214 protein-coding genes, 1 tRNA gene and 3 pseudogenes (2 of these 218 cut by a window edge) are annotated in these 224,149 nt (G+C 67.5%); 126 read left to right on the top strand and 92 right to left on the bottom strand.

Annotated elements, in window-relative coordinates; genetic code table 11:
• On the top strand, window positions 1–634 hold the 3' portion of the coding sequence (gene corA, locus ABID97_RS20805; RefSeq protein ID WP_354400441.1) for a magnesium/cobalt transporter CorA. It extends 344 nt beyond the left edge of the window; only the last 634 of its 978 coding nucleotides appear in the window; its start codon lies off the left edge, out of view; its stop codon occupies window positions 632–634.
• Window positions 635–646: 12 nt separating this feature from the next.
• On the opposite strand, the gene ABID97_RS20800 is transcribed toward corA, so the two are convergent.
• From ABID97_RS20800 to ABID97_RS20760, 9 genes are all read right to left on the bottom strand, one after another.
• Window positions 647–1,489 carry a siderophore-interacting protein gene (locus ABID97_RS20800; RefSeq protein ID WP_354400440.1) on the bottom strand — a complete coding sequence of 281 codons (843 nt, stop codon included), beginning with the start codon at window positions 1,487–1,489 and terminating at the stop codon, window positions 647–649.
• Window positions 1,490–1,504: 15 nt separating this feature from the next.
• Window positions 1,505–2,119, bottom strand: coding sequence for a PadR family transcriptional regulator (locus tag ABID97_RS20795; protein WP_354400439.1), 615 nt, complete (start codon window positions 2,117–2,119; stop codon window positions 1,505–1,507).
• 100 nt (window positions 2,120–2,219) lie between these two features.
• On the bottom strand, window positions 2,220–2,900 hold the full coding sequence (locus ABID97_RS20790; protein ID WP_354400437.1) for a 2OG-Fe(II) oxygenase: 681 nt from the start codon (window positions 2,898–2,900) through the stop codon (window positions 2,220–2,222).
• 4 nt (window positions 2,901–2,904) lie between these two features.
• Window positions 2,905–3,519 (bottom strand): SEN1982 family lipoprotein, encoded by a 615-nt coding sequence (locus tag ABID97_RS20785; protein ID WP_354400436.1) that lies wholly within the window; start codon window positions 3,517–3,519, stop codon window positions 2,905–2,907.
• Window positions 3,520–3,543: 24 nt separating this feature from the next.
• Window positions 3,544–4,854: a cytochrome-c peroxidase gene (locus ABID97_RS20780; RefSeq protein WP_354400435.1), complete on the bottom strand. Its 1,311-nt coding sequence runs from the start codon at window positions 4,852–4,854 to the stop codon at window positions 3,544–3,546.
• Complete coding sequence (locus tag ABID97_RS20775; RefSeq protein WP_354400434.1) at window positions 4,851–7,169, bottom strand: phosphoesterase; 2,319 nt, start codon at window positions 7,167–7,169, stop codon at window positions 4,851–4,853. Before ABID97_RS20775 ends, ABID97_RS20780 begins: the two co-directional genes overlap by 4 nt.
• Before the next feature lie 162 nt (window positions 7,170–7,331).
• Window positions 7,332–8,648, bottom strand: a complete 1,317-nt coding sequence (locus ABID97_RS20770) for a sulfatase family protein (protein ID WP_354400433.1) — start codon at window positions 8,646–8,648, stop codon at window positions 7,332–7,334.
• 17 nt (window positions 8,649–8,665) lie between these two features.
• Window positions 8,666–9,658, bottom strand: coding sequence for a Bug family tripartite tricarboxylate transporter substrate binding protein (locus tag ABID97_RS20765; RefSeq protein WP_503012787.1), 993 nt, complete (start codon window positions 9,656–9,658; stop codon window positions 8,666–8,668).
• Window positions 9,659–9,715: 57 nt separating this feature from the next.
• The gene (locus ABID97_RS20760; RefSeq protein ID WP_354400430.1) at window positions 9,716–10,708 is read right to left on the bottom strand and encodes a Bug family tripartite tricarboxylate transporter substrate binding protein; all 993 of its coding nucleotides are present in this window, start codon (window positions 10,706–10,708) and stop codon (window positions 9,716–9,718) included.
• A gap of 104 nt (window positions 10,709–10,812) precedes the next feature.
• Here ABID97_RS20760 and ABID97_RS20755 point away from each other — a divergent pair, with 104 nt between their 5' ends.
• Both ABID97_RS20755 and ABID97_RS20750 read left to right on the top strand, forming a co-directional pair.
• Window positions 10,813–11,334: a MarR family winged helix-turn-helix transcriptional regulator gene (locus ABID97_RS20755; protein WP_354400429.1), complete on the top strand. Its 522-nt coding sequence runs from the start codon at window positions 10,813–10,815 to the stop codon at window positions 11,332–11,334.
• Window positions 11,331–12,554: a DUF418 domain-containing protein gene (locus ABID97_RS20750; RefSeq protein WP_354400428.1), complete on the top strand. Its 1,224-nt coding sequence runs from the start codon at window positions 11,331–11,333 to the stop codon at window positions 12,552–12,554. Before ABID97_RS20755 ends, ABID97_RS20750 begins: the two co-directional genes overlap by 4 nt.
• On the opposite strand, the gene ABID97_RS20745 is transcribed toward ABID97_RS20750, so the two are convergent.
• From ABID97_RS20745 to ABID97_RS20735, 3 genes are read right to left on the bottom strand one after another with little or no spacing between them, the layout of a single operon-like run.
• Window positions 12,530–13,624: a mechanosensitive ion channel family protein gene (locus tag ABID97_RS20745; protein ID WP_354400427.1), complete on the bottom strand. Its 1,095-nt coding sequence runs from the start codon at window positions 13,622–13,624 to the stop codon at window positions 12,530–12,532. The two genes, ABID97_RS20750 and ABID97_RS20745, sit on opposite strands and share 25 nt — an antisense overlap.
• Entirely contained in the window at window positions 13,621–15,864 is a 2,244-nt protein-coding gene (locus ABID97_RS20740) for an FUSC family protein (protein ID WP_354400426.1), read from the bottom strand. The genes ABID97_RS20745 and ABID97_RS20740 overlap by 4 nt, the downstream gene beginning before the upstream one ends.
• Window positions 15,864–16,925 carry an inositol monophosphatase family protein gene (locus ABID97_RS20735; RefSeq protein ID WP_354400425.1) on the bottom strand — a complete coding sequence of 354 codons (1,062 nt, stop codon included), beginning with the start codon at window positions 16,923–16,925 and terminating at the stop codon, window positions 15,864–15,866. Before ABID97_RS20735 ends, ABID97_RS20740 begins: the two co-directional genes overlap by 1 nt.
• Before the next feature lie 119 nt (window positions 16,926–17,044).
• On the opposite strand from ABID97_RS20735, the gene ABID97_RS20730 reads away from it, so the two are divergent.
• A complete protein-coding gene (locus ABID97_RS20730; RefSeq protein ID WP_354400424.1) occupies window positions 17,045–17,794 on the top strand; it encodes an RNA methyltransferase in 750 nt (249 codons plus the stop codon).
• A gap of 19 nt (window positions 17,795–17,813) precedes the next feature.
• The gene (cysE, locus tag ABID97_RS20725) at window positions 17,814–18,605 is read left to right on the top strand and encodes a serine O-acetyltransferase (RefSeq protein ID WP_354401829.1); all 792 of its coding nucleotides are present in this window, start codon (window positions 17,814–17,816) and stop codon (window positions 18,603–18,605) included.
• 9 nt (window positions 18,606–18,614) lie between these two features.
• Here cysE and cadR read toward each other — a convergent pair whose 3' ends face one another.
• On the bottom strand, window positions 18,615–19,085 hold the full coding sequence (cadR, locus tag ABID97_RS20720) for a Cd(II)/Pb(II)-responsive transcriptional regulator (RefSeq protein ID WP_354400423.1): 471 nt from the start codon (window positions 19,083–19,085) through the stop codon (window positions 18,615–18,617).
• Between the two features lie 69 nt (window positions 19,086–19,154).
• On the opposite strand from cadR, the gene ABID97_RS20715 reads away from it, so the two are divergent.
• Entirely contained in the window at window positions 19,155–21,428 is a 2,274-nt protein-coding gene (locus ABID97_RS20715) for a heavy metal translocating P-type ATPase (RefSeq protein WP_354400422.1), read from the top strand.
• A gap of 61 nt (window positions 21,429–21,489) precedes the next feature.
• Window positions 21,490–22,761, top strand: coding sequence for a cation:proton antiporter (locus tag ABID97_RS20710; RefSeq protein WP_354400421.1), 1,272 nt, complete (start codon window positions 21,490–21,492; stop codon window positions 22,759–22,761).
• A gap of 18 nt (window positions 22,762–22,779) precedes the next feature.
• Here the strand turns inward: ABID97_RS20710 and mog are convergent, their stop codons facing one another.
• Together mog and yjgA are read right to left on the bottom strand one after the other, a co-directional pair.
• Window positions 22,780–23,370 carry a molybdopterin adenylyltransferase gene (gene mog / locus ABID97_RS20705; RefSeq protein WP_354400420.1) on the bottom strand — a complete coding sequence of 197 codons (591 nt, stop codon included), beginning with the start codon at window positions 23,368–23,370 and terminating at the stop codon, window positions 22,780–22,782.
• A 121-nt stretch (window positions 23,371–23,491) separates the two neighbouring features.
• The gene (gene yjgA / locus ABID97_RS20700; protein ID WP_354400419.1) at window positions 23,492–24,148 is read right to left on the bottom strand and encodes a ribosome biogenesis factor YjgA; all 657 of its coding nucleotides are present in this window, start codon (window positions 24,146–24,148) and stop codon (window positions 23,492–23,494) included.
• A 106-nt stretch (window positions 24,149–24,254) separates the two neighbouring features.
• Here yjgA and pmbA point away from each other — a divergent pair, with 106 nt between their 5' ends.
• Window positions 24,255–25,625: a metalloprotease PmbA gene (gene pmbA, locus ABID97_RS20695; protein ID WP_354400418.1), complete on the top strand. Its 1,371-nt coding sequence runs from the start codon at window positions 24,255–24,257 to the stop codon at window positions 25,623–25,625.
• Window positions 25,626–25,650: 25 nt separating this feature from the next.
• On the opposite strand, the gene ABID97_RS20690 is transcribed toward pmbA, so the two are convergent.
• Window positions 25,651–26,442, bottom strand: a complete 792-nt coding sequence (locus tag ABID97_RS20690; RefSeq protein WP_354400417.1) for a fumarylacetoacetate hydrolase family protein — start codon at window positions 26,440–26,442, stop codon at window positions 25,651–25,653.
• Window positions 26,443–26,628: 186 nt separating this feature from the next.
• Between ABID97_RS20690 and ABID97_RS20685 the strand changes: the two genes are divergently transcribed.
• Both ABID97_RS20685 and ABID97_RS20680 read left to right on the top strand, forming a co-directional pair.
• The gene (locus ABID97_RS20685) at window positions 26,629–27,528 is read left to right on the top strand and encodes a helix-turn-helix domain-containing protein (RefSeq protein ID WP_354401827.1); all 900 of its coding nucleotides are present in this window, start codon (window positions 26,629–26,631) and stop codon (window positions 27,526–27,528) included.
• Between the two features lie 12 nt (window positions 27,529–27,540).
• The gene (locus ABID97_RS20680; RefSeq protein ID WP_354400416.1) at window positions 27,541–28,083 is read left to right on the top strand and encodes a nucleoside 2-deoxyribosyltransferase; all 543 of its coding nucleotides are present in this window, start codon (window positions 27,541–27,543) and stop codon (window positions 28,081–28,083) included.
• A gap of 14 nt (window positions 28,084–28,097) precedes the next feature.
• Here the strand turns inward: ABID97_RS20680 and ABID97_RS20675 are convergent, their stop codons facing one another.
• Complete coding sequence (locus ABID97_RS20675; protein ID WP_354400415.1) at window positions 28,098–29,003, bottom strand: LysR family transcriptional regulator; 906 nt, start codon at window positions 29,001–29,003, stop codon at window positions 28,098–28,100.
• Between the two features lie 102 nt (window positions 29,004–29,105).
• Between ABID97_RS20675 and ABID97_RS20670 the strand changes: the two genes are divergently transcribed.
• Window positions 29,106–29,864, top strand: a complete 759-nt coding sequence (locus tag ABID97_RS20670; protein WP_354400413.1) for a sulfite exporter TauE/SafE family protein — start codon at window positions 29,106–29,108, stop codon at window positions 29,862–29,864.
• A gap of 21 nt (window positions 29,865–29,885) precedes the next feature.
• On the opposite strand, the gene ABID97_RS20665 is transcribed toward ABID97_RS20670, so the two are convergent.
• The 16 genes from ABID97_RS20665 to nirB form a co-directional block, all read right to left on the bottom strand.
• Window positions 29,886–30,356, bottom strand: a complete 471-nt coding sequence (locus ABID97_RS20665; protein ID WP_354400411.1) for an NUDIX domain-containing protein — start codon at window positions 30,354–30,356, stop codon at window positions 29,886–29,888.
• On the bottom strand, window positions 30,356–30,805 hold the full coding sequence (locus ABID97_RS20660) for a GatB/YqeY domain-containing protein (RefSeq protein ID WP_354400410.1): 450 nt from the start codon (window positions 30,803–30,805) through the stop codon (window positions 30,356–30,358). Before ABID97_RS20660 ends, ABID97_RS20665 begins: the two co-directional genes overlap by 1 nt.
• A 123-nt stretch (window positions 30,806–30,928) precedes the next feature.
• Window positions 30,929–31,141 carry a 30S ribosomal protein S21 gene (gene rpsU / locus ABID97_RS20655; RefSeq protein ID WP_007833691.1) on the bottom strand — a complete coding sequence of 71 codons (213 nt, stop codon included), beginning with the start codon at window positions 31,139–31,141 and terminating at the stop codon, window positions 30,929–30,931.
• Window positions 31,142–31,251: 110 nt separating this feature from the next.
• Window positions 31,252–32,484 carry a BaiN/RdsA family NAD(P)/FAD-dependent oxidoreductase gene (locus ABID97_RS20650; protein ID WP_354400407.1) on the bottom strand — a complete coding sequence of 411 codons (1,233 nt, stop codon included), beginning with the start codon at window positions 32,482–32,484 and terminating at the stop codon, window positions 31,252–31,254.
• 5 nt (window positions 32,485–32,489) lie between these two features.
• Entirely contained in the window at window positions 32,490–33,275 is a 786-nt protein-coding gene (locus ABID97_RS20645) for a YaeF family permuted papain-like enzyme (protein WP_354400406.1), read from the bottom strand.
• On the bottom strand, window positions 33,272–34,402 hold the full coding sequence (locus tag ABID97_RS20640) for a sterol desaturase family protein (RefSeq protein WP_354400404.1): 1,131 nt from the start codon (window positions 34,400–34,402) through the stop codon (window positions 33,272–33,274). Before ABID97_RS20640 ends, ABID97_RS20645 begins: the two co-directional genes overlap by 4 nt.
• Window positions 34,403–34,534: 132 nt before the next feature.
• Window positions 34,535–35,425, bottom strand: coding sequence for an ABC transporter permease (locus ABID97_RS20635; protein WP_354400403.1), 891 nt, complete (start codon window positions 35,423–35,425; stop codon window positions 34,535–34,537).
• Window positions 35,426–35,743: 318 nt separating this feature from the next.
• Complete coding sequence (locus tag ABID97_RS20630) at window positions 35,744–36,661, bottom strand: ABC transporter permease (protein WP_354400401.1); 918 nt, start codon at window positions 36,659–36,661, stop codon at window positions 35,744–35,746.
• 4 nt (window positions 36,662–36,665) lie between these two features.
• The gene (locus ABID97_RS20625) at window positions 36,666–37,934 is read right to left on the bottom strand and encodes an ABC transporter substrate-binding protein (protein WP_354400400.1); all 1,269 of its coding nucleotides are present in this window, start codon (window positions 37,932–37,934) and stop codon (window positions 36,666–36,668) included.
• Window positions 37,931–39,034: an ABC transporter ATP-binding protein gene (locus ABID97_RS20620; RefSeq protein WP_354400399.1), complete on the bottom strand. Its 1,104-nt coding sequence runs from the start codon at window positions 39,032–39,034 to the stop codon at window positions 37,931–37,933. The genes ABID97_RS20625 and ABID97_RS20620 overlap by 4 nt, the downstream gene beginning before the upstream one ends.
• Before the next feature lie 102 nt (window positions 39,035–39,136).
• A complete protein-coding gene (cobA, locus tag ABID97_RS20615) occupies window positions 39,137–39,949 on the bottom strand; it encodes a uroporphyrinogen-III C-methyltransferase (protein WP_354400398.1) in 813 nt (270 codons plus the stop codon).
• Window positions 39,946–40,851: a DNA-binding protein YbiB gene (gene ybiB / locus ABID97_RS20610; protein ID WP_354400396.1), complete on the bottom strand. Its 906-nt coding sequence runs from the start codon at window positions 40,849–40,851 to the stop codon at window positions 39,946–39,948. Before ybiB ends, cobA begins: the two co-directional genes overlap by 4 nt.
• Window positions 40,852–40,898: 47 nt before the next feature.
• Entirely contained in the window at window positions 40,899–43,694 is a 2,796-nt protein-coding gene (locus tag ABID97_RS20605; protein WP_354400395.1) for a nitrate reductase, read from the bottom strand.
• Window positions 43,695–43,716: 22 nt separating this feature from the next.
• On the bottom strand, window positions 43,717–44,142 hold the full coding sequence (nirD, locus tag ABID97_RS20600) for a nitrite reductase small subunit NirD (RefSeq protein WP_354400394.1): 426 nt from the start codon (window positions 44,140–44,142) through the stop codon (window positions 43,717–43,719).
• Window positions 44,143–44,151: 9 nt separating this feature from the next.
• Complete coding sequence (locus ABID97_RS20595; RefSeq protein WP_354400392.1) at window positions 44,152–44,931, bottom strand: type IV pili methyl-accepting chemotaxis transducer N-terminal domain-containing protein; 780 nt, start codon at window positions 44,929–44,931, stop codon at window positions 44,152–44,154.
• 21 nt (window positions 44,932–44,952) lie between these two features.
• Complete coding sequence (gene nirB / locus ABID97_RS20590; RefSeq protein WP_354400391.1) at window positions 44,953–47,397, bottom strand: nitrite reductase large subunit NirB; 2,445 nt, start codon at window positions 47,395–47,397, stop codon at window positions 44,953–44,955.
• Window positions 47,398–47,472: 75 nt separating this feature from the next.
• Here nirB and ABID97_RS20585 point away from each other — a divergent pair, with 75 nt between their 5' ends.
• Window positions 47,473–49,173 carry a bifunctional protein-serine/threonine kinase/phosphatase gene (locus ABID97_RS20585; RefSeq protein ID WP_354400389.1) on the top strand — a complete coding sequence of 567 codons (1,701 nt, stop codon included), beginning with the start codon at window positions 47,473–47,475 and terminating at the stop codon, window positions 49,171–49,173.
• A 17-nt stretch (window positions 49,174–49,190) separates the two neighbouring features.
• Here ABID97_RS20585 and ABID97_RS20580 read toward each other — a convergent pair whose 3' ends face one another.
• Window positions 49,191–50,459, bottom strand: coding sequence for an MFS transporter (locus ABID97_RS20580; RefSeq protein ID WP_354400387.1), 1,269 nt, complete (start codon window positions 50,457–50,459; stop codon window positions 49,191–49,193).
• Between the two features lie 260 nt (window positions 50,460–50,719).
• On the opposite strand from ABID97_RS20580, the gene ABID97_RS20575 reads away from it, so the two are divergent.
• Window positions 50,720–52,009 carry a type IV pili methyl-accepting chemotaxis transducer N-terminal domain-containing protein gene (locus ABID97_RS20575; protein WP_354400386.1) on the top strand — a complete coding sequence of 430 codons (1,290 nt, stop codon included), beginning with the start codon at window positions 50,720–50,722 and terminating at the stop codon, window positions 52,007–52,009.
• 141 nt (window positions 52,010–52,150) lie between these two features.
• Here the strand turns inward: ABID97_RS20575 and ABID97_RS20570 are convergent, their stop codons facing one another.
• From ABID97_RS20570 to ABID97_RS20555, 4 genes are all read right to left on the bottom strand, one after another.
• The gene (locus ABID97_RS20570; protein WP_354400385.1) at window positions 52,151–52,960 is read right to left on the bottom strand and encodes an ABC transporter ATP-binding protein; all 810 of its coding nucleotides are present in this window, start codon (window positions 52,958–52,960) and stop codon (window positions 52,151–52,153) included.
• 55 nt (window positions 52,961–53,015) lie between these two features.
• On the bottom strand, window positions 53,016–53,948 hold the full coding sequence (gene ntrB, locus ABID97_RS20565) for a nitrate ABC transporter permease (RefSeq protein ID WP_354400383.1): 933 nt from the start codon (window positions 53,946–53,948) through the stop codon (window positions 53,016–53,018).
• Window positions 53,949–53,961: 13 nt separating this feature from the next.
• Window positions 53,962–55,206, bottom strand: coding sequence for a CmpA/NrtA family ABC transporter substrate-binding protein (locus ABID97_RS20560; protein ID WP_354400382.1), 1,245 nt, complete (start codon window positions 55,204–55,206; stop codon window positions 53,962–53,964).
• A 343-nt stretch (window positions 55,207–55,549) separates the two neighbouring features.
• Entirely contained in the window at window positions 55,550–56,830 is a 1,281-nt protein-coding gene (locus tag ABID97_RS20555; protein WP_354400380.1) for a nitrate- and nitrite sensing domain-containing protein, read from the bottom strand.
• 115 nt (window positions 56,831–56,945) lie between these two features.
• Between ABID97_RS20555 and tsaD the strand changes: the two genes are divergently transcribed.
• A complete protein-coding gene (gene tsaD / locus ABID97_RS20550; RefSeq protein WP_354400379.1) occupies window positions 56,946–58,007 on the top strand; it encodes a tRNA (adenosine(37)-N6)-threonylcarbamoyltransferase complex transferase subunit TsaD in 1,062 nt (353 codons plus the stop codon).
• On the opposite strand, the gene ABID97_RS20545 is transcribed toward tsaD, so the two are convergent.
• Both ABID97_RS20545 and ABID97_RS20540 read right to left on the bottom strand, forming a co-directional pair.
• Window positions 57,943–58,701 carry an alpha/beta hydrolase-fold protein gene (locus ABID97_RS20545; protein ID WP_354400378.1) on the bottom strand — a complete coding sequence of 253 codons (759 nt, stop codon included), beginning with the start codon at window positions 58,699–58,701 and terminating at the stop codon, window positions 57,943–57,945. The two genes, tsaD and ABID97_RS20545, sit on opposite strands and share 65 nt — an antisense overlap.
• 190 nt (window positions 58,702–58,891) lie before the next feature.
• Entirely contained in the window at window positions 58,892–59,263 is a 372-nt protein-coding gene (locus tag ABID97_RS20540) for an Hsp20/alpha crystallin family protein (protein ID WP_354400377.1), read from the bottom strand.
• 121 nt (window positions 59,264–59,384) lie between these two features.
• Between ABID97_RS20540 and ABID97_RS20535 the strand changes: the two genes are divergently transcribed.
• From ABID97_RS20535 to ABID97_RS20415, 25 genes are all read left to right on the top strand, one after another.
• Complete coding sequence (locus tag ABID97_RS20535) at window positions 59,385–60,665, top strand: branched-chain amino acid ABC transporter substrate-binding protein (RefSeq protein WP_354400375.1); 1,281 nt, start codon at window positions 59,385–59,387, stop codon at window positions 60,663–60,665.
• 10 nt (window positions 60,666–60,675) lie between these two features.
• Entirely contained in the window at window positions 60,676–61,833 is a 1,158-nt protein-coding gene (locus ABID97_RS20530) for a pyridoxal phosphate-dependent aminotransferase (RefSeq protein ID WP_354400373.1), read from the top strand.
• Window positions 61,834–61,947: 114 nt separating this feature from the next.
• Window positions 61,948–62,214 (top strand): 30S ribosomal protein S15, encoded by a 267-nt coding sequence (gene rpsO / locus ABID97_RS20525; protein ID WP_007837783.1) that lies wholly within the window; start codon window positions 61,948–61,950, stop codon window positions 62,212–62,214.
• 217 nt (window positions 62,215–62,431) lie between these two features.
• Complete coding sequence (pnp, locus tag ABID97_RS20520; RefSeq protein ID WP_354400371.1) at window positions 62,432–64,756, top strand: polyribonucleotide nucleotidyltransferase; 2,325 nt, start codon at window positions 62,432–62,434, stop codon at window positions 64,754–64,756.
• A 94-nt stretch (window positions 64,757–64,850) separates the two neighbouring features.
• Window positions 64,851–65,849, top strand: a complete 999-nt coding sequence (locus tag ABID97_RS20515; protein WP_354400369.1) for an NAD(P)H-quinone oxidoreductase — start codon at window positions 64,851–64,853, stop codon at window positions 65,847–65,849.
• 11 nt (window positions 65,850–65,860) lie between these two features.
• Entirely contained in the window at window positions 65,861–66,628 is a 768-nt protein-coding gene (gene tpiA / locus ABID97_RS20510) for a triose-phosphate isomerase (protein WP_503012786.1), read from the top strand.
• A 38-nt stretch (window positions 66,629–66,666) separates the two neighbouring features.
• Window positions 66,667–67,083: a preprotein translocase subunit SecG gene (secG, locus tag ABID97_RS20505; protein ID WP_354400366.1), complete on the top strand. Its 417-nt coding sequence runs from the start codon at window positions 66,667–66,669 to the stop codon at window positions 67,081–67,083.
• Between the two features lie 117 nt (window positions 67,084–67,200).
• Window positions 67,201–67,285: transfer RNA gene (locus tag ABID97_RS20500), tRNA-Leu, on the top strand.
• A gap of 68 nt (window positions 67,286–67,353) precedes the next feature.
• Entirely contained in the window at window positions 67,354–67,713 is a 360-nt protein-coding gene (locus ABID97_RS20495) for an NADH-quinone oxidoreductase subunit A (protein WP_012748607.1), read from the top strand.
• A gap of 15 nt (window positions 67,714–67,728) precedes the next feature.
• Window positions 67,729–68,208, top strand: a complete 480-nt coding sequence (locus tag ABID97_RS20490) for a NuoB/complex I 20 kDa subunit family protein (RefSeq protein ID WP_012748606.1) — start codon at window positions 67,729–67,731, stop codon at window positions 68,206–68,208.
• 13 nt (window positions 68,209–68,221) lie between these two features.
• A complete protein-coding gene (locus ABID97_RS20485; RefSeq protein WP_354400364.1) occupies window positions 68,222–68,833 on the top strand; it encodes an NADH-quinone oxidoreductase subunit C in 612 nt (203 codons plus the stop codon).
• Between the two features lies 1 nt (window position 68,834).
• Entirely contained in the window at window positions 68,835–70,088 is a 1,254-nt protein-coding gene (locus ABID97_RS20480; RefSeq protein ID WP_354400362.1) for an NADH-quinone oxidoreductase subunit D, read from the top strand.
• A 10-nt stretch (window positions 70,089–70,098) separates the two neighbouring features.
• Window positions 70,099–70,656: an NADH-quinone oxidoreductase subunit NuoE family protein gene (locus ABID97_RS20475; protein ID WP_354400360.1), complete on the top strand. Its 558-nt coding sequence runs from the start codon at window positions 70,099–70,101 to the stop codon at window positions 70,654–70,656.
• Window positions 70,656–71,996, top strand: coding sequence for an NADH-quinone oxidoreductase subunit NuoF (gene nuoF / locus ABID97_RS20470; protein ID WP_354400358.1), 1,341 nt, complete (start codon window positions 70,656–70,658; stop codon window positions 71,994–71,996). The genes ABID97_RS20475 and nuoF overlap by 1 nt, the downstream gene beginning before the upstream one ends.
• A 76-nt stretch (window positions 71,997–72,072) precedes the next feature.
• Window positions 72,073–74,235: an NADH-quinone oxidoreductase subunit NuoG gene (gene nuoG / locus ABID97_RS20465; RefSeq protein WP_354400357.1), complete on the top strand. Its 2,163-nt coding sequence runs from the start codon at window positions 72,073–72,075 to the stop codon at window positions 74,233–74,235.
• Entirely contained in the window at window positions 74,232–75,308 is a 1,077-nt protein-coding gene (nuoH, locus tag ABID97_RS20460) for an NADH-quinone oxidoreductase subunit NuoH (protein ID WP_354400355.1), read from the top strand. Before nuoG ends, nuoH begins: the two co-directional genes overlap by 4 nt.
• A gap of 17 nt (window positions 75,309–75,325) precedes the next feature.
• On the top strand, window positions 75,326–75,847 hold the full coding sequence (nuoI, locus tag ABID97_RS20455; RefSeq protein ID WP_055805171.1) for an NADH-quinone oxidoreductase subunit NuoI: 522 nt from the start codon (window positions 75,326–75,328) through the stop codon (window positions 75,845–75,847).
• 37 nt (window positions 75,848–75,884) lie between these two features.
• Complete coding sequence (locus tag ABID97_RS20450) at window positions 75,885–76,550, top strand: NADH-quinone oxidoreductase subunit J (protein WP_354400354.1); 666 nt, start codon at window positions 75,885–75,887, stop codon at window positions 76,548–76,550.
• Window positions 76,547–76,855, top strand: coding sequence for an NADH-quinone oxidoreductase subunit NuoK (gene nuoK / locus ABID97_RS20445; RefSeq protein ID WP_354400353.1), 309 nt, complete (start codon window positions 76,547–76,549; stop codon window positions 76,853–76,855). The genes ABID97_RS20450 and nuoK overlap by 4 nt, the downstream gene beginning before the upstream one ends.
• A gap of 7 nt (window positions 76,856–76,862) precedes the next feature.
• On the top strand, window positions 76,863–78,899 hold the full coding sequence (gene nuoL, locus ABID97_RS20440) for an NADH-quinone oxidoreductase subunit L (protein WP_354400352.1): 2,037 nt from the start codon (window positions 76,863–76,865) through the stop codon (window positions 78,897–78,899).
• A 25-nt stretch (window positions 78,900–78,924) separates the two neighbouring features.
• Window positions 78,925–80,403 (top strand): NADH-quinone oxidoreductase subunit M, encoded by a 1,479-nt coding sequence (locus tag ABID97_RS20435; protein ID WP_354400351.1) that lies wholly within the window; start codon window positions 78,925–78,927, stop codon window positions 80,401–80,403.
• Window positions 80,404–80,416: 13 nt separating this feature from the next.
• Entirely contained in the window at window positions 80,417–81,904 is a 1,488-nt protein-coding gene (nuoN, locus tag ABID97_RS20430; protein ID WP_354400350.1) for an NADH-quinone oxidoreductase subunit NuoN, read from the top strand.
• A gap of 16 nt (window positions 81,905–81,920) precedes the next feature.
• A complete protein-coding gene (locus tag ABID97_RS20425; protein WP_354400349.1) occupies window positions 81,921–82,226 on the top strand; it encodes a DUF2818 family protein in 306 nt (101 codons plus the stop codon).
• A gap of 1 nt (window position 82,227) precedes the next feature.
• Complete coding sequence (locus ABID97_RS20420; RefSeq protein ID WP_354400348.1) at window positions 82,228–82,836, top strand: NUDIX domain-containing protein; 609 nt, start codon at window positions 82,228–82,230, stop codon at window positions 82,834–82,836.
• A gap of 7 nt (window positions 82,837–82,843) precedes the next feature.
• A complete protein-coding gene (locus ABID97_RS20415) occupies window positions 82,844–83,311 on the top strand; it encodes a DUF1178 family protein (RefSeq protein ID WP_354400347.1) in 468 nt (155 codons plus the stop codon).
• A gap of 21 nt (window positions 83,312–83,332) precedes the next feature.
• Here the strand turns inward: ABID97_RS20415 and ABID97_RS20410 are convergent, their stop codons facing one another.
• Window positions 83,333–85,117 (bottom strand): ABC transporter transmembrane domain-containing protein, encoded by a 1,785-nt coding sequence (locus ABID97_RS20410; RefSeq protein WP_354400346.1) that lies wholly within the window; start codon window positions 85,115–85,117, stop codon window positions 83,333–83,335.
• A 75-nt stretch (window positions 85,118–85,192) separates the two neighbouring features.
• Between ABID97_RS20410 and ABID97_RS20405 the strand changes: the two genes are divergently transcribed.
• From ABID97_RS20405 to ABID97_RS20365, 9 genes are all read left to right on the top strand, one after another.
• A complete protein-coding gene (locus ABID97_RS20405; protein ID WP_354400345.1) occupies window positions 85,193–85,726 on the top strand; it encodes a MarR family winged helix-turn-helix transcriptional regulator in 534 nt (177 codons plus the stop codon).
• Complete coding sequence (locus ABID97_RS20400) at window positions 85,719–87,197, top strand: efflux transporter outer membrane subunit (RefSeq protein WP_354400344.1); 1,479 nt, start codon at window positions 85,719–85,721, stop codon at window positions 87,195–87,197. Before ABID97_RS20405 ends, ABID97_RS20400 begins: the two co-directional genes overlap by 8 nt.
• 38 nt (window positions 87,198–87,235) lie before the next feature.
• Window positions 87,236–88,573 carry an HlyD family secretion protein gene (locus ABID97_RS20395; protein WP_354400343.1) on the top strand — a complete coding sequence of 446 codons (1,338 nt, stop codon included), beginning with the start codon at window positions 87,236–87,238 and terminating at the stop codon, window positions 88,571–88,573.
• 30 nt (window positions 88,574–88,603) lie between these two features.
• Window positions 88,604–90,166: a DHA2 family efflux MFS transporter permease subunit gene (locus ABID97_RS20390; protein ID WP_354400341.1), complete on the top strand. Its 1,563-nt coding sequence runs from the start codon at window positions 88,604–88,606 to the stop codon at window positions 90,164–90,166.
• Window positions 90,167–90,441: 275 nt separating this feature from the next.
• A complete protein-coding gene (locus tag ABID97_RS20385; RefSeq protein ID WP_354400340.1) occupies window positions 90,442–91,212 on the top strand; it encodes an ABC transporter ATP-binding protein in 771 nt (256 codons plus the stop codon).
• Window position 91,213: 1 nt separating this feature from the next.
• On the top strand, window positions 91,214–91,921 hold the full coding sequence (locus ABID97_RS20380; protein WP_354400338.1) for an ABC transporter ATP-binding protein: 708 nt from the start codon (window positions 91,214–91,216) through the stop codon (window positions 91,919–91,921).
• Window positions 91,922–91,978: 57 nt separating this feature from the next.
• Entirely contained in the window at window positions 91,979–93,175 is a 1,197-nt protein-coding gene (locus tag ABID97_RS20375; protein ID WP_354400337.1) for an ABC transporter substrate-binding protein, read from the top strand.
• A 125-nt stretch (window positions 93,176–93,300) separates the two neighbouring features.
• Window positions 93,301–94,176, top strand: coding sequence for a branched-chain amino acid ABC transporter permease (locus tag ABID97_RS20370; RefSeq protein ID WP_354400336.1), 876 nt, complete (start codon window positions 93,301–93,303; stop codon window positions 94,174–94,176).
• 4 nt (window positions 94,177–94,180) lie between these two features.
• Window positions 94,181–95,170 (top strand): branched-chain amino acid ABC transporter permease, encoded by a 990-nt coding sequence (locus tag ABID97_RS20365; RefSeq protein WP_354400335.1) that lies wholly within the window; start codon window positions 94,181–94,183, stop codon window positions 95,168–95,170.
• Window positions 95,171–95,200: 30 nt separating this feature from the next.
• Here ABID97_RS20365 and ABID97_RS20360 read toward each other — a convergent pair whose 3' ends face one another.
• From ABID97_RS20360 to ABID97_RS20340, 5 genes are all read right to left on the bottom strand, one after another.
• The gene (locus ABID97_RS20360; protein ID WP_354400333.1) at window positions 95,201–96,277 is read right to left on the bottom strand and encodes a lipocalin-like domain-containing protein; all 1,077 of its coding nucleotides are present in this window, start codon (window positions 96,275–96,277) and stop codon (window positions 95,201–95,203) included.
• Window positions 96,277–97,338 (bottom strand): PLP-dependent cysteine synthase family protein, encoded by a 1,062-nt coding sequence (locus ABID97_RS20355; RefSeq protein ID WP_354400332.1) that lies wholly within the window; start codon window positions 97,336–97,338, stop codon window positions 96,277–96,279. Before ABID97_RS20355 ends, ABID97_RS20360 begins: the two co-directional genes overlap by 1 nt.
• 409 nt (window positions 97,339–97,747) lie before the next feature.
• Window positions 97,748–100,366, bottom strand: a complete 2,619-nt coding sequence (locus ABID97_RS20350) for an FtsX-like permease family protein (protein ID WP_354400331.1) — start codon at window positions 100,364–100,366, stop codon at window positions 97,748–97,750.
• A gap of 58 nt (window positions 100,367–100,424) precedes the next feature.
• Complete coding sequence (locus ABID97_RS20345; protein WP_354400329.1) at window positions 100,425–101,657, bottom strand: RNA polymerase sigma factor; 1,233 nt, start codon at window positions 101,655–101,657, stop codon at window positions 100,425–100,427.
• Window positions 101,654–102,019 (bottom strand): YciI family protein, encoded by a 366-nt coding sequence (locus ABID97_RS20340; protein ID WP_354400328.1) that lies wholly within the window; start codon window positions 102,017–102,019, stop codon window positions 101,654–101,656. The genes ABID97_RS20345 and ABID97_RS20340 overlap by 4 nt, the downstream gene beginning before the upstream one ends.
• Window positions 102,020–102,033: 14 nt before the next feature.
• Here ABID97_RS20340 and ABID97_RS20335 point away from each other — a divergent pair, with 14 nt between their 5' ends.
• Together ABID97_RS20335 and ABID97_RS20330 are read left to right on the top strand one after the other, a co-directional pair.
• The gene (locus ABID97_RS20335; protein ID WP_354400327.1) at window positions 102,034–102,237 is read left to right on the top strand and encodes a hypothetical protein; all 204 of its coding nucleotides are present in this window, start codon (window positions 102,034–102,036) and stop codon (window positions 102,235–102,237) included.
• Window positions 102,238–102,246: 9 nt separating this feature from the next.
• The gene (locus ABID97_RS20330) at window positions 102,247–103,203 is read left to right on the top strand and encodes a threo-3-hydroxy-L-aspartate ammonia-lyase (protein WP_354400326.1); all 957 of its coding nucleotides are present in this window, start codon (window positions 102,247–102,249) and stop codon (window positions 103,201–103,203) included.
• Between the two features lies 1 nt (window position 103,204).
• Here the strand turns inward: ABID97_RS20330 and ABID97_RS20325 are convergent, their stop codons facing one another.
• The 4 genes from ABID97_RS20325 to mutL all read right to left on the bottom strand — a co-directional run bounded on the left by ABID97_RS20325 (window position 103,205) and on the right by mutL (window position 107,947).
• A complete protein-coding gene (locus ABID97_RS20325; RefSeq protein ID WP_354400325.1) occupies window positions 103,205–103,855 on the bottom strand; it encodes an ABC transporter ATP-binding protein in 651 nt (216 codons plus the stop codon).
• Window positions 103,852–104,838, bottom strand: coding sequence for a tRNA (adenosine(37)-N6)-dimethylallyltransferase MiaA (miaA, locus tag ABID97_RS20320; protein ID WP_354400323.1), 987 nt, complete (start codon window positions 104,836–104,838; stop codon window positions 103,852–103,854). The genes ABID97_RS20325 and miaA overlap by 4 nt, the downstream gene beginning before the upstream one ends.
• A gap of 42 nt (window positions 104,839–104,880) precedes the next feature.
• Window positions 104,881–105,879 (bottom strand): alpha/beta hydrolase, encoded by a 999-nt coding sequence (locus tag ABID97_RS20315; protein ID WP_354400322.1) that lies wholly within the window; start codon window positions 105,877–105,879, stop codon window positions 104,881–104,883.
• 184 nt (window positions 105,880–106,063) lie between these two features.
• On the bottom strand, window positions 106,064–107,947 hold the full coding sequence (gene mutL / locus ABID97_RS20310) for a DNA mismatch repair endonuclease MutL (protein ID WP_354400320.1): 1,884 nt from the start codon (window positions 107,945–107,947) through the stop codon (window positions 106,064–106,066).
• A gap of 103 nt (window positions 107,948–108,050) precedes the next feature.
• Here mutL and ABID97_RS20305 point away from each other — a divergent pair, with 103 nt between their 5' ends.
• Window positions 108,051–108,719: a DedA family protein gene (locus ABID97_RS20305; protein WP_354400319.1), complete on the top strand. Its 669-nt coding sequence runs from the start codon at window positions 108,051–108,053 to the stop codon at window positions 108,717–108,719.
• Window positions 108,720–108,781: 62 nt separating this feature from the next.
• Here ABID97_RS20305 and ABID97_RS20300 read toward each other — a convergent pair whose 3' ends face one another.
• From ABID97_RS20300 to tsaE, 3 genes are all read right to left on the bottom strand, one after another.
• The gene (locus ABID97_RS20300; protein ID WP_354400318.1) at window positions 108,782–109,069 is read right to left on the bottom strand and encodes a YMGG-like glycine zipper-containing protein; all 288 of its coding nucleotides are present in this window, start codon (window positions 109,067–109,069) and stop codon (window positions 108,782–108,784) included.
• Window positions 109,070–109,200: 131 nt separating this feature from the next.
• Window positions 109,201–110,781: an N-acetylmuramoyl-L-alanine amidase gene (locus ABID97_RS20295; RefSeq protein WP_354400317.1), complete on the bottom strand. Its 1,581-nt coding sequence runs from the start codon at window positions 110,779–110,781 to the stop codon at window positions 109,201–109,203.
• Window positions 110,778–111,287: a tRNA (adenosine(37)-N6)-threonylcarbamoyltransferase complex ATPase subunit type 1 TsaE gene (gene tsaE, locus ABID97_RS20290; RefSeq protein ID WP_354400316.1), complete on the bottom strand. Its 510-nt coding sequence runs from the start codon at window positions 111,285–111,287 to the stop codon at window positions 110,778–110,780. Before tsaE ends, ABID97_RS20295 begins: the two co-directional genes overlap by 4 nt.
• Between tsaE and queG the strand changes: the two genes are divergently transcribed.
• Both queG and ABID97_RS20280 read left to right on the top strand, forming a co-directional pair.
• Complete coding sequence (queG, locus tag ABID97_RS20285; protein WP_354400315.1) at window positions 111,273–112,379, top strand: tRNA epoxyqueuosine(34) reductase QueG; 1,107 nt, start codon at window positions 111,273–111,275, stop codon at window positions 112,377–112,379. The two genes, tsaE and queG, sit on opposite strands and share 15 nt — an antisense overlap.
• Window positions 112,380–112,763: 384 nt before the next feature.
• Window positions 112,764–113,006, top strand: coding sequence for a hypothetical protein (locus ABID97_RS20280; protein ID WP_354400314.1), 243 nt, complete (start codon window positions 112,764–112,766; stop codon window positions 113,004–113,006).
• 57 nt (window positions 113,007–113,063) lie between these two features.
• Here the strand turns inward: ABID97_RS20280 and ABID97_RS20275 are convergent, their stop codons facing one another.
• Window positions 113,064–113,981 (bottom strand): AEC family transporter, encoded by a 918-nt coding sequence (locus tag ABID97_RS20275; RefSeq protein WP_354400313.1) that lies wholly within the window; start codon window positions 113,979–113,981, stop codon window positions 113,064–113,066.
• A gap of 101 nt (window positions 113,982–114,082) precedes the next feature.
• Between ABID97_RS20275 and ABID97_RS20270 the strand changes: the two genes are divergently transcribed.
• The 8 genes from ABID97_RS20270 to ABID97_RS20235 all read left to right on the top strand — a co-directional run bounded on the left by ABID97_RS20270 (window position 114,083) and on the right by ABID97_RS20235 (window position 121,172).
• The gene (locus tag ABID97_RS20270) at window positions 114,083–115,057 is read left to right on the top strand and encodes a tripartite tricarboxylate transporter substrate binding protein BugE (protein ID WP_354400312.1); all 975 of its coding nucleotides are present in this window, start codon (window positions 114,083–114,085) and stop codon (window positions 115,055–115,057) included.
• Between the two features lie 79 nt (window positions 115,058–115,136).
• The gene (gene xerD / locus ABID97_RS20265) at window positions 115,137–116,048 is read left to right on the top strand and encodes a site-specific tyrosine recombinase XerD (protein ID WP_354400311.1); all 912 of its coding nucleotides are present in this window, start codon (window positions 115,137–115,139) and stop codon (window positions 116,046–116,048) included.
• A 10-nt stretch (window positions 116,049–116,058) separates the two neighbouring features.
• Complete coding sequence (locus ABID97_RS20260; protein WP_354400310.1) at window positions 116,059–116,808, top strand: DUF72 domain-containing protein; 750 nt, start codon at window positions 116,059–116,061, stop codon at window positions 116,806–116,808.
• Window positions 116,809–116,829: 21 nt separating this feature from the next.
• A complete protein-coding gene (locus tag ABID97_RS20255) occupies window positions 116,830–117,798 on the top strand; it encodes a Bug family tripartite tricarboxylate transporter substrate binding protein (protein WP_354400309.1) in 969 nt (322 codons plus the stop codon).
• 20 nt (window positions 117,799–117,818) lie between these two features.
• Window positions 117,819–118,793: a Bug family tripartite tricarboxylate transporter substrate binding protein gene (locus ABID97_RS20250; RefSeq protein ID WP_354401826.1), complete on the top strand. Its 975-nt coding sequence runs from the start codon at window positions 117,819–117,821 to the stop codon at window positions 118,791–118,793.
• Window positions 118,794–118,836: 43 nt separating this feature from the next.
• Window positions 118,837–119,424, top strand: a complete 588-nt coding sequence (locus ABID97_RS20245; RefSeq protein WP_354400308.1) for a TetR/AcrR family transcriptional regulator — start codon at window positions 118,837–118,839, stop codon at window positions 119,422–119,424.
• 100 nt (window positions 119,425–119,524) lie between these two features.
• Entirely contained in the window at window positions 119,525–120,658 is a 1,134-nt protein-coding gene (locus ABID97_RS20240; RefSeq protein ID WP_354400307.1) for a thiolase family protein, read from the top strand.
• A gap of 37 nt (window positions 120,659–120,695) precedes the next feature.
• Complete coding sequence (locus tag ABID97_RS20235; RefSeq protein ID WP_354400306.1) at window positions 120,696–121,172, top strand: MaoC family dehydratase; 477 nt, start codon at window positions 120,696–120,698, stop codon at window positions 121,170–121,172.
• A 5-nt stretch (window positions 121,173–121,177) separates the two neighbouring features.
• On the opposite strand, the gene ABID97_RS20230 is transcribed toward ABID97_RS20235, so the two are convergent.
• Window positions 121,178–121,993 carry a ferritin-like domain-containing protein gene (locus ABID97_RS20230; RefSeq protein WP_354400304.1) on the bottom strand — a complete coding sequence of 272 codons (816 nt, stop codon included), beginning with the start codon at window positions 121,991–121,993 and terminating at the stop codon, window positions 121,178–121,180.
• A 39-nt stretch (window positions 121,994–122,032) separates the two neighbouring features.
• Between ABID97_RS20230 and ABID97_RS20225 the strand changes: the two genes are divergently transcribed.
• Together ABID97_RS20225 and hslO are read left to right on the top strand one after the other, a co-directional pair.
• Window positions 122,033–122,557, top strand: a complete 525-nt coding sequence (locus ABID97_RS20225; protein ID WP_354400303.1) for a gamma carbonic anhydrase family protein — start codon at window positions 122,033–122,035, stop codon at window positions 122,555–122,557.
• A gap of 34 nt (window positions 122,558–122,591) precedes the next feature.
• Window positions 122,592–123,599 (top strand): Hsp33 family molecular chaperone HslO, encoded by a 1,008-nt coding sequence (gene hslO / locus ABID97_RS20220; protein ID WP_354400302.1) that lies wholly within the window; start codon window positions 122,592–122,594, stop codon window positions 123,597–123,599.
• Between the two features lie 12 nt (window positions 123,600–123,611).
• On the opposite strand, the gene ABID97_RS20215 is transcribed toward hslO, so the two are convergent.
• The 8 genes from ABID97_RS20215 to pyrG form a co-directional block, all read right to left on the bottom strand.
• Window positions 123,612–124,589 (bottom strand): hypothetical protein, encoded by a 978-nt coding sequence (locus ABID97_RS20215; protein WP_354400301.1) that lies wholly within the window; start codon window positions 124,587–124,589, stop codon window positions 123,612–123,614.
• Entirely contained in the window at window positions 124,589–125,287 is a 699-nt protein-coding gene (locus ABID97_RS20210) for an AAA family ATPase (RefSeq protein ID WP_354401824.1), read from the bottom strand. Before ABID97_RS20210 ends, ABID97_RS20215 begins: the two co-directional genes overlap by 1 nt.
• Window positions 125,284–125,907: a nicotinamide riboside transporter PnuC gene (gene pnuC / locus ABID97_RS20205; protein WP_354400299.1), complete on the bottom strand. Its 624-nt coding sequence runs from the start codon at window positions 125,905–125,907 to the stop codon at window positions 125,284–125,286. The genes ABID97_RS20210 and pnuC overlap by 4 nt, the downstream gene beginning before the upstream one ends.
• Before the next feature lie 181 nt (window positions 125,908–126,088).
• On the bottom strand, window positions 126,089–126,367 hold the full coding sequence (ftsB, locus tag ABID97_RS20200) for a cell division protein FtsB (protein WP_354400297.1): 279 nt from the start codon (window positions 126,365–126,367) through the stop codon (window positions 126,089–126,091).
• A gap of 13 nt (window positions 126,368–126,380) precedes the next feature.
• Entirely contained in the window at window positions 126,381–127,664 is a 1,284-nt protein-coding gene (eno, locus tag ABID97_RS20195) for a phosphopyruvate hydratase (RefSeq protein WP_055805298.1), read from the bottom strand.
• Window positions 127,665–127,705: 41 nt separating this feature from the next.
• Window positions 127,706–127,996 (bottom strand): DUF1330 domain-containing protein, encoded by a 291-nt coding sequence (locus ABID97_RS20190; RefSeq protein WP_354400294.1) that lies wholly within the window; start codon window positions 127,994–127,996, stop codon window positions 127,706–127,708.
• Window positions 127,993–128,850: a 3-deoxy-8-phosphooctulonate synthase gene (kdsA, locus tag ABID97_RS20185; RefSeq protein ID WP_055805303.1), complete on the bottom strand. Its 858-nt coding sequence runs from the start codon at window positions 128,848–128,850 to the stop codon at window positions 127,993–127,995. Before kdsA ends, ABID97_RS20190 begins: the two co-directional genes overlap by 4 nt.
• A 55-nt stretch (window positions 128,851–128,905) precedes the next feature.
• Window positions 128,906–130,585 (bottom strand): CTP synthase, encoded by a 1,680-nt coding sequence (pyrG, locus tag ABID97_RS20180; protein WP_354400293.1) that lies wholly within the window; start codon window positions 130,583–130,585, stop codon window positions 128,906–128,908.
• A 153-nt stretch (window positions 130,586–130,738) separates the two neighbouring features.
• On the opposite strand from pyrG, the gene coaBC reads away from it, so the two are divergent.
• From coaBC to ABID97_RS20160, 4 genes are all read left to right on the top strand, one after another.
• Complete coding sequence (gene coaBC, locus ABID97_RS20175) at window positions 130,739–131,962, top strand: bifunctional phosphopantothenoylcysteine decarboxylase/phosphopantothenate--cysteine ligase CoaBC (RefSeq protein WP_354400292.1); 1,224 nt, start codon at window positions 130,739–130,741, stop codon at window positions 131,960–131,962.
• Complete coding sequence (locus tag ABID97_RS20170) at window positions 131,962–132,411, top strand: hypothetical protein (protein ID WP_354400290.1); 450 nt, start codon at window positions 131,962–131,964, stop codon at window positions 132,409–132,411. The genes coaBC and ABID97_RS20170 overlap by 1 nt, the downstream gene beginning before the upstream one ends.
• Window positions 132,412–132,413: 2 nt before the next feature.
• Complete coding sequence (gene dut, locus ABID97_RS20165) at window positions 132,414–132,860, top strand: dUTP diphosphatase (protein ID WP_145747256.1); 447 nt, start codon at window positions 132,414–132,416, stop codon at window positions 132,858–132,860.
• A 159-nt stretch (window positions 132,861–133,019) separates the two neighbouring features.
• Complete coding sequence (locus tag ABID97_RS20160; protein ID WP_354400288.1) at window positions 133,020–133,520, top strand: glycine zipper 2TM domain-containing protein; 501 nt, start codon at window positions 133,020–133,022, stop codon at window positions 133,518–133,520.
• Window positions 133,521–133,611: 91 nt separating this feature from the next.
• Here the strand turns inward: ABID97_RS20160 and ABID97_RS20155 are convergent, their stop codons facing one another.
• Window positions 133,612–134,136, bottom strand: a complete 525-nt coding sequence (locus ABID97_RS20155) for an FKBP-type peptidyl-prolyl cis-trans isomerase (RefSeq protein ID WP_354400287.1) — start codon at window positions 134,134–134,136, stop codon at window positions 133,612–133,614.
• A gap of 14 nt (window positions 134,137–134,150) precedes the next feature.
• Between ABID97_RS20155 and ABID97_RS20150 the strand changes: the two genes are divergently transcribed.
• The 3 genes from ABID97_RS20150 (at window position 134,151) to ABID97_RS20140 (ending at window position 136,161) form a co-directional block, all read left to right on the top strand.
• Entirely contained in the window at window positions 134,151–135,293 is a 1,143-nt protein-coding gene (locus tag ABID97_RS20150; RefSeq protein WP_354400286.1) for a JmjC domain-containing protein, read from the top strand.
• Window positions 135,283–135,798, top strand: coding sequence for a hypothetical protein (locus ABID97_RS20145; protein ID WP_354400285.1), 516 nt, complete (start codon window positions 135,283–135,285; stop codon window positions 135,796–135,798). Before ABID97_RS20150 ends, ABID97_RS20145 begins: the two co-directional genes overlap by 11 nt.
• 93 nt (window positions 135,799–135,891) lie before the next feature.
• The gene (locus tag ABID97_RS20140) at window positions 135,892–136,161 is read left to right on the top strand and encodes a hypothetical protein (protein WP_354400283.1); all 270 of its coding nucleotides are present in this window, start codon (window positions 135,892–135,894) and stop codon (window positions 136,159–136,161) included.
• Between the two features lie 96 nt (window positions 136,162–136,257).
• Here the strand turns inward: ABID97_RS20140 and ABID97_RS20135 are convergent, their stop codons facing one another.
• The 6 genes from ABID97_RS20135 to ABID97_RS20110 form a co-directional block, all read right to left on the bottom strand.
• Window positions 136,258–137,034 (bottom strand): MBL fold metallo-hydrolase, encoded by a 777-nt coding sequence (locus tag ABID97_RS20135; protein WP_354400281.1) that lies wholly within the window; start codon window positions 137,032–137,034, stop codon window positions 136,258–136,260.
• A gap of 5 nt (window positions 137,035–137,039) precedes the next feature.
• A complete protein-coding gene (gene bamC / locus ABID97_RS20130; RefSeq protein WP_354400280.1) occupies window positions 137,040–138,128 on the bottom strand; it encodes an NlpB/DapX family lipoprotein in 1,089 nt (362 codons plus the stop codon).
• A gap of 147 nt (window positions 138,129–138,275) precedes the next feature.
• A complete protein-coding gene (gene dapA / locus ABID97_RS20125) occupies window positions 138,276–139,202 on the bottom strand; it encodes a 4-hydroxy-tetrahydrodipicolinate synthase (RefSeq protein ID WP_503012824.1) in 927 nt (308 codons plus the stop codon).
• 43 nt (window positions 139,203–139,245) lie between these two features.
• Complete coding sequence (locus ABID97_RS20120) at window positions 139,246–139,821, bottom strand: class I SAM-dependent methyltransferase (RefSeq protein WP_354400277.1); 576 nt, start codon at window positions 139,819–139,821, stop codon at window positions 139,246–139,248.
• Window positions 139,821–139,961: a hypothetical protein gene (locus ABID97_RS20115; protein WP_354400276.1), complete on the bottom strand. Its 141-nt coding sequence runs from the start codon at window positions 139,959–139,961 to the stop codon at window positions 139,821–139,823. The genes ABID97_RS20120 and ABID97_RS20115 overlap by 1 nt, the downstream gene beginning before the upstream one ends.
• Window positions 139,962–139,983: 22 nt before the next feature.
• Complete coding sequence (locus tag ABID97_RS20110; protein WP_354400275.1) at window positions 139,984–141,207, bottom strand: MFS transporter; 1,224 nt, start codon at window positions 141,205–141,207, stop codon at window positions 139,984–139,986.
• Between the two features lie 285 nt (window positions 141,208–141,492).
• On the opposite strand from ABID97_RS20110, the gene ABID97_RS20105 reads away from it, so the two are divergent.
• The 6 genes and pseudogenes from ABID97_RS20105 to ABID97_RS20080 all read left to right on the top strand — a co-directional run bounded on the left by ABID97_RS20105 (window position 141,493) and on the right by ABID97_RS20080 (window position 148,000).
• Window positions 141,493–141,810, top strand: coding sequence for a hypothetical protein (locus tag ABID97_RS20105; RefSeq protein WP_354400273.1), 318 nt, complete (start codon window positions 141,493–141,495; stop codon window positions 141,808–141,810).
• On the top strand, window positions 141,807–142,259 hold the full coding sequence (locus tag ABID97_RS20100) for a DUF2846 domain-containing protein (RefSeq protein WP_354400272.1): 453 nt from the start codon (window positions 141,807–141,809) through the stop codon (window positions 142,257–142,259). The genes ABID97_RS20105 and ABID97_RS20100 overlap by 4 nt, the downstream gene beginning before the upstream one ends.
• 156 nt (window positions 142,260–142,415) lie before the next feature.
• Window positions 142,416–144,413: a DNA topoisomerase IV subunit B gene (locus tag ABID97_RS20095; protein ID WP_354400270.1), complete on the top strand. Its 1,998-nt coding sequence runs from the start codon at window positions 142,416–142,418 to the stop codon at window positions 144,411–144,413.
• Between the two features lie 26 nt (window positions 144,414–144,439).
• Window positions 144,440–145,331: pseudogene (locus tag ABID97_RS20090) on the top strand (lytic transglycosylase domain-containing protein).
• Window positions 145,332–145,418: 87 nt separating this feature from the next.
• Window positions 145,419–147,812, top strand: a complete 2,394-nt coding sequence (gene parC / locus ABID97_RS20085; protein ID WP_354400268.1) for a DNA topoisomerase IV subunit A — start codon at window positions 145,419–145,421, stop codon at window positions 147,810–147,812.
• Window positions 147,812–148,000, top strand: coding sequence for a hypothetical protein (locus ABID97_RS20080; protein WP_354400266.1), 189 nt, complete (start codon window positions 147,812–147,814; stop codon window positions 147,998–148,000). The genes parC and ABID97_RS20080 overlap by 1 nt, the downstream gene beginning before the upstream one ends.
• A gap of 17 nt (window positions 148,001–148,017) precedes the next feature.
• Here the strand turns inward: ABID97_RS20080 and ABID97_RS20075 are convergent, their stop codons facing one another.
• Complete coding sequence (locus tag ABID97_RS20075; RefSeq protein WP_354400264.1) at window positions 148,018–149,139, bottom strand: MBL fold metallo-hydrolase; 1,122 nt, start codon at window positions 149,137–149,139, stop codon at window positions 148,018–148,020.
• Between the two features lie 201 nt (window positions 149,140–149,340).
• Between ABID97_RS20075 and ABID97_RS20070 the strand changes: the two genes are divergently transcribed.
• Both ABID97_RS20070 and ABID97_RS20065 read left to right on the top strand, forming a co-directional pair.
• Window positions 149,341–150,933, top strand: coding sequence for an esterase/lipase family protein (locus tag ABID97_RS20070; protein ID WP_354400263.1), 1,593 nt, complete (start codon window positions 149,341–149,343; stop codon window positions 150,931–150,933).
• A gap of 67 nt (window positions 150,934–151,000) precedes the next feature.
• Window positions 151,001–151,531, top strand: coding sequence for a cysteine hydrolase family protein (locus ABID97_RS20065; RefSeq protein WP_354400262.1), 531 nt, complete (start codon window positions 151,001–151,003; stop codon window positions 151,529–151,531).
• Between the two features lie 4 nt (window positions 151,532–151,535).
• On the opposite strand, the gene ABID97_RS20060 is transcribed toward ABID97_RS20065, so the two are convergent.
• Entirely contained in the window at window positions 151,536–153,257 is a 1,722-nt protein-coding gene (locus ABID97_RS20060) for a hypothetical protein (RefSeq protein WP_503012785.1), read from the bottom strand.
• Between the two features lie 137 nt (window positions 153,258–153,394).
• On the opposite strand from ABID97_RS20060, the gene ABID97_RS20055 reads away from it, so the two are divergent.
• The 8 genes from ABID97_RS20055 (at window position 153,395) to ABID97_RS20020 (ending at window position 160,232) form a co-directional block, all read left to right on the top strand.
• Complete coding sequence (locus ABID97_RS20055) at window positions 153,395–154,066, top strand: amino acid ABC transporter permease (protein ID WP_354400261.1); 672 nt, start codon at window positions 153,395–153,397, stop codon at window positions 154,064–154,066.
• 26 nt (window positions 154,067–154,092) lie between these two features.
• Window positions 154,093–154,746, top strand: coding sequence for an amino acid ABC transporter permease (locus ABID97_RS20050; protein WP_354400259.1), 654 nt, complete (start codon window positions 154,093–154,095; stop codon window positions 154,744–154,746).
• 49 nt (window positions 154,747–154,795) lie between these two features.
• Window positions 154,796–155,593, top strand: a complete 798-nt coding sequence (locus ABID97_RS20045; RefSeq protein ID WP_354400257.1) for a transporter substrate-binding domain-containing protein — start codon at window positions 154,796–154,798, stop codon at window positions 155,591–155,593.
• Window positions 155,594–155,628: 35 nt separating this feature from the next.
• Window positions 155,629–156,384: an amino acid ABC transporter ATP-binding protein gene (locus ABID97_RS20040; protein WP_354400255.1), complete on the top strand. Its 756-nt coding sequence runs from the start codon at window positions 155,629–155,631 to the stop codon at window positions 156,382–156,384.
• Window positions 156,385–157,128 carry a sugar phosphate isomerase/epimerase family protein gene (locus tag ABID97_RS20035; RefSeq protein ID WP_354400253.1) on the top strand — a complete coding sequence of 248 codons (744 nt, stop codon included), beginning with the start codon at window positions 156,385–156,387 and terminating at the stop codon, window positions 157,126–157,128.
• Window positions 157,129–157,142: 14 nt separating this feature from the next.
• Entirely contained in the window at window positions 157,143–158,096 is a 954-nt protein-coding gene (locus tag ABID97_RS20030) for a sugar kinase (RefSeq protein ID WP_354400252.1), read from the top strand.
• Between the two features lie 2 nt (window positions 158,097–158,098).
• A complete protein-coding gene (locus ABID97_RS20025) occupies window positions 158,099–159,082 on the top strand; it encodes a 2-hydroxyacid dehydrogenase (protein WP_354400251.1) in 984 nt (327 codons plus the stop codon).
• 124 nt (window positions 159,083–159,206) lie between these two features.
• Window positions 159,207–160,232 (top strand): LacI family DNA-binding transcriptional regulator, encoded by a 1,026-nt coding sequence (locus ABID97_RS20020; protein ID WP_354400250.1) that lies wholly within the window; start codon window positions 159,207–159,209, stop codon window positions 160,230–160,232.
• On the opposite strand, the gene ABID97_RS20015 is transcribed toward ABID97_RS20020, so the two are convergent.
• From ABID97_RS20015 to ABID97_RS19995, 5 genes are read right to left on the bottom strand one after another with little or no spacing between them, the layout of a single operon-like run.
• Window positions 160,132–160,512, bottom strand: coding sequence for a hypothetical protein (locus tag ABID97_RS20015; RefSeq protein WP_354400249.1), 381 nt, complete (start codon window positions 160,510–160,512; stop codon window positions 160,132–160,134). The two genes, ABID97_RS20020 and ABID97_RS20015, sit on opposite strands and share 101 nt — an antisense overlap.
• Before the next feature lie 25 nt (window positions 160,513–160,537).
• Window positions 160,538–160,996: a RidA family protein gene (locus ABID97_RS20010; protein ID WP_354400248.1), complete on the bottom strand. Its 459-nt coding sequence runs from the start codon at window positions 160,994–160,996 to the stop codon at window positions 160,538–160,540.
• Window positions 160,993–161,979: a transglutaminase family protein gene (locus tag ABID97_RS20005; protein WP_354400247.1), complete on the bottom strand. Its 987-nt coding sequence runs from the start codon at window positions 161,977–161,979 to the stop codon at window positions 160,993–160,995. The genes ABID97_RS20010 and ABID97_RS20005 overlap by 4 nt, the downstream gene beginning before the upstream one ends.
• A gap of 48 nt (window positions 161,980–162,027) precedes the next feature.
• Window positions 162,028–164,781 carry a circularly permuted type 2 ATP-grasp protein gene (locus tag ABID97_RS20000; RefSeq protein WP_354400245.1) on the bottom strand — a complete coding sequence of 918 codons (2,754 nt, stop codon included), beginning with the start codon at window positions 164,779–164,781 and terminating at the stop codon, window positions 162,028–162,030.
• A gap of 50 nt (window positions 164,782–164,831) precedes the next feature.
• Complete coding sequence (locus ABID97_RS19995; protein ID WP_354400244.1) at window positions 164,832–168,377, bottom strand: transglutaminase family protein; 3,546 nt, start codon at window positions 168,375–168,377, stop codon at window positions 164,832–164,834.
• Between the two features lie 148 nt (window positions 168,378–168,525).
• Here ABID97_RS19995 and ABID97_RS19990 point away from each other — a divergent pair, with 148 nt between their 5' ends.
• From ABID97_RS19990 to ABID97_RS19970, 5 genes are all read left to right on the top strand, one after another.
• Complete coding sequence (locus ABID97_RS19990; RefSeq protein ID WP_503012823.1) at window positions 168,526–170,994, top strand: DNA internalization-related competence protein ComEC/Rec2; 2,469 nt, start codon at window positions 168,526–168,528, stop codon at window positions 170,992–170,994.
• Window positions 170,995–171,085: 91 nt separating this feature from the next.
• A complete protein-coding gene (locus tag ABID97_RS19985; RefSeq protein WP_354400241.1) occupies window positions 171,086–172,588 on the top strand; it encodes a circularly permuted type 2 ATP-grasp protein in 1,503 nt (500 codons plus the stop codon).
• A gap of 43 nt (window positions 172,589–172,631) precedes the next feature.
• Window positions 172,632–173,588: an alpha-E domain-containing protein gene (locus ABID97_RS19980; protein ID WP_354400240.1), complete on the top strand. Its 957-nt coding sequence runs from the start codon at window positions 172,632–172,634 to the stop codon at window positions 173,586–173,588.
• A gap of 186 nt (window positions 173,589–173,774) precedes the next feature.
• Complete coding sequence (locus ABID97_RS19975; RefSeq protein ID WP_354400239.1) at window positions 173,775–174,650, top strand: hypothetical protein; 876 nt, start codon at window positions 173,775–173,777, stop codon at window positions 174,648–174,650.
• Window positions 174,651–174,663: 13 nt separating this feature from the next.
• Complete coding sequence (locus tag ABID97_RS19970; RefSeq protein WP_354400238.1) at window positions 174,664–175,308, top strand: hypothetical protein; 645 nt, start codon at window positions 174,664–174,666, stop codon at window positions 175,306–175,308.
• Between the two features lie 26 nt (window positions 175,309–175,334).
• Here the strand turns inward: ABID97_RS19970 and glpK are convergent, their stop codons facing one another.
• Both glpK and ABID97_RS19960 read right to left on the bottom strand, forming a co-directional pair.
• On the bottom strand, window positions 175,335–176,828 hold the full coding sequence (gene glpK / locus ABID97_RS19965; protein ID WP_354400236.1) for a glycerol kinase GlpK: 1,494 nt from the start codon (window positions 176,826–176,828) through the stop codon (window positions 175,335–175,337).
• Window positions 176,829–177,198: 370 nt separating this feature from the next.
• Window positions 177,199–177,966, bottom strand: a complete 768-nt coding sequence (locus tag ABID97_RS19960; RefSeq protein WP_354400235.1) for a DeoR/GlpR family DNA-binding transcription regulator — start codon at window positions 177,964–177,966, stop codon at window positions 177,199–177,201.
• Between the two features lie 189 nt (window positions 177,967–178,155).
• Here ABID97_RS19960 and glpD point away from each other — a divergent pair, with 189 nt between their 5' ends.
• The 7 genes from glpD (at window position 178,156) to ABID97_RS19925 (ending at window position 185,863) form a co-directional block, all read left to right on the top strand.
• On the top strand, window positions 178,156–179,760 hold the full coding sequence (gene glpD, locus ABID97_RS19955; RefSeq protein ID WP_354400234.1) for a glycerol-3-phosphate dehydrogenase: 1,605 nt from the start codon (window positions 178,156–178,158) through the stop codon (window positions 179,758–179,760).
• The gene (locus ABID97_RS19950) at window positions 179,760–180,833 is read left to right on the top strand and encodes an ABC transporter ATP-binding protein (protein WP_354400232.1); all 1,074 of its coding nucleotides are present in this window, start codon (window positions 179,760–179,762) and stop codon (window positions 180,831–180,833) included. Before glpD ends, ABID97_RS19950 begins: the two co-directional genes overlap by 1 nt.
• A gap of 2 nt (window positions 180,834–180,835) precedes the next feature.
• The gene (locus ABID97_RS19945) at window positions 180,836–181,906 is read left to right on the top strand and encodes an ABC transporter ATP-binding protein (protein WP_354400231.1); all 1,071 of its coding nucleotides are present in this window, start codon (window positions 180,836–180,838) and stop codon (window positions 181,904–181,906) included.
• Window positions 181,903–182,793, top strand: a complete 891-nt coding sequence (locus tag ABID97_RS19940) for a carbohydrate ABC transporter permease (RefSeq protein ID WP_354400230.1) — start codon at window positions 181,903–181,905, stop codon at window positions 182,791–182,793. The genes ABID97_RS19945 and ABID97_RS19940 overlap by 4 nt, the downstream gene beginning before the upstream one ends.
• 72 nt (window positions 182,794–182,865) lie before the next feature.
• Complete coding sequence (locus tag ABID97_RS19935) at window positions 182,866–183,678, top strand: carbohydrate ABC transporter permease (RefSeq protein ID WP_354400228.1); 813 nt, start codon at window positions 182,866–182,868, stop codon at window positions 183,676–183,678.
• Window positions 183,679–183,728: 50 nt separating this feature from the next.
• Window positions 183,729–184,037, top strand: coding sequence for a DUF2160 domain-containing protein (locus ABID97_RS19930; RefSeq protein WP_354400227.1), 309 nt, complete (start codon window positions 183,729–183,731; stop codon window positions 184,035–184,037).
• Between the two features lie 95 nt (window positions 184,038–184,132).
• Window positions 184,133–185,863 (top strand): ABC transporter substrate-binding protein, encoded by a 1,731-nt coding sequence (locus ABID97_RS19925; RefSeq protein WP_354400225.1) that lies wholly within the window; start codon window positions 184,133–184,135, stop codon window positions 185,861–185,863.
• 81 nt (window positions 185,864–185,944) lie between these two features.
• Here the strand turns inward: ABID97_RS19925 and ABID97_RS19920 are convergent, their stop codons facing one another.
• From ABID97_RS19920 to ABID97_RS19900, 5 genes are all read right to left on the bottom strand, one after another.
• Window positions 185,945–186,571 carry an HD domain-containing protein gene (locus tag ABID97_RS19920; protein WP_354400223.1) on the bottom strand — a complete coding sequence of 209 codons (627 nt, stop codon included), beginning with the start codon at window positions 186,569–186,571 and terminating at the stop codon, window positions 185,945–185,947.
• A gap of 4 nt (window positions 186,572–186,575) precedes the next feature.
• The gene (mltB, locus tag ABID97_RS19915) at window positions 186,576–187,667 is read right to left on the bottom strand and encodes a lytic murein transglycosylase B (protein WP_354400221.1); all 1,092 of its coding nucleotides are present in this window, start codon (window positions 187,665–187,667) and stop codon (window positions 186,576–186,578) included.
• A gap of 79 nt (window positions 187,668–187,746) precedes the next feature.
• Window positions 187,747–189,765, bottom strand: coding sequence for a transglutaminase TgpA family protein (locus ABID97_RS19910; protein WP_354400220.1), 2,019 nt, complete (start codon window positions 189,763–189,765; stop codon window positions 187,747–187,749).
• Window positions 189,766–189,796: 31 nt separating this feature from the next.
• Window positions 189,797–190,768 (bottom strand): DUF58 domain-containing protein, encoded by a 972-nt coding sequence (locus tag ABID97_RS19905; RefSeq protein ID WP_354401821.1) that lies wholly within the window; start codon window positions 190,766–190,768, stop codon window positions 189,797–189,799.
• A 25-nt stretch (window positions 190,769–190,793) separates the two neighbouring features.
• Window positions 190,794–191,714: an AAA family ATPase gene (locus ABID97_RS19900; RefSeq protein ID WP_354400218.1), complete on the bottom strand. Its 921-nt coding sequence runs from the start codon at window positions 191,712–191,714 to the stop codon at window positions 190,794–190,796.
• 86 nt (window positions 191,715–191,800) lie between these two features.
• Between ABID97_RS19900 and ABID97_RS19895 the strand changes: the two genes are divergently transcribed.
• From ABID97_RS19895 to ABID97_RS19865, 7 genes are all read left to right on the top strand, one after another.
• Window positions 191,801–192,754 (top strand): histone deacetylase family protein, encoded by a 954-nt coding sequence (locus tag ABID97_RS19895; RefSeq protein WP_354400217.1) that lies wholly within the window; start codon window positions 191,801–191,803, stop codon window positions 192,752–192,754.
• Between the two features lie 39 nt (window positions 192,755–192,793).
• Window positions 192,794–194,074, top strand: a complete 1,281-nt coding sequence (locus ABID97_RS19890; protein ID WP_354400216.1) for a mechanosensitive ion channel family protein — start codon at window positions 192,794–192,796, stop codon at window positions 194,072–194,074.
• Between the two features lie 138 nt (window positions 194,075–194,212).
• Window positions 194,213–194,962 (top strand): electron transfer flavoprotein subunit beta/FixA family protein, encoded by a 750-nt coding sequence (locus ABID97_RS19885; RefSeq protein WP_354399924.1) that lies wholly within the window; start codon window positions 194,213–194,215, stop codon window positions 194,960–194,962.
• A 13-nt stretch (window positions 194,963–194,975) separates the two neighbouring features.
• The gene (locus ABID97_RS19880; RefSeq protein WP_354399925.1) at window positions 194,976–195,908 is read left to right on the top strand and encodes an electron transfer flavoprotein subunit alpha/FixB family protein; all 933 of its coding nucleotides are present in this window, start codon (window positions 194,976–194,978) and stop codon (window positions 195,906–195,908) included.
• Between the two features lie 74 nt (window positions 195,909–195,982).
• Complete coding sequence (locus tag ABID97_RS19875; protein WP_354400215.1) at window positions 195,983–197,773, top strand: acyl-CoA dehydrogenase; 1,791 nt, start codon at window positions 195,983–195,985, stop codon at window positions 197,771–197,773.
• An 82-nt stretch (window positions 197,774–197,855) separates the two neighbouring features.
• Window positions 197,856–198,818 carry an NAD(P)H-dependent flavin oxidoreductase gene (locus tag ABID97_RS19870; protein ID WP_354400213.1) on the top strand — a complete coding sequence of 321 codons (963 nt, stop codon included), beginning with the start codon at window positions 197,856–197,858 and terminating at the stop codon, window positions 198,816–198,818.
• A gap of 50 nt (window positions 198,819–198,868) precedes the next feature.
• Window positions 198,869–199,975, top strand: a complete 1,107-nt coding sequence (locus tag ABID97_RS19865) for an acyltransferase family protein (RefSeq protein WP_503012822.1) — start codon at window positions 198,869–198,871, stop codon at window positions 199,973–199,975.
• A gap of 12 nt (window positions 199,976–199,987) precedes the next feature.
• On the opposite strand, the gene ABID97_RS19860 is transcribed toward ABID97_RS19865, so the two are convergent.
• Entirely contained in the window at window positions 199,988–200,917 is a 930-nt protein-coding gene (locus ABID97_RS19860) for a DUF2167 domain-containing protein (protein WP_354400210.1), read from the bottom strand.
• A 146-nt stretch (window positions 200,918–201,063) separates the two neighbouring features.
• Here ABID97_RS19860 and ABID97_RS19855 point away from each other — a divergent pair, with 146 nt between their 5' ends.
• The 6 genes and pseudogenes from ABID97_RS19855 (at window position 201,064) to ABID97_RS19830 (ending at window position 207,391) form a co-directional block, all read left to right on the top strand.
• The gene (locus tag ABID97_RS19855) at window positions 201,064–202,191 is read left to right on the top strand and encodes an AAA family ATPase (protein ID WP_354400208.1); all 1,128 of its coding nucleotides are present in this window, start codon (window positions 201,064–201,066) and stop codon (window positions 202,189–202,191) included.
• Window positions 202,188–202,367: pseudogene (locus tag ABID97_RS19850) on the top strand (bpX5 domain-containing protein); the annotation flags it as partial. The gene ABID97_RS19855 and the pseudogene ABID97_RS19850, both read left to right, overlap by 4 nt.
• A gap of 16 nt (window positions 202,368–202,383) precedes the next feature.
• The gene (locus ABID97_RS19845; protein ID WP_354401819.1) at window positions 202,384–202,635 is read left to right on the top strand and encodes a bpX5 domain-containing protein; all 252 of its coding nucleotides are present in this window, start codon (window positions 202,384–202,386) and stop codon (window positions 202,633–202,635) included.
• A gap of 20 nt (window positions 202,636–202,655) precedes the next feature.
• Window positions 202,656–204,470, top strand: a complete 1,815-nt coding sequence (locus ABID97_RS19840; RefSeq protein WP_354401857.1) for a hypothetical protein — start codon at window positions 202,656–202,658, stop codon at window positions 204,468–204,470.
• Window positions 204,457–204,822, top strand: a pseudogene (locus ABID97_RS29530) (bpX6 domain-containing protein); the annotation flags it as partial. The gene ABID97_RS19840 and the pseudogene ABID97_RS29530, both read left to right, overlap by 14 nt.
• Before the next feature lie 2,305 nt (window positions 204,823–207,127).
• The gene (locus ABID97_RS19830; RefSeq protein WP_354400205.1) at window positions 207,128–207,391 is read left to right on the top strand and encodes a hypothetical protein; all 264 of its coding nucleotides are present in this window, start codon (window positions 207,128–207,130) and stop codon (window positions 207,389–207,391) included.
• Here ABID97_RS19830 and ABID97_RS19825 read toward each other — a convergent pair whose 3' ends face one another.
• Entirely contained in the window at window positions 207,392–207,814 is a 423-nt protein-coding gene (locus tag ABID97_RS19825; RefSeq protein ID WP_354400204.1) for a cupin domain-containing protein, read from the bottom strand. It abuts the gene before it with no gap.
• Window positions 207,815–207,907: 93 nt separating this feature from the next.
• Here ABID97_RS19825 and ABID97_RS19820 point away from each other — a divergent pair, with 93 nt between their 5' ends.
• From ABID97_RS19820 to ABID97_RS19760, 13 genes are all read left to right on the top strand, one after another.
• Window positions 207,908–208,354, top strand: coding sequence for an ArsR/SmtB family transcription factor (locus ABID97_RS19820; RefSeq protein ID WP_354400203.1), 447 nt, complete (start codon window positions 207,908–207,910; stop codon window positions 208,352–208,354).
• 39 nt (window positions 208,355–208,393) lie between these two features.
• Window positions 208,394–208,708 carry an SRPBCC family protein gene (locus ABID97_RS19815; protein ID WP_503012784.1) on the top strand — a complete coding sequence of 105 codons (315 nt, stop codon included), beginning with the start codon at window positions 208,394–208,396 and terminating at the stop codon, window positions 208,706–208,708.
• A 79-nt stretch (window positions 208,709–208,787) separates the two neighbouring features.
• Complete coding sequence (locus tag ABID97_RS19810) at window positions 208,788–208,973, top strand: hypothetical protein (RefSeq protein ID WP_093017646.1); 186 nt, start codon at window positions 208,788–208,790, stop codon at window positions 208,971–208,973.
• Window positions 208,974–209,005: 32 nt separating this feature from the next.
• Window positions 209,006–210,130, top strand: a complete 1,125-nt coding sequence (gene aroC, locus ABID97_RS19805; protein ID WP_354400201.1) for a chorismate synthase — start codon at window positions 209,006–209,008, stop codon at window positions 210,128–210,130.
• Window positions 210,130–211,320: an MFS transporter gene (locus tag ABID97_RS19800; protein ID WP_354400200.1), complete on the top strand. Its 1,191-nt coding sequence runs from the start codon at window positions 210,130–210,132 to the stop codon at window positions 211,318–211,320. The genes aroC and ABID97_RS19800 overlap by 1 nt, the downstream gene beginning before the upstream one ends.
• A 105-nt stretch (window positions 211,321–211,425) precedes the next feature.
• A complete protein-coding gene (locus ABID97_RS19795; RefSeq protein ID WP_354400199.1) occupies window positions 211,426–211,566 on the top strand; it encodes a hypothetical protein in 141 nt (46 codons plus the stop codon).
• 1 nt (window position 211,567) lies between these two features.
• The gene (locus ABID97_RS19790; RefSeq protein ID WP_354400198.1) at window positions 211,568–211,954 is read left to right on the top strand and encodes an SEL1-like repeat protein; all 387 of its coding nucleotides are present in this window, start codon (window positions 211,568–211,570) and stop codon (window positions 211,952–211,954) included.
• 311 nt (window positions 211,955–212,265) lie between these two features.
• Complete coding sequence (locus tag ABID97_RS19785; protein WP_354400197.1) at window positions 212,266–212,688, top strand: hypothetical protein; 423 nt, start codon at window positions 212,266–212,268, stop codon at window positions 212,686–212,688.
• Window positions 212,685–213,059 (top strand): hypothetical protein, encoded by a 375-nt coding sequence (locus ABID97_RS19780; protein ID WP_354400196.1) that lies wholly within the window; start codon window positions 212,685–212,687, stop codon window positions 213,057–213,059. Before ABID97_RS19785 ends, ABID97_RS19780 begins: the two co-directional genes overlap by 4 nt.
• Before the next feature lie 221 nt (window positions 213,060–213,280).
• The gene (locus ABID97_RS19775; protein WP_354400194.1) at window positions 213,281–214,285 is read left to right on the top strand and encodes a sugar ABC transporter substrate-binding protein; all 1,005 of its coding nucleotides are present in this window, start codon (window positions 213,281–213,283) and stop codon (window positions 214,283–214,285) included.
• Between the two features lie 19 nt (window positions 214,286–214,304).
• Window positions 214,305–215,264: an ABC transporter permease gene (locus ABID97_RS19770; protein WP_354400193.1), complete on the top strand. Its 960-nt coding sequence runs from the start codon at window positions 214,305–214,307 to the stop codon at window positions 215,262–215,264.
• A complete protein-coding gene (locus ABID97_RS19765) occupies window positions 215,264–216,070 on the top strand; it encodes an ATP-binding cassette domain-containing protein (RefSeq protein WP_354400191.1) in 807 nt (268 codons plus the stop codon). Before ABID97_RS19770 ends, ABID97_RS19765 begins: the two co-directional genes overlap by 1 nt.
• Window positions 216,063–217,298: an ROK family transcriptional regulator gene (locus tag ABID97_RS19760; protein WP_354400190.1), complete on the top strand. Its 1,236-nt coding sequence runs from the start codon at window positions 216,063–216,065 to the stop codon at window positions 217,296–217,298. The genes ABID97_RS19765 and ABID97_RS19760 overlap by 8 nt, the downstream gene beginning before the upstream one ends.
• Before the next feature lie 13 nt (window positions 217,299–217,311).
• Here ABID97_RS19760 and ABID97_RS19755 read toward each other — a convergent pair whose 3' ends face one another.
• Window positions 217,312–217,830, bottom strand: a complete 519-nt coding sequence (locus ABID97_RS19755) for a hypothetical protein (RefSeq protein ID WP_354400189.1) — start codon at window positions 217,828–217,830, stop codon at window positions 217,312–217,314.
• A gap of 174 nt (window positions 217,831–218,004) precedes the next feature.
• On the opposite strand from ABID97_RS19755, the gene ABID97_RS19750 reads away from it, so the two are divergent.
• Window positions 218,005–218,673: a hypothetical protein gene (locus ABID97_RS19750; RefSeq protein ID WP_354400188.1), complete on the top strand. Its 669-nt coding sequence runs from the start codon at window positions 218,005–218,007 to the stop codon at window positions 218,671–218,673.
• A 36-nt stretch (window positions 218,674–218,709) separates the two neighbouring features.
• Here ABID97_RS19750 and ABID97_RS19745 read toward each other — a convergent pair whose 3' ends face one another.
• The 5 genes from ABID97_RS19745 to ABID97_RS19725 form a co-directional block, all read right to left on the bottom strand.
• A complete protein-coding gene (locus tag ABID97_RS19745) occupies window positions 218,710–219,729 on the bottom strand; it encodes a Bug family tripartite tricarboxylate transporter substrate binding protein (protein ID WP_354400187.1) in 1,020 nt (339 codons plus the stop codon).
• 11 nt (window positions 219,730–219,740) lie between these two features.
• Window positions 219,741–221,159, bottom strand: a complete 1,419-nt coding sequence (locus tag ABID97_RS19740; RefSeq protein ID WP_354400186.1) for a sensor histidine kinase — start codon at window positions 221,157–221,159, stop codon at window positions 219,741–219,743.
• Window positions 221,160–221,825: a response regulator gene (locus ABID97_RS19735; protein WP_354400185.1), complete on the bottom strand. Its 666-nt coding sequence runs from the start codon at window positions 221,823–221,825 to the stop codon at window positions 221,160–221,162.
• 24 nt (window positions 221,826–221,849) lie between these two features.
• Complete coding sequence (locus ABID97_RS19730; RefSeq protein WP_354400183.1) at window positions 221,850–222,857, bottom strand: Bug family tripartite tricarboxylate transporter substrate binding protein; 1,008 nt, start codon at window positions 222,855–222,857, stop codon at window positions 221,850–221,852.
• Between the two features lie 74 nt (window positions 222,858–222,931).
• Window positions 222,932–223,726: an IclR family transcriptional regulator domain-containing protein gene (locus tag ABID97_RS19725; protein WP_354400182.1), complete on the bottom strand. Its 795-nt coding sequence runs from the start codon at window positions 223,724–223,726 to the stop codon at window positions 222,932–222,934.
• 202 nt (window positions 223,727–223,928) lie between these two features.
• Between ABID97_RS19725 and ABID97_RS19720 the strand changes: the two genes are divergently transcribed.
• Window positions 223,929–224,149 carry the 5' end (the start) of a shikimate dehydrogenase family protein gene (locus tag ABID97_RS19720; RefSeq protein ID WP_354400180.1) on the top strand. The gene runs 703 nt beyond the window's last position, so only the first 221 of its 924 coding nucleotides appear in the window; the start codon lies at window positions 223,929–223,931; its stop codon lies off the right edge, out of view.

Below are 224,149 nucleotides of genomic sequence, written 5' to 3'. Positions count from 1 at the left end.
CAGCGAGCACGGTTTCCAGGACGTGCGCGAGCGCTGCGAGCGCGAGCCCGAACTGCTGCGCAACGGCGCGGGCTTTGTGCTCTATGCGCTGATGGACGCGGTGGTCGACCGCTACTTTCCCGTGATCGACGCGCTGGAGGTGGAACTGGAATCGATCGAGCAGCAGCTCTTCACGCAGGGCGGCGCGGCGCGCGACAAGATCAGGCAGCTGTATGACCTGAAGCGGCGCAGCATGATCCTCAAGCGCGCGGTGGCGCCGCTGGTGGAAGCGGCCGGCAAGCTGCACGGCGGACGGGTGCCGCAGATCTGCCTGACCTCGCAGGAGTATTTTCGCGATGTGGCCGACCACCTGGGACGCATCAACGGATCCATCGACGCCATGCGCGACACCATCGGCACGGCCATTTCGGTGAACCTGTCGATGGTCACGATCGAAGAGGGCGAAGTGACCAAGCGGCTGGCCGCATGGGCCAGCATCTTTGCCGTGTGCACCGCGTTCGCGGGCATCTGGGGCATGAATTTCGAGCACATGCCGGAGCTGAAATTCCGCTATGGGTATGCGATGGCGCTGGCGTTGATGGGCGGGACCTGCAGCTATCTGTACTACCGGTTCCGGCGAGCCGGCTGGCTCTGAGTTTTCATGCCCCTATTCGTCGTGCGTATCGTGCGTGGCCACGGCGCCGCGGCGCCAGTAACCCGAGGCGCGAACCCACTTCGGATTGGCACCGCGCTCGCCGACCAGGTGCGCACGCAGCGCCTTCGCAATGGCCGATTCGCATCCGACCCAGGCATGAAAGTCGCCCGCCGGTAGCTCCGTCGCCTTGAGCGCGTCGAGCAGCACGGGGCTCAGCCCCGGCTCGGCGCCGCCGCGGTGCACCCACTGCAGCGTGAGCTCGGCCTGCGTCTCGAACGGAATCTGGTCGGCTGCGCCGTCGACCTCGGCCAGGACCACCACGCGGGCGCCGGATGGAAGCTCCGCCAGGCGGCGTGCGATGGCGGGCAGGGCCGTGTCGTCGCCGATCAGCAGGTGCCAGTCGAACTCGGCCGGCACGATGAACGAGCCGCGCGGGCCGCCCACGCCCAGAACGTCGCCGGGCCTGGCCGCTTCGGCCCACTGCGTCGCGGGGCCGGCGTCGTGCAGCGCGAAGTCGATCTCCAGCGTGTTGGCCTTCGCGTCGTACCGGCGCGGCGTGTAGTCGCGCATGGTCGGGCGGCCGCTCGCGGGCCACACCGGGCCGTCGGGGCCGACCGTGGGCAGCGTGAGCCTGCCGGTGGCGGCGTCGGGGAAGAAGATCTTCGCGTGGTCGTCGAAGCCGAGGCTCGTGAAGCCCGCGAGATCGTCGCCCGTGAGCGTGACGCGGATCAGGTGCGGCGTGATGCGCTCGGCCGTCTTGACGGTGAGCTGGCGAAAACGAAGCTCGTGGCGCACGCGGCGCGGCATGCGGTCGGGGGCGGCGATGGGGGAGGCGGTGGTGGTGAAGTCGGTCATTCGAGAAAACTCTTCCTAGATGCGTTCCAGTTGCTGGGCGGCGCTGTCGAGAACCGCGGCGAAATCGTGGGCTTGTTGTTCGGTCAGGGGCTTGCCCGAGAGGCGCATGCGCATCGCGAGCTTCAGGTTCTCGATGGCGCGCGTGACCTGCGGCGGGCGCCCGCCGCGCGGACCGGCGCCGTCGACGCCGCCGTTCATGCGGGCCATCATCGCGTCGGCCGTTTCTCGGTTCGCGGCCAGGAATTCCTGGCCCCCGGCGGTGATGCTGTAGCGCTTGCGCCCGCCCGTGTCGGCCGTCTCCACGCTGAGGCAGCCCATTTCCTCGAGCAGCGTGAGCGTGGGGTAGACCACGCCCGGGCTCGGCGCGTAGCTGCCGCCCAGCCGGTCTTCGATTGCCTTGATGAGCTCGTAGCCGTGGGCCGGCTTTTCGGCGATGAGCTGCAGCAGCACGAAGCGCAGGCCGCCGTGGCCGAAAACCCGCCCGCCGCCGCGTCCGCCGCGGCCTCCATGCATGCGCTCCTCAGCGCCGCCATGGCGGGGCCCGCAGCCGCCGGAAGCGCCGTCTTCATGTTCGCCCCGGGGGGCGCGGCAGTGGTGGGGGTGGTGGTGGCCGAAGTGGAAATGTCGCATGGCGGGCGTCCTTCACGATGTGTATCGGAATTATTTTAGATATATCTAAGATTAAGTCAAACCGATACGCCGGCCGCCAGGCGCGTCTACAGGCCGGGGGCTAGCGCGCGGCCACGAAGCGCCGCTGCCGCATCCATTTGGTGGCGACCCATTTCTCGCCGCGCAAGACGGGCGCCCCCGCGTGCAACGATGCCCGGTCGAGCTGTCCAAGGCTGTTGCAGTACTCGAAGTAGACCGCGCTGCCGCGTTGTGGCGATACCGACCAGCCACTGTCCGGGAACACCGTCTCACCCCCTTCCGCCACGTCGTTGAGGTAGCTCACGAGCGTGCTCACGCGCTGGCCGCTGCGTTCCAGGGAGGCCTGGTTGGCGGCATTCGAAGGCACCAGGAAATCGAAGTGCGGTGCGCTGCGGGCGCCGGCGGGATAGTGCAGCACTTGCAGGCCCTCGCCGTTCTCCACCGGCAGGTTCATGAGTTCGGAAACCCGGTCGTCGAGCCGCGCGACCAAGGCGTTTTCGCGCAGCCGGAAGAACATGCCCAGGCTGCTGCGGTGTTCACCCGCGCGGTCGCGTCCGGTCAGTGGATCGACGGTGGTCGACGGGCGCAGCCGCGGCCGGGCCATCGCGATCAGCGCTTCGCAATCGACGATGACCCTGGCGGCGTCCGCGGGCATGTGCTGCGCGCGCATGGCCGCTGCCACCTGCGCCGGCGAGCACCCCTGGCGCAGGTTCGACAGAACCCAGTCGCCCAGCGCGGGCGAGAAACGCAGCACCTCGTCCATCGGCTCAGGCGGCCTCCGGCACCCAGCCCGTGGGCGTGCGCCTGAAGTTCTGTTTCAGCTGCATCGTGCCGGCCCCGCGCACCACGCGGTCTACCATCGGAAAAGCCCTTTGCACGTCGGCATCGCCGGTCCATGGCGCGGCATCGATCTTGTAGGTGTAGGTGACGACGACGGCGGACGCGTCCCTTGCATCCTTGGGCACCTCCCAGCCGATGATCTTGTCCAGCGCCAGGTGTGCGGCGCAGAAGTCGCCCCCGCTTTCGTGCGCCTGGAAGTATTTCTTTCCTTCGTCGGTCAGCGCATAGCGCGTGACGGCGATCTCGGCAGGCTCTTCTCCTTCCGTCGTTTCCCGGACCTTGGCCGTGGACGCGCTGACCAGCCCGATGTGTTCCAGCACCGGCATCTGCACCGCGTTGCGCGAGCGCGTGCCGGCTTCCCGCTGCGGCACGTCGATGGGCCACCGCGCCTTGCCCAGGCACAGGTCGCCCTTCCTTGCCAAGTAGGTATTCATCGCGGCCGTCAGGTCGTTCAGACTCGCTTCGGGCTGCCCAAAGCCGCAGCCGGCGAGCACGGCCAGGGCGACCGCACCCAGGGCCATGAAGATTCTTTTGTCGTTCATGAAAAAGTGGGAGAGAAGAAGAAATCAATCGACGCAGGCACCCGGCTTTGCCGGCACCGCGGGTTTCGTGTCGGCGTCGCTCAGGGTGCCGAGGAAGCAGACCAGGTCCGCCATGTCCTGCTCCGACATGGGCGGCGCCGAGCCTGGCGCACGGCCGTCCATCGGCAGTTGCGTGTCGATGTTGGGCACCTGGGCCGCAGGCATGTCGTCGTACTTGCGGACCTTGCCGCCCGTGTATTGCGAGGTGATGAGGCCGTAGCCCGGAAAGCCGGGGTCGTTCTTCGGCTTGGGCGTGCCGCCCACGGTGGGATACCAGAGCTCCGGTTGCGTGTCGCGCGTGTTGTAGAAGCGGATGACCTGCTCCAGCGAATGCATCACGCCGTTGTGGAAGAAGGCCGTGCGCGTCGCCACGTTGCGCAGCGTCGGTGCCTTGAACATGCCGCAGAAGCGGTTCGCGGCATCGGGCGCGGCCGGCGCATGGCCGGTGCGCAGCGGGCCGCATACACCCATGTCGAAATACTGCAGGTCGCTGTTGGCCGGAATGCCGGCATTGCGCGGTACGCCGATGGCCTCGTAGGAGAAGTCAGTGAACAGCGCGGAACTTCCATCGAGACCCGCCCCCTGGTAGTGGCACGACGCGCAGTTGCCCGTGGCCGGGTTGGCGAACACCTTGAGTCCGCGCGTCTCCGCAGGCGTGAGCGCACCGCCGACCTTGTTGCCCGCATGGAGGTCGAACTTGCTGCTGTAGGGATGAAAGCTCTTGTCTTCGCGCTGGTAGGCCTGCAGGGCGAGCAACGCATTGGCGAACGCGGTGTCGCTGTCGTCGAATGCCCGGGCGCCGAAAGCCTTGGCGATGAGCGGGGCGTAGTCCGAGGCCCGGAGTTTCTTCACCACGTCGGCGCTGCTGGCGTTGGCCATCTCGCGTGCATCGAGCAGCGGAATGCGGGCTTGGGCCGCCAGGGTGTCGGCGCGGCCGTCCCAGGCGAACCCGCCGCCGGGCCCTGGCACGCTGATGCCGTCCGGGTTGTCGAGCAGGTCGGCGTAGGCCGGGGTCACGTCCTTGTAGCGCAGCGACGGCACTGCGCGAAGGCCGGCGCGGTCCATGTGCGGGCCGCCCAGCTGCACCGAAAGATCGTTGGCCGGCGCATGCGCATGCGCCGGGTCGTGGCAGCTGGCGCAAGACATGGCGCCGGAGCCCGAGAGGTTCTTGTCGAAGAACATCTTCTGGCCGACCTGGGCCGCGGGGCTGAGCGCCGAAGGGCCGCTGCCACCGTTGCCGCTGCACGCGGCCACGAGCATCGCGCCTGCGATGCCCGCGGCACCGAGCGCCCTCATTGCTTCAGCGACCAGACGTTGGACTGGTTGGCATCCGGTCCGACCTGCGCCGAGGTCGAGACGTCGCCCGATTGCTTCTGCGTGTAGCCCGCCGGAATCACGAAGGCATGATTGATCGGCCGCACGCTGTCGAAGTGCGTGTCCGCGCTGCCCGCGTATTCGGGCAGGTTCAGGATGTTCTGGGCGATGAAGGCTTCGGTGTACTTCGACCGGTTCATGTACGAGCCGTCGATCGCCGGATCGGCCAGCTGGAACATGTCCTGCAGCGTGCGCACGAACGAGAAATGGCTGTAGGCATCGCTGTCCGACACGCCCTTGGGTGCGTTCGGCTGGTTGGTCAGGATGCCGAAGATGCTCTCGCCATGGCCGCGGTTGCCCTTGGTGTAGTTGTTGATGGTCGCGTCCACCGACCAGGTGCCGTCCGCGTTCTGCTTCAACGGGTTGGCGGCGGTGCTGTTCGACACGTTCCAGCCGCAGCAGGAGTTGAAGCCGCTGGTGGCGCTTCCTTCGTCGAACATCAGCACGATGGCCACGCGCTTTTGCGGGTTCTGCCACAGTGGCGATGACTGGATGCGCTTGACCGTGAAGTCGACGTAGTTGTCGCCGCGCGTGATGATCGGCGACACGGCGGTGGCCGACACGTTGTTGGCCACGCTGCTGCAGTCGCTCGCCGTGCCGGCACCCCCCAGGCCTTTCACGCTGATGCCGTGCATGTCGTCGCACTGGTCGGGCACGACGAAGTTCAGGTTGCCCACGTTCCCGCTGGCCAGGTCGGTGCCGAGTTGGTCGTAGTCGTAGGCGGCGGGAACGGCGTAGTCGCTGCTGTTCTTCAGCGCCGCGTCCCACTGGCCCCCGCCCATCGTGCGGTTGCTGTATTTCCATTCGGGCGCGCTGCGCACGTTCTGGTAGGCCATGCCCGGGTGGTGCTTGGTCTTGTACAGGCCTGCCGGGAGCGGCAGGGTGAGCGTGGCGTCGCCGATCGCCGCGCTGCTGCCGCCCAGCGTGCCGGGCGGATAGACGTTGTCCTTGGCGGTGACGGCCGCATCGGCCACGCTGTCGGTCCGGAAGTCCTGGCCCGGGTTCATCGACTCGCTGTACGTGCGCCACGTGAGGCCGGCGCTCGTCATCGCATTGAAGAGGTTCGGCTTGCCGACGATGTTGTGGTTGACCGCCGCAGCCTGCGTGCAGGTGGCAGCGAACGGCGACTTTGCGAGGCCCGGCTGCGTGTTGTCCGGCACCGGCACGTCTTGCACTGCATTGGCGCCCGTCGCGTCGCAGTTCCACTGGCTGTCGTCGGTGATGCCCCAGTCATCCGCACCGCCCAGGGCCGTGTAGTTGGGCTCGCTCGGATTGCCGGTGGCGTAGTAGCTCACCAGCTGGTTGCCGGCCTTCAGGTAGCCGTTGATCCTGGGCGCGTAGGCCGAGTTCAGGATCGTCATCGTGGCCTTGTTCTCCAGCATCACGATGAAGATGTTGTCGTAGCGCGGAATGCCTTCGAGATTGAAAGCCGCCTGCTGCGACTGCAAAAAGTCGATGGGCTTGCGGCTGTCCGCGGCGCTTGCCGTGGCCGCGCTCACGCCGGCCATGCCCGCCAGGCGAGGATCGCCGCCGGGGTTGGCCAGCGCGTCGGGGAACTTGTCGCCCCGGTCGAGCTTGGTGGTGGCGTAGGCGAAGCGGTTGTTCAGCACATTGGCTTCGTCGAGCAGGGCGGTCCGCACGGCGCCGCCGGCGGTGTTGACGTCGCCGAGCAGCGAGGCAGCCGGCACGCCCAGGCGTGTGGCGAGGTTCTGCTTCTCGGCGGCATAGCTCGTGCCGTTGGCTTCGACCAGCCGCGCCACTTCGGACGACAGCGGACTCACCACCACGGCCGAGCCCTGTTCCTCGACCTGTTCGCGCATGGCGCGCAGCACTTCCCGCGTGGGTACGCGGGTGTCGGTCGCGGTGTTCCTGGCGTCGGTGCCGATGTCCGCGATGAGTGCCGATGCGCCGGGCAAGGGGAGGCTGAACTTGCCACCGGCATCCGTGATGGCGGCGGGCTCGCCGGCGTCGCAGTGGCCATTGCCATTGGCGTCGACGCAGACGGTGGCGCCTGCGTAGTAGCCGGCGCCGATCACCGGGTCGGTGCTGCTGCCGGGCTTGAAGGCGCTGGCCGTGAGCACCCCGCTGAAGGTGGTGCTGCCGGTGCCGGCAGCGGGTTGGCCCGTTGCGGGCTGCTGGCTTGCGGGTGGCAGCACTGCGAACTGCACACCGTTGCCGCCCCCGCCGCACGCGGCCAGCAGCGAGGCCGCGAGCACAGTCAGGGCGGGGTACAGCAAGCCGGATCTGGTGTTTGGAATGGCTGTTTTCAATTCGTTCTTTCGACTGGGAGGGCATGACGCATCGCGGCGCAGGCTGCGCCGGTATTGCGGACCGTCAACGAATCTAGGTTTGCCCTGTGTCAGTCGAAAGGCAGAAGACTTAGGAGCGAATTAGCGCACCTATCTCTGCGGCATGTCCTTCACCGAATACCCCAGGCTGACCGTCGCATCCTTCGGAATCCCGGGCATCGTCGCGTTCCAGGCCGCCCAGTCGTCGCGCATCGCGGCCAGGCGCTCCGGCTCCTTCTTGCCCAGGTTCGCGCGCTCGCGCTCATCGGCCGGGATGTTGAACAGGTACTCGTTCCCGTCCACCTTGAGGTACTTCCAGTCGCCGTCGCGCATCGCCTCCTGGCCGCGATGGTTCATGCGCCAGTGCAGCGGCCGTCGGAAGCTGTGCTTCGCATCCTTCAGCACGGGCATGAGCGACACGCCGTCCAGCGGGTAGGCCGGATCGGCCTGCACGCCGGCCGCGTCGAGCATGGTGGCGGACCAGTCCATGGTCATGCACAGCTGCCTGCTCTCGCCGCCCTTGGCGATCACCGCGGGCCAGTGCGCGATCCATGGCACGCGGATGCCGCCTTCGGTCAGGTCCATCTTGCCGCCGACCAGCGGCCAGTTGTCGGAGAAGCGCTCGCCGCCGTTGTCGCTGGTGAACACGACCAGCGTGTCGTCGGCGATGCCGTGCTTCTCGAGCGCGGCCATGATCCATCCGATGCCTTCGTCCATGTGATGGATCATGCGGCGGTACACATGGATGTTGCCGCCGGCCAGGTCGAAGAGGTTGTCCTTCACCTGCGGCGCCTTGTCGGCGTCGTCGCGGGTTTCCCAGGGCCAGTGCGGGGCGGTGTAGTGCAGGCTCAGGAAGAAGGGGGCCTGCTGCTTCGACATGCGCTCCACATAGTCGACGGCGCGCTTCGACAGGATGTCGGTCAGGTAGCCGTCTTCCTTCCTGTCCTCTTCGCCGAGCCACAGGTCATGGCGTCCGGCGGAGTCGCAGTGGGTGAAGTAGTCGACGCCGCCGGACATGGGCCCGAAGAACTCGTCGTACCCCGAGCGCAGCGGGCCGAAGCTCGGCGGGTAGCCCAGGTGCCATTTGCCGATCAGCGCGGTCTGGTAGCCGCCCGCCTTCAAGAGCGACGGCAGCGTGGGGTGGTCGGTGGGAAGGCCGAGCGTGGTGCTGCCGCGGCTGCTGCTCCGGATGGGTTCCTCGGCCGCGCCGCGCAGCCGGTACTGGTAGCGCGCGGTGATCATCGCAAAGCGCGTGGGCGAGCACACGGGCGAGTTCGAATAGCCCTGGGTGAGCTTCAGTCCATTGGCCGCCAGGCCGTCGAGCACGGGCGACACGGGGCCGAAAGCGGAATCGCGCCCGCCGTAGCAGCCCAGGTCTGCATAGCCGAGATCGTCGGCGACGATGAAGATGATGTTGGGTCTTTTCATGGCGCGCTGTGAGGTTCTCAGGGCTGGTAGCCCGACTTCTGCACCACGGGCGCCCACTGCGCCTTGTAGGCCTTGAGCATTGCCGCGGTCTGCGCCTGCGTGCTCACCACCGGCGTCATTCCGGCGTCCTTGAACTTGCGCTGCGTGTCGGGGTCCTGCATGACTTCGCGAATCAGGTTGGACAAGCGCTCGGCCTTCTCCCTGGGCATGCTGGCGGGCGCGAAGAAGGTGTTCCAGCCGGTGGCGGCCAGGTCGAGGCCGGCTTCCTTGAAGGTCGGGATGTCGGGCGCGAACGGCGACCGCTTGGCACCCGAGAGCGCGAGGATGCGCAGCTTGCCGGCGGTGTGCTGCGGCAGCACCACGTCTTCGGTGTCGATGGAAATCGGCACCTGGCCGCCGATCAGGTCATTGAGCAGCGGTGCGGAGCCGCGGTAGCCGATGATCTGAGTCTGCACCCTGGCCTTCTCGCCCACCATGAGGCCGAAGAAGTGCGGCAGGCTGCCGGTGGCGGGCACGCCCACGTTGGCCTGGTTCGGGTTGGCGCGCATCCAGGCCAGCAGGTGGTTCAGTTCGCGCACGGGCAGGGTGGGCGAGACCGACAGCGCGAAGTCATAGGCGTTGACGTGCGAGACGGGCACGAAGTCGCGTTCGGGGTCGTAGTTGTTGTCCTTGAAGACCAGCGGCGCCACCACCATCACGGCGGGATTGGCGAGCATCAGCACGTTCTGGCTGGCCGGCGTGGCCTTGACCTGCTGCGCCGCCAGGCGGCCGCCCGCGCCGGGCTTGTTGTCGACGATCACCGGCACGCCGAGCCGCGCGCCGAGCTTGTCCCCGACGATGCGCGCCACGCGGTCGGTGGCGCCGCCGGGCGCATAGCCGACCACGATGTGCAGCGGGCTGTCGAGCGTCTGCGCGCGGGCGCCGGTGGCCACGGCGGCCATGGTCGCCATGAAGCCGGCTGCGGCAAGCAGCGTGGCCAGGCGGCGGGTGATGGGGGTGTGGTTCAGCATGATGGGGTTCCTCCTCGTTGGGTCATTCGTCGATCCATTCCGTCGGCGTCGGTTCTTTCAATCGTTGGCCTGGAAATTCACGGCCTTCATGATGCCCGCCCAGCGCGCCGTGTCCTCGCGCATGGTCTTCAGCAGCCCTTCGCTGTTGTCGCCCACCGGGTACATGCCGTTCTGCAGCAGCTGCTGGCGCACCTCGCGCGTGTTGACGGCGCGGGTGAACTCCGCGCGCAGCTTGTCGACGATGGGCTGCGGCGTCCTGGCGGGCGCGTAATAGGCGAACCAGGCGGTGGCGACCACGTCCTTGAAGCCGCTCTCCGCAAAAGAGGGGAGCTGGGGCATCAGCGGAGAGCGTTTTTCGCCGCTGGTGGCCAGCACCTTCACGCGGCCCGTGGGCAGCATCTGCTGCGCGCCGCCGACGGTGTCGAAGTACACCGGCACCGAGCCGCCCATCACGTCCTGCCGCGCCGGCGTGGAGCCGCGGTAGGGCACGTGCACCATCTTGAGGCCGGCGGCGCGGTTGAGCATCTCGCCCAGAAAGTGCGACGGCGTTCCCGCGCCGTAGGAGGCAAAGCTCAGCCTGTCGCCCTGCGCCTTGGCCCAGGCGATGAATTCGGCCAGCGTGTTGGCCGGCACGTCCTTGTGGACCACCAGCGCCAGCTCGAAGCGCGCCGCGTTGATGATCGGCACGAAGTCCCGGACCGGGTCGTACGAAAGCTGGCGGTAGGCGCTCGGGAACATGGTCATCATGCTGGCGGTGCCCAGGAGCAGCGTGCGGCCGTCGGGCGGCGCCGTCTTGACCGCTTCCACGGCAATGCGGCCGGCCGCGCCCGAGCGGTTGTCCACGATGAGCGGGCCCAGCGTGGCCTGCACCTGCTCGGCAAGGGCGCGCGTCAGCACGTCCTGCGTGCCGCCGGCGGGCACGCCGATCAGCACCCTGATCGGCTGGCCGGGCGTGAAGCCCTGGGCGCGCGCGGGGAGCGCCAGCGGTGCAAGGGCGAGTCCGCCCAGGGCGGCAAGCGCGCGGCGGCGGTCGAAGGTGGAAGCGGTCATGGGCAGGGTCTCCGGGTTCTTGTCGGGCGAGCGTTCGGGCCCGAACGACTTTAGAGACGCTACAGTCGATTGATCTAATCAACCATCCCCCGGACTAACCCCCAATGCCCGCGCCGCGCCGCCCGCTGGACGACCTGCTGCTGTACCGGCTCTCTCGGCTGGTCGGGGTCGCGGGCGGCATGGTGATCCGGCTGTGCGAGGGCCGCTTCGGCATCACGCGGCGCGAATGGCGGCTGATCGCGGTGCTGGCGAGCCGGGGTGAACTGGGTTCGTCCCAGCTCGCCGAGCATGCCCAGCTGGACCGCGCCCGCACCTCGAAGGCAGTGGGCTCTCTGGTCCAGAAGCAACTGGTCTCGCGCGTGGCCCGTTCGGGCGACCGGCGGCAGGTCTTGCTGGGGCTCACCGAAGCGGGGCAGGCGCTCTACGACGAGCTTTTTCCGCTGGTCACCGGAATCAACGCCGAGCTGATGGGCGCGCTGGGCAAGGAAGACGCGGCGCGCCTGGACGAATCGCTGCACAGGCTGCAAGAGCGCGCCGAGCGCATGGTGCAGCAGGCCGTGTTGCCCAAGGCGGACCGCGGCCGGCGCGGCTCGGCACCCGCCGCGAAACCGGGCAGGGCCGCATGACGGCGCCGGACAGCGCACCGGACGACCGCCAGCACATGGTCGATGCGCTGCGCGGCTTCGCGCTGCTGGGCATCCTGGTGGTCAACATCGCGAGCTTCGCCTCCAGCTACTACGCACAGGGCGTTCCCGATCCCCTGGGCCTGTCGCTGGCCGACCGCATCGCCTCGTTCGTGCGGGCCTTTGCGTTCGAGACCAAGTTCTACCTGCTGTTCTCGTTTCTCTTCGGCTACAGCTTCACGCTGCAGATGCGCGCCGCGGAGCGCGACGGCAAGCCCTTCGTGCCGCGCATGGCACGGCGGCTCCTGGGGCTGTGGGTCCTTGGCGTGGCGCATGCGGTGCTGCTCTACTACGGCGACATCCTGATGGCCTATGCGGTGCTGGGCGCCGTGCTGCTGATGCTCCGGCGGCGCGGCGATGTGTTGCTGGCGTGTGCGGCCATCGGGCTGGTGCTGCTCACTTCGCTGGCGTGGGCCGCCATCGGCCGCATGTACACGCAAATGGACATGCAGATGGGAGTCCAGGCGGCCTATGGCCTCGCCACCGCCGCAGAGGCGGCCTACCGCGACTCGCCCGCCGCAGTGGTCGTGCAGCATCTGCGCGACCTCTCGCAGACCTGGTGGGTCACGGTGCTGGTGCAGGCGCCAGAGGCGCTGGCCATGTTTTTCCTGGGCTTCATCGCCGGCAGGCGCGGGCTTCTTGCGCACGTCGAGGCGCATCGCAGCGCGTTGTGGCGCGTGTGGTGGTGGGGCCTGGCCGTCGGCCTGCCCGGTGCGCTGGCCTATGGACTTCCGGCGCTGCGCCTGAACGAAGACGTGCGGGAGCTGCACGACCTGGCGATCACGCTGCTGACGGGGCCGTTCCTGACGGCCGCCTATGCGGCCGGCATGCTGCTGCTGTTCCAGACCGGGCGCGGCCGCATGCTGGCGCGGGTGCTCGCACCGGCGGGGCGCATGGCGCTGACCAACTACCTGCTGCAATCGCTGGCGTGCGCGTGGATCTTCCTGGCCTACGGATTGCGCTGGATCGGAACCATCGGGCCGCTGGCCACTTTCGGTGTCGCGCTCGCGGTCTTCGCGGGCAACCTGCTGCTGAGCGCGTGGTGGATGGGCCGCTTCGCCTACGGGCCGGTGGAATGGTTGCTGCGGGCGTTCACCTACCTGCGGCTGCCACCGATGCGGCGCGGCGGCCTCGAGGCTCAGCGCGGCGGCGCGGAATCCTGAGCGGCCGGCAGGTCCAGGCGCGCGGCCTGCAACGCGTCGCCCTCGATGCGCATCTTCGGCAGGAACTGCGGATAGTCCCTCTGCATGAAGTCGATGAGCCCTTCGCGCACCTTGCAGCGCAGGTCGAAGGCAAGGCTCGAATTGCCGGCGGTGCACAGCACGCGAATCTGCATGCTGCGCTCGGTGGCGTCGGTCACCTGCAGGTTGAAGAAGCGGCGGTCCCACTCCGGCGCGGCCTTCACGATGCGTTCGACCTCCGCGCGCAGCGGCGCCACCGGCATGCCGTAGTCGACGTAGACGAACACGGCGCCCAGCAGCTGCGACGACTGGCGGGTCCAGTTCTGGAACGGCTTCTCGATGAAATACGAGAGCGGCAAAATCAGCCGCCGGTCGTCCCAGATCTTCACCACCACGAAGGTGCCGGTGATCTCCTCGACGCGGCCCCATTCGCCTTCGACCACCAGCACGTCGTCCATGCGGATGGGCTGGGCCAGCGCGATCTGCAGGCCGGCAATCAGGTTGCTGAACACCGGCTTGGCCGCCAGGCCCGCCACGATGCCGATCACGCCCGCGGAAGCCAGCAAGCTGGCGCCGACCTGGCGCGCACCCGGAAAGGTCATGAGCATCATCGCGCCGCCGGCCACCAGCACCATCGTCATGGCGGTGCGCGCCAGCACGCGCGTCTGCGTGAGCACGCGGCGCGCATGCAGGTTGTCCTCGACGTCGTGCGGGTGCTGCGCCAGCACGCCGTCGGCAAAGCCGTTGATCGCCTTGACCAGCAGCCATGTGGTGGCGCCGATCAGCAGCAGGCCGTTGAAGTGCCGCACGCTGCCGATGAAACGCAGGTTGTCCGGCGCGGCCTGGAACACCAGCAGCAGCGCGACCAGCGGCAGCACCAGCCGCGCGACCGCCTTGCAGTTGGCCACCATCGCGTGAAGCGCCGGGGTCGGTCTCGTGACCCGCATCAGCACGAGGCCGCCGACGCGGTGGATCAGGAGAGCAAGGGGAATGCCGACAAAGGCAGCGAGCCAGGTGCCGAACCAGGGGTGGGCAAGAATCTCTTCGGTCATCGGGCGATGGCGGTCGCGGTGGTCTGTGTCTCTTCCAGGGGTTGAAGGATGCGCGCCGCGTCGTCGCGCAGCTGCGTGGCCAGTGCAGTGGCCAGGTCGAGCCGGCGCAGCAGCCAGGGGCTGATGTCGTTCTCGAACGGGTCGGGCAGGGGGATCGGGCCGCCCACCGTGGTGGAACCGGGGCTTTCGGGCAGCGAGGGCCCGCTGGTCGGCGCGGTGCCGATGGCGGTCTCGATGCGCTGCGCCGTGCGCTCCAGCGGGCCCTCGATGTCGGCCGGCGTGAGGCGGTCGCGCCGCAGCACCAGCATCGACTTGACCGCGCTCAGCTGCGCCAGCAACTGGTAGCTGTGGGCCTGCAGGTGCTCGAGCGGTTCGAGTGGCGGCTGCACCGCGCGCGGCTCGGAGAGCGAACGCTGTGTGGCCTGCACCAGTGCCGAGAGGCTGTCGAAGGCCTCGCGGCGCGCGAGACGCCATTCGAGCTCGGGGCTGCTGTCGACGGCCTTCAGTTGGCCGAGGCCCAGCGCCAGGCGCGCATGCCGTGCCTGCGCCGTGAGCGTGCGCGCCACCAGCGCCGGAATCTGCCCGCGCTCCCATGAGGGCAGCACATAGCAGAAGCCCCAGGCCAGCGCGGCGCCGATCAGCGTGTCTGCAATGCGTTCGAACAGCGCGAAGAGGGGCGCGGCGCCGGTGTTGAGCATGTGGGCCTGCACCAGGCCCAGCACGGTGGCCGCCACGGCCGTGATGAGGTAGCGCCGCACCGCGAAGCTGTGGGCAATGGCTTGCGAGATCGTGACGATGGCCAGCAGCATCAGCGGCGAAGGATGCGCGGAGAGCAACGCCACCGCGAGCACGCTGCCCAGCAGGGTGCCGGCCACGCGGCTGTTGCGCCGCTCCAGCGTTTGGGAGAGGCTCCCGCGCAGCACCACCACGATGGTCAGCAGGATCCAGTAGTCGTGCGAACCCCATGGCAGCGACACCGCGATGGCGTAGCCCGCGGCAATGGCCAGCGCAGCGCGGATGGCATGGCGCAGCGGCGGCGCGTCCCAGCGCCACAGCGTGAGAAATGGCATGAGCGACCAGTCGGTGGGGCTCACGAACATCTGCCAATTGGCGCGCACCACGGCCAGGTTGGGCTCGGCGTCGCCGCGCGCCATGGCCGACAGGCGCAGCACTTCGTCGTTGATGTGGCCGATGCGGCTCGCCAGGCCGCGTGCGAGCATGGCGGCATTCGGGCCGGGCATGCCATGGTTCGCACCGCCGTCCTCGCCCGAAAGATGGATCGACGCGAGCCGAGGCCGCCGGTCGGCCACCGCTTCGGGCTGGCGGCCCCACAGCAGGGCGTCGCCCAGCGCGGTGGTTTCGTCGGCAAGCTCTTCCAGCACGCGGCGCATTTCGATCAGCGCCTCGGCATGCGCGGGATGGCTCTTGAGCGCATCGAGGTCGAGCTCGCTCGCCAGCAGCTGGTCGCGCATCTCCAGCACGATGACCAGCATGGCCGCCAGCCGCTGGCGGCGCGGCGTGCGCGGCGACTCCAGCACGATGTCGCGCGTGGCCTGCAGCTGGTCGGCCAGCGCGGCTTGCTCGCGCAGCAACTGGCCGAGCACAGGGGCGGGCGTTTCGCGGATGTCGCGGGTGTCGTCGCGCGGGGTGAACTGACAGGCCTCGGTGCGCATCAACGCGGCCAGCGAATACAGCACGTCCGAGACCGACTGCACGCGGAAGCGCGTGTTGAGCGCGTGGTTGGCCAGCGTGGCCCAGATCACGTAGAGCCCGGCGCCCAGGCCGAAGTGCCAGGTGCGCTCGAGCGCCTCGGCCATGCCGGTGGGCGCCGGCGTGGCCATGGAGAAGATCATCGAGAACATCACCGCGATGGCAATGGGGATGCCGCGCTTGCCCCACGCCATGGCCAGGAAGGCGACGAAGGTGGCGGGCACCAGCACCAGCCCGAGGCGGATGGGCGCGGTGTGCAGCAGTTGCACCAGGAAGAAGAGCGGCAGGCCGATCAGCGGTGCCGGCAGCATCTGGAAGAACTTGCCGCGGCGCGGGCCGGGCAGGTCGGGCGGTGCCGTGACGATCACGCCCACCGCGGCCGAGGCCGCCGCGATGGCGCCGAGCCAAAGGTGCGCGCCGGCCGAGATGACCAGCAGGCCGAGCGCGACCGTGAGCCCGCTCGCGACGTACTGGCTCAGCGCGATGCGCAGCGCCGCACGGATCCGGAGGGCGGCGCGTGGCCCCTGCATCACTTGGCGGAAATGTCGCCTTCGGAAGGGCTGCCGTCGGCAGGCGTATCGCGGCGAACGCGCGTGAGCTTGCGCGACACCGGCGCCGCGGGCGCGGCGGCCGGTGCGGGTGCCTCGCCGTCGAGCGGCGCGGCCGCGAGGTCGGGAACGGTGCTGCGGGCGTACAGGTCGACCGATTCGTCGGCGCCGGGGCGTGCGGCGGCCGACACGGCGCGCACGCGGTCGCTGGCGCGCATCTTGTCGTCGATGCCGGCAAACTTCGAGTACTTGGCGAGCAGCGGCACCATCTGGCCGTAGATGCGCGGCGCACCGGCCAGGCATTCGCGCTGCTCGAGAAAGTCGGGCTCGCCGGTGAAGTTGCCGATCAGGCCGCCGGCCTCGGTCACCAGCAGCGAACCCGCGGCCACGTCCCACGGATTGAGGCCGGTCTCGAAGAAGGCGTCGGTGAAGCCGGCCGCCACGTAGGCCAGGTCGAGCGCGGCCGCGCCGGGGCGGCGCAGGCCCGCCATGCGGGGCATCATGTCCGCCATGATGGCCAGGTACTGCTTGAAGTTGTCGCCGCTGCGGAACGGAAAGCCGGTGGACACCAGGCATTCGCTGAGCCGGGTGCGCTTGGACACGCGGATGCGGCGCTCGTTCATGTAGGCGCCGCGGCCCTTGGTGGCGGTGAACAGGTCGTTGCGGCTCGGGTCGTAGATGACCGCCTGCTCGATCTTGCCGCGCACCGACAGCGCGATCGACACGCAGTACACCGGAAAGCCGTGGATGAAGTTGGTGGTGCCGTCGAGCGGATCGATGATCCAGACGTAGTCGGAATCCTTGGCCCCATGCTGGGTGCCCGATTCCTCGGCCAGGATGCCGTGCCCCGGATACGCGCCAAGCAGCGTTTCGATGATGACCTGCTCGCTGGCGTGATCGACTTCGGTGACGAAGTCGTTGACCTGCTTTTGCGAGATGCGCACGGCCTCGACGTCGAGGGCGGCGCGGTTGATGATCGCGCCGGCGGCGCGTGCGGCCTTGACGGCCACATTGAGCATGGGATGCAGGTTGGGGGACGACATTGGATTGTGAGAAGAACGGCGGAAGGAGCGGCTGTCGCCCCGATGAGCGGCCCGGCGATGCGGGCGGCGAGAATCGGGCATTTTACCGGCTCCGCCCGTTTCGTGCCGCCAAACCTTCCATGCGCACCCGTTTTATCCTGATCCAGACCAGCCATGCCGGCAATGTGGGCGCCGCCGCCCGCGCCATGAAGACCATGGGTTTCGACGACCTGGTGCTGGTGGCGCCACGCTGGGCCAACGTGCTGCGGCGGGAAGAAACCATCCAGCGCGCGAGCGGCGCGCTCGACGTCCTGAACAACGCCCGCATCGTCGAGACGCTGGACGAGGCGCTCGACGGCATCACCCACCTGTGCGCCACCGCCATGGTGCCGCGTGACTTCGGACCGCCCACCCGCACCCCGCGCGAGCACCTGGAGCCGCTGGCCAGGCAGGACGGCCAGCACGTGGCATTCCTGTTCGGCTCCGAGCGCTTCGGCATGCGCAACGAGGACGTCTACCGCTGCAACGTGGCGCTCAGCATCCCCACCGATCCGAACTTCGGCTCCCTGAACCTCGGCGCCGCGATCCAGGTGGTTGCCTATGAATGGCGCCTGGCCCTGGGCGGCTACGCGGTGCGCGATGCCACGGCGCCGGTGCAGGCGGCCGATGCGAAGGCCGTGGCCGGCATGCTCGATCACTGGGAACGCGCGCTGGTGGAGATCGGTTTCCTCGACCCCAAGGCACCCAAGAAGCTGATGCCGCGGCTGCAGCAGTTGTTCAACCGCGCCCAGCCCACGCCGGAGGAGATCCACATCCTCCGGGGCATCGCCAAGGCCATGTCGGACGCGGCTAAAACCCCAACGAACGTACGCGAAGACCCCGCGCCTTAGACTGCCCGGCCGTATCGATATAACGACAACAAAGGCAGCGATGTTTTCTCGAATCCGCGCCGACATCCGGTGCATCCTCGAACGCGACCCGGCCGCCCGCAGCGCCTGGGAAGTGATCACGGTCTATCCCGGCTTCCATGCCGTGGTGCTGCACCGCTGGGCGCATGCGTGTTGGACGCACGGATTCAAGTGGCCGGCACGCGCCATCGCACACTGGGCGCGCTGGCTCACGGGCATCGAGATTCATCCCGCGGCCAAGCTCGGCGAGCGGGTGTTCTTCGACCATGCCATGGGCGTGGTGGTGGGCGAGACGGCCGAGATCGGGGACGGCTGCACCATCTACCAGGGCGTGACGCTGGGCGGCACGTCGCTCTACAAGGGCACCAAGCGGCATCCCACGCTGGGCCGCAATGTGGTGGTGAGCGCGGGCGCCAAGGTGCTGGGCGGCTTCCTCGTCGGCGATGGCGCCAAGATCGGCAGCAACGCGGTGGTCATCAAGCCGGTGCCGGCAGGGGCCACGGCGGTGGGCATCCCCGCACGCATCATCCCGTCGAAGGCCGGCGAGAGCGCCGACGTGGCCACGCCGCAGAAGTTTTCCGCCTACGGCATCACGCACGACGACGACCCGCTGAGCCAGGCGATGCGCGGCCTCGTCGACAGTGCCGCGAGCCAGGAACACCAGATTGCGCTGCTGTGGCAGGCCATCGAGAAGCTGTCCGCGCAACCCGGCGTGAAGGACTGCGTGCCGTGCGACGCGGCGCGTGACGAGAGCTTCGAGGCGGAGAAGCTGACGCAGCTGATCGGCAAGTAGCCGCGAGCTTCAGGTCGATCGTTTCGAGGCCGTGTGCAGCGAGCCATGCACATGGCCCGCGTGCTGCCCGAAGGGTTCGGTCGCAGGCGCGGCGGTGTCCAGCTCTTGCAGGATGCCGCAGTTCTGCGCCGACTCGGGGCCGCAGCACTGCTGGCGCAGCGCCTTCAGCTGCTTCTCCAGCGTCCTGAGTTCGGCAATGCGCGCGGCCACGTGGCCGATGTGGTCGTCCAGCAGCTGGTTGACTTCGCCGCAGTCTTCGCCCGGTGCATCGCGGAAACGCAGCAGGCTGCGGATCTCGTCGAGCGTCATGTCCAGCGAACGGCAGCGGCGGATGAAGCCCAGCCGCTGCGCATGCTCGTCGTCGTAGATGCGGTAGTTGCCGTCGGTGCGCGCCGGTTCGGGCAGGAGTTGCTCGCGCTCGTAGTAACGGATGGTTTCCACCGGGGTGTTCGCGGCCTTGGCCAGTTCTCCGATTTTCATGATGCGGCAAGAAGCGGGGAGGGATATGGCGTTTGACTCTACACCTGCTTCAGGGTTTCCAATGGCTGCATGAACAACGAGAACGCTCTGGAACCCGGGCTGCCGCACGCACATGGCCACCCGCACGCGCCCGCGGAAACCGCCTGCTGCAACAACTCCGTGTGCGGCGGCGCGGCGCTCGCGCCCGTCGATACGGCTGACATTCCGAAGGGGGCCCTGCTGTTCCGCATTCCCACCATGGACTGCGCGGTCGAAGAATCCGAGATCCGCCGCGCGCTGGAGCCGGTGCGCGGCATCAGCGGGCTGCGCTTCCGGCTCGGCGAACGCACGATGGCGATCACGGCCGACGGCGCGGCATTGCCCGATGCGCTCGAAGCCATCCGCAAGGCCGGCTTCAAGCCCGAGCCGCTGGATGCCGTGGCCGCTGCGTCGCCCGGCAGCGCCCGCACCGTGGGCTTCGTGACACCCGAACTGGCGCGGCTGGCCGGCGCACTGCTGCTGGCGATCGCGGCCGAGACAATTTCCTTTCTCGCGCCGGAGGGCATGGCGTTCACGGCGGTGGAGATGGGCCTGGCGCTCGCGGCCATCGCGCTCGCCGGGCTCGACACCTACAAGAAGGGCTTCGGCGCATTGGTCCGCGGCCGCCTGAACATCAACGCCCTGATGGCCGTGGCCGTGACCGGCGCCTTCGTCATCGGCCAATGGCCCGAGGCCGCGATGGTGATGGCGCTCTATGCGATAGCGGAAATGATCGAGGCGCGCGCCGTCGATCGCGCCCGCAATGCCATCCAGGGCCTGCTGGCGCTGGCCCCCGAGCAGGCCGAAGTCCGGCAGCCCGACGGCCGCTGGCGCACGGTGAAGGCCGACGCGGTGGCACTCGATGCTCTCGTGCGCATCCGGCCCGGCGAGCGCGTGCCGCTCGATGGCATCGTGACGGAGGGCGCAAGCGCCATCGACCAGGCCCCCGTCACCGGGGAGAGCATTCCGGTCGACAAGTCGGTGGGCGACGCGGTGTTCGCGGGCACCATCAACCAGACCGCCGCGCTCGAATTCCGCGTCACGGCCGTGGCGGCGAACACCACGCTCGCGCGCATCATCCATGCGGTCGAGGAAGCACAGGGCTCGCGCGCGCCCACGCAGCGCTTCGTGGACCGCTTCGCGGCCGTCTACACGCCCGCGGTCTTCGTGCTGGCGGTGGCGGTGGCGGTGCTCGCGCCATGGCTCATGGGCTGGACCTGGATCGACGCGGCCTACAAGGCGCTGGTGCTGCTGGTCATCGCCTGCCCCTGCGCGCTCGTGATCTCGACGCCCGTGACCGTGGTGAGCGCATTGGCCTCGGCTGCGCGACGCGGCATCCTGATCAAGGGCGGCACCTACCTCGAGGAGGCGCGCAAGCTCAAGGCGCTGGCGCTCGACAAGACCGGCACCCTCACCGAGGGCAAGCCGAAGCTGGTCGAAGCTAGGCTGCTCGACACCGCGGCGGGCGAGGGCGAAATCTTCGCCATTGCCGCGAGCATCGCGGGCCGTTCCGACCACCCGGTGTCGAAAGCCATTGCCCTGGGCCTGAAGCGCGAGCCGCGGCCGGTCGGCGACTTCACGGCGCTGCCGGGGCGCGGCGTGCAGGCCACGCACGAAGGCCGCAGCTACGTGCTGGGCAATCATCGGTTGATCGAAGAGCGCCAGCTCTGCAGCCCGGCGCTCGAAGCCGAGCTGAAGCGGCATGAGGAAGCAGGGCGCACCGTCACCTTGCTGGCCTCCGGCCATGCGGTGCTGGCGCTGTTCGCAGTGGCCGACACCATCAAGCCTTCTTCGCGCGCCGCGATGGCCGAACTGCGCGCACTGGGCGTCACACCCGTGATGCTCACGGGCGACAACACCGCCACCGCCAGGGCGATCGGCAGTCTCGCGGGCATCGACGACGTGCGCGGCAACCTGCTGCCCGAGCAGAAGCTCGGTGCGATCAAGGCGCTGCAGCAGCGCTACGGCATGGCGGGCATGACCGGCGACGGCATCAACGACGCACCCGCGCTGGCGCAGGCCGACATCGGATTTGCCATGGGCGGCGCCGGCACCGACACCGCCATGGAAGCGGCCGACGTGGTCATCATGAACGACGACCTGCGGCGCATTGCCGAGACCATTCGCCTCTCGCGCCGCGCACACGCGGTGCTGTGGCAGAACATCATGCTGGCGCTCGGCATCAAGGCGGTGTTCTTCGTGCTGGCCGTCTTCGGCAGCGCCACCATGTGGATGGCCGTGTTCGCCGACATGGGCGCGAGCCTGCTGGTGGTGGCCAATGGGCTGCGGTTGATGCGCGTGCCTGGTCGCGGCGAAAGCGACTGACGCGGCACGCGGACTAACATCGGAGGCTTCGCCTTCCACGCCGCCTCCGGGGCTTTTCTTCATGTCCGCCACTTCCCTGCTGCTGCAACTCATCGTCATCCTGAGCACCGCGCGCGTCTGCGGCTGGGTGCTGCGCCACGTCGGCCAGCCCGGCGTGGTGGGCGAAATGGCCGCTGGCCTGATGCTCGGGCCGGTGGTGATGGGCGCGCTGTTCCCGTCCCTGCACGCGCAGCTGTTCTCCAGGAGCCACCTGGAAGGGCTGTCTTCCCTCTCGACCGTGGGCCTGGTGCTTTTCATGTTCGTGGTGGGGCTGGAACTGCGCTCCACGCAGGGCGTGCGCGCGCAACTGAAGGCCGCGGGCTACGTCGGCGCGCTCAGCGTCATCGTGCCGATGGCACTGGGCATCGCGATCTCGCCGGCGTTGCATCCGGCCCTGGCACCCGCGGGCGTGGGCTTCTGGCCCTTTGCGCTGTTCATGGCCGCGGCGCTGTCGATCACGGCATTTCCGGTCATGGCGCGCATCCTCAAGGACCGCGGGCTCACCCGCACGCCCTTCGGCCAGCTGTCGCTCGGGGCCGCCGCGGTGGTCGACGTGTTCGCCTGGATCCTGCTGGCGCTGGTGGTGGCGATGGTGGGTGCCGGCGAGGGCTACGTGGGCTTTCTCAAGACCACGGCCGGCGTGGCCGTGCTGCTGGCCGTGCTGTTCTTCGGCCTGAAGCCCGCGTTTGCATGGCTGCTGCGCACCCGCGCGCCCGACGGCGAACCCTCGACCACCGTGATGGCCTCGCTCATGATCGGCCTGCTGGCCTGCGCCATGGCGACCGAATGGCTGCATCTGCATGCGGTGTTCGGCGCCTTCCTGTTCGGTGCCTGCCTGCCGCGCGACGACCGCCTGCTGAGCTCGCTCACGCAGCGCATCGAGCCGATCTCCATCGTCGTGCTGATGCCGCTGTTCTTTGCGCTCGCGGGGCTCGGTACCACCAGCAGCGCCTTCTCGGGCGCGAGCATCGGCGCCATGCTGCTGATCGTCGCGGTGGCCGCCATCGGCAAGCTGGCCGGCGGCGCCATCGGCGCGCGCATGGCGGGCTACGGCTGGCGCGACAGCCTGGCCACCGGTTCGCTGATGAACGCGCGCGGGCTGATGGAGCTCATCGTGATGAAGATCGGACTGGACGCCGGGCTGATCGGACCGGAGCTCTTCACCATGCTGCTGGTGATGGCGCTCGTCACCACCGCGATGACGGGGCCCCTCATCAACCTGGTGATGGGGCGTGCAAAGGCCTCGCCTGCGGCGCAGCCCGAATCCGAAGTGCAGGTGCGCGCCAAGCCGTAGCGGCCGCGGCGCCGCCGGCTAGCGCGGCGGGCGGATGGCCGTCTTCGGCCGGAAGGCCTTGCACACCGTGTCGTCCGTCTCCAGGTACGGCCCGCCGATCAGGTCGATGCAGTACGGCACGGCCGCAAAGATGCCGGGCACCACCTGCTTGCCGTCGCCGTCCTTCAGCCCCTCGAGCGTTTCCGCGATCGACTTCGGCTGCCCCGGCAGGTTGATGATCAGGCTCTTGCCGCGGATCACCGCCACCTGGCGCGAGAGGATGGCGGTGGGCACGAAGCGCAGGCTGATCTGGCGCATCTGCTCGCCGAAGCCGGGCATTTCCTTGTGCGCCACGGCCAGCGTGGCTTCGGGCGTCACGTCGCGCAGGGCCGGACCGGTGCCGCCCGTGGTCAGCACCAGCGAGCAGCCGGCATCCACCAGCTCGATCAGCGTGGCGCTGATGAGGGCGGTCTCGTCGGGAATCAGCCGCGCTTGGAAATCGATCGGGTTCTTCAGCGCGCGGCCGAGCCATTCCTGGAGCGAAGGCAGGCCCTTGTCTTCATAGGTGCCGCTGGAGGCGCGGTCGCTGATGGAGACGATGCCGATGCGGATGGCGTCAGGTGCGTTCATGGTGTTGCTCCTTCCCCCTTTGGGGGAAGGTTGGGATGGGGGCAGCCAGAGCGCCCAATGCATGCGCCGCTTGCCCCCACCCCGACCCTCCCCCGGGAAGGGAGGGAGAAAGACAGGTCTTTCATGCGTCGTCTTCCCGGTCCTGCTCGGCCGCCGCCGAGGCGTGGTCGGCACCGCCGTGCACGGCCAGCTGCGCGCGCACCAGCTGGAAGATCTCGCGGTATGCCTTGCCCTGGCGCGGCGCTTCGCCGGCGGGGCCGGACTTCATGTCCTTGCGGGCCTGGCGCACCAGGGCGCGCAGCTGCTGCGAATCGGTGGCGGGATGGGTTTCGATCCAGCCGCCCAGCGCGTCGTCGTCGGCAATCAGCCGGTCGCGCCAGCGTTCGGCCTCGTGCAGCGCGGCGGTCTCGGCCGCGGGCACGCTGCCCTGCTCGGCCAGCGCCTGCTTCACGGCCTCCAGCGCCTCGGGCTCCAGCTTGCGCATCAGCTTGCCGATGAACTGCATCTGGCGGCGCTTGCCTTCGAAATTGGTGATGCGCTTGGCCTCGGCCACCGCGTCGACCAGCTTTTCGTCCAGCGCGAGCGCATCGAACAGGCCGGCACGCAGGCCGAGCAGTTCGGTGCCGAGCTTTTGCAGTTCGTCGCTTTCGCGCTTGAGTTCGGTGCGGCTGGCTTCGTCGGTGCCCTTGAGCTCGCGCTTGAGCTCCAGGTCGAGTTCGCTGCCTTCGGCGACGAACTGGCCACGGACGAAATAGCCTTTTTTGGGTTTGCGGGACATGGGATGGATTCTGGGCCGTGCCGTGCGGCACTGCAACGCGTGCAATGCGCACCGGCAAGCCGAAGGGAAAACGGAATGCGGGGGGCGCAAGTATCATAGCCACCACATGACGACATCTTCCTCGCGCGCCGATTCCGGCTTCGCCTACAGCCGCTCCTTCTTCGAAAACCTGGTCGACTCGGCCCTGGCCCACGCCAAAAAGCTCGGTGCCACCGATGCCGGCGCCGAGGCCTCCGAGGGCTGCGGCCTCAGCGTCTCGGTCCGCAAGGGCGAACTCGAGAACGTCGAGCGCAACCGCGACAAGTCGCTGGGCATCACGGTCTACGTGGGCCACCGCCGCGGCAACGCCAGCACCTCCGACTTCTCCGAGGGCGCCATCGCCCAGACCGTGCAGGCCGCCTACGACATCGCCCGCTTCACGGCCGAAGACCCGGTCAGCGGTCTTCCCGACGAGGAAGACATTGCCAAGGACCACCCCGAACTCGACCTGTTCCACCCCTGGGACGTGACGAGCGAGCAGGCCGCCACGCTGGCGCTCGCATGCGAGGAGGCAGCGCTCTCGACCGACAAGCGCATCACCAACAGCGAAGGCGCGGGGGTTTCGGCCCAGCAGAGCCACTTCTTCAGCGCGCACACGCACGGTTTCCGCGGCGGCTATGCCAGTTCGCGGCATTCGATCTCGGTGGCGCCCATCGCCGGCAAGGGCGACGACATGCAGCGCGACTCCTGGTACAGCTCCATGCGCTCGGCCGGGGAACTGGCCAGCCCGCAGGCCGTGGGCCGGTATGCCGCCGAGCGCGCGCTGAGCCGGCTCAAGTCGCGCAAGATCAAGACCACCGAATGCCCGGTGCTGTTCGAATCGCCGCTGGCCGTGGGCCTGCTGGGCGGGCTGGTGCAGGCGGTGAGCGGCGGGGCGCTGTACCGCAAGAGCACCTTCCTGCTCGATTCGCTCGGCAAGCCGGTGCTGCCCAAGCACGTGGACGTGGCCGAAGACCCGCATGTGATGCGCGGCAAGGGCAGCTCGCCCTTCGACGACGAAGGCGTGGTCACCCGCGCACGCAAGGTGGTCGATGCCGGGCGGCTCGAGGGCTACTTTCTCTCGACCTATTCCGCGCGCAAGCTGGGCATGAAGACCACCGGCAATGCCGGCGGCTCGCACAACCTGACGCTGAGCTCGCGCCTCACCAAGGCAGGCGACGACCTGGACGCCATGCTGGCCAAGCTCGGCACCGGCCTGTTCGTGATCGAGCTGATGGGGCAGGGCGTGAACTACGTGACCGGCGACTACTCGCGCGGTGCCAGCGGCTTCTGGGTCGAGAAGGGGCGCATCGCGTTCCCGGTGCACGAGATCACCATTGCCGGCAACCTGAAAAACATGCTGATGGGCATCGACGCCATCGGCGCCGACGCCTATACCTTCGGTGCCAAGACCACGGGGTCGGTGCTGGTCAACCGCATGAAGGTGGCCGGCAGCTGAGGTTCCGGGCCGCCGGCCGCCACGCTCAGACGACCCGCACCGACAGGTTCGGCAGGCCGTCGATGTGGATCTCGATCAGGTCGCCGCGCACCACCGGGCCCACGTTCTCGGGCGTGCCCGAATAGATGATGTCGCCGGGCATGAGCTCGAAAGCCTGTGACAGCCGGCTGATCTGCTCGGCCACCGACCAGATCATGTGCTTGAGCGTCGCGTTCTGCTTCGTCTGGCCGTTCACCTTGAGCCAGATGGCACCATCGGTGTAGTGGCCGACCCTGGCGACCGGATGGATCGGCCCGATCGGCGCCGACTTGTCGAAGCTCTTGCCGATTTCCCAGGGCTTTTTCTGGTCGCCCATCTCGCGCTGCAGGTCGCGGCGGGTCATGTCCAGGCCCAGGGAGTAGCCGTACACCAGGCCCAGCGCATCGGCCTGTGCGACGTCGCGGCCGCCCTTGCCGAGCGCCACGACCAGCTCCACCTCGTAGTGGTAGTTCTTCGTGAGCGGCGGATACGGATGGTCGGCCACCGTGCCGGGCGTGACGACCTGGATCGCGTCCGTCGGCTTCTGGAAGAAGAAGGGCGGCTCGCGGGTGGGGTCCGAGCCCATCTCGCGCGCGTGGGCTGCATAGTTTCGGCCGATGCAGTAGATGCGGCGCACCGGAAACGCCTGCTCGCTGCCGACGATCGGGACCGTGGCCTGGGCCACCGTGAAGGGCGTTGGCGCGGCGCGCGATGCGCCGGCCGGCAGGGCGCAACCGGTCATCGCGCCGGCGGCCATGGCGGCGGAACCGGCCAGCAGGCCGCGTCGTGAACTGGACATGATTCTTGTCTCCTGGAGGGCTGGGTAGGCATGAAGACTGGCGGGGCCAGCCGGGCCATTCTGGAGCGCGGCGGGGCGGTGCTCCGGTACGCATCTACGCAAAAGCAGGACGCAGGCAACACCCCGGCGCGCGGGCCTTACCATCGCGCCATGACGGCCCTTCGATCCAGCCTGCGCCTCTACGGCATGCAGGAGCGCGCGAACCACCTGGACTTCGACGTTCGCTTCGAAGGCGCGCGGGACGTGCTGGCGCGGCCGCACCGGCACGAGTATTTCCAGATCCAGGCCAGCATCCACGGCGGCTCGCAACAGGTGATCGGCGGCGCGGTGCGCCCGTTCACCGCGGGGCACCTGAGCTTCGTGCTGCCGTACCGCGTGCACGTGGTGCCGCACCCGCCCGGCGCACGCTATGCCATCGTGAACTTCGACCAGGGCTTTCTCTGGCCCGAACTGGCCGTGGAGGCGCTCGACCTGGAAGAGGTGCCGGCCCTGCGCCATCCCGAGCTCGCGCCGTTCCTGTTCCAGGAGTCGATGGATTTCCACTTCGGCGAGGCCGATTTCGCACGCATCCTGCGCTGGCTCGAAGAGCTCGCCGAGCTGAACCGCGAGCGGCGCTTCGGGGCCGCAAGCGCGATCCGCGGCATCCTGATGCAGCTCATCGCGCTCGCCTGCGACCGGCACGAGCCGCAGCTGCTCGCGCAGGCCGCGCTGCAGGGCGGGCGCAGTTCGGGGCACGATGCTTTGCAGCGCGTCATGCGCTACGTGCGCGAGCACCTGGGCGAGGACATGTCGCTCAACGACGCCGCGGCGGCCGCGATGCTGTCGCCCAACTACCTCGCGCACCTGCTCAAGAAGCAGACCCAGCGCACCTTCACCGAACTCGTGACCGAGCGCCGCCTGGAGCGCGCGAAGGAACTGCTGGTCACCTCGAACGCGCGCATTGCCGACATCGCGCGGCAGTGCGGCTTCGGCGACGCCGTGTACTTCAGCCGCCGGTTCAGGCTGCGCAACGGGGTCACGCCGCGGCAGTTCCGGCATGAGGCCGATGCGGGGCTGGCCACGGCGGCGCAGCCCCGGCAAACCTAAGATGTGCCCCACATGATTCCGAACCCTGAAACCCCGGCGCGCCCCCAGATCTACCTCGCGGGGCCCGATGTGTTCCGCCCCGATGCCCGGGACCATTTCGTGCGGCTGGCGGCGGCGTGCGATGCGCTGGGGCTTGCGGCCCTGCTGCCGGCCGATGGCAACGACCAACCGGGTACCGCCGCGCCGGAGGCGCAGATCTACGAGGCCAACATGCAGCGGCTGCGCGGCGCGGACGGCGTGGTGGCCAACCTCGCGAGCTTTCGCGGCCTGGAGCCCGATTCGGGCACGGTGTTCGAAGTGGGCGCGGCGGTGGCGCTGCGGATTCCGGTCGTGGCCTACGGCGTGCCCGCGGGCAGCTATGCGGACCGCGCGCGGTCTTTTCTGCAGTGCGCGCCCGATGCGGCCGGCGTGCTGCGCGAGGCCGGCAGCGGCATTGCGGTGGAAGATTTCGGCCAGCCGCTGAACCTGATGCTGGCCTGTTCGATCCACATCGAGCCGACGCCCGAGGCCGCGCTGCGAAAGATGGTGCAGCTGCTCGCGCTCCGGCCGCGCTGAGCCGTTTTTTCAGGTCATCGGGCTGCAGGCGTCCCGGTCGGCGCGAGCAAATGCTCGAGCATCCGGCGCGCGTTGAGCGGCAGCTCCTCCGATGAACGCACGCAGGCCATCAGCGTGCGTTCGGCCCAGGCATCGCTGAGGCCGGCGCGCGCGATCTTCATCGAGCGGGCGCAGCGCACGGCCGCGGTCTGCGGCACGATGCCCACGCCGATGCCGTGCGCGACCATGCCGCACACCGCCTCGAAGTTGCGCACGCGCACGCGGTAGGCCAGCTGCTTGCCCATGGCGCGCGCATGCTGCGTCACCAGCTGCTGCAGCGCGCTGTCTTCCGTCAGGCCGACGAACTCGCTGTCGGCCACGTCCGCGAGCCGCACGCGCCGTCGCCCCGCCAGCGCATGGCCGCGCGGCATCACCAGCACGAGGTCGTCACGGCGAAACGGGTGGCACTCCAGGCCCTCGGTGCCGACCGCGTCGGAGACGATGCCGATGTCGCACAGCCCGGCGCGCAGCGCATCGACCGATTGCGGGCTGGGCCGTTCCTCCAGGTCGACCGAGATGCGCGGATGCTGCGCGAGAAAGCGGCTCAGCACCTCGGGCAGGTGCTCGTTCAGCGCCGAGGTGCCGCACATGAAGCGCACATGGCCCTTGAGGCCCTGGCCGTACTCGCCGAGCTCGCCCCGCATGCGTTCCATCTGCTGCAGCACGACGCGCGCGTGGTGCAGCAGCGTGCGGCCGGCCTCGGTGGGGCGCACGCCCTGCGCGTGCCGCGTGAGCAGCGGGCTGCCCAGGGCGTCTTCCATGCCGCGCACGCGCTGGCTCGCCGAGGCCAGCGTCATGTGCGAGCGCTGTGCGCCGGCGGTGAGGCTGCCGGCCTCCACCACGTGGAGGAAGAGCCGCAGGTCTGTGAGGTCGAATCGCATGATGAGCCCGCAAGGTAGCACGGGAGCCTCAGCCTGTGCCTGAGGCCGGCTGCGCCAATGCCGCATTTCCAGCCGCGGCAGGGGCCGGCAGACTGCGCCGCCATGACGATCCCGAATGAACTGGCAACCGCCCACTGGGCCGCTGCCGCTGCCGTGTTCCTGCTGGCTGGCGTGATCAAGGGCGTGGTCGGCCTCGGCCTGCCGACCGCGTCGATGGGGCTGCTCGCGCTGTGGATGCCGCCGGTGCGCGCGGCCGCGTTGCTGATCGCGCCTTCGCTGGTCACCAACCTGTGGCAGACCGGACCGCGCGCGACCTTCCGGCCGGTGCTGCGGCGCATCGGCGGCATGCAGGCGGGCATCGTGGCGGGCACGCTGGGCGGCGCACTCTGGCTGGGGGTGCCGGCGGGCACCTGGGCTTCGGTGGCACTCGGCGTGGCGCTGGTCGCCTACGCGCTCTGGGGGCTCACGGGGCGGCAGTTCCACGTGCGGGCGGCGCACGAGCGCTGGCTGGGGCCGCTGGTGGGCGCCGCGACCGGCTTGGTGACGGCCGTGACCGGCGTGTTCGTGGTGCCGGCGGTGCCCTATCTGCAGGGCCTGGGTTTCCAGCGCGATGCGTTGATCCAGGCCATGGGGATCTCGTTCACCACCTCGACCGTGGTGCTGGCCATCGGGCTGGCGGGCAACGACGGCTATCCGGTCGCGGCGATCGGTGGCTCGCTGGCGATGCTGACGCCGGCGCTCGCCGGCATGGTGCTGGGAACCTGGCTGCGCAAGCGGCTGCCGGTGGCGGTGTTCCGGCGCTGCTTTCTTGCCGGGCTCGCGCTCCTGGGGTTCTACATGGTGGCGCGCGCGCTGGCCTGAGCCGGAGCGCGGCCAGCAAGCTCAGGTGGCGGGAAGCGCCGCGCGGACGCGCTCGATCGCCTGGCGATAAGGCAGCGCGAAGTTCTCGACGCCGTCCTGGGGCGCGAGCCAGCTGAACGAAAACACCAGACCGTCTTCCTCGGGGCTGCCCATGGCCACGTGCTCGAAGGTTTCGGGCAGCGGGCCATCTGCGCGCATCAGGAAGAGGTGCCACAGCTGCGGATGGCGCAAGGTGTTGCCCTCGACACCGGCCTCGCAGTCGCGGTGCAGGGTGCCGAGCGGTTGCAGCTCGCCGACGTGGTCGATGCCCGACTCCTCGAGCAGCTCACGCCGGACCGCCGCCTCGGGCGATTCGCCGGGCTCGACGGTGCCCTTGGGCAATTGCATGTTCCCGTCGCCGGGATGGCGGAACACCAGCAGCCGGCCCCTGGCATCGACCAGGCAGGCGCAGGCCTTCGGGATCGTGGTGGCGCAGCCGCCGTCGCCCGTCATCAGGCGCTCGCGAGGGCCGCCTTGACTGCCGCGCTCACCTGGCCCATGTCGGCCTTGCCCGCCAGGCGGGTCTTGACCGCACCCATGACCTTGCCCATGTCGCCCGGGCCCTTGGCGCCCAGCTCGGCCACGATGGCCTTCACCTCGGCGGCCACTTCGTCGGCGCCCATGCGCTGCGGCAGGTAGACCTCGAGCACCTTGATCTCGGCGGCTTCCTTGTCGGCCAGGTCGGTGCGCCCGCCGGTCGTGAACGCCGCGATCGAGTCCTTGCGCTGCTTGACCATCTTGTCGACGATGGCGACGACCATGGCGTCGTCGAGCTCCACGCGCTCGTCGACTTCCTTCTGCTTCAGGGCCGCCAGGAGCAGGCGGATGGTGCCGAGGCGCTCCGAGTCCTTGGCGCGCATCGCGGTCTTCATGTCTTCGGTGATCTGTTCCTTGAGGCTCATGCTCGGGGCTCCTGGTTCGAAAAAAACAAAAGCCGCGGCAGGTTTCCCTGGCGCGGCTGAGGCAGCAGTCGGATCGCTGGGCCGACTTGCGTCAGGGGCCGGCGATCCCGTTGCCAACGGGCATCAGTACAGCTTCTTGGGGAGCTGCATGCTGCGCACGCGCTTGTAGTGGCGCTTGACGGCGGCTGCCTTCTTGCGCTTGCGCTCGGCGGTCGGCTTCTCGTAGAACTCGCGGGCGCGCAGGTCGGTCAGCAGGCCGAGCTTTTCGATGGTGCGCTTGAAGCGGCGCAGGGCGACGTCGAAAGGCTCGTTTTCTTTAACGCGGATGGTGGTCATTGATGAATCGTTGAACTGGATTTGGCTCGGGGAGATCGAGGCCCCAAGCCGGGGTTCCTCAACTGAAAAATTTTTGCGGCCGTTGAGGGAAGGCCAAAGTTAGCCCGCGATTATAGCGCGGTTGCGCACGCGTGTGCGCTCGCCCAGGCCCATTGGAAGTTGTATCCGCCCAACCAGCCCGTCACGTCGACCACTTCGCCGATGAAATACAGGCCCGGCTGCTTCGATTCCATGGTCTGGGAAGACAGGTCGCGGGTGTCGACGCCGCCGGCCGTGACCTCGGCCTTCTTGTAGCCCTCGGTGCCGCTGGGCGTGATCTGCCAGCGCGCGATGCGCTCGGCCAGCGCGGCCAGCGCCTTGTCGGCAGCCTCGTTGACGGGTCGCTGCAGGGCCGGATCCTGCCCGACCCAGGCGTCGGCCAGCCGCGAGGGCACCAGCATGGCCAGCTCGTTGGCAATGCGCTTCTTGGAGCGCAGCTTGGCTTCGCCCAGGGCCTCGGCCACGTCCACGCCGGGCGCAAAGTCGAGCGTCAACGGCGTTCCAGGCTTCCAGTAGCTCGAAATCTGCAGCACAGCCGGGCCCGACAAGCCGCGGTGGGTGAACAGCAGGTCTTCGAGGAAGGCCATCTTTTCCTTCCTGGCGCCGGTCTCGATGCGCACCGGCAGCGCCAGCCCGGCCAGTTCGGCATACGGCGCCCAGGCTTCGCCGCCGAAAGTCAGCGGCACCAGCGCCGGGCGGGGCGTGACGACGCGCAGGCCGAACTGCTCGGCCAGGCGGTAGCCGAAGTCGCTGGCGCCGATCTGCGGGATCGACAGGCCGCCGGTCGCGATCACCAGCCTGGGCGTTTCGATGGCGCCCTTGCTGCTATCGATCTGGTAGCTGCCCGCGCCGGTGCCGTCGATGCCGGAAGCCGAAAACACAATCTTCCCGATCCTGCACGGCTGCCAGCGCGTGACGTTGCCGGCGTCGCATTCCGCCAGCAGCATGTCGACGATCTGCTGCGAGGAGCCGTCGCAGAACAGCTGGCCCTTGTGCTTCTCGTGAAAGGCGATGCCGTGCTTCTGCACCAGCTCGATGAACTGCTGCGGCGCATAGCGCGACAGCGCCGAGCGGCAGAAATTCGGGTTCTCGCCGATGAAGTGGCGCTGCGGCGCGCGCACGTCGAGGTCGCGGTTGGTGAAATTGGCGCGGCCGCCGCCCGAGATGCGGATTTTCTCGGCCACCTTCTCGCTGTGGTCGACCAAAAGCACCTTGAGCCCGCGCTGGCCCGCCAGCGCGGCGCAGAACAGCCCGGCGGCGCCGGCGCCGACCACGACGGCATCGAATCGAAAAGTAGCGCTCAAACCGTTCAGGGTCCATCGGCCGCCAGCAGGGGCGGCGGGTTGTACTTGAGGTGGCCCACGTAGCGCAGCGGCTGCGTGGCGGCAATCGAAGGCACGTCGCCCTCGCGCATGTGCAGCAGGTCGGCCGGGCTCACCCAGCGCGGATCGGCGTCGGTGATCGGCAGGCCGGCGCGGCGGTAAGCCTCGAGCACGAACTGCGAGCAGAAGAACTGGTCGTCGCGGCTCGCACCCAGCTGCACCATCGCCATGCCGCTGATGCAGTAGTGGCTGACGGCCGAGGGAATGAGCGGCAGTTCGCACAGGCGCCGGTTCAGCACGAAGGGCGCATTCAGCAGCACGCCAGTGGTGTTGTAGCGGATGCCCACCTGCGAGTTGGCCCAGGCGCGCAGCTTGGCGGCACCCGCCGGCTCGAGCCCTGGCACGCGAAAGGCCACGACCATCTGCTCTTCGTCCACCACGTCGGCCAGCGGACGTGCGCGCACGCCCGTGCCTACCGCCTCGGCGATCAGCCCGTCGCCCAGGTACAGCACCGCGTGGCTCACGGGCGAGAAGGTGCCCAGCCGGATGCCGAAGGAATTGACCGTGGCGATGGAGGTCAGCAGGATGTCCCCGGGCTGCAGCGCATCGGCGGCAATGAGCTCGCCGCCGTTGCCCGGCGCAATGACCGAACTTTGCACGCGCAACCGCAGGCCCGCGTCCTTCGACGGCAGGTCCACGCGCGTGGCGCAAGCCGAGAGCAGCAGCAGTGCAGCGGCGCCGAGCACCGCCGCGCAGACATGGCGCCGCATCATCCCTTCCAGACGAAAGGGAACTTCAGCTGCTTGAAGAAGCCGTTGGGCACGTAGTCGCCGAGCACGCCGTACTTCTCGGGCCAGAGCTTGGTGCTCTTCACGGCGGTGCCGAAGAGGTAGTCGAGAAAGGCGTAGTGCGCCGAATAGTTCTTGTCGAGCGCCTCCACGTCCTGGCTGTGGTGCCAGTGGTGGAAGTTGGGCGTCACGATGATGTAGCGCAGCGGCCCGAGCCGCACGCTTACGTTGCAGTGGTTGAACACCGCCTGGAAGCCCACCACCACGATGTACGCGTCGATCACTTCCTTGGAGAAGCCCAGCACGTAGATGGGGGCGAGCACCAGCGTGCGGGTGATCAGCAGTTCGAGGATGTGCTGGCGCGAGCCGGCCATCCAGTCCATGCTCTTCACGCTGTGGTGCACGGCATGCAGGCGCCAGAGCACCGGCACCTCGTGGTAGGCGCGGTGGGTCCAGTACTGCACCAGGTCGGCCACCAGCACGATCAGCAGCAGCCCGGCCCAGAACGGCAGGTTGCCCACCCAGCCGCGGATGCCGTCGTTGGCCGCCCAGCCGAAGAATTTGTGCACCATCAGGTTGGTGGCCAGCAGCACGAAGCCCACGATCATGTGGTTCACCACGAAATGGTGGAAGTCGGTCTGCCATTCCTCGCGGAACACCGGCTGGTCCTTGCGCAGCGCGAACAGCTTCTCGATGAAGATGAAGATGAGCGACGACCCCAGCAGGTCGAGGATGAACCAGTCGAGGCCGATGTAGGGCGTGTTGTCGGCGAAGTCGTTCACCGGCACCTTGTGCCCGCCCAGCAGCGCCGCCGCGACCACCAGCAGGAACGCGGCCGACGACAGCCAGCGCGAGCGGTTGAAGATGATGTTCACCAGCGCCATGCCGCCCGAGACGACCATGGCCGCCAGCAGGATGAAGCGCATCACGTCGACGTTGTAGCTCTTGCGCAACTCGGGCGTGGTGAGGTACTGCGGAAAGTGGAACGCCAGCACGCCCAGGAAGCAAAGGATGCCCAGGCTCAGGGCGATGGTTCCCGTGACGAGGCCCCGGCCACGGCGCAGTTCGCCATGGGTCTGGGTGAATTCGTTGAGTTTGTCGATGTCCAGCATGCCCGCCTCTCTCTCTGTCGCTTGTGATGTGTCTTGTCGGGCGCGATTTTAGGCGGCTGTAGGAAAACTCTCACGTCGACCAAACGGGCTAGGCGAGGTCTGTGGCTTTCCCGCTCTTGCGGCAAGCGAAGCTCAGCGCGGCCGGACAGCGCGCCGGCGCAGCAGTGCCGCCGCTCCCAGCGCCGCGGCCATCACGAGCAGGGACACGACGGTGGTCACGGTGCCGAGCGCATAGATCGACGGGGTGGTGACGGTCGAGGTCAGGCCCTGCAACTCGAGCGGCAGGGTGTTGACGTCGCCGATGGCCTGGGAGGTGCGGGCGATTTCGTCCCACGACAGCGTGAAGCCGAACATGCCGATGCCGACAATGGACGGGCCGATCAGCGGCAGCACCACGTGCCGGAAGGCCTGCCAGGGCGTGGCGCCGAGGTCGCGGGCGGCTTCCTCGTAGGCCGGGTTGAAGCGGTTGAACACGGCAAACATGATGAGCAGCCCGAAGGGAAGGGTCCAGGTAAGGTGGGCGCCGAGCGCGGAGCTGAAGAGGCCGAGCGCGGTGCCGTAGCCTTCGAGCAGGGTGGTGGCGTCCATGGCCGTGAGCAGGCTCTTGATGCCGGTATCGATGAGCCGGAACTGCAGGCCGATGCCGAGCGAAATGATGATCGACGGCATGATGAGGCTGGCCACGGTAACGAAGAACAGCGCGTTGCTGCCGGCGAACTTCTTGCGGAATGCGAGGCCGGCCAGCACCGAGAGCACCACGGTGAACCCCATGACCACGGCGCCCAGCGCGAGCGAGCGCCTGAAGGCCGCGCCGATGTCGACGGTGCCCAGGCCTTCGGCCAGCTTGTAGAACCAGTGCAGCGAGACGCCGCGCAATGGAAAGGTCAGGCCGCCTTCAGGGCCCTGGAAGCTCAGGATGAAGATCGTGATCATCGGGCCGTAGAGGAACAGCACGAAGAGGGCGAAGACGATGGCAAGGGGCCAGAAGCCTGGGGCGCGTTGTTCTCCGATGCGTTGGCTCATGATTGTTGTTCCTTCAGGGCGCGTGCGCAGGCCACCGGGTACTCCCCTCCGCGAATGTCCCCCGGCCTGCGGCCTCCTCCTTTATTTCGCTGCGGGGAGCACCCGGCGCCCTGTGCACACCGGGCGCTGCGCTTGTTCCGCTCGATCAACCGCCGCACTGCCCGACGATCCCGCTGGCGGGGTGCCTTGCGCAGCGAAATAAAGGGGGAGGCCGCAGGCCGGAGGACATTCGCGGAGAAAGGTACCCCGTCGGCGGGAGCGCGCCCTGAACAAGGCTCCTCATGCACAACGAAACGAACAGACGAGCAAGGCTTCATCTCAGAGCTCCTTGCGAATATCCACAAGCCGTGTCAGCCCCCAGATGATCATCAGCACCACCGCCAGCAAGATCATCGCGTTGGCGGCGGCCAGCGGAAACTGCAGGTACGAGGTCTGCACCTGGATGATCTTGCCGATCGATGCGATCTGCTGCCCGCCCATCACGCCGATGGTCACGAAGTCGCCCATCACGATGGTGATGACGAAGATCGAGCCGATCAGGATGCCCGTGCGCGACAGCGGCACCACCACGTTCCACAGCGTCTGCCAGGCCGAGGCACCCGCATCGCTCGCGGCTTCGAGCAGCGAACGGTCGATGCGCATCATGCTGTTGAAGATCGGCACGATCATGAACATCGTGTAGAGGTGCACGAAGGCGAGCACCACCGAAAAATTGGAGAACAGCAGCCACTCCACCGGATGGTCGACCAGGCCCATTCCGCCCAGCATCTGGTTGACCAGCCCATTGCGCCCGAGCAGCGGCACCCACGAGATCATGCGGATCACGTTGGAGGTCCAGAACGGCACCGTGCACAGCACGAAGAGCACCGTCTGCATGGTCGACGAGCGCACGTGGAAAGCCAGGAAGTACGCCACCGAAAAACCGATCAGCAGCGTGATGCCCCACACCAGCAGGCAGAACTTGAAAGTGCTGAGATACGTGTTGAGCGTCACGCACAGGTCGCCGTTGTCGGTGAGCTGCGAGCAGCCCTCGAACAGGCTTGCATAGTTGCGCAGCGTCACCGCCGGGATCAGCTCGTACTCGTTGAAATTCCACAGGCTGACCATCGCGATCAGCGCCAGTGGAATCAAAAAGAACAGCAAGAAGACCAGCGCGAACGGCGCCGCCTGCCACCAAGCCTTCACGGCGTGGACGGAAGGGCTGGGCGCGTGCGCGCTGGCGGTGGGAGCGCTCACAGGGTCAGGCCGCGACGAACTCGTTCCATTTTTTCACCATGTACTCGTTCTCGTCCATCACCGCGTTCCAGCACGCGATGCCGCCCATGCGCTGCTCGTAGCTGCCGCCGTCGCGCACCGCACCCGCCTTGGCCAGCAGGTCGCCGTTCGGGCTCTTGATGTCCTGCGACGCGGCCTTGCCTTCCATCCAGTAGGCCCACTCGTAGGCTTCCATCTTGGCCTTGGCCGTGTCGAGCACCGCGCTGTAGTAGCCCTGGCGGTTCAGGTAGGCGCCGGCCCAGCCGTCGAGGAACCAGTTGATGAATGCATAGGCGCCGTCGAGCTTCCTGCCCGACAGCGTGGCCGGCAGGCCGAAGCCCGCGGCCCAGGCGCGATAGCCTTCCTTCAGGGGCTGGAAGTTGCAGGCAATGCCCTTGGTGCGCACGGCCGTCACGGCGGGCGACCACATCGACTGGATCACCACCTCGCCCGAGGCCATCAGGTTGACCGACTCGTTGAAGTCCTTCCACAGCGCGCGGAACTGCCCGGCCTTCTTGGCTTCGATCAGGGTCTTGATCGTCAGGTCGATCTCGGCCTTGGTCATGTTGCCCTTGTCCTTGTACTTGTGGATGCCCTTGGCCTCCACCACCATCGCGGCGTCCATGATGCCGATCGAGGGAATGTTCAGGATCGCGGTCTTGCCCTTGAACTCGGGATTGAGCAGTTCCGCCCACGATTCGATGGGCCGCTTGATCAGGTCGGGCCGGATGCCCAGCGTGTCGGCGTTGTAGACCGTGGGAATGAGCGACATGAACTGCGTCGGCGCCGTCGCGAACTTCTTGCTCTTCTCGCCCTCGAGGTAGATCACCTTCTTGGGCGCGGTGCCCTGGTCGCCCACGGCATTGCCGCCGACTTCGCCCTTGGTGAAGAGGGTGGTGATCTTGTCGGCGTTCTTGATCTTCTTGGTGTCGATGCCCTTGAGGTTGCCGGTGGGCACGATCTTCTTGAGCGAGAAGAACTCGGTGTCGATCAGGTCGAAGCTGTTGGGCGCGGTCACGGCGCGCTTGGTCACGTCGTCGGTGGTCACGGCCACGTACTGGATCTCGATGCCGGTGTCGGCCTTGAACTTCTCGGCAATCGCCTTGTCCTGGTTCACCGCCGTGCCGAGGTAGCGCAGCACGATTTTTTCCTGCGCATGCACGAAGGGTGCGATGCCGGTGGCCAGGATGCCGGCCGTGCCTTGCAGCAGGGTGCGGCGCTGGATGCCGGTGGACGAGTCGATGGGGTCGGTCATGGTGAAAGAGCCTCCGTATGGAAAGTGGCGGGTGAGGGAGCGGGGATTGGGTGAGGCGGCGGCGCCTGCGGAGGCGCGGCGAGCGCGCGCGCATCGGCTTCGGCCCATGCCAGGCGGACCGTCTCGCCCTGTGCATAGGGGCTCGCGAGGAAGGCGGCTTCGCCCATCAGGACCGAGACGTTCCGGCGGCCGGGCGGCGCCGCTTCCAGCGCCAGCCCGAGCAGCACGTAGGTGCCCTGGTACTCGACGTCGGTCACCGCCGCGGCCAGCCCGTGGGAAGCTGCGCCTTCGGACGCCGGCGCGATCCGCATGTGGTCGTTGCGCACGGCGATCGGGCCCGCAGCGGTGTCGAACACGTTGTGCCCGCCCATGAAGCGCGCCACGAACTCGTTGGCTGGATGGTTGTAGATCTGGTGCGGCGAACCGACCTGCTCGATCACACCGTGGTTCATCACCACCATGGTGTCGGCCAGCGCCATCGCTTCTTCCTGCGAGTGCGTGACGTGCACGAAGGTCAGCCCGAGCTCCTTCTGCCAGCGGCGCAGCTCGGCACGCATCTGGATGCGCAAGAAGGGGTCGAGTGCCGACAGCGGCTCGTCGAGCAGCAGCACGCGCGGCTCGGTGATGAGTGCGCGCGCCAGCGCCACGCGCTGCTGCTGGCCGCCGGAGAGTTCACCGGGCTTGCGCTCGGCCAGGTGGCCCATGGCCACGCGCTCCAGCAGGTCGCGCGCACGCTTCTGGCGCTCGGCCTTGCCGACGCCTTTCATCTTGAGGCTGAAGGCGACGTTGTCGGTGGCCGAGAGGTGCGGGAACAGCGCGAAGCTCTGGAACATCATCGCCGTGCCGCGTTGGGCCGCGGGCAGGTCGGTGATGTTGCGGTTGTCCAGCAGGATGTCGCCGCTGGTGACCGACTCGTGGCCCGCGATCATGCGCAGCGTGGTGCTCTTGCCGCAGCCCGAGGGGCCGAGCAGGCAGCAGTAGCTGCCGCTCGCAATGCGCAGGTCGATGCGGTCGACGGCGGCCGGCGTGCCGGCGGCATAGCGCTTGCTCAGGGCGACGATCTCGACGGCGGCGGGCGGAAGCGCGGCGACGGCGTTCATGAAGGGGCGCCGGGCGCGGGAAACGATCGGAAAACGGGCATGCTGGCGTTAAGCACGCTCCATGCCACGGCAATGCCGCGGCGTTCGCTTTCCCCGGGCGGCTCAGGTGCCGAAGCGGCCGGCGTCCGTGCCCGCCGGCAGCGCCGCCGCGGCCAGCCCGCGCAGCACGTCGCCCACCACGATCACCGCGGGGCTCGCGAGCCCTGCCTCGGCGATGCCGGCCTGGAGCCGGTCGAGCGTGGTCGCGATGTGCCGCTGCTGCGGCAGGCTCGCATGCTGCACCACGGCCACCGGCGTGTCGCCCGGCAAGCCTTGCAGCAGTTCGCGTTCGATGTGGCTCGCGCCCGCCACGCCCATGTAGATGACGAGCGTGAGCCGCGCGTTGTGCGCCGTCGCGGCCAGGGCGCGCCAGTCGGTGGCGTCTTCGTGCGCGCCGGCGCCGGTCCTGGCGTGGCCGGTGACGAACACCACGCCCTGGGCATGGTCGCGATGCGTGAGCGGCACGCCGAGCGAGGTCACGGCCGCAAGGCCGGCCGTGATGCCGTTGACCACGGTGCATTCGATGCCCGCTTCGCGCAGGTGCTCGACCTCTTCGCCGCCGCGGCCGAAGATGAACGGGTCGCCGCCCTTGAGGCGGACCACGGTTTCGCCTTCGCGCGCCGCGGTGATCATGAGCCGCTCGATGAAGGCCTGCGGCGTGCTCTTGCAGCCGCCGCGCTTGCCCACGTGGACGATGCGCGCGCCGGGCCGCGCATAGGCGGCCAGGATGCTGTCGCTCACGAGGTCGTCCACCAGCAGCACGGTGGCGGCCTGGATCGCCTTGACGGCCTTGATGGTCAGCAGTTCGGGGTCGCCGGGGCCGGCGCCCACCAATGTGCAGCTTCCGGTGGCCAATGAAGCGGTCGGTCTGTTCATGCGTGGGATGCCAGTTGCGTGATGTGCCTGACCTGGGTGGCGATGGCTTCGGGCACGGGAAGCTCGCCGTTCAATACGCGCCGTGTGTACGCGGCCGTGGTCGCTATGTCGATCTCTTTGGGCAGGCCCGGCACTTCGCTCGACGTGCCGGCGGCCTGGGCCTGCAGTTCGCTTCGAACGCCACGCACGAAGCCGTCGATCTGCGCGGTGCGGCGCGGGTCGGACACCACCTCGCCCTCGAGGCCGCGCGAGAGCAGGGCAGTCATGCCCATGAGTTCGAAGGTCTCGCCCATGGTGCGCGCGTACTCCGGATGCGTGTAGCTTGCCACGACGACGCTGGGTCCGGCGCTCGGCTGCATCAGCTTGACCACGCTGTGGCCGGGGTTGCGCAGGCCCACCACGCGGCGCACGTCCAGCAGCCGCTTGAGCGCGGGGTTGAGCAGTTCGGTCGGTGCAAAACCCACCTGGCCGGACGGAATCTGCCGAATCGCCGTGAGCATGGGGACGTCCAGCGCCTCCAGCACGTTCGAGGCGAGCACGCGCGAAGTCTCGGTGGCGCTGCCGTGCACCAGCACCGGCAGCCCTTCGCGCGCGAGCAGCAGCGCCAGCAGCGGCGTGAGCACCGGCAGCTTGCGCGCGCCGTTGTAGCTCGGCAGCACGACCAGCGGGCGGTCGGCGGCGGGCAGGCGGTCCAGGCGCGCGTGCGTGGCGTCGAGGAAGCCGGCCATCTCTTCCGGCGTTTCGCCCTTGACGCGCATCGCGAGGCAGAAGCCCCCGATCTCCAGGTCGGTGACGGTGCCGTCCAGCACCTGGCCGAACAGGTCGGCGGCCTGTTCGCGCGTCAGCGGCTTGGCGCCTCGCGCGCCGCGGCCGATTTCCTTGATGTATTGGCTGATTCCCATGGGTGCACGGATTGTCCCGCAATGCTTATGCCCGAAAGCAAGGCGGCTTATGCACCCTCCACCACGGTTTCGGCCGGGGTCGCCCGCACCATGCGCTTGAGCTCCGGCAGGCAGGAGCCGCAGTTCGTGCCGCATTTGAGCGCGCCCTGCAGGGAAGCCAGCCGTTCCTCGGGCGAGCCGGTGCAGCGGCCCAGCTCGGCCCGGATCGCCAGGTCGGTCACGTTGAAGCAGGTGCACACCGGCTGGCCGCGCGATTGCACCGCCACGGGCGCGCGGGCGCCGGGCGAGAGCAGCAGCCGGCCGTAGGTCTGCGCCGGGATTTCCTCCCGCAGCAGGGTACCGATCCAGGCTTCGGCGCTGGTGTCGCCCCCCAGGAGGAAGGCTTCCAGGCCGGCGTTGCCGTCGGTGCGCCGCACCAGCCGCGCGACGCGGCGCTGGCCGCGCCGGCGGTCGGCATAGCGCAGGGCATCGCTGCCGACCAGGCCCAGCAAGCCTTCGATGCGGTCGATGAGCGCGTCCGCCGGTGCGTCGTGCGCCGCAGCGCGAAACAGGATGCCGCTGCGCTCCTCGCCCGGCGTATTGCCCGAGAACGGGACGCAGGTCGCAAACGGGAAGGTCGCCATCAGGGGCTTGAGCGCCTGGTGCGCGGCCAGCGCGGTCTCGGGCGGCAGCCAGGCCATGGCGAGCAGCGACCACGGCAGTTCGGCCTTAAGGATCTTGACGGGCGTGTGCTTGAGCTCGGGTTGCTTCGAGGTGGGGCAGTAGGCCGGGGAGGTCAGGGCGTTGATGCCCGCCAGCGGCGTGCCGGTGGACGAGCAGCCGCTCAGGTATTCCTCGCCCCAGTGCATGGCGACGAAAGCCTGGCTCAGCCCGATCTCGGCGCTCGCGCGCGCGGGCAGCAGGATCGAGCCGCGCTTGGAGGTGAGATGCACCAGGTCGCCCTCGGCCAGCTGGCGCCGCGCCATGTCCTGCGCGTTCATCTGCACCACGGGCTCGGCGACGTGGCCGAACAGGCGGCCGACCGTGCCCGTGCGGCTCATGCCGTGCCACTGGTCGCGCAGGCGGCCGGTGTTGAGCGAGAACGGATAGCGTGCCTCGCGCGCCTCGGCCACCGGCTTGTAGACCGTGTCGGCGAAACGCGCGCGGCCGTCCGGCGTCGGGAAGATGCCGTCTTCGTAGAGGCGCGCACGGCCCGTGGCTTCGCCTTCCTTCAACGGCCATTGCTGCGGGCCCGCGGTGTCGAGCATCGCGTAGCTCATGCCGGTGATGTCGAGGTCGCGCCCACGCGTGGATTCGCGGTGTTCGTTCCACACGCGCTCGGCGCTGTCATAGGGAAACAGCGTGGCCGTGCGGCCGAGCCGCTGCTCGAGCCGGCGCGCAAAATCCACGGCAATCGACCAGTCGTGGCGCGCCTCGCCGGGCGCCGGCACCGCGGGGCGCACGCGCGAGATGCGGCGCTCGCTGTTGGTCACGGTGCCTTCCTTTTCGCCCCAGGTGGTGGCGGGCAGCAAGAGGTCGGCAAAGGCGCAGGTCGAGGTGGTCGAGAAAGCTTCCTGCACCACGACGAACTCGGCGCGCTCCAGGGCGCGGCGCACCGTCGCCTGGTCGGGCATCGACTGGGCCGGGTTGGTGCAGGCGATCCAAAGGGCGCGGATCTCGCCGTCGGCAGCGGCCTGGAACATTTCCACCGCGGTCTTGCCGGGCTTCTCGGGCACGGAGGGCAGGTTCCACAGCGCCGCCACTTCGGCGCGGTGCGCGGGGTTGGCCAGGTCGCGGTGCGCGCTCAGCAGGTTGGCCAGGCCACCCACTTCGCGCCCGCCCATGGCATTGGGTTGGCCGGTGAGCGAGAACGGGCCCGCACCGGGCTTGCCGATCTGGCCGGTCGCCAGGTGCAGGTTGATCAGCGCCGCGTTCTTGGCGGTGCCACTGGACGACTGGTTGAGGCCCTGGCAGTAGAGGCTCAGCGTGGCCGGCGAAGTGGCGAACATGCGCGCTGCGGCAAGCAGGTCGTCCTTCGAGATGCCGCAGATCTGCGCCACCTTGTCAGGCGTGCATTCACGCACCGTGGCCTTCAGCGCATCGAAGCCGCTGGTGTGGGCCGCGATGTAGCCGTTGTCGGTCCAGCCTTCCCACAGCATCAGGTGCAGCATGCCGTTGAACAGCATGACGTCGGTGCCGGGCTGGATCGGCAGGAACAGGTCGGCGATCTCGACCGTGTCGGTGCGGCGCGGATCGGCCACGATGATCTTCATGCCGGGATTCGCGGCCTTCGCATCCTCGATGCGGCGGAACAGGATCGGGTGCGCCCAGGCGGCGTTGCTGCCCACGATGAAAAGGCACTCGGCGTGCTTCAGGTCGTCGTAGCAGGCCGGCGGCGCGTCGGCGCCCAGCGTCTGCTTGTAGCCGGCCACGGCGCTGCTCATGCACAGCCGTGAGTTGGTGTCGATGTTGTTGGTGCCGATCAGTCCCTTGGCCAGCTTGTTGAAGACGTAGTAGTCCTCGGTGAGCAGCTGGCCCGAGACGTAGAAGCCCACGGCGTCGGGGCCGTGGTCGCGGATGACCTGTTCGAACTTGTCGACGGCGCCGCCGAGCGCGGCGTCCCAGCCGATGGGCGTCGGCTCGGCGCCGCGCGATGCGCGCTGCATGGGCTGCAGCAGCCGCGTCTGGCGCGTGACCGTGGCCGTGGCCGTGAGGTGCAGCGTCGAGCCCTTGGTGCAGAGGCGCCCGAAGTTGGCCGGGTGGTCGGGGTCGCCGCGCACGCCGGTGATCTGTGCGCCGTCGGATTCGATAATCACACCGCAGCCCACGCCGCAGTAGGGGCAGGTGGAGCGAGTTTCTTCCATGGGTCGTGCCTTGGTTGTGCGCCTAGCTGCCGTGCGGCGCCTGCACGTCGAAGCTCTCGTCGCCGAGCTTGCCCGCCGTGGCGGCACCAGGGCCGGCGCGCGGCGGCGCCAGGTCGATGGCGTGCGTCTTCAGTTCGAGCACGTTCATCATGACCTGCCCGTCTTCGACCTTCACCGCGAACCTGGGCGTGCATCCTTCGTCCGGCGACTTGGCGCAGCCGTCGTCCAGCCCGATGGCCCAGTTGTGCAGCGGGCACGCCACGCTGGTGCCGAACACGATGCCCTGCGAGAGTGGACCGCCCTTGTGCGGGCAGCGGTCGAGCAGCGCGAACACCTGGTTCTCGGAATTGCGGAACACCGCCACGTCCACGCCCACCGGGCGCGCCACGCGGCGGGCGCCCAGCACGGGAATGTCGTCGATGCGACAGATGGTTTTCCATTCACTCATGATGGGTCTCTAGCTTTTGAGGTCGGAATACAGGCCGGTCACGCGATCCATGATGGCCAGCAGGTTCTCGCTGGTCACGAACACGTCCGACATGAGGGCGGGCGAGGTGCCGGCGCCTTCGAGGCGCTGCAGCCCGCGGTTGAAGAACATCCATTGCGCATCGGCCAGCACCAGCTCCTGGCGGATCTGCGTGGTGGCTTCGGGCGCATTGCGCAGGGTGTCCAGGGCGGTCAGAAATTCGGCGCGTGACTTGGCGATCTCGGCCGTGCTGCCGGCCGCGTCGATCTGCATCGCGCCGGCCAGGTAGAACTTGGCCATCCGCTGCGACAGCATGCGCTGTCGGCCCGCGATGTTGACCAGCTTGCCCACCGGCTTGCCCGAGGCGGCTTCGTACTGCAGGGTGCCCTGGTTCGCGAGCGCGAGCACGGCGGCATCGAGCTTGACGATCCGCGCGGCCTCTTGCTTGCCCGGCGCGGGCCCGGTGAGCTCGCGCTTGAAGCCGAGCCAGGCGCCGTCGAGTGCGTCGTAGGTCGTGCGGATCGCGGGGCTCGGCGCAAAGGCCTTGAGCTCGGCCAGCTGCTTGTCGAACAGCGCAATCGACTTGTCCAGCACCTGCTGCGCATTGCGCGTTTCCACCTGCTGAGCCAGCGCGAGATAGGCCTTGCTCGCGCGCTGCGACAGCATGCGCTGGCGGCCCGCCTTGTTGATGGCGTCGTTGAGGTCGGCCACCTGCGCGCGTGCGCCCATCGCGGCCAGCGCGGACGAAGCAATGAAGAGTCTTCTTTTCAATTGATTTCCTGCGCTTTGCGCTTAAACCGCGAGCGGCGTGAACTGCCGCACATCCACCGATGCCTGGCTCGAGGCGAACCACGGATCGGGCTCCCCGTCCAGCGCGAACTGCAGCCGCTCCCACAGTTGCTTGCGGCCTTCCGTGTCTTCGAGGATCTTCTTCTTCACGTAGTCCAGCCCGACCCGCCCGATGTAGTGCACCGTGCGCTCCAGGTACCAGCCTTCCTCGCGGTACAGCTGCAGGAACGCGCCCGAGTACTCCATCACTTCCTGGGCCGTCTTCACCTTCACCAGGAACTGCGCCACCTCCGTCTTGATGCCGCCGTTGCCCCCCACATACAGCTCCCAGCCCGAATCCACCCCGATCACGCCCACGTCCTTGATTCCCGCCTCGGCGCAGTTGCGCGGGCAGCCCGATACCGCCAGCTTGACCTTGTGCGGCGAATACATCGCCCACAGCGCCCGCTCCAGGTCCTTGCCCATCTGGGTGGAGTCCTGGGTGCCGAAGCGGCACCACTCGCTGCCCACGCAGGTCTTCACCGTGCGCAGGCTCTTGGCATACGCAAAGCCCGAGGGCATGCCGATGTCCTTCCACACGCCCTCCAGGTCTTCCTTCTTCACCCCCAGCAGGTCGATGCGCTGGCCGCCCGTGACCTTCACCGTCGGGATCTGGTACTTGTCGGCCGCATCCGCGATGCGCCGCAGCTCGTCGGGCGTGGTGTGGCCGCCCCACATGCGCGGGATCACCGAGTAGGTGCCGTCCTTCTGGATGTTGGCGTGGCTGCGCTCGTTGATGAAGCGGCTCTGCGGATCGTCCCGGGCCTCCTTGGGCCAGGTGCTGATCAGGTAGTAGTTGACCGCCGGGCGGCAGGTCGCGCAGCCGTCGGGCGTGCGCCAGCCCAGGTTGCGGTAGACCTCGTCATGGGTGAGGTAGTGTTCCTTCCGGATGGCCTCGCGCACCTCCTGGTGGTTCGCGTCGGTGCAGCCGCACACGGCCTTCTTCTTGGGCGTGGCCGAGTAGTCGCCGCCGGCGGTGAACATCAGGATCTGCTCCACGAGACCCGTGCAGGAGCCGCAGCTGGCGCTGGCCTTGGTGTGCTTCTTGACCTCGTCCAGCGTGAACAGGCCCTTTTCCTTGATCGCCTTGCAGATGGTGCCCTTGGTCACGCCGTTGCAGCCGCACACCTCGGCCTCGTCGGGCATGCTGGCGGCCTTGCTGTGGCCCTCGTGGCCGGTGTCGCCGATGTTGGATTCGCCGAACATCAGCTTGTCGCGGATGTCGTGCACGCTGCGCCCGTCGCGCAGGAGCTTGAAGTACCAGCTGCCGTCCACCGTGTCGCCGTACAGGCACGCGCCCACCAGCTTGTCGTCCTTGATCACGAGTTTCTTGTAGACCCCGCCGAAGGGGTCGCTCATGACGATCTCCTCGGTGCCTTCGCCGCCCATGAACTCGCCGGCCGAGAAGAGGTCGATGCCCGTGACCTTGAGCTTGGTGGAGGTGAGCGAGCCCAGGTAGCGCCCGATGCCGAACTGGGCCAGGTGGTTGGCCGCGACCTTGGCCTGCTCGAAGAGAGGGGCCACCAGCCCGTAGGCGATGCCGCGGTGGGCCGCGCATTCGCCCACCGAGTAGATGCGCGCATCGGTCACGGTCTGCAGGGTGTCGGTGACCACGATGCCGCGGTGGCAGTGCAGGCGCATCTTCTCGGCCAGCTCGGTGTTGGGCCGGATGCCCACGGCCATGACGACCAGGTCGGCGGCCACTTCGGTGCCGTCCTTGAAGCGGATGGCGGACACGCGGCCCTGGTCGTTGCCCACCAGCTCCTGGGTCTGGGCGCCGATAAGGAACTTCAGGCCGCGGTCTTCGAGCGACTTCTGCAGCAGCTTGCCGGCCACGTCGTCGAGCTGGCGTTCCATGAGCCAGGGCATGACGTGCACCACGGTGACGTTCATGCCGCGCAGCATCAGGCCGTTGGCCGCCTCCAGACCCAGGAGACCCCCGCCGATGACGACCGCGTTCTTGTGGGTGCGCGCGGTCTCGATCATGTAGTCGGTGTCGGCGATGTCGCGGTAGGCGATGACGCCCTTCAGGTCCTTGCCGGGCACGGGGAGCATGAAGGGGTTGGAGCCGGTGCACATGAGGAGGCGGTCGTAGGCGGCCTCGGTGACGCCGCCCTGGGCATCCACGGCGCGCACGATGCGCTTGACGCGGTCGACCTCGACCACCTTCTTGCCGGCGTGCAGGGTGATGTGGTTCTCGGCGTACCACTCCCAGCTGTTGAGCACGATCTCGTCCACGGTCTGCTCGCCGGCGAGCACGGGCGACAGGAGGATGCGGTTGTAGTTGGGGTGCGGCTCGGCACCGAAGACGGTGATGTCGTACATGTCCGGGGCGAGCTTCAACAGCTCCTCCAGCGTGCGCACGCCGGCCATGCCGTTGCCGACCATCACGAGCTTGAGTTTGTGCATGGGGTGGGGCCTTTCGGGGAATCAGCGGGTTCGAATCGGGCAATGGGAAGCACGCGGCGCGTGGAGAATCGCGCCATGAGCTTTGAAGTGGACATCGGCTACAGCAGCCAGCGCGGACCGCGCGACGTGAACGAAGACTTCGCGGGCGCCGTGAACGCGCCGCCCGGCGACGAGTCGCGCGGGCTCATCGCGGCCATTGCCGACGGCGTGTCCACCGGCGGCCGCGGGCTGGAGGCCTCGCAGACCACGGTGATGGGTCTCCTGGCCGACTACTTCGCCACGCCCGACACCTGGGAGCCGACCGCCGCGCTCGACCGCCTGGTCGCCGCGCAGAACGCCTGGCTCGCCGACCACAACCGGCGCCGGCAGGGCGGGGGCACGGCGCTCACCACCTTGACGGCGCTGGTGCTGCATGGCCAGAGCTACACGCTGGCGCATGTGGGCGACACGCGCGCATGGCGCGTTCGCACCGACGGCGAGCCCGCCATGCTGCTGACGCAGGACCATGCCTTCGAGCATCCCGACATGCGCAGCCGTTTGACGCGCGCCATCGGCCTGGACGACCAGGTGCGCGTCGACTACGCCCAGGGCGACGTGCGCGTGGGCGACTGCTTCGTGCTCACGTCCGATGGCGTGCACGGCGTGCTCAAGCCGCAGCGCCTGGCCGAGCTCGCCTTGCAGGGCGGCGCCGAGGATGCGAGCGAGGCGCTGGTGCGGGCGGCGCTCGAGGCCGGCACGCGCGACAACGCCACTGCGCTGGTCATTCGCGTGGTCGGCCTGGATGCGCGGCAGCTCGACGACGAGCTCGGCGACGGACGCCGCCTGGCACCACCACCGCTGCTGAAAGTGGGCGATGCGCTCGACGGCTACGTCGTCACCGGGCTGGTGGCCGACACCGGCGTGCACCTGCTGTACCAGGCGCGCAATGCGGCCACGCGCGAGCTGGTGGCGCTCAAGACCCTGCACCCTTCGCGCGCCAGCGACCCGCAGGAGCGCGCCATGCTTGCTCACGAGGCCTGGCTCGGCCAGCGCGTGGGCAGCGGCGGGTTCGTGCGCGTGCACGAGCGGGCCGAAAACGCCAGCGCGCTCTACATCGTGTTCGACTGGCACGGCGGACGCACGCTGGAGCAGATGCGCAAGTCCGGCGCGCGCGGCACCGTGGCCGAGGTGGTCGGGGCGGCCATCGAGGTGACCAAGGCGCTGGGCAGGCTGCACCGCCACGGCGTGGTGCATCGGGACATCAAGCCCGGCAACCTGCACCTGGGCGAGGATGGGCGCTGGCGCATCCTCGACCTTGGCGTGGCGCTCTCCGGACGCGAGGGCGCGGCCCAGCGCGAGCTGCATGCCGGCACGCCCAGCTACATCAATCCGGAGCAATGGGAGGGCGCCCATGCCGACCCCGGCAGCGACCTGTTCGCGCTCGGCGCCACGCTGTACCAGTGGCTCTGCGGGCACCTGCCCTACGGCGAGATCGAGCCCTACCAGGTGGCGCGCTACCGGCGCGATCCCGTCGCGCTCTCGCGCCTGCGGCCCGACGTGCCCGTGTGGCTCGACCACCTGGTGCGCAAGGCGGTGGCGCGGGATCCGAAGGAGCGCTTCGAAACCGCCGAGGAGATGCTGCTCGCGCTGGAGCGCGGCGCTTCCCGCCCCGTGAGCGCGCCCGCCGCCACGCCGCTGATCCGCCGCGACCCGGCCGCGCTCTACAAGATCGCGCTGGCCGTGTCGCTGCTGTTCAACGCACTGCTCGTGGTGTGGCTCCTGTTCCTGCCACGCTGACGACGGGCGGGAGAAGGTCATGGGCGTGCCGCTTTCCGTGGCGCAACGTACTTCTTCGCTGCGGCGGGCTGGGGCGAGCTGCGCGCACGGCCGCCTTTTTCGGCCCAGGTGCGGGTCCAGCGGATCTGCATGACGCGCATCACGCCCAGCATCACGAGCGAGAGCGCACCGAAGAACACGAAGCCCCAGACATAGCTTCCCAGGTACTGCTTCGACAGACCCATGGCATTGGGCACCAGGCCGCCGCCCAGCGCGCCGATCTCGCCGATCATCGAGCCGGCCACCGCGGTGCTCGTGGGCCAGCGCAGCGGCACCAGCTGGAACAGCGCGCCGTTGCCTGCGCCCAGCGCGGCAAAGCACAGGATCAGGAGCAGCGTGGTAAGTGCCAGCGAGGACGACGAGATGCCCACCAGCACCAGCCCGACAGCCACCGCCAGCAGCACCACCGTGAGGGTGTTGACGCCGCCCCAGCGGTCGGAGATCCAGCCGCCCACGATGCGCACCGCCGCGCCCATGAAGGCGGCCAGCATCGTGAGCTGTCCGGCCTGCACCTTGCTCACGCCGAACTGGTCGTAGTAGTAGGAGGGCAGGAAGGTGATGAGGCCGATGAAGCCGCCGAAGGTCACGCCGTAGATCAGGCTGAACACCCAGCCGTCTTTTTCGAACAGGCAGGCGATGTGCTCGCGGAAGCTCGCGTGGCTGTCCACGTCCGGCGGCTCCTTGGCGAAGACGATCATCACGGCCATCGGCACCAGGATGGCGGCCGCGGCCACGCCGTACACCGCCTGCCAGCCGAGCCACTGCGCGAGCGGCGGCGCCACCAGCACCGACACCGCGGTGCCCACGTTGCCGGCGCCCACCAGGCCCATGGCCAGGCCCTTGTGCTGCGGCGGAAACCAGCCCGAGCCCAGCGACAGCGCCACGCCGAAGCTCGCACCCGCGATGCCCAGCAGCACGCCCATGGCCAGCAGGTCGTTGAAGCTCTTCACGAAGAAGAAGCCGAACAGCATGGCGACCGCGATCAGGGCCATCTCGACCAGCGTGGCGTTCTTGCGGCCGATGTACTGCGACAGGATACCGAGCGGAAAGCGCATCAGCGCGCCCGCGATGATCGGCACCGACAGCATCAGGCCCTTCTGCGCGGGCGAGAGGTCGAAGGTCTCGCCGATGAAGGGCGCCATGGCGCCGTTCAGCACCCAGATGCAGCAGGAGAACGAGAAGTACAGGAAGGCCGAGAACAGCGTCGGGCCGTGGCCTGATTGCAAGAAGGTCCTGAAACTGGACATGGCGTTCAATCGTGCGAAATGCCGCGGCGCGGCTTTTCGAGGGCCGTGTCGACGGACGGGGTTGGGGCGGAGTGCCGGCAGCGGACGCTGTCGGCGTGGGGGTGCTTTCCGGCAGGGGCAATGCCGGTAGGAATGCAGGAACCTGCAGCTTCACCAAAGCGGTGCTTCGTTACACCGCACCCTGATCGATGCAAGAGGCGTGCCTGCGAAAGCGGGCGCGTGTGGCCTATGCTTGCCGTGCCTTCAACCGCTTTGCCAAGATGTCCCTTCTCGTCGTCCTGCCCAATGAATTCGCCGAAGCCGCGCCGCTGCCGGAGCCGTTGCAGCGCGCGCTGCCGGGTGCCGATGCCTCCGCCTGCGAACGGGCCACCTGCCACACGCTGGTGCAGCGCACGGGTGCGCTTGCACCGCAACCGGTGCTGGCCTTCGTGCCCATGCCGGCGCACCAGCTGCAGCCGCTGCTCGATGCGCTGAAGGCATGGAACGGCGCCCCGCCGTGTGCGCTGGGTCTCGTGAGCGCGCCGCTCGACGGTGGGCAGCACGAATCTCTTGTGGCGCTCGGTGTGCACGCGTGGGCGCCGCTCGACACATTCGACGCCGCCGCGCTGGCGGCCCTGACGGCCAGGGCCGAGGCCCGCTGGCAGCGCGAAGCGGCGCTGCGCACCGAACTCGAGGGCCTGCGCACGCGCATGGACGAGCGCAAGTGGGTCGATCGCGCCAAGGGCCTGTTGATGTCGTCGCGCGGCATCGGCGAGGACGAAGCCTTCGGCCTGCTGCGCGGCGCCGCCATGCATGCCAACCTGCGTCTCGGCGAGGTCTCTCGCTCGGTCATCGAGGCCGCGCAATGGGCCGATGCGATCAACCGCGCCGGCCAGTTGCGCATGCTCTCGCAGCGGCTGGTGCGCGTGGCGGCGCAACTGCTGGCCGGCATCGACGTGCAGCGCGCGCGCGTCCTGCGCACGCAATCGACCGAGCGTGTGCAGCAGAACCTGGATCACCTGGCCGCCCTCGACCTGGACGCGGCCGGCACGAAGGCGCTGGGCGAGGTGCGGGTGGCCTGGGAGGAACTGGCCCCCTTGCTCGCTGCGCGCCCCGCGCCGCAAGGGCTCGCCGACATCGATGCGCGTGGCGAGGCCTTGCTGATGGCGGCCGAGGCCATGACGGACGCGCTGGAAGCTTCGGGCGCGCGGCGCGCACTGCGCATCGTGAACATCTGCGGACGGCAGCGCATGCGTGCGCAGCGCCTCGCGAAAGACGCTTTGCTTGCATCGACCATTTCGGCCGAGGCTTCGCGCTGCCGGCTGCTGCCGACCATGAACGAGTTCGAGGCCGCACTGGGCGAGCTGGAGCGCGCGCCCCTCAGCTCACCCGAGATCCGCGCCGCGCTGGCAGCCGCGCGCGACGAATGGCTGCGCCTGGTGGGCGGCGTGCAGGCCCTCGACAGCCCCGAAGGCCGCGCGACGCTGGTGCGCTCCAGCGAGGCGCTGGTGGACAGCTTCGAGCGCCTCACCGCCTGGTACGAGCACAGCTTGCAGGTCATCATGTCCTGAACTTGGCTCACCCCCAGTCTGCGCGCACTTCGTGTCGCTTCGCCAACCCCCTCACCGGGGGCAACACCAGCGGCCCGGCGAAGCCGGTTCCGCGGTGTTTCACGAAGGGGAGACATCGCGTCTTCCGCCTTGCGCGCCCGGTCAGGCCGCAACCTTCTCCACGTGCGCCTGGCGCGTGTAGAGAAAATCGATCACGGCCTTGCGGGCGTGCACGTAGACGGGATCCTCGGCCAGTTCGACGCGGTTGCGCGGACGGGCGATGTCGACCTTGAGCACTTCGCCGATGGTGGCGGCGGGACCGTTGGTGAGCATCACGATGCGGTCGCTCAGGAGCACCGCTTCGTCCACGTCGTGCGTGACCATCACGACCGTGCTGTGCGTCTTCTGCACGATGGCGAGCAGCTCGTCCTGCAGCTTGGCGCGCGTGAGCGCATCGAGGGCGCCGAAGGGTTCGTCCATCAGCAGCACCTTGGGTTCCATCGACAGTGCACGCGCAATGCCCACGCGCTGCTTCATGCCGCCCGAGATCTCGCCGGGGCGCTTCTGCGCGGCCGGCGTGAGGCCCACCAACGCGAGCGCCGCATCGGTGCGTGCGCGCAGCTGTGCCTTGTTCTCGGTCGCGGCAAAGACGCGCTCCACCGCGAGGTACACGTTCTCGAAGCAGGTGAGCCAGGGCAGCAGCGAGTGGTTCTGGAACACTACTGCGCGCTCCGGACCGGGGCCCTTGATTTCCTTGTTGGCGCACAGCAGCACGCCTTCGGTCGGCGTGGTCAGGCCGGCGATGAGGTTCAACAGCGTCGACTTGCCGCAGCCCGAATGGCCGATGAGCGTGACGAACTCGCCCTTGGCGACCTTCAGGTTGACGCCCTGCAGCGCAACGAAGCTGCCCTTGGCGGTCTTGAAGCGCTGCTCGACGTCATGGATCTCGATGTACTTGGAATCGTCATTCATTGGAAACCTCCGCGCAGCAGCGCTGCGGTATTCGCCTTCGGAACGGCCGTGCGGCTCATGATTTCACCTCTTCGAACGTGAACGCGGTTGCGAGCTTGATGAGGGCGAACTCGAGCACCAGGCCGACGATGCCGATGACGAAGATCGCGATGATGATGTTGGCGACGTTGAGGTTGTTCCACTCGTCCCAGACCCAGAAGCCGATGCCGACGCCGCCGGTGAGCATTTCGGCCGCGACGATCACGAGCCACGCGGTGCCCACGGCCAGGCGCACGCCCGTGAGCATGTAGGGCAGCACGGCGGGGAAGAGGATCTTGGTGAAGATCTTCCACTCGCTGAGGTTCAGCACCTTGGCCACGTTCATGTAGTCGCTCGGAACGCGCTGCACGCCCACTGCGGTGTTGATCACCATCGGCCAGATCGAGCAGATGAAGATGGTCCAGATGGCCGCCGGGTTCGCACCCTTGAACACCAAGAGGCCGATGGGCAGCCATGCGAGCGGCGACACCGGGCGCATCAGGCTGATCAGCGGATTGAACATGCGCGAGAGGAACTCGAAGCGCCCGATCGCAAAGCCGGCCGGAATGCCGACGGCCGCCGCGAGCCCGAAGCCCAGCGCCACGCGCTGCAGCGACGAGAGCACGTTCCAGCCCACGCCCTGGTCGTTGGGTCCCTTGCTGTAGAACGGATCGCTGAACACAGTGAGCGCCTGCTGCCAGGTGGCCAGCGGCGACGGGAAGCCGGTGGTGCTTTTCATGGCGACCAGCTCCCAGATCAGCACCAGCAGGCCGAAGCCCGCGAGCGGCGGCAGCACGCGCATCCAGAAGGCGCGCAGGTCGATGGGAGAGCGTGGCTTCTGCACACGTTCCTTTCGGGGGGTGGGCAGGGGAGTTGCCTCTGTGCGGGCTGCACTCTCGCTGCGGCCCTCTGCCGCACGCGGGAGAGGAAGAGAGGCGTCCATCGGCGAATGAAAAACGGCGCTGACCATGGTGTGTTTCTCCTCAGACGTGCAGCTTGAACGAATCGGCGTACTTCTTCGGGTCCTTGCCGTCCCACACGGTGCCGTCGAACAGCTTGCTGCTGCGCATCGGGTCCTTGGGCACGGGGGTCTGGGTGGCGGCGGCGGCCTGCTTGTAGATGTCGATGCGGTTGATCTCGGTGGCCACCTTGAGGTAGTCCGGATGTTCCTTGAGCAGGCCCCAGCGCTTGTGCTGCGTGAGGAACCACATGCCGTCCGACAGGTACGGGAAGCTCACCGCGCCGCCGTTGTAGAACTTCATGTGGTTGGGGTCGTCCCAGCTCTTGCCCATGCCGTTGACGTAGCGGCCCAGGATGCGCTGGTTGATGGCGTCCACGCTGGTGTTGACGTAGCTCTTGTCGGCGATGGTCTCGGCCATCTTGTTCTTGTTCTGCAGCCCCGTGTCGATCCACTTGCCGGCCTCGATGATGGCCGCGGTGACGGCGCGCGCGGTGTTGGGGTACTTCTTGACGAAGTCGCCCGTGGTGCCGAGCACCTTCTCGGGATGGTCCTTCCAGATGTCCTGCGTGGTGATGGCCGTCACGCCGATGCCGTCCATGATCGCGCGCTGGCCCCAAGGCTCGCCGACGCAGTAGCCGTCCATGTTGCCCACGCGCATGTTCGCCACCATCTGCGGAGGCGGCACCGTGATGTTCTTGACGTCCTTGAACGGGTCGATGCCGGCCGAGGCGAGCCAGTAGTAGAGCCACATGGCGTGCGTGCCGGTGGGGAAGGTCTGGGCAAAGGTGTATTCGCGCTTCTCGGTGGCGATGAGCTTGGCGAGCGAGGCGGCGTCCACCGCGCCCTTGTCGGCGAGCTTCTTCGACAGCGTGATGGCCTGGCCGTTGTTGTTGAGGGTCATGAGCACGGCCATGTCCTTCTTGGGACCGCTCAGGCCCAGGTGCATGCCGTAGACCAGGCCATAGAGCACGTGCGCCATGTCCAGGTCGCCGTTGGAGAGCTTGTCGCGCACGCCGGCCCAGCTGGCCTCCTTGCTGGGCACGATCTTCACGCCGTATTTCTTGTCGATGCCGAGCACCGAGGCCATCACCACGCTGGCGCAGTCGGTCAGCGGGATGAAGCCGATCTTCACTTCCTCCTTCTCCGGCTTGTCGGAGCCCTGGGCCCAGACGGCGGCGCGCAGGGCGGGATCGATCCCCACGGCGCCGATGGCGGCGGCTTGCAGTACGCGGCGGCGGCTGAGGCGGGTTTTCAGCAGATCGGTCATGGACGGGCTCCGGTTGAAGAACAACAAAAAAGGAAAAGCGAAAAACAAAAAAGGCGTCCGCACCGCGCAAGGGCCGCTCGAAAACGAGCCCTTGCGGGATGGGGACGCCTTTGTCCGATGTCGGTCGGCAAACACCCGCCGTTGGATGTTTGCCTGCCTGGGACCCAGGGGTCCATGGACTACTTCAGCAAACTGTGTGCCAGCTTTTCGGACCCCTCATTCGCTATCAAAGGGGCAGCAGGAGCCCGGCCTGGGGTTTGTCGTCCGGTTGGTTGGGGCGGAAAGCTGCTTGCGTGCACGATTGTTGTGCGCCGCACCAATTCGTGCGCCCGTGCCCGCTTCTTCAGCGCTGCGGCGTCTCGGCCAGGGGCAGGTAGTCGGCCATGGCGAGCATCGACTCGGCCACGTCGACGAGCCGGCGCTTCTGGTTCATGGCCGTCTGCAGCAGCATCTTGTGGGCCTCTGCCTCGGTCATGCGCCGGTGCGCCATCAGGAGGCCCTTGGCGCGCTCGACCAGCTTGCGCTCGTTGAGCGAGGCGCGCACGGTTTCGAGTTCGTCGCTCATGGCCTGCAGTCGGTGCGATTGCTCCTGGACCATGTCGAGCACCGAGCGCTCCAGGTGCCGGCCGTAGGGCGCGGGCTCCGTCGCCTGGGTGCCGGTGTCGTCGAAGAAGGCCGCGCCTTCGGCTTGCGGCGCCAGCGTGCCCAGCACTTCCTCGTACTGTTGCAACTCGCTGCGCGCCTCGGTGGTCTTGCGCGCGCAGAGCGCGCGCAGGTCGGCGGCCAGGCGGTCCTCGACGGACTTCATGGCGTCGATGCGGCGCGTACAGCTGTCGAACCAGTCCTGGCTCAACCGCGGGTCGGGCACGGCCGCGGAAGCCGCTTGCGCCGAGCTCACGCTGATGCGGCGCATGCGTTCGATCTCCGCCGTCGCAACGTCTGACTGGCCCTGGTGCCAGAGCGCCAGCACGCCGCTGCTCGAAAAATCGATGAAGACCTGGAAGCAGCGCTCCTGCAGCTCGATGAGATGCAGCCATTGCTGGCGCTGCGCCTCGTCGCGCCGGCCCACGGCCAGCGAGGCGGCGCCGAACGCGCGCTCCTGGCCCGCGAACTCCTTGCCCTGCATGAAATTGAACATCGCGACCAGGAGGCGCGAGATCTCGGGATCGGTGGCGCCATCGGCCGCCTCGAACACCACGGCCAGCAAGCCTGCGACGAGCTTCGCGAAAGCGGCCGTGGCCTGCGCGGGCGTCAGTTCGAGCGCGCCGACGCGGCCGCGCAAGGCCGGCAGCCCATCGAGCCCCGGCAGCACCCAGGCGATGCGGCTGAAGAGGCGGGCGCTGTTGCCCGCGGTGGTGCCCGGGCGCGCCTCGGTCTCGAGCTGGTCGAACCCCGCGCGCACCGCCTGTTCGAGCGCCTGGCATTCGGCGATCTGCGGATCGCGCTGGCCGGCGAAGCGGACGCCGCGCGAGGCCAGGAACACGTTGGACATGCCGCGTTCCCGCTGGAGCGCATGCACCAGGCGTGCGATCAGGACCACCAGGTCGCTGGTGCGCGCGAGCTGGTCCAGCTCGTCGATTTCGCACTTTCGGGCGGCGATCAGATAACTCAGTCCGGATTTCATTGTCGGAGTGCAGGTGCAACATTCGTGCCGTGGGCAGCGAATCGGGGCGAGCCATCGGTCGCGCCGCCGTACCCCCAGGCCGGCGCCGGTCGCACGGCCCGCCTAAACTCGCCCCATGCTCTTGTTGGGAATCGAATCCTCCTGCGACGAGACCGGCGTGGCGCTGGTGGAGTCGCGCGGCAGCGCGCTGCCGCTGCTGCGCGCGCACGCGCTGCACAGCCAGATCGCCATGCACCAGGCCTACGGGGGCGTGGTGCCGGAGCTGGCCAGCCGCGACCACATCCGCCGCGTGCTGCCGCTGACCGAAGCGGTGATGGCCGAGGCGGGACGCTCGCTGGCCGAGATCGACGTGGTCGCCTATACGCGCGGGCCCGGGCTCGCCGGCGCCTTGCTGGTGGGCGCGGGGGTGGCGTGCGCATTGGGCGCGGCGCTCGGCAAGCCGGTGCTGGGGGTGCATCACCTCGAAGGCCACCTGCTGTCGCCGTTCCTGAGCGCAGACCCGCCGGAGTTCCCGTTCGTGGCGCTGCTGGTGTCGGGTGGACATACGCAGCTGATGCGGGTTGACGGCGTCGGGCGCTATGCGCTGCTGGGCGAAACCATCGACGATGCGGCCGGCGAGGCCTTCGACAAGAGCGCCAAGCTCATGGGCCTGCCGTATCCCGGCGGCCCCTGGCTCGCCAAGCTGGCCGAAGAGGGCAATGCCACCGCCTTCAAGCTGCCGCGCCCGCTGCTGCACAGCGGCGACCTGGACTTTTCGTTCGCAGGGCTCAAGACCGCGGTGCTGACGCAAGCCAAGAAGCTCGGCGCCGGACTCGAGGCGAACAAGGCCGACCTTGCGGCATCGACGCAGGCGGCGATCGTCGAGGTGCTGCTGAAGAAGTCGATGGCGGCACTCGAGCAAACCGGCCTCCAGCGGCTGGTGGTGGCCGGCGGGGTTGGGGCGAACCGCAGCCTGCGCGAGCAGCTGAACGCCGCCTGCGCCAGGCGCGGCGTGCGCGTGCACTATCCGGAACTGCACCTGTGCACGGACAACGGCGCCATGATCGCCATGGCGGCCGCGATGCGGCTGCAATCAGGGCTGGCCGAGGCCAGCGAACGCTATGCCTTCGACGTCAAGCCGCGATGGCCCATGGCTTCGCTGATGGCATCCGGGACAGCCTTGCAGGCGAGCGCCTAGCAGCGGGGCGGGGCGAGCGGGCGAGCGAAGGCACGGGCAGCACGTCGAGCATGTTGCGCCACAGCTGGCGCCATTGCGGCCAGTCGTGGCCGCCTTCGGTCGTGAAGACGCGTCCTTCGGGCAAGGCATCGGCCAGCAGCTTGTGGTTGCTGGCAAAGCGGTCGTCCAGGCCAAAGCCGAGATAGAGCTGCGGCAGCTTCTGGGCTTGCTGGGGTTGCAGGTATTGCTGGAACCAGGGCCACAGCTTGCGGTCGACTTCCTCGTCGGGCTGGGGCCCGGTGGGAGCCTGCCACGTGCGCAGGCCGCCGGCCTTGTGGATCTCGGCGCCCAGGACGCGGCGCCCCAAATACGGGGCCAGCGCCACGATGCCGTCGACCGAGCCCGGCCGCGACAGTTCGTGGACCAGCGCGCCGAAGCCGCCGATCGAAATGCCCACGAGCCAGATCGACTTGTAGCCCTTGGCACGTTGCGGCGCGATGACGTCGGCATGCAGGCGTTCGCTGAGCGTCTGGTCGTAGTAGTAGGAAACGTCCGCGTCCACCAGCAGCGAGTCGGCTGCCAGGTGGCGCTCCCGCACGGCGCTGATGAAGCCTTCGCGCTCGAATTCGTCGGGTTTCAGGTATGCGCCAGGCAGGAAGACCAGGAGGGTGTCGGACCGTTCATTGTCCTTGGCTGGCTTGAAGTGCGTGATCATGGTGTGCCTTGAGGGGGCACCCGAATCCGCACCGCCGGGGATTCGGTGCGTTTGCGAGACGCCCACGAAGAGAAAAAATGTGAAAACGTCACATCATGTGACGTTATCCGCTGCCCTATTGTGAATAGGGAGTGCGTTCAAAGTCAAAAACAAAAGTGAACGACACTTTTCTCCCGCGGGCTTTGCAAGCTCAGTTGATCTGCAGGGCCGAAACCTGGCTCACCGGCACCTGCTTGCCGAGCTTCAGCGTGAGCACGCCATTTTCGAGCTTGGCCTCGCTGGCTGCCACGTCGATGTCCAGCGGCAGCTCGTAGGCAGCCTTGAACTGGCGCTTGGCGTCGGCCTTGCTGTCGATGCGGACCACGGCACCTTCGATGCCGATGCTGAGGTCTTCGCGCGAGAAGCCCGGCACATCGAGCGAGAGCGTCCAGCTCTTGTCGTCCTGTTCGACGAGCGGCGAACGGATGGCGCCGGTGAAGGCTTCGTTGACGAAGCGCTCGAAGGCGCGATCGTACGAACGGGGTGCGAAGCGGGCGGTGCGAAGGGTGGGGGCGAAAAACATGTGAGAACTCCTGAATGAACACAATGAGGACAAGAATGTGTGTCCCTTACACTGCGCGGCCATTCAATCCTGAGTGCCGCTTGCCACCTCATCTAGGCATGGCCGCACCCGTTTCAAGACAATGAACCCCCCCTTTATTTGGCGTCGCAAGGCCTTGAAATTTGCCGCGCTGGCGCTATGCGCAGCGCCGTTCGGTGCGCAGGCCCAGACGCCGCCCGCACCCCTCCGCCTCGCATTGATCGAGAGCATGAGCGGCCCGTTCGCCAACACCGGCGAGGCGGTGTTCCGCAACCTGCTGTGGGCCGTGGAGCGCGTGAATGCGCGCGGCGGCATCAAGCTGCCGGGTGGTGCACGGCCGCTGCAGCTCGACCGCTACGACAGCAAGGGACAGAACGAAGAGGCGCTGTCGGCACTGCGCGCGGCCATGGACGACGGCGCGCGCATCGTGCTGCAGGGCAACTCGTCGGCCACCGCCGCGGCCCTGGTCGATGCGATCGAGAAGAACAACGAGCGCGATCCCTCGCGGCGCGTGATCTTCCTCAATTACGCGGCCGTCGATCCGGCGCTCACCAACGAGCGCTGCAGCTTCTGGCACTTCCGCTTCGATGCGCATGCCGACATGCGCGTGGCCGCGCTGATGGAAGTGGTGAAGGACGATGCGTCGCTCAAGCGGGCCTACCTCATCGGCCAGGACTACAGCTTTGGCCAGGCGGTGCTGCGCGAATCGAAGCGCCAGCTGGGCGTGCAGCGGCCCGATGTGGAGATCGTCGGCGACGAACTGCACCCGATGGGCAAGGTGAAGGACTTTGCGCCCTACGCCAGCAAGATCCTGGCGAGCGGCGCACAGGCGGTGTTCACCGGCAACTGGGGCAACGACCTCACGCTGCTGGTGAAGGCGGCGCGCGAGGCCGGCTTCAACGGCACCTTCTACACCTTCTACGGCAACGCCCTGGGCGCGCCCGCGGCCATCGGCGACGCCGGCATCGGCCGCGTGATCGCTGTGGCCGACTGGCTGCCCAATGTGCAGACCGCGCAGTCCGAGGCGTTCTACCGCGCCTTCCGAACGCGCTTTCCCAAACCCGCCGACGACTACGTGCACATGCGCATGCAACTGCTCGTGGAGTCGCTCGCGCAGTCGATCGAACGCGCCGGCAGCGCCGACGCGGTGGCCGTGGCGCGCGCGCTCGAGCAGGCCGACGTGAGCCTCTACGGGCAGCGCGGCCGCATGCGCGCGGCCGACCACCAGTTCCAGCAGCAGCTGGTGGTGGGCGTGATGGACAAGCAGGGCAAGCCCGGCGTGCAGTTCGATGTCGAAGGTTCGGGCTACGGCTTTCGCGTGATCAAGACCATCGCCCCCGAGCGCGCCGAGCTGCCGACCAGCTGCAAAATGAAAAGAATCTAGGAACGACGACATGCGCGAAGCCATCCACAACCTCGAAGCCTCCAAGATCCGCGAGGTTGCCAACGCCGGGCTCGGCCGCGACGACGTGCTCGCCTTCTGGTTCGGCGAAAGCGACGAGGTCACGCCCGAAGTGATCCGCCAGGCGGCCATCGACTCCCTGCAGCGCGGCGAAACCTTCTATGCCCACAACCTCGGGCTGCCCGAGTTGCGCGAGGCGATCGCGGGCTACACCAGCCAGCTGCATCCGAGGGTCGATGCGGCGCGCATCGCCGTCACCTCCGGCGGCGTCAATGCGCTGATGCTCGCGGTGCAGGCGCTGGTCGATGCGGGCGACGAAGTGGTCGCGGTCACGCCGGTGTGGCCCAACCTCACGGCGCAGCCCGCCATCCTCGGTGCCCGGGTGCGCACGGTGTCGCTGGTGCCCGCCGGCGGCCAGTGGACGCTGGACCTGGCCGCGCTGCGAGACGCGGTCACGCCCAAGACGAAGCTCCTGATCGTCAACGCGCCCAACAACCCCACCGGCTGGACCATGACGCGCGAAGAGCAGCAGGCCGTGCTCGACCACTGCCGCGAGACCGGCACCTGGATCCTGGCCGACGAGGTGTACGAGCGCCTCTACTTCGAACCGACGCCCAACGGCTGCGCGCCCAGCTTCCTCGATATTTCCCGGCCCGACGACCGGCTGGTGGTGACGCACAGCTTCTCGAAGAGCTTCCTCATGACCGGCTGGCGCCTGGGATGGCTCGTGCTGCCGCCCGCGCTGGTCGACGGCATCGGCAAGCTGATCGAGTTCAACACTTCCTGCGCCAGCGTCTTCACCCAGCGTGCCGCCATCGCCGCCATCGCGCACACTGCCGAGATCACCCCTCGCGTGGTCGCCCACCTGAAGCAGTGCCGCGACACCCTCGTGCCCCTGCTGGCCGAACTCCCCGGCGTGCAGGTGGCCCCCGCCAAGGGCGGCATGTACGCCTTCTTCCGCCTCGAAGGCTTCGGCGATTCCCTCGACCTCGCCAAGCGCCTGGTCGTCGAAGCCGGCCTCGGCCTCGCCCCCGGCAACGCCTTCGCCCCCGAAGCCCAGGGCTGGCTGCGCTGGTGCTTCGCCTCCAAGGACCCCCAGCGCCTGGTCCAGGGCGTCGACCGCCTGAAAACCTGGCTATCCAGACAGTAAACGCGCAAGATCGGGGCGAGCTATAATTCCGAGGCTTTGCATGCCGCAAGGCGCACGGTGAGGGCAGTTCCAGCGCTCACCGCAAGTCAAACATCCCGGAACAAGGAAATCAACATGATCGCAGCCTCCATCAAGGCCGAAGTCGTCAAGGACAACGCCCGCGCCGCCAACGACACCGGCAGCCCGGAAGTGCAAGTTGCACTGCTGACCGCCCGTATCAACGAGCTCACCCCCCACTTCAAGACGCACGCCAAGGACCACCATGGCCGCCGCGGCCTGCTGCGCATGGTGAGCCGCCGCCGCAAGCTCCTGGACTACCTCAAGTCCAAGGACGCCGACCGCTACACCGCGCTGATCGCCAAGCTGGGTCTGCGCAAGTAAATCGAATCGCATGAAAAAACGCCTGGGTTAGTCCGCTAGCTCAGGCGTTTTTTACTTCGCGATCCACTTTCGGAGTGCCAAAACAGAGCGAAGCTGTGTCATTCCAATGAAGTTCCCGCCGAGCTTCGCTGGAATGGCATCGTGTTCTGAGAAGCCTCCGTCCCTGCGGAACCCGCATGCTGAATGCGGGTTGTCGCTATCAAAACAGGAGCAAAACATGAGCCTCTTCAACAAAGTCACCAAGTCCTTCCAGTGGGGCGACAAGACCGTCGTCATGGAAACCGGTGAAATCGCCCGCCAGGCCAGCGGCGCCGTGGTGGTCGACATCGACGGCACCGTGATCCTCGCCACCGTGGTCGCCTCCAAGACCGCCAAGCCGGGCCAGGATTTCTTCCCGCTGACCGTGGACTACATCGAGAAGACCTACGCCGCGGGCAAGATCCCCGGCAGCTTCTTCAAGCGCGAAGCCAAGCCCAGCGAACACGAAACCCTCACCAGCCGCCTGATCGACCGTCCGATCCGCCCGCTGTTCCCCGAAGGTTTCCTGAACGAAGTGCACGTGGTCATCCACACGCTGTCGCTCAACCCCGAAGTCGATGCCGACATCGCCGCCATGATCGGCGTGAGCGCCGCGCTGTCGATCTCCGGCATTCCGTTCAGCGGCCCGATCGGCGCTGCGCGCGTGGGCTACATCAACGGCCAGTACGTGCTGAATCCGGGCCAGACCGCCCGCAAGGATTCGCAGATGGACCTCGTCGTTGCCGGCACCGAAGCGGCCGTGCTGATGGTCGAATCCGAAGCGCAGCAACTCAGCGAAGAAATCATGCTGGGCGGCGTGGTGTTCGGCCACGAACAGGCCGCCATCGCCATCAACGCGATCCATGGACTCGTGCGCGACGCCGGCAAGCCGGTGTGGGACTGGCAGGCACCGGCCGAAGACGAAGCCTTCGTTGCCAAGGTCAAGAGCCTGGCCGAGGAAAAGCTCCGCGCCGTCTACCAGATCCGCAGCAAGCAGGCCCGCACGCAAGCCCTGCGCGAAGCCAATGCCAGCGTAATGATCACGCTGAAGGAAAGCGGCGAACCCTTCGACGCGGGCAAGGTCAACGACCTGCTGTTCTCGATCGAATCGAAGATCGTCCGCAGCCAGATCCTCTCGGGCGAACCCCGCATCGACGGCCGCGACACGCGCACCGTGCGCCCCATCGAGATCCGCAACTCCGTGCTGCCGCGCACCCACGGCTCGGCGCTGTTCACGCGCGGCGAGACGCAGGGCCTGGTCATCACCACGCTCGGCACCGAGCGTGACGCGCAGCGCATCGACGCGCTGGCCGGCGAGTACGAAGACCGCTTCCTGTTCCACTACAACATGCCTCCCTTCGCCACCGGTGAAGTGGGCCGCATGGGCTCGACCAAGCGCCGCGAAATCGGCCACGGCCGCCTGGCCAAGCGCGCGCTCGTCGCCGTGCTGCCGACCAAGGAAGAATTCCCGTACACCATCCGCGTGGTGTCGGAAATCACCGAGTCGAACGGCTCCTCGTCGATGGCTTCGGTCTGCGGCGGCTGCCTGTCCATGATGGACGCCGGCGTGCCGATGAAGGCCCACGTGGCCGGCATCGCCATGGGCCTCATCAAGGAAGACAACCGCTTTGCGGTGCTGACCGACATCCTGGGCGACGAAGATCACCTGGGCGACATGGACTTCAAGGTGGCCGGCACGACCAACGGCATCACCGCGCTGCAGATGGACATCAAGATCCAGGGCATCACCAAGGAAATCATGCAGGTCGCACTGGCGCAGGCCAAGGAAGCGCGCATGCACATCCTGGGCAAGATGCAGGAAGCGATGGGCGAGGCCAAGACCGAGGTGTCGCAGTTCGCACCGCGCCTGACCACGCTGAAGATCAACCCCGAGAAGATCCGCGACGTGATCGGCAAGGGCGGCGCGGTGATCCGCGGCCTGCAGGAAGAAACCGGCACGACGATCAACATCGACGAAGACGGCACCATCACCATCGCCTCGACCGACCCCGAAAAGGCCGAGCTGGCGAAGAAGCGCATCGAGCAGATCACGGCCGAAGTCGAAATCGGCAAGGTCTACGAAGGCCCGGTCACCAAGATCCTGGACTTCGGCGCGCTGATCAACCTCCTGCCCGGCAAGGACGGCCTGCTGCACATCAGCCAGATCGCGCACGAGCGCGTCGAGAAGGTGACCGACTACCTGAGCGAAGGCCAGATCGTGAAGGTCAAGGTTCTCGAGACGGACGAAAAGGGCCGCGTCAAGCTGTCCATGAAGGCCCTGAGCGAGCGTCCGGCCGGCATGGAGTACCAGGAGCGCCCGCCGCGCGAAGACCGTGGTGACCGTGGTGACCGTGGTGATCGCGGCGGCGAGCGCCGCGAGCGTTCGGACCGCGGCGACCGTGGTGGCGATCGTGGCGAGCGCGCACCGCGCTTCAACAACGAGCAGCAGCCGCGCAACGAGCAGCCGCAGGCGCCCGTGGGCGAGCAGCAGCCGCAGTACGCGCCGCGCGAGCCGCAAGAGTAAGCAGGGAAGGGTGCGGCGGCAGCCATGCCGCTGCCTTCTTTTTTGAACAGCTAACCACGCCCGCCATGCGGGCGTTCGTCGCAGGCCAAAGACCATGAAAGCCATTGAAATCACTTCGTACGGCGCCCCTGAGGTGCTGCGCGCCGTGGAGCGTCCCGATCCGGTGGCCGGTGCGGGCGAACTGCTGATTCGCGTCGCGGCCAGTGGCGTGAACCGCCCGGACGTGCTGCAGCGCAAGGGGCACTATCCGGTGCCGCCGGGTGCCTCGGACCTGCCGGGCCTCGAAGTCGCAGGCGAGATCGTCTCGGGCGATGCCGCGGCCCTGGCCGAAGCGGGCTTCAAGATCGGCGACCGCGTCTGCGCGCTGATCGCGGGCGGCGGCTATGCGCAGCTGTGCGTGGCGCCTGTGGCGCAATGCCTGCCGGTGCCCAAGGGCTGGAGCGACACCGAGGCGGCATCGCTGCCCGAGACCTTCTTCACCGTCTGGAGCAACGTGTTCGAGCGCGGCCGACTGCAGAAGGGCGAGACCCTGCTGATCCAGGGCGGATCGAGCGGCATCGGTGTGACGGCCATCCAGATCGCCAAGGCGCTGGGCGCCACGGTGATCGTCACGGCCGGCAGCGACGACAAGTGCGAAGCGTGCAAGAAGCTCGGCGCCGACCACGCCATCAACTACCGCACGAGCGACTTCGCCGAAGAAGCGAAGAAGCTCACCGGCGGCAAGGGCGTGGACGTGATCCTGGACATGGTGGCTGGCGACTACGTGGCACGCGAGATCGAATGCATGGCCGAAGACGGCCGGCTCGTGATCATCGCGGTGCAGGGCGGCGTCAAGAGCGACTTCAATGCGGGCCTGGTGTTGCGCAAGCGGCTGGTGATCACCGGCTCGACGCTGCGTCCGAGGCCGTTGGCATTCAAGGGCGCCATTGCCAAGGCGCTGCGGGAGAAGGTCTGGCCGCTGCTCGAGAGCGGCGCGATCAAGCCCGTGATCCACAGCACCTTTGCGGCCGCCGGCGAACCCAGCGGCGCCGCACAGGCGCATGCGCTGATGGAATCCAACCAGCACATCGGCAAGATCGTGCTGACATGGTGAGGGGCAACGACATGACGACAACCAACAAGAAGCTGATTGCCGGCAACTGGAAGATGAACGGCAGCCTGGCTGCCAACGAGGCGCTGGTGAAGGCCCTCCAGCAGGGCCTGGCCGCTGCCCCGGCCGCGTGCGACATCGCGCTTTGCGCGCCGGCGCCGTATTTCGCGCAGCTGCAATCGCTGCTGGCGGGCTCCGCCGCCATGGCGCTGGGCGCGCAGGATATTTCGGCGCACCCGCAAGGTGCGTTCACGGGCGAGCAATCGGCGGCCATGCTGAAGGAGTTCGGCGTGCGCTATGCGATCGTCGGCCACTCGGAGCGGCGCCAGTATCACGGCGAAACCGATGAGTCGGTCGCGGCCAAGACGGCGGCGGCGCTGGCGAACGGCATCACGCCGATCGTCTGCGTGGGCGAGACGCTGGCCGAGCGCGAGGCTGGCCACACCGAGGAAGTCGTCAAGCGGCAGCTCGCCGCGGTGATCCACGTCAACGGCCACTGCATCAGCGAGATCGCCGTCGCCTACGAGCCGGTCTGGGCCATCGGCACCGGCAAGACGGCCACGCCGGAACAAGCGCAGGCGGTGCATGCCGTGCTGCGCGCGCAGCTGCACCATGCCGCCAGCGAACACGCGGCCGGCATCCGCATTCTCTACGGCGGCAGCATGAATGCGGCCAACGCCGCACAGCTGCTCGCACAGGCCGACATCGATGGCGGCCTCATCGGCGGCGCCTCGCTCAAGGCCCCCGACTTTTTGCAGATCATTTCGGCTGCCGCCCGCTGACGCGGGCCGCGGCTGCCAATAATTAGGAGTAAGAACGAATGAATGTGGTCCTCAATCTTCTGGTCGGCGTGCAGATGCTGTCGGCCCTTGCAATGATCGGGCTGATCCTGATCCAGCACGGCAAGGGTGCCGACATGGGCGCGGCCTTCGGCAGCGGCAGCGCGGGCAGCCTGTTCGGTGCGAGCGGCAGCGCGAATTTCCTCTCGCGCACCACGGCCGTCCTGGCGGCTGTCTTCTTTGCCACCACGCTGCTGCTGGCTTACTTCAGCCATGCGCGGCCCACGGGCGGCGGCAGCCTGCTGGAGCGTACGGCGGTGGGTGCGCCGGCGTCGCCCGCCTCGACGCCCGCAGGGCAGATTCCTTCGGGCACTTCGGGTGGCGCGGCGCCTGCCAATGCACCGGCTTCGGCGCCCGCCGCACCTGTTTCGGGCCCGGGGCAGATCCCCAACAAATAATCAAGTTGTTTTCATGGAGTTGCCTGCAAGAAACGACTTCATTTCAGGGTAAACTCTAAAGCTGTTCGGAAAGCCAAACACCTTTCCAGGTACCTCATGCCATCCGAACAAAAAACCGCGGTCGTGGTGAAATTGGTAGACACGCTATCTTGAGGGGGTAGTGGCGAAAGCTGTGCGAGTTCGAGTCTCGCCGACCGCACCAAATCTCACTGGCAGAAAACCTCATCCAGAGCGTTTTCCTGCCAGTGGCAAGCGGTGAAAAATCTCCCGATGAACCTCGATTCCTATCTCCCCGTCCTTTTGTTCATTCTGGTCGGTGTCGGTGTAGGCGTCGCACCGCAAGTCATCGGCTACATCCTGGGCCCCAACCGGCCCGACGCTGCGAAGAACGCTCCCTACGAGTGCGGCTTCGAGGCCTTCGAGGATGCGCGCATGAAATTCGACGTGCGCTATTACCTCGTTGCCATTCTCTTCATCCTGTTCGATCTCGAGATTGCCTTTCTCTTTCCGTGGGCCATCGCGCTCAAGGAAATCGGCGCCGTCGGCTTCTGGGCCATGATGATCTTTCTCGCCATCCTCGTCGTGGGCTTTGCCTACGAGTGGAAAAAAGGCGCGCTCGACTGGGAATGACAAGGAATCGACAAAATGGCCATTGAAGGCGTCATGAAGGAAGGCTTCGTCACCACCACCTACGACTCGGTGGTGAACTGGGCGAAGACCGGATCACTCTGGCCGATGACATTCGGCCTGGCTTGCTGCGCGGTCGAAATGATGCACGCGGGCGCAGCCCGCTACGACATCGACCGCTTCGGCATGCTGTTCCGGCCCAGTCCGCGCCAGTCCGATCTGATGATCGTGGCCGGCACGCTGTGCAACAAGATGGCGCCGGCGCTGCGCAAGGTCTACGACCAGATGCCCGAGCCGCGCTGGGTGCTCTCGATGGGCTCGTGCGCCAATGGCGGTGGCTACTACCACTACAGCTATTCGGTGGTGCGCGGCTGCGACCGCATCGTGCCGGTCGACGTCTATGTGCCGGGTTGCCCGCCCACCGCCGAGGCTCTGCTCTATGGCGTGATCCAGCTGCAGCAGAAGATCCGCCGCACCAACACCATTGCCCGCGCCTGAGAGATTGCCGACGATGACCGACTTTGCAATTTCGCCGGAGGTGCTGCGCGCCATCATCGCTGAGACCCTTGGCGCACGCGCCAGGAGCGTCACGCTCGCCCTGGGCGAGGTGACCGTGGTGGTCGGCGCCGATGTGTACATCGAGGCCGCCACCCTGCTGCGCGACGCGCCCGGCTGCCGCTTCGAGCAGCTGATCGACCTTTGCGGCATGGACTATTCCGACTACCGCGAAGGCGCATGGGAGGGCGCGCGCTACTGCGTCGTCACGCACCTGCTTTCGGTGAGCCTCAACCAGCGCGTGCGCCTCAAGGTGTTTGCGCCCAACGAAGACCTGCCCGTGGTCGATTCGCTCCAGCCTGTCTGGAACGCCGCCACATGGTTCGAGCGCGAGGCCTTCGACCTCTACGGCATCGTGTTCGAAGGACATGACGACCTGCGTCGCATCCTGACCGACTACGGCTTCATCGGCCATCCGTTCCGCAAGGACTTCCCGGTGTCCGGCCACGTGGAAATGCGCTACGACGAAGAACAGAAGCGCGTCGTCTATCAGCCGGTATCGATCGAGCCCCGCGAAATCACGCCGCGCGTGATCCGCGAAGACAACTACGGCAGCGGTTTGCACTGATATGGCCGAAATCAAGAACTACACACTCAACTTCGGTCCCCAGCATCCTGCAGCGCACGGCGTGCTGCGACTGGTGCTCGAGCTCGACGGCGAAGTGATCCAGCGCGCCGATCCGCACATCGGCCTGTTGCACCGCGCGACCGAGAAGCTCGCCGAATCGCGCACTTTCATCCAGTCGCTGCCGTACATGGACCGTCTCGACTACGTGTCGATGATGAGCAACGAGCACGCCTACTGCCTCGCCATCGAGCGGATGATGGGCCTGGACGTGCCGATCCGCGCGCAATACATCCGCGTGATGTTCGCCGAGATCACCCGCCTGCTGAACCATCTCTTGTGGCTCGGCGCGCACGGCCTGGATTGCGGTGCGATGAACATGCTCATCTACTGCTTCCGCGAGCGTGAAGACCTGTTCGACATGTACGAAGCCGTGTCGGGCGCGCGCATGCATGCGGCGTACTTCCGTCCGGGCGGCGTCTACCGCGACCTGCCGGATGCGATGCCGCAGTACAAGGTCAGCAAGATCAAGAACGCGAAAGCCATCGAGCGGCTCAACGAGAACCGCCAGGGCTCGCTGCTCGACTTCATCGACGACTTCTGCAAGCGCTTCCCGAAGATGGTCGACGAGTACGAGACGCTGCTCACAGACAACCGCATCTGGAAGCAGCGCACCGTAGGCATCGGCGTCGTGACGCCGGAGCGCGCGCTGAACCTGGGCTTCACCGGCCCCATGCTGCGCGGCTCGGGCATCGAATGGGACCTGCGCAAGAAGCAGCCCTACGACGTCTACGACCAGATGCAGTTCGACGTGCCGGTCGGCCGGACCGGCGATTGCTACGACCGCTACCTCGTGCGCGTGGAAGAAATGCGCCAGGCCAACAAGATCATCCAGCAGTGCTCGGCCTGGCTGCGCGCCAACGACGGCCCGGTGATCACCAGCAACCACAAGGTGGCTGCGCCCGCACGCGAGTCGATGAAGGCGAACATGGAGGAGCTGATCCACCATTTCAAGCTCTTCACCGAAGGCTTCCATGTGCCCGAAGGCGAAGCGTATGCCGCCGTCGAGCACCCGAAGGGCGAGTTCGGCATCTACCTGGTGAGCGACGGAGCCAACAAGCCGTACCGCCTGAAGATCCGTGCACCCGGCTTCCCGCACCTTGCCGCCCTCGACGAAATGTCGCGCGGCCACATGATTGCCGACGCTGTCGCGGTGATCGGCACGATGGACATCGTGTTCGGCGAAATCGACAGGTGAGAAAGAGCGAATGACGACTTCCTCGACCCACCATGACACGGCGCCTTCGGCGCCTTCTGCTCCTCTGAAGCCCGCGATCCTCGAGCGCTTTGCGCGCGAGGTCGCCAAGTACCCCGAGGCCGGCAAGCAGTCGGCGGTGATGGCCTGCCTGGCCATCGTCCAGCAGGACGAGGGCTACATCAGCATGCAGCGCGAGCGCGAGATCGCCGAATACCTCGGCATGGCGCCCATCGCCGTGCACGAGGTCACGACGTTCTACAACATGTACAACCAGCACCCGGTGGGCAAGTTCAAGCTCAACGTGTGCACCAACCTGCCGTGCCAGCTGCGCGACGGTGTCACGGCGCTCGTGCACCTCGAGAAGAAGCTCGGCATCAAGATGGGCGAGACCACGGCCGACGGCCTGTTCACCCTGCAGCAGAGCGAATGCCTGGGCGCCTGCGCCGATTCGCCCGTGATGCTGGTCAACGACCGCACCATGTGCAGCTTCATGAGCAACGACAAGCTCGACCAGCTCATCGAAGGGCTGCGCGCCTCGGCCGGCAGCGCCAAAGGAGAGACTGCGTGATGTCGCCCGAACAAGTGCTCCAGCAATTCCAGGCCACGGGTGTCCAGACCTGTTTCCATGGCCGCCACATCGAGCCGCAGATCTATGCCGGCCTCGACGGCACCAACTGGCGCCTGGCCGACTACGAAGCGCGCGGCGGCTACAAGGCGCTGCGCAAGATCCTCACCGAGGGCCTCACGCCCGACCAGGTGATTGCCGAGGTCAAGGCATCGGGCCTGCGCGGCCGCGGCGGCGCGGGCTTTCCCACGGGCCTGAAGTGGAGCTTCATGCCCCGCCAGTTCCCGGGGCAGAAGTACCTCGTGTGCAATTCCGACGAAGGCGAGCCGGGCACCTGCAAGGACCGCGACATCCTGCAGTTCAACCCGCACATCGTGATCGAAGGCATGGCCATCGCCGCGTATGCAATGGGCATCAGCGTCGGCTACAACTACATCCACGGCGAGATCTTCCAAAGCTACGACCGCTTCGAGGAAGCGCTCGAGGAAGCGCGCGCCGCCGGCTATCTCGGCGACAAGATCATGGGCAGCACGTACAACTTCCAGTTGCACGCCGCACACGGCTTCGGCGCCTACATCTGCGGCGAGGAAACCGCGCTGCTCGAATCGCTCGAAGGCAAGAAGGGCCAGCCGCGCTTCAAGCCGCCGTTCCCGGCGAGTTTCGGCCTGTACGGCAAGCCCACCACCATCAACAACACCGAGACCTTCGCGGCGGTGCCGTGGATCATCAACAACGGTGGCCCGGCGTACCTCGAGTGCGGCAAGCCGAACAACGGCGGCACCAAGATCTACTCGGTGAGCGGCGACGTCGAGCTGCCCGGCAACTACGAAGTGCCCATGGGCACGCCGTTCTCCAAGCTGCTGGAGCTGTGCGGCGGCGTGCGCACGGGCCGCACGCTCAAGGCCGTGATCCCGGGCGGATCGTCTTCGCCGGTGCTGCCGGCTTCCATCATGATGGAATGCACGATGGACTACGACTCCATCGCCAAGGCCGGCTCCATGCTGGGCTCGGGCGCAGTCATCGTCATGGACGACAGCCGCTCGATGGTGGAGTCGCTCAGGCGCCTCTCGTACTTCTACATGCACGAATCCTGCGGCCAGTGCACGCCGTGCCGCGAAGGCACGGGCTGGCTTTACCGCGTGGTGGACCGCATCCACAACGGGCAGGGCAGGGCGTCCGACATGGACCTGCTCAACTCCGTGGCCGACAACATCCAGGGCCGCACGATCTGCGCGCTCGGCGACGCGGCGGCCATGCCGGTGCGCGCCATGATCAAGCACTTCCGTCACGAGTTCGAGGCGTTGATCCCGGGCTACGTCCCGAAGGCGCCGGTCCAGGCATGAACCGCCGGGCCGTTCCCAAGGTGAATACCGCAGCCGAAGGCGGAGGCTGTCCGTTGGCGCGAGAAGAAACATACTCATGATCGAAATCGAACTCGACGGCAAGAAGGTCGAAGTGACCGAAGGCAGCATGGTGATGCATGCGGCCGACAAGGCGGGCACCTACATCCCGCACTTCTGCTATCACAAGAAGCTCAGCATCGCGGCCAACTGCCGCATGTGCCTGGTCGACGTGGAAAAAGCGCCCAAGCCGATGCCGGCCTGCGCCACCCCCGTCACGCAGGGCATGATCGTTCGCACCAAGAGCGAAAAGGCCATCAAGGCCCAGCAGTCGGTCATGGAGTTCCTCCTGATCAACCACCCGCTGGACTGCCCCATCTGCGACCAGGGCGGCGAATGCCAGCTGCAAGACCTCGCCGTGGGCTACGGCGGCTCTTCTTCGCGCTACGAAGAAGAAAAGCGCGTCGTTTTCCATAAAGACGTGGGCCCGCTGATCAGCATGGAAGAGATGAGCCGCTGCATCCATTGCACGCGCTGCGTCCGCTTCGGCCAGGAAGTGGCCGGCGTGATGGAGCTCGGCATGACCCAGCGCGGCGAGCACTCCGAAATCGAAACCTTCCTCGGCGATTCGGTCGACTCCGAACTGTCGGGCAACATGATCGACATCTGCCCGGTCGGCGCGCTCACGAGCAAGCCGTTCCGCTACAGCGCCCGCACCTGGGAGCTGTCGCGCCGCAAGTCGGTGAGCCCGCACGATTCCACCGGCGCCAACCTGATCGTCCAGGTCAAGAACAACCGCGTGATGCGCGTGGTGCCGCTCGAGAACGAAGACGTCAACGAATGCTGGATCGCCGACCGCGACCGCTTCTCGTACGAAGGCCTGAACGGTCCCGAACGCCTCACGCAGCCCATGCTCAAGCAAGGCGGCCAATGGCAGCAGGTCGACTGGCAGACCGCGCTCGAATACGTGGCCAATGGCCTCAAGCAGATCAAGGCCGACCACGGCGCGCAGAGCATCGGCACGCTGGCGAGCCCGCACAGCACGCTCGAAGAACTGCAGCTCGCCGCCATGCTCACGCGTGAGCTCGGCAGCGACAACATCGACTATCGCCTGCGCAACGCCGAGTTCACGGCGTTCGAAGGCGTGCGCTGGCTCGGCACCTCGATCGCATCGCTCACGCAGCTGCAGCGCGCGTTGGTGGTCGGTTCGAACCTGCGCAAGGACCATCCGCTGTTCGCACAGCGCATCCGCCAGGCCGTGCGCAAGGGCGCCGCGCTGTCGGTGATCACCTCGGCCGGCCTGATGGCCGACCCCGAAGCCTGGGCCATGAGCGTGGCGCAAGCGACCATCGTCGAAGCCGACCAGTGGGTCGAGGCGCTGGCCGCCGTGGCCGCCGCCATCGGCCAGTCCAGCGGCGCCGCCGCACCGCTCGCACCCAGGAACGCGCCGGATGCCGCCGCGCAAGCCATCGCAGCCTCGCTGCTGAGCGGCGAGCGCAAGGCCATCCTGCTCGGCAACGCCGCCGCCCACCATGCGCACGCCAGCAGCCTGCTGGCCCTCGCGAACTGGATCGGCGCGCAGACCGGCGCCACCGTCGGCTACCTGACCGAAGCCGCCAACACCGTGGGCGCGCAACTCGTCGGCGCGTTCCCGAAGAACGGCGGCCTCGATGCCGGCCGCATGCTGGCTGCGGGCTCCGGCCTCAAGGCCGTGCTGCTGCTCAACACCGAACCCGTGTTCGACTCGGCCGCAGGCGCCGCGGCCGCAGACACTATCGGCAATGCCCAGATGGTCGTCACGCTGAGCCCGTTCAAGGCCAATCTCGAATTCAGCGACGTGCTGCTGCCCATCGCCCCGTTCACCGAGACGCCGGGCACCTTCGTCAATGCCGAAGGCCGCGTGCAGGGTTTCCATGCCGTCGTGAAGCCGCAAGGCGAAGCGCGTCCGGCCTGGAAGGTGCTGCGTGTGCTGGCCAACCTGCTGGGCCTGCCGGGCTTCTCCTTCGAGTCGGCAGCCGACGTGCTGCGCACCATCGGCGACAACGGTGCCATGCCGGCTGACGCGCTTCGCAACGCAACCGCGGCAAAACCCGTGGCTTCCACCGGCGCGGTTCCCGCACCCGTGGTCGCGAGCATCTACCAGCTCGACTCGATCGTGCGCCGCGCACCGTCGCTGCAGCTCACCGCCGATGCGCGCAACGCGTTGGCAGCACCGGCCCGTGCCGAGGAGGCCTTGGCATGATCGACTCCTTGCACGCATTCGGCCAGGGGCTGATCAACGCGGGCTGGTGGACGGCCGCGGGCTGGCCCGTGATCTGGACGCTGATCAAGATCATCGTGGTCGTTCTGCCGCTGATGGGGGCCGTGGCCTACCTCACGCTGTGGGAACGCAAGGCGATCGGCTTCACGCAGATCCGCGTGGGCCCGAACCGCATCGGGCCGCTGGGCCTGCTGCAGCCCATTGCCGATGCGCTCAAGCTGATGACCAAGGAAATCATTCTTCCGACGGTCGCCAACAAGGGCCTGTTCCTGCTGGGCCCCATCATGACCATCATGCCGGCGCTGGTCGCGTGGGCCGTGATTCCGTTCGGTCCCGACCTGGCGCTGGCCAACATCAACGCCGGCCTGCTGTTCGTGATGGCCATCACCTCGCTCGAGGTCTACGGCGTGATCATCGCGGGCTGGGCTTCCAACTCGAAGTACGCCTTCCTCGGCGCGCTGCGCGCCTCGGCGCAGATGGTGAGCTACGAGATCGCGATGGGCTTCTGCTTCGTCGTGGTGCTGATGGTCTCGGGCAGCCTGAACATGAGCGAGATCGTGAATGTGCAGGGCAAGGGCATCTTCCACGACATGGGCCTCAACATCCTCTCGTGGAACTGGCTGCCGCTGCTGCCGATCTTCGTCGTCTACTTCATCTCGGGCTTGGCGGAAACCAACCGCCACCCCTTCGACGTGGTCGAGGGCGAGTCCGAGATCGTCGCGGGCCACATGATCGAATACTCGGGCATGAGCTTTGCCATGTTCTTCCTGGCCGAGTACGCCAACATGTGGCTGGTCTCGATCCTGTGCGTGGTGCTGTTCCTCGGCGGATGGCTGCCGCCGTTCGAGTTCCTGAGCTTCATCCCGGGCTGGATCTGGCTCGGTGCCAAGACCTTCTGCGTGGTCACCATGTTCCTGTGGGTGCGCTCGACGTTCCCGCGCTTCCGCTATGACCAGATCATGCGTCTGGGCTGGAAGATCTTCATTCCGGTCACGCTCGTGTGGCTGGTCGTGGTCGGTGCCTGGATGCAGACGCCGTTCAACATCTGGAAATAACTGGAAGCGCCAACATCATGTCTGCTGCGCACACCGCAACAACGTCCGCTCCGTTCTCGCTCAAGGACTTCCTGGGCAGCTTCATGCTGTTCGAACTGTTCAAGGGCCTGGCCATCACCGGCAAGTACGCTTTCGCGCGCAAGATCACGGTGCAGTTTCCCGAAGAGAAGACGCCGCTGTCGCCGCGCTTTCGCGGCCTGCACGCGCTGCGCCGCTACGAAAACGGCGAAGAGCGCTGCATTGCCTGCAAGCTCTGCGAAGCCGTGTGCCCGGCGCTCGCCATCACCATCGAGTCCGATGTGCGCGACGACGGCTCGCGCCGCACCACGCGCTACGACATCGACCTGACCAAGTGCATCTTCTGCGGCTTCTGCGAAGAGAGCTGCCCGGTCGACTCGATCGTCGAGACCCACATCTTCGAATACCACGGCGAGAAGCGCGGCGACCTGTACTTCACCAAGGACATGCTGCTGGCCGTGGGCGACCGCTACGAAAAAGAAATTGCAGCGAACAAGGCGGCCGACGCCAAGTACCGCTGATCCGCTCAGCCCGAACCCCGTACCAATTCGAATTCCAATGGACGTCAAGACCGGTCTGTTCTATCTCTTTGCCGTGGTGCTGCTGTTTGCAGCCTTCCGCGTCATCACCGCCCGCAATCCCGTGTACGCCGCGCTGTTCCTGGTGCTGGCGTTCTTCCAGGCTTCCGCGATCTGGCTCTTGCTGCGCGCCGAGTTCCTGGCGATCTCGCTCGTGCTCGTCTACGTCGGCGCGGTGATGGTGCTGTTCCTGTTCGTCGTGATGATGCTGGACATCAACGTCGACGGGCTGCGGGAGGGCTTCTGGAAGCACTTTCCGCTCGCAGCCGCCGTGGGCGCGCTCATCGCACTCGAGATGGCGGCCGTGCTGATGGGCGGCTTCCGGCTCGAGGCGCCGCGCGCCGCACCGGCCCCTGCCGCCGGCAGTTCGAACACGCTCGAACTCGGCAAGCTGCTGTACTCCGAATATCTCTATCCGCTGGAGATTGCCGCCGTCATCCTGCTGGTGGCCATCGTGGCCGCCATTGCCCTGACGCTGCGCACCCGCAAGGACAGCAAGTACGTGAACCCGTCCGACCAGGTGCGCGTCAAGGCGCGGGACCGCGTGCGCATCGTGCAGATGGCGGTCACGCGCGCCGCCGAGCCCGTGGTGGAAGCACCCGCAGATGCGGGCGCGGCAGCGGCGGCAAAGGAAAACAAGGCATGACGCTCACGCTCGGACACTTTCTTTCACTTGGCGCCATGCTCTTTGCGCTCTCGGTGATCGGCATTTTCCTGAACCGCAAGAACCTCATCGTGCTGCTGATGGCCATCGAGCTGATGCTGCTCGCGGTGAACATGAACTTCGTGGCGTTCTCGTACTACCTGAACGACATGCACGGCCAGATCTTCGTGTTCTTCATCCTGACGGTGGCCGCGGCCGAATCGGCCATCGGTCTCGCGCTGCTGGTCTTGTTGTTCCGCAACAAGTCCAACATCAACGTCGACGAACTCAACTCGCTCAAGGGTTGAAAGCAACATGAGCGCAACCCTCTCCGCATCCACCCTGCTGGCCGTGCCCCTGGCACCCCTGGTCGGCGCTGTCGTCGCCGGCCTGTTCGGCACCAAGTTCGGCGGCAATCACATCGGCCGCAAGGTCACGCATTCGCTCACCATCCTCGGCGTGCTGGTCGCCTTCATCATCTCGGCGATGACGCTGAAGTCGGTCGTCGTGGACGGCGCCCGCTTCAGCGCCACCCTCTATGAATGGATGGTGGTCGGCGGCCTGAAGATGGAGGTCGGCTTCCTGGTCGACGGCCTCACGGCCATGATGATGTGCGTGGTGACCTTCGTGTCGCTGATGGTGCACGTCTACACCATTGGCTACATGGAAGAAGACGACGGCTACAACCGCTTCTTCGCATACATCTCGCTGTTCACCTTCTCGATGCTGATGCTCGTCATGAGCAACAACATGCTCCAGCTGTTCTTCGGCTGGGAAGCGGTGGGCCTGGTGTCGTACCTGCTGATCGGCTTCTGGTTCAACAGGCCGACGGCGATCTTCGCGAACATGAAGGCCTTCCTGGTCAACCGCGTGGGCGACTTCGGCTTCATCCTCGGCATCGGCCTCATTGCCGCCTACGCCGGCACGCTGAACTACGGCGAAGCCTTCGCCAAGGCCGGCACGCTGGCCGGCATCACCTTCCCCGGCACCGAGTGGATGCTGATCACCGTGATCTGCATCTGCCTGTTCATCGGCGCCATGGGCAAGAGCGCGCAGTTCCCGCTGCACGTGTGGCTGCCCGACTCGATGGAAGGCCCGACCCCCATCTCGGCGCTGATCCACGCGGCGACCATGGTCACGGCCGGCATCTTCATGGTGGCGCGCATGTCGCCGCTGTTCGAGCTCAGCGACACCGCGCTGAGCTTCATCCTGGTGATCGGTGCCATCACGGCACTCTTCATGGGCTTCCTGGGCATCATCCAGAACGACATCAAGCGCGTGGTCGCGTACTCGACGCTGTCGCAGCTCGGCTACATGACGGTGGCGCTCGGCGCCTCGGCCTATTCGGTGGCGGTGTTCCACCTGATGACGCACGCCTTCTTCAAGGCGCTGCTGTTCCTGGGCGCGGGCTCGGTCATCATCGGCATGCACCACAACCAGGACATCCGCTGGATGGGCGGCGTGCGCAAGTACATGCCCATCACCTGGATCACTTCGCTGCTGGGCTCGCTCGCGCTGATCGGCACGCCGTTCTTCGCCGGTTTCTACTCGAAGGACAGCATCATCGAAGCGGTGCGCGAAAGCCACCTGTGGGGTGCGCAGTTCGCGTACTACGCGGTGCTGGCCGGCGTGTTCGTGACGGCGTTCTATTCGTTCCGCATGTACTTCCTGGTGTTCCACGGCAAGGAGCGCTACGACCAGAATCCCGACGCGCACCATGACGACCATGCCGCGCACGGCGACGACCACGGGCACGGGAACCACGACCACAAGCCGCACGAATCGCCGATGGTGGTGTGGCTGCCGCTCGTCCTGCTGGCCATCCCGTCCGTGGTGATCGGCTTCATGACCATCCAGCCGATGCTGTTCGGCGAGTTCTTCAATGGCGCGATCGTTGTCGACGGCACGAAGCACCATGCCATGAAGGAGCTCGGCGAAGCCTTCCACGGCCCGGTGGCCATGGCCATCCACGGCCTGCAGACCCCGCCGTTCTGGCTGGCGCTGGCCGGCGTGGCGCTCTCGTTCTACATGTACATGGTCAATCCGGCGCTGCCGGCCGCGATCAAGCGCGCCTTCGGCCCGGTCTACCGCCTGCTGGACAACAAGTACTACCTCGACTGGATCAACGAGAACATCGTTGCCCGCGGTGCACGCGCCTTCGGTACCGGCCTGTGGAAGGGCGGCGACCAGGCGTTGATCGACGGCGCGATGGTCAACGGCTCGTGGAAGGCCATCGGCCGCATCTCGGGTGCGGTGCGCTGGCTCCAGTCGGGCTACATCTATCACTACGCCTTCGCGATGCTGCTCGGCATCTTCATCCTGATGACGTACTTCGTCTGGTTCAAACGCTGAGCTTTAGCGCTGGAGAAAAATAAAAATGGGTTTGTTGAGCCTTGCCATCTGGGTGCCGATCGCATTCGGTGTCGCGTTGCTGGCGTTCGGCCGCGACGAGCATGCCAGGGGCGTGCGCTGGGTCGCACTGGTCGGCGCGATCGTGAGCTTCCTGGTGACCGTGCCTCTTTTCACGGGCTTCCAGAACGGCACCGCCGCGATGCAGTTCGTCGAGAAGGCGAGCTGGATCGCGCGCTTCAATGTCAACTACCACCTCGGCATCGACGGCATCTCGATGTGGCTGGTGCTGCTGACGTCGTTCATCACCGTGGTGGTCGTGATCTCGGCCTGGGAAGTGATCACCGAGCGCGTGAACCAGTACATGGGCGCGTTCCTGATCCTGTCGGGCTTCATGATCGGCGTGTTCGCCGCGCTCGACGGCATCCTGTTCTACGTGTTCTTCGAAGCCACGCTGATCCCGATGTACCTCATCATCGGCATCTGGGGCGGGCCGAACAAGATCTACGCGGCCTTCAAGTTCTTCATCTACACCTTGCTCGGCTCGCTGCTGATGCTGGTGGCGCTGATCTTCCTGTACAACAAGTCGGGCGGCAGCTTCGACATCCTGAGCTGGCACAAGCTGCCGCTGGGCTCGACCGCGCAGACCTTCCTCTTCTTCGCGTTCTTTGCCGCCTTCGCGGTCAAGGTGCCGATGTGGCCGGTCCACACCTGGCTGCCCGACGTGCACGTCGAAGCGCCCACGGGCGGCTCGGCCGTGCTGGCCGCGATCATGCTGAAGCTCGGTGCCTACGGTTTCCTGCGCTTCTCGATGCCGATCGCGCCCGACGCCTCGCACGAATGGGCCTGGCTCATGATCGCGCTGTCGCTGATCGCGGTGATCTACGTCGGCCTGGTGGCGCTGGTGCAGGAAGACATGAAGAAGCTGGTGGCGTACTCGTCCGTCGCGCACATGGGCTTCGTGACGCTCGGCTTCTTCATCTTCAACGAGCTCGGCGTGTCCGGCGGCATCGTGCAGATGATTGCGCACGGCTTCGTGTCGGGCGCCATGTTCCTCGGCATCGGCGTACTCTACGACCGCGTGCATTCGCGCCAGATCGCCGACTACGGCGGCGTGGTCAACACCATGCCCAAGTTCGCCGCGTTCGCGCTGCTGTTCGCCATGGCCAATTGCGGCCTGCCGGGCACCGCCGGTTTCGTGGGCGAATGGATGGTCATCCTGGGCGCCGTCAAGGCCAACTTCTGGATCGGCCTGGGTGCCGCCACCGCGCTGATCTTCGGCGCGGCCTACACCCTCTGGATGTACAAGCGCGTGTACCTCGGCCCGGTCGGCAACGACCACGTCAAGGAACTCACCGACATCAACGCCCGCGAGTTCCTGATGCTCTCGCTGCTGGCCATTGCCGTCCTGTGGATGGGCATCTATCCGAAGCCTTTCACCGATGCGATGGACACCTCTGTGACGGAGCTCCTGCGCCACGTGGCAACCCCCAAACTGCCACGCTGAAGAAAAGAACGAGATGATTGACAAACTCAGCTGGGTCGCGATCTACCCCGAAATCGTGCTGCTGGTCATGGCCTGCATCATTGCGCTGGTCGACCTGTCGACCACCAGCGCCCGCCGCACGCGCACCTACGTCCTGACGCTGCTCACGCTGGCCGTTGTGGCCGTGCTGACCGGCATCGCCGCCAACGACGGCAAGACGATCTACGGCTTCGGCGGCATGGTCGTGAGCGATCCGATGGGCAACTGGCTCAAGTGCTTCGCCACCGTGGCGCTGATGGTCACGCTGGTCTACGGCCGGCCCTACGCGGCCGATCGCGAGATGCTGCGCGGCGGCGAGATGTTCACCATCAGCATGTTCGCGCTGCTGGGCATGTTCGTGATGATCTCGGGCAGCAACTTCCTGTTGATCTACCTGGGCCTCGAACTGCTCACGCTGTCGAGCTACGCGCTGGTGGCGCTGCGCCGCGACAACGCGGTCGCCAGCGAGGCGGCCATGAAGTACTTCGTGCTCGGCGCCATGGCCAGCGGCTTCCTGCTGTACGGCCTGTCGATGCTGTACGGCGCAACCGGCTCGCTCGACACCAACGAGGTGTTCAAGATCATCGCGAGCGGCAAGGTGAACCACCAGGTGCTGGTGTTCGGCCTGGTGTTCATCGTTGCGGGCCTGGCCTTCAAGGTGGGGGCGGCGCCATTCCACATGTGGGTGCCCGACGTGTACCAGGGCGCCCCGACGGCGGTCACGCTGCTGATCGGCGCGGCGCCGGAGCTGGCCGCCTTCGCGATCATCATCCGCCTGCTGGTGGAAGGGCTGCTGCCGCTGGCCTTCGACTGGCAGCAGATGCTGGCCCTGCTGGCCATCGCCTCGCTGCTGGTGGGCAACCTGGCGGCCATTGCGCAGACCAATCTCAAGCGCATGCTGGCCTACTCGACCATCGCGCAGATGGGCTTCATGCTGCTGGGCCTGGTGGCGGGCGTGGTCAACGGCAACACCTACAACGCGCAGTTCGCGTACAGCGCCTCGATGTTCTACATCGTGACCTATGTTCTGACCACGCTGGCCAGCTTCGGCATCATCCTGCTGCTGGCGCGCGAAGGCTTCGAGAGCGAAGAGATCACCGACCTGGCGGGCCTGAACCAGCGCAGCCCGCTGTATGCCGGCGTGATGGCCATCGCCATGTTCTCGCTCGCGGGCCTGCCGCCGCTGGTCGGGTTCTATGCCAAGCTCGCGGTCCTGCAGGCGCTGATCGCGTCGGGCCAGGCGATCTACATCGGCCTTGCGGTGTTCGCGGTCATCATGTCGCTGATCGGCGCCTTCTACTACCTGCGTGTGGTCAAGGTCATGTACTTCGACGCGCCCGTCACCGCCAGCACCGTGTCGGCGCCGCGCGACGTGCGCACCGTGCTGTCGATCAACGGCTTGCTGATTCTCGTGCTGGGCATCGTTCCCGGCGGCCTCATGACGCTGTGCGCCAACGCCATCGTCGCGACGCTGGCCAACTGATCCCGGCCTTCGCACGGTGTCGCAAACCGCCTCGGTCTGGGTCGTGCTCGTGGTGGCGCTGCTGGCGGCCAACCTGCCGTTCCTCAACGAACGGCTGTTCGGCGTCGTAACGCTGCGCACGCAGCCCAAGCCGCTGGCGATCCGCCTGGCCGAACTCGTGGCGTTGTACTTCGTCGCCGGCGGCGTCGGCCTGCTGTTCGAACGCAGGGCAGGGCAGATCGCGCCGCAGGGCTGGGAGTTCTACGCGGTGACCGGCGCGCTCTTCATCGTGCTGGCCTTTCCAGGGTTCACCTGGCGCTACCTCATGAAGCACAGGCACTGACATGACTTCCGACTCCAATGCCGAATCGCACCTGAAGGAAGAACGCACCGCGAGCGAGGTCCTCCTCGACGGCAATTTCCTCAAGGTCTGCCGCGACACGGTGCGCCTGCCCGACGGCCACACCGCGACGCGCGAATACGTGATCCATCCGGGTGCGGTGGTGGTCGTTCCGCTGCTCGACGACGGCCGCGTGGTGCTGGAGCGCCAGTACCGCTACCCCGTTGCGCACGTGATGACCGAGTTTCCGGCCGGCAAGCTGGACGCCGGCGAAGACCCGTTCCTCTGCGGCCAGCGCGAGCTGCTCGAGGAAACCGGCTACACCGCGCGCGAATGGGCCTATGCCGGCGCCATGCACCTGGCGGTGGCCTATTCGACCGAGATCATCCACATCTACTTTGCGCGCGGCCTGTCGCTCGGCACGCGCCAGCTCGACCACGGCGAGTTCCTCGACGTGTTCACGGCCACGCCGCAGGAAGTGGCCGGCTGGTGCCGCGACGGCACCATCACCGACGCCAAGTCGCTCACTTGCACGCTCTGGCTGCAGAACGTCCTGTCGGGCGCATGGGAACTCGACTGGAAGGCCCCCGCTTCGCAAGGCGGCGCGGGATAATCCGCGCATGAAGGTTCTCGATCTACGCTGCTCGCATGGCCACGGCTTCGAAGGCTGGTTTGCATCCAGCGAGGCGTTCGAATCCCAACTCTCGGCCGGCCTGGTCGAGTGCCCGGTCTGTGCCGACACGCGCATCGTCAAACTCCTGAGCGCGCCGCGCCTGAACCTGGGCAACCCGAAGGCACCGGCGAACGCTGCGGCACCCGCGGCACCGGCCTCGCCCGACAAGGCGCAGGCCCCGGCCGAAATGTCTCCCGAGGCGCGCTGGATGCGCGCCGTGCGCGAGGTGCTTGCAAAGACCGAAGACGTCGGCGAGCGCTTTGCCGACGAGGCCCGCAAGATGCACTACGGCGAAGCCGAGGAGCGCGGGATCCGCGGCCGGGCCACGCGCGAGCAGACCGAGGCGCTGCTCGACGAAGGCATCCAGGTGATGCCGCTGCCGATTCCCGCTGCGCTCAAGGAAACGCTGCAGTAGTCTGCAGCCTCTCCCGCAGGTTCAGGCCGTGAACTGAAGCGCGGCCAGGCGGGCGTAGACCCCGCCTTGCGCCACCAGCGCGGCATGCGTTCCGTGTTCGACGATGCCGCCGTGGTCCAGCACGATGATGCGGTCGGCCTTTTGCACGGTTGCGAGGCGGTGCGCAATCACCAGCGTGGTCCGTCCCTCCATGGCCGATTCGAGCGCCGCCTGCACCATGCGCTCGCTCTCCGCATCGAGCGCGCTGGTGGCTTCGTCCAGCAAGAGGAGCGGCGGGTTCTTGAGAATGGCGCGCGCAATGGCGATGCGCTGGCGCTGTCCGCCCGACAGGCGCACCCCTCGCTCGCCCAGGAAGGTGTCGTAGCCCTCGGGCAGCGCCATGAGAAAGTCGTGCGCAAAGGCGGCGCGGGCGGCGGCATGCACTTCGTCGGCGCTGGCTTCGGGGCGGCCATAGCGGATGTTCTCGAAAGCGCTGGCCGAGAAGATCACGGCGTCCTGCGGCACCAGGCCGATGCGGGTGCGCAGGTCGGGGAGCGCGAGCGAAGCGAGCGGCACGCCGTCGAGCAGCAGCTGCCCCGACTGCGGATCGTAGTAGCGCAGCAGCAGCTGGAACACCGTGCTCTTGCCGGCGCCGCTCGAGCCCACCAGTGCCACGGTTTCGCCGGGCATGACGCCGAGGCTGAAGTCTTTCAGCGCGGGCGTGCCGGGCCGCGAGGGGTAGTGGAAGGTCACCGCCTCGAACCGCACCGCGCTGCCCGCCACCGGTACCGGCGCGGCCGCCGGCTTCGGCGGAGACACGATGGCCGCGGGTGCGTGCAGCAATTCCATCAGGCGCTCGGTGGCGCCGGCGGCCCGCAGCAGGTCGCCATAGACCTCGCCCAGCACGGCGGTCGCGCTCGCGAGAATGGCCACGTAGACCACCGTCTGGCCCAGGTGCCCGGCCGTGATGTCGCCTCGCAGCACCGCTTGCGTGCCCTGGTACAGGCCCCACAGCAGCGCGGCCGAGGTGGCGATGATGATGAAGGCGACCAGCACCGAGCGGGCCTTGGTGCGGCGCACCGCGGTCCTGAAGGCGTTCTCGGTCGAGGCATTGAAGCGGCCGGCTTCGCGCGCTTCGGCCGTGTAGCTCTGCACCACCGGGATCGCATTGAGCACCTCGGCGGCAATCGCGCTCGAGTCGGCCACGCGGTCCTGGCTGGCGCGCGAGAGCTTGCGCACGCGCCGGCCGAACCACATGCTCGGCAGCACCACCAGCACCAGGATGCCCAGTACCTGGACCATCACGTAGGGATTGGTCCAGATCAGCACCGCCAGCGCGCCCACGCCCATGACCGCGTTGCGCAGCCCCATGCTCAGCGAGGAGCCGACCACCGTCTGTACCAGCGTGGTGTCGGCCGTCAGGCGCGACAGCACTTCGCCCGTCTGCGTGGTCTCGAAGAATGCGGGGCTCTGGCGCAGCACATGGTTGTACACGGCATTGCGCAGGTCGGCCGTGACGCGCTCGCCGAGCCAGCTCACCGTATAGAAGCGCGCGGCCGAAAAAAGCCCGAGCGCCACGGCCACCGCGAAAAGGGCGCCGAAGTGCTCGCGCAGCGCCATCGTCTGCGAGCCCTTGTCGGCGCTGACCAGCCCACCATCGATCAGGCTGCGCAGCGCCAGCGGAAACACCAGCGTCGTGATGGCTGCGAACACCAGGAAGACGCCCGCCAGCACGATCTGCACGCGGTAGGGCCGGAGAAAAGGGCTCAGGCCCGACAGCGATCGGGGCGAGCCCTTGGCCGGTGTTGACAGGGGGGAAGAAGCCATGGCCGGATTCTACCGACCCTTGCCACCACAAAGGCAGCCTTGACAATAATTGCTTGGGCAACTAATATTTCCGCCATGAGCGATGCAGACACCCCGAAAGTCCCGGTCTCCGGCGATCCGAAGCTGCGGCCGGCCGACTTCTACCGTGCCGAGACCTACAAGGCCGAGGAAAGCATCGGGTATTTGATGCGGCGCATATTGAGCGCCGTGGCCCAGGCCGTGGAAACCCGCATGTGCGAACCCGGCAGCCCGACCTTTCCCCAATGGCTCCCCCTGTACAAGCTGCACGTCGGCGCGGCCACCACCGTGGCCGAGCTGGCGCGGGCCTGCGAACTCGATGCCGGTGCCATGACGCGCCTGCTCGACCGGCTCGAAGCCAAGGGCCTGTGCCGGCGCGTCCGCTCGCTGGAAGACCGCCGCGTGGTCAACATCGAACTGACCGAAGAGGGCCGTGCCGCCGCCAAGGAGGTTCCGCACGTGCTGAGCCGCGTGCAGAACGAGCACCTGGCGGGTTTCACCAACGAAGAGTGGGAGCAGCTCAAGGGCTACCTGCGCCGCATCCTCGACAACGCCCAGGCCCTCGCGGCCCGTGGAGAAAAAAATGACTGAATCCCTTGCCGCACGCGCCATGCGCCGCACCCCCGTCGTGGCCGCCGCGCTCCTCCTGGTTGCGCTGGGCGGCTGTGCCGACATGGCCGGCATCGGCTCCGAGGCGAAGCTTCGCGATGCCTCGTCGCTCGGCATTGCCGCCGACACCAATGCCGCGGTCGTGCCCAGTGTCGACAGCCAATGGTGGCGGGCCTTCGGCGATGCGCAGCTCGACGCGCTGATCGACCAGGCCGTGGCCGGCAATCCAAACCTGCAGGTGGCGCGTGCGCGCCTTGCGCGGGCGCAGGCATCGGCGGACATCGCCGAGTCGGCCCTGAAGCCCAAGGTGAACGGCGAGCTCGAGCTGAACCGCCAGAAGTTCAACAGCAACTACATCTATCCGGAGCCGCTGGGCGGCTCGACCCAGAACATCGGCCTGCTGCAGCTCGGCGCGAGCTGGGAGCTCGACTTCTTCGGCAAGAATCGCACCGCGCTCGAAGCCGCCATCGGCACCGCGAATGCCGCCGCGGCCGATGCCGATGCCGCACGCGTGCTGCTGGCCAGCAATGTGGCGCGCGGCTACTTCCAGTGGGCACGGCTGAACGAGCAGCTCGGCGTGGCCCAGCGCACGCTGGCCCAGCGCGACGAGACGCTCAAGCTCGTGCGCGACCGCGTGTCGGCCGGCCTCGACACCCGCCTCGAACTGCGCCAGAGCGAGGGCGGCCTGCCTGAAGCACGCCAGCAGATCGAAGCGCTGAACGAGCAGATCGCGCTGCAGCAGCACGCACTCGATGCGCTCGTGGGCCGGCCCAACGTGTCCGCATCGCTCAAGCCGCCGGTGCTCGAGACCGTCAAGCCCATCGCGCTGCAGGCCAACATTCCGGCCGACCTGCTCGGACGCCGTGCCGACATCGCCGCCGCGCGCTGGCGCGTCGAGGCCGCCACCAGCGACGTGGCCAACGCGAAGACCCAGTTCTATCCCAACGTCAACCTCACGGCTTTCGTCGGCTTCCAGAGCCTGGGCTTCGGCAAGCTGCTCAAGTCCGGCAGCGAGCAGTGGGGCGTGGGCCCGGCCATCCACCTGCCGATCTTCGAAGGCGGCCGGCTGCGCGCCAACCTGCGCGGCAAGGCGGCCGACCAGGATGCGGCCATCGAGAGCTACAACGCCACGGTGCTGGACGCCGTGCGCGACGCGGCCGACCAGGTGTCGAGCGCCCAGTCGATCGCGCGCCAGCAGGCCCAGCAGCGAGAGGCGCAAACCGCCGCAGAGGGCGCCTACGACATCGCCGTGCAGCGCTACCGCGCGGGCCTCGGCAACTACCTCAACGTGCTGACCGCGGAGACCGCCGTGCTCGCGCAGCGCCGGCTGGCGGTCGACCTCGCCGCCCGCGCGCTGGACACGCAGGTGGGCCTGGTGCGCGCGCTCGGCGGCGGATGGCAGCCGCCGGCCACCGCCACCGCTACGGCGCCGGCTTCGTCCGCACTGCACTGAACTGACCCGACTTCTTCGTCTTCGGAAAGAACTTCATCATGAGCGACAACAACACTCCGACATCCGCTGCAACCAACGCTTCCGCAGCGCCCGAAGCACCCGCCGGCAACGGCAAGCGCCGCCGCGCACTCACGGCGCTCGCGGCCGTGGTGATCGTCGCGGGCGGCGGCTGGGGCCTCTACGAATGGCTGGTTGCCAGCCACTACGAGGACACCGACAACGCCTACGTGCAGGGCAACGTGATCCAGATCACGCCGCAGATCGGCGGCACCGTCATGGCCATCAATGCCGACGACACCGACTTCGTGAAGGCCGGCCAGCCGCTGGTGCAGCTGGACCCCGCCGATGCGAAGGTGTCGCTCGAGCAGGCCGAGGCCGCGCTCGCGCAGGCGGTGCGCCAGGTGCGCACGCTCTACGCCAACAACGGCTCGCTGGCCGCGCAGGTCACGCTGCGACAGGCGGACATCGTGAAGGCGCAGAGCGACATCGCCAAGGCGCAGGACGACCTGCAGCGCCGTCGCGCGCTCTCGGGCAATGGCGCGGTCTCCAAGGAAGAGCTCAACCACGCCGAGACGGCGCTCGACAATGCCAAGAGCCAGCTTGCCGCCGCGCAGGCCGGCGTGGTGGCCGCGCGCGAAGCGCTGGCCAGCAACCAGTCGCTGACCGAAGGCACCGACGTGGCGCGCCACCCCAGCGTGCTGGCCGCTGCCGCCAAGGTGCGCGAGGCCTACCTCGCCACGCAGCGCGTGGCGCTGCCGGCGCCGGTCGATGGCTACGTGGCCAAGCGCACCGTGCAGCTCGGCCAGCGCGTGGCGGCGGGCACGCCGATGATGTCGATCGTGCCGCTCAACCAGCTGTGGGTCGATGCGAACTTCAAGGAAGTGCAGCTGCGCAACATCCGCATCGACCAGCCCGTGAAGCTGCGTGCCGACCTCTACGGCAAGAAGGTCGAATACACCGGCAAGGTCGCGGGCCTGGGCGTGGGCACCGGCAGCGCATTCGCATTGCTGCCGGCCCAGAACGCCACCGGCAACTGGATCAAGGTGGTGCAGCGCGTGCCCGTGCGCATCGCGCTCGACCCCGAGCAGCTCAAGGCCAACCCGCTGCGCATCGGCCTGTCGATGGATGCCGAGATCGACATCACGCAGAAAAGCGGAAAGATGCTGGCCGATGCGCCGCGCGCCGCGGCCATCTCGCAGACGCAGGTCTACAGCAAGCTCGACCAGGGCGCCGATGCCGAGGTCGATCGCATCGTGGCCGCGAACCTGGGCCGTGGCGCACCGGCCGTGTCCGCGGCGCCCGCGAACCGCTCTGCCGTGCCGACCGCCAACGCGCGGGCCGGGGCACCGGCCGCTTCGCAATCCCATCCCGGCTGATCGCGGTCAACGGTTTTCGAGGCAAAGCCCATGGCCACTGCTGCTCCCGCCTACGTCGCGCATCCACCGCTCGAGGGCGCCGCCCGCGTCTGGGGCACGATCGCGCTCTCGGCCGCCACCTTCATGAACGTGCTCGACTCGTCGATCGCGAACGTGTCGCTGCCAGCCATTTCGGGCGACCTGGGCGTGAGCACCACGCAAGGCACCTGGGTCATCACCAGCTTCGCGGTGGCCAACGCCATCGCGGTGCCGCTCACGGGTTTCATGACCCAGCGCTTCGGCCAGGTGCGGCTGTTCATGGCGAGCGTGATCCTGTTCATGGTTGCCTCGCTGCTGTGCGGCCTGGCGCCGAACATGACGACGCTGATCCTGTTCCGCGCGCTGCAGGGCTTCGTCGCCGGCCCGATGATTCCGCTGTCGCAGACGCTGCTGCTGTCGAGCTACCCGCGTGCGAAGGCCGGCCTCGCCATGGCCATGTGGTCGATGACGACGCTGGTGGCGCCCGTGATGGGGCCGCTGCTCGGCGGCTGGATCACGGACAACATCTCGTGGCCGTGGATCTTCTACATCAACATTCCGGTCGGCATCGTGGCCGCGGCCATCACCTGGGCGCTCTACCGCAAGCGCGAGAGCACCACGCACAAGGTGCCGATCGACGCCATCGGCCTCGCGCTGCTGGTGCTGTGGGTCGGCTCGATGCAGCTGATGCTCGACAAGGGCAAGGAGCTCGACTGGTTCCATTCGCCCGAGATCGTCACGATGGCGGTCATCGCGGTGGTGGGCTTTGCGTTCTTCCTGATCTGGGAGCTGACCGACAAGCACCCGGTGGTCGACCTGTCGCTCTTCAAGCGCCGCAACTTCTGGTCCGGCGCGGTGGCCACCGCCGTGGCGTACGGCCTGTTCTTCGGCAACGTGGTGCTGCTGCCGCTGTGGCTGCAGCAATGGATGGGCTACACCGCCACGCAGGCCGGCATGATCATGGCGCCGGTGGGGCTGCTCGCCATCTTCTTCTCGCCGGTGGTCGGGCTCACGGTCGGCAAGATCGATCCGCGCCGCTATGCGACCTTCTCGTTCCTGGTGTTTGCGCTGGTGTTGTGGATGCGGTCGAACTTCAACACGCAGGCCGACTTCGTCACCATCATCATCCCGACGATCATCCAGGGCATCGCGATGGCGTTCTTCTTCATCCCGCTCGTGACCATCACGCTGTCGGGCCTGACGCCCGACCGCATTCCGGCCGCGTCGGGGCTGTCGAACTTCCTTCGGATCACCGCGGGCGCCATGGGCACCTCGATCACCACCACGCTGTGGGAGAACCGCGCGGCCCTGCACCATTCGCAGCTCGCGGAGTCGGTGAACCTGGGCAACAACGCGGCGGCCAGCGCGATGTCGGGGCTTGCGAGCAGCGGGCTCAGCACGGAGCAGGTGCTGGGGCAGGTCAATCGCATCGTCGACCAGCAGTCGTTCATGCTGGCCACCAACGACATCTTCTATGCGTCGGCCCTCCTGTTCCTGCTGCTGATTCCGCTGGTGTGGCTGGCACGGCCGCAAAAGGGCGGGGCCGGCGGCGACGCCGCAGCGGGCGCGCACTGACACGATCCAAAGGCGCACGAAGCCGCCACCGATGAGCAGCGCCGCGGTCCCGAACAGGGCCCGCGGCGTTGAACTTTTGCGCGTCATTGTCATCGTGACGACAGTCAATCGATGCCAGGGTGTGGCGGGCTGCACAAGTTGCACTGCAGCATAGGCATTTGCCCCAGTATGCAAGCGGGAGTCGGCCACGAACAATCAGGCCGCGCTCGATAGTGGCGCATCGAGATGGACCGCATGACCGACATATCTTTCCTGAACCCGGGCGACTTCGCGAGATGAGCGACGTCATCCTGGAAACACGCCAGCTCACCAAGGAATTCAAGGGGTTCACTGCGGTCAGCAAGGTCGACCTGTCGGTGGTGCGCGGCTCGATCCATGCGCTGATCGGACCGAACGGCGCCGGCAAGACCACCTGCTTCAACCTGCTCACCAAGTTTCTCGAGCCGACCGCCGGCACGATCCTTTTCAACGGCCAGGACATCACGCGCGAACGGCCGGCGCAAATTGCCCGCCGCGGCATCATCCGCTCGTTCCAGATCTCGGCCGTGTTCCCGCACCTCACGCTGCTGGAAAACGTGCGGCTCGGGCTGCAGCGAGCGCTCGGCACTTCGTACCATTTCTGGAAGAGCGAAAAGACGCTCGAGCCGCTCGATGCGCGCGCCCGCGAACTGCTGGCCGAAGTCGGCCTCGCGGACCAGGCGGACGAGCTGACCGTGAACCTGCCGTACGGCCACAAGCGCGCGCTGGAGATCGCCACCACGCTGGCCATGGACCCCGAGCTCATGCTGCTCGACGAGCCCACGCAGGGCATGGGCCACGAAGACGTGCACCGCGTGGCCGAACTCATCAAGCGCGTCTCCGCGGGACGCACCATCCTCATGGTCGAACACAACATGAGCGTGGTCTCGACCATTGCCGACACCATCACGGTGCTGCAGCGCGGCGCGGTGCTGGCCGAGGGGCCGTATGCCGAAGTCTCGAAGAATCCGCAGGTGATGGAAGCCTACATGGGCACCACCGACGGACAACTGCAAGGGGCGCACTGACATGACCGCCGCGCTCGAAATCAAAGGCCTCCACGCCTGGTACGGCGAGTCGCACGTGCTGCACGGCGTCGACATGGTGGTGCAGCCCGGCGAGGTGGTCACGCTGCTCGGGCGCAACGGCGCGGGGCGCACCAGCACGCTGCGCGCCATCCTGGGCCTGACCGGCTCGCGCAAGGGCAGCATCGAAGTCAACGGCGTGCAGACGATCGGCATGCCCACGCACCGCATCGCGCACCTGGGAATCGGCTATTGCCCCGAGGAACGCGGCATCTTCGCGAGCCTCTCGGCCGAGGAAAACCTGCTGCTGCCGCCGGCGCTGAAGGGCGCGGGGCCCGGCATGCCTGTGGCCGAGATCTACGAGATGTTTCCCAACCTGGCCGAGCGCCGCAACAGCCCCGGCACGCGGCTTTCGGGCGGCGAGCAGCAGATGCTTGCGGTGGCCCGCATCCTGCGCACCGGCGCCAAGCTGCTGCTGCTCGACGAGATCTCCGAAGGCTTGGCCCCGGTGATCGTGCAGGCGCTCGCCCGGATGATCCATACGCTGCGCGCCAAGGGCTACACCATCGTGATGGTGGAGCAGAACTTCCGCTTTGCCGCGCCGCTGGCCGACCGTTTCTACGTCATGGAGCACGGCCGCATGGTCGAGGCCTTCGGCGCCAAGGAACTCGACGCCAAGATGCCCGTTCTCAGCGAGTTGCTGGGCGTCTAGGCGCCGAGCACCCGTCGATTTTCACTGTTGACTCTCTCAACCCTCCCAGGAGACACCATGCAAAACAAGCTCAAGATCATTGCACTCATGCTCGGCGCCGCAGGTCTTGCGAGCCATGCCGTGCAGGCGCAGGAGAAGGTCGTCATCGGCTACATCAGCGACCTGTCGGGCCTCTATGCCGACCTGGAAGGCAAGGGCGGCGCAACGGCCATCCAGATGGCCATCGACGACATGGGCGGCAAGGTGCTCGGCCAGCCGGTGGAAGTGCTCAGCGTCGACCACCAGAACAAGCCCGACATCGCAGCCTCCAAGGCGCGCGAATGGATCGACACGGCCGGCGCGACGATGATCTTCGCCGGCACCAACTCCGGCGTGGCGCTGGCCACCGCCAAGGTGGCGCAGGAGAAGAAGCGCGTGTTCTTCACCAACGGCGCGGCCACTTCGGCGCTGACCAACGCGCAGTGCAGCCCCTACACCGTGCACTACGCCTACGACACGGTGGCGCTCGCCAAGAGCACCGGCGGTGCCGTGGTCGACACCGGCGGCAAGAGCTGGTTCTTCCTCACGGCCGACTATGCCTTCGGCCATGCGCTGGAGGCCGACACGTCCAAGGTCGTCAAGTCCAAGGGCGGCTCGGTGGTTGGCACGGTCCGCGCACCGCTCAACGCGTCGGACTTCTCGTCCTTCCTGCTGCAGGCGCAGAACTCCAAGGCCCAGGTGCTGGGCCTGGCCAACGCCGGCGGCGACTTCATCAACTCGATGAAGGCATCGAAGGAGTTCGGCATCGACAAGTCGATGAAGGTCGCGGGTCTCTTGGTGTTCCTCACCGACGTGAAGAGCCTGGGCCTGCCGGCCACGCAAGGCCTGCTGCACACGACCAGCTGGTACTGGGACGCCGACGACGAGTCGCGCAAGTGGGCCGCACGCTACGAAGCCAAGACCAAGAACAAGCCGACCGACATCCAGGCTGCCGACTACTCGGCCACCATGGCCTACCTGAAGGCGGTCGAGGCCGTGAAGAGCACCGACGCCGACAAGGTCATGGCCCAGCTCAAGAAGACGCCGATCAACGATTTCTACGCCAAGGGCGTGATCCGCGCCGACGGCCGCATGGTGCACGACATGCTGCTGGCCGAGGTCAAGAAGCCTTCGGAATCCAAGGGCCCGTGGGACCTGCTGAAGATCGTCAAGAAGGTGCCGGGCGACCAGGTCTACACGACCAAGGAAGAGAGCACCTGCGCGCTCTGGAAATAACTGTTGGTCGCTCCCCAGCCTTCGCGCACCGCCTGCCGCTTCGCACCCCTTCCTGACCGGGGGGCGTGCGTGCGCGGCGGCTTCGTTGCGAAGCCGTCGCCGTCTTTTCGAACCTCGCCTGCACGATGAACATTTCCATGCCTGCCCTGTTGAGCCAGCTCCTTCTGGGGCTGGTCAACGGGTCGTTCTACGCGATCCTGAGCCTTGGGCTGGCGGTGATCTTCGGGCTGCTCAACGTCATCAACTTCGCGCATGGCGCGCTGTTCATGATGGGGGCGGTGCTGTCGTGGATGGCGATGACGTACTTCAACGTCAACTACTGGGTCATGTTGCTGGTGGCGCCGCTGATCGTGGGCCTGTTCGGCGTGCTGATCGAGCGGCTGCTGCTGCGCTGGATCTACAAGCTCGACCACCTCTACGGCCTCTTGCTCACGCTCGGCCTCACGCTGCTGATCGAGGGCGGCTTCCGTTCGGTGTACGGCGTCTCGGGCCTGGCCTACAGCACGCCCGAGGCGCTGAGCGGGGGCACCAACCTGGGCTTCATGTTCCTGCCGAACTACCGCGCCTGGGTGGTCGTCGCATCGCTGGTCGTGTGCTTTGCCACCTGGTATGCCATCGAGAAGACGCGGCTCGGCGCCTACCTGCGCGCCGGTACCGAGAACCCGCGGCTGGTCGAGGCCTTCGGCGTCAACGTGCCGCTGATGGTGACGTTGACCTACGGCTTCGGCGTGGCGCTCGCGGCCTTTGCCGGCGTGCTGGCCGCGCCGGTGATCCAGATATCTCCGCTGATGGGACAGAACCTCATCATCATCGTGTTCGCGGTCGTCGTGATCGGCGGCATGGGCTCGATCATGGGCGCGATCCTCACGGGCCTGGGGCTCGGTGTGATCGAGGGGCTCACCAAGGTGTTCTATCCCGAGGCCTCGGCCACCGTGGTCTTCGTGATCATGGTCGTGGTGCTGCTGATCCGCCCCGCGGGCCTGTTCGGCAGCGAGAAATAAGTCCATGAAGAAAATATCGCTCGTCGTCTACGGGGTGCTGCTGCTGGCGCTCGTCGCCGCTCCCTTCATCGGCTTCTATCCGGTGTTCGTGATGAAGGTGCTGTGCTTCGCACTCTTCGCCTGTGCCTTCAACCTGCTGCTGGGCTACACCGGCATGCTGTCCTTCGGGCATGCCGCGTTCCTGGGCGGCGCCGCCTACCTCACGGGCCATGCGCTCAAGGTCTGGCACCTGACGCCGGAGCTCGGCTTGATCGCCGGCACGCTGGCCGGCGCGCTGCTCGGGCTGGTGTTCGGCTGGCTGGCCATCCGCCGCCAGGGCATCTACTTCTCGATGATCACGCTGGCGCTCGCGCAGATGATGTATTTCGTCGCACTGCAGGCACCGTTCACGGGCGGCGAAGACGGCTTGCAGAGCGTGCCGCGCGGCAAGCTCTTCGGCCTCATCGACCTGCGCGACGACCTCACGATGTACTACGTGGCGCTGGTGATCGTGGTGGCGGCCTTCCTGCTCATCGCGCGCACCGTGCACTCACCGTTCGGGCAGGTGCTCAAGGGCATCAAGGAGAACGAGCCGCGCGCCATCTCGCTGGGCTACGACGTCAACCGCTTCAAGCTGCTGGCCTTCGTGATCTCGGCCGCGCTGTCGGGCCTGGCGGGCTCGCTCAAGACGCTGGTGCTCGGCTTCGCCTCGCTCAGCGACGTGCACTGGACCGCATCGGGCCACGTGATCCTCATGACGCTGGTGGGCGGCCTCGGCACACTCTCGGGGCCGCTGGTGGGCTCTGCGGTCGTGGTGCTGCTCGAGAACAAGGTCGGCGACTTCGGCGCTTTCATGGCGCGCCTCACGGGGGTCGACTGGTTCAACACGCTCGGCGAATCGGTGACCATGGTCACGGGCCTGATCTTCGTGATCTGCGTGCTCGCATTCCGCAAGGGCATCATGGGCGAGGTCATCGCCTTCTTCGAGCGGCGCAAGGGGCGCGGCTCGCATTGATGGCCATCCGCTGCGCGCCCGGCTGAAGCGCTACAGCCGCAGCGGTGCGGCGTAGCCGGTCATCTCCAGGTAGCCCCGGCCGATGCGCCGCCCTTGCGCATCGAGCAGGTCGCTCACGCCTTCCCAGTACACCCCGCCGGTCGAGCCGCGGCTGTCCAGCTCCTGGTCGTCGAGCAGCGCACGCACTTCAAAACTGCCGGAGGGGGTCTGCACGCGCCACTGCGTGGGGTACGCCGCCTGCGTGCGCGGGCTGGTCCACGCCTTCACCGGCTCGAAGCGCACCTCGTCGCTGCCGAAGATGCGCAACGCACCGTCCCGCGTGCGAAACGAACCGCCGCCCCACAAGGCACTGCCGTCGCGGCGGCGCAGATGGAACGCGGTGAGGGCGCTGCCGTCGTCCAGGTTCATGCCGATCCAGTCCCAGCCGACGGCATCGGGATGCATCAAGGCCTCGCTCCATTCGTGGTCGAGCCAGGCGGTGCCGCCGACGTCGAAGGCCTGGCCCTTCCGCGTGAGCTTTCCCTGTGTCTTCAACTGCGGCTCGCTGTAGTAGTAGCTTGCCTGCGCCTCCTCGGGGCCCTTGCGCGACAGGCCGGCATTGCCCTGCGCCAGCACGGGCTGCGTGGGCGTGAACCGCAGGTCGAGCGAGAACTCGCCGGACGCGACGCGCGCCGAATAGCTGCCGTCCTTGCTTCGCAGCAGCGACCAGTCGCGCAGGCGCACGTCGGTGTCCGCTTCGCTGGCCGAGGCAATGCCGAAGCCCGCGCGTGCGATGCGCTGGTCGTGCAGCAGCACGCGGCCTTCCAGGTCGGTGACGGCCGCGTGCGCGAACACGAGCTGCTTGGCCGCAAAGGCCGAACGCAGCGCTTGCGCCGCATCGACACGCGAGCGGAAGAACGTGACCTGGAAACCGAACTCGCGGCCGGCCGCCGTCCTGGCGTGGCCCGTGATGTACCACCATTCGGTCTGCAGGTCGGGGTGGCTGCCGAAGTCGCGAGGGAACGCCAGCGTGCGCGCCGGCAAGGCCCAGCCCGTGGACGCGGTGGCGGCCAGCGCCGCGAGCACCACGCTGCGCCGCGAAAGGTGGACGCGGGCCGGCGGCGGCATCACTGCGCAACCAGCGCGTCGATGCGCTGCTGCGCCGGTGCGATGTCGCCGAACGCGTTTTGCACCCAGGTCGCATCGTGATAGCTCGGCAGGTAGCGCTCGCCCGCGTCGCACAGCAGCGAAAGAATCGAGCCCTGCGTACCGGCTGCGCGCATCTCGCGCGCGATGGCCAGCATGCCGACGAAGTTGGTGCCGGTCGAAGGCCCGACCTTGCGCCCCAGCAGCGCCGAGAGCGCATGCATGGCGGCCACCGAATCGAGGTTGGGCACTTCGATCATGCGGTCGACCAGCGTGCGGATGAAGCTCGGTTCCACGCGCGGCCGGCCGATGCCTTCGATGCGCGAGCCCGCCGCCGTCAGCGTGGTGTCGCCCGTGCGGTGATAGGCCGAGAACACCGAGCCTTCGGGGTCGGCCACGCACACCTGCGTGTCGTGGCAGCGAAAGCGCACATAGCGCCCGATGGTGGCGCTGGTGCCGCCGGTGCCCGCGCCCACCACGATCCAGGCCGGCACCGGATGCCGCTCGCGCGCCATCTGCTGGAACATGCTTTCGGCGATGTTGTTGTTGCCGCGCCAGTCCGTTGCACGCTCCGCGTAGGTGAACTGGTCCATGTAGTGGCCGCCGGTCTGCTCGGCCAGCGCACGCGCCTCTTCGTAGACCTGTGCCGCGTGCTCGACGAAGTGGCAGCGCGCACCGTAGAAAGCGATTTGCGCCACCTTCTCCGGCGAGGTGCTGCGCGGCATCACGGCAATGAAGGGCAGGCCGAGCAGCCGCGCGAAGTAGGCTTCGCTCACCGCCGTGGAGCCGCTCGAAGCCTCGACGATGGTTGTGCCTTCGCGCACCCAGCCGTTGCACAGCGCATAGAGGAAAAGCGACCGCGCGAGGCGGTGCTTGAGGCTGCCTGTCGGATGGGTCGACTCGTCCTTCAGGTACAGGTCGATGCCTTGGGCGGCGAGCGTTGGCAGGGGCAGGGGGATGAGGTGCGTGTCGGCGCTGCGGTGGTAGTCGGCTTCGATGCGGCGGATGGCTTTGCCTTGCCAGCTGGGGGGTGTTTGCTGCATATGGGTGTGCAGTCTACAAGTCACGGGTTCGCGGGGCTTGGTTTGTTTTCCGAGGCCGGGACTCGCCCCGGCGGGCGACCTACTTTTCTTTGCTTCGCCAAAGAAACGTAGGCAAAAGAAAGGCGACCCCACTGTCTGCGACCCTGCGCTTCGCTGCGGGCAACCTGCGGTGCTCGGGTTTCGCGGGGTCTCGCAGAACTCGCTTCGCTCAAACAGCTGCGAGCCCTGATCCGCGAAACCCTGCGCTCCTCGGCGCATACAGAGGGGCTTGGAGAGCACCGCAGGTTTCCCGCAGCGCAGCGAAGGGACGCAGACAGTAGGGGTCGCCTTTCTTTGCTTACTTTCTTTGGCGAAGCAAAGAAAGTGAGTCGCCCGCCGGGGCGACACCCGGCCTCGGAACTCAAAAAAGCTACCAATCCTCCTTCACAGCCAGCACCACATCCTTCCCCGCAGCCGCCCTCCCTGCCATCCACGCCGTCACCGTCCCGGCCGCAACAACGGCGGCGCAAAGCAGCAGGAGCCGGCCCCAGGGCACCAGCAGATCCATGGTCCAGTGAAAGCTCTGAGGATTGACGACCTTCACCAGCACCACCGACACCGCAAGCCCGAGAAAGAGCCCCGCCACGGCGCCGATCGTCGTCCATGCGGCGCCTTCGCCGGCCACCACCGCCAGCACTTGCCGCCGCGTGAAGCCCAGGTGCGCGAGCAGGCCGAACTCCTTGCGCCTGGCGAGCACCTGCGCGCTGAAGCTGGCGGCGATGCCGAAGAGGCCGATGGCAATGGCCACGGCCTGCAACCAATACGTCACGGCAAAGCTGCGGTCGAAGATGCGCAGCGAGGTCGCGCGAATCTGCCCGACGGAGGAGATCTCGATGTTCGACGCCGACTCGCCGCTTGCGCCGCCGCGGCGCGCCGCCAGTTCGCGCACTGCGGCCTGCACCGCGCCCTCGGATGCATTTGGCGCGAGCCACAGCGCGACATCGCTCACGTTGCGGTCGCCGGTCAGGCGTTCGAAATCGCGTGCGTCCATGGTGATGGCGCCGAACTGCCGCGCATAGTCGCGCCACACGCCGGCGACGAAGAAACTCGCGGGTGCTGAACCGGAGGTGCTGCCCAAGGCCGGCACAAGCGGCGCGAACAGATCGCCCGGCCTGGCGCCGTACAGTTCGACCATCGGTTCGCTCACGTAGATGCCGACCTGTCCCGCGGGCACCGGCAGTGCGGCGCCAACCAGCGGCAGGGCCTGCGCGGCGCCGTCTTCCAGGCTGCGCGAAATCAGCGCGACCGCGGGTTGTGCCGGGTCCAGTTGCAGCGAGCGTGTGCGCAGCGTGCCGGTGCGTTCGACACCCGGCAGCCGGGCCAGCGCCTGCACGAAGGCCGGCGCGAAGGTGGCGGTGTCGCTGCTGCTCTGGGTGCCCGAATTGCCGGAGCGGCCGCTCGAGGTGGCGCGAAGATAGAGGTCCGCCGGCAGCACCACGTCGAGCCAGCGCGTCACCGAATCGCGGAAGCTCGCGACCATGACCGTGAGAGCCACCGCGAGGCTCAGGCTCGCGACCACGCCGCTGACCGCCACTGCCGCGGTGCCGCGCATGCGCCTTGCGCGCTCGATGGCGAGCATCGGCAACACGCGCTGCGCAAACGCGGGCGCCACGCGGTCGTAGAGCAGCGCGATGAGCCAGGGCAGCGCCGTGATGCCGCCGACCAGCAGGCAAGCCACCGAGAGGTAGGCCGCCACCGGGATGCCCCCGACGGCCGGCAGGTTGGCCAAGGCCGCGCTCGCGGCAATGAGGCCGAGGGCCAGCCAGTGGCTCCTGCCCTGGACCGGCGCGGCACCCAGCCCCTTGAGGGTTTGTGCCTCGGGCAGCGCCTGTGCTGCGCGGGCGGGCCACCAGCCGCCCACCAGCGCCGCAGCCACGCCGAGTCCGCCGTAGAGCAGCGCCGACGCGGTGCTCCAGTGCAGCGTGGGCGCCACGCCTTCGAAGTAGCCACCGCCCAGGTCGCCGCCGAGCACGCGCAGCGCGAAGGTCGCCAGCGCCGTACCGAGCGCCAGCCCCGCGGCGCTCCCGGCCAGGCCCAGCACCAGCGATTCGGCCAGCACCAGGCGCAGCCGCTCGCGCGGCGTGAGGCCCAGCACGCCGAGCAGCGCAAACTGCTGCGCACGCTTGGCCACGCTCAGCGCCAGCACCGAGAACACCAGGAACGCCCCGGTGAAAAGCGCCACCAGCGCCAGCACCGTGAGGTTGACGCGGTAGGCGCGCGAGAGATTGCTCACGCGCTCGGCCGCGTCGGCGGGCTGGGCAAACTGCAAGCCCGCGGGCCAGCCCGGCGACCGCTCCAGCGAAGCGATGAACGCCGACTGGTCGGTGCCCGGTGCTAGCCTCAGGTCGATGCGGCTGAGCTGGCCCAGCTTGCCGAACAGGTCCTGCGCGGCCGCGATGTCCATCACCGCCAGCGGCGTTCCGCTCGCGGCGACATGGCCCGCCACGGCGAGCCGCTGCCATGCACTGCCGCTGCGCAGCTCGACCGTTTCCGCGCGGCCTTCCGCCGGTTCGGCGGCTTCGGCCGGCAGGCCGAGCACGTTGCGCGCCGCGGCGTTGAGAAACACATGGCCCGGCGCCAGCATCGCGAAACGGTCGGCATTCCTGCGCGGCTGCGGCATCAGCGCCGGTGCTATGGTGGGCAGCGCCAGCGCATCGATGCCGATCACGCGCATCGGCACCTGGCGGTCGCCGGACAGCGCAAGGCCCTGGAACTCGAGCACGGGGCTTGCGAGCGTCACCTGCGCATGCTGCGCCACGCGCGCGAACACGGCTTCGTCGAAGCTGCCCTGCACCGCGCGCACTTCGAGGTCGGGCTGCCCGTTGACCGAGCGCACGGCGCTGGAGAATTCGTCGAGCGCCGAGGCATTGATCAGCTGCACCGAGAACGCGAGCGCCACGCCCAGCATCACAGCCAATATGGCCGCGGCATTGCGCCAGGGGTGATGGCGCAGTTCCTGCCAGGAGAAGGTGGTGAGCAAGGCGCGCATCACGTGATTGTGGCGGGCCGTGGCCGCGAGGTTCCGCGGGCGCTCGAAAGGGCCGGTTTCAGAGCCGTTCCGACATCCCGTTGACGTAGGCGCGAACGGCGGCGCTCGCGCTCAAGCCGATGGCGCGTTCGAAGGCCTGGCGGGCGGCGGCGCGTGCGCCGCCGGCGGCGAGCAGGTGCGCACGCGCCGCCCAGAAAGGCTGGTAGCTGGCCACCTCGTGCGCGGGAATGGCATCGAGTGCCTGAAGGCCGAGATCGGGGCCGCGTGCCTTGGCCAGGGCGCAGGCGCGGCTCACCTGTGCGCCGATGCTGGGCCGCAGGGCGAGCAGGCCCTCGTACAGCGCCACCATGGCTTCGGGCGGCACCGGTGCGCCGACGCGGCGCTCGCAATGGGCCGACTGGATGGCGGCCTCCAGCTGGTACGCCCCGAGGACCTTCATGCGCGAAGCTTGCCGCAGGCACAGCTCGGCCTGCGCGAGCAGGTCCGGGTCCCAGCGCGCCATGTCCTGCTGGTCGAGCGGCACGTAGGCGCCGGCCTCGTTGCGCCGCGCCGCGGCCCGGCTCTCACAGAACAGCATCAGCGCCAGCAGTCCCAGCGGCTCGGGTTCGTTCGGCATCAGCGCGCACAGGATGCGGCCGAGCGCAATGGCTTCGGCCGTGAGGCCGCGGGCCAGGGCGTCCGCGCCGTCGACGTCGTCCCAGCCGGTGCCATAGGCGGCATAGATGCCATCGAGCACGTCCTGCAACCGCTGCGGCAGGTCGCGCGCTTGCGGGTATTCGAAGGGAATGCCCGCGGCCCGGATGCGTGCCTTGGCGCGCACGAGGCGTTGCCCCAGCGTGGAAGGCGAAGTCAGGAAGGCGCCGGCCATGCGGGCGACGTCGATCCCCAGCACGGCCTGCAGCATCAGCGGCGCACGGGCAGGCGCGTCGATGGCCGGATGCGCGCACACGAAGAGCAAGCGCAATCGCTCGTCGGGCACGGCCGCACCGCCCGCCGCGCCCACGTCCATTTCGCCCGCCAGGAGCAGCAGGGTCTGCGTGGCGGCGTCCTGTACGCGGGTGTGGCGCCAGGCGTCGAGCCGGCGGTGCCGCGCCACGCTCAGCAGCCAGGCGTCGGGCTGGTCCGGCACGCCATCGGCGGGCCAGCGCTCGAGCGCGCGTGCGAAGGCATCGGCCAGTGCATCTTCGGATGCCGCGATGTCGTGCGTGCGCGACGAAAGGATCGCGAGCAACCGCCCGTACGACTCGCGTGCGGACCGCTCGGCGGCCAGGTGAGCCGCCGGACTCGTCATGCAGCGGCTTGCGCGGTGGCGGTGAAGACAGGGCGCACCTCGACGCCGCCGCTGCTGGCGCACGGCGCCCGCGCGGCCCACTCGAGCGCGGCATCGAGATCAGGCACATCGACCACGAAGTAGCCGCCCAGCTGCTCCTTGGTGTCGGCAAAGGGGCCGTCCTGCACCTGGCGCTTGTCGCCGCGCACGCGCAGCGTGGTGCCTGTCATGGGCGGGAACAGGCCGTGACCGCCGTGCGAAATGCCCGACGCGCGGACCGCATCGGCATAGGCGACCCAGCTGGCGCGCAAGGCCTGCGACGACGGGTCGTTGCGCTGCTCGAACTCGGCCGCCGGCTGGTAGAACATCAACATGTACTGCATGGTGTCTCTCCGTCATGGAAAAGAAGCTGAGCAAAATCGCTCACCCCAATGACGGCCGGGAGCCGCTTGTTTCGACACTGGGCGTGTGTCGCGCGAATCATTTTTCGGCGATTGCCGCCCGGAGCGGCGCTGGCGCGCCAGATTACGGAACGGCCGCCCCGCCGCATATCCCGGGTTTTTACCCATCGGGCCTGCAACAGATCGCACGCCGCCGCTAAGCTCGACCCATGCAGCTACCTACCTACGACGACGTGATTGCCGCGGCCGCGCGGCTCGAAGGCCATGCCCACCGCACGCCCGTGCTGCGCTCGCGCACGGCCGACGAGCGCTGGGGCGCCGGTTTCTTCTTCAAGTGCGAGAACTTCCAGCGCATGGGCGCGTTCAAGTTTCGCGGTGCGTTCAATGCACTGTCCAGGTTCGACGCCGCGCAGCGCAAGGGCGGCGTGATCGCGTTCTCTTCGGGCAACCATGCGCAGGCCATCGCGCTGTCGGCGCGGCTGCTGTCGATGCCGGCCGTCATCGTCATGCCGAACGACGCCCCGGCCGCCAAGGTCGCGGCCACCCGCGGCTATGGCGCCGAAGTGGTGATGTACGACCGCTTTGCCGAAGACCGCGAGGCGCTGACCCGGCGGCTTGCCGTGGAGCGCGGCATGACGATGATCCCGCCCTATGACCATCCGGACGTGCTTGCGGGGCAGGGCACGGCGGTGAAGGAACTGATCGAGGAGGCCGGTCCGCTCGACCAGCTGTTCGTGTGCCTGGGCGGCGGCGGCCTGCTGTCGGGTTCGGCGCTGTCGGCGCGCGCGCTGGCGCCCGGATGCAAGATCTACGGCGTGGAGCCCGAGGCGGGCAACGACGGCCAGCAGTCGCTGCGCGCTGGAAAGATCGTGCACATCGCAACGCCCAAGACCATTGCGGATGGCGCGCAAACGCAGCACCTGGGCGAGTACACCTTCGGCATCATCCGGCGCGACGTGGACGATATCTTCACGGTGACGGACGCACAGCTTGTCGAGGCCATGCGCTTCTTTGCCGAGCGCATGAAGATCGTGGTGGAGCCGACCGGCTGCCTGGCGTTCGCGGGCGCCATCGCGGCCGGCAAGGCCATCGCGGGGCAGCGCGTGGGCATCGTGGTGAGCGGCGGCAACGTCGATCTCTCGCGCTACGCGGCGCTGCTCGCGTAGCTCAGGCGCGAATTCCTTCCGCGGTGAGATGCAGCAGGCGGTCCGCCCGTGCCGCCGCGCTTTCGGAGTGCGTCACCAGCACCAGCGAGGCGCCGTGCTCGCGCGTCTGGCCGATCAGCAGCTCCATCACCTTGGCGGCGGTGCCGGGGTCGAGGTTGCCGGTGGGCTCATCGGCCAGCAGCAGGGCGGGGCGGTGCACCAGCGCCCGCGCGATCGCCACGCGCTGCAGCTGGCCGCCCGAGAGCGTCTGCGGCAGGCGCGCACCCATGCCGGGCAGCCCCACGGCTTCGAGCATGTGCGCGACGCGGCTGTCATCGCGCTGGCGGCCGAGCAGCATCAAGGGCAGCGACACGTTCTGCGCCACGTCCAGGTGCGGCAGCACGTGGAAGGCCTGGAACACGAAGCCCACGTGGCGGCGCCGCCAGAGCGCGCAGGCTTCGCCATCGAGCGCGCCGATGTCGGTGCCGTCGTGCGAGACGGTGCCCGCGTCCCAGCTGTCGAGCCCGGCCATGCAGTTGAGCAGCGTCGATTTGCCGACGCCCGATTCGCCGACGATGGCGACGAATTCGCCGGGCTCGACGGTGAGCGTCACGTTCTCGAAAACAGGTACGTCGCCGTAGTGCTTGGCGAGTTGCGAAATGTGCAGCGTCATTCGGCGGTTGCAATGCGTTGGACGGCGGTCTGCACGGCATCGGGCGCGTCGCAGGCGATGACGCTGCGCGCGGGCATGCTGCGCAGCCAGGTGATCTGCCGCTTGGCGAGCTGGCGCGTGGCCGCGATGCCGCGTTCGCGCAGCTCGGCCATGGCCCTGGGGTCGGGCGCCGAACTGCCGCATGCGTCGAGCATTTCCCACGCCTGGCGGTAGCCCACGCAGCGCATCGAGGGCAGTTGAAGAGACAGGTCGCCGCGTGCGCGAAGCGCCCTGACTTCGTCGAGGAAGCCTGCTGCAAGCATGGCGTCGAAGCGCTCGGCGATGCGCGCATGCAGCCAGCCGCGGTCGGTGGGTTCGAGCGAGAACAACGCGCCGCCGGCCAGGCCCTTTGCCGCGTGGTTTTTGTCGCGCGCATGAAAGCTCGACAGGGGTTGCCCGCTGCTCTCCCAGACTTCGAGCGCGCGCTGGATGCGCTGGCTGTCCTGCGGTGCGAGCCGCGCGGCCGTGGCGGGATCGACCTCGGCCAGCCGCGCATGCATGGCGGGCCAGCCCCGCTCGGCGGCCTCGGCATCGATGCGCGCGCGCACCGCGGCGTCCGCGGCGGGCATCGCGTCGATGCCGTCGAACAGGGCCTTGAAATACAGCATGGTGCCGCCCACCAGCAAAGGCAAGGCGCCGCGTGCGCGGATCTCGCCGACCAGCCGCGTCGCGTCGGCCACGAAGGCCGCGGCGCTGTAGCTTTCGGCCGCATCGAGGATGTCGATCAGGTGGTGCGGCACGGCGGCCTGTTCGGCCAGGCTCGGCTTGGCGGTGCCGATGTCCATGCCGCGATAGACCAGCGCGGAATCGACGCTGACGATCTCGACCGGCCGAACGCGCGCCACGGCGAGCGCCACCGCGGTCTTGCCGGAGGCGGTCGGCCCTGCGAGCGCGATGAACTTCAGTGTGTCAGGAGGGCCGGTGGCGGCGACGGAGGGCGGCATAAGCGCCCGAGGGTAACAACAAAATGAAGGCCGGCCCGGCGCTCAGATCGCTTGCGTGCTGGCCGTGGCCTTGCCGCGCGCTTCCCGCGGCAGCGTGGCCGCATCCGGGCCCGGCGCGGCGGGCAGCACGGGCACGGGTTGCGCGCCGTGCAGCAGGGGCGGGCCCTCGGCCTGCCGCGAGGCCAGCGTGGTCTCGGGCTTCATGCGGAACAGCTGCAGGAGCGCCGAACGGTACTGGGCCTCGCCGATCGAATTGGTGTTGTGGTGCGACCCGCCTTCGACCAGCACGAACAGCTTGGGCACCGTGGCCGCGTCGTAGAGCTTGCGGCCCAGCGTGGGGTTGATCAGGCTGTCGGCGGTGCCATGCACCACCAGGAGCGGCGCACCGATGTCCTTGACGCGGTTGATGGCCTCGAAGCGCTGCGTGATGAGCGGGCCGAACGGCAGCCAGCCCCACTTGAAACTGCTCACCACGTCGGCAATGGAGGTGAAGGTGCTTTCGACGATGGTGCCGCTTTCGTCCTTGACATGGGCAGCCAGGTCGATGCCGATGGCGCCGCCCAGCGAGTGGCCGAAGATGTAGCGGTGCTGCCGGGGGTGGCGCGCGGCCAGCCAGGTCCAGGCAGCGCGGGCGTCTTCGCGTGCCGACTCTTCCGACGGCAGGCCCTTGGAGCTCTTGCCGAAACCGCGGTAGTCGATGGCCAGCACCGAGAAGCCGAGTTCGTGCATGCGCTGGATGCGCGGGGCCGAGCCGGCCACGTTGTAGCGCGCGCCATGCAGGTACAGCATGACGGGGCGGTCGGTGGTTTCGGGCTCTCCGCCGAGCCACAGGCCGTGCAGGCGCGCAGGCTCGCCGGTGATGGACGACTGGAAGTCGATCCAGACGTCCTGCATACCCTCGGTCATGGTGGCGGTGTTGCCCCAGCTGCGGTCGCTGGGTTGAAAGATCCACTCGCGCTGCTGCTCGTCGAACGTGGAGCAGCCGGCCGCCAACAGGGCGCACAGCGAAAGAACGGAGGCAAGCAGGGACCAGCGTTTCATGGGCTAGAGGGACAGCGGAGCCGGCAGAAAGTTCACATGCTCTCAGCTGAAACGCGCCGACACTGCGCTTCAGCAACCTCCTTTGCGTGTTCAGGAGGCAGTTTGTTTACATATGCAACGCCCGTGCCCGTTCCACGGATGACTGGCAAAAACTCCGGAAAAACCCTCAAAAGCGTGCGCTTTTTTATCTTCCGCGCATGAAAAGCGCATCCAGTTCGCGGATCGACAGCTGCCGCCAGGTCGGGCGGCCATGGTTGCACTGGTCCGATCGCTCCGTCGCTTCCATCTGGCGTAACAGGGCGTTCATCTCGTCGATGGTGAGCTTGCGGTTCGCCCGCACCGCGCCGTGGCAGGCCATCGTCGAGAGCAGTTCGTTCTGCGCCCGCTGCACCACGCTGCTGGCGTCGTGCAGCGCCAGCTCGGCCAACACGCTGCGCGCGAGCTCCACCGGATCGCCGTCGGCCAGGGTGCCGGGCACCGCGCGCACCGCCAAGGTGCGCGGCGAGAACGGCGTGATTTCCAGCCCCAGCGTGGGCAGCACCGCCGCGCAGGCCTCCGCCGTTGCCACTTCTTGCGGCGTGGCCGCAAAGGTGGCGGGAATGAGCAGCGGCTGGCTCGTGATGGCGGCGCCGTCGAGCTGCGTCTTGAGCCGCTCGTAGACGATGCGCTCATGGGCGGCATGCATGTCGACCACGATCAGCCCCTGGCTGTTCTCGGCCAGGATGTAGATGCCCTGCAGCTGCGCCAGCGCGCGGCCGAGCGGCCAGGCTTCCTCGTGGGTGGCCAAGGCCTGCAGGGACTCGCCCGGCAGTGCGGCCGGGGCGCGAAAGGCCATGGGTGCCGTGCCCGCAAGCGGCCAACCGGTGGCAGCGGCCTCCGACGCATGCGGCGCCGCTTCCGTGCGTCGCGGCCACATGGCCTCGAAATCGCCTGCACCGCGTTCCCTGGCCGTGAAGTTGATGCCCGGCTGGGCCCAAGTGGCACCCGACGCCGGCACGCCCGGCTTGAAAAATGGTTGCTGCGTGCCGAGTGGCGCGGCGGCGTCGCCCGCGCGCGGCGCGGCAAGCGCGTTCTCGATGGCATGGCGCACGGCCTGGTGCACCTCGCGTCCGTCGCGAAAGCGCACCTCGATCTTGGTCGGGTGCACGTTCACGTCGACGCGCGACGGGTCGATGTCGAGGTACAGCGCATACACGGGCTGGCGCTGCCCATGCAGCACGTCTTCGTACGCGCTGCGCACCGCATGCGACAGCACCTTGTCGCGCACGAAGCGGCCATTGACATAGAAGAACTGCTGGTCGCCGCGCGAGCGTGCCGCATCGGGAATGCCCGCACGCCCGGCCACGCGCACCGCGCCGCCAAGGTGATCGACCGCCACGCTCTGCGCCACGAAGTCGTCGCTGAGCGCATCGGCCAGCCGCTGCTCGCGCCGGTCGGCGGCGCGCCATTGCTCCATGAGCTTGCCGTCGTGCCACACCGAAAAGCCGACTTCGGGCCGCGCCAGCGCATGGCGCCGCACGGCCTCGATGCAGTGGGCCAGCTCGGTGGCGTCGGTCTTGAGGAACTTGCGCCGCGCGGGCGTGGCGAAGAAGAGCTCGCGCACTTCCACCGTGGTGCCCACCGCGCGCGCCACCGGCCGCAGTTCACCGGTGCGGCCGTCGAGCGCAAAGGCGCTGTCGGCGCCCGCAAAGCGAGAAAGAATGCTGAGCTCGGCAATGGCGCTGATGGCCGCGAGCGCCTCGCCGCGAAAGCCCATGGTGCCCACGGTTTCGAGGTCGTTCAGGCTGGCGATCTTGCTGGTGGCATGGCGGCGCAGCGCCACCGTGAGCTCTTCGCGCGGAATCCCCTGGCCATCGTCCTCCACCGAGATCAGCCGCACGCCGCCCGCAGCCAGCCGCACCGTGACCTGGCGCGCGCCCGCATCGAGCGCGTTGTCGAGCAGTTCGCGCACCACCGACGCTGGCCGCTCGACCACTTCACCGGCCGCGATCTGGCTGATCAGCTCGTCGGGGAGTTCGCGGATCGGACGGCGTTCGGCAGGGGCAAGGGAGGTGGGGAGGGCGCTCACGCGAACATTCTAGAAGCCCCTCGGGGTTGTATCGAGCTGTCATCCAGGCTCGCTGAACTGTCATGTGCGGACACGCCGCACGCAGCACGGATAATCGGCGCCCATGGAAATCATCAGCTTTCTCGTCGACTTCATCCTCCACGTCGACAAACACCTCGAGGCCTTCGTCGTCACCTATGGCCCGTGGGTCTATGCGCTGCTCTTCCTGATCGTCTTCGTTGAGACGGGTGCAGTAGTGATGCCCTTCCTGCCCGGCGACTCGCTGCTCTTCATCGTGGGCGCGCTGTGCGGCGTGGGGCTCATGAGTTTTCCGATCGCGTGCGCGGTGCTCATTGCCGCGGCCATCCTCGGCGACCAGTGCAACTACAGCATCGGCCGGTACTTCGGGCCCAAGGTCTTCAAGTGGGAGAACTCGCGCTTCTTCAACCGCAAGGCCTTCGACCAGGCGCACTCGTTCTATGAGCGCTACGGCGGCGTCACGATCATTCTTGCGCGCTTCATGCCGTTCATCCGCACCTTCGCGCCCTTCGTGGCCGGGGTGGCTGAAATGAGCCGCCCCAAGTTCACGATGTTCAACGTGGTCGGGGCGCTGGTCTGGGTGCTCGGCATTGCGACGGCCGGCTACTTCTTCGGCAACCTGCCGTTCGTTCGCGAGCACCTGGACAAGATCATCTGGGCGCTGATCTTCGTGCCGGGGCTGATCGCGATCTTCGGTGCATGGCGCGCGTCGCGTGCCGAGAAGGCACGCGCGCAGTTGCCTTCGAAGGCCTGACCGGCGGCCCAAAAAAAAGCGCGCCAGTGGTGGCGCGCTTCAGTGCAGAGGGTCGCTGACGGTCAGTAGGTCGGGCCGTTGCGCGGGTAGTAGGTGTTCGGCGGATAGGCGCGCTGGCTCTCGTAGTAGTTGCGCTCGTCCACGCTGCGGCCCACCTGGTTGCCGATCACGCCGCCAATGGCTGCACCGCCCAGCGTGCTGGCCGTGTTGCCGCCGATGGCGTGGCCGACCGCCGCGCCGCCGAGTGCACCGACCCCGGTGCCCAGGTTCTGGTTGGGCCCGGATGCGCAGCCCGCCAGCGCCATGACCGTGGTAGCCGCCGCAGCGGTAATCCAGATTCGTGCCTTCATGATGTCCACCTTTCTAAAGTGATGGGTCATGATGGTCAAAACGGGCTTGGCACCGGTGTAGGAGCCTGCCGCGCTTGACTGTGCGGTGCCACGGGCCGCCCCGCGTGGGACAGCAGGGCAGCGCGGGGAAGTCAAAGCTGACGGCTTCGGGCGAGCGGCGGGTTCTGCGCGAAGTAGCGCTGGATGCCGCGCATCAACGCGTCGGCAAGGCTTTCCTGGTAGCTCACGCTGCGCAGGTTGGCTTCTTCCTCGGGGTTGCTGATGAATGCGGTTTCGACCAGCACGCTCGGGATGTCGGGCGCCTTGAGAACCGCAAAGCCGGCCTGTTCGACCTGCGGCTTGTGCAGCCGCGCGCCGATGCCGCGAATCTCGCCGAGCATGGCGCCGCCGAGCTTGAGGCTGTCGTTGATCTGCGCCGTGGTGCTCATGTCGAGCAGTGCGCGCTGCACCTGCGCCTCGTGGTTGCCGACGTTCACGCCGCCCACCTTGTCGGCTTCGTTTTCCTTGTTGGCGAGCCAGCGCGCGGCGCTGCTCGACGCGCCGCTCTGGCTCAGTGCGAACACGCTCGCGCCGCGCGCCGCCGGGGTGGTGAATGCGTCGGCATGGATGCTCACGAACAGGTCGGCCTGCACGCGCCGTGCCTTTTGCACGCGCACGCCCAGCGGCACGAAGAAGTCGGCATCGCGCGTGAGGAACGCGCGCATGGGATTGCCGTTGACGCTGCTGGCGTTGATGCGCTCGCGCAGCCGGTGCGCGATTTGCAGCACGATGTCTTTTTCGCGTGTGCCGTTGGGGCCGATGGCGCCGGGGTCTTCGCCGCCGTGGCCCGGGTCCAGGGCCACGATGATGATGCGGTCGGTGCGGCTCGAGGTGGCGTTGCCGCGCGCTGCCGCGGCGGGCGCGGCAGGGGGCGGGGGGGCGAGCGGCGCGGGCGGCGCAACCGCCACCACGGGCGGCGGCGGCGCCACGGGACCGGGCCGGGTCGACTGCTGCGTGATCAGTTCGCCGAGCGGATCGGGCGCGGGCCCGGTTGCTGCGGCCGGCGGCCTGGCGGAAGGCATGGCAGGCGCGGCGGGCGCAGGGCTGCCGGGCAGCGGCCTTGGCGCGGGCACGTTGGGCGAAGGGCGCACGAGGATCGGCGGCCCACCGTCCGGCGCGAGCCCCGAGGGCGCGGCGGGCGGCGGCACCGCGGGTGCGCTGGCCACGGCGGTGTCATTGCCGCCGCTGCTGCTGCGCGGCGCCTCGCGCAGGCGCTCGGTGATCAGCGCCTCCATCGGATCGATGGCTTTCTCGGGATAGAGGTCGAGCACCAGGCGGTGCCTGTACGCGGCAATGGGCGCCAGCGAGAAAACCTGCGGCACCACGGACTGCTTGAGGTCGAAGACGATGCGCACCACCTTCGGCGCGTTCTGCCCGACGCGCAGGCCGTTGATGTACGGGTCGCCGGGCTTGATCTTGCCGACCAGCTCGCGCAGTTCGGGGTTCAGGTCGATGCCCTCGATGTCCACCGCAAGACGCGGCGGACTGCCCACCACCAGCTGCTGCGAGTGAAGCCGCGCATCGGACTCGATGGTCACGCGCGTGTAGTCGGCCGCGGGCCATACGCGCACCGCGAGGATGGTGGCGCCGCGCGCAATCTGGTGCACGCCGAGCATCAGCGCGACGCTGCCGCCCTGCAGCAGCACGCGCCGCTTGAGGCCGCTTGCCTTCATGCGCCGATGCGCGCCAGCAGATCGCTGCCGCGCGGGGTGTTGGCCTGGAGGATCGCGCTGCGTGTGTCGTCTGTCATTGCTTCTATTTTAATAGCGAGGTCGGCAATTGGTGTGCGGCCGGCGGCGTTGTCCGGCCATTCGGCCAGCTTGAGCCCCGGACCGGCGAAAATGTCACGAAAGCCCGCGTCGTCCCACTCGCGCGGGTCGTTGAAGCGATAGAAATCGAAATGGAAGATGGCCAGCCCGTCGGGCGCCTCGTGCGGCTCGACCACCGCGTAGGTGGGGCTCTTGATGCGGCCCTCGATGCCCAGCGCGCGCAGCAGGTGGCGCACGAAGGTGGTCTTGCCGGCGCCAAGGTCGCCGTGCAGCGCAATGAAGGCATCGCGCAGCGCGGGCGAGGCCGCGAGCGCGCGTGCGAAGGCAGCGGTGTCGTCCTCGCTGCGCCAGGTCAGCGTGCGGCTGGCGGTGTTCGTCGTTTCTACAATCGGCAAGTGATCGTCAGCCATCCACTCGTTGCTCGTATTCAGGCATTGGCCCGGGAACTCGGATTCTCCCAAATCGGAATCGCGGGCGTCGATCTGTCGAGCGCCGAGGAAGGTCTGATGCAATGGCTGGCCCACGGGTTCCACGGCGAGATGAAATACATGGCAACGCACGGCACGCGCCGCGCGCGGCCCGCCGAGCTTGTGCCGGGCACGGTGAGCGTCATCACGGCGCGCATGGACTACCTGCCGCGCGATACGCCGCTCGAAAATTGGCAGGCCGTGGAGTTCGATCGCCTCGCGCGTCCCGGCGAAGCCATCGTCTCGGTCTATGCGCGAGGCCGCGACTATCACAAGGTGATGCGTGCCCGGCTCGCCAAGCTGGCCGAACGCATCGCCGAAGAGGTCGGACCGTTCGGCCATCGCGCCTTCACCGATTCGGCCCCCGTGCTCGAAGCCGAGCTCGCCTCGCGCAGCGGACAGGGCTGGCGCGGCAAGCACACGCTGGTGCTCGACCGCAATGCGGGCTCGATGTTCTTTCTGGGCGAGATCTATGTCGACATGGCGCTGCCCGCCAGCGAGCCGGTCAGCGCGCATTGCGGCAGCTGCAGCGCCTGCATCGACGTGTGCCCGACCCGGGCCATCGTCGCGCCCCACCGGCTCGACGCGCGGCGCTGCATTTCGTACCTCACCATCGAGCACGGCGGACCGATCCCGCTGGAGCTTCGGCCCTTGATGGGCAACCGCATCTACGGCTGCGACGACTGCCAGCTGATCTGCCCGTGGAACAAGTTCGCGAAGAAAAGCGCGCTGCCCGATTTCGATGCCCGCGAAGGGCTCACCGGCCAGGCGCTGGCTTCGCTCTTCGCATGGAGCGAGGAAGATTTCCTGCGCTACACCGAGGGCAGCCCCATCCGGCGCATCGGGCATGAGCGCTGGCTGCGCAACATCGCCGTGGCCCTGGGCAACGCGCTGCGCGCCGGAGAGCGCGGCGCCGCCGAAGCGCTGGCGACGCGGGCCACTCACCCCAGCGAACTCGTGCGCGAGCACGTGGCTTGGGCGCTGGCGCAGGGGAATTCGGTGCCTGGCGGCGATGCATCGACGGTGACTGAGTAACGCTGGCTGCTGTTCACGATCGCGGGCAGCCCGCCGGCGATTCGACGCCTTTAAGTGCACTACTGCACGAACCCGGCAGCTTCATGCCGCGACGGCAAGTAGCGTTGCCGCATATTGAATGGATATTTTCGAACTTCAATCCCGCGTTCAGGCTGACCGATTTGGACGCGACCCGGTGCAGAGTATGGGCTCTCGTTTATTGGGAGGGCGGGATTGGAAGTGGACATGGTCCAGAGTCGTTCCCGGATTGGCATCCCTGCTTGCCAGCCACCGCGTAAAGCTAGACTTCGGTATTTACTGAGGGCACTCATTTACACAGAGCTTTGCGGCAGCCAACTGTGCTTAGTCAACGCTCGGTGCAGGCCGCTATAGGGGAGAATTGCGATGAGGCGAATTATCGCGATACTGGACAATGATCTTGAATCTGCGCTTTCCAATGATGTAGGTTTGATCGTTATCCGCGATATTCTTGAGAAATATAAAAATACAGGAATTCAGGCCGGGGAGGTGAATCTGCTATTGGAGGAACTTCGCCGCAATGCGGGCGATGAGGCTACAGAAGATCGAATAGCGGAGGTAATGGATATCGTCTCGGGGTTTTGTTTCCCCCATATGAGGGTTTGGTAGCAGCCCTGTGCATACCGCCAAATTAGTCAAGGCGTCGCGAATCCCTGGAATCCCCAGCTACCGCGGCAATGCCAACGCAAACGGCAGGCTCGCCATTCCAAGCAGCGTAGAAAGCGTTACCAGGCCCGCGACATACGGCCCGTTGTAGCCCATGCGCGCTGCCAGCACATAGGCGCTCGAGGCGGTGGGCACGGCGGAAAACGCCATCAGCACGGAGCCTTGCATCGCATCCAGGCGCAGCGCGCGGCAGAGGCCCCAGGCGACCAGCGGCAAGACCAGGTGCCGAATGGAAAGTACCGAGATCGCCAGCACCTTGCCGCGCCCGAGCGTGGCGAACTGCATGCCGGCGCCCGCGGCCAAGAGGCCGAGCGCGAGCGATGCGGCGCCGATGCGGGTCAGCGTGGGCGTGGCCCAGGCCGGGACCGTGAAGCCCAGCACATTGGCCAGCAGCCCCGCCAGCGTGGCAACGATCAGCGGGTTGCGCACGAGCTGGCGCGCAAAGCCCGATTCGGCGTGCCGCGCCATCGGCCAGACGGCCGCGATGTTGAACATCGGCACGCACACGCCGATCAGCACCGCGATCAGCAACAGGCCTTGCGCGCCGGCCAGCCGCTCGGCCAGCGCCAGGCAGATGAAGGAGTTGAAGCGGAACGCGATCTGTGCGCTGGCGGCGTGGTCGCGGCGGTCGATGTGGGTGCGCAATCCCGGCACGTGGGGCAGCGCATACGACAGCGCGATGCCGCAGACGCCGATGCCCACGCCCGCGGTGAGCAGGCTCGAGGTGGCGCCAAAATCGAGCGGGCTGCGCACGATCGAATGGAACAGCAGGACCGGGAACAGAAAGTAGTACACCAGGCTTTCGACCTGGTCCCACACGCGGCGGTCGAGTGCGGTGTAGCGGCAGAGCAGCCAGCCGATGGCGATGAGCGAAAAATCCGGAAAGAGCAGCTGGGCGAAGTTCACTGCTTCGAGCATAAACCGTGGCCGTCCATGGGTATTCCACAGCACGGGCGCGGTGCGAAGCCGCTAGCATCCGGGGCTTTGCTTTTTCGACACCGTCAATCAAGGAGTTATAGATGCAACGACGTCAATGGGGTGCCATGGTGGGTGCCGCCGCGCTGGTCGCGGCCGCAGGCCAGAGCTTCGCGCAGGGCTATCCCAACAAGCCGGTCGAACTCAGCGTGCCCTTTGCACCGGGCGGCACCACGGACATCGTGGCCCGCGTGATCGCCGACCCCCTGGGCAAGGTGCTGGGCCAGCCGGTGGTGGTGATCAACCGCGCCGGTGGCGGCGGCATCGTAGGCGCGGCCGAAACGGCGCGCGCCACGCCCGACGGCTACAAGCTCGGCGTTGCGACGGTCTCGAGCACGGCGGCCAATCCGGCCATCAACCCCAAGGTGCCGTACGACCCGATCAACGACTTCACGCCCATCATCAACATCGCGGCCACGCCCAACATCATTGCGGTGAACCCGAGCTTCCCGGCCAAGAACTATGCGGAGTTCGTGGCCGAGATCAAGAAGAATCCCGGCAAGTATTCGTACGCCTCGTCGGGCACCGGTGGCATCGGCCACCTGCTGATGGAGCTGTACAAGAGCCTCACCAACACCTTCGTCACACACATTCCGTACCGCGGCGCGGGCCCCGCGCTCAACGACGTGGTGGCCGGCCAGGTGCCGATCATCTTCGACAACATCCCGTCGGCCATTCCGTTCATCCAGAGCGGCCGCCTGATCCCGATCGTGGTGTCGGCGCCGCAGCGCCTGGCCGCCTTGCCCAACGTTCCGACCTTCAAGGAAGTGGGGCTGGAGCCGGTCAACCGCATGGCCTACTACGGCATCCTCGGTCCCAAGGGCCTGCCGAAGGACGTGGTCGACAAGATCAATGCCGGCGTGAAGAAGTCGGTGGAAGACCCGGCCGTGAAGAAGCGCATCGAAGACACGGGCTCGCTGATCGTGGCCAACACGCCCGAGCAGTTCGCCGCGCAGATCAAGGCCGAGTACGACGTCTACAAGCAAGTGGTCGCCAAGCAGAAGCTGAAGCTCGACTGACCGGCTTTCGTCCCGCGCAAGGCCGCCCGCACGAGGCGGCCTTTTTCATGGGTGTTCCCGTTTTTGCTATCTTGCAGCCATGACCGAGGCCGCCGCCACACAAACCCCCGAGATCGACGACTTCATCGATGCCCTCTGGCTCGAGGACGGGCTGTCGAAGAACACGCTGGCCGCCTACCGGCGCGACCTGGCGCTGTTCGCGCAGTGGCTGCGCAACGAGCGCGGCGGCGCATTGCTCGATGCCGCGAAGGAGAACGACCTGCAGGCCTACATGGGCGTGCGGCTGTCGACCAAGGGCAAGGCCACCTCGGCCAACCGGCGGCTCACCGTGTTCAAGCGCTACTACCGCTGGGCGCTGCGCGAGCGGCGCATCGCGGCCGATCCGAGCCTGCGGCTCGCACCCGCGCGGCAGATGCCGCGCGCCATCAAGACGCTTTCCGAAAAGCAGGTCGACGACCTGCTGGGCGCACCCGACGTGGAAACGCCGCTCGGGTTGCGCGACCGCGCCATGCTCGAGCTGATGTACGCCAGCGGGCTGCGCGTGAGCGAGCTCGTGGCGCTCAAGGTCATCGACATGAGCCTCAACGACGGCGTGCTGCGCGTGCTGGGCAAGGGCAACAAGGAGCGGCTGGTGCCCTTCGGTGGCGAGGCGCGCCGCTGGATCGAGCGCTACCTGGAGGAGTCGCGGCCGGCCATCCTCGACGGCCAGCAGACGCCCGACCTGTTCGTGACCTCGCGTGGCGCGGGCATGACGCGCGTGATGTTCTGGATCATCGTGAAGAAGCAGGCCACCGCGGCCGGCATCCACGTGCCGCTGTCGCCGCACACCTTGCGCCATGCGTTCGCCACCCACCTGCTGAACCACGGCGCGGACCTGCGTGCGGTGCAGCTGCTGCTGGGCCACGCCGACATTTCGACCACCACCATCTACACCCACGTGGCGCGCGAGCGGCTCAAGCAACTGCATTCCCGGCATCATCCGCGGGGCTGAGGCAGGGCACATGGAGCGCACCCTGCCGCCGCCGCCCTTGCGCGTGGGTTGTGCCGGCTGGAGCCTGCCACGCCCGACGTGGCCGGAGTTTCCATCTGAAGGATCGCACCTGGAGCGCTATGCGCAGCGTTTCGATGCGGCAGAGATCAACAGCGCGTTCTACCGGCCGCACCGGCGCGAGACCTACGAGCGATGGGCCGGCAGCACGCCCGGGCACTTTCGCTTCTCGGTCAAGCTGCCGCAATCCATCACGCATGAGAAACGGCTGCTCGGCGCCGTGCCCGAGTTGGAGGCGTTCCTTGCCGAGGTCGAGGGCCTGGGCGCCAGGCTCGGCTGCCTGGTCGTGCAGCTCCCGCCCAGCCTCGCGTTCAATGGCGCCGCGGTGAAACGATTTCTATCGGCCCTGCGGCAGCGCCACGAGGGCCCGGTGGCGCTCGAACCCCGGCATCGCAGCTGGTTCGCGCCGCAAGCGGAGACGCTCTTGTCGCGCTTTGGCATTGCGCGCGTGCTGGCCGATCCGGTGCTGTTCGACGAGGCGGCCGCGCCCGGCGGATGGCCCGGGCTCGTCTACCTGCGGCTGCACGGTTCGCCGCGGCGCTACTGGTCGGCCTACGACGATGCGCTGCTCGAACGGCTCGCATCGCGGCTGCGGCTGGCGCGCGCCGAAGGCGCCGAGTGCTGGTGCATCCTGGACAACACCGCGAGCGGCGCAGCTGTGGACAACGCGATGACCTTGGCGCGACTGCTTCAGAATCGCTGATCCATGCGAGGAGACACACCCATGAACATCAACAGACTCTGCGCCGGCCTCGCGCTGGCCGCCGTCGCGGGCCTTGCCGCGGCGCAAGCTTTTCCCACCGCCAAGCCCATCCGGCTGATCGTCGGCTATCCACCCGGCGGCGGCATCGACTTTGCGGCGCGCACGGTGCAGCTGCCGCTGCAGGAAGCGCTCAAGCAGCAGCTGGTGGTCGACTACAAGCCCGGCGCAAGCGGCATGATTGCCGCCACCGAGCTCACGCGCCAGCCGGCCGACGGCTACACGCTGCTGCTGGCCAACACCGGCCCCTTCGCCATTGCGCCGTACCTGCAGAGCAAGCCGCCGTACGACCCGATCAGGCAGTTCACCTACATCGGCCAGATCAGCCAGGGCAGCTACATCGCGGTGACGCGGCCCGACCATCCGGCAAAGAACCTCAAGGACTTCGTGGCCTGGGCCAAGGGGCAGCCGGGCAAGGTCAATTTCGCATCGGGCGGCAATGGCACCTCCACGCACCTGAACGGCGAGCTGATGAACCAGGTGACCGGCCTGGACATGACCCATGTGCCCTACAAGGGCAGCGCGCCGGCGGTGCAGGACCTGCTCGGCGGACAGACCCAGATCCTCATCGATGCAGGCAGCGTGCTGCTGCCGCAAGTGAAGGGCGGCAAGCTCAAGGCGCTGGCCGTGACCGGGCCGGTGCGCGACCCGCAGCTGCCCGACGTGCCGACCGTGAAGGAGCTGGGTCTTGCCGGCATGGAGTCCGTCGGCTTCCAGGGCCTGGTGGGCCCGGCCAACATGCCCAGGGAGGTGGTCGAGCGTCTTTCGAGCGAGCTGGCGCGCGCGCTGGCGCAGCCCGAGATCAAGGCCAAGTTCGCGGCCGCGGGCGCCGAGGTGCATCCGCTCGGGCCGGCCGAGTTCGCGGCCTTCGTCAAGGCCGACAATGAGAAATGGTCCCGGCTCATCCGCGAGCGCAAGCTGCAACTCGACTGAATTCCCTTTCCATGACCGACATGCATTTTTCGTCCATCAAGCCTTCGTGGCTGCTCGCCGTGGCCGCGCTCTGTGCTTTGGCCGGCGCGCAGGCGCAGGCCGTTCCCAAGACCATCCGCCTCATCGTGGCGTACCCCGCCGGCGGCGTGAGCGACGTGGTCGCGCGCGCGCTCGGCGAAAGGCTTGCGGCGCAGCTGGGCACCACCGTGGTCGTCGACAACCGCGCCGGCGCGAGCGGCGCCATCGGCATGGATGCCGTGGCCAAGGCCGCGCCCGATGGCGCGACGCTGGGCTTCTCGGCCATCAGTCCGCTGGTGCTGAGCCCGCACCTGGGCAAGCTGCCCTTCGATCCGCAGAAAGACATCGCGCCAGTCGCGAGCGTGATGTATTCGCCGGTGCTGCTCATTGCCACGCCGGCCAGCAAGGCCAAGGATTTTCGCGCGCTCATCGCCGATGCCAAGGCGCAGCCCGGCGCGGTGCGCTGGGCGACGTCCGGCCCGGCATCGCTCGGGCATATCGTGCTCGAACAACTGCGCTCGGCGGCAGGCGTGGACATCACGCATGTGCCGTACAAGGGCGGCGGCCAGCAGCTCAACGATGCGCTGGGCGGGCAGTTCGAAATTCTCTCCAGCAATGCGAGCCCCACGCTCACGTCGCACATCCAGTCGGGCAAGCTGCGCCCGCTGGCAGTGGGCGCGCCCGCGCGGCTCGAAAGCCTGCCGCAGGTGCCCACCCTGGCCGAGCTGGGCTACAACGCGGCGAACATCAATTCGCTGTTCGGCGTCTTCGCGCCCGCGGCCACGCCGCCCGCGCTCATCGCCAGATACAACGCCGAGATCAACAAGGCGCTGGCCAGCCCCGAGCTGCGCGCCAAGCTCACGGCCACCGACAACGTGCCGACCGGCGGAACGCCCGCGGCCTTTGCCAAGGAGATCGCCTCGGAGTTCGAGAGCAATGGGCGCATCGTGAAGGTGGCGAACATCAAGGCCGATTGACCCTGTGCTTGCGGTGGACGTCACCCTACCTTATAGTAGGTAGATGAACAGCGCCGCCGCCACACCCTCCGCCCTTGCCGCCGGCAGCACCCGCGAGCAGATCCTCGCGGTGGCGCGCCAGCTGATCGAAACCCGCTCGTACCTGGGCTTCAGCTTCCAGGACGTGGCCGATGCGGTCGGTGTCCGCAAGGCGAGCCTGTACCACCACTTCCCGACCAAGGAAGCGCTCGGCATCGAGGTGATCCGCCAGGCCACGGAGTCATTCAAGGCATGGGACGCCGCCAAGGTGCGTACACCCGAGGCCGCGCTCGAAGCGTATTTCCGCATGTACCGCAACACGCTGAAGGCGGGCTCGGGCATGTGTCCCGCGGGGGCGCTGGCGCCGGGATGGGATTGCATCAACGATGAATTGCGCCAGGCCGTGCAGGAGCTGCGCCACACGCAGGTGCTCTGGCTCACCGGCGTGCTGGGTGCGCTGATGCCGGCGCGCAAGAAGGGTGCATCGGTCGCGTCGCTGGCGGGCTTTGTGTTCGCGGCCTGCCAGGGGGCGTTGCTCGCGGCGCGCATGACAGGCCGGGCCGAGGACTTCGACGAGGCCATTGCACAGCTCAGGAGTTCGCTGCCCGGCTGATGATGGCCGGGCGGTATCGCAGGCACGCCGGACGTGCCTATTTTTTGACTCGCCTTGCCTACCGATTGGATGGTAGGTTTTTATATTGCAGGAGCATTCCATGAAAGCCGTCATTTCCGCCTATGCCCGCTCGCCCTTCCACTTCGCGAAGAAGGGGGCGCTCGCCGAGGTGCGCCCCGACACGCTGGCCGCGGGCGTGGTTCGCGGCCTGCTCGAGCGCACCGACCTGGACCCCGCACTGCTCGAAGACATCATCCTGGGTTGCGCCTATCCGGAAGCCTCGCAGGGCAACAACCTCGCGCGCATCGTCGGCTTGCTTGCAGGGCTGCCGCACGAGGTGGGCGGCATGACGGTGAACCGCTTCTGCGGCTCGTCGATGCAGGCCGTGCACATTGCCGCGGCGCAGATCGAGGCCGGCATGGGCGAGGCCTTCCTGTGCATCGGCGTGGAGTCGATGACGATGGTGCCGCAGGGTGGCTTCAATTTCTCCCCGAACCCCGAGCTGGCGGAAAGCACCGATGCCTATATCTCCATGGGCGAGACGGCCGAGAACGTCGCGCAGCGCTGGAACGTGAGCCGCGCCGACCAGGAGGCTTTCGCGGTCGAGTCGCACCGCAAGGCCGCCGCCGCGCGCGCGGAAGGGCGCCTGGCCGGCGAGATCGTGCCGGTGCGCCTGGCCTCGGGCGACCGGGTCGATGCGGACGGCTGCATCCGCCCGGCCACCTCGGCCGAGGCGCTCGCGGGCCTCAAGCCGGCGTTCCGTCCCGACGGACTCGTGACCGCCGGCACTTCATCGCCGCTCACCGACGGCGCGGCCGTCGTTCTCGTGACCAGCGACAGCTTTGCCGCGAAGCACGGCCTGCAGGCGCTCGCGCGCATCAAGTCCTTTGCCACCGTGGGCGTCGATCCGGCGATCATGGGCATCGGCCCGATCCCCGCGACGCGCAAGGCGCTGGCGCGTGCCGGCCTCACGGCCGCCGATCTCGACGTGATCGAACTCAACGAGGCGTTCTCGTCGCAGGCACTGGCCTGCATCCGCGATCTGGGGCTCGACCCCGCGAAGGTCAACCTCGACGGCGGCGGCCTGGCCATCGGGCATCCGCTGGGCGCGACCGGTGCGCGCATCACCGGCAAGGCGGCTTCGTTGCTGGCGCGCGAGAACGGCCGCTACGCGTTGGCCACCCAATGCATCGGCGGCGGGCAGGGCATCGCCACCATTCTCGAACGGGTCTGAAAGTTCGAGAATGCACAGCTCACCACAAGGAACTCTCATGGCAGCACCGCCTGACGACACCGGCATGAAACGCAAGCTCTACCTCGAAGACCTCTCGGTGGGCGATCGTTTCCAGAGCGGCGAGCACGCGATGGACGCGGCGCAGATCAAGGCCTTTGCGCGCCAGTTCGATCCTCAGCCTTTTCACACCGACGAGGAAGCCGCGAAGCACACCTTCTTCGGCGGCCTCGCGGCGAGCGGCTGGCACACCGCGGCGGTCACCATGAAGCTGCTGGTGGAGAGCGGCATCCCGCTGGCCGAGGGCGTGATCGGCTCGGGCGGCGAACTGCAATGGCCCAAGCCCACGCGTCCCGGCGATGTGCTGCACGTGGTGAGCGAGGTGATGGACATCACGGCTTCGCGCTCCAAGCCCGGCCGCTCGATGGTGACGATGCAATGCCGCACGCTCAACCAGCGCGGCGAGGTGCTGCAGTATTTCTCGCCCAGGCTGCTGGTGCACGCCCGGGCTGCGTAGGCCTGTTAAAGCCCGGTCTTGCCGTCCGAGAGCACGCGCAATTCCTCGTCGCTGAATCCCGCGCGGCTGCGCGCTTCGAAGTTGAACGGCGGCTTCAGGCGCGGCGCCTCGTAGCGCGCCACGAGTTCGGGGTAGGTGGCTTCGGGATCGCGGCCCTCGCGCTCGCAAAGCCAGCGGTACCAGTGGTTGCCGATGGCCACGTGGCCCACCTCGTCGCAGAGGATGATGTCCAGGATCTCGACCGCGCGCAGCGCATCGGGTGTGTCGACGCGCTTCAGCTTGGCCTGGATCAGCGGCGTGGCGTCCAGGCCGCGCGCTTCGAGCGTTCGGGGCACCAGCGCCATGCGCGCGAGCACGTCGTCCTTCGTCTTCTCGCACATGCTCCAAAGGCCATCGTGGCCGGGGAAGTCGCCGTAGCGCCAGCCCATGCCTTGCAGGTGCGCATGCAGCAGCGTGAAGTGCCGGGCCTCTTCGTCGGCCACGCGCAACCAGTCGCGGTAGTAGGCCTCGGGCATGCCGTCGTAGCGCCAGGCCGCGTCGAGCGCGAGGTTGATGGCGTTGAACTCGATGTGGCAGATCGAATGGATCAAGGCGGCGCGGCCTTCGGGCGTGAAAGGCGAGCGCTTCTGCACCGCGGTGGCCGCCACGCGCAGCGGCCGCTCGGGCCGACCCGGCACGCCCAGCGCGTCGCCCGCCGTGCGTATCTGTGTGGTTGCTATTGAATCGGTAGCGGCGGTGGCAGCAGCAGCGTGCGTTGCAGCCACCTTGAGTTCAGGATCGGTCAGTCGCAGCGCGGCCAGCGCGCTCAATCGGGGGTGCATCCCTACAATTCTAGTTTTTTGCCTCCCGGAGACTCCACGATGGCCCTCTATGAACTCGACGGCGTTGCGCCGCAACTCGGCACCGGCGCCTGGGTCGCCGACAGCGCGGAGGTGATCGGCAACGTGCAACTGGGCGAGAACGCGAGCATCTGGTTCGGTGCGGTGCTGCGCGGCGACAACGAGGTCATGGCCATCGGGCGCAACAGCAACGTGCAGGACATGTCGATGCTGCATTCCGACCCCGGCAGTCCGCTCACCATCGGCGAGAACGTGACCATCGGCCACCAGGTCATGCTGCATGGCTGCACCATCGGGGACAACTCGCTGATCGGCATCCAGGCCGTGGTCTTGAATAACGCGAAGATCGGCCGCAATTCGATTGTCGGTGCCGGCAGCGTCGTGACCGAAGGCAAGGAGTTTCCTGACAACTCGCTGATCTTCGGCTCGCCCGCCAAGGTGATGCGCACGATCAGCGACGAAGACGCCGCCCGCCTGCGCCACGGCTCGGAGCACTACGTCCAGAACGCCATTCGCTATGCGAAGGGCCTCAAGAAAATCGCCTGACTGCGCACAGGCCCAACAGAAAGAAGAATCCGTTTTGAGCGAGCTGCACAAATTCCTGTTCGATGGCCTGCCGGTGCGCGGCGTGATCGTGCGCCTGACAGATGCGTGGCAGGAGATCCTTGCGCGGCGCGCCTCCAATACCGGCACCGGGGCTTATGCGCCGCCCGTGGCCGAACTGCTCGGCGAGATGACCGCCGCGGCCACGCTGATGCAGGCCAACATCAAGTTCAACGGCGCGTTGATCCTGCAGATCTTCGGCGACGGTCCGGTGAAGGTGGCCGTGGCCGAGGCCAAGCCCGACCTGAGCCTGCGCGCCACCGCGAAGGTGATCGGCGACCTGCCGGCCGATGCGCGCCTGCCCGAGATGGTCAACGAGAACAACAAGGGCCGCTGCGCGATCACGCTCGACCCCAAGGACAAGCTCCCGGGCACGACGCCTTACCAAGGTGTGGTGCCGCTCTTCGACGACGACGGCGAGAAGCTCGGCAAGCTCAGCGACGTGCTGCAGCACTACATGCTGCAGAGCGAGCAGCTCGACACCACGCTGGTGCTCGCGGCCGACGACAAGGTGGCTGCAGGCCTCCTGATCCAGCGCCTGCCGGTCAAGGGCGAGGGCAACCTGGAAGGCCGGTCCGGCACTTCCGTCAAGGACCACGACCAGGCCAACGAGGACCAGATCGGCCTGAACGAGGACTACAACCGCATCTCGATCCTGGCCTCGAGCCTGACGCGCGACGAGCTGCTCACGCTCGACGTGGAGACCATTCTCCGGCGCCTGTTCTGGGAGGAGAAGCTGCTGCGCTTCGAGCCGCAGGCCGGCTTGCTGGGCCCGCATTTCGCCTGCACCTGCGGCCGCGACCGCGTGGCGCAGATGATCCGCGGGCTGGGCGTGGAAGAGGCCGAGGAAATCCTTGCCGAGCGCGGCGACATCGAGGTGGGCTGCGACTTCTGCGGCAAGCAGTACCGGTTCGATGCCGTCGATGCGGCGCAGATCTTCACACCGCCCGGCGACCAGGTGCCGGGCAGCACCATCGTCCAGTAGATCGCGGCCCGGTCAGCGCGCCAACCGGTCGTCGAAGTCGCCGAACACGATGTCGGGCGCGCTGGTGTTGTGGCGCGAGGGCAGGTTGCGGCCGAAGCGCACGTGCGTGGCGTCGAGCGATTTCACGTCGGGCAGGGACAGTACCTGCTCCGCGGCATCGGGCGACGCCTGCCACCGCACCTCGCTCACGTCGGCGTTGTCGGGCGTCACGTACATCGAGCGCAGCACCGCAAAGGGCCGCGCGCCGGCCGTCGGCGTCGAGAGCCGCACGTCGAGCGCGGTGCGCGTGCGGCTGATCTCCGACACCCTGGCCACGGCGCTGCCGCCGCCGACGAAGCGCAGGTGGATGGCGAGCGGATGCGGCACGATGCGGATCGACGCGATGTCGACCACCGGCCGGGCCCCCTGCTCGACGGGCCCGAGCAGGAACGAGGAGCCGTACACCCCGTCGCCGAAGCGTTCTTCGGGCAGCGGCTTGATGCGCCAGTAGCCGTCGGCCGGATAGAGCACCAGGGCTTCGAGCGCCTTGCCATCTTCCTTGCGGAAGATCTGCAGCATGTGAAAGCCCCGGTCCGTGCGCGCACCCACGCGCACCGGCACCTGCTGCGGCCGCCAGAAGGTCGGCAAGGTCATGCCGACGATGCGCAGTTGCGGGTCGTCCAGCAGCACCACGCGGCGCGGCTTGAACTTGTGCGCGGGATCGGTGGGGTGGGCGCCGCCGTCGAAGTTGCAGCCCGAGAAGTCGGGTGCGGTGGTGTCGTTGCCGATGCTGTCCAGGTAGGGCGGCTGCAGCGCCTCGATGCGCATGCGCCGGATGCCTTCTCCGCGCAGCACCAGCGAGACGTTGTCCTCCTCGGCGCAGGCCGTGGGCGTGGTGGCGTTTTCCACCGTGGCCGCAACCGGGGCGGCCGCGGTGGCACCGGCCGCGAGCAGCGCAGCAAGCAAGAGGCTGACGCGGCCAGCGGAATGAGAGAAGCGAAGCGGGAACATCAGGTCTCCGAACTGGGCATGGGCGGGTTGTCGCGGCGTCCGATCAGGTCGCTGAAAAGCCGATGTTCGCATTCCGGATCGGAGCACTTCTCGCAAGGCCATGACCACGGGGCAGGTTTTGCATCGGCACGGCCGCGCGCCCTGGGCCGGCCTTCGCTGGCGGCAATGGAATTGATGGCGTTCCACGCGCTGCAGAGCCGCTCGCCGCCGGTGCCGTGCACCACGGCGAACGGAAGCCTGGCACCCGCGAGTGCCGCGCGCACCAGCGCGTCGGTGGGCTCGCGCGCGTGGTCGCCGTCGCGCAATGCATCGGCCACCCACGGGATGTCGAGCGCGGTCAGAAGCGTGATGGCGTAGCGCGCCTGCGCCGCCAGCGCGCCGGCATGCAGCGAAGTGTCGCCGAACAGCAGCTCGCTGTAGACCGCGGTCATGAGGGCCGTGGTGTCGGCCACCACCACCCCCGCGCCGGCCGCGGCATCGATGCGGCGCGTCTGCTCGTCGGCAATGGCGCGCTGCTCCTCGGGCCGCGGCGTGCGGCCTTCGCGGTCGCACCACTCGCGCAGGTATTCGCCGACCATCGTGGTGGCGATGCCGCGCTCCTGCAGGCGCTGCGTGAGCGCGCGGGCGAGTTCGGTCTTGCCGGTGCTCTCGGCACCGAGCAGCGCAATGACGCAGCCGGCCGGCAGCACGGGCGTCATGCGCGCGCGGCCCCGGCGTGCATGCGCGTGCGCCATGCAAGATAGCCCGCCACGCTGAGCACCGCGAACACTGCGTAGAGCCCGACCGTGAGCCACAGGCCCTTGTGGATGAACAGGCCCACGCTTACGGTGTTCACCGCCAGCCACACGAGCCAGTTCTCGATGAACTTGCGGCCGAGCAGGAACTGGCCGACCAGGCTGAGGCCGGTAGAGAACCCGTCCCACCAGGGCACGTCGGTGTCGGTGAAGCGAAGCAGGAAGAGGGCGACCGCAGGCCACGCCACGGCGCAGGCCAGGAGGGCAAGCGCAACGCCGCGCGGCGACAGCCGGCTGACCCGCAATGCGCTGCCATCGGCCCGGTGCCCGCGCAGCCATTGGAACCAGCCCCAGAGCGCGACGACCGCGAAAAACACCTGGAGCGAGGCGTCGCCGTAGATGCGCGCCTTGGCGAACACCGCCACATAGAGCAGCGAACTGACGATCGCGAGCGGCCAGCCCCAGTGGATCTCGCGCATGTTGCAGCCGACCATCGCAAGCGCCAGCACGGCGGCCACGAGCTCGAGCCAGCTGACCGGTGAGCCCCAGAGCGCGAAGGCGGGGGCCGAGAAGAACTCGGGCATCAGGACGTCAGGTGCCGAGCGCCGCCGGGCCGCCCCAAGGCGCGAGCGGCCCCCTCGGGGGGGCAGCGAGGACACGCAGTGCCGAGCGTGGGGGCATCGAGCGCCGCCGGGCCGCCCCAAGGCGCGAGCGGCCCCCTCGGGGGGCAGCGAGGACACGCAGTGCCGAGCGTGGGGGCCATATTCAGCGCGTCACTTGAACGAACACTTCGTTGGGCTTGACCATGCCCAATTCCTGCCGGGCACGCTCCTCGACCATCTCGAGGCCGGTCTTGAGGTCGTTGACCTCGGAGGCCAGCCGCTCGTTGGTCACCGTGGCCTTGGCATTGGACTCTTTCTGGTCGGCAAGCTTGGTCTGCAGCTGCGACACGTCACGCACGCTGCCGCGCCCGTTCCACAGCTGCCACTGCAGGACGACCAGCAGCAGCAACAGCACGATGGGTGGAACGAGGCGCGAGCGCATGCCGCCGGCTGGCCTACTTCAGGTTGTAGAAGGCGCCGCGGCCGGGATAGCTGGCGATGTCGCCGAGGTCTTCTTCGATGCGCAGCAGCTGGTTGTACTTGGCGATGCGGTCCGAGCGGGAGAGCGAACCGGTCTTGATCTGGCCCGCATTGGTGCCCACCGCGATGTCGGCGATGGTGCTGTCCTCGGTCTCGCCCGAACGGTGCGAGATGACGGCCGTGTAGCCCGCGCGCTTGGCCATCTCGATGGCGGCGAAGGTCTCGGTCAGCGTGCCGATCTGGTTGATCTTGATCAGGATCGAGTTGGCAATGCCCTTGTCGATGCCTTCCTGCAGGATCTTGGTGTTGGTGACGAACAGGTCGTCGCCCACCAGCTGCACGCGCTTGCCCAGGCGGTCGGTGAGCAGCTTCCAGCCGTCCCAGTCGCCTTCGTGCATGCCGTCCTCGATGCTGATGATCGGGTACTTGTCGACCCAGGTGGCCAGCATGTCGGCCCAGTTGCCGGCCGACAGCGTGAGGTTCTCGCCGGAGAGCACGTAGTTGCCGTCCTTGTAGAACTCGCTGGCGGCGCAATCGAGGCCGAGTGCAATCTGCTCGCCCGCCACGTAGCCTGCCTTGTCGATGGCTTCGAGGATCAGCTGGATGGCCGCTTCATGGCTCTCCACGCTGGGGGCGAACCCGCCTTCGTCGCCCACCGCCGTGCTGATGCCGCGGTCGCCCAGGATCTTCTTGAGCGCGTGGAACACCTCGGCGCCGTAGCGCACGGCCTCGCGGAAGCTCGGCGCGCCCACGGGGATGATCATGAACTCCTGCAGGTCGAGGCTGTTGTTGGCGTGCGCGCCGCCATTGATGACGTTCATCATCGGCACCGGCAGCTGCATGCCGCCCATGCCGCCGAAGTAGCGGTACAGCGGCAGGCCCGACTCTTCGGCCGCGGCGCGGGCCACGGCCATCGACACGGCGAGGGTGGCGTTGGCGCCCAGGCGGCCCTTGTTGTCGGTGCCGTCCAGGTCGATCATCGTGCGGTCGAGGAAGGCCTGCTCGCTGGCATCCAGGCCGAGCACGGATTCCGAGATCTCGGTGTTGATGTTCTCCACCGCCTTGAGCACGCCCTTGCCGAGATAGCGCTTCTTGTCGCCGTCGCGCAGCTCGATGGCCTCGCGCGAGCCGGTCGATGCGCCCGAGGGCACGGCCGCGCGGCCCATGGTGCCCGATTCGAGCAGCACGTCGCACTCGACGGTGGGATTGCCGCGGCTGTCGAGGATTTCGCGGCCGACGATGTCAACGATTGCACTCATGCGTTTCTCTTTCTTTTCAGTTCAGTCTCGAATGGGGATGATCAAACACCTTCGACCGCAATCATGCGCATGACGGCGGCACCGGCACGCGCTTCGCGCGCCTTCAGGTATTCGGGGGTGTCGTAGAAGGCCTTGGCCTTCTCGAAGCTCGGGAATTTCAGGATGACGACGCGCAAAGGCGACCAGTCGCCCTCGAGCACTTCGACCTGGCCACCGCGCGTGCACACTTCGGCGCCGTGCGCCTGCATGGCCGCGCTCGACCACTTCTTGTATTCCTCGTACTGCGCCGGGTTGGTGACCTCGACGTTGGCGATGACGTAGCCACTGCTCATGATTGGAAGACATCCTCCAGGAATGCGTTTTTCTTCGTGACCCGGTCGAGCGCCACGAGCGTCTCGAGCAGGGCCTTCATGTGCTTGAGCGGCACGGCGTTGGGGCCGTCGCTCAGCGCCTTGGCCGGGTCGGGGTGCGTCTCCATGAAGAGTCCGGCCACGCCCACGGCCACCGCGGCGCGCGACAGCACCGGCACCATTTCGCGCTGGCCGCCCGAGCTCGTGCCCTGGCCGCCCGGCAGCTGCACCGAGTGCGTGGCGTCGAACACCACGGGTGCGCCAGTCTCGCGCATGATCGCGAGCGAACGCATGTCGGACACGAGGTTGTTGTAACCAAAGCTGGCGCCGCGTTCGCAGGCCATGAAGCTGTCTTCGGGAAGACCCGCTTCCTTGGCCGCCGCGCGTGCCTTGTCGATCACGTTCTTCATGTCGTGCGGCGCAAGGAACTGGCCCTTCTTGATGTTCACCGGCTTGCCCGACTGCGCCACCGCGCGGATGAAGTCGGTCTGGCGGCACAGGAAGGCGGGCGTCTGCAGCACGTCGACCACCTTGGCGGCCTCGGTGATGTCGTCCTCGGTATGCACGTCGGTCAGCACCGGCAGGCCGAGTTCGCGCTTCACCTTGGCCAGGATCTCCAGGCCCTTCTCGCGGCCCGGGCCGCGAAAGCTGGTGCCCGAGGACCGGTTGGCCTTGTCGAAGCTGCTCTTGAAGATGAACGGGATGCCGAGCGAGGAAGTGATTTCCTTCAGCGTGCCGGCCGTGTCCATCTGCAGCTGCTCGGATTCGACCACGCAGGGGCCGGCGATCAGGAAGAAGGGCTGGTCCAGCCCGATGTCGAATCCGCAAAGTTTCATAGAGATGCCTCCGTGCTGCGCACTTCGTCATTCGCCTTGGGAGCGGCCCGGCGGCTCATGCCACGGCCTTCAGGTTCTTTGCACCGCCCGCGCTGCGCGCCTTGTGCTCGATCGCGGCCTTGATGAAGGCGTTGAACAGCGGATGCCCGCTCCACGGTGTCGACTTGAATTCAGGGTGGAACTGCACGCCCATGTACCAGGGGTGCACGTCCTGCGGCAGCTCGACGATTTCGGTCAGGTGTTCGCGCTGCGTCAGCGCGGAGATCACGAGGCCCGCGGTGCGAAGCTCGTCCAGGTAGTTGACGTTGGCTTCGTAGCGGTGGCGATGGCGCTCGGTCACCACGTCGCCGTAGATGCTGTGGGCCAGCGTGCCGGCCGCGACGTCGGAACTCTGCGCGCCCAGGCGCATGGTGCCGCCGAGGTCGGACTTTTCGTTGCGCGTCTTCACGGTGCCGTCGGCGTCCTTCCACTCGGTGATCAGTGCGATCACGGGGCAGGGCGTCTCGGGGTCGAACTCGGTGCTGTTGGCGTTCTTCAGGCCCGCCACGTGGCGCGCGTACTCGATGGTGGCCACCTGCATGCCCAGGCAGATGCCGAGGTAGGGCACCTTGCCTTCGCGCGCAAAGCGGGCGGCCGAGATCTTGCCCTCGACACCGCGCTGGCCGAAGCCGCCGGGCACCAGGATGGCGTCGTACTTGGCCAGCCGCGACACGTCTTGCGCCGAGATGGTTTCGGAGTCGATGTAGTCGATCTTCACGCGGGCATGGTTCTTCATGCCGGCGTGGCGCAGCGCCTCGTTCAGCGACTTGTAGCTGTCGGACAGGTCGACGTACTTGCCGACCATGGCGATGCTGACTTCCTGCTGCGGATGCTCGACCTCGTACACCAGGTCGTCCCAGCGCTGCAGCTTGGCGGGCGGCGTGTTGATGCGCAGCTTGTCGCAGATGAGGCCGTCCAGGCCCTGCTCGTGCAGCATGCGGGGCACCTTGTAGATGGTGTCGACGTCCCACATGGAGATGACGCCCCATTCGGGCACGTTCGAGAACAGCGAGATCTTGGCGCGCTCGTCGTCGGGAATCGGGCGGTCGGCGCGGCACAGCAGCGCGTCGGCCTGGATGCCGATGGCACGCAGTTCCTTGGCGGTGTGCTGCGTGGGCTTGGTCTTGAGCTCGCCGGCGGCGGCGATCCAGGGCACGTAGCTCAGGTGCACGAAGGCGGAGTTATTGGGGCCCATGCGCAGGCTCATCTGGCGCACGGCCTCCAGGAACGGAAGCGATTCGATATCGCCCACCGTGCCGCCGATCTCGACGATGGCCACGTCCACTTCATGCGCGGTGCCGAGCCCGGCGCCGCGCTTGATGTATTCCTGGATCTCGTTGGTGATGTGCGGGATCACCTGCACCGTCTTGCCGAGGTAGTCGCCGCGGCGCTCTTTCTCCAGCACGGTCTTGTAGATCTGGCCGGTGGTGAAGTTGTTGGCCTTGCGCATCCGCGTGGTGATGAAGCGCTCGTAGTGGCCGAGGTCGAGGTCGGTCTCGGCGCCGTCGTCGGTGACGAACACTTCGCCATGCTGGAAGGGCGACATCGTGCCGGGATCGACGTTGATGTACGGATCCAGCTTGATGAGGGTGACTTTGAGGCCGCGCGATTCGAGGATCGCAGCGAGGGAGGCGGAGGCGATTCCCTTGCCAAGGGAAGAGACGACACCACCGGTGACGAAGACAAATTTGGTCATGCCAGTTCCGGACGCGAAGGACCGGGCAGTGGGAAATGCTGATTGTATATGGCCCGCCCCTGCCCTCCGCACGCCGCGTGCGCTTGTCCTTCCAGGGCCGGGGGGTGGCGCGCCGCCCCCTGCATGCAGGCGGTGTCATTACACTTCGTCGATATGCAAGATCTCGCCGGCAAACACATCGTCCTGGGCCTTACCGGTGGTATTGCCTGCTACAAGTCGGCCGAGTTGTGCCGCCTGTTCGTGAAGGCGGGCGCCACGGTGCAGGTGGTCATGACCGAGGCGGCCGAGCAGTTCATCACGCCGGTCACGATGCAGGCGCTCTCGGGGCGCACGGTCTACACCTCGCAGTGGGACACGCGCGAGCCCAACAACATGCCGCACATCAACCTGAGCCGCGAGGCCGATGCCATCGTGCTCGCGCCCTGCAGCGCCGACTTCATTGCGCGCCTGGTGCAGGGAAGGGCGGACGACCTGCTGAGCCTGATGTGCCTGGCCCGTCCGACGGACCGCGTGCCGCTCCTGATCGCGCCGGCCATGAACCGTGAAATGTGGGCGCATCCCGCGACGCAGCGCAACCTGATGCAGGTCGCGGCCGACGGCGCCACGGTGCTGGGCGTGGGCAGCGGCTGGCAGGCTTGCGGCGAGACCGGCGACGGCCGCATGCTGGAGCCCGCGCAACTGCTCGAGGACATCACCTCTTTCTTCGCGCCCAAGCTGCTTGCCGGGCACAGGATGCTCGTGACCGCGGGCCCGACTTTCGAGCCGCTCGATCCGATCCGCGGCATCACCAACCATTCGTCCGGAAAGATGGGTTTTGCCATTGCACGCGCCGCCCACGAGGCCGGCGCCGAGGTGACGCTGGTGGCCGGACCGGTGCACCTGCCGACGCCGCGCGGAGTGAACCGCATCGATGTCCTTTCTGCCGCGGACATGCTCGCGGCGACCCTGCGCGCAGCCGAGTTCGCTAGCATTTTCGTAGCAACCGCCGCCGTGGCGGACTGGCGGCCCGCGACCCACAGCGAACAGAAGATCAAGAAGGACGGCAGCGGCAAGACGCCCGTGCTGAACTTTGTCGAGAACGCCGACATCCTCCTGGCCGTGGCCCGCAGCGAGCGCGCGCAGGCGCGCAAGCTGTTCTGCGTGGGCTTCGCGGCTGAGAGCGAGAACCTCGCCGCGCATGCCAAGGCCAAGCGGGAGCGCAAGGGCATTCCGCTCCTGGTGGGGAACATCGGCCCGCTGACATTCGGTCAGGACGACAATGCGCTGCTGCTGGTGGACGCCAAGGGCACGCGCGAACTGCCGCGCGCGCCCAAGCTCACCCTGGCGCGCGAACTCATGACCGAGATCGCCGCACGGCTGCCTGACTGGAGCGTCTGATGAATCCCCAATGGAACACGCCGCCCAACGGCGACTTCGCCAGCTACGTGGAGCGGCTGTCGGCCCAGGCCGCATTGCCGAAACGGGCGGCGCACGAAGGCGACCATGGGCTCGACGTCGGCATCACGCCGGTGCCGGGCGCCCAGGGTGCGGCACAGGCCGCGGCCCAACGCCGTGAATCGTCCAACGGGGATGTCTCCGCACCGGGCAGCGAGGCCTTCCCGCCCAAGATGCTCAAGGCAATCGGCGCCGTGGGGGCACTGGTCCTGCTGGCCCTATGGTCGGCCGGCGTGCCTTTGGTCGTGCTGGCACTGATTGCCGGTGTGGCGGTATTTCTCGCCACCAAGCTCAAGGGTTTCAAGCTGTCGCCCGGCGTCGCCAAGTGGCAGCAGGTGCTCGAGGAAGCCGCACGCAAGCAAAGAGAACAGCAACACAAGCAAGGCAAGTAGAAGTGAAAGTAGACGTCCGTATCCTCGATCCCCGCATGGTGGACCAATTGCCCGCCTACGCCACCCCCGGCAGCGCGGGGCTCGATCTCAGGGCCTGCCTCGATGCGCCGGTCACGCTCGAACCCAACGCGTGGCAACTCGTGGGCACCGGCATCGCGATCCACCTGGCGGACCCTGCCTATGCTGCGCTGATCCTCCCCAGGTCTGGCCTCGGCCACAAGCACGGCATCGTGCTGGGCAACCTGGTCGGCCTGATCGACAGCGACTACCAGGGCGAACTGAAGATCAGCGCCTGGAACCGCAGCGACACGCCCTTCGTGCTCCAGCCCATGGAGCGGCTCGCGCAGCTCGTGATCGTGCCCGTGGTGCAGGCGCAGTTTCGTGTGGTCACGGAATTTGCAGCCTCGCAACGCGGCGAGGGCGGCTACGGCTCCACGGGCAAGCACTGAGCGGTTGCGCTCGTATCCGGCCGGTAAAGCCCGGAACCGTTCAGTTCGCGGCCTGCTCCTACGCTTCGGTGTGTGTCTGGCGTCATCCCGCTGCCGCAAGCGGCGTTAGACACAGGCTTGGTGCATCGGATGCACCCATTCTTTCGAGGAGCCCTCAACATGAAAATCTCAACGCGCTTCATTTCCATCGGCGCTTGTGCGCTGGCAATTGCCACGCTCACGGCCTGCGTCGCTCCCGCGCCGGTCTACCAGACCACGCGCTATCCCTACCAGGCGCCGCCCCAGGCCGTTCCGTACCAGGAAGCGGCGTACGTCGAATACGGCCATGTCGCCAACATCGAAGTGATGCGCAGCGAGACCGGGGGCACCGGCACCACCGGCGGCGGCGCCGTGGCGGGGGGTGTGGTTGGCGGTGTGGTGGGCAACCAGTTCGGACATGGCAGCGGCCGCGCCGCGGCCACGGCGCTGGGCATCGTGGGCGGCGCGCTGCTGGGCAACACCATCGAGGCACAACGCAACGGCCCGCGCGCCTACGAGAGCTACCGCATCTCGGTGCAGATCGACCGCGGCGGCTACCGTGCCTTCGACGTGCAAAGCCCCGGCGACCTGCGCATCGGAGACCGCGTGCGCATCGACAACGGCCAGATCTCGCGCATGTAACTGCCCGCGGGCGGCCGTCGCAGGCAACAAAAAGCCGGGCAATCTGCCCGGCTTTTTTGTTGTTGTTCGCCGCCGTTCTCGCGTGCGGAGGTCAGTGCAGCAGGTCGTTGCCCGGCGCCGTGGGCGGCACCTGGAAGAAAGCCGTGCCCGCCGTGCCGCGGCCGACTTCTTCCTCGGTGGCTTCCCGCACCGACCGCACCGTGATGTCGAGACGGATCGCGATGCCCGCCAGCGGATGGTTGCCGTCGAGCACCAGGTGCTCGGGGTAGATTTCGGCCACGGTGTAGATCACGTCCTTGGGCATGGCGTCGCTCACGCCCTGGGGCAGCGCGGCGCCATCGAAGGTCATGCCTTCCTCGGTGCCTTCGGGAAACAGCGACCGCGGCTCCAGGAAGAGCAGCTGGTCGTTGAAGTCGCCGAAGCCCTGCTCGGGCTCGAGCTGCAGTTGCACCCGGGCGCCGGGCTCATGGCCCTGCAGGGCGGCTTCGATCACGTCGAAGAGGTCGTCGCCCCCGACCATGAATTCCACCGGTTCGTCCAGCACGTCCAGCACCTCGCCCAGAGTGTCTTTCATCGTCCAGGTCAGGCCGACCACGCATTGTTCAGAGATTTCCATTGCAGAATTCTCCCATGGAGACTACACAACCGCTGCCGTTGCTCGGCGGCCTGAGCGCCGCGCAGTTCATGCGGCGGTATTGGCAGAAAAAACCGCTGCTGGTGCGCCAGGCCATCCCCGCCATGGTGCCACCGATCGAGCGCGGCGCGCTGTTTGCCCTGGCAGAGCGCGAGGACGTCGAATCGCGCCTGATCCGCCATGGCAAGGCCGGCTGGACCCTTCGGCAGGGGCCGCTCGCGCGGCGCGCGCTGCCGCCGCTGAAACAGCCCGAATGGACCCTGCTGGTGCAGGGCGTCGACCTGCACCATGAGGGCGTGCATGCGCTGCTGCAGCAGTTCCGCTTCCTGCCCGACGCGCGGCTGGACGACCTGATGATCAGCTATGCGAGCGACCGGGGCGGCGTGGGTGCGCATTTCGACAGCTACGACGTGTTCCTGCTGCAGGCGCAGGGCACGCGGCGATGGTCGATCGGCCGGCAGAGCGACCTGCGCCTGCAAGAGGGCGTGCCGCTCAAGATCCTCGAGAATTTCGAGCCCGAGCAAAGCTTCGTGCTGGAGCCGGGCGACATGCTCTACCTGCCGCCGCGCTATGCGCACGACGGCGTCGCGGTCGGCGACGACTGCATGACCTGCTCCATCGGCCTCAGGTCGTCGGCGTCGGGCGAACTTGGGGCCGACCTGCTGGCGCGCATGGCGCAGGCCTATTCGGAAGCCCTCGAAGACGCGGGACCCGCCGAGCTGGCGCGCTACCGCGATCCCTCGCAGCCCGCGGTGGACACGCCGGCCGCCATGCCGGCCGCGCTGCAGGCCTTCGCGCGCAAGGCCGTCGAGGCCGCGCTGCGCGACCCCGACGCGATCGACCGGGCGCTCGGCGAATCGCTCACGGAGCCCAAGGCCAATGTCTGGTTCGGCGAAGGCACCGATGCGCCGGACGTGTTGAACCAGGTGGCGCTCGACCGGCGCACGCGCATGCTCTACGACGCGCGGCACCTCTACATCAATGGTGAGAGTTTTCGCGCGGGCGGGGCCGATGCCACGCTGATGCGGCGGCTGGCCGACCGGCGCGCGCTGGGTCCGCGCGAGCTGTCGCGCGCGAGCGAGGGTGCGCGCGCGCTGCTGGCCGAATGGTGCGAAGCGGGGTGGTTGCATGCCGAGTGACACGCCCGCGCCAGCTGAACAGGGCCTCCCCGAAGGCCGCTTCGATGGCCGCGAGGCCTTCGACGGCATCGTGCGCGCCGCGCTCGAGAACGCGGCGCGGCAGGGCTGGAAGGAACTGGTGCTCAGCGATCCCGACTTTGCCGACTGGCCGCTGGGCGAGCGGGCCAGCATCCAGGCGCTTCAAGCCTGGTCGGCGAGCGGCCGCCGCTTCGTGTTGCTGGCGCAGCGCTTCGACGTCGTCGAGCGTGCCCATACGCGGCTTTTGCCGTGGCGGCGCATGTGGGACCACATCGTCGAGTGCCGGGCGGTCCGGCCGGCGGCCGGCAGCCCCGGGGTTCCGAGCGCCATCTGGACGCCCGCCTGGTTTGCCCAGCGGACCGATCCCGAGCGCAGCCGCGGCGTGTGCGGCTTCGATCCGCGTGCGCGGCGCGAACTTCGGGAAACAATTGATGAGTCGTGGCGTGCGGGACGGCCGGCGTTTCCGGCATCGACGCTGGGCTTGTAAGCCAATGCCGCGAATGAGGCCGGCAGACATCAACCGGCGGTGATGCGGGTCTAGAATTTTTTCGTTCTGACATCCATTGCCAAAGGAGTTTCCATGAAGAAGTCGTCATCCGTCCTGCTCGCTTCGTTGATCGCCGCAGCCGCGCTCGTGGCCTGCGGAAAGAAAGAGGATGCCGCGCCGGCGGTTGTGACCCCACCGCCCGCTCCGGTGACCGAGCCGGCACCGCCGCCGCCAGTGGTCACGCCTGCGCCGACGACGAGCGATCCCGCAGCTGCAACACCGTCGCCGGGCGCTTCTTCGGCACTGGACGCGGCCAATGCCGCGACGGACGCCGCCAAGAAGAACGAGGCGCCCAAGCAATAGGCCCGCTTCGGCATGGGGCGTCCGAGCGCCCCGCAAAAAAGCCGCCTCGAAGGCGGCTTTTTGCATGGTCGGCCGCTGGATGCGCCGGCCGTGCCTTCAAACGTCCAGCCAGGGTGAACCGTCCGATGCGGAGGCCGTGAGCATCTCGGCCTCGTGCCCGCCCAGCGCGTCGGCCATCAGGCGCCGCACGATCTCGGGTCGGTTGTTCTGCTCGCTCAGATGGGCCGCGACCACGTGGCGCAGGCCATCGTGGCGCACCGCCCGCGCGATCTCCGCGGCCGCGGCATTCGAAAGATGGCCGTGCCTGCCTCCCACGCGCAGCTTGAGGAACGCGGGGTAGGCCGAATTGGCCAGCAGATCGCTGTCGTGGTTGAACTCGAGCAGGAGCGCGTGCACGCCGGCGAGCCTGGCCAGCACATGGGCGGTGGCATGGCCCAGGTCGGTCAGCACGCCCAGGGTGCGGGCGCCGTCGGAGCAGCGCAGCTGCAGCGGCTCGCGTGCATCGTGCGGCACGGTGAAGGGCTGCACCGCGATGTCGCCGACCGCAAACTCCGCATCGTCGCGCGCCAGGTTGAGCCGGCCCTCGAAATCCCGTCCGCCGGTGGCGAGCCAGGTGCCCTCGCTCATCCAGACGGGGATGCGGTTGCGGCGCGAGAGCGAATGGGCGCAGCCGATGTGGTCGCCGTGCTCGTGGGTGACGAAGACCGCGTCGATGTCGCTGGCCGCGAGCCCCGCCTTGGCCAGCCGCACATCGAGCTGCCGCAAGCCGAAGCCGCAATCGACCAGGAGCCTCGAAGTGCGCCCGCCGCTGGTCGCCTCGACCAGCGCGGCGTTGCCCGTGCTGCCGCTGCCGAGGCTTCGGAAGCGGAGCATGCGGCTTACTTCAGGTCGTCGGCAATGACCTGGACGATGCGCTGTGCGTTGGCCGAGGTTTCGGGCGCGCCGGATTCGTTCAGTACCGAGACCGTGGTGCTTTCGCCCTGGCCCTTGACGAGGATGCGGAACTTGATCGGCGCCTCGTTCTTGGTCGAGCTGCCGAACAGCTTGCCGAAGAAGCCGGGCTCCTTCTTGTCAGGATTGGGCGTCACGTAGCGCACGAAGTAGATGCCGGCGGTGCGGTCGCGGTCTTCCACGGTGAAGCCGGTGCGGTCGAGCGCCAGGCCCACGCGGCGCCATGCACGGTCGAAGCCCTCGCTGATCTGCACGACCGGCTGGCCGCCCACGGTAGCGACCGTTGCGGTCTTGGTCGGCGCGCTGGTGGAGGCGATGATCTTCGACTGCTCCTGCGAGACGCCGAGCTTGACCATCAGGCGGCGCAGGAACTCGGTTTCGAGTTCAGGGTCGCTCGGGCGCGGCTGCCACACGGTCTGGTCCTGGCGGCTGTTGTTGTAGACCTCCTGCATGCCGCGGTGGCTGATGAAGATCTCGGTGCCCGTGGGCGTGCGCTCCAGGCGGGTGCGGAAGCGGTCGAGTTCGCCGGTCGAGTAGACCGAGTCGACCAGCTTGCCCAGCGTGCCGCGGATGATGTCCTGCGGCAGCTTGGCGCGGTTCTCGGCCCAGTCGGTTTCCATGATGCCGAGGTTGCGCTGCTCGGTGGTCAGGAGAAAGCCGCTTTCCTGCCAGAAGTCCTTCACCGGGTCCCAGAGCTGGTCGGGCGAGCGGTTGACGATGATCCAGCGCTGCGTGCCCGAGCGCTCCATGCGCACGTCGCCGAGGTTGGCCACCGCGGTGGGCACGCCGGGTGCATTGGCCACGCCGGCCTGGTAGGCATTGGCCGTGACCGCGCCGCCCGGCACCGCATAGCGGTTTTCGCGCGACAGCTGGGACAGGTCGGGCGGGACCTCGAGCGTGGGGGCCTTGCCGGCGCTCTTGTAGTCGATCTTGTCGCTCTCGAGGACGGAGCAGGCGGCGAGGCTGGCAACGATGGCCAGCAGTGCGAATCGCGAGATGTGCGAAAGGTTCTTCAACGTCGTCTTCCTTGTTGGAATGGGTTCGGTCAATCTAGGGGCCGCATTGCCCGACTCTCTGAGCACGGTTCGGGCAAAAGGTTGCTTGACCTCGGTGCGGCGGGCGAAAAAGAGGTTGGGGGTGGTGGCGAGGAGCGGCGGACCGGCTCAGCCCTTGAGCAGGCCGGTGGCGCGCAGCGCGGCTTCGACCACGGGCCGGTTCGGTTCGGCCAGCTCGGTGAGCGGCAGCCGCAGCGTGCCGCCGCAAAGGCCGAGCCGGGACATCGCCCACTTGAGCGGGATCGGGTTGGGCTCGACGAACAGGTGGCGATGCAGCGGCATGAGCTCGAACTGGATCTCCATGGCGCGCCGGACGTCGCCCGCGATGGCCGCCACGCACAGCTCGTGCATCTTGCGCGGCGCGATGTTGGCCGTGACGCTGATGTTGCCCTGGCCGCCGCAGAGCATGAGGGCGACGGCGGTCGGGTCGTCGCCGGAATACACGGCAAAGTCCTTGGGCAGGTCGCGGATGAGCCACTGCGCGCGCTCGATGTTGCCGGTGGCTTCCTTGATGCCGATGATGCCCGGCACCTGCGCCAGGCGCAGCACGGTGTCGTGCGCCATATCGGCCACGGTGCGGCCGGGCACGTTGTAGAGCACGGTGGGCAGGTCGCCCACGGCCTCGGCAATGGCCTTGAAGTGCTGGTACTGGCCTTCTTGCGTCGGCTTGTTGTAGTAGGGCACGACCTGCAGCTGCGAATCGGCGCCCACGCCCTTGGCGAAGCGCGCGAGCTCGATGGCTTCCTTGGTCGAGTTGGCGCCGCAGCCGGCCATCACGGGCACGCGGCCCTTGGCCTGCTCGACCGCCACGCGGATGATCTCGCAATGTTCTTCCACGTCGACCGTGGGCGATTCGCCGGTGGTGCCGACCACGCCGAGGCAGTCGGTGCCTTCGTCGATGTGCCAGTCGATCAGCCGGCGCAGGGCGGGATAGTCGACACTGCCGTCGTCGTGCATCGGCGTGACGAGAGCGACGATGCTGCCTGTCAGTTGCTCCAAGGGGGAATCTCTCTGTCGGTGGACGAAAGCGCCGATTCTACTGACTCCGGGGTCGGCCGAAACCGGCCCCCCGGCGGGGTCAGTTTGCCCGCAGCGGATGGCGTGCCGGCTGGGCCGCGACAGCCCCTCCGGCGCGCACGGCGGCAATGCGCTGTACGAAGCGCGGCAGCTCGGCGAGGAAGCCGTCTTCATAGGCCACCACGCGCAGCCCCGAGCAGGCCGCCAGCAGTTCGCCGGGCTGCAGCAGGAAGTCCGGGCGCGAGGGCTTGCCGACGGTTTCGTTGCCCGCGGCGAAGGTTTCGTAGAGCAGCACGCCGCCGGGCGCCACCGCGGCCACGATGTCGGCCATGCGGGGCCGCCACAGGTAGTTGGTGACGACCACCGCGCCGAAGGTCTCGCCGGTGAACGGCCAGGGGCCGGACTCGATGTCGGTGGTCAGGCAGCGTCCATAAGCGCTCGCGGCTTCCGTGGCCTCGGTGGCGCGATCGACGCCCGTGACCGCATGCCCGCGCGCCGCGAACCACTGCATGTGCCGGCCGTGGCCGCACGCCACATCGAGCACTGTGGCCCCCGGCGCGAGCAGGTGCGACCACCGAACGATCCATTCCGACGGCGCCAGGCCGGCGTGGAGGCTCGCGATGTCTGGCGCCGCCATCAGAAGCAGGACCAGACCATGTCGACCAGCGTCACCAGGAAGCTCGGGTGGACATACAGCGCGAAAACGCCGCCCAGCGCTGCCAGCGCGGCGGCGAGCCAGCCGGCGTGCACGAGGCGATGGCGAATCTGCGGAGTCATGTCGGCTGCCATTTTCCGCTACTCAGCCCGGCACCGCGGCCGGCTGGGCGCCGCGCGCAATGGCGCCTTCCTTCACCGGCAGGTTGATCAGCGCCGCGAACACGCCCAGGCCGATCGCGATGTACCAGACGATGTCGTAGCTGCCGGTGGTGTCGTACAGGTAGCCGCCGAGCCACACGCCGATGAACGAACCCACCTGGTGGCTCAGGAACACGAAGCCGCTGAGCATCGAGAGGTGCGCCACCCCGAAGATCCCCGCGATGATCGCGTTGGTGGCGGGCACCGTCGAAAGCCAGAGAAAGCCCATGGCGGCAGAGAAAACGTACACGCTGAGCGGCGAGATCGGCACCAGCAGGAACAGCACGATCGACACGGCCCGCGCGAAGTAGATGGCCGCCAGGATCTTGCGCTTGGCCATCTTCTGCCCGAGCAGCCCCACCGTGTAGGTGCCGAACACGTTGAAGAGCCCGATCAGCGCCAGCGCGTAGCCCGCCACGTCGGCCGCCAGGCGCTGGTCGCGCAGGTAGGTCGGCATGTGGATGCCGATGAACGCCAGCTGGAAGCCGCAGACGAAATACCCGGCCATCAGCAGGCCGAAGCTCGGATAGCGGAAGGCCTCGCCCACGGCCTGCAGCACCGATTGGTCCCGGTGCCCCGCCAGTGCCCCGCGCTGGGGTTCGCGCAGCCCGAAAGCCAGCGGCACGATCACCAGCACCAGCACCGCCACCACCGCCAGCGCGGTCTGCCAGCCCAGGGTGCCGATCAACCTGCCTTCGATCGGCGCCATCAAGAATTGCCCGAAGGAGCCGGCCGCCGCCGCCACGCCCATGGCCCACGAGCGCCGCTCGGCCGGAATCTGCCGGCCGATGACGCCGTAGACCACCGCATAGGTCGTGCCCGCCTGTGCCGCGCCGATCAGCACGCCGGCGCTCAGCGTGAACAGGAGCGGGGTGGGCGAATACGCCATGCCCAGGAGCCCCAGCGCATAGAACGCGGCGCCGCCGACCAGGACCCTGAAGGCCCCGAAGCGGTCGGCCAGCATGCCCGCGAACACGCCGAAGATGCCCCACGACAGGTTCTGGATGGCCAGCGCGAACGAGAAAGTCTGGCGGGTCCAGTCTTGCGCCTGCGTGATCGGCTGCAGCCAGAGCCCGAAGCCGTGGCGGATGCCCATCGAGAGCGTGACGATCATGGCGCCGCAGATCAGTACCTGCTTGACCGAGAGAGTGGGAGCGGAGGCTTGCATGGCGTTGAATGTAGCGAGTTGCGTACGGCAGCAGGGCTGCGGCACGTTGGCCGTTGATGATTTATGGGACGAGGTTTGATGCACAAAGCGCATCAAAACGGTGAGATTGCACGAACCCCTTCAATACCGTGCGAACCTCACGGTCGGCCGTTCCAGTCGTGGTTACATTTCTGAAAATACAAACGACTGGGGAGGGCTTCCATGAGCCGAACAAGATGTCATGCTGCGTGCGTGCTCGTGGCACTTGCCGCGACCTTGGCCGGCTGCGCGCCCGCAGTGCGCTCCGTGCCCGTCCAGATCGGAGTCGCCGAGCGCGCGAACTCGCCGCCTGACCTGCACTTCACAGCCCCCTTGCCGCTTCGGCTCGAAACCGGCTATAGCCGGCTGATTCCTGCCGAGAGCCATTGGGTTTCGGTCGGTCGCGTGAGCGAAGGCTTGGTGTATCGACCCGTCGACATCGTGTTCAGCATCGAAGGCCAGCAGGTTCACGAGGCCTGGCTCGTCGTTCGCAACAGTGCGCTGCAAGGCTTCTACCTGCCGGCCGAAGCGCGCTACTCATCCCTGACTGCCCCAGTCCCGCTTCCAAAAGGAACTCAACCATGAGAAGAACCGTCCTGAAATTCGCCGCCATCGCGGCCATCACCATTCTGGCTGCAGGCTGCGCAAGCGGCGTCAAGTACCAGGATATGGCCAGCTCCATGCCCAGCCTCAAGGGTGGCGAAGGGCGCATCTATTTCTTCCGCTCGGCGTCGATGTTCGGCGCCGCGGTCCAGCCTGAAATCCGGCTGAACAATGACGTCGTGGGCACGTCCAAGCCTGGCGGCTTCTTCTACGTGGATCGGCCGGCTGGCAACTACGTGGCGGCTTCCTCGACCGAGACCGAGAAGACGGCTAGCTTCACGCTTGCGGAAAACGAAGTCAAATACCTTCGCACTTCTCCCTCGTTCGGTCTTTTGGTCGGCCGCGTGGTTATCGAGCTCGAATCCGCCGAAAAGGCCAAGGCCGAACTCGGCTCGCTGAGCTATACCGGTACGGTTACAGCCGCCAAGTAAGGCACAGCAATAGGAGGGCCGGCCGCCAACACTGCGGCGGTCGGGCCATTTCACTCCCGTGTCGCAAGGTTCGGCCAGGAGTCCTCCCAGCTGTAGACGGGACGTGCCTGTATGGGTATCCAGTTGTTTGATCGCGACTGACTACAATCCGCCCCCATGGCGACTCCCCCCAAGACTCCCCCCAGTTCATCGTCCGCGTCCTCCGGGTACTCGGAAGGCTCCATCCGCGTGCTCAAGGGCCTCGAGCCCGTGAAGCAGCGACCGGGCATGTACACCCGCACCGACAACCCGCTGCACATCATCCAGGAGGTGCTGGACAACGCGGCCGACGAGGCGCTGGCGGGCTATGGCAAGAAGATCAAGGTCACGCTGCACGCCGACAACTCGGTCAGCATCGAGGACGACGGCCGCGGCATTCCCTTCGGCCTGCACCCCGAGGAAAAGGCGCCCGTGGTCGAGCTGGTGTTCACCCGGCTGCATGCCGGCGGCAAGTTCGACAAGGGCTCGGGCGGCGCCTACAGCTTCTCGGGCGGCCTGCATGGCGTGGGCGTGTCGGTGACCAATGCGCTCTCCAAGCGGCTCGAGGTCGTCTCGCACCGCGAAGGCTCGTCGGCCAGGCTGGCCTTCAGCGCGGGCGACGTGATCGAGCCGCTGGAAATCCGCAAGCTCGAAGCCGGGGAGCGCAAGCAGGGCACCACCGTGCGCGCCTGGCCCGATGCGAAGTACTTCGAGACCGCCGCGCTGCCGATGGGCGAACTCACGCACCTGCTGCGCAGCAAGGCCGTGCTGATGCCCGGCGTGAGCGTCACGCTCACGGTCGAGAAGACCAAGGAAACGCAGCAGTGGCTCTACAAGGGCGGCCTGAGCGACTACCTGATGCAGACGCTCAGCGGCGATCCCGTCATTCCGCTGTTCGAAGGCAGCGGCCATGCCGACAAGAACGCCGACAACTTCGCCGAAGGCGAGGGCGCCGACTGGTGCGTGGCCTTCACCGAAGACGGCCAGCCGGTGCGCGAGAGCTACGTCAACCTGATTCCCACCAGCGCCGGCGGCACGCATGAAAGCGGCCTGCGCGACGGCCTCTTCACGGCGGTGAAGGGCTTCATCGAACTGCACTCGCTGCTGCCCAAGGGCGTGAAGCTCTTGCCGGAAGACGTGTTCGCGCGTGCCTCGTACGTGCTGAGCGCCAAGGTGCTCGACCCGCAGTTCCAGGGCCAGATCAAGGAGCGCCTCAATTCGCGTGACGCCGTGCGGCTGGTGTCCAGCTTCGTGCGGCCCGCGCTCGAGCTGTGGCTCAACCAGCACGTCGACTACGGCAGGAAGCTCGCCGAACTGGCCATCAAGGCCGCACAGACGCGGCAGCGTGCCGGCCAGAAGGTCGAGAAGCGCAAGGGCTCCGGCGTGGCCGTGCTGCCCGGCAAGCTGACGGATTGCGAGAGCAAGGACATCAGCCACAACGAGGTCTTCCTGGTCGAGGGCGACTCGGCCGGGGGCAGCGCCAAGATGGGCCGCGACAAGGAGAGCCAGGCCATCCTGCCCTTGCGCGGCAAGGTGCTGAACACCTGGGAGGTCGAGCGCGACCGGCTGTTTGCCAACACCGAGATCCACGACATCTCGGTGGCCGTGGGCGTCGATCCGCATGGCCCCAACGATTCGCCCGACATGAGCGGGCTGCGCTACGGCAAGGTCTGCATCCTTTCCGACGCCGACGTCGACGGCTCGCACATCCAGGTGCTGCTGCTCACGCTGTTCTTCCGGCACTTTCCCAAGCTCATCGAAGCCGGCCACGTCTATGTCGCAAAGCCGCCACTCTTTCGCGTCGATGCCCCTGCGCGGGGCAAGAAGCCGGCCTCCAAGGTCTATGCGCTGGACGAGGGCGAACTGACCGCCACGCTCGACAAATTGCGCAAGGACGGCGTTCGCGAAGGCGCCTGGAGCATCAGCCGCTTCAAGGGCCTGGGCGAAATGAGCGCGGAACAATTGTGGGAAACCACGCTCAATCCCGATACCCGGCGCCTCATGAAAGTGCAGCTGGGGCGCTTCGACTTCACGTCCACCCAGGGAGAGATCACCAAGCTCATGGGCAAGGGCGAGGCAGCCGCGCGGCGCGAGCTGATGGAATTGCGCGCCGACGATGTCGACATCGATGTTTGACCACCCTCGTGAAAATCCCAGATTTCATGCGTCCGTTGTTCCTGGCCCTGCTGCTGCTCTGCGCGCAGCACGGGCTGGCGCACGCCGCTGACATCTACGGCTACATCGACACCAAGGGCGTGGCCCATTTCGCATCCGAAAAGATCGACGAGCGCTACCAGATCTTCTTTCGCGGCGGACAGAGCTTCGACACCTCGCAGGGCATCTCGCCGCTCGGGCGCGGTGGCCGCAAGCTCGACGGCAAGGTGCCGCCCGCGTCCCAGACCCTGCTCGCGCTGTTCGAGGCCTCGCCCAGCTACAAGACCGCCAAGGCCGCGCTGCGCGATGCGGCGGACAAGCATTCGATCGACTATGAACTTCTACAGGCGCTGATCGCCACCGAATCGGGCTTTGACGCGCAGGCCGTCTCGCCCAAGGGTGCGATGGGCCTCATGCAGCTCATGCCGGCCACGGCCCAGCGCTATGGCGGTCTCGGCGGACAAGCGCAGCAGCATCGAGAAGAAGCTGTTCGATCCGCGCATCAACATCGCCGCGGGCTCGCGCTACCTTCGCGACCTGATCGCCATGTTCCCGGGCCAGATCGAACTGGCGCTGGCCGCCTACAACGCGGGCGAAGGCGCGGTGCAGCGCGCGGGCAACAAGATCCCCAACTACAAGGAAACGCAGAACTACGTGCAGACGGTGCTGCAGCTCTATGCCTACCTCAAGCCCTCCGTGGCGGCGGGCGGCGGCAGCGGCAGCGCCGCGCGGGGCGGCCGGGCGCCCGGACGCATCCGCATGGAACTGGTGGTGCCCAAGGGCGGTGCCCTGGGCCGCGGCAACATGCCGCCCGATTCGCCGGGCAGCATGCCGGCGATGCCCCGTGCCCCGGAGCAGCCGCCGGTGCCGGACGCCACGGCCGAGACGCCGGTGTCCTGATGCCGCATCCGCGCCTTCTCGAGGCTTTCACTCCAGGCTGAACGCGCAAGCGCACGGCCCGCAACTGTTTCTCTTTCTCTCTTCTCCATGGACTCCCAACCTCCGCTCGATCTCCAGGGTCCCACCGACGGCGACACCACCCTCACGCTGGCCGACTACGCACAAACCGCCTACCTCGAATACGCACTCAGCGTGGTCAAGGGCCGCGCACTGCCCGATGTGTCCGACGGCCAGAAGCCGGTGCAGCGGCGCATTCTCTATTCGATGTCGCGCATGGGCCTGGGCTTCGGCGGCGCCAACGGCACCGTGGGCGCCAAGCCCGTGAAGAGCGCGCGCGTGGTGGGCGACGTGCTCGGCCGCTTCCATCCGCACAGCGACCAGGCCGCCTACGACGCACTGGTGCGCATGGCGCAGGATTTTTCGCAGCGCTATCCGCTGGTCGACGGCCAGGGCAACTTCGGCAGCCGCGACGGCGACGGCGCCGCGGCCATGCGCTACACCGAGGCGCGGCTCGCACGCATCACCAGCCTGCTGCTCGACGAGATCGACGAGGGCACGGTCGACTTCATTCCCAACTACGACGGCAGCACCGAAGAACCGCGCCTCTTGCCCGCGCGCCTGCCGTTCACGCTGCTCAACGGCGCGAGCGGCATCGCCGTGGGCCTGGCCACCGAGATCCCGAGCCACAACCTGCGCGAGATCGCCGATGCTTGCGTGGCGCTGATCAAGGCCAACGGCAAGCTCAGCGACGAGGAACTGCTGCAGATCGTGCCCGGCCCCGACTACCCCGGCGGCGCCCAGATCATCAGCGGCCCGGCCGATATCGCCGAGGCCTACCGCACCGGCCGCGGCTCGCTCAAGGTGCGCGCGCGCTGGAAGATCGAAGACCTCGCGCGCGGCCAGTGGCAGCTGGTGGTCAACGAGCTGCCGCCGGGCGTCAGCACGCAGAAGGTGCTCGAAGAGATCGAGGAAATCACCAACCCGAAGGTCAAGGCCGGCAAGAAGGCGCTCAGTGCCGAGCAGACCCAGCTCAAGGCCGCGATGCTCTCGGTGCTCGACGTGGTGCGCGACGAATCCAGCAAGGACGCCGCGGTGCGCCTGGTGTTCGAACCCAAGACCTCGCGCATCAGCCAGGAAGAGTTCATCACCACGCTGCTCGCGCAGACCTCGCTGGAAACCTCTTCGCCCATCAACCTCACCATGGTGGGCATCGACGGCAAGCCCACGCAGAAGTCGCTGCGCCAGATGCTCAACGAGTGGATCGCGTTCCGCGCGGTCACGGTCGAGAAGCGCTCGCAGCATCGGCTGGGCAAGGTGATGGACCGCATGCACATCCTCGAAGGCCGGCAGCTGGTGCTGCTGAACATCGACGAGGTGATCGCGATCATCCGCGCGGCGGAAGACCCGAAGGCCGCGCTCATCGCGCGCTTCGACCTGAGCGAACGCCAGGCCGAGGACATCCTCGAAATCCGGCTGCGCCAACTCGCGCGGCTCGAAGCCATCAAGATCGAGCAGGAGCTCAAGGGCCTGCGCGAAGAGCAGAAGAAGCTCGAAGACATCCTTGCCAGCCCCGCTGCATTGCGCCGCCTGCTGGTGAAGGAAATCGAGTCCGACGCCAAGACCTTCGAAGACCCGCGCCGCACGCTGATCCAGGCCGAGAAGCGTGCCGTGGCCGAAGTCAAGGTGGTCGACGAGCCGGTCACGGTCATCGTGTCGCAGAAGGGCTGGGTTCGCGCGCAGAAAGGCTGGGCCAGCGAGAAGAACGGCGGCAACGGTTCGGCCGCGCCCGAATACAGCTTCAAGTCCGGCGACACGCTCTACGGCGCGTTCGAATGCCGCAGCGTCGACACGCTGCTGGTCTTCGGCAGCGCCAAGGACAAATCGGTGCGTGTCTACACGGTGCCCGTGGCGTCGCTGCCCGGTGCGCGCGGCGACGGCCAGCCCGTGACGACGCTCATCGAACTCGATGCCGGCACGCACGTGACGCATTTCTTCGCGGGCCCGGGGGGCGCGAGCGTGCTGCTGGCCAACACCGGCGGCTACGGCTTCATTGCCACGGTCGAGAACATGATGTCGCGCCAGCGCGGCGGCAAGGCCTTCATCGACGTGGGCGAGGGCGAGCAGCTCTGCCGGCCGTCGCTGGTGGGCGGCGCGAGCGGCGCCGAGCCGATGCCGGCCGCCACGCACGTGGCCTGCGCCTCGACCGGCGGCCGCATCCTGACCTTCGACATCGGCGAGCTCAAGAGCCTGCCCAAGGGCGGCCGCGGCCTCACGCTGATCGACCTGGAAGCGAAGGACACGCTGGCGGGCGCCGCGGCCTACACGCGCAGCGTGAAGATCGAGGGCATCGGACGCGGCGGCAAGGAGCGCGACGAGACGCTGGAGATCCGCACGCTCAACAACGCGCGCGGCAGCCGTGCGCGCAAGGGCAAGGCGGCCGACCTCGGCTTCAAGCCGGCCAGCATCGTGCGGGTGCTGTGATGGGCGGTTTCGACATCAGCGTCATCGGCCTCGTCATCGCGGTTGTCACGGGCATCGGCAGTTTCTGGTTCGGGCGCCGCATGCGCCTGAAACGCGGGGCCAGGCAGCGCGAGAAAGACCGCATCGCGGCGCAGGCCACCGAGACGCGGCAGCAGCGCCGGGCGCGCGAGCGCAAGGAACGCGGCTAGAGCTTCTGCGGCGGGCCTCAGTGCAGGCCCTGCCACCAGCGCACGTTGGTGCGCGCCTTGCCGACCGTCAGCACTTCGCCGATCACCGGCGTCGCGAGTTCGATCTTCCTGGCTTCCGACAGGTTGGCGATGCGGTCCAGCGGATCGTGCCAGGTGTGGAAGGCAAGGTCGAAGGTGCTGTTGTGCACCGAATAGAGCACCTTGCCGCGCAGGTCCTCGAAGGCCTGCACGCTTTGCTCGGGCGTCATGTGCACCGCGGGCCAATAGGGGTCGTAGGCGCCGTTTTCCATCAGCGCCAGGTCGAAGCCGCCGAAGCGCTCGCCGATCTGCTTGAAGCCCGGAAAGTAGCCCGAATCGCCGCTGTAGAAGATGCGCTGGTCGCCGCTTTGCACCACCCACGAGGCCCACAGCGTGCGGTCGCGGTCGTTGAGCGTGCGGCCCGAGAAGTGCTGCGCCGGCGTGGCGGTGAGCTTCACGCCGTCGTGCTCGCCACCCTGCCACCAGTCGAGCTCGGTCACGCGCTCGGCCGGCACCCCCATGGCCACCAGCCGCGCGCGCACGCCCAGCGGCACGAAGTAGTGCTGCACGCGGCGCGCGAGGTACTCGATGGTCGCCACGTCGAGGTGGTCGTAGTGATCGTGCGAGAGGATCAGGCCTTCGATGGGCGGCAGCTGCTCCAGCTTGAGCGGGGGCTGGTGGAAGCGCTTGGGCCCGGCAAAGCTGAACGGCGAGGCCCGCTCGCTGAAGACCGGGTCGATCAGCCAGTATTTGCCTTGCAGCTTGAGCAGGTGCGACGAGTGGCCGAGCCGCACCACGTGGTTGGCCTTGGCGTCGAGCGCGTCCAGGTCGGCGGTGTTCAGCATGCGCACCGGGATCGGGTCGACCGGCACGGTGTCGATCTTGCTGCCCACGATGAAGCGCGACCAGATCCGCCATGCGGCGGCGGAAGGCAGGAGATCGGGATTGGGCAGGTTCTGGAAGGTGCAGCCCTTGAACTGCGGCGATGCGTCGTAGCGTGCCTCGCATCCGCTGTTGCTCGTGCAGGCGGCCACCAGGGTGCAACTGGCCGCGAGCAGCAAGGTGCCATAGCGGCGAAAGCTGCGCTTCAGGAGATTCGAGGGGCGGGCATCGTCGTTCATGGCGGGTGTTGTCGGGTTTTGCGGCGCGAGCTTAGCCCGCACGCCGCGCCCAATGGTTTCAGCGGCAGAAACATTCGGGCCAAAGGGGCATTCCTGCCGCCTGCCGCCTGTCGTATGCCATGCGTTCTATGGATGGCGCCGGCATGCCGCGGCACACTGGAAAGCGCCATGTTTCGCGGGCAACCAGGAGGCGCACAGGCCATGAGCAGCAACCGCTATCCCATCATCTACGTGCGCGGCTACGCGATGACCGAAGCCGAGCGCGACGACACCGCCGCCGATCCGTTCTGCGGCTTCAACGTGGGCTCCACCGTGTACCGCGCCACCGTCAAGAAGGACGCGCCGGCGCAGAAGTTCGTCTTCGAATCCCCCGTGGTGCGCCTCCTGGCCGACTACCAGTACCAGAGCGTCTACCAGAACGGCCTGGACATCCTGGACAACGACTGGAAGCCCTCGCCCGACGAAACCGGCAAGGACGTGGACGGCATCCCGGCTGCGTGCATCGTCATCTACCGCTACTACGACAGCGGCTCCGAACTGCTCGGCGACGGCAAGTCGCGCGACGTGAAGATCTACGCGCAGGGCTTGAGCAAGCTGATCCTGCGCGTGCGCGACCTGGTGGCGCAGCGCGAAGGGCCGGCTTTCTCGCCCGCGGACTTTCGCTGCTACCTGGTGGCGCATTCGATGGGGGGCCTGGTGGTGCGGGCCTTCCTGCAGAACCCCGCGCTCGGCGATGCGGCGGCGCGCGCGTGCGTCGACAAGGTGTTCACCTATGCCACGCCGCACAACGGCATCGACATGGGCGGCGTCAACGTGCCGGCCTGGCTCACGGCCAACGAGATGAACACCTTCAACCGCGAGAAGATGTCGGAGTTCCTGGACACGGCGCCGGTCGACGGCCGCATGGACTACCTGCCGGCCGCGGCCTTTCCGGCCGAGCGCTTCTTCTGCATGGTGGGCTCCAACCGCGGCGACTACGAAGCGGCCAAGGGCCTGTCGCGCATGTTCGCGGGCCACGGCAGCGACGGGCTGGTGCGCATCGAGAACGCCTCGCTGTGGTCGGTCGACGAGGCCAGGCGCAGCAGGCCCGTGGCCACCGCCTATGCCTTCCGCTCGCACTCGGGCTACTTCGGCATCGTCAACTCCGAAGAGGCCTACCAGAACCTCGTGCGCTTTTTGTTCGGCGACGTGCGCGTCGACCTGTGGTTCGACGTGGACGGCGTCACGCTGCCGCCCGACCTGCCCAAGGACGCCGACGTCGATGCGCTCTACCAGGTCGAGCTGCTCGCCGCGCCGCGCGGCAAGCGCTGGTACCTGAGCCGCCGCGTGGCCGAGGAAGACTCGCCCGCCTGCCGCACTCACAAGGAGCTGACCGATCCGGCCAAGGCCGAGCGCCGTTCGATCTATCTGTCGACCGTGTTCCTGGCCAACAAGGCCCGCGTGAAGCAGGACCGGCCGACGCTGGCCTATGCCATGACGCTGGGCGTGCGGGTGCCTGACTACCAGGTGAACAAGAAGTTCTGGCTCGACGGCCACTACGAAGGCAGTTCGCTGTTCCGCGACACGCTGGTCATCGAGATCGGGCCGCCCCAGGCCGACGATCCGGCGCAGAACTGGAACGTCAAGTACGGCTGGCAGACCGACACCGCGGGGCAGGCGTCGCTGCCGATCAGCCCGAAGCAGCTGGCCAATGGCAAGCTGCAGTTCATCGTGCCGCTCTCCAGCCTGGGCGCGGCACCGGCGGCGCCGGGCATCAGCGGCAAGGTGCGGCTCGAGGTGAGCGCCTGGAGCTGAAGCGGGCGCCCGGAAGGCCGGCTGCGGCGCCATACTCGGTGACCCAAGCTCCTGCCTCACAGCCATCATGAAAACTGCCGTACTCGTCATCGACATGCAGCGTGGGCTCTGCGACGATCCACCTCGCCCCCACGAGGCGGCCGACGTGGTGCAGCGAATCAATGCACTCACCGGACGCGCGCGCGCCGCGGGCGTGCCGGTGGCCTTCATCCAGCACGAGAACGACGTCGACCTCGAATTCGATTCCGAGCGCTGGCAGCTCGCCGATGCGCTGCACGTCGATGCCGGCGACACCAAGATCCGCAAGACCACGCCCGACTCCTTCCTGCGCACGCCTCTCGAGGCCTGGCTGGCCGGGCAGGCGGTACGGCAGGTGGTGGTCTGCGGCTACTCGTCGGAGTTCTGTGTGGACACCACCGTGCGGCGCGCCGCGGCACTGGGCTACGAGGTGGTGCTCGCGGCCGATGCCCACACCTCGCACGACAAGCCGCATGCCACGGGCGCCTTCATCCGGGCGCACCACAACGCCACGCTGGCGGACATCACGAGCTTCGGCGTGCCGATCCGCGCCGTGGACTCGGCCGGCATCGCCTTCTGACCGGTCAGTCGGCGCCCGGCCGCCACACGCGCGCCAGCGCGGCCAGCTTGCCCCGCAAGCTCAGCCGGTCGTTCGAGAGCGCATCGATGAAGTCGGACAGCCGCTGCGACTTCACCATGGTGTAGATGGTGAGCCAGGTCGTGAAGATGAACACCACGCCGAACCAGAGCGCCTTGCGCCACAGCGGCGCCTCGGCCTCGGCCAGCAGGTTCATGCCGAGGAAGCCCGTCGTCACGGTGCCGATCAGCCCGAACAGCGTGACCACCGTGAGCCGCACCACGGTGCTGGCCTGTCGGCGCAGGCTGTCCGCATCGAGGTAGGTGTTCATGTCGGCGATGCGCGCCTTGACCTCGTCGTAGAGCGGATCGAGCCCGAGGTGCCTGGCGCACATGTGGGAGAGCGCACGCACCTGCGCCTGCTCCGAGATCTCGTGGAACCAGTAGCGGTGCGTGAAGCGCAGGAAGCGCTCGAAGCTCGCGCGGATCGCTCGCTTGAACTGCTTCACGCTCGGCGTGCTGCGGATGTCGAGGCGCTCCAAAGCCTCCACCAGCTGGTCCGAGAACATCAGGAGCGAAGCCTTCTGGAAATGCGCGATCAGGAACAGCAGGAAGTGCTGGTGCCTGAACTGCGCGAGCACGCCGCGGTCGCGGCAGCAGAAGAATTCGGAGCGCGCATCGCCCACCACGATGAGTGCATGGCCGTTGCAGAGATAGCGCGTGTTCGGCGCCGCGCCCGCATCGACCCAGAAGCGGTCGTAGCAATAGCGATGCTCGAAGTCGGCCAGATGTTCGTCGGCATAGGGCAGGTGCGCATGCTGCGCCGCGTCGGCCTCGGCGGCGCCGGTGACCAGCCCGAGCCGGATGAAGTCGTTGCGCGAAAGGCGCTTGGGATCGTCGAGCGAAAGGTAGGCCATCACCGGCATGCGGTAGTACTCGATCTGCCGGTAGCGCAGCACGCCGGGGTCGTCGGAATGGTCGCTCACCAGCGGCTGCATCAGGTAGGCCCAGTGGGCCGAAATGCGCGGCGCGCGGTGCTGCGCCACGTGCGAGAGGAAGGCCTCGCGCTGCTGCGCATCCGAACGCGCCAGCACGCTGCCGTCCGGGGCCAGCCACTCGACGCTGGCCATGCAATGCAGCGCGCTGCCCCCGGTGTCCCAACCGGCCGGATAGGCGCGGCCGAAGCGATAGAGCAGGTCTTGCGCCTGCGCGAGGCTCAGGTGGTCGGCGCCCACCTCCAGGTTCAGCAGCACCACGTCGATGTCGAAGAAGAAGTACAGGTCGCAATGCACCACGTCGAGCGTGATGGGCGCATCGCCGGCCTGCGCGACCACGCGCACCGCCGCGATGTCGTGGCGGCGGAAGACGCGCATCGGCGAGTCGCGGTCGCTGCCTGTTGCCGCGCCGTCCTTGCTGCGGGAGCGGCCCTCGCCGTAGAGAAAGCGCTGCACATAGGGCAGGAAGCTCACGAACTCGTTGTAGTGCCGCTCGTGGAAGCGGCTGCTGTCGCCGGTGTATTCGTCGATCTCTTCGCGCCAGGGCGAGGCATCGCCCATCTCGCGCAGCACATGCCATGGGCCGTGGTGCGCGGGCTTGGCATCCGCGGCGGGCATGAGCCGCAGGGGCCAGAGCAGGGCCTGCCTGAAATGCTGCACGGCCGGTGCCGCGGCCACACCCGCCAGGGATGCGCCCGGCGCTGCGCGAAGGGGGACCTCGGGTGTATTCAGCATCGCGCCAGTGTAGGCAGAAGGGCGGCCGAAAGGCTGACCTAGGGCAATCCCTAGGTTTTCCTGAAACCGGTTTCATATAAGCTGCAAGCATTGCTTTCAGGCATGTGCGCGGCCCTTCGCCGTGTTTTGCCGCACCCATGAATTACCAGTTCCAATTCGACGCCGTGTTCGCTGCCTGGCCGCTGCTGCTCAAGGGCACGTGGATCACGGTCCAGCTCTCGCTGTCCGCCACGCTGATCGGCCTGGTGGTTGCCATCTTCTGTGCCTGGGGCAAGACCTCGGGCCCGGGGTGGCTGCGCTTCATCGTCAATGCGTACATCGAGGTGATCCGCAACACGCCGTTCCTGGTCCAGCTGTTCTTCTTCTTCTTCGCACTGCCGGCCATCGGCCTGCGCTGGTCCCCGCAAACTGCGGCGCTGGTGGCCATGGTGGTGAACCTCGGCGCCTACGCGACCGAGATCATCCGTGCCGGCATCGAGTCCATTCCCAAGGGGCAGATCGAGGCGGGCAGGGCGCTGAACCTCAAGCCCTGGGAGATCTTCCGCTTCGTGATCATCAAGCCCGCGCTCAAGGCCATCTACCCGGCGCTCACGAGCCAATTCATCTTGCTGATGCTGAGCTCGGCCGTGGTGTCGGTCATCTCGGCCGACGACCTGACGTCGGTGGCCGCCAACCTGCAGTCGCAGACCTTCCGCAGTTTCGAGATCTACATCGTGGTCGCTGCCATCTACCTGGCGCTGGCGCTGGCTTTCTCGGCGCTGTTCAAGCTCATCTACAAGCGCACGCTCAACTACCCGGATCGCCGCTAGCAGGCACGCACGGAGCACAAACCATCATGCGCACTTTCGGCTTTCCCGAATTTCTCTTCATCCTCGAAGCGGCCAAGTGGACGCTCGCTCTGTCGGCCATCGCCTTCGTCGGCGGCGCCATCCTGGGGCTGGCGATCGCGCTCATGCGCACCTCCGAATCGGGCTGGGCGCGCACCGTGTCGACGGTGTTCATCCAGGTCTTCCAGGGCACGCCGCTGCTGCTGCAGCTGTTCCTGATCTTCTTCGGCGCGCCGGTGCTGGGGCTGGACATCAACCCCTGGATCGCCGCGGGCGTGGCACTGGTGCTCAACAGCGCGGCCTTCCTGGGCGAGATCTGGCGCGGCTGCATCCAGGCCATTCCGCGCGGCCAGTGGGAAGCCGCCGAGGCGCTGAGCCTCGGCTACAGCGCACGCATGCGCGACGTGGTGCTGCCGCAGGCCTTCAAGATCGCGCTTGCGCCCACGGTGGGCTACCTGGTGCAGATCATCAAGGGCACGTCGCTCGCGGCCATCATCGGCTTCACCGAAGTCACCCGCGCGGGCCAGATCATCAACAACGCCACTTTCCAGCCGCTGGTCGTGTTCTCGGTGGTGGCCGCCATCTACTTCGCGATCTGCTGGCCGCTCTCATTGCTCGCGGCCCGCATGGAGCGCAGGCGCGCCCAGGCCCTGGCCCGTTGATTACCTTTTCTTCTTCGTCGCATCCCTTCATTTCCAGGAGACACATCCCATGACCCGTACCCCCACCCGCCGCGCTGCGCTCGCAGCCCTCGGCCTTGGCGCCGCGCTCACCGTGTTCGCACCTTTCGCCTCGGCACAGTCCGTGGCCGACATCAAGAAGAAGGGCGAGATCACCATCGGCATGCTGGTTGACTTTCCGCCCTACGGCACCACCAATGCGCAGAACCAGCCCGACGGCTACGACGCCGACGTGGCCAAGCTGCTGGCCAAGGAATGGGGCGTCAAGGCCAACATCGTGCCGGTGACCGGCCCGAACCGCATTCCCTTCCTGCTGACCAACAAGGTCGACCTGCTGGTCGCATCGCTTGCCATCACGCCCGAGCGCGCCAAGCAGGTGCAGTTCTCGCAGCCCTACGCGGCCGCCACCATCGTGCTGTACGGCGCCACCAAGACGCCCATCAAGGCCGCAGCCGACCTGAAGGGCCTGCGCGTGGGCGTGGCACGCGCCTCCACGCAGGACGTGGCCGTGACCAAGGCCGCGCCCGAAGGCACCGAGATCCGCCGCTTCGACGACGACGCCTCGGCCATGCAGGCGCTGATCTCGGGCCAGGTCGATGCCATCGGCTGCTCGGTGACCGTGGCCGCGCAGATCGCCAAGCGCGTGCCCGCCGGCACCTACGAAAACAAGTTCACGCTGGTGCAGCAATCCATGGGCATCGCGATGCGCCCGGGCCAGGACGAGCTGCACAAGGCGGTCAACGAGTTCGTTGCCAGGAACACCGCCAACGGCGAGCTGAACAAGCTCTACCAGAAGTGGCTGCAGGCCGACCTGCCGAAGATGCAGTGAGCCGCCGAGGCTGAAGACGAACAAGGAATCCTGGCATGACGACGGAATCGATCATCCGCATGGAAGCGGTCAACAAGTGGTACGGTGAATTCCAGGTGTTGACCGGCATCGACCTGTCGGTGCGCCAGGGCGAGCGCATCGTGATCTGCGGGCCCTCGGGCTCGGGCAAGTCCACGCTCATCCGCTGCATCAACCGGCTCGAGACGGTACAGAAGGGCCGCATCGTGGTCGATGGCATCGACCTCACGGCCGGCGGCAAGAACGTGGACGCGGTGCGCGCCGAAGTGGGCATGGTGTTCCAGCAGTTCAACCTGTTTCCCCATCTCACCATCCTTGAAAACTGCACGCTCGCGCCGATGCGTTCGCGCGGCATGACCAAGGCCCAGGCTGAAGAGGTGGCCATGAAGTACCTCGCGCGCGTGCGCATTCCGGAGCAGGCCCGCAAGTATCCGAGCCAGCTCTCGGGCGGCCAGCAGCAGCGCGTGGCCATTGCGCGCGCGCTGTGCATGTCGCCCAAGATCATGCTGTTCGACGAGCCGACCTCGGCGCTGGACCCCGAGATGGTCAAGGAAGTGCTCGACACCATGATCGGCCTGGCAGAGGACGGCATGACCATGCTGTGCGTGACGCACGAGATGGGCTTTGCCCGCAGCGTCGCCGACCGCGTGATCTTCATGGCCGACGGCAGGATCGTCGAGCAGGCGCCGCCTGCCGAGTTCTTCGGCCAACCCAAGGACGAAAGGACACGGCAATTCCTCGGCCAGATCCTGAGCTCCCATCAAGCACACTGAATGTCCTTTTCCGTTCTGATTTCTCTGTCGTCCTTCGGCGCGGCCGAGGTGGGGCGGCACGGCCAGCTCTGGTGCGCGCGGCTGGCATCGGCAGCGGGCGCCGATTCCGTTGAAGTGCGTGGCGAGATGCTGCGCGATGCGGATGCCGAACTGCCTGCGTTGAACGGTCTCGCTTCCGTGTACTCCAGCCCCGAAGGCCTCTGGGCCGAAGGCGGCTGGCTCGACGGCGCGGCGCTCAAGCGCGGCATCGCCGCAGCAACGCGCGTCGGTGCGAAGCGGCTCAAGATGTCCATCGGCGATTTCCAGCCTTCTTCGCACGGCTCGCTCTGGGGCCTCAAGGTGCAATTGGCCGAGACGCGAGTCGAGCTGCTGATCGAGAACGACCAGACGGTGCGCGCCGGTACGCTGCCCGCGCTGCAGGCCTTCTTCGACGCGTCCGACCGCGCGGGCGTCGAGCTGGGCATGACCTTCGACATGGGCAACTGGCACTGGGTCGGCGAGTGCCCGTTGCAAGCTGCACAGGCGCTGGGCCGCCGCGTGCGCTACGTGCATTGCAAGGGCGTGCAGCGCCTGCCGGGCAAGTGGGTGGCGGTGCCGCTGGGCGACTCGGCCGCGCCATGGCGCGCGGTGCTGCGCGCACTGCCCGCCGATGTGCCGCACGCCATCGAATACCCCCTGGCAGGCGACGACCTTCTGGCCGTCACGCGCACGCAGATCGATTTCATCCGCGCCGCACGGGCGTAGGCAGAAGCACACACATGACAGAACCCACCGCTTTCGATGTCGCGCTGTTCGGCGAAGCCATGCTGCTGCTGGTGGCCGACCGGCCCGGTCCGCTGGAGGACGCAGAGTCGTTCCACAAGCGCACGGCCGGCGCCGAGACCAACGTGGCCATCGGCCTGGCACGCCTGGGGCTCCAGGTGGGCTGGGCCAGCCGGCTCGGCACCGACTCGATGGGACGCTATCTCATCGCCGCCATGAGGGCCGAGGGCATCGATTGCTCGCACGTCATCTGCGATCCGGCGCAGCGCACGGGTTTCCAGTTCAAGGGCCGCGTCACCGACGGCAGCGACCCGCCCGTCGAATACCACCGCAAGGGCTCGGCTGCGAGCCAGATGGGCCCGGCCGACGTCGATGAGGCCTGGCTGCGCTCGGCGCGGCACCTGCATGCCACGGGCGTGTTCGCGGCCATCTCGGACACCAGCCTGCAGGCCGCGCTCAAGAGCATGGACGTGATGCGCGCGGCCGGCCGCACGATCTCGTTCGACACCAACCTTCGGCCGACGTTGTGGCCTTCGACCGACACGATGCGCCACTGGGTCAACGAGCTGGCCTCGCGCGCCGACTGGGTGCTGCCCGGCATCGAGGAAGGCCTGCTGCTCACGGGCCACAGCCGGCCCGAGGATGTGGCGCGCTTCTATCGCGAGCGCGGTGCGAAGCTGGTGGTCGTCAAGCTCGGCGCCGAAGGCGCCTACTACGACAGCGACGTGGCCGGCACCGGCCGCGTCGAAGGCTTCCCGGTGAAGGAAGTGATCGACACCGTGGGTGCGGGCGATGGCTTCGCGGCCGGCGTGGTGAGCGCCCTGCTCGAAGGCCGGAGCGTGCCCGAGGCGGTGCGCCGCGGCGCCTGGATCGGCGCACGCGCGGTGCAGGTATTGGGTGACACTGAAGGGCTGCCCACCCGCGCACAACTTGAAGAAGCAGGACTCTGACCATGACGACTAAAAAGAACGTGCTCGTCTTCCGGCCCTTGCCCGAGGACCAGCTGGCGCGCCTCCAGGCCGCGCACCATGTCACCGTCGCCGATCCGCGCAAGGAGCCCGAGGCTTTTGCCGCTGCGCTCGGCACGGCGAACGGCCTGATTGGCGCAAGCCACACGGTCGATGCCGCGCTGCTGGACGCGGCGCCTGCGCTCGAGGTGATCTCCAGCATCTCGGTCGGCGTCGACAACTACGCACTGGCGGAACTGCACAAGCGCGGCATCGTGCTGTGCCACACGCCCGACGTGCTGACCGAAACCGTGGCCGACACGGTGTTCGCGATCCTGATGGCCACGCAGCGACGCGTGGTCGAGCTTTCGAACCTCGTGCGCGAAGGCCGCTGGACGAAGAACATCGGCGATGAGCTCTTCGGCACCGACGTGCATGGCAAGACGCTGGGCATCCTGGGCTTCGGCCGCATCGGCCAGGCCGTGGCACGCCGCGCTGCGCTCGGCTTCGGCATGCCGGTGCTCTATCACTCGCGAAGGCCCGTCGACCTGGCCGCGCAGGCGCCCGAACTGCAAGGCCGTGCCACGCACACGCCGCTCGATGCACTGCTCGCGCGGTCGGACATCGTGCTGGCGATGCTGCCCCTGACCGACGCGACCCGCGGCATGATCGACGCTGCCTTCTTCGCGCGCATGAAGGCCGGGGCCGCGTTCATCAACGGCGGCCGCGGCGCCACGGTGGACGAAGCGGCCCTGCTGCACGCCCTGGACCACGGCACGCTGCGCGCCGCGGGCCTGGACGTGTTCGCGAAGGAGCCGCTGCCCGCCGATTCGCCCCTGCGCACCCATCCGCGCGTGACGCCGCTGCCGCACATCGGCTCGGCCACCCATGAGACGCGGCATGCCATGGCAGAGCTGGCGACGACGAATCTGCTGCAGGTGCTGGCTGGCGAGACGCCGACGGCGGCGTACGATACGGCAGCTGCATGACAGGCCCGAGGATTTTCTCCCTCCCCTTCCGGGGGAGGGCAGGGGTGGGGGCAAGCGGCGTATCCATTGGGCGCTCTGCCTGCCCCCATCCCAGCCTTCCCCCGGAGGGGGAAGGAGCAAATCCATGAACCCGAGCGGCCGCGCCACCATCGCCGATGTCGCCGAGGCCGCAGGCGTCTCCAAGGCCACCGTCTCGCGCTTCCTCAACCACCGCGACCGGCTCCTGAGCCGCGACATCGCGGCGCGCGTGGAGGCGGCCATCGCCAAGCTGGCCTACACCCCGAGTCCGATGGCGCAGGCGCTGAGCCGCGGGCGCTCGCGGCTCATCGGCCTGATCGTGGCGGACATCACCAATCCCTATTCGGTGGCGGTGCTGCGCGGGGCCGAGAAGGCCTGCCAGGACGCCGGCTACCTGGTGATGCTGTTCAACCTCGGCAACGAGAGCGAACGCGAGCGCGAGGCCATCGATGCGCTCGCGGGCTACCAGGTCGATGGCTTCATCCTCAACACGCTGGGACGCGGCAGCAACGTGGTCGACGCGGTCACGCTGCACGGCAAGCCCGCGGTGCTGGTCGATCGCCGCCATGCCGGCATGCACACCGACTTCGTCGCGCTCGACAACCACTCGGCCATGCGCGACACCTGCGGCCACCTGGTCGAAGGCGGCTTTCGCGAGCTGCTCTACGTGACCGAGCCGCAGAAGGGCGTGAGCTCGCGGCGCGAACGCACGGCCGCCTTCGGGGCTTGCGTGGCGGCGCATGAGCCGCGCGTGTCGGGCGAGGTGTTCGAGAGTGTCGAGGCCGGCGGCGATGCGCTCGACGAAGCCTTGCGTGCGCTGCGGCAGCGCGCGAAGCGAGGGCGCCGCGCCGCGGTGGTGGCCGGCAATGCGGTCGTCACGCTGCGCGTCGCGCAATCGATGGCGCGGCTGGGCTGGCAGTTCGGGCATGACCTGGGATTCGTCGGTTTCGACGATCCCGAATGGGCCTCGCTGATCGGCCCCGGCCTCAGCACCGTGGCGCAGCCGACCGATGCCATCGGCCGCTCGGCCGCTAACTGCCTGATCGAACGGCTGCAGGGGCTGGATGCGCCGCCGCGGCAACTGTTGCTGCCGGGACAACTGGTGGTGCGGGGCTCGTCCCGGCCGGCGTGACCAGAGGGCCCGAAGCGTGGACGAGGCCGGCCTCGACGCGCTCGGCGATCCAGCGCTGGAAGCCGCGCTCGGCCTGCAGCTTGAACTCGTTGCGGGCCTGGTTGCAGACCGCGTGGGCCAGGCGCCGGTGCTTCTGCTTGCGCACGCCGCCCAGCGTCGAATCGTTCAGGTGCTCGATGGTGGCCGACTCGGGCGTGCTGCGAGGTTCCGCGAAGTCCATCGGCAACCCGCACCAGTGGCAGTTGCTGCCGAAGGACGAGCGCAGGGCCTGCACGCTCATGGTGTGGCTGCGTTGCGTGCGTGGGTCAGCCGACTTCGGCGATCAGCTCGATCTCGACACAGGCGCCCATCGGCACTTGCGCCACGCCGAATGCGCTGCGCGCATGGGCGCCCTTCTCGGGGCCGAACACTTCAGCGAAGAATTCGCTCGCGCCGTTGGTCACCAGGTGCTGCTCGGTGAAGGTGCCCACGGAATTGACCAGGCTCATGACCTTGACGATGCGCGTGATCTTGTTCAGGTCGCCCACGGCCGCGTGCAGCGTGCCCAGCAGGTCGATGGCAATGGCGCGCGCGGCCTGCTTGCCTTCTTCGGTGCCGATGCCGGCGCCGAGCTGCCCGGCCCAGACCTTGCCGTCCTTCCTGGCGATGTGGCCCGAGAGAAAGACCAGGTTGCCGGTGCGCACGAAAGGCACATAGGCGGCGGCGGGTGCGGCCACCGGGGGCAGGGTGATGCCGAGGCTGGAAAGCTTGTCGTAAACGCTCATGGGAGGTCCTTGTCCTGGAGTTGCGGTTGAATTCGTGATTGTGACTGCGCCGCTTCCGCGGCTTCGGCCTGCAGCTCTTCGATGGGGCGCACCGTGACGCCCACCTTGAGCGTGTGGCGCGCGCCGCCGTGCAGCACGCCGCGCATCGGCGACACGTCGGAATAGTCGCGGCCGATGGCGAGCGCCACGTAGTCTTCGCCGGGCTGGCGGCCATTGGTGGGATCGAACTCGGCCCACCCGCCGGCGCCATCGGGTCCATCGCCGTCGCTTTCACCGGGCAGGTACACCGACACCCAGGCGTGCGAGGCATCGGCGCCCACCAGCCGCGGCTGGCCCGGCGGTGGCTGCGTGAGCAGGTAGCCGCTCACGTAGCGCGCCGGCAGGCCCATGACGCGGAAGCAGGCGATCATGATGTGGGCGAAGTCCTGGCACACGCCCTTGCGCTGCGCAAGCGCTTCCACCGCGGGCGTGTTGATCTCGGTGCTGTCGGCGTCGTAGGCGAAGTCGCGGTACATGCGCTCCGTGAGATCCATCGCGACGTCGAAGGTCGGCCGCTCGGGCGCGAAGCTCGCGCGCGCATAGGCTGCGAAGTCGCCGTGGCGCGGCACGTAGGGCGACGGAAAAACGAACTCGGAGGCCGGGTCGAAGGTGGCATCCTTGCGGTAGCGGAAGCGCTCGCGCACGGCCTCCCAGGGCATGTCGCGGGCAATGCCCGGCGCCAGCAGCGGCGTCGAGGTCTCGACCACGCTTTCGGCCGTGACGACGAGGCTGTCGTGCGTGGATTCGAGCGCGAAGAACGCGCGCGTGTTGCCGTAGACGTCTGGCTGTTCGCTGCGCTGCGCGGGCTGCGGCTCGATCGACAGCCTGTGGCTCACCAGCTGCTGCGAGCCGGTGGCGAGCGGCTTCAGGTGGGCCAGGTGCTGCGCCGTCTCGACCGGAGGTGAATACTCGTAGCGGGTTTCGTGGGTGACGTGGAGAAGCATGGAAATTTCCTTGGGCCGCTTCGGTGCAAGCGCGCGAAGAGCGCCGCGTCAGGCCCCGACGGAGCGCAGCGATTCGGAAGTGAGCGTGAAATAGCGCGTGCCGATGGCGTCGGACACATGGTAGGCCGCCGTCTCGCAACTGGCCAGGAGCTCGACGAGCGCAGGGTAGCTCGCATCGGCGCCGGGGGCGCAGAGATGCTCCAGCGTCCAGGTGGCCGGGTCGGGCAGTTCGTACGACAGCGCGGTGAGCTTGCCGGGCGCGCTGCCCGCCAAGCGGGCGATGCGCCCGCGCAGCGTCTGCGTGACCCACGCGAGAGAGCGCGGGTTCTCGGCGTCGAGCACCAGCAGGTCCACCAGCGTGGCGACGTCGCGTCGCTGCTGGTAGCGCGCGTGAAAGGTGATGGTGCTGTCGAACAGCGCCACCATGGCCTCGAAGCCGCTCACTTCGTGCACCGCACCGCCGTCGAAACCGGCCTCCAGCGCGCTGGCCAGGAAGCCCAGGCGTTCGATGTGGCGGCCGATCGACAGCAGGCGCCATGCGTCGTCGCGCGTCATGCGGTCGGTCTGGGCGCCGGTCATGGCGGCGAGCGCGGTGCTCGCCGTCTCGAGCGCCCGCAAGGCCGCTCCGGTGGCAAAGCTGCCTTCGCCGGCCTGCTCGGCCGCACGCCGCAGGAATTCGGCCTCGGCGCGCACGATCTGGTTCCAGTTGTCCTGCGACAGCCGCTCGCGCACCGCCGCCGCGGCCTGCCGGATGCACAGCAGGCTGAAGCCCACGCTGCCGCCGTGCTCCACGTCGCCGAGTTCGGCGATCAGCGCGCGTTCGAACACGCGGCGCGACTGCGGCGCGCTGGGCACCCCGGCCGGCACGAGCGCGTTGCGCAGCGCCATGCGGTGCAGCCAGTCGAGCAGCGGGCGCGACGACTGGTCTTCGCTGCCCAGCAGGTTGAGCGTGAGGCGCGCGAGCCGCACCGCGTTCTCCGCGCGCTCGGTGTAGCGGCCGAGCCAGAACATGTTCTCGGCAGCGCGGCTGGTCACGGGCGCACGGTGCCGCGCCAGCGAGGCGGGCGTGGCATGCGGCTGCAGCAGCGTGGTGCGGTCGACCTCGCCATGCGTCTGCACCCACACGTCGGCGCTGCTGCCGCCGCGCTGCATGGAGGCGATCTGCGCATCGCGGCCCGCGAGCCGTGCGAGGCCGCCGGGCAGCACGCGCCACGACTGCGCGCCGTCGCTCACGGCGAACACGCGCAGCAGCACCGCGCGCGGCGCGATGTGGCCCGGGCCCAGGTCGTTGGCCCAGGTGGGCATCTGCGACAGTGGCAGGTAGCTCTGGATCGTGTGGGCTTCGCCCTCGCGCACGATGCGGCCGGCCCATTCGTCGAGCTGGCGGCGGCTCAGCTCGCTGCCGAGCACCGCGTCGAAGCTGGTCTGTCCGTCGGAGCCGGGGTAGGTCGGCTTGATGGCGCAGTCGCCGAGTTGGGGCAGCACTGCTTCGAGCGCGGCGCGCTCGCCGCACCACCAGGTCGGCAATGCCGGCAGCTTGAGCTTCTCGCCGATGAGCCGGCGCGCGAGGCCGGGCAGAAAGCCCAGCAGCGCGGGCGACTCGAGGAACGCCGAGCCCGGCATGTTGGCCACCAGCACGTTGCCGGCACGAATCGCCTGAAGCAGACCCGGCACGCCGAGGGTGGAATCGGGCCGCAGTTCGAGCGGGTCGAGGAACTGGTCGTCCAGCCGCTTGATGAGCCCGTGCACAGGCCGCAGCCCCTGCAGGGTCTTGAGATAGAGCCGCTGGTCGCGCACGGTGAGGTCGCTGCCCTCGACCAGCGTCACGCCCAGGTAGCGCGCGAGGTACGCGTGCTCGAAGTAGGTCTCGTTGTAGGGCCCCGGGGTCAGCAGCGCGATGTGCGGCGGCACGCCGGCCGGGCACATGTGCTGCAGGCCGTCCATCATGGCGCTGTAGGTCGCGGCCAGGCGCTGCACGTGCAGCGCCTCGAAGGCCTGCGGAAACTGGCGCGTGATGGCGAGCCGGTTCTCCAGCAGGTAGCCCAGCCCCGAGGGGGCCTGCGTGCGCTGCGACACCACCCACCAGTTGCCGTCGGGCCCGCGGGCGAGGTCGAAGGCCGCGATGTGCAGCCAGGTGTCGCCCGGCGGCTTCACGCCGTGCAGGGCGCGCAGGTAGCCGGGGTGGCCGCGCACCAGCGCCGCGGGCAACAGCCCCTCGGCCAGCAGCTGCTGCGGTCCATAGACGTCGGCCATGACGCGGTCGAGCACGCGCACGCGCTGCAGCACGCCGGCCTCGATCTGGTTCCAGCTCTCGGGCGAGACGATCAACGGAAACAGGTCGAGCGACCAGGGGCGCTGCGGCCCGTTGGCGTCGGCATAGACGTTGTAGGTGACGCCGTTGTCGCGGATCTGCCGCTCCAGGCTGACCGCGCGCCGCGGCAGGTCGCCGAAGCCGCCCGGCCCGAGCTGGTCGAAGAAGGCGTTCCACGATGGCGTGAGGGGCGGCTTTTCTTGCGAGGGCTGGCTGGCCTGCGCGGGTGCCTGGGCCTGCGATTGGGACTGAGCCTGCGACTGCGTGGCCGGCCCCGAGGCCGGTCGCTCCGCCGCGGCGTCGTAGAGCAGGGGCGGCATCGGGGCCATGGGCGGCAGGCCCATGGCGGGGCGCGCAAGTGCCGTGGGCGTGGCCTGTCCACGCAGCTCGTCGAAATGGCCGGGCAGGGCGGCCGGGGCGAGCGCCGACGCCAGGGCGGCCGGAAATTCCAGCGCCTGGGCGTCGAACAGGGATTCGTTCAGGGGTTCCACAGGGTGTGGATTGTCACACCGCCGTCATGCGGACGGCAGGTGTCCTGCATTCACCGCCGCAAATCGAGCGTGAAAGGAAATTCGCGGCTGCCCGCGAGCTCGATGGTGGCCGGTGGCGTGCGCATCAGGCCCGGCGTATGGCCCATCTCGGTGAAGCGCGACATGCGCCGGCTTTCCGCCTCGTAGGCATTGACCGGGAAGGTGTCGTAGTTGCGCCCGCCCGGGTGGGCCACGAAATACTGGCAGCCGCCCAGCGAGCGCTTCATCCAGGTGTCGACGATGTCGAAGGTCAGCGGCGCATGGGCGTCGATGCTCGGATGCAGCGCCGAGGGCGGGTTCCATGCCTTGTAGCGCACGCCCGCGACGAACTCGCCCACGGTGCCGGTGGGCTGCAGCGGCAGCACCTTGCCGTTGACGGTGATCACGTGCCGGCTTTCGTTCAGGCCGGTGACGCGCACCTCGATGCGTTCGAGCGACGAGTCGACATAGCGCACCGTGCCGCCGGCCGAGCCTTCCTCGCCCATGACGTGCCAGGGTTCGAGCGCGTTGCGCAGCGACAGCTCCACGCCCATGGCCTGCACCTGGCCCACCAGCGGAAAGCGGAACTCGAAATGCGGCGCGAACCAGTCGATGTCGAAGGCGAAGCCGGCCTGCCGCATCTCGCTGATCACGTCGTCGAAGTCCATCTTGACGAAGGTCGGCAAGAGGAAGCGGTCGTGCAGCTCGGTGCCCCAGCGCGTGACGGGCGCCTTGTAGGGGTCGTCCCAGAAGCGCGCCACCAGCGCGCGGATCAGCAGCTGCTGTGCAATGCTCATGCGCGCATGCGGCGGCATCTCGAAGGCGCGCAGTTCCAGCAGGCCCAGGCGGCCGGTGCTGGAGTCGGGCGAATAGAGCTTGTCGATGCAGAACTCGCTGCGGTGCGTGTTGCCCGAGACGTCGATCAGGATGTTGCGCAGCGTGCGGTCGACCAGCCATGCGGGCATGTTCTGGCCGTGGATCTCGCGGCTTTTCGCGATTTCCTTCAGCGCGATCTCGAGTTCGTAGACCTGGTCGTTGCGCGCCTCGTCCACGCGCGGCGCCTGGCTCGTCGGTCCGATGAACATGCCTGAGAACAGGTAGCTCAGCGACGGATGGTTGTGCCAGTAGAGCAGCAGGCTCGCGAGCAACTCGGGCCGGCGCAGGAACGGGCTGTCCGCGGGCGTGGCGCCACCCATCACGAAGTGGTTGCCGCCGCCGGTGCCGGTGTGCCGCCCGTCGGTCATGAACTTCTCGGCCGACAGGCGGGTCTCGAATGCGGCGTTGTAGAGAAACTCGGTGTGGTCGACCAGTTCCTTCCAGTCGTGGGCCGGATGGATGTTGACTTCGATCACGCCCGGATCGGGGGTCACGGCCAGCATCTTCAGGCGCGGATCGCGCGGGGGCGGATAGCCTTCCATCACGATGCGCATGCCCAGCTGCTGCGCCGTGGCTTCGACGGCCGCAACTAGGTCCAGGTAGTCTTCAAGGCGCGCGAGCGGCGGCATGAAGACGTAGAGCACGCCCGAGGCGCTGCCCTTCTTCTCCGCCGCGGGACCGTTGGCGCGGCGCGGGTCGCGCACTTCGACGCACAGCGCCGTGCGCGTGACCCAGTGGGCCGACTCGCCGCGCAGCGGCTGGCGCGTGGCCGGCGTCGCCGCGCTGTCGGCTGCATCGGCTGGCGATGGCTTGCCCTTGCCATCGCCTGCGGCCGTGGCGTCAGCCGCGTTGGCAGCGCCCCCCGGCGCCTGCATGCGCAGGGACGCGGGCACCACGGGCGGGGCACCGAATTCATAGGGCACCGCGCCAAGGTCGGCACCCATCGCGCCGTCGGCGGGCACGGCGTAGCGTGCGCGGTAGTCGGCCGAGCTCGGCAAGGCGGTCCGCGGTGCGGTCGGGTCGCGCTCGACCAGGTAGGGGTAGTCGCCCTTGCTGGCCCAGGGCTGCGAATCGAGCGGCAGGCGGTAGCCCATGGGCGAGTCGCCCGGGATCAGGTAGAGCCGGTCGTCGCGCAGGAACCAGGGGCCGGTCTTCCAGCCCGGGCCTTCGAGCGCCGGTGCATCGACGTCGGCATTGGCGGGTTCGAGCGGCAGCATGTAGCCGATGACGGCATCGAGCTTTTGCGTGAACACGCGGCGCAGGCGAACCCGCTCGAGCTCGTCGTCGAGCTTCGATTCGAAGGGGTCGACATTGACCGGCAGGCGGCGTTCGCGCCAGAGGTAGTAGTAGACGTCTTCGTAGCCGGCCTGCGCATAGCGCTCGGTGATGCCGAGCTTGTGCGCCAGCACGGTGGTGAAGCGGCGCGCGTCTTCGCTGGTGTAGTGCGTGGGCACGCGCTCGTCGGCGAAGAGATCGGGGTTGTGCCAGAGCGTCTGGCCGTCGGCGCGCCAGAAGATCGACAGGGCCCAGCGCGGCAGCTGCTCGCCCGGGTACCACTTGCCCTGGCCGAAGTGCAGGAAGCCGCCCCTGCCGTATTCGGCGCGCAGCTTGTGGACGAGCTCGGTGGCATAGCCGCGCTTGGTGGGGCCGAGCGCGTCGGTGTTCCACTCGGGCGCGTCGCGGTCACTGGTGGCCACGTAGGTGGGCTCGCCGCCCATCGTGAGCCGCACGTCGCCGGCTTTCAGGCGCGCATCGACCGCGTCGCCGAGCGCGAGCACTTCGGCCCACTGTTCCTCGGTGTAGGGCTTGGTGACGCGCGGCGATTCGTAGATGCGCGTGACCTTCATTTCGTGGCCGAACTCGACTTCGGAGTCGTCGACGCCGCCTTCGATGGGCGCCGCGCTCGACGGCGTGGGCGTGCAGGCGAGCGGGATGTGGCCCTCGCCGGCCATGAGGCCCGAGGTGGCGTCGAGGCCGACCCAGCCCGCGCCGGGCAGGAACACTTCGCACCAGGCATGCAGGTCGGTGAAGTCGACCGTGGTGCCGCTCGGGCCGTCGAGCGCCTTCACGTCGGGCGTGAGCTGGATCAGGTAGCCCGAGACGAAGCGCGCCGCCAGCCCGCAGTGGCGCAGCAGCTGCACCAGCAGCCAGCCGGAGTCGCGGCAGGAGCCGCTGCCGTTGGTGAGCGTTTCCTCCGGCGTCTGCACGCCGGGCTCCATGCGGATCAGGTAGTTGACGTCCTGCTGCACCTGCTGGTTGAGACCGACCAGGAAGTCGATGGTGCGCTGCTCCTTGCGCTCGATCTTGTCGAGGTAGGCCGACAGCAGCGGCGTGGCCTCTTCGGTGACGAGGTAGGGCGCGAGCTCTTCGGCCTGCGAAGCGGTGTACTTGAATGGAAAGTTCTCGGCCTGGGGCTCGAGAAAGAAGTCGAAGGGGTTGTAGACCGCCATCTCGACCACGAGGTCGACCGTGACCTTGAACTCACGCGTCTTCTCCGGAAACACGAGCCGCGCCTGGTAGTTGGCGAACGGATCCTGCATCCAGTTGACGAAGTGCTCGGTCGGCTCGACCTGCAGCGAATACGAAATGATCTTGCTGCGGCAATGCGGCGCGGGACGCAAGCGCACGACCTGCGGGCCCAGCTGCACCAGGCGGTCGTATTTGTAATGGGTGACGTGGTGGAGTGCGGCGTGAATGGACATGCGTTTTGTGTGCAGTACTGCGAGATTGCATCGAAAAGATGTCTCTTGTGAGACGCATACTAGCCGAGAAGCAAAGCAATTAACGCGCCATTGAGCGTGGGCCTGGGAGGGTTTGCCGCATGTGTTCCGGAGTTTGCCGTTGACGGCCGTGCGCGCGTCCGGCGGTGTTGCGGCCGGGTCGTGGGCCTTTGCCGCGCTGGGCGGAACGCTGCTCGGCGCCGCATTGCAGCTGCAGCAGCCGCGCTTGTGGGGCGCGGGTGCCTATGCGGCCTGTTTGGTCGCGGGGCTTGCGGGGCTCGCCTTGCTGTCGCGCCGATGGCCGAAGTTCCGCGGACTTCCCGCATCACCCCTGTTCGCCAGCGTGCCGCTTTTCGCGGCCCTGGTCTTCGGAACCCTTGCCGGCGGCGGGCTCGCAGGCTGGCGGGCGTGCGCCTATGCCAAGGGCGCACTGGATCCGGCCCTCGAAGGACGAGACCTGCAGGTGGTGGGCGTGGTGGGGCAGATGCCGCAGCGCAGCGACGGCGGCACCCGGTTCCGGCTCGACGTGGAATCGGCGCACTGGGCCGATGCCACCGGAGCGCCTGCGCCGCGCGTTCCATCGCGCATCGCGCTCGGCTGGTATCGCGACGACGCCAGCCTCCGGGGCCGTGCGCCGGAAGGGCGGGCCGCGGCAAGTGCAGGTGCCGCTGCGCCGCTGCATGCGGGCGAACGCTGGCGCCTCACGGTCCGGCTCAAGGCGCCGCACGGCAATCTCAATCCGCATGGCTTCGACAGCGAACTGTGGCTCTGGGAGCAGGGCGTGCATGCCAGCGGCTATGTGCGCACGGGTGCGCGCGACGCGGCGCCGGCGCGTCTGCAGGCCACCTGGCAGCATCCCATCGAGCGGGCGCGCGAGGCGGTGCGCGACGCGGTGTTCGAGCGCGTGCCCGACGCGCGGCAGGCGGGCGTGATCGCGGCCCTCGTCACCGGCGACCAGGGCGCCATCGAGCGCAGCGACTGGGATATCTTTCGCGCCACCGGCGTGGCGCACCTGATGTCGATCTCGGGGCTGCACATCACCATGTTCGCCTGGCTCGCGGCGCACGCGGTGGGGGCGCTGTGGCGCCGCAGCGGCAAGCTGATGCTGCGTGTTCCGGCGCCGCAGGCCGCGCTGGTGGGCGGCGTGCTGCTGGCCGGGCTCTATGCGCTTTTCAGTGGATGGGGCGTGCCGTCGCAGCGCACGGTCTGGATGCTGGCCACCGCGGCGCTGCTGCGGCTCACGGGGCGGCGCTGGCCGTGGCCGCATGTGTGGCTGCTGATCGCGGCGGTGGTGGTGACGATCGATCCCTGGGCGCTGATGCAGGCCGGCTTCTGGCTCAGCTTCGTCGCGGTCGGCGTGCTGTTCACGACCGGCTTCATGCGGCCCGCCGGCGAGAAGACGGGCCCAGCGGCGCGGCTGCTTGCGTTCTTTCGCGAGCAATGGGTGATCACGCTGGCACTCACGCCCCTCAGCCTGCTGCTGTTCCAGCAGGTCTCCGTGGTCGGCCTGCTGGCCAATGCCGTTGCGATTCCCTGGGTCACGCTGGTCATCACGCCGCTGGCCATGCTGGGCACCGCCATAGCGCCGCTCTGGGACCTGGCAGCCTGGGCCGTGCAGGCACTGGCCGTGCTGCTGCGCTGGCTCGCCGCATTGCCGTATGCCACGCTCTCGATGGCTGCGCCACCCGTGTGGATGGCGGCCTGCGGCGTGGCTGGCGGCGTTCTGCTGGCCATGCAGCTGCCGTGGTCGCTGCGAACGCTGGGCCTGCCGTTCCTGCTGCCGGTGCTGCTCTGGCAGGCGCCACGGCCGGCCATGGGGGAGTTCGCGCTGCTGGCCGCGGACATCGGGCAGGGCAACGCGGTCCTGGTGCGCACCGCGTCGCACAGCCTGCTGTACGACGCGGGTCCGCGCTACAGCCTGGAAAGCGACGCCGGCCATCGCGTGCTCGTTCCCCTGCTGCGCGCGCTCGACGAGCGGCTCGACATGCTGCTGCTGAGCCACCGCGACATCGACCACACCGCCGGCGCTGTGGCGGTGCTCGCGATGCAGCCGAAGGCCGAGCTCCTGAGCTCGATCGAAGCCGCTCACCCGCTTCAATCGTTGCGCCCCGCCCGGCGCTGCGAGGCTGGCCAGCGGTGGACCTGGGACGGCGTGGACTTCGAGATCCTTCATCCCGTGGCGGCCGACTACCTCTCCTTCACCAAGCCCAACGCCGTTTCCTGCGTGCTGCGCATCGGCAACGGACGCGCCACGGTGCTGCTGGCCGGCGACATCGAGCGCCTGCAGGAGGCGGCGCTGGTCTCGCGAACCCCGGCCCTGCGCGCCGATGTGCTTCTGGCACCGCACCACGGCAGCAAGACCTCGTCGAGCGCCGTGCTGCTCGATGCGGTGCGCCCGCGCCTGGCGCTGGTCCAGGCGGGCTACCGCAACCGCTTCGGGCATCCGGCGCCCGAGGTGGTCGGGCGCTATGCCGCGCACGGCGTGCGGCTGGTCGAGAACGTGCCCTGCGGCGCCGTGTCATGGCGCAGCGAGGCACCCGGCGAAGTCGGCTGCGAACGCGAGCGCAACGCACGCTACTGGCACCATCGCCTGCCCTGAAAGTTGGCCAGCGGGCCGGAAACCGCGCCAACATAGGGCTTTCACTGGCCTCGAACTTGCTAAGCTATGGCTCAAGGAGATTGGTCGTTCCATGCACAAATTCGACGAGATGTATGAGCAGTTGCCCTATGCGGGGGCTGCGATCCGGCAACACTACAAGCGCTACGACCAATGGCTTGCGAAGCAGCCCGGCGAGGTGATGCGGGCGCGCCGCGAAGAGGCGGAGATGATTTTTCGCCGGGTCGGCATCACCTTTGCGGTGTACGGCGCCAAGGACGAGGACGGCTCCGGCACCGAGCGGCTCATTCCGTTCGACCTGCTGCCGCGCATCATTCCCGCCCATGAGTGGGAGAGCATGGAAAAAGGCCTGGTGCAGCGCGTCACGGCGCTCAACCGCTTCCTGCACGACGTCTACCACGACCAGGAAATCATCAAGGCCGGCATCATCCCGGCCGAGCAGATCCTGAACAACGCGCAGTTCCGCCCCGAGATGATGGGCGTCAGCGTGCCGCACAACGTCTACTCCAACATCTCCGGCATCGACATCGTCCGGGCGCCCGACGCCCAGGGCAACGGCGAGTACTACGTGCTCGAGGACAACCTGCGCGTGCCCAGCGGCGTGAGCTACATGCTGGAGAACCGCAAGATGATGATGCGGCTCTTCCCCGAGCTGTTCAACCAGAACCGCATCGCGCCCGTGGCGCACTACCCCGACCTGCTGCTCGAAACCCTGCGCGCCAGCGCGCCGGCCGCCACGGCCGAGCCCACGGTGGTGGTGCTCACGCCCGGCATGTACAACAGCGCCTACTTCGAGCATGCCTTCCTCGCGCAGCAGATGGGCGTGGAACTGGTCGAAGGGCAGGACCTGTTCGTGAAGGACAACTTCGTCTACATGCGCACCACGCGCGGACCGAAGCGGGTGGACGTGATCTACCGCCGCGTGGACGACGACTTCCTCGATCCCGAGGTGTTCCGCCCGACGTCCACGCTGGGCTGCGCCGGCCTGATGCGCGCCTACCGCGACGGCAACGTCGTCATCTGCAATGCGGTGGGCACCGGCGTGGCCGACGACAAGTCGATCTACCCCTACGTGCCGAAGATGGTCGAGTTCTACCTCGGCGAGCAGCCGATCCTGAAGAACGTGCCGACCTACATGTGCCGCAACAAGGACGAGCTGCAATACACGCTCGACAACATGAAGGACCTGGTCGTCAAGGAGGTGCACGGCGCCGGCGGCTACGGCATGCTGATTGGCCCGGCCGCCACGCTGGCCGAGATCGAGGAGTTCAAGAAGGCCGTGATCGCCAAGCCCGACGGCTACATCGCCCAGCCGACGCTGAGCCTTTCCACCTCGCCCACCTTCGTCGATGCCGGCATTGCGCCGCGCCACATCGACCTGCGCCCCTTCGTGCTCTCCGGCAAGGAAGTGCAGATGGTGCCCGGCGGCCTCACGCGCGTGGCGCTCAAGGAGGGCTCGCTGGTGGTCAATTCGTCGCAGGGCGGCGGCACCAAGGACACCTGGATCCTCGAGGCGGACCGCAGCCCGAAGCCCAAGGCGGCGGGCGGGACGCAAAGCCAGTCGCAGTCGGCCTAGTGGCAGGCACGCAAGAAGCAAGCAAGGAATCAGGAGAACCACGATGCTGTCACGCACCGCCGACCACCTCTACTGGATGTCGCGCTACACCGAACGCGCGGAAAACACCGCGCGCATGCTCGACGTCAACTACCAGACCTCGCTCCTGCCGCAATCGGCCGAAGTGGCCAAGTACGGCTGGCAGGGCGTGCTGTCCATCAGCGAGTTGCTGCCCTCGTACAACAAGAAGTACGAGCAGATCACGCCGCACGACGTGATGGAGTTCATGGTCAAGGACGAAAGCAATCCGTCTTCGATCGTCTCGTGCCTCAAGGCCGCGCGGGAAAACGCGCGCGCCGTACGCGGCGCACTCACCACCGAGGCGTGGGAAACCCAGAACACCACCTGGCTCGAAGTCAACCGCATGCTGCGCGCCGGCGATTTCGAGCGCGACCCGGCCCAGTTCTGTGAATGGGTCAAGTTCCGCTCGCACCTGTCGCGCGGCGTCACGCTGGGCACCATGTTGCAGGACGAGGCCTTCTACTTCTCGCGCCTGGGCACCTTCCTGGAGCGCGCCGACAACACCGCGCGGCTGGTCGACGTGAAGTTCCACGCGCTCAACAGCGAGTTCTTCGGTACCGCCACCGAGGAAGACCAAGAGTACGACTTCTATCACTGGAGCGCCATCCTGCGCAGCGTCTCGGCCTTCGAGGTGTACCGCAAGGTCTACCGCGACGTGATCAAGCCCGAGCGCGTGGCCGAGCTGCTGATTCTTCGCGCCGACATGCCGCGCTCGCTGCATGCGAGCCTGGTCGAGGTGGTGAACAACCTCGCCAAGGTGCAGAACGAGCAGAGCGCCGAAACCCAGCGCCGCGCCGGCAAGCTGCTGGCCGACCTGCAGTACGCGCGGGTCGACGAAATCCTCGCGACCGGGCTGCATGCGTATCTCACGCAGTTCCTCGATCGTGTGAACGAGCTCGGCGGGCGGATCAGCCAGGACTTCCTGGTTCCGGCGCAGTGAGGCGAAGCCGCGCCGCGAGGTGCCAAAGTCGCTGCTTCGAGGGCAGCGGATCGCGGCACAGGTAGTTGCACTAGTGTTGGAAATTTGAAGCCCTCCCGTATCATCCTTAATACATTGGGTGAATAACAGGGAGGATTCAATGCGACTATTTCAACGCGGCTGTTGCGCGTTTTCATATCGTTTTCCATGGCGCTGCTGCTGGGCGCTTGCGCAATGCCCATGCGAATCGGGCTGGAGCCGGAAGAGCGAAGCAAGATCACTGCGCTTGCAGCTCACGTTGTCGTGGTGCAGGACGAGGTGATCGCTGCCGTTCAAGCGCCCACGGTCGGCGCTGCTTCGGGTGGTGGGCTGATTGGCGCCATGATCGATGCGTCGATCGCCAACAGCCGCGTCAAGGAATCCCAGCAAGCGCTTGGCTCGTTCTACACCGTGATCGAGGATGTGGATTACCGAAAGGAATTCAACGAAGCAATCCGCAGTGAGTTGGCCAATTACCAGATCAAGGTGGCCACTGTCACGACCACCCCGCGCGCTTTGAACATGGACATCCTTACCAAGCTGCGCAACCAGCTTCCATCCGGCCAGGCCTTGCTCCTGATCTATCCGCGCTATTCATTGACAGCGGATTTCCGGAATTTCGATGTCGAGTCGCAAGTTTCGATGTGGACCCGATCTGACAGCCCAAGCTCTTCCGGCGGGATGAACAGACCCATCCAGCGCAGCGTGCTCTACTTTCAATCGCAGTCCGTCGGCATGGGCGGCAGGAAATCGCTGGACATTTGGGGAGCCGACAACGCCGCCTTGTTTCGCAGCACCCTGCGCGAGTCGATCACCGAGACTCTTCGCATGGCGATGATCGATCTCGACGTGGCAACGGAACCGTCGGCCAAGGCAGGAAATCTTCAAGAGGAGTTTTCCTTTAACAACGGCGCAATCACCACAAAGCTGAAGGGCCAGGTTGTAAAGAGCGGCGATACGCGCACGATCCTGCTCGCCAGCGATCAGAAGCTTTACTCACTCCCAAGAACAAGCGCTTCCGCGAGCACTGCCGCAGCCAAATGATCGCAGAGTCAACATGAACAAATACGTCTTCACCGCCCGGCGCCCTGTGGCCGCGCTGCTGTTCGGCATTGCGTCTGCTGCATTTGCAAACACCACCGACTACGGCTCGAAAGTCGACATGAAATACGACCGGAGCGCGCGCGAGAACTATGCGCTCCAACCGTACCAGAGCGCTTGCCCGGTACATATCGTGCTCACGGAGGACGCTCGCCAGAACAAGGAGACCATTGGACAGTCAGGTAGCGGAGCACTCCTTGCCGACGACGTCAGCCGCTGGGTGGCCGACGGGTTTATCGCGCTCAAGGACTACGGCTATGCGGTCGATGAAACCAACAGCCTGGAGCCACCGGCTGCTGGCATCACGATCAGGACCAGCGTGACCCGTGCCTACACTTGGCATCTCAGTGTCAAGATTTTCAGCATGGTGGCGCTCAAGGCCCAATTCATTGACCGCAACGGAGTGCTGCAAGAAAAGTACTACCGAGCCCATGGCGACAAGTCCAACATGTGGGGGGCGGATTCGGAGTACGTGACGACGCTGAACTACGGCTTGAACAACCTCCTGCCAGCCGTCGCGCGCGACCTGCAATCGCTGTGCAAGGGTCAAAAGGTCGAGTCGTACACCTACTCCGGGCCAGAGGAAGTCACCAAGAAATAGAAGATGCCAGTGCTGGCGCGGCGACCTCAAGTCGCGGTGGCCTGCCGCACCGCGCGCTCCCAGCGCGCCATGGCTTCCTCGGCCTGCGCGCGGGCCATGGTCGGCATGAAGCGCCGCTCCACCTTCCACAGCTTCGAGAGCTGGCGCGCATCGCTGTAGACCCCGGTCGAGAGGCCGGCCAGGTAGGCGGCGCCCAGCGCAGTGGTCTCGATCACTTCGGGACGTACCACCGGAATACCCAGCAGGTCGGCCTGGAACTGCATCAGGAGGTCGTTCACGCTCGCGCCGCCATCCACGCGCAGCTCGGCCACGGGCGTGCCGCCGGCGGCGACCGCGTCGCGGCTCATGGCCTGCAGCAGCGCGGCGCTCTGGTAGGCGATGCTCTCCAAGGCGGCGCGCGCGATGTGCGCCACGGTGGTTCCGCGCGTGAGGCCGGTGATGGTGCCGCGTGCATCGGCGTTCCAATAGGGCGCGCCGAGGCCGGTGAACGCCGGCACCATCATCACGCCGCCCGCATCGGGCACGCTTTCGGCGAGCGACTGCATTTCGGCGCTGCCCTTGATGGCCTTGAGTCCGTCGCGCAGCCACTGCACGACGGCGCCGCCGACGAAGACGCTGCCTTCCATCGCGTACTGCGGCGTGGCGTCGGTCTGCGCGGCGCTGGTCACCAGCAGGCCGTTGTGCGAGGGCTGGAACGCCGCACCCGTGTGCATCAGGAGGAAGCAGCCAGTGCCATAGGTATTCTTGGCCATGCCGGCCGCGAAGCAGGCCTGCCCGAAGAGGGCGCTCTGCTGGTCGCCGGCCACGCCGCCGATGGGCAGCGTGCGGCCGAGCAGCGCGGCGTCGGTGTCGGCAAAGTGCGAGCTCGACGGCTGCACCTTCGGCATGAGCGCGGCGGGAATGTCGAGCACCTTGAGCAGGTCCGCATCCCATTCGTTGCGGTGCACGTTGAAGAGCATCGTGCGGGACGCGTTGCTCACGTCGGTCACATGGACCTTGCCGCCCGTCAGCTGCCACATGAGCCAGCTGTCGACGGTGCCGAAGGCGAGTTCGCCGCGCTCGGCCTGCGCGCGGGCGCCTGGAACGTTGTCGAGCAGCCAGCGCAGCTTGGTACCGGAAAAATACGCATCGATCACCAGCCCGGTCTTTTCCTGGATGGTGCCGGTCATGCCTTCGTCGCGCAGCTTCGCGCACAGGGGCTCGGCGCGCCGGTCCTGCCAGACGATGGCGTGGTGCACGGGCTGGCCGGTCTTGCGGTTCCACAGCACGGTGGTCTCGCGCTGGTTGGTGATGCCGATGGCGTGGATGTCGGCGGGCTGGAGCTTGGCCTTGGCGAGCACTTCGCGCGCGGTGGCCAGCTGGCTGTTCCAGATTTCCATCGGATCGTGCTCGACCCAGCCGGGTTGCGGATAGATCTGCGTGAGTTCCTTCTGCGCGATGGCGACGATGTGGCCTTCGCGGTCGAACACGATGCTGCGTGAGCTCGAAGTGCCCTGGTCGAGTGCTAGCAGGTAGGTCATGGCTTGGATGTTCCTTGGAGTCTGTTCGATGCGTGTCTTGTGTTCTGGGCGCTGTTGTCTTGTTCAGGGCGCTTGTTCAGGGCGCGTGCACAGGCCACCGGGTACTCCCCTCCGCGAATGTCCCCCGGCTTCGCCTCCTCCTTTATTTCGCTGCGGGGAGCACCCGGCGCCCTGTGCACACCAGGCGCAGCTCTTGTTCCGTTCGATCAACCACCGCTCTGAATCACGCTCGCGCTGGCGGGGTGCCTTGCGCAGCGAAATAAAGGAGGAGGGCGAAGCCCGGGGGACATTCGCGGAGCAAGGCACCCCGTCGGCGCGAGCGCGCCCTGAACGACCCCAGCGGCAATGAACAAGACGACGAACCCTCATCTCAGTCACGCGCAATTTCAAGACGGACTTGCGCCGCATGCAGCAGGTCGGCAAAAGGTGGCGGCGGCTCCGCATCGGTGAACAGCCGGTCGATCTGAGAGAGCGTGCCGAGCTGGATCATCGCCGGCCGGTTGAACTTGCTCGCATCGGCCGCGAGCCACACCTCGCGGGCCTGCGCGATGATGGTTTGCGCCACCTTCACCTCGCGCAAGTCGAAGTCGCGCAGCGACCCGTCGGCCTCGATGCTGGAGACGCCGATCAACGCGATGTCGACCTTGAACTGCCGGATGAAATCGATCGTTGCCTCGCCCACGATCGCGCGGTCGCGCGCCCGCACCGACCCGCCCGCCACGATCACCTCGCACGAATTGTTGCCGCTCAGGATCGTCGCCACGTTCAGGTTGTTGGTGATCACGCGCAGCCCCGTGTGCCGCATCAGCGCCTTGGCAATCGCTTCGGTGGTGGTGCCGATGTTCAGGATCAGCGAGCAGTCGTTGGGCACCAGTTCGGCCACGCGCCCCGCAATGCGCGCCTTGCCTTCGGCATGCAGCGTCTCGCGCTGCTGGTAGCCGATGTTCTCGGTGGTCGAACTCGGCACGCGCACGCCGCCGTGAAAGCGCGTGAGCAAGCCTTCGTCGGCCAGCCGCTGCACATCGCGCCGCACCGTCTGCAGCGTCACGCCCAGCATGTCGGCCAGCTGCTCCACAGTGACGGAGCCGCGCGTGCGAACGGTATCGAGAAGGTTGATCTGGCGCGGATTGGAGTTCACAGGGGCGTCGCAAAGAACGTGAAGACTCTTTGGAGAGTACAGGCCGCGCCACTTTAAAACGAAAGAAAACGAAGATAGCTAAGGGAAAACTCGGAGGAAAATCGCGTCAAAAGGAACCCAAATGAAAAAACGCGAAAATACAATGGCGCCCTTCCGTGACCGAAGTCACGATTCCATGGGCCATCTTCTGTGAGCGACTTCTCCTCCAATCCGCCTTCGCAGGCCACCGATTGCGACGTGCTGATCGTCGGTGGCGGCATCAACGGCTGCGGCATTGCGCGCGACCTGGCGGGCAGGGGCTGGCGCGTGGTGCTGTGCGAGAAAGACGACCTCGCTTCGCACACGTCGTCCTCGTCGACCAAGCTCATCCACGGCGGTCTGCGCTACCTGGAGTACTACGAGTTCTCGCTCGTTCGCAAGGCGCTGCAGGAGCGCGAAGTGCTGCTCAAGAGCGCGCCGCACATCATGTGGCCGCTGCGCTTCGTCATGCCGCACGACCCGTCGATGCGGCCGGGCTGGATGATCCGCATCGGCCTTTTCATGTACGACCACCTTGCCAGGCGCGAAGTGCTGCCGGGCTCGCGCAGCATCGACCTGCGAAGCCACGCGGCCGGCGCGCCGCTCAAGCCGCAGTTCAAGCGCGGCTTCGTCTATTCCGACGGCTGGGTCGACGATGCCCGGCTCGTGGTGCTCAACGCCATCGACGCCCGGTCGCGCGGCGCCGAGGTGCTCACGCGCACCCGCTGCGTCCACGCGCAGCGCGATGCCGACGGCTGGACCGCCACGCTCGAAGCCGCGGACGGCGGCATTCGCGTGGTGCGTGCACGCGCAGTCGTCAATGCCGCGGGCCCGTGGGCCGAATCGTTCCTGCGCGGCGTGGCGCAATCGGCCAAGGGCGAGGCGCTCGCCACGCGCCATCTGCGGCTGGTCAAGGGCAGCCATATCGTGGTGAGGCGCCTGTTCGAGCATGACCACGCCTACATCTTCCAGAACCCCGACAAGCGCATCATCTTCGCAATTCCGTACCAGGACGAGTTCACGCTGATCGGCACCACCGACATCGAGCTGAACGGCGACGATCCCGGCGCGGCGCGCATCGCCGACGAAGAGATCGCGTATCTCTGCACCCAGGCGAGCCGCTATTTCGACAAGCCCATCGTGCCGGCCGACGTGGTCTGGACCTACTCGGGCGTGCGTCCGCTGCTCGACGATGCCTCGGGCGATCCCTCCGCCGTCACGCGCGACTACATGCTCGAGTCGAACACCACCGCGGCGCCGCTGCTCTCCGTCTGGGGCGGCAAGATCACGACCTTCCGCAAGCTCGCCGAAGACGCGGCCGACGAGGTCGGCAAGATGCTCGGCCAGCCCAGCGCGCAGCGCCCGCCCTGGACCGACGGCGCCTTCCTGGCCGGCGGCGACCTGTCCGCGTGGATCGGCGCCGCCAAGCGGCCCGACGACGACTTCGAACGCTTCGTGGCCGAGGTACGGATGCGCCATCCCTGGCTCGATGCCAGGCTCGCGCGGCGGCTGGCACGTGCCTACGGTGCACGCGTGGCCGGGCTGCTCGGCGATGCGCAATCGATGGCCGACATGGGCGACGCCGTGGCGCCGGGACTTCACGAGCGTGAGCTGCGCTTCCTGCAGGACGAGGAATGGGCCGTGACGGCCGACGACGTGCTCTGGCGCCGGTCGAAGCTCGGCCTGCGCTACACGCCGGAAGAACGCGCGCAAGTGGATGCCTGGCTGCAGGCGTCCTCGAAGAACAACCTCCACATGATCAACGGGAAGCGCTGATGCAATTGACTCTGGAGCGCGTCACCAAGAAGGTCGGCGCGCAAACCTGGCTCTACGAGCAGAGCATCGCGCCCAGGAGCGGCGCGGTCACCGTGCTGCTGGGCGCCACCCAGGCCGGCAAGACCAGCCTGATGCGCCTGATGGCGGGGCTGGACACGCCCAGCACCGGCCAGGTGCTGGTTGACGGCAAGGACGTGACCGGCATGCCGGTGCGCGAGCGCAACGTGGCCATGGTGTACCAGCAGTTCATCAACTATCCGTCGCTCAAGGTGGCCGACAACATCGCCTCGCCGCTGAAGCTGCGTGGCGAGAAGAACATCGAGGCGCGCGTGAAGGCGTTGGCCGACAAGCTGCACATCGGCATGTTCCTGGACCGCCTGCCGGCGGAGCTTTCGGGCGGGCAGCAGCAGCGCGTGGCGCTGGCGCGCGCGTTGGCCAAGAACGCACCGCTGATGCTGCTCGACGAGCCGCTGGTGAACCTCGACTACAAGCTGCGCGAAGGCCTGCGCGAGGAGCTCACGCAGCTGTTCGCCACCGGCGATTCGACCGTGATCTACGCCACCACCGAACCTGGCGAGGCGCTGCTGCTGGGCGGCTACACGGCCGTGATGGACGCGGGCGAGCTGCTGCAGTACGGCCCGACCGCCGACGTGTTCCATGCGCCGCAATCGCTGCGCGTGGCGCGCGCCTTCAGCGATCCGCCGATGAATCTCCTGCCCGGCACCGCAACCGCGGGCCGCGTGCAGTTGGCCGGTGGCCCTGCGCTGGCACTGGCCGTGCCGGAGAGTGTCTCGGGCGCGGTCACGGTCGGCCTGCGCGCGAGCGCATTGAACGTGGACGCGGGAGCGGGCGACATGGCGCTGCCCGGCAAGGTGGAGCTGGCCGAAATCTCGGGCTCCGACACCTTCGTGCACGTCGACACGGCGGTTGGCGAACTGGTGGCCCAGCTCACCGGCGTGCACCGCTTCGAGTTGGGCACGCCGATCACGCTGTACTTCAGCGCGTCGCAGGCCTATGTGTTCGATGCCGGCGAGAAGCTGGCGCTCGCGCCGGCATGGCGCAAAGGAAACTAGCTATGGCTCGCATCGATCTCGACCTGGCCCATGCCTACCGGCCCAACCCCACGCAGGACAGCGACTATGCGCTGCTGCCGCTGCAGATGAGCTTTCGCGACGGCGGCGCGTATGCCTTGCTCGGCCCCTCGGGCTGCGGCAAGACGACCATGCTCAACATCATCTCGGGCCTCCTGGTGCCTTCGCAGGGCATGGTCAAGTTCGACGGCCGCGACATGACGCGCGCCACGCCGCAGGAGCGCAACATCGCGCAGGTGTTCCAGTTTCCGGTGATCTACGACACCATGACCGTGGCCGAGAACCTCGCGTTCCCGCTGCGCAACCGCAAGGTGCCCGAAGACCAGATCAGGAAGCGCGTGGGCGAGATCGCCGAGATGCTCGACATGAGCGGCCAGCTGAACCAGCGCGCCGCGGGCCTTGCGGCCGACGCCAAGCAGAAGATCTCGCTCGGCCGCGGACTGGTGCGCAGCGACGTGTCCGCGGTGCTGTTCGACGAGCCGCTGACGGTGATCGATCCGCACCTCAAATGGCAGCTGCGCCGCAAGCTCAAGCAGATCCACCGCGAGCTCAAGCTCACGCTGATCTACGTGACGCACGACCAGGTCGAGGCGCTCACCTTTGCCGAGGAAGTGGTCGTGATGACGCGTGGCAAGGCCGTGCAGGTGGGCAGCGCCGAGGCGCTGTTCGAGCGTCCGGCCCATACCTTCGTCGGCCACTTCATCGGTTCGCCCGGCATGAACTTTCTTTCTGCGAAGAACGCGAACGGCGCGCTCGAGGTCGCGGGCACGCCGCTCGTGCCCACGCGCGAACTGCCGCAGGGCGCGCTCAAGATCGGCATCCGGCCCGAGTACCTGCGTCTTTCGAACGCCGGCGCCGCGGGTGCGGTGCCGGCCTTGGTGAGGCAGGTGCAGGACGTCGGCACGCACGCGATGCTGAGCGCTGAAGTCGACGGCGGCGTGGTCAAGGTGCGGCTGCACTCGGAAGACCAGCCGCCAGGGGTGGGCGACACCGTGTGGCTGCGGGTGCTCGACACCCACACCTGCTACTACAAGGACGAGGAGCTGGTCGCATGAACGCAACCAACAAGCCAATCAATCAAAAGGCCTGGTGGCTCGTGCTGCCGGTGCTGATCTGCGTGGCCTTCTCGGCCATCGTGCCGCTGATGACGGTGGTCAACTACTCGGTGCAGGACATCATCTCGCCCGAGCGGCGCGTGTTCGTAGGAACCGAATGGTTTGCCTCGGTGATGCGCGACGACGAGCTGCACCAGGCGCTGTGGCGCCAGCTGGGCTTCTCGCTGTCCGTGCTGCTGGTCGAGATTCCGCTGGGCATCTGCCTGGCGCTGTCGATGCCGGCCAAGGGCTGGAAGTCGTCGGCGGTGCTGGTGGTGGTGGCGCTCTCGCTGCTCATCCCGTGGAACGTGGTCGGCACCATCTGGCAGATCTACGGCCGCGCCGACATCGGCCTCCTGGGCCACGCGCTGCAAAAACTGGGCGTCGACTACAACTACACCGGCAGCGCGACGGACGCGTGGCTCACCGTGCTGGTGATGGACGTGTGGCACTGGACGCCGCTGGTGGCGCTGCTGTGCTTTGCCGGCCTGCGCTCGATTCCCGACGCCTACTACCAGGCGGCGCGCATCGACGGCGCGAGCAAGTTCGCCGTGTTCCGCTACATACAGCTGCCCAAGATGCGCGGCGTGCTGATGATCGCGGTGCTGCTGCGCTTCATGGACAGCTTCATGATCTACACCGAGCCCTTCGTGCTGACGGGCGGCGGTCCGGGCAATGCCACCACCTTCCTGAGCCAGTACCTCACGCAGAAGGCCGTGGGCCAGTTCGACCTGGGACCGGCGGCAGCGTTCTCGCTGATCTACTTCCTGATCATTCTCTTGTTCTGCTTCGTGCTCTACAACTGGATGCAGCGGGTGGGCACGCAGGAAGTGGAGAAAGAACAATGAATCCGTCGCCGAGCCGCCTCAAGGCGGATGCTCCCCCTCGGGGGGAAGGCGCACAGCGCCAAGGGGGTCAACATGCCTGAGAAGCGCTTTCGCAAGCGCAGCATCTTCCTGGTGCTGTACATCCTGTTCGCGCTGCTGCCCATCTACTGGATGGTCAACATGAGCTTCAAGACGAACGAGGAGATCGTATCGAGCTTCTCGTTCTTCCCGCACGAGCTCACCTGGGCCAACTACGCGCGCATCTTCACGGACGAGTCGTGGTACTCGGGCTACATCAACAGCCTGATCTACGTGGCAATCAACACGGTGATCTCGCTCACCGTGGCGCTGCCCGCGGCCTATGCGTTCTCGCGCTATTCGTTCCTGGGCGACAAGCACGTGTTCTTCTGGCTCCTCACCAACCGCATGACGCCGCCCGCGGTGTTCCTGCTGCCGTTCTTCCAGCTGTACAGCACCGTCGGCCTGATGGACACGCACCTGGGGGTGGCGCTTGCGCACTTGCTGTTCAACGTGCCGCTCGCGGTGTGGATCCTGGAAGGCTTCATGAGCGGCATTCCGCGCGAGATCGACGAGACGGCGTACATCGACGGCTACAGCTTTCCGAAGTTCTTCATCCGGATCTTCCTGCCGCTCATCAAGGCTGGCGTGGGCGTGGCGGCGTTCTTCTGCTTCATGTTCAGCTGGGTGGAGCTGCTGCTGGCCCGCACGCTGACCAGCGTGAACGCCAAGCCGATCGTCGCGACGATGACGCGCACGGTGAGCGCCTCGGGCATGGACTGGGCCACGCTGGCCGCGGCGGGCGTGCTCACCATCGTGCCGGGCGCGATCGTGATCTGGTTCGTGCGGCACTACATCGCGAAGGGATTCGCGATGGGGCGGGTCTAGGTATTGGCTCTTTCTCCCTCAGGGAGAGGGAAAAGAAAAGGAGTTGAGAAATGTTCGACTGGATGGTCTGGACCACCCCCGTGGCGGTTTTCTTCAGCTGCATCGCGCTCATGCTGGTCGGCATGACGGTGTGGGAGTTCAAGTCGCCCACGACGATGCGTCGCGGCTGGCTGCCCATTGCCACGACGCGCGGCGACCGGCTTTTCATCGGGCTGCTCTCGGCGGCGTACCTCAACCTGGTCTTCATTGGCCTGGCGGGCAAGTTCCAGGAATGGCTGGGCCTTCAAGCCGAGCCCTCGATCTGGGTCAGCTTCGTGCTGTCGATGCTGCTTCTGGCGCTTGTGATGCGCAAGGGCTAGGCCCAGGAATTCGTTTTCAGACGCGACCGGCTCTCCGCCTCCCCGGAGCCGCGATCGAAAAGACCGGGGAAGCTTTCAACCGAGGAGACAGACTCATGAAGATGCGCTACACGGCACTGGCACTGGCTGCGGCGATGTTCGCCGCGCAAGGCGCTTCGGCAGGCGAAGCCGAAGCCAAGAAGTGGATCGACAGCGAATTCCAGCCGTCGACCCTGACCAAGGATCAGCAGACCGCAGAGTTGAAGTGGTTCATCGATGCCGCCAAGAAGCTCCAGGCGAAGGGCGTCAAGGAGATTTCGGTGGTGTCGGAAACCATCACCACGCACGAGTACGAGTCGAAGACGCTGGCCAAGGCCTTCGAGGAGATCACCGGCATCAAGGTCAAGCACGACCTGATCCAGGAAGGCGACGTGGTCGAGAAGCTGCAGACCTCGATGCAGTCGGGCAAGTCGATCTACGACGGCTGGATCTCCGACTCCGACCTGATCGGTACGCACTACCGCTACGGCAAGATCATGAACCTGACCGACTACATGGCCGGGACGGGCAAGGAATGGACCAATCCGGGTCTGGACATCAAGGACTTCATCGGCACCAGCTTCACGACGGCGCCGGACAAGAAGCTCTACCAGTTGCCCGACCAGCAGTTCGCCAACCTCTACTGGTTCCGCGCCGACCTGTTCGACCGCAAGGACCTGAAGGACAAATTCAAGGCCAAGTACGGCTACGACCTGGGCGTGCCGCTCAACTGGAGCGCCTACGAGGACATCGCCGAGTTCTTCAGCGTCGACGTGAAGACCATCGACGGCAAGCCGATCTACGGCCACATGGACTACGGCAAGAAAGACCCGTCGCTCGGCTGGCGCTTCACCGATGCCTGGCTCTCGATGGCAGGCACGGCGGACGTCGGAATTCCGAACGGCATGCCGATCGACGAATGGGGCATCCGCGTGGGCGACGACAAGTGCACGCCGGTCGGCGCCTCGGTCTCGCGCGGCGGCGCCACCAATTCGCCGGCCGCGGTCTATGCGCTCACCAAGTACATCGACTGGATGAAGAAGTACGCGCCCAAGGAAGCCACAGGCATGACCTTCGGCGAAGCCGGGCCGGTGCCGGCCCAGGGCCAGATCGCACAGCAGATCTTCTGGTACACGGCCTTCACGGCCGACATGACCAAGAAGGGCCTGCCTGTGGTGAACGAGGACGGCACGCCCAAGTGGCGCATGGCGCCCGGCCCGAACGGCCCGTACTGGAAGCAGGGCATGCAGAACGGCTACCAGGACGTGGGCTCGTGGACCTTCTTCAGTGCCCATGACGCCAACAAGACCGCCGCGGCCTGGCTCTACGCCCAGTTCGTCACGGCCAAGAGCGTGTCGCTGAAGAAGACCATCGTCGGTCTTACGCCGATCCGCGAGTCGGATATCCAGAGCAAGGCCATGACCGACCTGGCGCCCAAGCTCGGCGGCCTGGTCGAGTTCTATCGCAGCCCGGCCCGCGTGGCATGGACGCCCACCGGCACCAACGTGCCCGACTATCCGAAGCTCGCGCAGCTCTGGTGGAAGAACGTGGCCGAGGCCGTGACGGGCGAGAAGACCCCGCAGAAGGCGATGGACAACCTGGCCGAGGAGATGGACAACGTGATGGCTCGCCTCGAGCGCGCCGGCATGGCCCATTGCGCGCCCAAGCTCAATGCCAAGGGCGATCCGAACAAGTGGCTGAGCGACAAGAACGCGCCCTGGAAGAAGCTGGCCAACGAAAAGCCCAAGGGCGAGACCATCGAGTACAGCAAGATGCTGGCGGCGTGGAAGGAAGGCAAGGTGCGCTGAGCGCCCGGTTTGTCGAACAGTGTTCCACGAAGGGCCGCGCCGAAAGGTGCGGCCCTTTTTTTTGCGGCCGTCGCTGCGCGATCAGGCCATCGCGGCGATCGACCGGGCCAGGTTGGCGCGGGCCCGCAGCTCGAGCAGCGCATGCATCCGCGGCGTGGTGTAGATCGCCTCGCGCGCGAGGAAGCGCTGCAGGATCGCGCGGCGGCGCGGCAAGCGCACCGCCTCGGGCACAAAGGCGTATTCGGCGTGCACCTGCCGTTCGTATTCGTCGAAACGCTGTTGCTCCGCGCCGAGGATCGACAGGTCGATGTCGATCAGCAGTTCGGCGTCGAGGCCCTCGGGCACGGCGTCGTGCCGCGTGGCCATCACCAGCGCGTGCACGCGTTCGGCCGCTTCGGGTTGCGCACCGGCCGCAAGCATTGCGCCGCGCGCCCACTCGGCGCTGCGTGCCTCGTTGTCATGGGCATGCACGTCGTAGACGGCATCGTGGAACCAGAGTGCAATCGCTACCTCGCCCGGGCGCTCGGCCAGCGCCTGCTCGCGCTCGAACCACGCGAGGCATTCGCCGAGGTGCTGCAGCGTGTGGTAGTGGCGCTGCGGCTCGCCGTAGCGGCGCTGGAGCTCGGTGCACAGCGCCTCGTCGGCGGAGGCCAGGCCCAGCGCACGCCACGCGGCATTCCAGTTGGCGAGCAATGCGGCAGGTGCCACGGCGTTATGGCTCCATCGCGGCCTTGACCTCCTGGCCGAGGTCGAGCACCGACATCGCGTAGTAGCTGCTCCAGTTGTAGCGCGTGATCACGTAGAAATTGCGCGTGCCCGCCACATAGGTCGGCGGCGCGTCGGCGCCGTTCTGCAGCTCGATGAGTGCGAGCAGGCCCTTGTGCCGGATGCCTTCGCCCTCGGGCACCGCGCCGGCCGCCACGAAGCTGTCTGCGCTGAAGCTCGGCAGGATGTCGGGCGCGAGCAGCACGGCCTTCTTGAGGCGGGCCTCTTCGAAGCGCACGGGATAGACCGCGGGCATGCCCGGCGTCCATCCGAAGGCCTTGAAGTAGTTGGCCACCGAGCCGATCACGTCGGCGGGGTTGTCGACCAGGTCGATGCGGCTGTCGCCGTCGAAATCGACTGCGTACTTGGCGATGCTGCTCGGCATGAACTGCGGCATGCCCATGGCGCCTGCATAGCTGCCCACGGGACGCAGGGGGTCTTCGGCGGTGCGGCTCTCGGTGCTGAGAAAGCTCTCGAGCTCGCCGCGGAAGAAGGCCTGCCGCTCGGCCGCGCGCGGGTGGGCCTGCGGAAAGTCGAAGGCCAGCGTGGCGAGCGCATCGATCACGCGGAAGTTGCCCATGTTGCGGCCGTAGATGGTCTCGACACCGATGATGCCCACGATGATTTCGGCCGGGACGCCGTACATTGCCTCGGCCCGTGCGAGCGTCTGGGCATTGGCGCGCCAGAAGCGCACGCCGGCCGCAATGCGTGTCGCATCGATGAAGCGGCTGCGGTAGGCCTGCCAGTTCTTGACCGTGCCCACCGGGCCCGGGAGCATCAGGCGCGGTACGCCGGGCAGGTAGCGGGCGCTGCCGATGGTGGTGCGCGCCCATTGGCGGTCGATGCCGCGGCGTTCGGCCACCTCGTCGGCAAAGCGCATGGCGTCGTCGCGCGCCGCGTACGACGTGCTGCCGGCCACGGGTTTCACCGCGCGGCCGTTGGCGGTTTTCTGGGCTTGCGCGCCCATGGACCAGGCGCAGCAGGCGCAGAGCAGGAGGGCGGCGGCGGCGCGCTGCGGCGCAGATTGAAAAAATCGCATGGGCGCGATTGTGCCGTCCAGGCGCCGGACCGCCGGCGCGGGACACATGCGGTTTCAGCGCGCGGCTTCAGCGCGCGGATTAGTGCACGGATCTCGCAACCGGCCAGTCCAGCCGCCGGAACTCGGCGCGCAGGGCCGCGAGCGAGGTGGGCGAAGCCGGGGCGTAGCGCTGGGCCTCGAGCTTCAGCAGCCAGTCGCGCACCGCCTGGGCCGAAGGGCCGAAGCGTGCCTCGGCCTGCGCGGCCATCTGCCGCGGTGGTGCTGTCTCGGGCAGCTGGAGCCCGGCCTTGGCGAGCCGTGTGCGCGCCTGGGCCAGCAGCCGCAGCCACGGGTCGTGCTGGCTGCGTTCCCACAAGGCCCATCCCGCGCCGGCAAGGCTCGCGCCCACCAGCAGGTAGAGCAGCACGTAGGCCAGGTCCTCGAGGCTCGGCGCATCGAAGCCCAGGTTCTTCAACAGGTTGAGCTGCCGGCTCTGGGTGTAGTTGAGCACCCACTGGTTCCAGCCGTTGTTCACGGCTTCCCACGCGGCGCGCACGTTCTGCGCGAGCGTCGGGCTCACGGCGCCGATGGCGCCGGCAAACAGGCCCGGCGGCGGCACCAGCCGCTGGAACTGGCCGACCCGGCCCGGCGACACCGCGCCGGTGGGATCGACGCGCATCCAGCCCACGCCCTGCTGCCAGACCTCGGCCCAGGCGTGCGCATCGCTCTGGCGCAGCACCCAGAAGTTGTCGACGCCATTGAGTTCTCCGCCCTGGTAGCCGGTCACGATGCGCGCCGGGATGCCGAGCCCGCGCATCAGCACCACGAAGGCCGAGGCGATGTGCTCGCAGAAGCCTTCCTTGCGATCGAACCAGAACTCGTCGGCCGTCTCGTTGCCATAGAAGCCGGGCTCCAGCGTGTAGGTGTAGCCGCCGGTGCGCAGCCGCTGCAGGGCGGCGCGAACGAAGGCCTGCGTGTCGGCATTGGCCAGGTCGGGCTGGGCGCGCATCTCCGCGGCCAGCGCAGCGGTGCGCGGGTTCGATCCGGGCGGCAGCGCAAGGTACGGGCGCAGCGCGGCCGTCTGCCGCAGCGGGCCGCTCTGGAACTGCGTGTAGCTTTCTGCCCGGTAGCGCACCAGGTCGGAGATCGGGCGGCTCGCGAGCCATTGCAGGTCGGGCGTGCCCACGACGCCGAAGCCGGGGACGTCGGGCGGCGTTTGCGCCGCATCGAGCGTGAGCAGCCACGGACGCTGGCTGGGTTCGAGCGTGACCTCGTAGCGCACCGGCTCGCCGCTCGTGCGCAGGTTGTCCGGCGCAGTGCCGCCGCGCGCCCAGGAGGGCAGCGCCGTCCACTCGCGCCCGTCGAACTGCGCGAGCACCGGGCCGCGGAAATAGAGCTGGCTTTGCGGCGGCGCGCGGTCGTTCTCGAACTTGATGCGCGCCGCGATCCCGTCGTCCAGCGCCAGCTGCGCGATGGTACCCACGCGCATGGTGTTCGACAGGCCCGTGCGGCCGGCCATGGCATCGGTGGGCGTGCCCCACAGCGGCGCGAAGCGCGGAAATAGCAGGAACAGCGCGAGCATGATGGGCGCGCCGAGCAGCGCCATCCAGGCGGCGGTGCGTGCCGCCAGCATCAGGGGCGGCTTGCCCACCGGCATGTGCGCATTCACCAGCGCGGTGAGCAGGCCCAGCAGCGCCAGCAGCATGGTGACCGCGGTCATCAGCGACTGCGAATAGAAGAAGTTGGTGAGCATCGCGAAGAAGCCCAGGAAGAACAGCACGAAGGCGTCCCTGCGGGCGCGCAGCTCCAGCGTCTTGAGCGCCAGCAGGATCACGACCAGCGTGACGCCGGCGTCGCGGCCCAACAGGGTCCGGTGCGTGGCGAAGGTGGCGGTCAGCGTCAGCAGCAGCAGGCCCACGCGTGCCCACCGGCCCGGCAGCGGGCGCGCGTCGATGGCCAGCATGCCGCGGTACACCAGGACCATGGCCGTGATGGCGGTGCACCACCATGGCAGGTTCTCGGCCTGGGGCAGCACGATCAGCGCGATGACGATCAGCAGGAACAGCGTGTCCCTCGCGTCCCGGGGCAGCGACGAAATCTCGCGCAGGAACTTGTTCATGCGCGGGGCTCCGGGCGGAAAGAGAGGGCGCTCAGCATAGGGCCAGCGCTTCCAGGCAGGCCCTGCGATGGGCCTCCCCCTGCGACGGCTGCAGCACCCGTGCGGCCACGCGGATGCCATAGTCCACGCCCAGGCGGTCGGCCATCAGCACCCAGGCGCAGAGCCTCGAAAGACGCGCCTCGGTGTCGGCCAGGTTGGCCGCCTGCACATCGAGCCACAGCTCTTCGCGCTGCGCCTGCTGCGTGTCGCGGCTCACCAGGTCCTCCGATCCCGTGGCTTGCGCGCGGGCCGCCTTTTTCCAGACCACGAGCTTGAGCGGGTCGCCACGGCGATACGCCCGCAGGCCGTCGTACTCCCCCGCGGCCTGCGCGCGCAGGGCGGCCGATGTGGCCGCCGGCCCCGACAGCGGTTCGCCGGGCGGCAGCGGCGGCGGATGGGGTTCGGGGGTCGGGTAGACCAGCATCTGCGCTGCGGGACGCCACACCGTCCAGACGCGGAAGGTGCCGAGCGGAAAACGGGTCTCGGCGGTGAGCGCGGGCACCGGATGAAGCCCGCGCCTTTCGGGCTGGAACGCGATCTCGACCGTGGCGCTGCCCTGGGCCGGCACGTCGGTCCAGGCCCAGTGGCCGCTGCCGCGCACGGCCATGCCGATGCCGTACCTGACGCTGCGCCGCGTGTTGTGCAGCACCACCCGGAAGACCGCGGCGGCGCCTGCGTAGTGCGGCTCGGGCGGCATCAGGTGCATGGCCAGCCCGCGCAGGGTGGCATGGCACACATGCATGCCGACGGCCACGCTGCCCGCCAGCATGAAAGTGAGCAGGTAGCCGAGATTGAGCTGGTAGTTGATCGACGCGACCAGGAGCACCAGCAGCGTGGCGCCCAGCAGCCAGCCCGCGCGCGTGGGCACGATATAGACGTTGCGCTGCGTGAGTTCCAGCGTGTCCGAAGGCGGCCGGCGCGACAAAAACCAGCCGTCGATGCGCGAGCGCAGCGACGCGATCATCGTGGGCAAGAAGGCTGGTTCATCTTCAGGGCAGCGGCACGTCGGCGATCATTGCGCGCACCTGCTCCACGGCGCCGCGGCCGGCATCGCCCACCGGTGTGAGGCGGTGCGCAACCGTCTGCGGCAATATCGACTGCACGTCGTCGGGCGCGACATAGCTGCGGTTGGCCAGCAGCGCCTGTGCCTTGGCGGCACGCAGCACGGCAATGCCGGCGCGTGGCGAGAGGCCTTGCAGGAACCACCGGCCGGACCGCGTGGCGGCGATCAGGTCCTGCACGTAGTTCAACAGCGGCTCGGCCGCATGCACCTGCTGTACACGCTGCTGCAGCGCCGTCAGCTCGCCCGCGGTCAGCATGGCGGGCAGGGTGGCGAGCATCTCGCGGCGGTCGGCGCCGGCGAGCAGTTCGCGCTCCGCGGCGCGGTCGGGATAGCCGAGCGAAATACGCATCAGGAAGCGGTCGAGCTGCGACTCGGGCAGGGCAAAGGTGCCGAGCTGGTCCTGCGGATTCTGCGTGGCGATCACGAAGAACGGCGTGGGCAGCGGCCGGGTCTCGCCCTCGATGGTGACCTGCTTTTCTTCCATCGCCTCGAGCAGCGCGCTCTGCGTCTTGGGGCTGGCGCGGTTGATCTCGTCCGCCAGCAGCACCTGCGCGAAGATCGGACCCGGGTGGAACACAAAGGCCTGCTGGCCCCGGTCGTAGATGGCCACGCCCGACAAGTCGCCCGGCATCAGGTCGGCGGTGAACTGCACGCGCGAGAACTGCAGGCCGAAGGTGTGCGAAAGCGCATGGGCGAGGGTGGTCTTGCCGACGCCCGGCACGTCCTCGATCAGGAGGTGGCCGCCCGCGAGCAGGCATGCGACGCAGTCCCGAACCTGGGGCTCCTTGCCCACGATCACCGTGTTAAGCTGACTCAGCAAAGTGGCAAGCTTCGCAGCGACGTCCATATTTGTATCCATATGCAAACGATACCGTAAGACCGCCCGGCCCCATGCCGTGTGAGGTCTAGATACGACAGAGACACGGCAAAGAGATGGGCAAGACCGGGTACTTCACACATCGCGACTGCTGGAAGCACGACATGGGCCGGGGCCATCCCGAATGTCCCGAACGGCTCGATGCCATTGAAGACAGGCTGCTGCTCAGCGGCGTGGGCGATGCGCTGGAACACCGTGACGTGCCGCTCGCCACCCTTGCACAGATCACCCGGGCGCACAGCGAGGCGCACCTCGAACACCTCGAAGAGCTTCACCAGCGCCTGGTAGCCGACGAACCGGCCGGTGGCCCCGACCATGCTCAGCTCGACCCCGACACCATCCTGACCCGGTACACCCTGCTGGCCGCGCGCCGCGCCGCCGGGGCCGCCATCGCCGCGACCGACGCGGTCATGGCCGGTGAGATAGAGAACGCGTTCTGCTCGGTGCGTCCGCCCGGTCACCATGCCTGCCGGGAGCAGGCCATGGGCTTCTGCTTTCTCAACAACGTGGCCATTGCGGCGCGGCATGCGCTCGAAGTGCATGGCCTGGAGCGCGTGGCCATCGTCGATTTCGACGTGCACCACGGCAACGGCACCGAGAACATCCTTTCGGACGATCCGCGCGCGCTCATGGTGGGCTTCTTCCAGCATCCGTTCTATCCGTACAGCGGCACCCAGTATCCGGCCTCGAACATGCTGAACCTGCCGATCCCGGCCTACACGCGGGGCATGGACGTGCGCGAGCTGATCGAGGCCATCTGGATGCCCCGGCTCGAGGAGTTCGCGCCCGAGATGATCTTCGTGAGCGCGGGCTTCGATGCCCACCGCGAGGACGACCTGGGCCAGCTCGGCCTGACCGAGAACGACTTCGCCTGGATCACCGGCCGCATCCGGGACGTTGCGCGGCGCCATTCGCGCGGCCGCATCGTCTCGATGCTCGAGGGCGGCTACAACCTCGACGCGCTGGCCCGCAGCGTGGAAGCCCATATCCGCGTCCTTGCCGACCTGTAGTTGCGCCGGCGCCTACGCGGCGACCTGTTGTCCCAAGAGATGAACTTCAACGATTTCACACAACGCCTGGGCCAGGTCGACGCGCGCGGCCTTGGCATCGAACTGGCGGCACTGGTGGCTTGCCTGGCCCTGGCCTGGGTGGCGAGCCGTTGGTTCGGGCGCGACCAGCCCAAGGATTCGATCTGGTTCGGCGAGCGTACCTTCGACGGCGTGCTGTTCCCGCTGCTGGCGCTGGTCTTCACCGAACTGGCGCGCCGCGGCGTGAGCGGCTTCCAGCCGGTGCTGGTGCTGCGCATCGCGGTGTCGGTCTTTCTTTCGCTGCTGGTCATCCGCCTGTTCGCGCGCGTGATGCGGGCGGTGTTCCCGGCCTCCAACCTGGTGCGCCTGCTGGAGCGCACGATCTCCTGGCTGGCCTGGATCGCGGCCATTCTCTGGATCGTCGGGCTGCTGCCGCCCGTGCTGGCCGAGCTCGACAACATCACGCTCTCGTTCGGCAAGACGAGCGTGAGCCTGCAGACCATCATCCAGGGTGCGCTCTCGGCCGGGCTGGTGCTGGTGCTCGCGCTGTGGATCGCCGCCACCATCGAGAAGCGCATCCTGCTCGAGGCCGTGACCGATCTGTCGATGCGCAAGGTCGCGTCCAATGCGGTGCGCGCCATATTGCTGCTGGTCGGGCTGCTGTTCGCGCTGTCGGCCGTGGGGGTCGACCTCACGGCGCTCTCGGTGCTCGGCGGCGCACTGGGCGTGGGCCTGGGCTTCGGGCTGCAGAAGCTGGCGGCCAACTACGTGAGCGGCTTCGTCATCCTGCTCGAACGCTCCATCCGAATCGGCGACAACGTCAAGGTCGATACCTTCGAGGGCCGGATCACCGACATCAAGACGCGCTACACGCTCATCCGTGCAGGCAACGGGCGCGAAGCCATCGTTCCGAACGAATCGCTGATCACCAGCCGGGTCGAGAACCTCTCAATGGCGGACCGCAAGTTCAACATCACGACCAGCATCGTGGTGGGCTACGACAGCGACGTGGCGAAGGTGCAGTCCATTCTTTGCGGCGCCGCCAAGTCGCAGCCGCGCGTCATGACCGACCCGGAGCCCGTGACCTTTCTTGCCAGCTTTGCGCCCGATGGACTCGAGTTTGTCCTGAACTTCTGGGTGGCCGACCCTGACAAGGGAAAGGACAACGTCCGCTCGGCCATCAACATCGCCATTCTCGAGGGCCTGCGTAGCGCGGGGGTGGACATTCCGTATCCCCAGCGCGTGCTGCGGGTGGAATCCTTGCCGCCGGGGGTTTCCGCGCCGCGCGATGCTGCCGTATAATCTCGAAAAAGCACGACCGTTCGTTTTTGTTGCACCGCGGTACATGCCGATACGAACGCGGAGCCGGCAGAGGCTGGACTCTAAAATGACCGGTTGCCCCCGAAGCCCCCTTTCTGCAATCCCAATGGAGTCAAGTCAATGAAGGTTCTAGTGCCTGTCAAACGGGTCGTCGATTACAACGTGAAGGTGCGCGTGAAGAGCGACGGCACCGGGGTGGACATTGCCAACGTCAAGATGAGCATGAACCCCTTCGACGAGATCGCCGTGGAAGAAGCGGTGCGCCTCAAAGAGAAGGGCGTGGTCACCGAGGTCATCGCCGTGTCGTGCGGCGATGCCAAGTGCCAGGAAACCCTGCGCACCGCCATGGCCATCGGCGCCGACCGCGGCATCCTGGTCGAGACCACCGAAGAGCTGCAACCCCTGGCCGTCGCCAAGCTGCTCAAGGCGCTGGTCGAGAAGGAACAGCCCCAGCTCGTCATCCTGGGCAAGCAGGCCATCGACGACGACGCCAACCAGACCGGCCAGATGCTCGCCGCCCTGACCGACCTGCCGCAAGCCACCTTCGCCTCCAAGGTCGAAGTGACAGACGGCAAGGCCACCGTCACGCGCGAAGTCGACGGCGGCCTGGAAACCATCTCCCTCACGCTGCCGGCCGTCATCACCACCGACCTGCGACTGAACGAGCCGCGCTACGTCACCTTGCCCAACATCATGAAGGCCAAGAAGAAGCAGCTCGACATCTTCAAGCCCGAAGACCTGGGCGTGGACGTCAAGCCCCGCCTGAAGACCCTCAAGGTCAGCGAGCCGCCCAAGCGCGGCGCCGGCATCAAGGTGCCCGACGTCGCCACCCTGGTGGACAAGCTCAAGAACGAAGCCAAAGTGATCTGAGGAACATAACGACATGACCGCACTAGTTATTGCCGAACACGACCACGCGACCGTCAAGCCCGCGACCCTCAACACCGTGACCGCAGCGCTTGCCTGCGGCGGCGACGTGCATGTGCTCGTCGCGGGTGCCAATGCCGCCGAAGCCGGCAAGGCTGCCGCGCAGATCGCGGGCGTGGCCAAGGTCATCGTGGCCGACAGCCCGAGCCTGGCCGAGAACCTGGCCGAGAACGTTGCTGCCCAGGTGCTGGCCATCGCGGCCAACTACAGCCACATCCTGTTCCCCTCGACCGCCAACGGCAAGAACGTCGCCCCGCGCGTGGCCGCCAAGCTGGACGTGGCGCAGATCTCCGACATCACGTTGGTCGTGAGCCCCGACACCTTCGAGCGCCCGATCTACGCCGGCAACGCCATTGCCACCGTGCAGAGCAGCGATGCCACCAAGGTGATCACCGTGCGCACCACCGGCTTCGACGCCGCCGCTGCCACCGGCGGCAGCGCAGCCGTTGAAACCGCCGAAGGCGTGGCCGACAGCGGCAAGTCCAGCTTCGTGGGCCGCGAGGTCACCAAGAGCGAACGCCCCGAACTGACCGCAGCCAAGATCATCGTCTCGGGCGGCCGGGCCCTGGGCAGCGCCGAGAAGTTCACCGAAGTGATGGCGCCCCTGGCCGACAAGCTCAACGCAGGCCTGGGTGCCAGCCGCGCGGCCGTCGATGCGGGCTACGCGCCCAACGACTGGCAAGTGGGCCAGACCGGCAAGATCGTCGCGCCGCAGCTGTACATCGCCGCGGGCATCTCGGGCGCGATCCAGCATCTGGCCGGCATGAAGGACTCCAAGGTGATCGTGGCGATCAACAAGGACGAAGAGGCGCCGATCTTCTCGGTGGCCGACTACGGCCTGGTGGCCGACCTGTTCACGGCCGTGCCGGAACTGGTGAAGGCGCTCTGACGCGATTGCCGCACTGAGCCAGAGGGCATCGTTCGCGATGCCCTTTTCGTATCCGCTGTATCTGGAGACATGAGATGAGCTACACCGCCCCCCTCAAGGACATGCTGTTCGACATCGAGCACCTGGCCAACATCGGCGAGATCGCCAGGCTGCCCGGCTTCGAAGACGCCGGCCTCGAGACCGCGCAGGCCGTGCTCGAGGAATGCGCGCGCTTCAACCAGGACGTGGTTGCGCCGCTGAACGTGGCGGGCGACCGCAACCCGTCGTCCTTCAAGGACGGCGAGGTCGTGACCACGCCGGGCTTCAAGGAAGCGTTTGCGCAGTACGTGTCGGGCGGCTGGCAGGGCCTGCAGCATCCGGCGGACTTCGGCGGCCAGGGCCTGCCCAAGACCATCGGCGCGGCCTGCGGCGAGATGCTCAACTCGGCCAACATGAGCTTCGCGCTGTGCCCGCTCCTGAGCGACGGCGCCATCGAGGCGCTGCTCACAGCCGGCTCCGACGAACTGAAGGCGGTGTACCTGGAGAAGCTGGTGAGCGGCCAGTGGACCGGCACCATGAACCTCACCGAGCCGCAGGCCGGCAGCGACCTGGCCATGGTGCGCAGCCGCGCCGAGCCCCAGGCCGATGGCACCTACAAGGTGTTCGGCACCAAGATCTTCATCACCTACGGTGAGCACGACATGGCCGAGAACATCGTGCACCTGGTGCTGGCCCGCGTGACCGGTGCGCCCGAAGGCGTGAAGGGCATCAGCCTGTTCGTGGTGCCCAAGTTCATCGTCGGCAAGGACGGGTCCCTGGGCGAGCGCAACGACGTGCACTGCGTGAGCATCGAGCACAAGATGGGCATCAAGGCCTCGCCCACGGCAGTGCTGCAGTACGGCGACAACGGTGGCGCCGTCGGTTATCTCGTCGGCCAGGAGAACCGCGGCCTCGAGTACATGTTCATCATGATGAACTCGGCCCGCTATGCCGTGGGCATGCAGGGCATCGCCATTGCCGAGCGCGCCTACCAGCACGCCGTGGCCTACGCCAAGGACCGCGTGCAGAGCCGCCCGGTCGACGGTTCGATCAACGCCAGCGCGCCGATCATCCACCACCCCGACGTCAAGCGCATGCTGATGACCATGCGTGCCTGTACCGAAGGCTGCCGCGCCATGGCGAGCGTGGCTGCCGCCGCCTACGACGCCGCGCACCATCACCCCGATGCGGACGCGCGCAAGCAGAACCAGGCGTTCTATGAATTCATGGTGCCGCTGGTCAAGGGCTACAGCACCGAGATGAGCCTGGAAGTGACCTCGCTGGGCGTGCAGGTGCACGGCGGCATGGGCTTCATCGAGGAGACCGGCGCGGCGCAGTACTACCGCGATGCCAAGATCCTGACGATCTACGAAGGCACCACCGCGATCCAGGCCAACGACCTCGTGGGCCGCAAGACGGCGCGCGACGGCGGGCAGACGGCCAAGGCCATTGCCGCGCAGATCGAGAAGACCGAGGGCGAGCTTGCGAAGCACGACAGCGCGGCGGCCGCGGCGGTGCGGAAGCGCCTGAAGGCCGCGCGCGAGGCCTTCGTGCAGGTGGTCGATTTCGTCGCGGGACAGACCAAGGCATCGCCGAACGCGGTGTTCGCGGGCAGCGTGCCCTACCTGATGCTCGCGGGCAACCTCATGGCCGGCTGGCAGCTCGCACGCTCGCTGGTCATCGCGGAAGACCTGGCCTCGCGCAACGTCGATACCGCTTTCATGCAGGCCAAGGTGGCCACGGCGCGCTTCTATGCCGAGCACATCCTGAACAAGGTGCCGGGGATGCGCGACAGCATCGTCGAGGGTGCGGAGAGCGTGACGGCGCTGGCGCTCGACGCGTTCTGACCGACGGCCCGCCGTGTCGCCCACCTGACGGGCGATACGGCCTTCCTCTTATATAAAACCGACACCCTATTCCGGAGACGAAATGTCCAAGCTGCCCCCCGTGCTCGCCAACCTGCCGCTGCCGATCATCGGCTCGCCGCTGTTCATCATCAGCAACCCGAAGCTCGTGATCGCCCAATGCAAGGCAGGCGTGGTCGGTTCGATGCCGGCACTCAACGCGCGCCCCGCGGCACAGCTGGAAGACTGGCTGGCCGAAATCACCGAGGAGCTCGCGGCCTACAACAAGGCCAATCCGGACAAGCCCGCCGCCCCGTTCGCCATCAACCAGATCGTGCACAAGAGCAATGACCGGCTCGATCACGACATGGAAATGGTCGTGAAGTACAAGGTGCCGATCGTCATCACCTCGCTGGGCGCACGCACCGACGTGAATGACGCGGTGCACAGCTACGGCGGCGTCACGCTGCACGACATCATCAACAACAAGTTCGCGCAGAAGGCGATCGAGAAGGGCGCCGACGGCATCATCGCCGTGGCGGCCGGTGCCGGCGGCCATGCAGGCGTGAAGAGCCCGTTCGCGCTGGTGCAGGAAATCCGGCAGTGGTTCGACGGCCCCATCGCGCTGTCGGGCTCCATCGCCACCGGCGGCGCGGTGCTGGCCGCACAAGCGATGGGCGCCGACTTCGCGTACATCGGCACCGCCTTCATCGCGACCGAAGAGGCGCGTGCCAGCGACGACTACAAGCAGGCCATCGTCGATGGCAACTCGGACGACATCGTCTACTCCAGCCTCTTCACCGGCGTGCACGGCAACTACCTGGCGCCCAGCATCGTCAAGGCCGGCATGGACCCGGCCAACCTGCCCGAAGGCGACGTGAAGACCATGAACTTCGGCGGCGGCGACGGCAGCAAGGCCAAGGCCTGGAAAGACATCTGGGGCTCGGGCCAGGGCATCGGCGCCGTGACCGAAGTGGCCAGCGCGGCGGCGTTCATCGAAAAGCTCAAGCGCGAGTACCAGGAAGCAAGGCAGCGGCTCGCACTTTGAACGGCCCGCGCAATCCCGCGCATGCCGCACAGCCCGCGCCGCGCGGGCGGATGCCGCTGCTGGACATTGCAAAAGGCCTCGCCTGCGCGGTCATCGTCGGGCACCACCTGTCGCGCTATGGCGCGATGCCGGCAGGGGCCTTTGCGCTGGCACCGGATTTCCTCGGTTGGCTGGCCGACAACGGCCGCCTGGCCGTGCAGGTATTCCTGGTGATTGCCGGTTTCCTGGCAGCCTCCAGCCTGGCGCCCGACGGCGTGCTGCGGGTGGATCGGCCGCTGGCGCGCATCCTCCAGCGCTACGGACGGCTGGTGATGCCGTACCTGGCGGCGCTCACCGTCTGCGTGCTGGTCGCTGCGGTCGTGCGGCCGTGGATCGGCAACGACGACGTGCCCGCGGCGCCCAGCATCGGCCAGCTGCTCGCGCACGGATTGCTGATGCAGGACCTGCTCGGCTACGAGGCCCTGTCCACCGGCGTGTGGTACGTGGCCATCGATTTCCAGCTCTTCGTGCTGGCGCTGACGCTCATGGGACTGCCGGCCCTGTGGCGCCGAACGCCGGCCGAGCCACGTTCGCGCGAGCGCTGGGTCCCCGTGGCGCTGGTGCTGGCCGTGGCCCTGGCCTCGCTGGCGCTGTTCAACCGCCACAGCGAACTCGACGCCACGGCCTTCTATTTCTTCGGCGCCTACGGCCTCGGCATGCTGGTGTTCTGGATCGGGCGCGCCACGCGTGCGAGCACCTGGCAGGGCGCCATCGTGCTGCTCGTGCTGGCGGGGGCGGGCGCGCTGGCCCTCGACTGGCGCAGCCGCATCGCCACCGCGCTGGTGAGCGCGTTGCTCATTGCCTTGGCGCAGCGGCAAGACTGGCTCTCGATGGCGCGCTGGCCCGATGCGGCCTTGCCGTTGCAGCGTCTGGGCCGCATCTCTTACTCGCTGTTCCTGATCCACTTTCCGGTGCTTCTGGCCACCAACGCCGCCATGGGGCGGCTGGGTCCGCATGCGGCCTGGATCGACGGCCTGGGCCTGGCCGCCACCTTCGGCCTCTCGGTGGCGGCGGCGCTGCTGCTGTACCGCTGGGTCGAAGTGCGCCCGGCTTCGTGGCGCGCGGTGGCCGCGCTGTTCGCCGCGCTGCTGCTCAGCGGGTGGCTCGTTTCCTGGTGAGCCGGGCCGCGCTCAGGTCTTCTTCTTGAAGAGCTTGGCAATGCCCCAGAGCGCCGCGCCGCCCGCCACCACCGCGATCTTCGCGAACTTGGCCAGGAAGGCGAGGGCGAGTGCAAAGAAGCCCAGCTTCTTCACCGCCACGCCGGCCACCAGCGCAGCCAGGCCGTAGGCTGCGACCTTGTCGGTGGACGAATTGAAGTCCGCGTACTTCTTGCCGTCGTCGTACTGCAGCGCGCCGAGCAGCTTGGCCGCATCGGGCTTGTACTTGTCGAGCTCGTTCGCGTTGGTGATGAGGTTCAGGCTCAGGTAGCCGTCGCGCCCCAGCGCGTAGGTGTTGTAGTTGACGCCCTGGTTCTCGCCGCTGCTGCCCTTGTTCCTGGACAGGGCCGACCACACCAGCCGGTGCGTCGAGGCTTCGTACTGCGGCTTCTGCGCCCAGCCCGTGACCTCGATGCCGGGAATGCCGCGCTTGGCCCGCTCCTCGTTCGCAGCCTCGGTGCCTTCCTTCAGGCTCTTGAGCAGGTCGTCGGCGTTCCAGTCCTTCGCGTCGTCGTCCTTGATGTAGCCCTCCTTGACGAACTTGACCACCGCCATCCAGTCGGCATCGTCCGCGGGAAAGATCACGCCGATGAAGCTGTCGTCGGTCCGGTTGCCCATGCTGCGCATGAGCTGCGCGGCGGCCGGCGTCGGTACCCAGACGTAGCCGGCCGGCAAGTGAAGGTGCGCCTGGTCGCGCAGGGCGATCTCGGCGGGCCCGGCCTTCTGCACGGCCTTGGCGGCCTTGAACGCCGCCTGCTGTTCGGCTTCCAGTGCGTTGGCGGTGGAGGTGGCGGAAGCCGCCGGCTCGTCGGGCGCCGCCGCGTTGCCGATGTTGGCGGACGCCAGGGCGCACGCGAGCAGCAGGCCGGCCGTCAGGCGGGCCGAAGGGGTGTGAATACGCAAGTTCTCTCTCCTCGGTTGTTGTCGGTTCTTGTGAGACGCGAGGAGTTTATCGGCGCAACCTGAGCAGGAATGCGCATTGTGTTTCGCGGCTCTGCACAAGGGCTGCGGCAAACTCTGCGCATGACTTGGAGCGATGTTTTTCCTCGATGACCACACATACCCTTCACGCTTCCGCAGAACGTGTGCGCGAGGCGATTCGCACATCCACCACCGGCTTGATCGGGCGGGAGCAACTGGCCGAACTGATCGTGCTCGCTGCCGTCGCGCAGGAGCACCTGCTGGTGGTCGGACCGCCGGGTACTGCCAAGAGCGCGGTGGTGCGCCGGGTGGCGCAGAGCCTCGGCGGAAGGTACTTCGAGTACCTTCTCGGGCGATTTACCGAACCTTCCGAGCTGTTCGGACCGGTGGATCTCAACAAGCTGCGCGCCGGTACCGTCGAAACCGACGTGACTGGCATGTTGCCCGAGGCCGATGTGGCCTTCCTCGACGAGGTATTCCTCGGATCGACCGCGATCCTGAACACTTTGCTTGGCGTGCTCAACGAGCGTCGTTTCCGGCGCGGCCACACGCAACTGCAGTGCCCGCTGCGCGTGTGCGTGGGCGCCGCCAACGCCTTGCCCGATGACGAAGGGCTGGCGGCCTTCGGCGACCGCTTCCTGCTGCACGTGTTCGTCGAATCCCTGCCTGACCACCAGCTTGAAGCCATGCTCAGCGGGGGTTGGCGCTCGGACCATGCCCCTGGCGGCATGGGCACCGCGCTTGCGGACCTCGACGTTCTGTGCCAGCAACTCAAGCAAGTCGACCTCGGTGGTGTGCAGCCGGCTTTGGCCAATGCGATCCGCAAGCTGCGGCAGTCCGGCGTGCAGTTGTCGGACCGTCGCATCGTGAAGTCGCAGCGCTTGCTTGCGGCCGCGGCCGTCCTGGCCGGCCGCCTTGAAACCTCCGAGGCTGATCTGTGGCCGCTGCTTTACGTGCTGCCCACCCAGGAGGCGCAGCAGAGCGCGCGCGACGTGCTGCGCGATGCCTTCGCCAACGCCTGCCACCCGCACTTGCTGAGCGCCGTGGAAGAGGCAACCCTGCAGCCGCTCTCACGCGCCGCACGGCTGGCCGAAGCGGCACGCGCCTGCCTCGGTTCCGCGCCCGATTCGGCGCGCGTCGAAGCCGAGAGCGTGCTGCGCGAGATCGACGCCAACTTCAACAGCGAAGACTTGCCCGATCCATTGAGCGGGTTGCGGAGCCAACTGGTCGATCGCTTGGTCGTCGCGCCAACATGAACCTGGCCACGCCGTTCACCTGGCGTTGGCAGGCCCGCACCGAGCCGTTGCCCGCAAAGGCGGCCGTGGCCTGGGGCAGGGCGGCGCGTGCGCTGCATCTTCGATTGCAGCAGATCGAGCCTGGACAGCAGTCCGGCCTCTCGGCCACCGCCAGCCGCGATCTTTTGATCGTCGTGGGGGAGACAGGGGACCCTGCCATGGGTCGATGGCACCGCCTACGCCGGTCCTTGCAGCGAAGCACCCGGTCTGTGGCTGCCGACGCTGGCGGCACCCGACCTTCCCACCGAATTGATCGCTCGCAGCCTGCAGCGGCGTCATCCGGGCCGCCAGCCCCTCTTGCTGTGGCCGCGGCCCGAAGCCATCGTGCCGCTCGACAGGCTGCTGCCGTTGTCCTCCGCGTTGCTGGCCCGCATCGAGGCGCAATGGGACGCGACATCTGCATGAGCAGCCCCGGCTCCGCCTCCATGGAACTGCCCGACGGGCTCAAGCCCTGGCATTCATGGCTCCAATGGTTTGAATCTGAACTGGCCGTCGAACTCGGCACCCTGATTCGGCGCATACAACCGATGCTCGGACGTTTCCAGGGTGAGGTCCGCGGCGGGCAAGCAGAGCCGCACGGCCTGGACGACCTTCGCAGGCGGGGCCGCTATGAGCGACTCTTGTCCACTGAGTGGCTGCTGGCCGAGGAACTTCCCGACGAGTTCCTGCGGCGCGCTGCTTCCAGCGAGCATCTTTTCCTCGCACCGCGACCAAGGGTTCGCGAAGCCCGCAAAGGCATCGTCGCGATCTTCGACTCGGGCCCGTTGCAGCTCGGTGCGCCGCGCGTGGGGCAGCTTGCGTTGTGGATCTTGCTGGCACGCCGCGCCGCGGAGACCGGCGGAGCGCTCCAGTGGGGAGTGCTGCAGGCGCCTGGCAAATTGCACGCCGCCGACGGCGTGCGCCAACTCAAGGCCCTCATGAAGAGTCGCAGCTTCGTGGTCGGAGACGCCGGGCACACGAAAGCCTGGGCGCAGGCGCTGGCCGAGTTGCCGCACCCTCCGGGTGAAAGCTGGCTGATCGGAGCCTCATCGGCCGAACAGCCTGTGGCGCAGCGATGGACCAGCCATCGCATCTGTTTGCGCCGCGCAGTGCACGGCGAGGCCCTTGAAGTGTCGCTGGATGGGCAGGTCTCGGTGCGACACGCGGCGTTGCCGTTGCCGGCAGCGAAGGTCGCGATGCCGCTGCTGAGAGGCGAGTTCATCGCGGTGGCACCGGACGCCTTGCACCAGCACCACAGGGGCAGGATTGCGCTGCAGCGGCAACCCTTGATCTCGGTGCAAGGCACGCACGTGGCGGTGCAATTGCTCGACGAACCCGGTGTGATGGTTTTCCCGGTTGCCGCCAGTGCCAAGCAGAAGGGCCGCCCAAGGTACCAACGCTGGGGAGAACGCCTGGAACCACTGTCCGTCATGTTCCGCGGCAAGCGCGTCGGTGCGTTGCTGAGCTTCGAGCGTTCAATGTACTTCTGGCAAATCCCGGGACTGAACAGTTTCTTGGCACCGGATCCCGAAGTGTTCCGCGCACCGCCCGGCCTCGGCGCCTGGCTGCCGTCGGCGTGGCTGTACAGCGCACAAAAGCTATGTGTGTGCGTGCTCGACCGCGATGGGCAGCTCGTGGCGTGGGAGGCCTCGAGAAACGGCGCGCCGTTGCCCGATGAAGGGTCCTTTCGGACCATCGACCGGCAGGTGGCCGGCATGGCGCAGTGGTCCGATGGCGGTCTTGTCTACGCGGCTGTGCGCTCGAACCAGCTGGTGCTGTGCCGCCTGGGAATCGATTCGATGCCCTCGACCGCCCTCACCATATGCGCGAGCGTAGAGGAGCCGGTCGTCCACTTTGCGGGCGGCAGGCTATGGAAGCACGGGCTCGGCGGCTGCGCGGTGCGCCTTTCCTCTTCCGACAAGGAACTCGAGAAGTGGCGCATCTACGAGCCCATCCTGTCCTGGACCGGGTTCGATCTGAGCATTCGAGGCGGCATTGCCTTGGTCCACGACACGAAGAATGCGCGCTTCGCCATGTTGAGCCTGTCGCCCGAGCGAACCACGCTGACGCTGCATTCGAACGGCCACCATCCCGAAACGGTCTACACCGCCCCCGAGCGGATCGAGAAGATCAGCGTTTGTCCCAACACCGGGCTGGCGGTCATGTTGACCATGCACAAGAAGATCATTCTCTACATGGTGCCGGAGCGGGCTTTGCGCGCCGTGCTGCACGGCGAAGGAGCTGGCGATGCAGTTGCCTGACCCGGCGCGCATGCCCGCGGCGCAGGTTCGCCATCCGGTGCTCAAGGGGTGGCAACCGGTATCGGGGCTGTGGTTTCCATCCGAATGGCTGACCGGGTCGGTGCGGGCGCGACGCATCGTCGAGGGTTGGCGTGCGGGGGCGCAGCTGTTTCGTTTCGCTCATGGCGACCTGTTGAGGTTCGCGAATCCGGTCTCGCTCGACTGCAACCAACTCGCCGGCTGGCCGCTTCGGTCCGAAGGCACCACGCTGTGCTCGGCCGAGCTTGGCCCTGAAGAGCGCGCTGCGCTGCCAGTGGCCGACCTCTGGCTCGTGCAAGGCGGCGAGGTGCTTGCGTTGCAGCTCTCGCAGGCGGCGCTTTTCGATGCATCGACGTGGCTCGACGCCGGGCCCGCCATGCTCGACACTTTCGATTGCCGCCAGACCTTGCCCGAGCCGGTGTTGCTCGACGCGGAGGGGCATGGTGTGCGAGAGCTGCTGGGCGACGCAATCCCGCCGGCCAGCGAGGAGCAGCGCGAGTTCCTGAAGGCCATGGCGGCCCGTGCGCGTGCAACCGGAAGACCCCCGGGAACCGCGCCCGGTGGCGGCTTCAAGGGATGGTGGGGTGGGGCCGGGCTCGCGCTCATCGTGCTGAGCCTGCTTCGCGGGGGATGGACCCCAGGCCTGCTGCCCCCGGTTTTGCTGCCGAAGTCCGCCGCAACAGGCCGCAGTTTTTTTGCGCCACTGAATGCGTCCTCGATCTACGTGGGACTTGTCACGCTGCTGCTGGCAGCCTTGGTGATCTGGGCGGTGACCCGCGTCGAATCGCGCCGCGCACGCCGGTCGAAGTCTGGCGAGCCGGTGGCTGCGCCGCAAACGGCGCATGAAGGTTCCAGCGGCACGGCAACTTCGCCGTCTTCTTCGATGAGACCGCGCGGCAGTGGGCGGACGTTGCGCTCGCGCTGGCGCGACTGGATCGTGCGAATGGCAGTGGCTTCGCGCTTTTCAAAGTTGCTGGGGCGTCAGCAAGCGGCCTACATGCGGCGCATGCTGAGGATGTTCGACGAAGGTGATCTCATGGAGGCGCTGCGACATGCCATTCCGTTGGGCGGTGAAGCTGCGGATGCGGGGCAGGCCTTCGGAAGCCCGGGCCGGCGCGACAGCTTGGCACTCAGCCAATCGCTTGGATCGAGTTCAAGCATCTATCTGGACGAAGGCTTCGAGAATCACCTAAGGCAGCTTTACCGAAGAAGCTTCGAGAAACTGGACCGCGAGGGGCGCACCGACGAGGCGGTGTTCGTTCTTGCCGAGTTGCTCCAGTCGAGGCAGGAAGCACTTGACTACCTCGAAAAGCACCAGCGCTACGCCCAGGCCGCCGAACTCGCGCTTGCCTGGGATCGTCCGCCCGAGATCATCGTGCGGCTCCTGTGCCTGGCCGGCGACTGGCGTCGCGCGATTGCAGTCGCCCGCCGTGACGACGCCTTTGCCAATGCGGTTCTGCAATTGCAGCCCAAGTGGCCCGAGATGGCGAACCGGCTGCGTGAAGAGTGGGGTCAGTTGCTGGCGCAGAAAGGCGAATGGCTTCGGGCAGTCGACGCCGTCTGGCCCGTGGTCGCGGCCCGGGAGCAGGCCGTAGCGTGGCTGCTTGCGGCCGAGAGCGCTGACGGACGACTCGCCGCACGGGCGCTTGTGCAGCGCGCGCTCCTGTTGCCCGACACACTGGGCGCCTGCGCGGAACGCCTCCGGGCTTTGCGCGACGATCCGCTGCTGCACCGCGAACGGGCTGCACTCGCCAGCGAGTTGCTTGCAGTATCGGGCCACAACGCGAGCTCGCGCGGCTTGATCTCCGTTCTCGCCCCGGCGCTGCTCGCCGATCATTCGGGAAGCCACGGGCGGATGCACAAGCGGGCCTTCCAGGCGCTGATGCGCCTCGATGCGGACCCGCTGCTCAGGCTCGACATGCCGGGCAGCGAGATGCCGGGTTTCGAGACCCGGCCCCTCGCCAAGCAGTCTTCGTTGTTGACACTCGATGTCCCATCCAGGGGGGCGCATGCGATCCACGATGCAGCCTTGCTCGAAGACGGGCGCTATTTGCTTGCGCTGGGCGAGGCCGGTGCCGTCATGACCGACAGCGCTGGCGGTGTGCTGGCCCGCTTCGCAGTGCCGGCGTACCGCCTGGTTCCGGCCCGCAGCGGCCGGGTCGCCTTGGCATTGGCGCAGCGCGACGGGTTGTGGCGGGTCAGCCGGTTGGACCTGATGCAGCGCCGCATCGATGACTTGGGCTTGTCCGAGATCAGCCATTTTTCTGGTGAGTTCGACGGCAACAGCTGGACCGTGGTGCGCGGCAACCGCATTCAGGTGCTGGACACGGGCCGTTCGCTCCAGGACGTGCTCTGGCAGGTCGCCGAATTGCCGGGAGAAGTGGTCGACTTCACCGCCCACGCGCGACCTGGAACAGTTCGTCGTTCACGACGGTGTTGCCGGCTCCAGCCTGTGGCGCTACCAGTGTCTGCCGCGGCGTTTGTTGAGCCGCGAGCCAATGGACGTTGCAGACACCTCGATCTCCAGGCCCATGTTGCATCCACAGCTCGGCGCCTTTCAAATATCTGGCGAAACCAAGGAAACCGGCGACTTGTGCCTGCGGTGGCAGGTTGCGCAATGCAAAGAGGGTGAAGTCCGTTTGCGTGATCTGTCGAGCGCGCCCGAGAGGCTGCGTTTCTGGGTGGACCGTGATTGGCTCGTCATGGCGCAATCCGCCTCAGGAAAGCAACGCGTCCAATGGCTTGGTGTTCGGGGAGGGCGCGCGTCGGCTGCGCTGGAATGGCCCTGCGCCGGGCTGGACATGCGCGTGCTGGACAACGGGTGGCTGCTGTTCGACGATGAGGGCCGGGTGATGCACTTCGACACGGAGCGCAGCCTGGCGACCGGTTTCTCGATTCGCTGATCACTTCCAAGGCGTGGGTGGCGGAATCTCGCACACCGGCGCCACATCGATGCTCTTGAAATCGGCCGGCGAGACGATTTCGAGGTACTCCATGTCGGGCGAGTAGTCGAAGAGGAAGTGGCGGATGCCCGGGCGCTGGTGCACCACGTCGCCGGCTTCGACCAGGGTTTCCTTGTCCTCGTACATGAAGCGGGCCCAGCCCTTCAGCATGAGCACGATCTGGAAGTCCGCTTCGTGGCGGTGCCAGCCGGTGCCCGTTTCCGGTGCCATGTTGGCCTTGACGAGGTGCGCGATGACCTTGCCATGGGTGGCCTCCGCAATGCCCAGGTCGCGGTAGAGAAAGAAATCGCGCAGCCCGCCCGAGACGTAGCCGGTGTCGCCGGGCTTGACGTGGGAGAACTGGGTGGCGGTTCGGTCCGGCATGAGGGCGCTCCTTCGCAGGTTTTGAGGGTGGTGCTGCAATGCAGCACGCATAAAGCGTTCCCAAAAGCATCGGCCTGGTAGATACTCAACCACATGGTTCACTTAGACAATGCCACGCTTGACGCCGTGTTCGCCGCGCTCTCCGACCCGACGCGGCGCACCGTGCTCGAGACGCTCGGCAAGCGCAGCCTCAGCGTGACCGAGCTGGCCGAGCCGCATGGCATGTCGCTGACCGGCTTCATGAAGCACCTGCGGGTGCTGGAGGAGGCGGGTCTCATCTCGCGCACGAAAGAGGGCCGGATCGTGCGCTGCGAACTCTCGCCGCGGCCCATGCAGGAGGCTGCCGTGTGGCTGTCGCGGTACGAGAAATTCTGGACCGGGCGCCTCGATGCGCTCGCACGCTATCTCTATCACCAAGAGGAGACCGAATGGCAAACGCTGCCGCCCACGACCAGGAGCGACCCTCGCTCACCCTCCGTCGCCACTACCCCGTCGCCCCCGAAAAAGTCTGGCGGGCCTGGACCGAGCCGCAAGCGCTGAAAGCCTGGTTCGGCCCCGACGAGATCGTTTCGGGTCCCCGTGGCCGAGGTCGACCTGCGCGTGGGCGGGCGCTTTCGCGTGGCCATGCTGGCGGCCGACGGCGAGACGCACGACGTGAGCGGCGTCTACCAGGAGCTGGTGCCCCATCGCAAGCTGGTTTTCAGCTGGGCATGGCGCAGCACGCCGGAGCGGGAGTCTCGCGTGACGGTGCTCATCGAGCCCGATGGCAGCGGCTGCGAACTGGTGCTGAAGCACGAGCAGTTCTTCGACGAAGCCGCGCGCGAAGGGCACACCCACGGCTGGACCGGCGCGCTGGCCAAGCTCGAGCGGCGGCTGGCGGAAGAGGGCGCATGAGCGGCTCGGCTGCATTGCCTCTGCGCCGGCCAGGATCCATACTGCGGGCTCCACGACGCGACGACGAACGGAGCCTTCCATGAGCAACGAACTTCGCAAGAAGCTGCACGACCTGGCGGAACTGGCCGACAACACCACCGATCCGCAGACCAAGGCCATCGTCGAGGCGATACGGCTGCAGACCGCGGTGCTGAACGAGCGGCTCTTCTCCATCGAGCTGCAACTGGGCACGCTCACCAAGCGCATGGAAAACACGACTGACTGAGTGGCCGCCGCTTTGTAGGGATAATCCCCGCCATGAGCGGCAACACATTCGGAACACTCTTCGCGGTCACCAATTTTGGCGAGTCGCACGGCCCGGCCATCGGCTGCGTGATCGACGGCTGCCCGCCGGGCATGGCACTGAGCGAAGCCGACATCCAGGGCGACCTCGACCGCCGGCGCCCCGGCACCAGCCGCCACGTCACCCAGCGCAACGAGCCCGACGCGGTGCAGATTCTTTCCGGCGTCTATGAAGGCAAGACCACCGGCACCCCGATTGCGCTGCTGATCCAGAACACCGACCAGCGCAGCAAGGACTACGGCCAGATCGCCCAGCAGTTCCGCCCCGGCCACGCCGACTTCACGTACTGGAAGAAATACGGCATTCGCGATCCGCGCGGCGGCGGGCGTTCGTCGGCACGGCTCACCGCGCCCATGGTGGCGGCCGGTGCGGTCGCCAAGAAATGGCTGGCCGAAAGGCACGGCGTGGCGTTTCGCGGCTGCATGACGCAGATCGGCGACATCGCCATCCCGTTCGAGAGCTGGGACCACGTGCCCAACAACCCGTTCTTTGCGCCCATCGCCGACGTGAGCGAACTCGAGGCGTACATGGACCGCCTGCGCAAGGCCGGCGATTCGTGCGGCGCGCGCATCCGTGTCACGGCCACCCACGTGCCCGTCGGCCTTGGCGAGCCGCTGTTCGACAAGCTCGACGCCGAGATCGCCTACGCGATGATGGGCATCAATGCCGTGAAGGCGGTCGAGATCGGCGCCGGGTTCGACAGCGTCACCCAGCGCGGCACCACGCACGGCGACTCGATCACCCCCACGGGCTTCGTCACCAACAACGCGGGCGGCATCCTGGGCGGCATCAGCTCGGGGCAAGACCTCGAGGTGAGCATCGCGATCAAGCCGACCAGCTCGATCATCAGCCCGCGCCAGTCGATCGACATCCACAACAATCCCGTCGAGGTGGTCACCAAGGGCCGCCACGACCCTTGCGTCGGCATCCGGGCGACGCCCATTGCCGAGGCCATGCTCGCGCTGGTGGTCATGGAACACGTGCTGCGCAACCGCGCGCAATGCGGCGACCTGCAGCAACAGCAAAAAGAGCTGGCCGAAAAGTCCGAAGCCGCGTCGCCGCAGGCGTCTTTCCTGTAGTGCCCACACCGCCGCCTGTGGCCGCCGGACGCGGCCACCTGCTGGCGTTCGCTGGTCTGTCGGCCAGCTATTTCGCGCACATCGGTTTCTTCAATCCCTACCTGCCGCTGTGGCTCAAGGACCTGGGCCTGCCGATCTTCACGATCAGCCTGCTGGCCTCGGTGCAGTCGGTCACCCGGGTGTTCGCGCCCTATGCCTGGGGCGCGCTGAGCGATCACACGGGCCAGCGCGTGAAGCTGCTGCGCTTCAGCGCCGCCGTGGCGCTGGCCAGCTCGTTCGGACTCTGGTGGCATGGCGGCGCCTGGTGGCTGGCACTGGTGCTGCTGGTCATGTTCACCCACACCAGCTCGATGATGTCGCTCACCGAGGCCGCCATGGCGCAGCTCGTGGCCGGCGACTGGGGCCGCTACGGACGCATCCGGCTCTGCGGTTCGGCCGGCTTCCTGGTGACCGTGTTCTTCGCGGGCGAATGGTTCGAGCGTTTCGGCATGAAGCACTTTCCGGCCTGGGCCGCCGGCACGCTCGCCGTCGTGCTGATCGCGACGATGAAACTGCCCGACATCCGCGAGCCCGTGGCGGCGCACGACGCGGTCAAGGAGCCCATCGGCCCGGTGCTGCGCATTCCGGCGGTGCGGTGGTTCTTCGCCTCGCTGTTCTTCCAGGTGATGTCGCATTTCTCGGTCTACGCATTCTTCTCGCTCTACCTGGATTCGCTGGGCTACGGCAAGAGCGTGATCGGCCTGCTCTGGGCGCTGTCGGTGGTGGCCGAGATCGTCTGGTTTTTCCTGCAGGGCCGGCTCATCGGGCTGTTGCCGATGCCGCGCTGGATGCTGGTCTGCGGCATTGCCGCCGTGGCGCGGCTGGGCCTCACGGCAGGGCTCGGCGGCTGGATCGCGGCGCTGGTCGTCGCGCAATGGCTGCATGCGCTGAGCTTCGCGGCGCACCACACCACCTGCATCGCCGTGGTGTCGCGCCGCTTCCCGGGCCGGCTGCGCGGACGCGGGCAGGCGCTCTTCACCGTCATCGGCTATGGCTTCGGCGGCGTGCTGGGCGTGCTGCTCGGCGGCGCCGTGGCGCAGGAGTTCGGCTACCGGACCATGTTCGCGCTCGCGGCGGTGCTGGCGGCGGTGGGCAGCTTGTGTGCCTGGCGCGTGGTGACGCTGGAGCGAACGGCAACTGCTGCTGGATAGCCCCGCAAGCTCAGGCTCTTCAGCATCAAAGATTTATCTTTGAATTGACTATTACGCCAAATCAACATTTAAAATAATTGTCAAAAGCTGCACTGGGAGGTGAGCATGACGCTTATGTTGAAAACAATTTTCTTATTCAACGAAACGGAATTAGACAATTTTTCTTATTGCCTTGCCGCAGCAGTGCAAATAGGTAGTCGGCTGGCATTCGAGCAACTTGCCCTGAGCCTTGACGGAGAACAGTGACATGGACAACGACGTCCCCGCTTCGATCTCGTCTTTCCCGCCCATTTCGGGCGCCCAGAGCTATGCGCTCACCGAAGAGCAGCGCCGTGCGCTCGCCGCCAAGGCGGAGTCCGGGAACGCCGATGCAGCCTTCCGTCTCTCGCTGTACTACACCTTCACCTTCTCCGACGCCGATCAAGCCATGCACTGGCTGTCGATGGCGGCGCACCGCGGGCATGGCACGGCGCAGCACAATCTCGCCTACGACCTGTACATGGATGGCGCGGACCTCGCCAAGGCAGCGTACTGGGCCGCGGAAGCGCAGAAGAACGGCAACGACGAAGCTGGATGGCTGCTGCATGAAATCCAGACTGCGAAGGTCGTGTCGGGGTGGAGCCCGCTGACCTGAGCTTGATCCTCCAAGGCCACGACTTGTGGCGCAGCGAGCAGTCGGCGCGCGGGTCTGCTCTTCGGGACAGACCGGCAGCTGGCATTTCGGGTAAATAGTCTCAACCCTGCCAGCTTTTGGCAGCCGGATCGAGCGCCTTCCGGCCCATGCGTTGCACCATCAGGCAATGTCGCTTCAGCGCATTTCGGTCTTTGGCCGAGTCTTCGTCGATTGCCGCTTCACACGTGCAAACTTGCTACGGAAGGGGCCGCCAACACTCTTGTTGCTCAATGAGACGACTTCAGCTTTGAGGACGGCAAAGGGATCAAAACGTGGCTCGTATTAATGCCGTATTTCTTGATCTTTCCGCCATTGAAAAGCAGCTGTATGGAGTCCGTTGCCTAGAGGCGTTCGTTCAGACCTATGAGATCCAGCATCCTTCCGTGGACAGACTGCTTGATCACCTGAGGAGCATTGGAGGGTACAGTTTCGGTCGCTGGGAGCGAGCAGGCGCCTTGCTGCCCTTGAATGGCAGAGGAGATCCGGCACCTTCGGATCTGATCGAGGAGTTGCCCGAAGACTTAAGGCCGGATTTTTTACGTCTGGTCGATTCAGTCGTGGAAATCGGGATGGTTGATGCGTATGCGGTAGATTCAATAAGTCCTCTTCGATTTCTCCTTCAAGCAGTGGCGATTCTGGAGGTGCATGAGGTGCCGTTGCCAGCCCTGGATTTTGGAAGCAGGAGGCGGAAGTGAACGAAGCATCGTGTGCCCAAGTCCATGAACTCCTTGATGAATTCGTCCAATCAATAGGTCGGGACGATAGACGAGTACTGCAACGGAAATTCGATGTCTCTGAAACGATTGCCGAAGAAATAAGGGAATCGATCTACGGGTATTATCCCGCCGGAAATTTTTCGCTTGGAATAGCTCCTTTGGAGCTTGCGTTCTCGAAGGGTAAAGACGGGAGACCCAATATCGAGTTTTTTCGAATGCTAGATGAAATCAGTTGGGGTGCGGAGTGCGTTATCTGGAACAAGGGGGAGCCCGGCGAGGCGATCTTGCACGTTGATTTTGTCTGTGAGAAACGCGAATTGAAGCTCCGGTATAGAAACATAGACTCGTGAATGCCAAGGTGACACTGGCTTGTCCGGAGAGGGCAAGGAGGACCTGTACCTCGACCGTGCGAAAACTCCGCCGCACTCCGGGTTTCCGATAACTAAATCCACTTGATTTAGTCGCTCCCCTGTCCGATAGTCTCCCTGCGCCCGGATGCCACGCCCATCGATGGCGCGCATCCGGATCCCAAGACCGCAGGCGCACGCCGTCTGCCCACGGAGACACACACATGCTCAGCTCCCGCTCCCTCCTGGCCCTGGCGGCCATGTCCCTGGCTGCATCGTCGGCCGCCTTTGCCGCCGACCAGCCGGTCATCGGCCTGGTCACGAAGACCGAAACCAATCCGTTCTTCGTGAAAATGAAGGAGGGCGCGCAGGAAGAAGCCAAGAAGCTCGGCGCCAAGCTGCTTTCGGGCGCGGGCAAGGCGGACGGCGACAACGCGGGGCAGATCACGGCGATGGAGAACATGATTGCCGCCGGCGCCAAGACCATCCTCATCACGCCGAGCGACGCCAAGGCCATCGTGCCGGCGATCAAGAAGGCGCGCGACAAGGGCATCATGGTGATCGCGCTCGACAGCCCGGCCGATCCGCCGGACGCGACCGACGCGCTCTTCGCCACCAACAACTACACGGCCGGCGTGCTGATCGGCGAATACGCCAAGGCCGCGATGGCCGGCAAGCCGGCCAAGATCGTCGCGCTCGACCTGCTGCCGGGCCACCCGGTGGGCGCGCAGCGGCACAACGGCTTCATGAAGGGCTTCGGCCTGGCGGCCAACGACGCCAAGTCGAACGAGCTGTCGAAGTCGCCTGAAATCGTCTGCATGGCCGACAGCTTCGGCGATCAGGCCAAGGCGCAGACCGCCATGGAGAACTGCCTGCAGAAGGCGCCCGACGTCAACCTGGTCTACACCATCAACGAGCCCGCCGCGGCCGGTGCCTACAACGCGCTGAAGCGCGCCGGCAAGGAGAAGGGCGTGCTGATCGTCTCGGTCGATGGCGGCTGCCAGGGCATCAAGGACACCAACGCCGGCGTGATCGCGGCCACCTCGCAGCAGTACCCGCTCAAGATGGCGGCCATGGGCGTGGCGGCGGGCGTGGAGTACGCCAAAACGGGCAAGAAGGCCTCGGGCTATGTCGACACGGGCGTGACGCTCATCGCCGGCAAGAGCGTGGCGGGCGTCGACAGCAAAGACACCAAGACCGGCGCCGAGCTGTGCTGGGGCAAGAAGTAAGCAAGGCCCGGAGCACCTGATGGCGAAATCTCCGACGCACCACATTCCGTGGGGCGCCCTGGGGCCGTGGCTGGCCCTGCTCGGCGCATGCATCTTCTTTGCGACCCAGTCCGACCGCTTCCTCACGGGCGGCAACCTCTCGCTGATCATGCAGCAGGTGATGGTGGTCGGCGTGATCGCCATCGGCCAGACGCTGATCATTCTCACGGCGGGCATCGACCTGTCGTGCGGCATGGTGATGGCGCTGGGCAGCATCATCATGAGCAAGTTCGCCACCGAGCTCGGCCTGCCGGTGCCGGTGGCCATCCTGTGCGGCGTGGGCGTGACGACGCTGTTCGGGCTGCTCAACGGCCTCCTGGTCACGCGCATCAAGCTGCCGCCTTTCATCGTGACGCTGGGCACGCTGAACATCGCGTTCGCGATCACGCAGCTGTATTCGTCCTCGCAGACCATCACCGACCTGCCGGCCGGCCTCACGGGGCTGGGCACCACCTTCACCATCGGCGGCGCCGAGGTGGCATGGGGTGCGGTGCTGATGCTGGTGCTGTATCTGCTCGCGTGGTTCGTGCTGCGCGAGACGGCCGCGGGCCGGCACATCTACGCCGTGGGCAACAACGCGGAAGCGACACGCCTGGTCGGCATTCCCACCCAGCGCGTGCTGCTGGGGGTGTACGTGGCCGCGGGTGCGCTCTACGGCATTGCCTCGCTGCTGTCGGTGGCGCGCACCGGCGTGGGCGATCCGAACGCGGGGCAGACCGAGAACCTCGACGCGATCACGGCCGTGGTGCTGGGCGGCACCAGCCTCTTCGGCGGCCGCGGCGTGGTGCTGGGGTCGCTCATCGGCGTGCTCATCGTCGGCGTGTTCCGCAACGGGCTCACGCTGATGGGCGTGTCCTCGATCTACCAGGTGCTGGTGACCGGCGTGCTGGTGATCCTTGCCGTGGCGGCCGATCAACTTTCGCGCCGGGGAGCCCGCTGATGAACGCCGTGGCCAATACCCAATCCGCCAAGATCGTGATGCAGGCCCGGGGCCTCGTGAAACGCTACGGCCAGGTGACGGCGCTCGACGGTGTCGACTTCGAACTGCGCGAAGGAGAAATCCTCGCGGTGATCGGCGACAACGGCGCGGGCAAGTCGTCGCTGATCAAGGCGCTCTCCGGTGCGGTGGTGCCCGACGAGGGCGAGATCCTGCTGGACGGCGCGCCGGTGCATTTTCGCAACCCGCTCGATGCGCGCCGCGCCGGCATCGAGACCGTCTACCAGGACCTGGCCGTGGCGCCGGCCATGACCATCTACGAGAACCTCTTTCTCGGCCGCGAACTGCGCCGCCCGGGCTTCATGGGCAACGTGCTGCGCATGCTCGACAAGAAGAAGATGCTGCAGGAAAGCGCCGCGCGCATGGCCGACCTCAAGGTCGGCATCCAGTCGATGACGCAGGCGGTCGAGACGCTCTCGGGCGGCCAGCGCCAGTGCGTGGCCGTGGCGCGCAGTGCGGCCTTTGCGCGGCACGTGGTGATCATGGACGAGCCCACGGCCGCACTCGGCGTGAAGGAGGGCAACATGGTGCTCGAGCTGATCCGCCGCGTTCGCGACCGTGGGCTGCCGGTGGTGCTCATCAGCCACAACATGCCGCATGTGTTCGAGGTGGCCGACCGCATCCATGTGGCGCGGCTCGGCAAGCGCGCGGCCGTGCTCAACCCGAAGAAGATCAGCATGAGCGACACGGTGGCCGTGATGACCGGCGCCATGACCGCCGACCAGCTGCCCGCGGAGGCCCATGCCTGATGCACAAGCCTCTGCAGCCGTTGGCTTGCGCCCGCCCGACCTGCTGCGCCCGCGCGGCTCCAACCAGGTCGGCATGCGCCAGTTCAACGAGCGTGTGGTGCTGCAGGCCCTGCGCGTTCACACCAGCCTGCCCAAGGCCGATCTCGCCCGCCTCACCGGGCTGAGCGCGCAGACCATCGGGCTCATCACTGCGCGGCTGGAGGAAGACCAGCTCATCGTGAAGCAGGGCCGCGTGCGCGGCCGCATCGGGCAGCCTTCGGTGCCGCTGGCGCTCAACCCCGACGGCGCCTTTGCGATCGGCATCAAGGTCGGCCGGCGGGGCGCCGAATGGCTGCTCATCGACTTTGCCGCGCAGGTGCGCGAGCGCCACGCCATCACCTATGAGTTTCCCGACGCGGAGCACCTGCTGCCCGCGATCGCTGCGCACATCCACCGGCTGCGCGACGGACTCGGCCCGCTGGCGGCACGCACGGTGGGCGCGGGGCTGGCTGCGCCGTTCCAGCTCGGCGGCTGGCACCGCACGCTCGGCCTGTCGAAAGCGCAGTCCGACGTGTGGAACCAGATGGACCTGGCCGCCGAAGTGCGGGCGCGCACCGATGTGCCCGTGGGCTACGCGCGCGACACCGTCGCGGCCTGCGTGGCCGAACTGGTCACCGGACGGGGCCACGACCTCAAGAGTTTCCTGTATGTGTTCGTCGACACCTTCGTGGGCGGTGGGCTCGTCATCAACTCGCACCTGCATACCGGCGCACACGGCAATGCGGGTGCGCTGGCCTCGCTGCCCATGCAGCCCGCTGCGGCCGGGGGCGGTCCCGCGCAACAGCTGATTGCCGAGGCCTCGCTCTGGGAGCTGGAACAGCGCCTGCGCAGCGAAGGGCTCGATGCCACCGCGGCCTACGACGACCGGGCGTTGCAGGGGCCCTATGCGGCCGCGACGCAAGCCTGGCTTGCATCGGCATCGCTCGCGCTGGCCCATGCCATTGCCAGCGGCACGGCGGTGCTCGACCTGGCCGACGTGGTGATGGACGGCTCCATGTCGCGCTCATTGCTGGACGCGCTGCTGGACCAGACGCGCGCGGCCTTGGGCCGGTGCAACTGGGAAGGCCTCTGGCAGCCGCGCCTGCACGGCGGACGAGCAGGTGCGCAGGCCTGCGCGCTGGGCGGTGCGATGCTGCCGCTGCACGCCAACTTCGCGCCGGACCACGACGTGTTCCTGAAGGCGGCCTGAGCCGCCGGGTCGGCTAAGGCCTCGCCGCGGCGTGCAGGGTCCGTGGGAATCGCAGCGTGCTTGCGCTGGCGCCTGCGGGACAAGGTCCGTCGGAATAGGCCGCATCGCCCTCGGGCATCACGCACTTGTGCACCTCGACGAAGACGGGCGCAGCATCGGCGCGCAACTCCGCGGGGGCCGCGGAAGGCGCCGCCGGGGTCTCGAAGGATGCGTTCGCGAGCGATGCACGGCTAGGCGCCGGCCAAGCTGGTTGCTGGTATGCCCGTGCCGATGCCTCAGGCGGCGGGGTGCGAGGCGGCACGGGAGCCTCGACGGAAGCCGGCATGACGGCGGGCGGCAAGGTCGGCGCCCGCGCGGCGCTCTCTGCCACGAGGTCTTTCAAGGTCACGTAGAAGAGAAACATCGCGACCAATGCCACCGCCAGGCAAGGTGCCCAGTAGCGCTGCGAGTCCGAGCCCGATCGGTGCGTGGCGCCCCGCGACTTCGTCGCTGCGCCCATGCTCAGCTTGTCCATCGTGTGTTCCATGCCCATGACTGAAGCTCCTTGTTTGGTGTTCAGGCATCGTGGTGGACGGCTTGCGTCACGGCTGTAGGCCGGCGCCATGCGCAGCTTCGGAATTCATCCCGAAAGCGCCGTGGACAAAGCCGCACCGGAGGGCCGAGGGTGTCTCGATAATGAGATCCACTTGTCGACAACCCGAAAACAATGAGCTCCGCAGATTTTCTTTTCGCACCCGAGGTGCAAAAGCTCTTGATGGTCGCCTACGCGGCGCCCGACCAGCCGTTTTCCAGCAGCGAACTCGCCCGGCGTTCCAGGCTCGACCCCGAGGACGCAGCGCGCACCCTCGAACACCTCGTGAAAAGCGGCATCCTGAAGAAGCGGAAGCCGGGGGCAGGCGCGGCCGACACAGACGAGGTGGCCGACACCGTCTCGATCGACCCCGCCTTCCTCTTCCACGACGAACTGCGCAGCATCGCGCTCAAGTCGTTCGCCGCCGCCGAGCCGGTCCGTTCAATGCTTCGCGCCAAGTTCAAGGAGTCTGTCGTGCGCGCCTTCATGCTGGGCGAGGACGAAGATGGCACGATCGAACTCCTCGTCGTGCACGGCCAGTCGACGCCCGACGAAGCCGCCATGACGCAAGCCTGCCGCAAGCTCTCCAAGAACATCCACAGGCACCTGAAGGTGCACGTCATCTCGCATGCCAGCTTCAACAACCTGGCGTCGCGCGATCCGCTCGCGCGGAAGCTCGCGGCACCCGGCGTGCTCGAGCTCATCGCGCTGGGCGATACGAAGGCTTTGCTCCCCGTCGAGCGCGTGGGCCTCTTGCAAAGCGCGAAGAACAAGCTGGCAACGCTGTCGCGTCCGTTGGCGTGAGTGCGCGGTGCGGGTAGGCCGAGATGCCCCGCGGCATCAAGGCTTCCAGCGACGCAAGCCGAGTGTGTCCGCGAGGGCCTGGTAAGCCGCGATGCGGGCCTGCACGTAGTCGTCCAGCGCGGCGCCGGTGAGTGCAAATGGATAGAGGCCGTGCCGTTCGCGCAAGGCCGCGTAGCCGGGCGCGGCGGCGGCCTCGGCGAATGCGGCGGTCCATGCGCGCACGGCGGCGTCGGGCACGTTCGCGCTGAGGTACAGGCCGCGCACGGTCGGCCACACGATGTCCACGCCTTGCTCGCGTGCGGTCGGCACGCCGGTGAGCGCACCGCCCAGCCGCGTTTCCGACAGCACGGCCAGCAGGCGGACCGCCGCGCCGCCCGCAATGGCCTGCAACGCCTCGGCCGCGTCCCCCGGGAACACGTCGACGTGCTTGCCCTGCAGCGCACCCAGCGCGTCGCCACCGCCCTCGAAGGAGACGAAGCGCATGGCCTTGTGATCGCGCCCTGCGGCGCGCACCAGCAACGCGGCCTTCACCCAGTCCTGGCTGCCGACCGTGCCGCCCGCGCCGAAGGCCGTGCGCGAGGGCTCCTGCCGCAGGGCCGCGACGAGGTCCTGCAGCCGCTGGTAGGGCGAGTCGCGGTGGACCGCGATCACGCCGTAGTCGGTGCCCAGCGTGGCGATCCAGCGCACGGCCGAAGCGGGATGCGGGCCGAAGCGGCCCTGCGCGAGGTTGAGCAGCGAGCCGCTGGAAAACGCGACCAGCGTGCCCGGCCCGCCGAGCTGGCCGGTGGCGATGCGGTCGAACGCGACCGCGCCGATGCCGCCCGGCAGGTAGCGCTGGGCCAGCGGCGGACGCGCCGGGCGAACCGCCTGCAGCGCATCTCGCGCGAGCGCGCAGGTGAGGGCGAAACCGCCACCCGCCTTGGCCGGGATCACGCAGTCGGCCGCCGCCAAAGAGGGATCGCCGGATTGCGCCACAGCCAGGCGGGCGATGCCGGGGACCAGCAGCGCGCACAGCGCGCGCAGCGCGTGGCGGCGGTCAAGGAAGGCAATCTGCATGGGTCGGCCCCTCAGCTGGCCGCCGGCCGCGGCCACCAGATGATCGCATGCAGCCCCGTGGTGCCGGGCCGGGCTTCGAGCCGCAGCTCCCCGCGGTGACGGTGCGCGATGGAACGCGCAATGGCGAGCCCGAGGCCGAAGCCCCCCTTGCCCGCACGCGCGCCGCGGCTGAAGCGCTGGCCCAGTGTGCCGCGCTCTTCGTCTCCCAGGCCAGGGCCGTCGTCCTCGACGTTGAGGCTCCAGCCTGCGGCATCGCCGGCTGCGAAGAGGGTGATGGTTCCTTCGGCCGGCGTGTAGGCGATGGCGTTCGCCACCAGGTTGACCAGGGCTTCGCGCAGCAGGCCGCGGTCGGCCACTGCAAGAAACTCCGGCGAAGGCGAATGGATGCCCAGGTCGATGCGCTTGGCCCGTGCGAGCGGGAGCAGGTCGACGGCCACTTCGCGCAACAGCGCTGCAAGGTCGAACTCGGCCGGTTCCACCGCCACCGTGTCGCTGCGGCCGAGCGCGAGCAGTTGCTGGGCGCTGCGCGTGGCGCGGCCGATCTCGGTGCCCAGCGCATCGAGCGCGGCCCGCACCTGCGCCGGGTCTTCCTCGCGCCGGGCGTAATCGGCCTGCATCTGCAGCGTGGTCAGGTGCGTGCGCAACTGGTGCGAGGCATCGTCGAGAAACTGGCGCTGCTGGGTCACCAGGTCCTGCGTGCGCGACATCTGCTGGTTGACCGCATCCACCAGCGGGCGCACCTCGGCGGGCAGGTCGGTGGCGGCGATGCGCGTCAGGTCGTCGGGCCTGCGGGCCTGCACCTCGCGCGCGAGCCGCGAGAGCGGCCGCAGTGCCGCCGCCAGTGCAAGCGCGGTGCCGCAGAACAGCATTGCCAGCACCAGCCCGTCGCGCAGCGCCGCGCTGCGCACGAAGCGCGTGCTGAACTCCTCGCGCGAGCGCGTGCTCTCGCCCACCTGGATCAACACACTGCGGCCGCTGCTGCCGGCGGGTGCGCGGTCCAGGTCGCGCCGGTAGGCTGCGAGCCGCACGGCCTCGCCGAAGTAAGCCGCGTCGTAGAAGGCCGGCACGCCCATCGCCAGCTGGGTGGGCGGCGCGGGCAGGTCGGCGCTGCCGAGCTCGACGAGTCCATCGGACGTCGCCACGCGAAAGAAAACCTGGCCGCTGGCCGTCAGCTCGAAGAACTCGAACATCGTGTAGGGCAGTTCGACCGAGAGACCGCCCGCGGCCGTGGAGATGTTGGCGTCGATGGATTTCAGCGCGCCCAGCAGCGAGCGGTCGTACGCCGCATTGGCGGCGGCCAGCGCGTCGTGCCTCGTCATCCACAGCTCCAGGCCCGTGACCACCAGCAGCGCAGGGAACAGCAGCAGCGCGAGCCGCTGCCACAGGCTCGCGCGGCGCAAGCGGTTGGCAACGACCCTTGCGGCGCGCACTCAGTCCGCCTCCAGCACATAGCCGAGCCCGCGCAGCGTGACGATGCGCACGCCCGCGCCGTCGAGCCGCCTGCGCAGCCGGTAGACGAGCACTTCGATGGCCTCGGGGTGCACTTCCTCGTCGTCTGAAAACACCCGCTCGAGGATCTGCTGCTTGGACAAGGGCTCGCCGCTGCGCTGCACCATCACGCGCAGCACGGCCAGCTCGCGCGGCGACAGCGCCAGCGCTTCGCCCTTCAGCGTGAACTGCCGGCGTACGCCGTCGTACACCAGCGGGCCGCATGCGAGGCGCGGATGCTCGGCGCCGCGGGCCCGGCGCACCAGCGCATGCAGGCGCGCCTCGAGTTCGGCCAGGGCAAAGGGCTTGGCGAGGAAATCGTCGGCACCGGCATTGAGCGAGGCGACGCGCTCGTCCAGCGAATCGCGTGCCGTGAGGATCAACGCCGGCAGCCGCTGGTCGCGTTCGCGCAGCCGCTGCAGCACCGTGTGGCCGTCCATGCCGGGCAGGCCCAGGTCGAGCACCAGCGCATCGTGCTCGCGCTGCTGCAACGCGCGGTCCGCCAGCCGGCCATCGTCCACCCACTCGACCTGGATGCCCGCATGCTCCAGCGCCTTGCAGAGCCAGGTGCCCAGGGTGTGTTCGTCTTCGGCCAGCAGGATGCGCATGGCGCGATGCTAGAGGCTCGGCAATCAGTCCGGCTTGATGTTTGCCCTTGCGATCACCTTTTGCCAGCGGGCCTGCTCGGCGGCGATGAACTGCGCGAACTGCTCGGGCGTGCCGCCAATGGCCTCGGCCGCATCGGCGGTCAGGCGCTGCATCGAGTCGGGCGACTTCACGGCCTTCATGGTTTCGGCCGACAGCTTGGCGAGGTTCGCAGGTTCGATGTTGGCCGGGGCGAGCATGCCGTACCACTGCGTCATCTCGAAGCCCGGAAAGCCTTGCTCGGCCACGGTGGGCACGTCAGGCAGCTGCGGCAGGCGCTTGGCCGAGCCGGTCGCGATGCAGCGCACCTTGCCGGCCTTGATGAACTGGAGGACCGCCGCCGCGCCGATGGCCGAGGCATCGAGCCGGCCCGAGAGCAGGTCGGTCACCATCGGCCCGGTGCCGCGGTAGGGCACGTGCAGCATGAAGACGTTGGCGGTCATCTTCAGGTATTCGAAGGCCAGGTGGCCCGCGCTGCCGTTGCCCGCGGAGCCGTAGCTCAGCTTGCCGGGCTTGGACTTGGCATAGGCGATGAACTCCTTCAGGTTCTGCGCCGGCACGTCGGGATGCACCACGTAGAGGCTCGGCACCTTGGCCAGCAGGCTCACGGGCTTGAAGTCCTTGTTGGCGTCGTAGGGCAGCTTGGCGAAGATGTACGGGTTGACGGCCAGCGTGCCGATGTGGCCGAGGATCAGCGTGTGCTGGTCGGTGGCGCGCGCCACTTCGCTCATCGCGATGTTGCCGGCCGCGCCCGGCTTGTTGTCGACGAAGACGCTCTGGCCCAGCGTGCGCGAGAGCTCGGCCGCGGTGGAGCGCGCCACGATCTCCGAGCTGCCGCCGGGCGCAAAGGGCACGACGAAGCGCACCGATTTGCTGGGCCAGCCGGCCTGGGCCGATGCCATCGAAGGCAGCAGGCCGCCCAGGGCCAGCGCGCTGCCGCCCTGCAGCCACTGGCGCCGCGTGGGCTGCTGGTCGTTCATGAAGTCGTCGGACATGGTGCTTGTCTCCATCGTTTATGTTCAAGAAAACCTGCATCCTGCCCGACCGAGGCTGTCGGGAAGCTGTCAGCTCAAATCAGGTTGCGCATGGCCTGCGCCGTCTCGCGCAGCACCGGCAGCACGCGCGCCACCGCGTCTTCGGAGCTTTCGTGGCCCATGGGCATGGTGATGTTGAGGGCGCCTACCAGCGTGCCGTGCCGGTCGCGCAGCGGCACCGCAATGCCGCGCGAGTTGAGGTCGAGCTGCTGTTCCGACAGCGCCCACCCCTGCGCGCGGATCCGCGCGAGTTCGAGCTTCATGCGCTCCATGCTCGCGATGGTGTAGGAGGTGAACACCTGCAGCTGCCGCGTCGCCAGCCACGCGGCCAGCTCGGCCTCGGCGCGCAGCGCGAGCATCAGCATGCCGGCAGCCGTGACCTGCGCCGGCACGCGCGCGCCCAGCACGTAGCCGGTGCTCATGCTGCGGTTGGGGCCGTTGCGCGCGATGTAGACCACCTCGTCGCCATCCATCACGCTCAGGTAGGCGATCTCGTGCGTGCCCGCCGCCACCCGCTGCAGAAAAGGCTGGACGATGCGCGGCAGCCGCGCCGAGTCGAGGTACGACTGCCCCAGCCGCAGCACGCGCGGCGTGAGCCAGAACAGCTTGCCATCGCTGGCCACGTAGCCCATGTGCTGCAGCGTGAGCAGGTAGCGCCGCGCGGCCGTGCGCGTCATGCCGGTGCGTTCGCCGGCCTGGCTCGCGGTGAGGCGCGGATGGGCGTCGTCGAAGGCTTCGATGATGCTGACGCCGCGTTCCAGCCCGGCGATCCAGTCGCGCTTGTCCAAGCCGGGCGGCGCGGGAGAAAGATCGGCGGAATCGGTGCTCATGGGCGGAAGTGTGCCGTTGCGGCGGGGCATACCGGGGAAAGGCTGGGTTGGGATAAACCCGGGTTTTGTACGATTAACGAACGCCTCGGAACGATTGTCGAGAAAATCAAGGGTCGCACGAGGGTGGTTGGCACGGCGAGGTGGATAAAGTCCGGCTTGGCAATTGGCGTGGGAGCGATTGCCGCACAAAAAGAGGCACGACATGACCACCTCCATTTCCGGCAGCACCCTGGCGTACCTGATCCCCGGCGACCCCGTGCGCAACGTGCGCCTGCCGAGGCTGTTCAATGCCGTCTTCGAGCGTTTCGGCATCGACGCGGTATTGCTGCCCGTGCAGGTGCCGCTGCGCGACTTCGCGGTGTTCTTCAAGTCGGCCTTCCTGGCCCGCAACGTGCGCGGCATGGTGATCGCGCCGCCGCACAA

Source organism: Variovorax sp. OAS795 (assembly GCF_040546685.1).
Taxonomy (GTDB): Bacteria; Pseudomonadota; Gammaproteobacteria; order Burkholderiales; family Burkholderiaceae_C; genus Variovorax.
This window is presented reverse-complemented; position numbering and strand designations above follow the sequence as displayed.

Coding starts and splice junctions, on each gene's coding strand:
- ABID97_RS20800 (WP_354400440.1), bottom strand. CDS start 1,489: ATGACCGACTTCACCACCACCGCCTCCCCCATCGCCGCCCCCGACCGC.
- ABID97_RS20795 (WP_354400439.1), bottom strand. CDS start 2,119: ATGCGACATTTCCACTTCGGCCACCACCACCCCCACCACTGCCGCGCC.
- ABID97_RS20790 (WP_354400437.1), bottom strand. CDS start 2,900: ATGGACGAGGTGCTGCGTTTCTCGCCCGCGCTGGGCGACTGGGTTCTG.
- ABID97_RS20785 (WP_354400436.1), bottom strand. CDS start 3,519: ATGAACGACAAAAGAATCTTCATGGCCCTGGGTGCGGTCGCCCTGGCC.
- ABID97_RS20780 (WP_354400435.1), bottom strand. CDS start 4,854: ATGAGGGCGCTCGGTGCCGCGGGCATCGCAGGCGCGATGCTCGTGGCC.
- ABID97_RS20770 (WP_354400433.1), bottom strand. CDS start 8,648: ATGAAAAGACCCAACATCATCTTCATCGTCGCCGACGATCTCGGCTAT.
- ABID97_RS20765 (WP_503012787.1), bottom strand. CDS start 9,658: ATGCTGAACCACACCCCCATCACCCGCCGCCTGGCCACGCTGCTTGCC.
- ABID97_RS20760 (WP_354400430.1), bottom strand. CDS start 10,708: ATGACCGCTTCCACCTTCGACCGCCGCCGCGCGCTTGCCGCCCTGGGC.
- ABID97_RS20755 (WP_354400429.1), top strand. CDS start 10,813: ATGCCCGCGCCGCGCCGCCCGCTGGACGACCTGCTGCTGTACCGGCTC.
- ABID97_RS20750 (WP_354400428.1), top strand. CDS start 11,331: ATGACGGCGCCGGACAGCGCACCGGACGACCGCCAGCACATGGTCGAT.
- ABID97_RS20745 (WP_354400427.1), bottom strand. CDS start 13,624: ATGACCGAAGAGATTCTTGCCCACCCCTGGTTCGGCACCTGGCTCGCT.
- ABID97_RS20740 (WP_354400426.1), bottom strand. CDS start 15,864: ATGCAGGGGCCACGCGCCGCCCTCCGGATCCGTGCGGCGCTGCGCATC.
- ABID97_RS20735 (WP_354400425.1), bottom strand. CDS start 16,925: ATGTCGTCCCCCAACCTGCATCCCATGCTCAATGTGGCCGTCAAGGCC.
- ABID97_RS20730 (WP_354400424.1), top strand. CDS start 17,045: ATGCGCACCCGTTTTATCCTGATCCAGACCAGCCATGCCGGCAATGTG.
- cadR (WP_354400423.1), bottom strand. CDS start 19,085: ATGAAAATCGGAGAACTGGCCAAGGCCGCGAACACCCCGGTGGAAACC.
- ABID97_RS20715 (WP_354400422.1), top strand. CDS start 19,155: ATGAACAACGAGAACGCTCTGGAACCCGGGCTGCCGCACGCACATGGC.
- ABID97_RS20710 (WP_354400421.1), top strand. CDS start 21,490: ATGTCCGCCACTTCCCTGCTGCTGCAACTCATCGTCATCCTGAGCACC.
- mog (WP_354400420.1), bottom strand. CDS start 23,370: ATGAACGCACCTGACGCCATCCGCATCGGCATCGTCTCCATCAGCGAC.
- yjgA (WP_354400419.1), bottom strand. CDS start 24,148: ATGTCCCGCAAACCCAAAAAAGGCTATTTCGTCCGTGGCCAGTTCGTC.
- pmbA (WP_354400418.1), top strand. CDS start 24,255: ATGACGACATCTTCCTCGCGCGCCGATTCCGGCTTCGCCTACAGCCGC.
- ABID97_RS20690 (WP_354400417.1), bottom strand. CDS start 26,442: ATGTCCAGTTCACGACGCGGCCTGCTGGCCGGTTCCGCCGCCATGGCC.
- ABID97_RS20685 (WP_354401827.1), top strand. CDS start 26,629: ATGCAGGAGCGCGCGAACCACCTGGACTTCGACGTTCGCTTCGAAGGC.
- ABID97_RS20680 (WP_354400416.1), top strand. CDS start 27,541: ATGATTCCGAACCCTGAAACCCCGGCGCGCCCCCAGATCTACCTCGCG.
- ABID97_RS20675 (WP_354400415.1), bottom strand. CDS start 29,003: ATGCGATTCGACCTCACAGACCTGCGGCTCTTCCTCCACGTGGTGGAG.
- ABID97_RS20670 (WP_354400413.1), top strand. CDS start 29,106: ATGACGATCCCGAATGAACTGGCAACCGCCCACTGGGCCGCTGCCGCT.
- ABID97_RS20665 (WP_354400411.1), bottom strand. CDS start 30,356: ATGACGGGCGACGGCGGCTGCGCCACCACGATCCCGAAGGCCTGCGCC.
- ABID97_RS20660 (WP_354400410.1), bottom strand. CDS start 30,805: ATGAGCCTCAAGGAACAGATCACCGAAGACATGAAGACCGCGATGCGC.
- rpsU (WP_007833691.1), bottom strand. CDS start 31,141: ATGACCACCATCCGCGTTAAAGAAAACGAGCCTTTCGACGTCGCCCTG.
- ABID97_RS20645 (WP_354400406.1), bottom strand. CDS start 33,275: ATGATGCGGCGCCATGTCTGCGCGGCGGTGCTCGGCGCCGCTGCACTG.
- ABID97_RS20640 (WP_354400404.1), bottom strand. CDS start 34,402: ATGCTGGACATCGACAAACTCAACGAATTCACCCAGACCCATGGCGAA.
- ABID97_RS20635 (WP_354400403.1), bottom strand. CDS start 35,425: ATGAGCCAACGCATCGGAGAACAACGCGCCCCAGGCTTCTGGCCCCTT.
- ABID97_RS20625 (WP_354400400.1), bottom strand. CDS start 37,934: ATGACCGACCCCATCGACTCGTCCACCGGCATCCAGCGCCGCACCCTG.
- ABID97_RS20620 (WP_354400399.1), bottom strand. CDS start 39,034: ATGAACGCCGTCGCCGCGCTTCCGCCCGCCGCCGTCGAGATCGTCGCC.
- cobA (WP_354400398.1), bottom strand. CDS start 39,949: ATGAACAGACCGACCGCTTCATTGGCCACCGGAAGCTGCACATTGGTG.
- ybiB (WP_354400396.1), bottom strand. CDS start 40,851: ATGGGAATCAGCCAATACATCAAGGAAATCGGCCGCGGCGCGCGAGGC.
- ABID97_RS20605 (WP_354400395.1), bottom strand. CDS start 43,694: ATGGAAGAAACTCGCTCCACCTGCCCCTACTGCGGCGTGGGCTGCGGT.
- nirD (WP_354400394.1), bottom strand. CDS start 44,142: ATGAGTGAATGGAAAACCATCTGTCGCATCGACGACATTCCCGTGCTG.
- nirB (WP_354400391.1), bottom strand. CDS start 47,397: ATGCACAAACTCAAGCTCGTGATGGTCGGCAACGGCATGGCCGGCGTG.
- ABID97_RS20585 (WP_354400389.1), top strand. CDS start 47,473: ATGAGCTTTGAAGTGGACATCGGCTACAGCAGCCAGCGCGGACCGCGC.
- ABID97_RS20580 (WP_354400387.1), bottom strand. CDS start 50,459: ATGTCCAGTTTCAGGACCTTCTTGCAATCAGGCCACGGCCCGACGCTG.
- ABID97_RS20575 (WP_354400386.1), top strand. CDS start 50,720: ATGTCCCTTCTCGTCGTCCTGCCCAATGAATTCGCCGAAGCCGCGCCG.
- ABID97_RS20570 (WP_354400385.1), bottom strand. CDS start 52,960: ATGAATGACGATTCCAAGTACATCGAGATCCATGACGTCGAGCAGCGC.
- ntrB (WP_354400383.1), bottom strand. CDS start 53,948: ATGGTCAGCGCCGTTTTTCATTCGCCGATGGACGCCTCTCTTCCTCTC.
- ABID97_RS20560 (WP_354400382.1), bottom strand. CDS start 55,206: ATGACCGATCTGCTGAAAACCCGCCTCAGCCGCCGCCGCGTACTGCAA.
- ABID97_RS20555 (WP_354400380.1), bottom strand. CDS start 56,830: ATGAAATCCGGACTGAGTTATCTGATCGCCGCCCGAAAGTGCGAAATC.
- tsaD (WP_354400379.1), top strand. CDS start 56,946: ATGCTCTTGTTGGGAATCGAATCCTCCTGCGACGAGACCGGCGTGGCG.
- ABID97_RS20545 (WP_354400378.1), bottom strand. CDS start 58,701: ATGATCACGCACTTCAAGCCAGCCAAGGACAATGAACGGTCCGACACC.
- ABID97_RS20540 (WP_354400377.1), bottom strand. CDS start 59,263: ATGTTTTTCGCCCCCACCCTTCGCACCGCCCGCTTCGCACCCCGTTCG.
- ABID97_RS20535 (WP_354400375.1), top strand. CDS start 59,385: ATGAACCCCCCCTTTATTTGGCGTCGCAAGGCCTTGAAATTTGCCGCG.
- ABID97_RS20530 (WP_354400373.1), top strand. CDS start 60,676: ATGCGCGAAGCCATCCACAACCTCGAAGCCTCCAAGATCCGCGAGGTT.
- rpsO (WP_007837783.1), top strand. CDS start 61,948: ATGATCGCAGCCTCCATCAAGGCCGAAGTCGTCAAGGACAACGCCCGC.
- pnp (WP_354400371.1), top strand. CDS start 62,432: ATGAGCCTCTTCAACAAAGTCACCAAGTCCTTCCAGTGGGGCGACAAG.
- ABID97_RS20515 (WP_354400369.1), top strand. CDS start 64,851: ATGAAAGCCATTGAAATCACTTCGTACGGCGCCCCTGAGGTGCTGCGC.
- tpiA (WP_503012786.1), top strand. CDS start 65,861: ATGACGACAACCAACAAGAAGCTGATTGCCGGCAACTGGAAGATGAAC.
- secG (WP_354400366.1), top strand. CDS start 66,667: ATGAATGTGGTCCTCAATCTTCTGGTCGGCGTGCAGATGCTGTCGGCC.
- ABID97_RS20495 (WP_012748607.1), top strand. CDS start 67,354: ATGAACCTCGATTCCTATCTCCCCGTCCTTTTGTTCATTCTGGTCGGT.
- ABID97_RS20490 (WP_012748606.1), top strand. CDS start 67,729: ATGGCCATTGAAGGCGTCATGAAGGAAGGCTTCGTCACCACCACCTAC.
- ABID97_RS20485 (WP_354400364.1), top strand. CDS start 68,222: ATGACCGACTTTGCAATTTCGCCGGAGGTGCTGCGCGCCATCATCGCT.
- ABID97_RS20480 (WP_354400362.1), top strand. CDS start 68,835: ATGGCCGAAATCAAGAACTACACACTCAACTTCGGTCCCCAGCATCCT.
- ABID97_RS20475 (WP_354400360.1), top strand. CDS start 70,099: ATGACGACTTCCTCGACCCACCATGACACGGCGCCTTCGGCGCCTTCT.
- nuoF (WP_354400358.1), top strand. CDS start 70,656: ATGTCGCCCGAACAAGTGCTCCAGCAATTCCAGGCCACGGGTGTCCAG.
- nuoG (WP_354400357.1), top strand. CDS start 72,073: ATGATCGAAATCGAACTCGACGGCAAGAAGGTCGAAGTGACCGAAGGC.
- nuoH (WP_354400355.1), top strand. CDS start 74,232: ATGATCGACTCCTTGCACGCATTCGGCCAGGGGCTGATCAACGCGGGC.
- nuoI (WP_055805171.1), top strand. CDS start 75,326: ATGTCTGCTGCGCACACCGCAACAACGTCCGCTCCGTTCTCGCTCAAG.
- ABID97_RS20450 (WP_354400354.1), top strand. CDS start 75,885: ATGGACGTCAAGACCGGTCTGTTCTATCTCTTTGCCGTGGTGCTGCTG.
- nuoK (WP_354400353.1), top strand. CDS start 76,547: ATGACGCTCACGCTCGGACACTTTCTTTCACTTGGCGCCATGCTCTTT.
- nuoL (WP_354400352.1), top strand. CDS start 76,863: ATGAGCGCAACCCTCTCCGCATCCACCCTGCTGGCCGTGCCCCTGGCA.
- ABID97_RS20435 (WP_354400351.1), top strand. CDS start 78,925: ATGGGTTTGTTGAGCCTTGCCATCTGGGTGCCGATCGCATTCGGTGTC.
- nuoN (WP_354400350.1), top strand. CDS start 80,417: ATGATTGACAAACTCAGCTGGGTCGCGATCTACCCCGAAATCGTGCTG.
- ABID97_RS20420 (WP_354400348.1), top strand. CDS start 82,228: ATGACTTCCGACTCCAATGCCGAATCGCACCTGAAGGAAGAACGCACC.
- ABID97_RS20415 (WP_354400347.1), top strand. CDS start 82,844: ATGAAGGTTCTCGATCTACGCTGCTCGCATGGCCACGGCTTCGAAGGC.
- ABID97_RS20410 (WP_354400346.1), bottom strand. CDS start 85,117: ATGGCTTCTTCCCCCCTGTCAACACCGGCCAAGGGCTCGCCCCGATCG.
- ABID97_RS20405 (WP_354400345.1), top strand. CDS start 85,193: ATGAGCGATGCAGACACCCCGAAAGTCCCGGTCTCCGGCGATCCGAAG.
- ABID97_RS20400 (WP_354400344.1), top strand. CDS start 85,719: ATGACTGAATCCCTTGCCGCACGCGCCATGCGCCGCACCCCCGTCGTG.
- ABID97_RS20395 (WP_354400343.1), top strand. CDS start 87,236: ATGAGCGACAACAACACTCCGACATCCGCTGCAACCAACGCTTCCGCA.
- ABID97_RS20390 (WP_354400341.1), top strand. CDS start 88,604: ATGGCCACTGCTGCTCCCGCCTACGTCGCGCATCCACCGCTCGAGGGC.
- ABID97_RS20385 (WP_354400340.1), top strand. CDS start 90,442: ATGAGCGACGTCATCCTGGAAACACGCCAGCTCACCAAGGAATTCAAG.
- ABID97_RS20380 (WP_354400338.1), top strand. CDS start 91,214: ATGACCGCCGCGCTCGAAATCAAAGGCCTCCACGCCTGGTACGGCGAG.
- ABID97_RS20375 (WP_354400337.1), top strand. CDS start 91,979: ATGCAAAACAAGCTCAAGATCATTGCACTCATGCTCGGCGCCGCAGGT.
- ABID97_RS20370 (WP_354400336.1), top strand. CDS start 93,301: ATGAACATTTCCATGCCTGCCCTGTTGAGCCAGCTCCTTCTGGGGCTG.
- ABID97_RS20365 (WP_354400335.1), top strand. CDS start 94,181: ATGAAGAAAATATCGCTCGTCGTCTACGGGGTGCTGCTGCTGGCGCTC.
- ABID97_RS20360 (WP_354400333.1), bottom strand. CDS start 96,277: ATGCCGCCGCCGGCCCGCGTCCACCTTTCGCGGCGCAGCGTGGTGCTC.
- ABID97_RS20355 (WP_354400332.1), bottom strand. CDS start 97,338: ATGCAGCAAACACCCCCCAGCTGGCAAGGCAAAGCCATCCGCCGCATC.
- ABID97_RS20350 (WP_354400331.1), bottom strand. CDS start 100,366: ATGCGCGCCTTGCTCACCACCTTCTCCTGGCAGGAACTGCGCCATCAC.
- ABID97_RS20345 (WP_354400329.1), bottom strand. CDS start 101,657: ATGACGAGTCCGGCGGCTCACCTGGCCGCCGAGCGGTCCGCACGCGAG.
- ABID97_RS20340 (WP_354400328.1), bottom strand. CDS start 102,019: ATGCAGTACATGTTGATGTTCTACCAGCCGGCGGCCGAGTTCGAGCAG.
- ABID97_RS20335 (WP_354400327.1), top strand. CDS start 102,034: ATGGAAAAGAAGCTGAGCAAAATCGCTCACCCCAATGACGGCCGGGAG.
- ABID97_RS20330 (WP_354400326.1), top strand. CDS start 102,247: ATGCAGCTACCTACCTACGACGACGTGATTGCCGCGGCCGCGCGGCTC.
- ABID97_RS20325 (WP_354400325.1), bottom strand. CDS start 103,855: ATGACGCTGCACATTTCGCAACTCGCCAAGCACTACGGCGACGTACCT.
- miaA (WP_354400323.1), bottom strand. CDS start 104,838: ATGCCGCCCTCCGTCGCCGCCACCGGCCCTCCTGACACACTGAAGTTC.
- ABID97_RS20315 (WP_354400322.1), bottom strand. CDS start 105,879: ATGAAACGCTGGTCCCTGCTTGCCTCCGTTCTTTCGCTGTGCGCCCTG.
- ABID97_RS20305 (WP_354400319.1), top strand. CDS start 108,051: ATGGAAATCATCAGCTTTCTCGTCGACTTCATCCTCCACGTCGACAAA.
- ABID97_RS20300 (WP_354400318.1), bottom strand. CDS start 109,069: ATGAAGGCACGAATCTGGATTACCGCTGCGGCGGCTACCACGGTCATG.
- ABID97_RS20295 (WP_354400317.1), bottom strand. CDS start 110,781: ATGAAGGCAAGCGGCCTCAAGCGGCGCGTGCTGCTGCAGGGCGGCAGC.
- tsaE (WP_354400316.1), bottom strand. CDS start 111,287: ATGGCTGACGATCACTTGCCGATTGTAGAAACGACGAACACCGCCAGC.
- ABID97_RS20280 (WP_354400314.1), top strand. CDS start 112,764: ATGAGGCGAATTATCGCGATACTGGACAATGATCTTGAATCTGCGCTT.
- ABID97_RS20275 (WP_354400313.1), bottom strand. CDS start 113,981: ATGCTCGAAGCAGTGAACTTCGCCCAGCTGCTCTTTCCGGATTTTTCG.
- ABID97_RS20270 (WP_354400312.1), top strand. CDS start 114,083: ATGCAACGACGTCAATGGGGTGCCATGGTGGGTGCCGCCGCGCTGGTC.
- xerD (WP_354400311.1), top strand. CDS start 115,137: ATGACCGAGGCCGCCGCCACACAAACCCCCGAGATCGACGACTTCATC.
- ABID97_RS20260 (WP_354400310.1), top strand. CDS start 116,059: ATGGAGCGCACCCTGCCGCCGCCGCCCTTGCGCGTGGGTTGTGCCGGC.
- ABID97_RS20255 (WP_354400309.1), top strand. CDS start 116,830: ATGAACATCAACAGACTCTGCGCCGGCCTCGCGCTGGCCGCCGTCGCG.
- ABID97_RS20250 (WP_354401826.1), top strand. CDS start 117,819: ATGCATTTTTCGTCCATCAAGCCTTCGTGGCTGCTCGCCGTGGCCGCG.
- ABID97_RS20245 (WP_354400308.1), top strand. CDS start 118,837: ATGAACAGCGCCGCCGCCACACCCTCCGCCCTTGCCGCCGGCAGCACC.
- ABID97_RS20240 (WP_354400307.1), top strand. CDS start 119,525: ATGAAAGCCGTCATTTCCGCCTATGCCCGCTCGCCCTTCCACTTCGCG.
- ABID97_RS20235 (WP_354400306.1), top strand. CDS start 120,696: ATGGCAGCACCGCCTGACGACACCGGCATGAAACGCAAGCTCTACCTC.
- ABID97_RS20230 (WP_354400304.1), bottom strand. CDS start 121,993: ATGCACCCCCGATTGAGCGCGCTGGCCGCGCTGCGACTGACCGATCCT.
- ABID97_RS20225 (WP_354400303.1), top strand. CDS start 122,033: ATGGCCCTCTATGAACTCGACGGCGTTGCGCCGCAACTCGGCACCGGC.
- ABID97_RS20215 (WP_354400301.1), bottom strand. CDS start 124,589: ATGTTCCCGCTTCGCTTCTCTCATTCCGCTGGCCGCGTCAGCCTCTTG.
- ABID97_RS20210 (WP_354401824.1), bottom strand. CDS start 125,287: ATGACGCCCGTGCTGCCGGCCGGCTGCGTCATTGCGCTGCTCGGTGCC.
- pnuC (WP_354400299.1), bottom strand. CDS start 125,907: ATGCCCGAGTTCTTCTCGGCCCCCGCCTTCGCGCTCTGGGGCTCACCG.
- ftsB (WP_354400297.1), bottom strand. CDS start 126,367: ATGCGCTCGCGCCTCGTTCCACCCATCGTGCTGTTGCTGCTGCTGGTC.
- eno (WP_055805298.1), bottom strand. CDS start 127,664: ATGAGTGCAATCGTTGACATCGTCGGCCGCGAAATCCTCGACAGCCGC.
- ABID97_RS20190 (WP_354400294.1), bottom strand. CDS start 127,996: ATGAGCAGTGGCTACGTCATCGCCAACGTCGAGGTCACCAACCCGGCG.
- kdsA (WP_055805303.1), bottom strand. CDS start 128,850: ATGAAACTTTGCGGATTCGACATCGGGCTGGACCAGCCCTTCTTCCTG.
- pyrG (WP_354400293.1), bottom strand. CDS start 130,585: ATGACCAAATTTGTCTTCGTCACCGGTGGTGTCGTCTCTTCCCTTGGC.
- coaBC (WP_354400292.1), top strand. CDS start 130,739: ATGCAAGATCTCGCCGGCAAACACATCGTCCTGGGCCTTACCGGTGGT.
- ABID97_RS20170 (WP_354400290.1), top strand. CDS start 131,962: ATGAATCCCCAATGGAACACGCCGCCCAACGGCGACTTCGCCAGCTAC.
- ABID97_RS20160 (WP_354400288.1), top strand. CDS start 133,020: ATGAAAATCTCAACGCGCTTCATTTCCATCGGCGCTTGTGCGCTGGCA.
- ABID97_RS20155 (WP_354400287.1), bottom strand. CDS start 134,136: ATGGAAATCTCTGAACAATGCGTGGTCGGCCTGACCTGGACGATGAAA.
- ABID97_RS20150 (WP_354400286.1), top strand. CDS start 134,151: ATGGAGACTACACAACCGCTGCCGTTGCTCGGCGGCCTGAGCGCCGCG.
- ABID97_RS20145 (WP_354400285.1), top strand. CDS start 135,283: ATGCCGAGTGACACGCCCGCGCCAGCTGAACAGGGCCTCCCCGAAGGC.
- ABID97_RS20140 (WP_354400283.1), top strand. CDS start 135,892: ATGAAGAAGTCGTCATCCGTCCTGCTCGCTTCGTTGATCGCCGCAGCC.
- ABID97_RS20135 (WP_354400281.1), bottom strand. CDS start 137,034: ATGCTCCGCTTCCGAAGCCTCGGCAGCGGCAGCACGGGCAACGCCGCG.
- ABID97_RS20120 (WP_354400277.1), bottom strand. CDS start 139,821: ATGGCGGCGCCAGACATCGCGAGCCTCCACGCCGGCCTGGCGCCGTCG.
- ABID97_RS20115 (WP_354400276.1), bottom strand. CDS start 139,961: ATGACTCCGCAGATTCGCCATCGCCTCGTGCACGCCGGCTGGCTCGCC.
- ABID97_RS20110 (WP_354400275.1), bottom strand. CDS start 141,207: ATGCAAGCCTCCGCTCCCACTCTCTCGGTCAAGCAGGTACTGATCTGC.
- ABID97_RS20100 (WP_354400272.1), top strand. CDS start 141,807: ATGAGAAGAACCGTCCTGAAATTCGCCGCCATCGCGGCCATCACCATT.
- ABID97_RS20095 (WP_354400270.1), top strand. CDS start 142,416: ATGGCGACTCCCCCCAAGACTCCCCCCAGTTCATCGTCCGCGTCCTCC.
- parC (WP_354400268.1), top strand. CDS start 145,419: ATGGACTCCCAACCTCCGCTCGATCTCCAGGGTCCCACCGACGGCGAC.
- ABID97_RS20080 (WP_354400266.1), top strand. CDS start 147,812: ATGGGCGGTTTCGACATCAGCGTCATCGGCCTCGTCATCGCGGTTGTC.
- ABID97_RS20075 (WP_354400264.1), bottom strand. CDS start 149,139: ATGAACGACGATGCCCGCCCCTCGAATCTCCTGAAGCGCAGCTTTCGC.
- ABID97_RS20070 (WP_354400263.1), top strand. CDS start 149,341: ATGAGCAGCAACCGCTATCCCATCATCTACGTGCGCGGCTACGCGATG.
- ABID97_RS20065 (WP_354400262.1), top strand. CDS start 151,001: ATGAAAACTGCCGTACTCGTCATCGACATGCAGCGTGGGCTCTGCGAC.
- ABID97_RS20060 (WP_503012785.1), bottom strand. CDS start 153,257: ATGCTGAATACACCCGAGGTCCCCCTTCGCGCAGCGCCGGGCGCATCC.
- ABID97_RS20055 (WP_354400261.1), top strand. CDS start 153,395: ATGAATTACCAGTTCCAATTCGACGCCGTGTTCGCTGCCTGGCCGCTG.
- ABID97_RS20050 (WP_354400259.1), top strand. CDS start 154,093: ATGCGCACTTTCGGCTTTCCCGAATTTCTCTTCATCCTCGAAGCGGCC.
- ABID97_RS20045 (WP_354400257.1), top strand. CDS start 154,796: ATGACCCGTACCCCCACCCGCCGCGCTGCGCTCGCAGCCCTCGGCCTT.
- ABID97_RS20040 (WP_354400255.1), top strand. CDS start 155,629: ATGACGACGGAATCGATCATCCGCATGGAAGCGGTCAACAAGTGGTAC.
- ABID97_RS20035 (WP_354400253.1), top strand. CDS start 156,385: ATGTCCTTTTCCGTTCTGATTTCTCTGTCGTCCTTCGGCGCGGCCGAG.
- ABID97_RS20030 (WP_354400252.1), top strand. CDS start 157,143: ATGACAGAACCCACCGCTTTCGATGTCGCGCTGTTCGGCGAAGCCATG.
- ABID97_RS20025 (WP_354400251.1), top strand. CDS start 158,099: ATGACGACTAAAAAGAACGTGCTCGTCTTCCGGCCCTTGCCCGAGGAC.
- ABID97_RS20020 (WP_354400250.1), top strand. CDS start 159,207: ATGAACCCGAGCGGCCGCGCCACCATCGCCGATGTCGCCGAGGCCGCA.
- ABID97_RS20015 (WP_354400249.1), bottom strand. CDS start 160,512: ATGAGCGTGCAGGCCCTGCGCTCGTCCTTCGGCAGCAACTGCCACTGG.
- ABID97_RS20010 (WP_354400248.1), bottom strand. CDS start 160,996: ATGAGCGTTTACGACAAGCTTTCCAGCCTCGGCATCACCCTGCCCCCG.
- ABID97_RS20005 (WP_354400247.1), bottom strand. CDS start 161,979: ATGCTTCTCCACGTCACCCACGAAACCCGCTACGAGTATTCACCTCCG.
- ABID97_RS19995 (WP_354400244.1), bottom strand. CDS start 168,377: ATGTCCATTCACGCCGCACTCCACCACGTCACCCATTACAAATACGAC.
- ABID97_RS19985 (WP_354400241.1), top strand. CDS start 171,086: ATGCACAAATTCGACGAGATGTATGAGCAGTTGCCCTATGCGGGGGCT.
- ABID97_RS19980 (WP_354400240.1), top strand. CDS start 172,632: ATGCTGTCACGCACCGCCGACCACCTCTACTGGATGTCGCGCTACACC.
- ABID97_RS19975 (WP_354400239.1), top strand. CDS start 173,775: ATGGCGCTGCTGCTGGGCGCTTGCGCAATGCCCATGCGAATCGGGCTG.
- ABID97_RS19970 (WP_354400238.1), top strand. CDS start 174,664: ATGAACAAATACGTCTTCACCGCCCGGCGCCCTGTGGCCGCGCTGCTG.
- glpK (WP_354400236.1), bottom strand. CDS start 176,828: ATGACCTACCTGCTAGCACTCGACCAGGGCACTTCGAGCTCACGCAGC.
- ABID97_RS19950 (WP_354400232.1), top strand. CDS start 179,760: ATGCAATTGACTCTGGAGCGCGTCACCAAGAAGGTCGGCGCGCAAACC.
- ABID97_RS19945 (WP_354400231.1), top strand. CDS start 180,836: ATGGCTCGCATCGATCTCGACCTGGCCCATGCCTACCGGCCCAACCCC.
- ABID97_RS19940 (WP_354400230.1), top strand. CDS start 181,903: ATGAACGCAACCAACAAGCCAATCAATCAAAAGGCCTGGTGGCTCGTG.
- ABID97_RS19935 (WP_354400228.1), top strand. CDS start 182,866: ATGCCTGAGAAGCGCTTTCGCAAGCGCAGCATCTTCCTGGTGCTGTAC.
- ABID97_RS19930 (WP_354400227.1), top strand. CDS start 183,729: ATGTTCGACTGGATGGTCTGGACCACCCCCGTGGCGGTTTTCTTCAGC.
- ABID97_RS19925 (WP_354400225.1), top strand. CDS start 184,133: ATGAAGATGCGCTACACGGCACTGGCACTGGCTGCGGCGATGTTCGCC.
- mltB (WP_354400221.1), bottom strand. CDS start 187,667: ATGCGATTTTTTCAATCTGCGCCGCAGCGCGCCGCCGCCGCCCTCCTG.
- ABID97_RS19910 (WP_354400220.1), bottom strand. CDS start 189,765: ATGAACAAGTTCCTGCGCGAGATTTCGTCGCTGCCCCGGGACGCGAGG.
- ABID97_RS19905 (WP_354401821.1), bottom strand. CDS start 190,768: ATGATCGCGTCGCTGCGCTCGCGCATCGACGGCTGGTTTTTGTCGCGC.
- ABID97_RS19900 (WP_354400218.1), bottom strand. CDS start 191,714: ATGGACGTCGCTGCGAAGCTTGCCACTTTGCTGAGTCAGCTTAACACG.
- ABID97_RS19895 (WP_354400217.1), top strand. CDS start 191,801: ATGGGCAAGACCGGGTACTTCACACATCGCGACTGCTGGAAGCACGAC.
- ABID97_RS19890 (WP_354400216.1), top strand. CDS start 192,794: ATGAACTTCAACGATTTCACACAACGCCTGGGCCAGGTCGACGCGCGC.
- ABID97_RS19885 (WP_354399924.1), top strand. CDS start 194,213: ATGAAGGTTCTAGTGCCTGTCAAACGGGTCGTCGATTACAACGTGAAG.
- ABID97_RS19880 (WP_354399925.1), top strand. CDS start 194,976: ATGACCGCACTAGTTATTGCCGAACACGACCACGCGACCGTCAAGCCC.
- ABID97_RS19875 (WP_354400215.1), top strand. CDS start 195,983: ATGAGCTACACCGCCCCCCTCAAGGACATGCTGTTCGACATCGAGCAC.
- ABID97_RS19870 (WP_354400213.1), top strand. CDS start 197,856: ATGTCCAAGCTGCCCCCCGTGCTCGCCAACCTGCCGCTGCCGATCATC.
- ABID97_RS19865 (WP_503012822.1), top strand. CDS start 198,869: ATGCCGCTGCTGGACATTGCAAAAGGCCTCGCCTGCGCGGTCATCGTC.
- ABID97_RS19855 (WP_354400208.1), top strand. CDS start 201,064: ATGACCACACATACCCTTCACGCTTCCGCAGAACGTGTGCGCGAGGCG.
- ABID97_RS19840 (WP_354401857.1), top strand. CDS start 202,656: ATGGAACTGCCCGACGGGCTCAAGCCCTGGCATTCATGGCTCCAATGG.
- ABID97_RS19825 (WP_354400204.1), bottom strand. CDS start 207,814: ATGCCGGACCGAACCGCCACCCAGTTCTCCCACGTCAAGCCCGGCGAC.
- ABID97_RS19820 (WP_354400203.1), top strand. CDS start 207,908: ATGGTTCACTTAGACAATGCCACGCTTGACGCCGTGTTCGCCGCGCTC.
- ABID97_RS19810 (WP_093017646.1), top strand. CDS start 208,788: ATGAGCAACGAACTTCGCAAGAAGCTGCACGACCTGGCGGAACTGGCC.
- aroC (WP_354400201.1), top strand. CDS start 209,006: ATGAGCGGCAACACATTCGGAACACTCTTCGCGGTCACCAATTTTGGC.
- ABID97_RS19795 (WP_354400199.1), top strand. CDS start 211,426: ATGACGCTTATGTTGAAAACAATTTTCTTATTCAACGAAACGGAATTA.
- ABID97_RS19790 (WP_354400198.1), top strand. CDS start 211,568: ATGGACAACGACGTCCCCGCTTCGATCTCGTCTTTCCCGCCCATTTCG.
- ABID97_RS19775 (WP_354400194.1), top strand. CDS start 213,281: ATGCTCAGCTCCCGCTCCCTCCTGGCCCTGGCGGCCATGTCCCTGGCT.
- ABID97_RS19770 (WP_354400193.1), top strand. CDS start 214,305: ATGGCGAAATCTCCGACGCACCACATTCCGTGGGGCGCCCTGGGGCCG.
- ABID97_RS19765 (WP_354400191.1), top strand. CDS start 215,264: ATGAACGCCGTGGCCAATACCCAATCCGCCAAGATCGTGATGCAGGCC.
- ABID97_RS19760 (WP_354400190.1), top strand. CDS start 216,063: ATGCCTGATGCACAAGCCTCTGCAGCCGTTGGCTTGCGCCCGCCCGAC.
- ABID97_RS19755 (WP_354400189.1), bottom strand. CDS start 217,830: ATGGGCATGGAACACACGATGGACAAGCTGAGCATGGGCGCAGCGACG.
- ABID97_RS19750 (WP_354400188.1), top strand. CDS start 218,005: ATGAGCTCCGCAGATTTTCTTTTCGCACCCGAGGTGCAAAAGCTCTTG.
- ABID97_RS19745 (WP_354400187.1), bottom strand. CDS start 219,729: ATGCAGATTGCCTTCCTTGACCGCCGCCACGCGCTGCGCGCGCTGTGC.
- ABID97_RS19735 (WP_354400185.1), bottom strand. CDS start 221,825: ATGCGCATCCTGCTGGCCGAAGACGAACACACCCTGGGCACCTGGCTC.
- ABID97_RS19730 (WP_354400183.1), bottom strand. CDS start 222,857: ATGTCCGACGACTTCATGAACGACCAGCAGCCCACGCGGCGCCAGTGG.
- ABID97_RS19725 (WP_354400182.1), bottom strand. CDS start 223,726: ATGAGCACCGATTCCGCCGATCTTTCTCCCGCGCCGCCCGGCTTGGAC.